Origin of the sequence: Nonomuraea sp. NPDC049750 (assembly GCF_040659625.1) — a bacterium.
In the GTDB taxonomy this organism is placed as follows: Bacteria; Actinomycetota; Actinomycetes; order Streptosporangiales; family Streptosporangiaceae; genus Nonomuraea.
Genome location: NZ_JBFANB010000013.1, coordinates 113281 through 309677 on the forward strand (window position 1 = coordinate 113281; position 196397 = coordinate 309677).

The following is a 196397-nucleotide window of genomic DNA, read 5'->3' on the forward strand; positions in this document are numbered from 1 at the left end:
CTCTCGTGGGACGCCGCCGGCCGTCGGCCGCGCTGTCCCCCTGCTCAGAAACGAAGGCCCTGGTCGCCTTCATCACGAAGGGCCCGGCCGGTCGGCGACCTGGACGCGCAGGAGCCGGGCGGACAGCGGTGCCGGCAGCTTGACCTCGACCGCGGTGCCGCCGTCGACGATCGCGGCGGACCCACCGCCCCACGTCGGGTACAGGACCTGCACGCCCCCGGTGGCGACCATCCCGGGTAGCCGCAGGTGCACGCTGTCCCCGCCTCGGGTCTCACGGCCCTCGTCGGCACGGCGCCAGATCGCCAGGTACAGGTCTCCGCCGTCGCGTGCGCCGAGTGCGACCCACGGGTCGCGCCAGCCGGGCAGGCCGAGGGGCCATACGGGCACGGATCTCGCCGCGGCGTGGCGGACGGCGCGGTGGACGGCCAGCGCCTCGCGGACGGCGGCCTGCTGCCCGGGACGCAGGGTGTCGATCCGCCCGGCCAGATGGACCCGCGAGAGCAGGGCGGTCACCAGGGAGAACGCCGTCTCCTCAAGCGTCATCGTCCCGTCGAGGGACGCCCACACACCGGCCTGCTCGGGCGGGATCGCCAGGGGCGCGGCGACCGCGATGGGGGGTGTGAGCCGGAAGTCCTGCTGGTCGGTAAGCGACTGGATCGGGAACACGGCCCCGGTCGCGGCGTCGGTGCGTGAGCCTCCGGCGGCACAGCCCTCGACGACCAGGCCCGGGTGCCGATCCATGACCGCGCCGACCCAGTCGAGCAGGGCGCGGTCGTGGCCGAGCAACCCGTTGCCCAGCGGCTCGCCGCGCCCGGCGTCGGTCCCCGGGCCGATGTCGACGTTGTAGTCGAGCTTGAGGTAGGCCAGGCCGAACTCTCCCACGAGGCGGTCGACGACCGCGTCCAGATGGCCGCGGGCCGCTGGGTGGCGCAGGTCGAGCTGGTGGCGGCCCCACTCGGTGACCCGGTGCCCGCGCCGCTGGAAGAAGGCCTCGGCGGGCAGGCTCCGGGCGACTGGGCTGCGCACGCCGACGACCTCGGGCTCGAGCCACAGCCCCGGCTTCATCCCCAGGTCGCGGATCCGGTCGAGCACGGCCCCGAGCCCTCCGCCAGGGAACCGGTTGACGGAGGGCTCCCAGGCGCCGACGGAGTCCCACCACCCGCCGAGCTCGTCGTCGTACCAGCCGGCGTCCATGACGTAGTACTCGGCGCCCAGGTCGGCGGCGGCCTCGACCAGGGGCAGGACCCGCTCGGTCGTCGGGTCGGACATCAGGCCGTTCAGGAAGTCGTTGTAGACGACGGGCAACCGGTCGTGGTCGGGGTGCGGGCGCCGGACGCGACGGCGGTGCGTGGTCAATGCGGCGGCGACCGCGCCAAGGATGGTCTCGCGCCCGTCCGGGTGCCCGGGCACGACGGCGAGGCTGACCGGCACGGTCCGCACCTGCGTTCCGGGTCCCACGGCGCCGGCCCACTGGTGCTCCAGGGTCGTCGGTCCGGTGGCGAGCAGGTAGACGTCGTCGTACCGGTCGCCGAGCTCGGCGTGCCAGGCGCCGTTGGTCTCGATCTGCCAGGCGAGCATCCGTCCTGTGCGGGTGTCCTCGACGATGCCCTGGGCGAGGTACTCGGACGTGGACCAGGCGCCGGTGGAGGTCAGGCTGACGCGGTTCTTGGATCCGACCTGGCCGTGGCGCACCATGCCGACATCGATCAGCCCGCGCTCGGCGAGCGTGGCGCAGTGCCAGCGGAACTCGCCGCTCCAGGGGTTGGCCGCCGCCCAGAGCACGAGCTCCTCCTCCCAGCGGGCGCCATGACCGAGGCCCGAGAGTACGCCGGTGGTCGCGTGGTCGAGGACCGCCGGGCGGACCGCGGTGACCGTCGCCGACGACCGCACCACCGGCACGCCGTCGTGCACCTCGTACGTGACGCGGGCGCGCAGCCCGGCCTCCTCCTCGGCGAGGTCGAGCTCCAGACATGTGCGGTCGCCGTCGCGCCGCTCGCGGTGGCCGGTGAGGCGCAGCCGCTGGGCGGCCGCGCCGTCGACGTGTCGCTTGCCGGACGTCCCGGACCGGCCCTCGCCCAGGACCGCCGTCTCCAGCACCGGCAGTGCCGAACGACGCAACGCCATCAGGTCCGGCCCGCCTTCGGCGGCGTGCCAGAGGGCCACGAGCCGGGGGGCGGTGTCCGGCCCGTGAGCGATCACGAGCCGGAGGACGTCGTTGCCCCACTCGAGGTGCTGCTCGTCCTCCTCGGGCAGCCCAGGCAGCATGACGGTCACGCGACCACTCCGGTGACCGGGTCGATCGTCCACTCGTCGCGCCACCCGAGCGCGGTCGCCACGGCGGCGATCCCTGTCGTCACGGAGCGGGTGCGCTTGATCCTCATCAGCTCTCTCTTTCGAGACGGCCTGTGCACGCTCCCGAATCATCTCGACGGGAAATCGTTATCCCCGGGCGCGTGGACACATCCCCGCACGGTCGGCCCGGCGAGGAATCGTACTGACATCCCGCACCAACTGACCCACCTCTGAGCCCCTGTTTGGGATATCGTTATCCTACATACGCCCAACATCTTGACAAGAGCCCGTAGCCGATTCGCTACCTCCAGGAAATCTGCTGCCGTACGCCGGTGGGAAAACGATGATCCGACGAGTGCAGCGCATATCCTCGGTGCATGACCACGCAGAAGGGCTACCGCGCACCAGTTCTGGCCGATGTCGCCCGCGCCGCCCAGGTGTCCGTGCCGACCGTCTCGCGTGTCCTCAACGGGACCAAGTACGTCGCTCCCGAGCTCGCCAACCGCGTCCACGAGGCGATCGAGCGCCTGGGCTACCGCCCGAACGGCGCCGCGCGCTCGATGCGCTCCGGTCGGCGCACCCTCGTCTCGGTCTTCGCCGGAGCGACGGCCAACTACGGTTACGCCCGCACCCTCCAGGGCATCGAGACCGCGGCCCGCAAGGCGGGAATGTCGGTGACGATCACCGTCGTGGAGTCAGGCGAGGACGACGACGTCAAGCGCGCCATCGATCTCGCGCTCGCCCAGCCGACCGCCGGAGCGATCGTCCTGGAGTTCGATCGCGCCGGGATCAACGCCCGGCACATGCTCCCCGACGGGCTCCCCGTGATCGTGGCAGGCGGTGGCTCGCGCCGGCCCGGCGGCGTCCCCGCCGCGCTCATCGACGAGCGCACGGCCGCACGGAAGGCCACCGAGTACCTGCTCCGGCTCGGGCACCGGACTGTCCACCACATCGCGGGCCCAACCGCGGGAAAGCACTCCGGGCGCACCGACGGCTGGCGCGCCGCACTGACCGACGCCAAGATTCCCGTCCCCGCGATGATGAACGCCGAGTGGGACGTCACCTCTGGATTCCGCTGGGGCGAGCGGATCGCCGGCCGTGACGACGTGACCGCCGTCCTGTGCGGCAATGACGAGATCGCCATCGGCCTCATGCGCGCACTGGCCGACCGCGGGATACACGTACCCCGTGACATCTCTGTCGTCGGGTTCGACGACCAGCCGCTGGTCGCCATGTGGCAGCCGTCACTCACCACCGTCGATCAGGACTTCGAGGACCTCGGAGAGCGGGCCTTCACCATGCTCGAACAGCTCGTCGACGGCGACATGACCGCGACCTCGAGCGTCGTGGTACCCCAGCTCGTGGTGCGGGAGTCGACCGCTCCGCCACGAGGGTGACACGACGGATCGGATCACCGGACGCTGCCGTCCTCGCGCCTGTCCTGTGGGCGGATGGACCCACCCTGGTGGCGGGCGAAGGCGAACGCCGCGGCCGCGAAGCCCATCGCGGTCAGCCCCCAGGCCAGCCCGTCGAGCGCGGCGTTCGGCACGACGGCGGCGAACACGGCGTGCAAGGGCTGGGAGACGATCAACGCCATCCCGGCCCAGGCGGGAACGGTTCCGCCTCGCCACAGCGCGGCCCCGAGCAGAGCCACGCCGATGATGTGGCCGAGGACGAACAGCATGGTGGCCGCCGAGACGGCGGGCAGACCTTGCACGTCGTCGAGGAGCCGTGCGGCCGAACCGAGGTCGAGGCCATCGCGGACCGCTGACAGCGCGACGTGGTCGCTGACCCCTACGGCGTACAGCGAGGAGAAGCCGGCGACGGTCAGCACCATCCCGGCCGTCCCCAGCCGGGGGGCGCGCCGGACCGCGAGCAGGCCGATCGCGATCGTCCCCGGCACCAGCGTCAGGGTGGCGGCGAAGGCGAGCCACAGCACCACATTCTGGGCGTCCTGGTGGGCGGCGACCTTGCCGACGAGCCCGGCTGAGTCGTCGGTCGTAGAGTACGGCAGGATGGCCCGCAGGATCGCGACGGCCAGCGGGCCGACCGGGATGAGCAGCGCGAGCGCGGCACGCAGCGGCGGGACGGCCTCGCGCCTGGTCGTGGGCATGGCGGTAGTCATGCAAGAGCCTCCGAGATCGTAGGGGTGGAGGTCAGATGCCAGCAGCGTCCGCCTTCGCCGTTCCCAGGCGCATGGGCCAGGGCCGCCGAGAGGCCCGGAGGATTTCCCGGCCGTCCCAGGAGCGCACACCCACGACAGCCGGGCCTGTGCACCTCATCATGTGCTCATGACACCGGGTGATTCCGCCACCTCGCCGGCGCAGGCACGGTGGCCGGTCGTACTGGCCGCCGGGCTCTTCGGCATCGCCGTTGCCGAGGTCGCCGTCGCCGTGATCGGCAGTGCGGTGGCCGGGATGACCTGGATCGAGGCGTGGGACCACTTCGTGGTGACCAACGCGGCGATGGGCCTGTCGTTTCCGATCGGCGGTGTCCTGGTGGCCTGGCACCGACCTCGCAACCCGGTCGGCTGGCTGTTGCTGGCCGCCGGGATCGGGCACGCGACGACGGCCGCGATCGTCCCTCTGGCCGAGGCCGGTGTGCGCGACGGTTGGCCCGGCGGACTGATTCGCACGCTCGTCACCGTCGCGTCGTGGGCGTGGCCGTGGTCGATCGGGTTGTGCCTGCCGCTGATCCTGCAGCTCTTCCCCGACGGTCGTCCCGTCTTTCGGCGGCTGATGTGGGCCACCGTGGTGACCTCACCGCTGTTCGCGCTGGAGATGGGCACCAGCCCGGATCCCGTCGTCGACGGAATTCCCGGTTACCTGATCATCCACGCCGACCTTGACCCGCTGTGGACGGCGGTCGAGGTGCGCGGCCTGGCCGCCATGGCGGTAGGCCTGGTGGCGCTGGTGGTGCGCTACCAGCGCGGAGACGAGCAGAGGCGCCGTCAGCTGCTGTGGCTGATGCAGGCGGTGCTGCTCGTCCTGATCGTGCTGGTGCCGTGGGGGGTTCTGCAGAACGCGCCGGTCTACGTCTTGCTCGCGATCCCGCTCATTCCCGCCGCGATGACCGTGGCGATCCTGCGCCACCAACTGCTCGACATCCGGCTGGTGCTCTCGAGAACGGTGCTGTACGCGCTGCTCACGGCCGCCGTCGTCGCCTCGTACGTCGGCCTGGTGGCCCTGCTCGACAACGTGATGCGGCGTGAGGCCGGGCTGGGCAGCTCGGCGGCGGTCACCGTGCTGATCGCCGTGGGGTTCAACCCGGTGCGCGTACGCCTCCAGCGCATCGTGGACCGGATCGTGTACGGGGACCGCGCCGATCCCGTACGGGCGGTGTCACGGGTCGGGGCGCGGCTGGACACCGGTCTTCCCGGAGTGCTGGAGGCCGTACGGGAGGCGCTGCGCCTGCCGTTCGCCGCCCTCCGCACCGATGACACCGAGGTGGCGGCCTGCGGCGCACCGCCTGAACTGCTGCACACGATCCCGCTCACCTACGGCGGGGTACGGGTGGGTGAGGTGGTCATCGGCCTGCGTGCCGGTGAGAAACGCCTCGGCGGCCCGGACCGGGCGGTCCTGGAGCTGCTGGCGGCGCCGCTGTCGGTGGCGGTGCACGCGGTCGCCCTCTCCGAGCAGTTGCAGCGTTCCCGCGAGGCCCTGGTGGCGGCCCGCGAGGAGGAACGGCGGCGCCTGCGCCGCGATCTGCACGACGGCCTGGGCCCGGTGCTGACCGGCGTGACGTTCAAGGCCGATGCCGCAGGCAACCTCCTGGCCACCGACCCCAGCTCCGCCCGGGCGCTCCTAACCGAACTTCGCACCGAAACCGCTCAGGCCATCGACGACATCCGGCGGCTCGTCTACGATCTTCGGCCGCCGGCCCTGGACGACCTCGGCCTGGCCGGCGCGATCCGGCAACGCGCCGCCCAACTCGAACGCCCCGGCTTGACGGTACGCGTCGAGGCCACCGGCCTTCCCGCCCTGCCCGCGGCTGTGGAGGCGGCGGCGTACCGGATCGCGGTGGAGGCCCTCACCAACGCGGTCCGGCACTCCAGCGCCGGCCGAGTGCGTATACGGATCCACGCTGACGGACACCCGGCCGCCCATTACCTGCACGTTGAGGTGGCCGACGACGGAAGTGGATCCGGCGCGTGGCCGCCGGGAGTCGGCATGCGATCGATGCGCGAGCGCGCCGCCGAACTGGGCGGCACCTGCATCGCGGGCCCCGAGCCCACCGGCGGCCGGGTGACGGCCACGCTACCTTTGGGGGCGACATGATCAGAATTGTGCTGGCCGACGACCACCCAGTGGTGCGCAGCGGCCTGCGCGCGTTACTGGACTCCATCAGCGGCCTGACCGTCGTGGCGGAGGCGGCCGACGGCCACGCCGCCGTACGCGAGGCGGTGACGCACAAGCCCGACGTCCTGGTCATGGACATCCAGATGCCGCGTCTGGACGGCATCGAGGCCACCCGCCAGATCGCCCGCGCGGCGCCCGAGGTCGCGGTGCTCATGCTCACCATGTACGAGGACGACGACTCGGTGTTCTCCGCGATGCGTGCCGGTGCCCGCGGCTATCTGCTCAAGGGCGCCCAGCAGGACGAGATCGCCCGCGCCATCCACGCCGTCGCCGCCGGCCAGGCCATCTTCGGCCCCGGCGTGGCCCGCCGGGTACTGGGCTTCTTCGCCGCCCCGCCGGCCGTCCAGGACCCCTTTCCCGAGCTCACCGGCCGCGAGCGGGAGATCCTCGATCTCATCGCCGCCGGCCGTCCCAATGGGGAGATCGCCCGCCACCTGGCCATCGCTCCGAAAACGGTCGCCAACCACATCTCCAGCATCTTCACCAAGCTCCAGGTGGCCGACCGCGCCGAAGCCATCATCCGCGCCCGCGACGCCGGCCTCGGCCGCCCCTGACTTTTCTGCTTCATATGAAGGGCGCGCAGCCGCAAACCAGTGTCGTTGGTCAACACCCTGGAACCAGCCTGTGGGTTGAGCAGATACCGCCTGCCATAGCCAGCGGCAGGGCCGATCCTTGCTCCCCCGGCTTGGACGAACCCCCTTACGCTCCGTCACGCAGCGCTCGGATCGCGGCGAGCACCTCGGCCCGGTTGCCGGCCGCCTTCATCCACGCGGGCAACCGCTCCAGCAACGTCTGCGACCCCGCCGGCCTGGGCCGCTCACGCTGAAACGCGGCCACGTACCCCTCCAGCAACTCCAAATGCGGCACGTTGTACGCCCACAACAAGCCCGCCGCAACCACAACGGCAACCCGAAGTAGGGGTCGTCCGCCCCGCCGAACGTCGGCACCACAAGCGCGCCACGACCGCTGAAGTACACATCCTGCCCCGCCCGCCAAAGCCGCGCCTTTCGCCAGCCCCAGGCTTCTGCGTCCGCCCATCGCCCGGCCGGAGAGGGCTCTTCGCCAAGCCGACCACCCCGGGACAGCACACTCCAGACCTGAGCTCTACGCGCCCACCACTCCGACCCGCTGCTTGATCGCTAGGCTGATCGCCCTCCTGCGAAATGCTATGGACCGACCAGAAAGTACCGAACATGGCCATCGAGGAACACCTGCTCACAACGACCGCGCGTCTACTCGAGCAGTGGCTGCCGTCCGACTCGCGAACCGGCCTCCCCGCATGGCGCGTGCAGGTCATCGGCGGCAGTGCGCCCCGCGTGTTCAACGAGGACTGGGAATCGCCGCCGCCACTGACAAAGGTGAGCGAGTACGGCCGATTCCCGGAGACGTTCGGCGCACACGGGGACCGTTTCCCCGTCGAGGCCGAGCTGCTGGAGTTCGAGGAAGGCCTGGACTATCACTGCGGCCAGCGGGCTTCAGCGGGCCGACCCGACGAGGCGGCCGCCTTCGTCATCGAGACCCTGACCGAGACCTTAGACGCGGGTTCCGGACCGCTCGACCACCGCGTACGACCGCTGGTGGGCTTCCTTGCCGGTGTACTGACCCAGTGGGCCTGCGAACACCTGCTGCGGATCCATGTCGCCGCCGAGCCGGGCGGCGCTCGGCTTGACGACGAACTGCACCTCCTCGTACGCGATCACGATGGAAAAGCGTGCCGACTGTCCGTGGCTCCGAGCACCGCAGTGCCATCAGCCGGCGAGCCCGCCGGACTTGACGCGCGGATCACCTGGGACACGACGCTGCTCAGCCAGTTCCTCTGGATGAACAACAACAACGAGGTCGGCTTCGAGGTAGCCGTCGAACCGCACGGCCTAGTCCTGGACACCGATGCCGATGCCATCTTCCGCACGTGGAAAAAGGATGCTGATGACTTCCGGTTCCTAGACGACGAAGCCCTGGTCACCGTACTTGCCGAGACCGAACAAGCCGCCGCCAACATGGCCCTGGCTGTGTGCTTGAGCGCGGACGACGACTTGGACGGCCCTGAGCCACCCGTAGACCAGCTCGTCATCCCAATCCTTCACGACCTCATCGACACGCTCACCAAACGGATCGCCGGTGACAGCAAGAAGCCGCTGCTCGCGTACAGCAGCGGCTGGCCGCTGGAGTTTCGCGGTGAAGGCGCCCAACTGGTTCTGGTGGGTCCCGAAGAGGTGGGCGTCATCGACGTCGACGACTCCTGCTGACGACCGTAATACCTGATGTTGATCGCGAGGCGATGCGGGCAACTGTCGGTTGCACTTAAAACTGTCGGTGTTCGGGGGGCTCGTGTCGGTGTTCATGGTGAGTGGTCGGGTTCCGCCTTCTTGAGGTCCGGTACGTCGCTGAGGACATCGGAATCGACTTCTAGATCCTTCCAATATACCGACTATCGGTATATAAAGATCCTGTGCCCAAGTTACGCCCTTTGCAGGAGCCTTCGTTCCTCATACTCACCGCGCTGGCCACCGAGCCCCAGCACGGCTACGGCATCATCACCGATGTGGAGCGCATCTCCGAGAGTGAGGTCCGGTTGCGGGCCGGCACTCTGTACGCCGCCCTGGACCGGCTCCAGTCCGAAGGCCTGATCGCGGAGGACCGGGAGGAGATCGTCGGCGGGCGGTTGCGGCGCTACTACCGGCTCACCGACGAGGGCAGCGCCCGTCTGGCCGCCGAGGTCGAACGGCTGCGGCGCAACGCCAGGACCGCCGCCGCCCGGCTGCACACGCGCCCCGCCGGAGGTGTCGCGTGAGCGACCTCGAACGGCGTTACCGCAGCCTTCTCCGCTGGTACCCGCGCGAGCACCGCGAGCGGCACGAGGAGGAGATGCTCAGTGTGCTGATGGAGTCGGCGCGGCCAGGGCAGAGCCGTCCGGAGCCGCGTGACACCCTCGACCTCGTCAAGGGAGCCGCCGCGATCCGCGCGCGCTGGGCGTTCGGGCCGGAGTCCATGGCGCGGTGGCGGGATGCGATGCGTGTCGTCGCGGTGGTCGGTCCCATAGTGTTACTCATCTACCAGATGCAGTTGCGCATCAGCGGTGAGCTGCTTCTGATGGGCATCCTGACCGTCTTCCTGGCCTGGACCAATCGCCGCTGGCCTGCTGCGGCGGTCGCGTGGATCTGGGCACTCCTGTTCAGCGCGGGCATGACCGCCGCGGCGATGTTGTCGGCCAGAGGCGTCTCCTTCGATATAAGCGTGACACTCAGCGGCATCGTTGGCTCTTTCGCGCTTGTGGCGGCGGCGCTGACGGGGGTGGCGCAGCCGCGTCAAGGGCTGTCACTGGTGGGGCGCGGGCGGATCCTAACGTGGTCCGGGGCGGCTCTGGCGGTAGTCGTCGTGACGTGGCAGCTGGAGGCTGCCCTGCGGGAGGTCGGAGTGCCGCCCGAACTGCTCCTGCTCGGGCTGTGTGCGGTGGTCTGCGGAGTGGCCGCACAGTCTCCAGTAGGGCGCAGGAGCGTGGTGGTGCTCTCGCCGGTCATGCTGGCGATGTTCCCCCAGCTCATGATGGTTGGGTTGTGGGGGGTCGCGCTGTTGGGGCTGGGGTCGGCCGGGTTTCTGGTCGCCGCCTTCCGTTCAAGGACGCCGGCGTTAAGCGGGTCATCGACGGATGAGTGATGCCGGAACGGCAGCCAAGACCTTCCGCGGCCGCCGACGCATGCGGAGTCCCCCATGCGCAAAGTGATCGTTTTCCTGATCGCGCTCGTCGTCCTCCTCATCATCGACCGAGTCGCCGTAGCGAACGTCGAGCGCGACCTGGCAAACAGAATCGCCGCCACTCCCGGCCTTTCCGGCACGCCGGCTGTGTCAATCGAGGGCATCCCGTTTCTCACGCAGGCCGTGTCGGGGCGCTATCCAGAAGTGCGGTTCAATCTCGGCACTTTCAGCTACGGCGGCGTGCCGGTCAGGAACCTGAGGGGCGCCGCGTACGACGTGACGGCGCCCCTGGCCGATGTCCTGCGGAATCAAGCCCGTGTCCAGGCAGGTCGCGTGAGCATCAGCGGCACCCTCACCAGGACGACGATCGACGAATACGCGCCGAGCGGCGTGAAGATCGGCGGCAACGGGCGACGGCTCACGGCCTCGGGGGAGGTAACGATCGGGGCGGAAAAGGTGAAGTTCAACGCCGAGATGCGCGTCGAGGTCGCCGACGGGCGGATCAAGCTCCAAGCCGACAAGATCCAGGGCGTGCCCGTGCCTGACCAGATCGCACAGCTGATCTCCTACCCGATCCCGTTCAAGGGGGACCTGCCCTTCGACGTGAAGCTGACCAGGGTCAAAAGCGTGCCGGAAGGACTGGAGTTCTCCGCCGAGGCGTTCGACGTGCCGATCCGTGGATGAGATGACACCATTTCGCCCTGTCGTCCGCGAAGAGGGTGGACACAGCAGGCGCCGAGGCTGAGCTCCGCCACTTCCTCGAAGCCGTCCGGGCCCAGGTGTCGTGCCGCAGGTCAGCGCTGCCCCTTTGCCCAGGTTAGGCTCGCGACCACCTCTGGCCGGTTCGGCGGCACGGAATCCTGCGCAAGGCAGCCAACACCCGACCGTGTTGGGTGCCGACCTTGTCGGTGCGTGTGACCGCACCACCTAGAGCCACCACTACGCGGGAACCTACGGTGCTCTCGGACGTTCTACGATGCAGGCGATCCAAGGAGATCCACGTTGGAAGATCTGTTCCCGTACTTTCCGCTGCTGTTCGTGGCGTTTGGAGCAGTGATCATTCTGAGGTCGATCAAGGGAATCATCGACGCCAAGCAGTTCGTCCGGCGGGCGCAGCGGGTGCCCGGCGTGACCGTTCCTTGAGCTCCTCCCCGGCTTGAAGACTGAAGGCCGGAGCACTGCGGGCAAACCCGATAGACCCGAAGGCCGGACCACCCCCTTCTCGGGGGCGGTCCGGCCGGGTGCGTCGTTCAGATCAGCAACGGCGCCCCCTGTTGATGCAGTCGACGACGAAGCGCATCAGGTTGTCCGGCATGACGTTGGCGAAGTCGGCGTGGTCGGTGACCGGGTTGTGCTTCTGCTCGGGGAAGGCGTCCACGGCGAACGACTGACCCTGCGGCACGGCGTACGTGAGGGTCATGCGCAACTGCGGAATCGCCTGGGTGCCCTGGGGGCAGGCGCCGTTCTGGCCGGGGAAGACCACATGGGTGCGGTGGTTGGCGCTGTCGGCGTTCTGCCCGTCCCAGCAGCTGGGGAAGTCCAGGATGCGAACGACCAGACTGCCGCGCGGGCACAGCGGGTACTTGTTGGGCGTAATGCGGTTCTGGAATCCCGTGCAGGTCCACGCGGCGCGCGCGTTGGCACCGCCGTTCGTCGCGGCCTTGGCGTCACCCATGATCAGCCTGAGGAACCTCGGCATCGCCACGACCTTCGAGGTCGCGTTGCCGCCGAACTGGAGCCGCACTGAACGCGCCGTCAGCACCTGGCCGACGTTCCCTTCCGGGTCGTTGGCGTTCTCGTTGGACGTACGGTCCCTGAGCACGGGCCAGAAGTACGTGGACAGGTCGCCTCGCTGGCACGTCGTGCCCGCCGCGGCCAGGCTCTCGTCGGTGGAGAATCCGTCCGTCGACAGGTTGCCCACGTAGTCGTGCAGGTGGTGCGCCCCGTCCTCCACGCCGGGAGCGACGATGAAGTTGGCCGTGTTGTTGTGGCGGTTTTCGTTCCTGCCGCACTGGGAGACGAAAGTGCCGCGAGAGCCGTTGTTGCCGAAGCGCCCGAAGGTGCCGATGTTGGACTGGCCCGGCTGAACCTGACGGATGTCGATGAAGTCCTCGGGGAACGGGCCGAAACCCTCCGCGGGGTTGTCCCCATCGCCTTGGCCGTCTCCGTCGCCGTTGTTGTCGCCGTTGTTGTCGCCGCTGTTGTCGCCGTTGTTGGTGAGTGTGCAGGTGGCGAGGGCGTTGAGGCCGGTGGGTCGTTGGGCGACGCGGCCGATGGCGATGGCGATGCGGTCGAGGGTCGCGACGCGTTTGTCGGCGAGTGGGCCGAGGATGGCGTTTTGGATGAAGTTGGGGCCTCCTTCTCCGGCTGAGCGGGCGAGGCGATTGTTGGCTTCCTGGATCTGGGTCTGCAGGAGGGCGAGGTTCCGGTCGACTTCGGCCCTGGCCCTGGCGGGTACCTCAGGAAGCTTGTCCGCGACGCTGGGACAGACGATGGTCTGCGCCGCCGTCGTGCCCGCCTGCGCGGACAATGGGGAGCCGGCCAGGACAAGTGCGATGCTTCCCCCTATGGCAAGGGCCACTCGCCACGGTCTGAGCCGTCTTCCCCCGAGCGGATTTCGCATGTGTTGCTCCTTTAAGTCTCATGACCCGGGTGGAAGTCCGGTCTCCGGGGGATACGGGAGTACATACGGGAGCAGTTCGATCATTTGTCGCGAATTGTGCTTACAAATCCATGACGAGAGCCAGTCAGGGGCCACGCCTCGCGCGTACGGCGAGGCGGTCGCCTGCCGACCCGCGAGCGGCCGCGGTGTTGAGGCTCCGTGCGCTGGTCGCCCATGGTCATCTAGAGGAGTACTGGAGTTACCACGTCGCCCGGCAACACGAGCGTGTCCATCAGACCGACTACCAGGACGGATATGTCCTCACGGCTTGATCGCTCCAGTTACTGAGAACAAACCGCACCCAGCGGAGATCGCGTTCGCGGATCGTTTCGTCGACGCGGCCCCGGAGCTCGAACTCACCGGGAACGAACCCGGAGAAGACCCGTGCCACTGCGCTGGGTGCTCGGAACTGGTGATCTTCAGGTGCATTGTGCTGCTTTCATGGTCGGGTGAGGTACGAAGAGATGCTGTCCAGCGTGCGTGAGCTGTGCGTTGAACATCTGGGTGAACACGTGGGGGGCCAGCTGGCGGCGTTGGCGCGGCCCGGGTTCGATCTGAAGCCCGCGGATGAGGATGCCGCGGCGACCGGGCTGTGCCGGTGGGGCGGCCCGGCGCTGCTGGAGCCGGGCACACAGTGGCCTGTGTACGCGGGTGTGCCGCTCAGCCTGTACGCCGTGCTCGATGTCGGCGCGCTCGGCCCATGGCTCGGTGATCAGATCCCGTCGACCGGGTCCGCGCTGCTCAATTTCTTCTTCTTGGATCCATGGACCGGATCCAGGGAGGTTCCGAAAGATGCCGGCAGCTTCAGCTATGACGATCCGCGGGTATGCCGGGTCGTGCCTGCCGACCCGCAACGCGCGGTCGAGGTCCCGGCACCGGATCCGGCCCCGAGGTTCGACCGGGTTGGGATGCACGCCAAACCTGCCGTCACTTTGCCCTCGATGTCGTCCTACGACTGCGATCCGGTGCTCAGCACCCTCGATTACGGAGATGAGATCGAGCGGTCATCGCTTTACCGCGTGGATCCCGGCTGGCTGGTGGTCGACAAGTTCGGCGAGGATGCCTGGCCGCGGTACTGCGTGGACGAGCAAGGCATCCAGTGGGGTGGCATGAGCAATCAGGCGTTCGGTTGGCCGCCGATCCGCAGCTACGGCGTTGACCTGTTGCAGGAGTTGTCGCAGGAGGAGCCCTATGCTCACCTGCTCACTCTGGCCGGCACCGACATGTGGGAGTGGGGCGACGGGGGCATTGTGCGGTTCGTCGCCCCGGCCAAAGCACTCCGGGCAGGCGACATGAGCCAGGTGCGAGCCAACCCCGACGACTGGTAGAACCGCGATCTCGTGACCCGTTAGTGAGCACAGCTGTCTCATTCGGTGAGCTCTGAGAGCGCCGGCCACACCTCCACGGCCCCGAAGGCGCCGGGGAAGGAGTACACCAGTCGACCGTCCGGGGTGAAGGTCATGGTGCAAGGCCTTGGACTGACCAGATCACTCCGTCACGGGCAGGCACTCGGCGAGCAGGTCGACGACGTCGCGCCAGGCTCGCTGCGCGTGCCGTGGGTGGTAGCCGACGCCGGGGACCACGGTGTGGTCGACCGGCGGGTGGTGGAAGGCGTGCAAGGCGCCGCCGTAGACCACGAGGCGCCAGTCGACGCCCGCGGCCTGCATCTCGGCGGTGAACGCGTCCCGTTGCGCGGGCGGCATGATCGGGTCTTCCGACCCGACCCCGGCCCACACCGGGCAGCGAATGCGCGCCGCCTCGCCCGGTCGGCCCGTGGTCAGTGCGTTGACTGTCCCGATCGCGCGGAGGTCGACGCCGTCGCGCCCGAGCTCCAGCCCGATGGCGCCCCCGGTGCCGTAGCCGACGGCGGCGATCCGGTCGGGGTCGGTCCGCGGTTCGGCGCGCAGCACGTCGAGCGCCGCGTGGCCGATGCCCCGCATCCGGTCGGGGTCGGCGAGCAGCGGCATGCAACGGGCCAGCATCTCCTCGGGGTCGGTGAGCAAGCGCCCGCCGTGGAGGTCGAAGGCCAGCGCCACGTATCCCAGCTCGGCGAGCGCATCGGCTCGGCGGCACTCGACGTCGCTGAGCCCTGGGCCCTCTGGTCCGAGCAACACCGCGGGGCGGCGCCCGGTGCCGGAGGGAAGCGCAAGGTGCCCGATCATCGTCAGGCCGTCGGCCGGGTACTCGACCGTGCGGGTTGTCACTGTCGTCATGAGACTGGACTGTAGTGATCGTCGATCCCGGTCGGGCCGGTGTTCACCGCTGGCAGAGTTCACCGCTGGCAGAACACTGCGGGTGTGCCTCTGAAATGCGGCGATGGCTCACAAGGTCCGTCACAAACCCCGTTCTCGCGGCAGCGTTATCGGATCACCTGCCCTGGCCACGGGGCTGGAGACTGACCCTCGCGGCAGGTTTCTGGCATATTCCAGCCCACCCCTCACACAGCGTCACGAGAGCCATGCCCCAGACCCACGGGCATGGCTCTCGGATCCACCTTCATAGCCACACAGGTGTCCCCGTCAGGGAGGACCGCTCGCGCCTCGGGGATGTACGCCTGCTTGATCCTTATCTTGCGAATCGGTGTCAGAACTTCGATCAACGGCTTGCTCCAGGGTCGGTGACAACACCGCCGACCGCTGAGACCCGGACCTCGAAGCGATCTGGCGATCAAGTCCGGCCAACCATAGCGGTCAAGGTCGACAGCTGCCTCGGTCTCGTTGACAAACACCAACAGGTGCCTCGGCTTCGCTGGCGATGCCTCAAGTGGGCGGCAGGAGACAGGCCGGCGCCACGCCCAAACGAGAGCTGCAGGCCACAGGCCGACGGACGCGCCCGCCGGCTGGCGCCTTGCCCGAGCCCGGCCCGCTGGTGGCCGTGCCGTCGGTCGACGACGCGCCCTGCTTCCACGTGGACATCGAGACCGACGACGTCGAGGCGGAGACCCCGCGCCTGCTCGCCCTGGGCGCGAGTGAGGTGGCGCAGTGGCAGGAGTGCCGCACCCTGCGCGTCCCCGGCGGTCATCTCATGTGCGTGCTGCCCGTGGAGAGCGACCGCGCGGTGTTCGAGTCCGAGGCCAAGACCTGGCCCTGAGCCTGGATTCTCGAGCCTCGGGCGCAACCTCGGTCTCCGGGGGCCGGTGATCGTCCGGTGGCGTCTGGCCTGTCAGGCGCGATCGTGGAGAGTGATCTGGTAGCCGTCGGGGTCGGCGAAGGTGAATGTCCGGCCGAAGGGGCCGTCGATCGGTGCGGAGACGATGGTGTGACCGTCGGCGACCAGAGCATCGTGAATGGCTTGGACGTCGGTGGCGTGAAGCCAGATCGCGGCACCGATGCCGGGCTGAGCAACGGATGCGAGATCGGTGCCGGGAACGATGTCGCGCAGTGCGAACGCGATCGGCTTCGTCTCGAAGACGACGGCGTGCGGAGGTCCGGTCTGCGAGCGGACGAGGCCGAGGTACTGCTCGTAGAACGCCTGCGAAGCGTCGAGGTCGCGCGCTTGGAGCGAGATGAAGTCGGGGCCGGTGGCGGGCATGATGATGCTCCCTCTCTTCGTGTCAGCTTTCTGACACAGGCGAATCTATGTCAGAATACTGACATGAGTCAAAACGGTGTCGGCGTCGACCTGGAGACGTCACTGGGCTACCTGTTGAAAGAGGCGTCGAGCGCCCTCCGTGCGGCCATGGAGGAGGTGCTGCGGCCGCTCGGGATGAGCGTGACGCACTACTCCTGCCTTGAGCTGCTGGCTCAACGACCGGGCTTGTCGAACTCCGAGCTCGCGCGGGGCGCGTTCGTGACCCGGCAGACGATGAACGTGCTGCTCCAGGCCCTGGAACGAGACGGCTACGTGACCAGGCCCGCGGAGGCACCCGTCGGGAAGGTTCTTCCCGCGCGACTCACTCCTCGCGGCCGGCGGAGCCTCGAGAAGGCGACCGTAGCGGTCCGGTCCGTCGAGGTCAGAATGCTGGCCGGCATGACCGAGACCGAGCAGTCAGGCGCGTTCCGGATCCTGCGGAGCATGATCCATTCCCTGCGCGATGGCAACGACGGTGCATAGCTCGTTCCCTGGCGCACGTCTCGTCGCGCTCGGATAGGAGTGCAGCCGAGCGTGAAAATCCGTACGGGCGACCTCGAAAACCGACGGACCCCGACGGCCGCTCGAGACTGCGCGTGCGGGAGACGGCGGGCATCGTCACCGGGGCGGCTGGTTCCCCAGAGTCTGGACATACAGGGCGATCCTCCCCCATGATCAACTTTGTGGCGGCCGGGAAGGCTGCGGCGCACCAACGCACAACCTAAGGAGAGATCGTGAAGTACAAACTGATTCTCGCTCTCGCAACACCAGTCCTTGCTCTCGGCTTGGCCGTTCCTCCCGCTCAGGCAGCAGCCCCACAGGAATTGTCGAAGATCATGGCCGACGTCGTCGCGGTCACCAAAGGCGGCGGAAGCACCTACGGCGAGGCTCACTACGGCAATAGCGGAGGGCCGTACCTGAAGGTCGTGGACTTCACCGACCGCGGTGGCTGGCGGATCAGGGGCAGTATCGAGAAGTTCTACCGGGGTGAGTGGGTCCAGGTCTTCCAGTGCACGGCGGCCGATGGGGACTTCACGACCTGCCGGCATAGCATTCCCGGCGGGACTCTGATCAGGGCTCACGTGTGGGCGTACACCGGGAGCAGCACCGCGTACCACGGCTACAGCGCCCAAACCCGCGTCTGAGATTCTGACGCATCCTTCGGCGGACCGGCGCGCCCACTGTGACGTTTAGCCAAGATCAGATCGACTGCAGTTATCCGCCTTGGGCGCGCCGACAAGAACCAGCGCACGAACTATGCATGACTGCCTATGGGCGCCGGACAGTCGCCACGGTACTACTCGACCTTGGACTTGGGTTACTCTCGCGACGCCCAGCACGACGGGAACGAGCCTGCAATCGCGGCCGCTCCTACGATCCAGAGCGGGGCCGAAGACGACTCAGTCAGCTACCCGCGCGGTGAACCAGTCGAGAACAGCGACGATGACGTCGAAGACCGCCATGTTGGCCAGCTGCGTGTTCTTGATCGAGGGGTAGAGCTCCAGCTTGGCCACAGGGATGTCCACACCCGGCGCGTCATTGAGCCGCTGCCGAAGCTCCTCACGCAAGGCCGGGTCGTCGAAGGGCGGCCGCTTCTTGAGTGTCCCGAAGGGGATCTCGACGGTCTTGGCGTAGAAACGAATGACGTTGGCCGGCTTTCCATCGATCTTGACGATCGGCGCGCAGGAGGCACCGGCGGCAGTGCCGTACTGCACCTCGCCGCCGCGTGCTCGCCAGTGCTCCAACACCCGCTGGACCGCGCCGGCAGCCTGCGGGCCGCTCTGCTCGTTGAGCTGGCGCACGAAGCGCTGCTCATGTTCACCGACGACCTCCAGGTCCGTGTCATGCTCCCCCGCCAGTTCGGACTCGGCCAGGTCCTCGGCGGCGGGCAGGCCGAGCAATTCGGCGAGCTCGCGCACGCTGACATGCTGATCTGCGACCGCGCGGCCGGACTCGTCGAGCGTGATGCCCTCGGCGCGCAGAACGTCACGGATATCGCGTTCGTCGTCCGGGTCGCTCCAGCGGAAGCCCTCAGACACCTGCCCGGATTTGGTGAGCACCCGGTGGGCGTTGAGGACCTGGACCGTAGCCAGGTGCACGCCCACGGGAACCGCGTGTGAGCCGATCAGCTCGGCCAGATCCGAGTAGGACGTCCAGGTGGCGGGGGGCAGGGCTGCCAGCGCGTTGTGCAACAGGGTCCAGTCGCGGGAGGCGGCGCTGCCCCGGTCGGTCTCCTCGGGGCCGGGCCAGAGGGCAGTCGCCCGCTCGGCCAGCCGGTCAGCGCGAGCCAGGATCTCGGCTTTGCCCCAGCGCTCGCAGTCGGCGATTTCCTGGTTCATCACCAGACCGCTCTGTCCGAGCTGCGTACGCTTGGTGGCGAACGAATTGTTGCTCAGCTCGGAGTTGTAGCCGCTCAGGGTGAGGTTGCCCAGGGTGTGTACCAGCTGCCGGTGCAGTAGATCGGCGGCATCGCCTTCACCGGACAGCTCGTTCAGCCAGTCGGTGGTCATCGACTGCGGCAGGACGTGCTCGATGGTGATCCGCTTGTCGGCCAGGTCCACCCGTTCCTTGCTCCCCAGCGACTCCTCGATGCGGCGCAGGACCAGCTTCTGCTGTGCCGTACGGCCCTGCCAGTAGAAGGCGCGGCTGCGGATCTCCTCGCGCAGCTGCGCGTCGGACGGCCAGTACAGGCGGGCCGGTGACAACGCGGCCCGCACCGCCTGCGGCACGTCCTCCTCGGCGGTCAGTTGTACGGCCAGCCGCTGGAAGATGCGGTTCAGGTTGCTGGTGGTCACCCCGGCGATCAGGCGGCGGACCAGGAAGCTCTCGACGTACAGCAGTGCTTGGGCTGCCTCCTCGTCGGTGATGAGATCGTCCTCGCGGAACTCCAGCAGCCGCATCGCCAGCGGGTAGGCAGTGGAAGCCTGCCATTCCTTGAGGAAGCGCAACCGCGCCGCGACCAGCGAATCGCCATCCGGGTTGAGGATCTGCTTCAGGTGCCGGGCACGGCGGTGCAGATCCTTGACGTACTGCTCGACCTTCGCCTCGTCGCCCGCCAGCTCCAGCAGGAGTTGCTGGTGACCCCGGTAGACGGCGTTGTACTGGGCCTCATCGCCCTCCTTGAGGACCAACACCAGGTACATCAGCTGTTCCAGTGCCTTGGGATCGAGTAGGTCCTGGGTCGGCTTCCAGTAGTCGTCGTAGACATGCTGTCCGAGCGTGGGCAGGCACATGAACACGTAGTTGCGGATCAGGTCGACCTGGCTGAGTCGCATCCCCGTGTTGTTGATCGACTCGAAGATGCGAAAGGCGTTGTCGTCCTTCTCCACCAGGATCTGCACCAGGTTGAGCCGGTCCAGGAGCACCGTCTCCACCCGGTCGATGTCATGCGGATCGGCTGGGTCGTCGAACTCCACCAGCATGGTCTTGAAGAACTGATACGCGTTACCTACCAGGCTGTCGGTCTTACCTTCCGGCACCCCATCGACACAGGCCTTGAACGCCGCCCGGTCCCCTTGCGTGGGCAGCAGCCGATAACGCATCTCACCACGCTGGAACTTGTTGATCAGGTGCAACTCGTCGATCCGCTCCCGGTGTCCCGGGTCCTCGGCCACCAGGTGGTCGCGAATCGCGCAAAGCGCCAGCATCAGCGTGGTCAGTCGTTGCTGGCCGTCCACCACGATCCATTGAGACCGGCTCGGCGCCAGCTCCGGCCCCGGGGCCAGCACCACAGATCCCAGGAAGTGACTGGGGGCGTCCTGCCGTCCCTCGGCCAGGACGTCGACCTGGGTCTTGAGGTCGGCCCACAGCTGGACGAGTTGTGGGCGTTCCCACGTGTATTGGCGCTGGTACAGCGGGACCAGCAACTGCTGGTCTCCCTGGATGAGCCTGCGAAGCGTGGTCTCGTTGGCCTTCACGTCGTCTCCCCCTCGCTCCCGGATACTTCGCGATCAGCCGAGAAGCACGATGGCCACGCCTCGATGGGTCAACTCAATGACGAAACTGTCGACAACCAGCCGTTATGACGTACTTTCCTCGGCTGCATTCGCAGCTTCAACCGAAAGTAACTATCGCCGCACCATCTGCATGCGTTACGCCCGCAGCAGCGAAGGAATTGGCACTACAGCAGCGGCTGGCCGCTGGAGTTTTGCGGCGAAGGCGCCCAAATGGTTCTTGCCGGCCTGGACAGGTCGGTGTTATCGACGTCGACGACTCCTGCTGACCGCCGTGTAAGTACCTGACCGAGACGTCGTCGACAACCTGTGCGACTCACCGGAGCATGACTCCAACGCGCTTCCAGTCGCACACCAATCCACCAGTTCGCGACCGGATTCAGGACGTTCAATCAGGTGCTGGGACAGGGGCGGCCAGATTGAGCGTTTTCTGATGCCCGAGCATTTCGTGGAAGCCGTCGATCGTGGGGCCCTGCCCGGGGTAGTCACAGAGCCCGAGCTAGGAGGGATCAGGCAGAAGGGAAGGGCTGGGCGATCTTGACGAGATGTCCGCTATGCCGGTGGCGCCCTTCAGGTTCGCCTGGGTTAGGTCGGCCCCGGTCAGGTTCGCGCGGGTTAGGTCGGCGCCGGCGAGGTTCACCCCCCATAGGTCGGCGCCGCTGAGGTCCGCGCCCCAAAGATCGGCGCCGGTCAGGTCCGCGCCGGCCAAGTTCGCGTCTGCGAGGTTGGCACCGGCCAGGTTCGCATTGGCCAGATCCGCGCGTGGGCGGGGTGGTGGACGGGGGGTTGGTTCGAACTGCCCGGGGCTGGGGGTCGTGCTCACTGACGAACGCGGACAAGACCTCATAGATGGTCTGATGGTCGCGGGGAGAGTCGATAGCCACGCGTTCCAGGGCGTAGATGCCGCCGAGGCGGATATCGAGTTTGTCTGACCCCAATTGTTCGACAGCTGCGGTGTAGCGGTCGGTGATCTGCCCTTGCCGGGTGACGTCAAGAGTCTGGGCGGTGTACCACAGGCCCTGTGCGGTGAATACAACGCCACCGATGATGACCAGGCCTGTTGCCGCCTGGATCAGGGTGTTGCGAGCAGTGTTGATCGCCTCGACGCGCTCGGTCGCGCTCAGCTGGGCCCGCTCATCGGGGGTGAGCGGATTCGCGTCGCCAGCCAGACGGCGGGCCGCGGGACCGAGTAGTACGGCGATCCCCAGACAGGACGTGACCACCAGAGCGATCCCGGCCAGCGTCCACCTAGCCCAGTCCGGTATAGCCAGGACTGCCGCCGCTCCCGCACTGACCGCGATCAGTGCCAGGGTGGGCAGCAACCAGAGTAATCGCCGCCCCCAGCCACCCCGTGTTGTGGATGCGGATGGCCCGGCAACTGGTGAGGTGGACATCGGGAGTTGGTCCCTTCGTCTGGAGCTCGACGAGCTCCTGCCCGCGGTGACGATCGGGTTGGACGTCCCTGGGTGACGTTGCTCGATCATGGTCGGCGGGGTCCGCTCTTCTCGCCCCACGTCCGATGCTCGCGGTGGAATGTGGACTACCAACGCTAAGGATGCACTTGATCGCACAGCGCGACAATCCCCAACGGGCAGGGGCTTTCGGCCGTACCCTTCAGAATGATCAAAGGCCCTTTTACGCATGATGGCGCATCGGGCGACGATCCGGGCGTACGCAATTTGCTAATGGCCGCCGAAGAGCTTGCCGGCGCGTCACTTCAAACGTGTACGCACGAGAGAGCTATTTGGCTCGAATTGTCTGGAAAAATTCTGAGTTCGTTGGATTCAAGGGCAATCGGCCCGGAGGGAGCTATCGTTTCTAGGGGGCTTGGGAGTCGTACGAGGAGATCGGCATGCCTGATCTTGATCGCGAGGCGATGCGAGCAGCGGCGCAACGCATCCAGAAGCTGTCCGACGACCACTGGTGGGCCCTTCATCCTTCCTGCGAGCTCATGGATGCCGGAGCATGGGTCGGACCGACCGGCGGTCGCTTCGGCCAGACCGTACATGGCCGCGAGCGGGAGTTGCGCGCGGTGCTCGCCCGGGCTGTCGCCGACGCCAGCGACAAACTGGCAGGTACGAGGTGAGCTTCACCGGGGTAAAGCAACCCGAGTTCGACAGTCTGGTCTCCAGGCACAGCACGGCGGCCCAGCAACTCGAGGGACTGGCCGCGGCACTGTACGGCGAGCTCACGGCCGCGGGGCTGGACACCGGACCGGCGCTGCGCATCCGCGACATGGCCAAGGAGGTCGGAGCGGAGGTCGAGGACCTGCGGCGGCGGCAGCGACTGATCAGGGATATGGAGCGACTGAAGGTCACTTTCGGCACGCACACGCCGGCCGGGACCATGGTCCCCGTCCCCGATTCGCTGGCAGCCGCCGAGGGATTGCTGAACGGAACGCTGGCCGCGAACGCCGCAGTTGCCGCAGGCCGCGGGGACACCACAGCGCTGGCGCAACTGCGAGGGTTCGCGGGCAAGGCCTCTGACCCGGAATTCGTCAAGGCCTTCCTGTCCAAACTGGGGGCCAAGGGCATCACCGAGCTTCCGGCATCGCTGGCCCTTCAGATGCGCGCCAACGTCATGATGCGGACCGCCAAGGGCGACCAGGTGTCCCAGCAGGTCAAGGAGGGCATGAAGCTGCTCGCCACCGCGCTGGCCAAGGGCACCAATCCCAAAGACCCGGCCTTCATGGGCGAAGCGTTCCTCTCCCAACTGGTGAAGGAGGGGCGGGCACAGCACAAGGCCAACGAGGTGGCTTACGTCGGGTATCAGGCGCAGGCCCTGATTTGGCGGGCGAGCGACGGTAAGCCACCGTTCTCCAAGCGATTCATGGAAGTGGTGGGCCGGGACGCGATCGTCCATCAAAAGGAGCTCTCGGATGCCGGGCCGCCCTACGCCAACGCCATGGACTTGGCCACCGTGCTCGGGCTCAGCGATTCGATGCAGCCCGGCGGGCCGTACATGGGAGAACCGGGGAAGCCGATAAAGGCCAGCGTCATCGACGATCTGTCCCAGGCGGCGAGACACACGCCGGAGGCAGCGCAGGCCCTGCTCTTCCATACGCCACAGGGCTGGAACAAGAGCATCATGGAGTACTTGCTCACGGATCGACTGGACGGCTTCAACCACACGAAGAACTACGCTCCTTTCGCCGGCCTTCTGCAGACGGCGTTGGGCGGCAAGGACAAGGAATCGCTCAAGTTCACCAACGACGCGCTCGTCCTCCTCAAGAATGAACTCGACGGTGTCTTCAAGCGAGGGGACGACGGGAAACTCACGATCGTCAATCCAGCGAAGCTGGAGCGGTTGTCCTTCCTGGATGGCCCAATCGGGACGGTCATGGCCGCGCACATCGACGAGATTTTCAGCGTCTTCGAGGGCCAGGAACCTGCGCTGAAGAACATCGACCGGGCCGAGATGGATCGGGTGCTGACCTTCGTGGGCCGCCACGAGGGCGCGGTAAAGGCGCTGCTGGGAGCGGAGACCCAGAGGATGCTCAACAAGACCCAGGAATCCTACAAGCGGGCTGACGGGGAGAACATGGAGGAGGTACTCATCCCGGAGGCGCGCTTCATGGGACACCTACTCGAACCCCGACGGCTGGTTCTGATGGCGCAGGCCAAGGGCGATGAACAGGCGAAGGCAGAAATGAAGAGCCTGTTCAATGACATGCTCAGTGAGCTGACTGGGCCCGTGGGCAAGCTCGCCACGCGGTTCGGGTTCTGGGGTGACAAAGCACATGAGAAGCTCACGCCGATGGCGTTCGAAAAGCTGTCGGCAGTCCTGGCCGACCGACTGCTGGGCGTCGGCCTGACCACGGACTCAGCCTTGCAGCAGGCAAGCAACGACCGCGAGATGACCATGTGGACGGTCCGCCAGATGATCCTCGGCACAAGAATCGCGCACGGCGAATGGAACGCTCAGGCGCACAAGGACCTTAAGGGCAAGCTATTCGCCACAGACGGTCACCCGCCCGCCCTCAAACCGCTCGACGATATCGTCAACGACCCGGCCGCCTTCGACCAATTCATCAAGTGGGCACGCTTTCACACCAAGACGGAAAGCAATACCCAGACCATCCAGGAGGCCATGGACAACAGCGCAGGCGTAGCTGTCCATGACAATCTAGGCATCGACCGGAACTACTGACATGCCCACACGCGTTTCCGCTGCCATCCTAGGCACGCTGCTCCTACTGTCGCTAAGTTCCGGCTGCGCCAACCCAAGCAGTAGCCCTACACAGCCGACACCGAAGGTCATCGCCGACACCAGCCCCATCACCGACACCAGCCCATACTGGTGCAAGATCTTCCCGCAGCAGGCGATACGCAAAATCAGCGGGCTAACAATACCGCTAGAGGAGAGCATCGACGGCGTCCCCACTACCCATGGGGGATGCATACTCAAAAACGAGTACATCCGCTTCTCCCTCAACTGGTCCACCAGCGGAGGAGACGAGGCCCTTAAGCTCGCCCGCGAGAACTTCGGCAGCCATCAGCTAGCCGAGCTACCAGCCGATCTCGGGAAAGGCTTGATCGCATACACACACGACCTTCCTATAACAAGCCCGCACGTTGCCTTCATGCTGTTCCGATGCGGCGACAAGCGCCCCTGGATGGGCATCGACTTTTCCGAGGCGGCAAAGGGGCGAAACATGGTGACGGACTCAGTCGAGCTGCTTCGTGTCGCCCGCACGCGCTACGGCAAGGTACATCACTGCACGCCCACGGCGACGTAACGAGCTTTGTCGATCACAATGCGTGGTGAGCCATCTCGACCCCAGGCCCATCATTCGCGAGGATGGCCCCGACCATAGCCGGGACCAAGACGGAAAGTACTGATCTACAGGTCGAGGGCATCATTGACCGCGCCCAGAGCACGCATCAGGACACCGTCCGCAGCGCCAGTCTCATCGCACCTCGCCGCGCAGGATCCGTTCGTAGAGATCTCTCGCGGCCGCGGTCACCATCCACTCGGTTTCGTAGGTGGTGCCCTCGGCGCGATCTGTCCGGCGTACGAACCCTTGACCACCGGCGGCGCACAGCTCGTACAGCGTCCGGTTGCACTCGCAAGAGTGCGAGATTACGCGAATCCACCGCGCCCGACAGGTCGGTTCGTACCAGGTCAGCTTGACGTGGTTGGCCTGTGGAGGCCCGAAGTGCGGACCATGGAAGTCAGGGATCTCCGTCATGTCACGCGGTCCTCCCCTCGAAGACCTCGACGAGGTTCCTGAGCGCGATGTCGACGCGGGCCATGACGAGTTCGTGGATGTAGTCGCTTCCTGGCGGTAGCCGATAGCCGTGCTTCTCCAGCACGGCCTGAACCTCCGCTATCAGGTGAGGTGCGAATCGCTCATCCGTGGTTGGCTTACCCATGGGTCGGACCTCCCGTGTCCGATCAAGGGCCCGCCTCGGCGCTTGCATCGCTGGGGCGGGCTCGTCGTTTCTCAACAGCCTACGTACAACTCGTTCAGCCCGTCTAGTACGTCTAGCCCGTACCAGGCGTAAGTCCCATGTCTACTCGTCTCTAACGTGTTGTCCGTGACAGTCGACCAGCTTGACCCGACGCCGATCTATGAGCAGCTGGCGGGGATCATCAGGGAGAAAATCAAGGCCGGCGACTTGGCGGAGCGGCAACTGGTGCCTTCCGAGAGTTCGCTGCAGCAGGAGCACGGCATTGCTCGCGGTTCGGTCCGGCGTGCCATGGAACTCCTGCGAGAGGAAGGCTGGGTCGTCACGATTCAGGGGCGGGGAACGTTCGTGGCACCCCGCGAGAACTGGACTCAGAAGCCGTAGGCCTATATCGACAACCGCTTCCAGATCACCCCCAGGGAGCGCCCAGCCGAGCGCTGCCCACGTTCCGCTGTTAAGTGTGGTCGCTCACGAGACGCCTCACCTTCCCGAGAAGACAGCAGATGGCATCGCAGGGGACGGCCAGGCGCGCGAGCCCCAGAAGCAATCGCATACCGACTCCGGAAGCGATATCCCGCCCCGCAGCACCCGGTCACCGGCACTCCTCTCGTACACGAGATCAGCCCAGACGACGCGCCCGGTTTCGTCTCCCGTGACGTCGAGCCGGGCGCAGAGGGCGGCCACTATGGCAAGCCCTCGCCCGCCTTCTGACATTTCGCCCCCAGGACATGCACGCAGGACGGGCTTGCTCGATCCGCCAGCGTCCTTCACCGCGATTCGGGCGATGGTCCTGGACGACCAGATGCCGACCGTGAAAACCCCGCCCGCCGACCTCGTGTGCAAGATCGCGTTGCTAGCCAACTCGACGACACACGAGATCGCATCATCGCGCGCGGGACAGTCAGCCAGCAGCGCGGCAGCAAGCCGACGTACGGTGTGCAGCTGAACTGGTTCGCCAGGGAAATCACAGCGCCACGCCATGCCGTTCATCGCCCCACCTTCCCTTCGCCGATGACACTGGACGCCGTCACGCAAACGGCTTACTCCGCTACTCTCCGCAGCTATGCTGATGGTTACACGCGGCATGCAAGCTTGCACAGCGAATCGATGAACAACTCCCAAGTGCACTGCGCAGGCAAAACCTGCCAACCGTCGACAAGGTGATGAGCATGAGCGGGAAGCGTGGGGTGACGCTCCGAGCCCAATGGCTTGGCAAACACCTACGGGAGCTACGCGAGAGCGCGGGCCTCACACTGAAGGAGGCCGGCGATTACCTCCAGCGCGACGCCTCCACGGTGAGCCGCTTCGAGGCGGGCCTCTATCCTGCGCGCACCCCTGACGTCATCGCCCTACTCGACCTGTACGGCGTCAGAACCCTGAACGAGCGCGAAACCCTCATCCGCCTGAGCCGCGAAGTGTGGCAGAACGGCTGGTGGGACGACTACTCCGGCGACGTGTCGCGCGGCATCGTGGATTACGCCTGGCTGGAGAACCGCGCCGAGAAGATCTGCTCCTTCGACGCCTTTGTGATCCCCGGTCTGCTCCAGACACGGGACTACATGGAAGCCGTCATCCGCGCCGAGGACCCGGCCGCCTCGAGTGAGCAGATCGACCGCTGGGTCGAGTTTCGCCTGACCAGACAAAAGATCCTGACCGACGACCGCCCCGCCTTCTCCACGATTCTCGAGGAGTACGCACTACGCCGCATGGTCGGCGGCCTCAAGATCATGCGCGGTCAACTGTCCCAGCTCGCGAGTCACGCCTCCAGCCCCAACATCGAGATCCGGGTCCTCCCAGTCTCCGCAGGAGCACATGCCAGCCCAGACGGCGCCTTTCGCATCTTCGAACTCCCCGAGCCCTACCCTGCCGTCGCCTACGTCCCCACGCCGGCAGGTTCCATCTACGTGGAAGGTCAGGCAGCCGACAGGCTTAAGCTGAAATATGACCGTATCCGCCGCGATTCGCTCAATGCCAAGGACTCGCTGGAACTGATCGCGGCAGTTGCGGACAGCATCTCCGACGCCTAGAGATGGAGCCGCCCGATCATGACCACCCCCGAAATCTCCTGGCACATCAGCAGCTTCAGCGCCGATGGCGGCGGCAACTGCGTCGAGGCCGGGCCACTTAATGACGGAACGGGTCGGGTGGCCGTCCGGCACAGCAAGCTCCAAGGCGACGCGATCATCTACACCAAGGCGGAGTGGCACGCGTTCCTGGCCGGGGTTCGGGCGGGAGAGTTCGACTTCTTCGATTAGCAGTCATCCAACTCGAACTTCTCAGCCGCGCTGAAACCTTTGGTCTACAGGTCGAGGGCGTCTTTGATCTCGCCCGGAACGCGCATGGTCTTGCCCTGGGCAGCACCAGTGCCGTACGCCTCCGAACAAACTCCCTCTCTAGCGGTCATCGCAACACCCCCGCCCGTGGGGTTGCGGCCCTAGTGGCAATAAGTCGGCGTGGTAACTAAAATCAGCCCGCATCGATATCATGAAGCGTCTCGGCTGTTGGGTGTGGCCAGGCGAGCGAATAATAGTTGGTGATCTGTTGCTCGATATGAGCTTTGGCCTCCGTGATCAGCGCGTCGATGTCATGGACCACTCCGCCGTGAGTGCGCCTCCGGCCGTCGTGGACCGTGTCCCATTTGCTCTTCTTGCTCCGGCGGGTGGTAGACCCCTGCTCCTTGCTACCGAAGCCTGTGAGCTTACTGTTCCAGATCGGTTGGTATCCGACGCGCAGACTGTTCTCGCCTAGATCGGCGTGCACGTCTGGCAGCAGCAAGGCGCGGAACCGGAACTCCCCTATAGGGAGGCCACCCTCCATGATCGAGAGTCGGTGTTGCTTTAGCCGGCTATGCAGAGGAAAGCGCTCTCGGACCCTCTCCCCAGTCGCGCTGTTACTAGAAAGCGCTTGACCTGCATAGACAGGAACCTGCAAGCGGGCTAGCGGCAGGTAGAGATCTACGCTGGCGCCCCGGTAGTACAACGCATACAGCCCTGAGCCATCGAAGCGAGGGATCTCATGCGTCATGGAGACCAGCGGTTGACGTTCGAAGTTTTCGCAGATGGTAACTGAGATCTGCTCAGTTGACAGCGGGTCGAACGACGCGGGCGTGTACTCGGAGGGCATAGCTTCCTGATCTTTGGGGGGCTTCGGCCCAGGTCACTGGGACAACGGCGGAGCTCTGCATTGGGCGCTTGGGACATCAGCCGGGTGGTGTTGCTCGTCGAAGGCGAGGCTCGTCCGAGACCATCTCCACTGAGGACGTTTGGCCCGACTTTGATCAACATGGACCCTACGTTCTCGCCCGCTTTTGGGCCACTCGTTCGAGTAAAATGCTTCCAAGATCGCCAACTCCGCGGTATGGTTCTCGCATGGTTGAGCAGCCGCAAGAGACACGAGAACCGCGTACCAGTGTCGAGCTGTTTGCGGGCGGGGGCGGCCTTGCCATGGCAGTTCACCAAGCGGGTTTCCGTCCACTTCTGTTCAACGAGCTCAACACCCGCGCCTGCGAGACGCTGGTGGCCAGCGCCAAGAAGACCCTCGGGGTCGACGGCATGGTGCGAACTGACAAGACGCGGCCTGAGCCGCCCAAGCCAGGTATGCCTGCTCCTCTATACGCGGATGATGTACGCAAGCTCAACATGAGCGCCCTAGAGGGCAAGGTAGACGTCTTGGCGGGAGGCCCGCCCTGCCAGCCGTTCAGCGCGGGCGGGGTCGCCAAGGGCGATGAGGACAAGCGCAACATGTTCCCCGCCGTGTTCAAGGCCGTTCGCGAGATTCGACCGAAAGCTGTTATCTGCGAGAACGTGCGAGGCTTGTTGCGGCCGTCCTTCGCGGACTACTTCCAATACATCCAGAACGAACTGCGACTCCCGTTCGAGAAGCGAGACGACGAGGTGAGGTGGCAGGAACATAACAATCATCTGACGAGCATCCTCGCGACGCTCTCCGATGACGACACAGATCCTGACCACTACAAGGTCGTGATGGTGCCGGTCAACGCGGCTAACTACGGCGTTCCTCAGGTGCGCAACCGCGTCGTTATCGTCGCCTTCAGAGCCGACCTTGGCGTCGATGTCGAGGCATTCGAGAAGTACGTCAAGACTCCGAAATTCTCCGAAGACGCCCTGTTCCGCTCCATGCGTGACGAGGACGGCCCGTACTGGCAACGCCATCAGGTGCCAGATCATGTGCGCGAGCGGGTACGGGCCCGCCTTCCCAGGGTGATCAAGGAGGACGACTGCCAGCCTTGGCGCACGTTGCGTGACGCGGTTCAGGGCTATGGCACAGACGTCAAGCTGCCGGCGCTGCCGACAGTGGATCTGGACCGACTCGACGAGAAGTTCAACTTCGGGAAAGAAATCGAGGTCACCGACCACATTGGCTGGCCGGGTGCTCGGATATACAAGGGCCACACCCCGAACGAACTTGACCGGCCAGCCAAAACGGTTAAAGCTGGCGTACACGGTGTGCCAGGTGGCGAGTCGGTAATGCTGTTGGACACTAGGTATCGTGATCCTCAATTTCTTGATGGGTGGACCTACCGGCACCGTTACATGACCGTTCGCGAGACGGCGCGTGTGATGACCTTCCCCGACGAGTGGCTCGGTGCCGGCCCGCGGGGTGAGCAGATGCGGCAGTTGGGCAACGCGGTTCCGGTCGTCCTAGGTGAGTTCTTCGCTAACGCCGTCGCCGACGCACTCGCAGCCGCAGGACACTGACATCATGGCGCGGAAAGGCGACGAGAGACACTGGAAGAGACGACTCCCTGCGGAGCGCGCGTACAAGCGTCGCGCTGGTGCAGTGGCGCCATCTGTAGAGCAGGACCGTGCCGCTGGCGGTCGTAACCGCCGCAGCGTCGCCCTTAGTGACGGCCGGTTCGCACGGGCCTCGATCACGCTTCGGTTGTATAAACGCACACGGCGCATCCGCGCATACCTACGCTGGTCGCAGAACGGCACGACAGAGGAAAAATACGTCTGCGAGGTTGAGTACGATTCCCGTCGCGAGAACCTTGTCGAGGCATGGCGACAGGCTTGGGCGCAGGGATTCTTGGCTGAAGAGCTCCTACCAGCCGAGTCAACAGCTTCTTCACCAGAGGTCCGTGCCTCCATGCGGGGTAACCGCGGCAAGGATACGGAGCCGGAACTGGCTCTTCGCAGACTGCTCTATCAGCGCGGCCTGCGCTACCGGGTCAATGCCCAACCGCTCGCTGAGATTCGACGCAAGGCGGACGTAGTCTTTCCTGCCGATCGAGTCGCGGTCTTTGTGGACGGCTGCTTCTGGCACGGATGCCCGGAGCACTATCGTCCCGCGACGAGGAACGCGGAGTTCTGGCGTGAAAAGATCGAAGGCAATAGGGCCCGAGACGTGGAGACCAGCGAGCAACTGCTGGCAGCTGGCTGGACGGTAATCCGGATCTGGGAGCATGAAGACCCTGCCGTGGCAGCGGACAAGGTCGGACACTTGATCAGACGACTGAGGTCGGACGTTGCGGTGACTGTTACAGCATCCGTTCATTGAGGCGACGCTCCCTCCGGCAGGCCCTGCCAGAGGGTTGATTCGTAACCCCTGAGTACGAGTGGCTAACGCGGCCGTGATCGACGATGGAGGGACCACGGCTGTCACGCGCACACGCAGACCCGGCCTTGTGCGGAAAGGGTGGTTTCAGCACTGCGATGTGCCGCATCCACCGCCGTGATGTGAAGCCGAGCGTAGATGTCGTTGGATGCCTCTAGGCTTCCCCTTGCGCGCGCTGATACCCCATGCGTCAGAGCGTTGAGAGACGCCCTCGAAGGGCCTCCGGCGTGCCCGCGCGCGAGCTGAGAGCAGGAGGCCGCCCGCACCATGAAGATCACTCCTTCCGCACGTGTACTCCGCATGCTGGGCGAGATCGAGTTCGACGAATGGCAGTGCATCGCGGAGCTCATCGACAACGCTTTCGACGACTTCACCGAGATCCACCGAGTAGGTATCCCCTGGGCCGGAGGCTTCCGCGTAAGCGTGCGGCTCCCTGACTCGGTCAGTGGCGAGCTGGTGATCGAGGACACTGGACGCGGCATGACTTATGAGCGTCTTGAGCGTGCTGTGCGCGCGGGGTGGTCGGGCAACGACATGCACGACAAGCTCGGGCTTTTCGGCATGGGGTTCAACGTGTCTACAGCCAGGCTGGGTCGACGCACCCGCGTACTGACCACGCGTCAAGGAGATCCCGAGTGGATCGGCGTGGAGATTGACCTCGACCGCATCCGAGATGACTTCGAAGCCGAGGACATCGTCGAGCCTAAGACTGACCCAAACGAGCACGGCACCCGCATCGTCATCAGTAGGTTGAACGCTGGTCGGGCCCAGTGGCTTCGCAAGAATGGCGCAGCTCTGCGCAACATCCTCGGTGGCGTGTACTCCTGGCTGCTGGAAAACCGCCCGTTCGAGCTGTGGATCGCAGGGATTCAGGTCAAGCCGGTACGGCACTGCCGGTGGGCCAACGACCGCTCTGTGCTCTACAACAGCAAGGAACAAATCCCAGCCTACATCGAGATCAACGAGAAACTTGAAGACGGCCTCGCCTGCTCCGATTGCGGACAGTGGCAGCTGCCTGGTAGAGAAACGTGCGAGGACTGTGGCAGTGATCGGCTTAGCATCCGCGAACGCCGAGTACACGGGTGGCTCGGGATCCAGCGGTACCTGCACAAACAGGAATATGGCATCGACTTTCTCCGTAACGGCCGCAAGATTCTGCGGTGGGACAAACGGCTATTTACTTGGAGCAATCCCGATGGCGGTGTCGGCAACGAAGAACCCGAGTACCCCGTGGAGCTAGCCCACCAAGGGGGCCGCATTATCGGTGAAATCCATCTTGACCATGTTCCGGTCGGATATCAAAAAAACGCCTTCGAGTACGGAGATCGCAGCTGGCGTTCCGCCGTGGAGATTCTGCGCGGCGTCGGCCCGCTGCTGCCTCAGAGGGCAGCCGCCCTCCAGTACCCGGAAAACACAAGCCCGCTAGCCCGATTGGTGAAGGGCTATCGTCGCAACGACGCCGGCGAGCGTTACCTCATACCCGGGGATGGCCGGAAGCCGATACACGACGATACCCGCCGATGGGGCCTGGAGTTCCACAAAGGGATCGCCGCCTACCAGCCGGACGAGCGTTGGTGGCAGGCAGTACTGGACCACGAGACCGCCAAACGGAACGGTAAGCAGGAAAAGGCCGCTACCAGCACGCCGGACAAGCCTGATGAAGCAGCTGTGCTCGAAGCGCTTGGCCTGGACGAGGCGGAGGACCTGGTGAGCAGTGCGTCACCCGAACCGCCCACACAGCCCTCGGCGCAGACCGCCCCACCAACGGTGAACGTACCTGCCACTCCGGCTACGCAGGAAAGACGGGAGAAAGAGACACGGCAAGAACGAATCACCCGCTATACCGAGAACTCCACGATGTACCCGGCGCTGAGCCGCCCTCTCGGCCACCCACGTATCGGTTACGTAGATATAGAAGCCCGCCGGCTTGCTAATGGCCCACTCCTCGACGACAGCCTTAATCCAACCCCGGTCCTGCTTGATCAGCGTCGTGGTATGTCCTTCGTCGCCTTTTTCGACCTCGGGCATGAGGTCTTTCAGAAGTTCGGCACCGATCCTGTCGACTTGCTGATCGTGGAAGCCGCCGTCTTGCTTAAAGTCCAGGCTGACTGTAACTGGAGCCACTCCCAGCTCATCTCCGCTATCCGTGCCGAGTCCTTGCCAGCCACCGCGCTTGACGCTCAACTGATCAGCGCCGAAGCGCAGGAACTGCTGGCCGAGATCCGCCGGCGCATGGCGACGGAGCTCGATCGCGCTGGCGAGCCCGAGCGCGCATTCCAGTACCTGTCCCCAGACGAGCTCACGGCCACTGAGACCGCCATGATCGCAAATGGGAAGATTACCAGGACTATCGACCTGGGCACGAGCGGCGAGTTCTTGCTGCATGTACCCCCGCTCTTCCTAGTCCATCTGCTGGAGTCATGGCCGGAAGCGTTCATGGATGGTCGCGTGTTTCAGGGGCTGTACAACGGGGTCTCCTCTCGAGGAGCTCAACGGCTCAGCCTCGCGCGAACTGCCGGCTATCTCTCTGATGTTGCCACTCAAGCCAGCTACACCGCCGCCAGCCTTCCGAACCAACTGCTACGCACGAGGTTGAGTATCCGCCTGCTGTCCGACGAACTTGCGGAGGAACGGTGAGTGCAGCCTTCCTGATGATGGACGAACTCCTGCGAGGAGGCCCTTCCAGACTTCCCCATGCTGTTGAGCGAGCACTGTGGCACCTTGGATTCAACGACGTCCGCGTTATCGACGGAGCCGGCGACAATGGCGCGGATCTCCTGGCAGTACGTGACCGGGAGCAATGGGTCTTCCAATGCAAGTGGAAGGCGAGCGGCAAGGTTGACCGGACCGGGATCGATGACCTCGAGCGCGCCCGAGCCCGGTACCGTGCGGACAAGTCCGTACTGGTCACCAACACGGATATCAATCGAACCGCTGAGGAACGGCGTCGAGCTCTCAAAGGTGTAGGCATCCCCATCACCGTTTGGCACGGAGCCACCCTGGCCGAGATAGGCGACCGAATGCCCCGAACCGTGCCTGCCCAGTACGCATTGCGTCCCTACCAGTCGGCTGCTGCGGACGCTCTCACTCGCGATCTCCGCGCGAAGGGAACCGCTCTGCTCGTTCTGGCCACCGGGCTCGGGAAGACGGTCGTCGGCGGGGAGGTCATCAGTCGTCACCTCACCATCGACCCCGAGGCCAGAATTCTTGTTGTTGCCCACATGAAGGACTTGGTTGAGCAGTTGGAAAAGGCGATGTGGCGGCACATCCCGAAGGGCATCCCCACTCGCCTGCTCACCGGCGACAGCAGACCTCAGGATCTTGATGGTGTGCTCGTCGGCACTGTCGAGTCCGTCCTCGGGGCCGCGCGCCTAGGCTACCGCCCCAACCTCATCATGATCGATGAGACTCACCACGTAGCAGAGACTGGCAGGTTCGCGGAATTGCTGGACCTGTGCGGGGCTGCGGAACAGTTGGGCGTCACCGCGACACCATGGCGGGGCGACAAGTTCGACATCACATCACGCTTTGGCGAACCGAGTTTCAAGATGGGTATTGCCGAGGGGATGGCCGCTGGGTACTTGTCCGCCGTTGACTACCGGCTCTATGTAGACAACATCGACTGGGATGTCGTCAAGGACGCCAGTGTTCATGGGTATTCGATCAAGGACCTCAACCGATCTCTATTCTTGCCACAACGCGACGAGGAGGTCGTCGAGCATTTCCGCGAGGCATGGCGGACGACACCAGACCCACGCGCCATCATCTTCTGTCAGACCATCGAACACGCGGAGCACATGGCCAAGTTGTTCGCCAGCGCGGACTCCGCGTGGAGCCGCGCCTCTTTTCTGCACAGCGGACTACCACGGCAACGTCGGCAGATCCTCCTCAACGAGTTCCGGCTCGGCCGCGTTCCGCTGATCACATGCGTCGACGTCTTTAATGAGGGCGTCGACGTCCCAGACGTCAACCTGATCGCGTTTCTGCGGGTCACCCATAGTCGACGTATTTTCGTCCAGCAGCTCGGCCGAGGACTGCGCCTGAGCCCCGGCAAGAAGGCTCTTCGCGTCCTCGACTTCGTCACCGACATCAGGCGCGTTGCCGCCACCTTGGATTTGCGCCGCTCACTCGAGGCTGAGGAGACCGAGCACCTTAGGGTACGAATGCCCCAAGCCAGCCGAATCGAGTTCAGCGACGAGACTGTCGGTAGCCTCATGGATCACTGGATCCGGGACGCCGCCGACTTGGAGACCGCAGCGGACGAGGTTCGCCTCCAGTTCCCTCTCACGACAGGAATCCAATGACCGCCTACTCCCTCCCCACGGACCTCGAAGAAGACATCGTCCGCCTCCTCTATGGGCAGGCAGCCGAGGTCAACTGGACGTATCTCCCTGACGGTGAGCGCACGAGGCTGTACCAGCAGTGGACGGCCGACCCGGAGATCGGCGGCCGGTTACTTCCGTTCGTCGGCACCTCCGAGAACGTCCGCCCGTGGATCAAAGACGGGCCGATGAAGGAGTACACCCGCGCGACGTACGGCGTGGGCAAGTACGCGCCGTTGGTCGCCAAGCCCACCACCAGCGTAGAGATGCTTGTGGAAAAAGCACTTGGAGCGGGTTGGTCGGTCGACCTGGAGTCTCTCGATATCAAACCCCTCAAGGTCGTCATCCGGCGGGAGGACGATGAAGAGGTGGAGCAACGTTTCACATGGGGACCTGTAAGGGATTTCAAACACCTCGCTTGGGCGGCAATTACGGCCCAAGCGGACGGGGATCCTCTGCCATGGGTGATCTGCGCGGTCGACTCCTTCGTGCGTCGGGTTACGTCTGCGCAGAAGGCGACCCACGAGCGGATAGCTCAGCGCCTAAGCCTGACTGTCGCACATGTGACAGATGGGTGACACCTCAGTCCGCCTGGGCAACGACAGTGACACAGGAATTCGGTTGGGGGCCGATTCGCAGCCGGCATCCTTGGGAGTGCAGTGGCGGTGCGGTAGCCCGTCTGGTGATTCAGCCTCGGTTTGCTCTCCTGAACCTGCAGGTGGGACAGTAACGCCCTCCCTCACACCCCTGCACCTCGGTCCGGCCTTGCGCGGCGAACTCCCTGACAGGTTCACGACGGGCTAGAGGGTGTCTGAAAAGGGTCAGGGTGAGCGGCCGCTGTGGCGGTGCAGCAGGATCATGCACATTGCGAGGTAGATGACGTTCTCGGAGGTAGCTGTCAGGTATTCGTAGTCTTTGGCCAGGCGGCGATAGTTGCCCAGCCCAGCGGAGGTGCGCTCGACCACCCACCGGCGGGGCACGCGGGCGAACCGCAGGATCTGTCGCGGCGGGTATCTTCGCTGGCCCAGGTGGCGCGGAATCCGCCATCACGCCGCACGACGATCTGCAGGGTCACGCCCAACAGCTCCAGGATCCAGCCGATGAAGTCTTGCCCGCGATAGCTCTGTTCGACCCAGACACGCTTCAGCCGTCGCAGGATCTCGCCAGCGCGGGAAAGGAGCACGACCGCGCCGTCACGATCGTTGACGCTCGCGGGGCTGACGCAGGCGGTGAGCACGGTGCCGAGCGTGTTGACCAGCCGGTGCCGTTTGACCCCTCGGACCTTCTTGCCGCCGTCGTAGCCGTGCAGGCCGCCGCGGTCGGTGGCCCGGACGCTCTAGCTGTCGATGATGGCGGCGCTGGGGTGGGGTCATGGCCTCCACCGATGCGATCGCCTTCGCGTAAGCGTGCCAGGATCTGTTCCCAGCGGCCTTCGATCCGCCAGGTGCGCTAATAGTGGTAGACCGTCCGCCACGGCGGCAGGTCGTGGGGCAGTCGCCAGGAGCAGCCTGCCCGCATCTTACCTACTAAACCTAATATTTCGTACATAGAGGCAAGTTTCACTTGTAGAAGTACTATACGGACATAAGCATGACTATGTTGCAGACGTGGTATAAGATCGAGCCGTTGTGTAGATGTTAGGTCTCCTGCGAACGGAGTTGAGGATGGTCAGCGCGTACGATGCGGATCCAATATTCGAGACTCAACACCCCCAACTATCGAATCTCGTAATGCGAATCAAGACAGGAGACTTGGCTCTCCCTGACTTCCAGCGGAATTTCGTTTGGGAACCCCAAAAGACCGTCGAATTACTGCGCTCTATTGTTTCTCGCTACCCAGTCGGGACTTTGCTTTTTTGGAAGCAGAACAGAGACGAGCCAGCTTTTGCTCATCGACCTTTCGAAGAAGCACCGAAAACTGGCCGAGCGCCTGCCGAACTTGTCTTAGATGGCCAGCAGCGTTTAACTAGCCTCTATCAGGCCCTCACCGGCACTGGCGATGAACGATACTTCTTCAAGCTCGACGAATTTGTAGATAAAAGCAACGTGCGAGTGTTTGACGTTCACGAGATTGACTTCGAGAAAGCCATCCACATAGAGCCGATCATTAAGAAGAAGGTTCAGGATTCACTGTTTGATCAGCGAGACTCTTATTTTGGCGTCTCTGACGTCGAAAAATTCGACGAATGGCTCGATATCTACGCAGAGAGACAGGCAGGTGGAGATCCCGCCAGCGAAAAGCGAGTCAAGCAACTCTATCGCGAGGTTCGCGATAGATATTTAATTCCGTTGCGCTCGTACGGGTTCCCTCTAGTCAGCCTGCCAGAATCGACGCCACTCGAAGCCGTATGCACCATTTTCGAGACACTGAACAGAACAGGGAAGCCCCTTGGCGTCTTCGAGCTCCTAACAGCACGATTCTATCCAAAAGGCGTAAATCTGCGAGATCTCTGGCAGGACGCCCAGGATAGTTACTCTGTTCTTAAGGAATTCAAGATAGACCCTTATAGTGTTCTACAGACTATCTGCCTCAGAGCACACGGGTCCGCCCAGCGTGCGGATGTGCTCAAGAAGCTTACTGCTGAAGACATAGATTCCAACTGGGTTGCGGTCATTAAAGGATTCGTTGGCTCGCTTGACCTACTTGAAGCCGACTGTGGTGTTCTTTCCCCCCGCTGGCTCCCATACTCAATGATCCTTGTTCCCATGGCCGCCGTGTGGCCCGAAATCCAAATGCTCAAACCTTTGGAAAGAAGTGGTCCGCGAGATAGACTTCAGCAATACTTTTGGTGCACTGTCTTTACTGGCAATTTCGATCAAGGCGCCAACAGCCAGGCAGGGGCCGACTACGCAAAGCTCAAGGCTTGGCTGACGAATGAAATGGCTCTTGCACCGGAGGCGATTTCCGAATTCAATGTCACCGCCTCATCAATCCGCGCCGCTACAACCCGCCGCAAAGCTTTGTATACTGGAGTACTTTGCCTATCTGTCACAGCAAAGGCGCAGGACTTTCACACGGGCCAGACTATGACACGCACCAGAGTGAACGAAGCCAAGATCGATTCTCACCACATATTTCCGAAAGCACAGCTCATGCGAAGCGGTTCCGAGGAATCAACCGAGTTGATCCTTAATCGTGCACTTATTGATGCTGACACTAATCGCATTATTCGTGATAAGGCTCCACAGGCTTACCTGTCGGAAATGAAGGATGTTCATGGCGGTGAAAAGCTTGAATCGGTGATGACCTCCCATGCCATCCCTTATGGACAAGAGAGCGCCCTGGAGATGAATGACTACGAGCGCTTTCTCAATGAGAGATTGGCGCTTCTAATTGAATTAATAGAAGGTGTCACCAAAAAGAAAGTAATACGCGATGATGTTCAGGACTAGCTGCCTTACGCATCTCATACATAGATTTAATTCGTAGAGTTACTAAGCAGAAACTGGACTACTGGACCGTAGCTCGGTCACCGGTGACGTGATGTAGAGCAGGTCTCGATCCCGGAAGAAGCTGCGGACAATCTCGGGTGTTACTTGAAGTCGGGCGACGACTCGCTCGATCCTGTCGGTCAACTCATCCACGGACTGCGCGGCCAACCCGATCGTGCTTAATATTTTCCAGACCCACTCATCGGGATTGGGCTCCGGAGAGTACGGCGACAGGAAGAAGATACTCAGTCGCCCCTTGGTGGACTTCACGAAAGCTTTCGTCTCTGCTGACCGGTGCGCCGGATGCCCATCGAGGATCAGAAAAATCTTTCCTGGCAGTTCGCGGAGCAGCGTCTTCAGGTAGTCGATGAAGGCCGCGGAATCGATGGTGCCGATGAAGGAGAAGTGCAGCTTGCCTTGCGTGTTCACTACGGAAATCATGTTGACCGAGTGCCGCTGACCAGCGCTGCGGACGATCGGAGTATCGCCGACCGGCCCCCAGGTCGTGCCCGATGATGGTTGGTGCCCACACTCACCTCATCCAGGAAGTAGATGCCGGCGCCCTGGTTGATGGCCTGCGCGCGGATCTTCGGATACTCCTCCTCTTTCCACCGGCGCCCCCGTTCGGGATTTTGCTCATACGCGCAGACCAGAGGCTTTTGTGGTTACAAATCCAGCCGTGCCAGCAGGTTTCCCACCCACTACGGGGTGAATTCCACGCCGAACTTCCGTTTGATCAACTCGGCGCCCATCGTGCGTCCACAGCCCAAAGTCGAATTGCAGTTGGCGGGGTCGCGTCCGATGATCCCGCCGCGTAGCTGTGCTAGTTGCTGTTCGTTCAGCGCTGGTACAGGTCTCGGCGGCATCTTCACCGCCAGTGCGGCCGGGCCGCCCTCCTCACGCAACTTGAGCCAGCCGACTATCGTCGATCTGCCCACACCGAATATGGCGGCTGCGCCATCGACGTGCATGCCGTTGTCGATGGCGATGAGTACGAGCATCCGGGTGTGCTGGAGGTCTCGCCGGGGACTCGCTTACCTGACTCTCTTGTCACACTGATAAATATTTAAGTTACTCAATGTCAGTGTCCGGCGAACGGTCTAACTGGTCCAGTAATCCAATTTCCATCAGCAATTAAAAATCGGCGTGTCTACCCCTGGCACGATCAATGACAAGCCTGAATGGATAACATCGTCACGATCGAGGGCGCGGTTGCGGCAGCTGTGGCATCAGGACTGCTCAAGTGAGTTCTCACGGGGCGCCACGAAAGTTCCGCGGCCCTGGATCGCGATGACGAAGCCCTCCTCGCGCAAGATGCCGATGGCCTTCCTGACGGTGTCGCGGCCCACTTCGTGCTCGTGCATCAACCTCTGCTCGGTCGGGATCGGCCGGTTGGGCGGGAGTGTGCCGTCCGCGATCTTTGTCCGCAGCAGGTCCGCGAGCTGGCGATAGAGCGGTACCGGCCCCTCATGGTCGATCGTCATGAACATAGACCGTAAATGTCCGCATCCGTGGCCCATCACTCGCCCACATTTGCGGTCAGAGGCAGACGTTTGCAGACGTTTGCTTTAACCTGGGCCTGCAAGACCTTCAAGGGAGTCGGGCCCGTCCTCGCGACCCAAACGCCAAGACGGGCCCTTGATCGGACACGGGAGGTCCGACCCATAGGTAACCTAATCACAGACCTACGATTTGGGTCCTGCCTGACAGCCGAGATCCAAGCCGTACTCGAGAAGCACGGCTACCGGCTGCTTCCAGGCGGCGATCACATCCGCGGACTCGTCATGGCTCGCGTCGACATCGCGCTCAAGAACCTCGTCGAGATCTTCGAGGGGCGGACTTGATGACATGGTGGGATGAGATCCCCGACTTCCATGGCCCGCACGTCGCGCCTCCACAGCCGGGCCATGTCAAGCTGACCTGGTACGAACCGACCCAGCGGGCTCAGCGTATCCGCGTGGTCTCACACACCTGCGAGTGCCGCCGAATGACGTACGAATTGTGCGCCGCCGCCGGCCAGGGCTTCGTCCGCCGTACGAACCGAGAGAAGGGCACCGTCCACGAGACGGCGTGGACGTTGAACGCAGTCGCCAAACGTACCTTCGATCAGATTCTCCAAGGCGAGGCCCGGTGAGAGCAGCGCGGCGGACGCCTCCCTGGGCTCGTCCGCCGCGTCTGCGGAAACGAAGTGCGAGTTCTTGATCGGGACTAATCCGGAATTCGTGCTCAGGGTGCAGCCCGGCTCTCGGCCTCCAAGATCGAGTCCCGCCCCTCTGTCAAGAGGTGCACCACCGTCCCCCTGACCCGTCTTTGCCAAAGCGAGGGTCCCAATCCACCCTGACTCTCGCTCGCATGGTCCTGCACGCCGAACGATCGAAGGAGGAGCCACAAGAGATGAAGACCTTTACGGTGACCATCGCCGGTGCTGAACGATTCGACGGAGAGGCGCCCTACACCTGGGTTGTGGGGGCATCCGACATGACGAGCGCCATGAAAGGCCCTGGCCTACCACGCGCTTTCGCAAGAGCAGCGATCGTCCCTCATGCAACGTTCCATGCTCCGCCGCTGAGCACGAAAACTCATTATAACAGGGTGAAAGCACGATAACGCCCGAATCGGGCATAGCGACCGTCTGTAAAGCAGGGCCGGTCCGGGCGCGCGGCTGTGCCGGCGTTTTGATCAAATTAGCCGACGCGGTTGGGGGCGCTTCGCCCCTTGTTCCAGCTCTCAACGACCATCTGGTAGCACTGGCTCTCTCGCGATCCGGTGCCACTGTTGTTGTAGCCGCCGTTCGAGGCTCGGGTCAAAGCTTCAGAGCGCCAGCGCGCCGCCAAGCCCCGCTTGAGCATCTTCTTCGCGAGTTCATCGTCGTCAACGCTGGAACCGTGGCGACCGAGGAACATGGCTACGCCGCCCAGGATCACGCCGTCCCAGGACTCCTTGTCCCTGCCCCAGGCCGTCTCTACCACCTTGAGGGTTCGGTGCAGGATCAACGGTCCATGCTGCCTCGTGATGCGCAGCACGGCCGATACTGCGCCCACACTATTCGTCGAGCTCGCACCTAGACCAAGGCCATGGCTCTGGAGTACCTGGTCGACGCTCACGCAGAGAGCGTCTCCGGCGGTCAGACCGACCTTGTACTCGTCCAGCGTGCTGACCTTCGCTGACTCTCGGTTCTTGATGAGAAAGAGAGTCGCTTCCTCCTGCTGAATGAGGCCATAGTGAATTTCTGCCTTGATCGTCCGAAGGCCCCTGATCTTGCAGGCCTCAGTGCGGTGCATGCCATCGACGATGTACCGGTTACCGTCAGCGCGCTCAGAGACCACGATTGAGCCAAGAGCGTCCACGATCAGGCCATCAGCGATGCCCTGCGCTCGCTTTACGTTAAGTCCGCGCTGCGCATCGTCATCGATCTTCAGGGAGTCGATTTCGACCTCGACGCCATATTCGACGCGGTGATCCGGGAGCGCGTACTGAAAACGAGACTTGACCATTGGGGAAACCCTCCATATCTGATGTTGGCTCGAGCTATGGTTGGGGAGGTTCGTGAGGCGCTTCCAGTGGATGAGGAACGCACTTGAGAAACTCGTTCACGACCCCTTCGCTCGTCGTTGACACCGTCCTGCGGCGTCTCCGTTCCGCTTGTCTCAACGCAAAACTGGCAGAATTGCTGTCCTCGACGGCCAGTCATCCAACGCCATCCACTCTGATCCGCTATAGACCGAGCAGCACCGCCAGTACAACCAGGCCAGACACCGCAACCCATGCCAGTAGTTTGTACTTCCATTCAGTTGCGGGGTTCAGGGCAACGCCTACCCCAACTGTCGCGAGAGCACCCCGGAGCTTCCAAGGCTTGAGGCTCATATCTGATGACCTCTCGGGACGGTTTCTCAATCGGACGGCCGTCCTGTGCCTATTCTCAACACCTATCAGGCCTGTGGCAGGCACTCTAACTACGATCTCAATTTTGCACAACCAGGAACTTCCGTAGCCATTGCCTCGGACGCTTAACAGGTACAGAACGTCGGCCATATCAGACCAGGTCAACGGCATATTTCGGGCGGCGAGCGCGTCACGTCGACCAGCAATACCACGAGGAGCACTTTTCGCAGACCGGTGGCATGAAACGCCGTATATTTGTATACGACAGACGCTAATGCATAAAACCGGCACGAGGCGACCAGAGATCAGCGGCGGAAACGTTCCGATCTGCCCAATACGCAACATGTACGACACTCGTGACAGGGAACGAACAGGACGCAATCTTATAAATCGGGATCAAATGCTCTTCGAGATGATGATTTGATAACAAAGAAGTAACGGAGAAGCTCTTGAGCGGCATGTGCATGCCTCAGTGGTGGCATATGCCACAAACAACCCTCTTCGATCGCCTGCTATCGGCCCCTGGCGAGTACGACAGCTGAAGCGGACCCCGCCCGCATTCAGTGCCCTATCTTCGCCAGAGCAAGGGTCCCGATCGCCTGAACGCTCGCCGCATGGTGCTGCACACCTAAGGACCTAAGGAGCCACAAGAGATGAAGACCTTCACGGTGACCATCGCCGGTACTGAACGATTCGACGGAGAGGCGCCCTACACCTGGGTTGTGAAGGCGTCTGACGTGATGAGCGCCATGAACAAGGCCCTGGCCTACCACGCGCTTTCGCAAGAGCAGCGATTGTGTGACCTGGAAATTGATCCTCTGCAAACGTTCGAGGGCCTGCCCCCTGAGGACTGCGAATATCACTGGAACGACCTACGGCTTGCAGCTCTCGAAGCGGGCGGCGCCGATGGGCAAGATTGAGTGCGTGATCAGGCCGTTGCCTCAATGGTGAGAATGCCCACGGCTTCCTGCCCGACCAGCAGCAGACACCCGTAGAAGCCGTCGGCGCCCCACCCGGCGCACGTGGGGCGACCGTGCGAGTCTTGCGTGGAGTCGGTACTCCAGCCGTAGATCATGATCCTGCTGGTCGGGTGCAGGTCTCGGGCCGATCTGATCCCCGGCCTCGATTGGTCCGCTTGTCGTCTCAGCTGGACTGGTCTGTGGGGGTGGTGGCGATATCAGTGCCGTAGAAGCGGCCCTGTTCACACAGGGCGTCGATCTCGGCGTTTTCGTCCTCGCCGAGTTGCTCGTCGAGCGCAACGCTGATGACGCCTCGGGCGCGGGCCAATCGCCGAGCGACATCCCAGTCGGCTATGAATTTGCCGACGGTGTACTCGTCGGCGGTTTCGGACGCCTGGCGGGATCCGAGTCGGTCGAGGGAAACTACGAACTCGTTCAGGTCCTGCAGGACTGCGACGACCTCGCTGAGAGGTAAGCGAATCTCTCGGGAGGACATGTCCATCGGCCGATTCAACTCCAGAGCTGGCGCTTCGGCCCAGATCGTGATCTTGCTGGTCTGGGCTGGTCCGGGAACGGGTGCGGCCACCGGTGATCATCGGTGTGTGAAGACAGAAGATCAGATGGTGGTGGCAGGTCACAGCATAGATCCTGCCCGCTGGCAGGACATGTTCGAGGTCCTGATAGACCGCATCGCGGGGCGGTTCGCCTGGGTGGAACCGCGGCGCCGAGCGCGAGCCCTGGTGCTCGGGTTGCTGTCGGACCTGCCACGCAAGAAGCGGGCCGCCCATTTGCCACGAAGATCACTGACTACTACTGGAATATTGGGACACCACCTGGCGGCCGCGCTGCCAAACAGCGGAAACGAGCGGAACACCCGGTCGATAGGCCAGGTGGACGTGAGAGGGAGCGTCCAGCAGCATCAGGTCGGCGCGTGCGCCCACGACTATCCGGCCCACGTCGTCGCGCCGCAGCGCCCGCGCACCTCCCAGCGTCGCCGCCCCTACCGCCTCGTCGGGAGTCATGCCCATCTCCCGAACCGCCAGGGCGACACAGAACGGCATGCTGGTGGTGAAGCTGGAGCCGGGGTTGCAGTCGGTCGACAGTGCCACCGTTACGCCCGCGTCCAGGAGGCGGCGGGCGTCCGGGTACGGGGCTCTGGTGGAGAACTCGGCGCCCGGCAGCAGGGTCGCGACCGTGGTCCCGGAGGCCAGGGCGTCCACATCCGCGTCGGTAAGGTGGGTGCAGTGATCGGCGGAGGCCGCGCCCAGTTCGACGGCGAGTTGGACGCCTGGTCCATGGCTGAGCTGGTTGGCATGGATCCGGGGCACGAGGCCGCGCTTGATGCCGCTCTCCAGTACGGCCCGCGCCTGGTCGCCGTCGAACGCTCCTCGCTCGCAGAAGACGTCCACCCATCGAGCGTGGGGAGCGCAGGCGTCCAGCATTGCTCCGGTCACCAGCTCCACGTACGCATCGGGGTCCTGCTCGGCCGGTACGACGTGCGCGCCGAGGTAGGTCACCTCGTCTGTGTGCTCCGCGGCGATGCGCAGCAAGCGTGCCTCGTCCTCGACGGTGAGGCCGTAGCCTGATTTGCACTCGATGACCGTGGTGCCCTGCCGCAGTGCCTCGCTCACCAGGCGGGCCACCCCCGCCGACAGCTCCTCGTCGCTCGCCGCGCGGGTGGCCGCCACCGTAGTGCGGATGCCGCCCGCCGTGTAGGGCAGGCCGCGCATCCGCGCGTCGAACTCGGCCGTCCGGTCCCCCGCGAAGACCAGGTGGGCATGGGAGTCGACGAAGCCGGGGAGCAGGGCCCGGCCGCCCGCGTCGTACATCCGATCCGCCGCCGGAGCTCGCGAAGCCGCCCCCACCCAGGCGATCTCCTCGCCGGAGACGACGACGGCGGCGTCCGTGATGAGCCCGAGCGGGCCCTCACCCAGCAGGGGGTCGTTGGTGACCAGCGTGGAGATCCCGGTGATCAGGAGGCTTCCCATCGTGCCATTAACCGCACGAGAACCAGCCGCAACTGGGCGAGAGCCTGCCGCAGCCGCGCGGGTCATGCCGCTCGTACCGCCAACCACGTGAGAGCCTCCCGCAGCCGCGCCAGTCATGACGCCACCCGCGCGAGAGCCTGCCGCAGCGCGCCCGCGACGTCGGGAACGAGCTGGTGGACGCCGCGCCGTACGATCACTCGGCCGCCCGCGACGACGTCGCTGACGTCGGCGGAGGTGGCCGCGAAGACGGCGGTCTCCGCGCCGTGGAGCGGGCCCGCGGTCCGGACCGAGTCGAGGGAGATTGTGACGAGGTCGGCGAGCGCGCCGACCTTCAGTGCGCCCGCCTCCGGCCAGCCCAGGGAAGCGTGGCCGTCAGCGGTGGCAGCCCGCAGGAGAGCGTCCGCCGTCCAGTGGCCGCGCCGCCGGGTACGCAACCGCTCGTTCAGTTCCATTGCCCGAGCCTCCTCGAACAGGTCGATCACGGCCTGGCTGTCGCTGCCGAGCGACAGCCGCGATCCCGCGGCTTGCACCTCGCGAGCGGGTCCGATGCCGTCGGCAAGATCGCGCTCGGTCGTGGGGCACATGCACACCGTGGTGGCGGAGTCGCCGAGCAGCGCGATGTCCTCCGGGGTCAGGTGTGTGGCGTGCACAGCGGTGGTACGCGGCCCGAGCAGCCCGTGGTCAGCGAGCAGGCGCGTAGGCGTGACGCCGTATGCCGCCAGGCAACCCTCGTTCTCGGCAGGCTGCTCCGACACGTGCGCGTGGATCGGGGCGTTCCGCTGCGCCGCCCAGGCGCCGACCACCCCGAGCTGGTCAGCGGGAACGGCTCGGACCGAGTGGACAGCCGCGCCGACGCGAGCGTGATCGCGCTCCTTCAGCCCGCTTACCCGCTCGGCCCACGCCTCCCCTGAACCATCGCTGAACCTGAGCTGGGTCTCGTCCGGTGGCGCGCCGAACCCCGACGAGAGGTAGCAGGTGTCGAGCAGGGTGATCCGGATGCCGGCCTGGGCGGCCGCCTCGATGAGCGCCTCTCCCATCGCATTCGGGTCGTTGTAGGCGACGCCTCCGGGAGCGTGATGAAGGTAGTGGAACTCGCCGACGCAGGTGATCCCCGCGAGGGCCATTTCGGCGTAAACCGCCCGTGCCAGCTCCAGGTACTCGTCGGGGGTAAGGCGCGCCGCGACTCGGTACATGGTCTCGCGCCAGGTCCAGAAGGTGCCGCCGCCGAGCTGCGTGGCCCCGCGCAACGCCCGATGGAAGGCGTGCGAATGGGCGTTGGCCAGCCCGGGGATGACCAGGCCGTCCAGGACGACGGCATCGCCGGGAGGAGCGCTGCCCGCTTGAAGGGAGACGATACGGCCCGCCGAAACGTCAATGAGGACGCCGGACTCCAGCACGCCCGACTTCAACGCATCGGACTCCAACGCGCCGGGCTCCAACCCACCGGACCCCAGCGCGCCGGACCCCAGCGCGCCCGTCCACGCGTACCTCGCCCAGAATCGCCCGTTCACAGCAGATCCTCCAGGACGGCGACCAAAGCGGCCACCCCGGCAAGGCAGTCGGCCTCCTCGGCGTACTCCTCCGGGGAGTGCGAGACCCCGGTCGGGTTCCGTACGAAAAGCATGGCCGTGGGAATGGCAGAGGCGAGAATGCCCGCATCATGCCCCGCCCCGGTCGGCAAGACGGGAACCCCGCCAAGCCGCCCGGCCAGACGATCCCTGAGCGGCCGGTCGAAGTCAACCACCGGCGTGTACGACTCCCGAGTCACCTCCGCCCCCGACTGGTGAATGATCTCTTTCACCAGCCTGTCGAGAGTGGCGGAGTCGGCGGCACGCGAGTCCAGCCAGGCGGTCACCCTGGAGGCGATGGCGTTGGTGCCGTTGGGCTCGACGGAGACCTTCCCGAAGGTGGCGAGCGCCCCGGCGAGCCTCGCCTGCTCGCGGGCGTTCAGGACCGTAGCGGCGTAGGCCAGCATCGGGTCGCGGCGGTCCTCCAGGCGGGTGGTGCCCGCGTGGTTGGCCTCTCCGTGGAAGTCGAAGCGCCAGCGGCCGTGCGGCCAGATCGCCGACGCGACGCCGATTGGCGCGTCGCCCAGGTTCCGGCCCTGCTCGACGTGGAGCTCGACGTACGCGGCGATGCGCCCGAGCCGCTCGTCATCGCGCCCGATCCCGGCGGGATCGTGCCCGGCACGCTCCATCGCGTCACCGAGCCGAATACCGTCCTGATCTCTGAGAGACCGCGCCTGTCCCGGGTCCAGGACCCCCGCCGTCAACCGGGACCCGACGCAGGCCACACCGAACCTGGCACCCTCCTCGTCGCCGAAGTTGACGATCGCAAGCGGGCGACCACCAGCGGTGCCCCGGTCCCGGACCACACCCGGGTCCCGGACCACACCCGGATCCTGGAGCACGCCCCGATCCCGCAGCGCGTCCAGGGCCGCGAACGCCGACACGACACCCAGCGGCCCGTCGTAAGCTCCCCCATCAGGCACCGAGTCCAGATGGGAGCCAGTGACGATGGCATCCCCGGCCGAAGGATCGCCGTACCAGGCCCACTGATTGCCGTTCCGGTCGACCTCATAGGTCAACCCCCGACCGAGCGCCTGCTCCCTGAACCAGGCCCGGCAGTCACTGTCGGCCGCAGTCCAGGCGTGCCGGCGATATCCGCCGGTCGCGTCATACCGCCCGACGGGCAGGAGTTCGCGCCACATCCCCCGAAAGCTGCCGTCATCGAAATCGATCACGCCGAGTCGCCCTCACGCATCGGGATCCGCACACCGCGCTCCTGCGCGACCTCAGTGGCCCGGTCGTACCCAGCGTCGACGTGCCGAATAACCCCCATACCCGGATCGTTGGTGAGCACCCGACGGATCTTCTCCCCAGCCAGAGCGGTGCCGTCGGCGACCGTGACCTGCCCAGCGTGAATGGACCGGCCGATGCCAACGCCCCCACCGTGGTGGATGGACACCCAAGACGCACCGGAAGCCACATTCACCATGGCGTTCAGCAGCGGCCAGTCGGCGATGGCGTCGGAGCCGTCGAGCATGGCCTCCGTCTCCCGGTACGGCGAGGCGACGCTGCCGCAGTCGAGGTGGTCACGGCCGATGGCCAGGGGAGCGGAGATCTCGCCACGGGCCACCATGTCGTTGAACCGGTCGCCTGCCTTGTCCCGCTCGCCATAGCCGAGCCAGCAGATACGCGCGGGCAGGCCCTGGAAGTGGACCCGCTCCCCCGCCAACCGGATCCAGCGAGCCAGCGACTCGTTCTCCGGGAACAGGTCCAGGATCGCCTGGTCCGTCTTGGCGATGTCCTGGGCGTCGCCCGACAGCGCCGCCCAGCGAAACGGCCCCTTGCCCTCGCTGAACAGCGGCCGGATGTACGCGGGCACGAAGCCGGGGAAGTCGAAGGCCCGCTCATAGCCCGCCAGCTGGGCCTCACCGCGAATCGAGTTGCCGTAGTCGAACACCTCGGCCCCGGCGTCCTGGAAGCCCACCATCGCCTCCACATGCCGGGCCATCGAGTGCCGGGCACGCTCGGTGAACCCGACCGGGTCCTTGTCCGCCTCGGCGGCCATGTCCTCGAAAGCCACGCCGATCGGGAGGTACATCAGCGGGTCGTGCGCCGACGTCTGGTCCGTGACGATGTCGATCTCCGCACCACGCGCGAGCAGCTCCGGTACGGCCTCCGCCGCGTTGGCGACCACCCCGATGGACAGCGGCCGGCGCGCGTCCCGCGCCTCGTAGGCCAGCCGCAGCGCCTCGTCCAACGACGAAGCCTTGACATCCAGGTAGCGGTGTTCGATGCGCCGGTCCACGGAGCGCGGGTCGCAGTCGACGCAGATAGCCACCCCACCGTTCATGGTGACTGCCAGCGGCTGGGCGCCGCCCATCCCGCCCAGCCCGGCTGTCAGAGTGATCGTCCCGGCCAGCGAGCCGCCGAACTTCTTCGCGGCCACAGCTGAGAACGTCTCATAGGTGCCCTGGAGGATCCCCTGGGTGCCGATGTAGATCCAGGAGCCGGCCGTCATCTGCCCGTACATGGTCAGCCCGAGCTGCTCCAGCCGCCGAAACTCCGGCCACGTCGCCCAGTCGCCGACCAGGTTGGAGTTGGCGATGAGGACCCGCGGCGCCCATTCGTGCGTGGCCATCACGCCCACCGGGCGGCCCGACTGCACGAGCAGCGTCTCGTCGGCCTTCAACGTGCCGAGGGTGCGGACGATCGCGTCGTAGGAACGCCAGTCACGGGCCGCCTTCCCGGTGCCGCCGTACACGACGAGCTTGTCGGGATGCTCGGCGACCTCGGGGTCGAGGTTGTTCATGAGCATCCGCAGGGCGGCTTCCTGCTGCCAGCCCTGGGTATGAAGCGTCGTGCCACGCGGAGCCCGAACCGGGCGCGGACCGCTGATCTGGTCCATGTTCCTGACCTCCCCCTCTGAGCATCTATTCATTCATGTCTATCTAGAATGAATAGATTCAGTCAATAGCTAATCCGTGAACAAACCGCGCGATGCCGCCGATTGCTCGAACGCCTCCAGCCGCGCCTGCGCGCCCGGGATCTCCTCGACCATGGTCTCCAGCAGGACCCGGCCGAGCATCATGGGCGCGCACGCCGTGTCGAAGACCAGTTCCGTGCCAACCGGTACGGGCAGCAGCACGTCGGAGAGGTCGGCCGAGGGCGCGAAGGCGTTGTCGGCGATGGTCACCACGCTCAGCCCCACCTTCTTGGCCGCCGACAGGGCCTCCGTCAGCTCGGCGGGGTGGCGGGGCAGGGCGAAGCAGAGCAGGGCGCTCGCCCCGGCGTCGGCCGCCTGTTCGATGCGGTCGGCGAGCATGGACCCGCCCTCGTTGAGCAGGCGTACGTCGGGATGGACCTTGGCGGCGAAGTAGGCCCAGCCCGCGGCCTGCGCCGCGGCCGCGCGCAGGCCGAGCACGAGCAGCGGCCGGGAGGGTGCCAGCAGCCGGGCGGCCTTGACGATCGCCGTCATGTCCGACAGCGAGTCGGCCAGATGCTGAAGGTTGGCGATCTCGGTGCGTACCGCCCGCTGGGTCTCGCTCAGGGGCGTGCCCTCGCCCGTCTCGCCCCGGCCCGCCGAGTCGGGCAGGCCGAGCTCGCGGATCTGCTTGCGCAGCGCGGGGTAGCCGTCGTACCCGAGGGTCATCGCGAACCGGGTCACCGACGGCTGGCTCACCCCCGCGAGCTCGGCGATCTCCACGCTGGACAGGAAGGCCGCCTGCCCGGCGTGCTGCACCAGGCAGTGCGCGATCCGCCGCTGGGCGGGGGTCAGCCGATGCCCCTCGAACAGCCGGAGCAAGCGGGCCTCCGGCGCGACATCGTCCGTGTTCATGACTCTCCAGGGGTCTACAGATCGGCCAGTGCGTCGAGGAGACCGGCAGCCGCCGAGACGTCCGCCGTGAGCGGCCGGTCCTCCATCGATAGGTCAAGATTGTCGTCCACCAGCGCGTACGCGCGACCGACCGGCAAGGACCGGTCCTGCTTCACGCCGTTGGGGTCGAGCTGACGCAGAGCGCGGACGGCGGCGACGAGCTCGCAGGCGAGCACCAGCCGGTACGTCTCGACGGTCCGCAGGACCTGGCGGGCGGCCTGCGAGGCGAAGCTCGTGGCCTCCTCCACGCTCCGTGACAGTACGGCATGACCGGACGAGGCCGGAGTCGCCGCGTTCCGCAGCTCGGCGAGGGCGGCGTTCGCGCTGTATTCGAGGATGAGCACCCCGGATCCGGCCGACGCCCCACCGGCCAGGAACGGACGCAGCCCCGTGATGCCCGGCTCGTTCAGGGCCGCCAGCCGCGCCGCGGACAGCCGCGCCGTCGGCAACAGCGCGAGAGACAGCTGATCCAGCGCGAGCGCCACGTGAGCCGAGAAGAAACCCCCGTGATGGTACGAGGCCGGCCCGCCGTCCGGGCCTTCCGCGCTGATCAGGGGGTTCTCCGCGCCCGCGTTGAGCTCGACGGCCAGCACCCGCTCCAACGCGTCGGAGGCTTCCAAGGCCGGCCCGTGGATCTGCGGAAAGCAGCGAAAGGCGTATGGGTCCTGGATCCGGCCGGTCGGTGGCGCGGGCCGATCCGGCGCGCCGACGAGCCGGCGGACCTCGGCGGCGACACGGATGTTGCCCGGATGCGGACGCGCGGCGTGCACCGGCTCGGCGAAGGCCTCCAGCGAGCCGTCGACGGCCAGCAGGGAGAGCGCGGCCACCACATGGGCGGCCCTGAGCAGGCGGTCCAGGCTGTGGCGGGCCAGGGCCGCCTGTCCCAGAGTGAGGGCGTTGCTGCTGATCAGGGCCAGTGCGTCGCCGGTTTCGAGGGTGATCGGAGGTGGCTGGGTGGGACCGCCGTGCCAGGGGTGCTCTCCGGCGAGGGCCAGTCCGAGCTGGGAGAGCGCGGCCAGATCACCGGTGCCGACCGCGCCGTACTCGTTCACCGGCGGGTGCACTCCGGCCTTGAGCGCCACACTGAGCCCGCGAACCACCTCGGGACGGAGCCCGGCGTTTCCCACCAGCAGCTGGTTGAGCCGGACGATCATCATCGCCCGGACCTGCCTGGCTGGCAGCAGCGCCCCTATCCCGCCCGCGTGGCTGCGCAGCAGGCGCAGGCCGTGCAGGTCGAAATCGGCGGGATCGACATCCAGAGTGCGGTTGGCGCCGACGCCGGTGCTGCGCCCATAGACGCGCCCGGTGGCGACGAGGTCGGCCGCCCTGCGCCACGACCGTTCGACCTTGTCGTAGGCGGCCAAAGGCACCTCCACGCCGGCCATGCCGTCGGCGAGCAGCGCGACCGTCTCGCTGTCGAGACCATGTCCGTCAAGCTCGATCTGTGGGACGGCCACGCCTACGATTCGAGACGCCACGGCGTTCAACTCCCTTTCACCTGCACAAAACCGACTATTGACACATCTTCATTCGTGCATGAGTCTGCATGAATACATGCAGACCGGCAAGGGTGGTGCCCATGATCCGATTCGAGTCAGTCACAAAGAGGTTCGCCAACGGCACGACAGCCGTGGACGACCTCTCCGTGGAGTTTCTCGAAGGGGGCATCACGGTGCTCGTCGGCTCCTCCGGTTGCGGCAAGACCACAACGCTCCGGATGATCAACCGGCTGGTCGATCCCACCTCTGGCACGGTCAGCCTGGGCGGGCGCGACGTACGGGAACTGCCGGCTGCTCAGTTGCGGCGCGGCATTGGGTACGTCATCCAGCAGGCGGGCCTTTTCCCGCACCGTACTGTCCTGGACAACATCGCCACCGTGCCGACGCTGCTCGGCTGGGGCCGGCGCAAGGCCCGCGCCAGGGCCGCCGAGCTTCTTGAGGTCGTCGGCCTGGCCGCCGAGTCCGGCAAACGCTATCCCCACCAGCTCTCCGGCGGTCAGCAACAGCGCGTGGGCGTCGCCCGCGCGCTGGCCGCCGACCCGCCCGTCCTGCTCATGGACGAGCCGTTCGGGGCGGTCGACCCGGTGGTCCGGACCCTGCTCCAGGACGAACTGATCCGGCTGCAGGCCGAACTCCGCAAGACCATCGTCTTCGTCACCCACGACATCGACGAAGCCGTACGGCTCGGCGACCGCATCGCGATCTTCCGCACCGGCGGGCACATGGTCCAGGTCGCCCCACCCGCCGAACTGCTCGCCCGGCCGGCCGACGACTTCGTCGCCGGATTCCTCGGCGCGGAACGCGGGCTGAAGCTGCTCTCTCTCATCTCGCTGCAGGACGTGCCGTACGAGCCGATCGCCGCGATACGTACCACCGACACGGCCGCGCAGGCGCGCGCGGAGGCGACGGGGCGCTGGCTGCTCGCGGTCTCCCCCGACGGCAAACCCGCGGGCTGGCTGGACGTCCACGCGCTCGACGGGTCTGATTCGATCGGGCAGGCGGCCCTCACCCCGGTGCGCGGCCTGACCGATTCCGACTCGCTGCTCTCGGCGCTCAATGAGACCGTCTCCTCTCCCACCGGGATGGCGGTACGGGTGGACGCGGCGGGCGTGCTGGTCGGGGCTTCCCGAGACGACGTCGTGCACGCCCATCAGCGGAGCCTCGCATGACCATCGAGTGGGGCTGGCTCACCACGCACACCGACGACCTGCTGACGCTCACGCTGGACCACCTGGCGACGGCGGTCCCCGCCGTACTGCTCGGCCTGCTGATCGCGCTGCCGCTCGCCGTGGTCGCCCACCGGGTCCGTCCGCTCCGCGGGCTGCTGCTCGGCGTCTCCAACATCATGTTCACGGTGCCGTCGCTGGCGCTGTTCGTCCTGCTGCTGCCGGTCACGGGGCTGACCAGGACGACCGCGATCGCTGGGCTGACCGTCTACACCCTGGTCGTCCTGCTCCGCAACACCGTCGAGGGGCTCGACAGCGTGCCCGCCAAGGTCCGAGAGGCGTCCCTGGCCATGGGCAGGGGCAGTCTGGGCACGCTGGTGAAAGTCGAGTTCCCGCTCGCCCTACCGGTGATCATGGCCGGGGTCAGGGTGGCCAGTGTCATGACCATCTCCCTGGTCAGCGTGGCCAGCTACATCGGATATGGCGGCATCGGCCAGCTGTTCACCGATGGCTTCCAGCGCAGTTTCCCCACCCCCGTACTCGCCGGGGTGGTCCTCACGCTGCTGCTCGCGCTGGTCGCCGATGCGGTGCTCGTCGTTGTGCAATGGCTCTGCACCCCCTGGATCCGCAAGGGAGCGCGCGCATGATGGATCTCCTCTCCAAGCTGGTCGCCTGGCTGACCTCCGCCGGCCAGTGGGCCGGTTCGGAAGGCATCGCCCAGCGGCTGTTCGAGCACATCGAGTATTCCCTGCTCTCCACACTCGTCGCCGCGCTGATCGCCCTGCCCATCGGGTTGTTCATCGGCCACACCGGGCGCGGCGCGTTCCTCGCCATCAACCTCTCGGGCTTCGGTCGTGCCCTCCCGACCGTGGGCATCGTCACCCTGGTCTTCCTGGTCAGCGGCCTGAGCATGACCCCGGTGTACATCTCCCTGGTCGCGCTGGCCATCCCAGCGATCGTGACCAACACCTACGCGGGCATGGCCGCGGTCGAGGCGGACACCAAGGACGCCGCCCGCGGCATGGGGATGACCGGGCTTCAGTCGTTGTGGCGGGTGGAGATCCCTCTCGCCGCCCCGCTGATCATGACAGGGCTGCGGCTGGCGACCGTACAGGTCATCGCTACCGCCACCATCGCGGCCTATGTCAGCTTCGGCGGTCTCGGCCGGTACATCTTCGACGGCCTCGCCCAGCGCGACCTCACCCAGGTCCTGGGCGGCGCCGTCCTCGTCGCGGTCCTCGCCGTGGCCGTGGACCTCATCCTCGCCGGAATCCACCGCCTTCTCTTCCGCCACCGCCTTACTTGATCATCGCTTTGATGGAGACTTCATGAATCGCCGGAACTTCGTCGCGGGCGCGCTCGCGCTCGCCGTACTCCCCGTGCTCGCCGCCTGCGGCGGCGGCACGACCAGCCTGAACACGCCGCCGACCACCGCCGCGTCTGGGAACTCCACGATCGTGATCGGTACGGCCAACTTCTCCGAGAACCAGATCCTCGGCTACCTCTACGCCGACGTCCTCGAAGCCGCGGGCGTGAAGACGACGGTCAAGCCCAACCTCGGCTCGCGGGAGATCGTCGTGCCCGCGCTGCAGAACGGCGACATCGACCTGCTGCCCGAATACCAGGGCAACCTCCTGCTGCACTTCGACCCCAAGGCCACCGCGAGCGACTCCGACGCCCTGCAGCAGGCGCTCGCCGCCAAGCTGCCGAAGGGACTGACGGTTCTGCCGCCGGCGGCCGCCGAGGACGCGGACGTCTTCACCGTCACCAAGGAGACCGCGGCCAAGTACGGCCTCAGCACCCTCGCCGACCTGGCCAAGCACAACGGCAAACTGGTCTTCGGCGGCCCTCCGGAGGACAAGACCCGCCAGGTCGGCGTGGTCGGGCTCAAGGAGGTCTACGGTGTGGAGTTCAAGGAGTTCAAGTCCCTCGACGCCAGCGGACCGCTGGTCAAGGGAGCCTTGAAGAGCGGCGACGTCCAACTGGGGAACCTCTTCAGCACCGACGTGGACATCGCGAAGAACGGGTGGGTCGTACTGGCCGACCCGAAGCACCTCATCCCGGCCCAGCGCATCGTCCCGCTGATCCGCACCGACAAGGCCACCGACACGGTCAAAACCGCCCTGGCCAAGCTGAACACCGCGCTGACCACCGAGGAGCTGAGCAAGCTCGATTCGCTCGTGGACAACGACCACAAGGACCCGGACGAGGTCGCCACCGAGTGGGTCAAGACCCACGGCCTGTCGAGCTGACCCCTCCCACGGCACTTGCGATGGCCGCCTGTCCAGGCGTCAATGGCCGGCGACCACGGTCTTGAGCGCGACGATGGCCAGGCCGAGGGCGAGGTTGGCGATTCCGGAGATGACGACGACTCTTCTGGAAGAGCCGATCTTGACCGCCGCAGTCACAGCCCAGGTGACCTGGCTCGCCACCGCGACACACAACGCCGCCCAAGCCGCGACCGCGTTGGACATGCCCAGCCCCGAGGCCATGGCCGCGGCGATCGACGGCGGGAACGAGGCTTGGGCCAGCGGCCATTCACGCCTGGCGACCGTGCGCAAATTCGCCCAGGTGAGGGGCCTGGCGGGATAACCGGAGCTCACCACCTGGACATAGACATGGGTGATCCAGAACACCACCCCCGTACAGACCAGAAGCGTCACGAGCTCCGGCGGGGACGGCGGTCCGCCCTCCGCGGCGGAGCCGGCGACCACGGAAGCCGCCAGCAGCGAGCCGTACACGGCACCCCCGAACTCCGCCCGCTCCGCCGCCGCACTCGCCTCACGCCCGTCCATGCCAGCAGTGTCCTTGGACGCCCAGCCGATCAGCCGATCGACGGGCCCGGTATGTACAGACTTGGCGCGGGCCTGCCCAGGATCATCGGAAACGGAGACGGCCATCGCGTCGTCCGGATTATTTCCGACGCCGAGAAGCAGCGGATCCGTAGAGGTGCGCGTTCATAGACCATGGACAGCGAAATCTTGCGGCTGGGGGAGCCGGCATCGAAGGTGTCCGCTCCGCCAGCCGCATCCCCTGACGCTGAGCTGGTCGCCTTCTATCGCCAGCATCGGCTCGGTCTTGTACGGCTCGCGGTGCTGCTTCTCGGCGACCAGGAGACGGCCGAAGACGTGGTGCAGGACGTGTTCGCTCGGCTTCATGGCAGGTGGCGGCCGGGAGTCACGACGATCGCCTATGTCAGGACGTGCGTGCTCAATGGTTCCCGATCGATCCTTCGCCGCCGGGCGCTCGCGCTGCGACGGGTCGAGCCGGTCGCGGGCCTGGCCGACTCGGCGGAGACCGCCGCGCTGATCGGAGAGTCGCGGCGGGAGGTGCTGCTCGCGCTGGCCCGCCTGCCGCGCCGCCAGCGAGAGGCCCTGGTGCTGCGCTTCTACCTCGACCTGTCCGACGCCGAGATCGCCGAGGCCATGCGCGTCAGGCAGAGCACCGTCAGGTCCATGACCGCCCGAGCCCGGGCCAGGCTCCTTAACGAGTTGGGAGACAACGCATGAGCAGCATTGAAGAGCGGCTCCGCGACGCCATGACGGCTCGCGCGGAGATCGTCCGCGACGACCAACGTCCATTCCCCGCCCCGCGGCCCAGCCGCAGCTCCAGGAAGGGCATGATCAGAGTCGCCGCCGTCACTCTTACTGTCGCAGTGACAGTCTTCGGAGTGGTAGAGCTCACCGCCCCCTCGCTGGAACCGCAGGAAAGCATCGTCGCCATGTCACAGGACAGCACGGTGCCATCTGGAGGGCCCGAGGTCTCGGTCTTCTTCTGCGGTGACAGCGACCCCCGCGATAGTTGCGTGGGAGGCGGGATCACCACGGCAGAACGGCAGAATCTCCAGCTGGCGCTGGAGGCCCGGCCTGAGGTGGAGAGCGTCAGCTTTGAGGACCAACAGCAGGCCTGGGACAACTTCCGTCAGGCGTACAAGGACAAGCCCCTACTCCTGAAGTCGACAGCCCTCACCGACATGCCCGAGTCCTTCCGTGCCCGGATCAGGGCGGGCGCCGACCGTTCGGCCGTGGCCAAGGCCGCGAGTGAACTGCCCGGCGTGTCCATGAGCGTCGACCAGGTTTGCAGCCTCGACAATGCCTCTTTCTGGGGGTACGTCAAGAGGCTCCTGGGAAGAGCTGAGCAGTGCTCCTTCCCCGGCAAGGGGCGGTGACGCACCTCAACTGACAATTCAGCGCGATCTATAACGAGAATGTCAGGTAATTGTCTGAACCCGGGCCGATCTGCGCTACGTACATCGTGGCAATCGACATCCGGAGACAGCGATGAACATTCGCCATTCAGCTCCCGTTCTAGCAATTTTAGTCCTTTCTGGTGTCGCCGCCTGCGGGAGCGGATCCGCTCAGCAACCCCCATGGGCAGTCGGCGGACGCCAGGCACGCGCGACCCCAGCCCAGCAAGGCGTGGTCACCCCGGCTGAGGCCAAGGGCATTCTCGGCCGGTACGAGAAACTGGCCGACCAGGCCGTACTTCAGGGGAAAGGATGGGAGGCCGCGGAGGCGGGGCTCTCCCTGCGGCAGACCAAGGCCGACGAGCGCCTGAACGGGATGATCGGCAACCACAGCACCAATCCGATGGAGATACGCAAGACGCGTTTCACCATTCCCAGGAGCGGCGGCGCTAATGCGCCGTGGTTCCTGGCCGAATTCACGCGGAAAGGGAACAAGTCCTGGACGCAGGCCATCTTCCAGAAGACGGCCCAAGGATGGCGCGTGGTCGCGTCCTCCTTCACGGACTCGACGATGAAGGTGCCCGCCATAGCCAAGGATCGCGACGGACTCGCCACCGCGCTACCGGTGGACGAGCGCGGAACTCTCGCGATCTCGCCCCGGCAGGCGGCCCAGTCGCATGTGCGCCTGATCGCCACCGCGGGCGCCGACCCGCGTGCCCGGCAGACGATCGCTGCGGGCAGGTTCACCACTGAAACCGCCAATGCCGTGCTGGATGAGCGGAAAGGGCTGGGCGGTCAGTGGAATGTGCGCTACCAGCCGAAACTCATGCCGGAGATCTTCGCGCTCAAGACCTCTGCGGGTGGGGCCCTCATCTGGTACGGGGCTCTGCAGGGAGACAGCTTCGTCGCCCGGCCCGGGAGCACGTTCACCGCAAGCTTCCCTGGTCGCGAAACCGCTGCTCTGAGCCACGGCAAGACCTTCAAGAAGCGGCTCAAGCGCAATAGTGTGACCAGTTATCTCGCCGTCATACCACCGTCTCGTGGAAAGGCTCGCGTCATCAATCAGTGGTTCTCGCTGCTCAGCATCACGGGCTCCTGACGTAGGGCATCCCAGGGTGGATCTGCGAATGCGCCTCTTCGACAGAATGTCCCGCCAGGAGCGCCGTGACCCCGCTGGTGAAGTTGGCGCACTCGAAGATGTTCTCGTGCGGGCAGGCCAACCCATGGGCGATGGCCGTGCGGGCCACCTGAGCCTGAGCGATTCGTTGGTCCAGCTCGGCGAGCTTGCGTTCGTACAGCTCCCGCCAGCCGTCGCCGTCCGGCGAGTGAGCTGCGACGAACGCCTTGACCTCCCGCAACGTGAAACCGACACCTCGCAGCAGCAACACCACACCGACCAGCTCGACCGCCGACGGCGGATAACGCCGTTGGCCGGAGACTCGGGCCGGTGCCGGTAGCAGGCCGAGGTCCTCCCAGTAGCGCAGGGCGGAGGTGGCCACACCGGTGCGGTGTGCCAGCTCGCCGATCGTCAGCTGCTCGTCCATGTTGACTTCAAGCGTACTTGAAGCCGTTGACTGACGATCATGCAGACAGCGGGTACATCTCTCAAGCAACGCGTGATCAGATACTTGGTGGGCCAGGCCCATCGCCCCCGGGGCATCGTCGGGTGGGCGAACGGCTGGATGTTCGCCCATCGCCCCTCCAACCGGCAGCGCAACATCTGGGCGGTGCGGTTGCTGGACGTCCAGCCAACCGACCGGGTGCTCGAGATCGGGTTCGGTCCCGGCATCGCCATCGCCGAGTTCGCTGCCCGCGCCACCCAGGGCCATGTCTTCGGCGTCGACCACTCGCAGGCCATGGTCCGGCGGGCCACCCGCCACAACGCCGCCGCTGTCCGCGCTCGCCGTGTGCACCTCACGTGCGCCTCCGTGGAGCGGTTGCCGGGCTTCGGCGGTCCGCTCGATGCCATTCTCGCCGTCAACTCCCTGGGGTTCTGGCCCGACCCGGTGGCGCGGCTTCGCGAGCTGCGCGGCCTGCTCCGACCCGGAGGACGTATCGCGCTCGTCAGCCAGCCGCGCTGCCCCGGCGCAACCCGGGACACCACGGTCCGAGCCGCCCAAGAGCTACAGGACCTGCTCACCCAGGCCGGCTTCACCCAGCTCCGGGTCGAGACGCTTGAGCTCGACCCGCCGGTCGCCTGTGTACTCGCCAACAACTCATAAGGCCTCAAGGTTCGCGGAGGTACGCGTCCAACTCGGCGGCGCCTCTGAGCATGGCGCGACCCCGAGCGGACAGGCGGGCCTGCCAGTCGCGCAGGGTCGACTCCAGGGGGGCGACGCCTCCGGCGGAACGGACCTGAGCGATCAGCGGGGCGATCTGCTCCAGCAGGTAGCCGCCCCGTCTGAGCTGGTGGGCCAGCCGGACATCCCGTACGTCGGCCGCGCTGTAGATCCGGTAGCCGGTCTGCGGATCGCGGCGCGGCTGGATCAGCCCGGCGTTCTCCCATTTGCGCAGCGTGGCGGGGCGGATGCCGAGCCTGCGCGCCAGGGGGCCGATGAAGGTGTCGCCGCGCTCCTGCGGCACCGGCGCCAGATCGCGGAGCGCGGCTTCGACGGCTTGGAGGGTGCGGCGGTCGTCGAGGAGCTGGCCGTGGCTCTCGTCGATGAGCCGCAGCGCGTCCTCGGTGGCACCCCGGTTGACCGCCTGCATGATCGACGTGGCCGTGTGGTGACCGTGGCCCGGCACGAGCGCGAGGAACGCGCGCAGGGCTTGCGCGTGCAGCGGCGTATAGGTGCGGTAGCCGTGGGCGGTGCGTTCGGCGGCGGGCAGGATGCCGGCGTCCTCGTAGTTTCTGATCGCCTGGGTGGACAGGCCGTGCTCGCGCGCCAGGTCCACTGGCCTCATGGATGCATCACCGATTGAGAGTCCGTCGCGGTGGAAGAGGTATTTGCGCGGCAAAGTTTACATCGAAAGTTCAACGATACCGTTTAAGGAATGGATATCAAGGACACCGCCCGTCCGCTCGACGGCGCGAGCATCTCGGAGTTCCTCCGGACGCTGCCCGCCAAGCCCTTGCTGCTCGGCCTGGGCGAGGCCCGGCACTTCGTGCAGGAGTTGGGCGAGGCGCGCAACGAGATCTTCCGGCATCTGGTCGAGCACGAGGGCTACCGGTCGTTCGCCATCGAGAGCGACTGCCTCATGGGCCTCGTGGTGAACGACTACATCACGACGGGCACGGGCACGCTCGACGACGTCATGGAGCGCGGCTTCAGCCACAACTTCGGCACGTCCCCGGCCAACCGCGAGCTCGTCCGCTGGATGCGTACGTACAACGAGGACCATGACGAAAAGCTCCGGTTCTTCGGCTTCGACGGCCCGCTGGAGTATTGGGCGGCGAGCCCGCGCCAAGCGCTCACCGGCCTCTACGACCTCCTCGACGGCCCGCTCCTCGGCGCCGTAGTGACCAGGGAAGCCCTCGACACGCTGCTCGGCCCGGACGACAGGTGGTCGAACGAGGCCACGGCCATGGATCCGTCCGTGTCGATCGGCCAGTCCGCCGACGCCCAGCGGCTGCGGCTGATCGCCGACGACCTGGTGGCGCTGCTCGACACGCAGGCGCCGGGGCTGAGTGCGGCGGACAGGGAGCTGGCGGAGCTGTACGGACGCACCGCCGTCGGCCTGCTCCGCTTCCACTACTGGATGGCCGACGCGTCCCCGGCCCGGTGGACCCGGCTGTCGGCCCTGCGGGACGCGATGATGGCCGCCAACCTGCGGGCCATCGCCGAGCACGGCCCGGCCCTGGTCTTCTCCGCCAACCTCCACCTGCAGCGGCACAAGAGCTTCATGTCGTTCGGCGACCAGACGCTGGAGTGGTGGAGCGCGGGGGCGATCACCAGGACGCAGTTGGGCGACCGGTACGCCTTCCTGGCCTCGGCCTTCGGCACGGTCGGCGAGGACACCCCGTCCCCGGACACCGTCGAGGGCATCCTGTCCGCGCTCCCCTGGGACCACTCGCTCATCGATGCCCGCCAGTTGGCCGAGGCCGTCACGAAGCCCGCCCAGCGCGTCTCCCAAGATTTCGCCTATTTCCCGCTGGACCCGGCCCAGCTCGACCTGATCGACGGCGTCGTCTTCCTCAAGCGGGCCGTCAGGCTGTCAGGCTGGCCCGACAGGGGATGAGCCGGCGGCGGTGGCGAGGCGGGTGGAGAGGGCGCGGACGCGGTCGACGAGTTCGGGCGGCGCGTGCACCTCGAAGTCGATGTCCATCAGCGCGACCCAGACGGCGAGTTCGTCAAGGTGGTTCGCCCCGCTGGACAGCATGCAGGACCGCTCGTCAATCGGCTCAATCGTCCCAGTCGTGGCCGGCATGTGCCCGGCGACGACCTCGGCCGGCGCGTACATCTTGAATCGGCCCTGATACCGATAGGGCGCGCTGGAGATCGACCGGGACATGTAGGCCGCCACGTCGGAGTCGGGCGGGTCGCGGGGGACGTACCGCGGCCCGTTCGGCGTCCGCAGGCTCAGGCGGTCGATCCGGTACGTACGCCAGTCGGCCCGGTCGGTGTCCCAGCCCAGCAGGTACCAGTGCCGCCCCGAATGGACGAGCCGACAGGGCTCGGCGGCGCGGACGCTCTCCTGCCCGTCGTGCGTCCGGTAGTCGAACCGCAAGGTCTCGTGGTCGCGGCAGGCGGCGGCGATCGCGGTCAGGGCCGTCGGATCCACCACCGAACCCGCCCGCCCCATCGGCACGGTCATCGACTGCAGCGCGTGCACCTGATGCCGGAGCCGGGACGGCAGCACCCGTTCCAGCTTGGCCAGCGCCCGCACGGAGGTCTCCTCGATCCCCGACACCGAGCCCCCGGCCGCCGTCCGCAGCCCCACCGCGACCGCCACCGCCTCCTCGTCGTCCAACAGCAGCGGCGGCAGGTCCGTACCCGCACCGAGCCGGTAACCGGGCGCGCCCGGGATGGCGTGCACGGGATAGCCGAGCTCGCGTAGCCGCCCGACGTCACGGCGGACGGTACGCACGGTCACGCCGAGCCGCTCGGCCAGCTCCACACCCGACCGCTCCCGATAGGTCTGCAGGAGCGAGAGCAGTCTGAGCAACCGGGCCGATGTCTCCAACATGCTCTCCAGATTGCCGCACTCCTAGGACCGCTCCTGACCTAGCTCGTTCCTAACGTGTTCTGTATGACGTTCACCACGGAGATCAGTCCGTTCCGCATCGATATCCCGCAGTCCGCGCTCGACGACCTGCACGACCGGCTGACGCGCACCCTCTGGCCCGACGAGTTGCCCGACGTCGGCTGGTCGTACGGCATCCCGGTCTCGTACGTGCGGCGGCTGGCCGAGTACTGGCGCACCGGATACGACTGGCGCAAGCACGAGGCGGCGCTCAACGAGTACCCGCAGTTCACCACCGAGATCGACGGCCAGAACATCCACTTCCTGCATGTGCGCTCCCCCGAGCCGGACGCGCTGCCGCTGGTCCTCACCCACGGCTGGCCCGGCTCGATCGTCGAGTTCATGAAGATCATCGGCCCGCTCACCGACCCCCGCGCCCACGGCGGCGACCCCGCCGACGCCTTCCACGTCGTCGCCCCGTCCATCCCCGGCTTCGCCTTCTCCGGCCCCACCCGCGAGACCGGCTGGGACCTGAGCCGGGTCGCCCGCGCGTGGGCCGAGCTGATGAGCCGCCTCGGCTATGAGCGCTACGGCGCCCAGGGCGGCGACAGCGGCTCGGTCATCTCCCCCGAACTCGGCCGCTTCGCCCCCGACCGGGTGGCCGGCGTACACGTCAACGGCGCACTCGGCTTCCCGACCTTCGACCCGGCCGAGATGGAGGGCCTCACGGAGGCCGAGCTGGCCCGCATGCAGCAGTACGCCGACAACGACCGTTCCGGCTACGCGATGATCCAGGCCACCCGGCCGCAGACCGTCGCCTTCGGCCTGCACGACTCCCCCGCCGCCCAGCTGGCCTGGATCGTGGAGAAGTTCAAGGAGTGGACCGACCCCGCGCACGACCTGCCCGAGGACGCGGTCGACCTGGACCAGATGCTGACCGACGTGACGATCTACTGGCTGACCCGCACCGCCGCCTCGTCGGCCCGGCTCTACAAGGAGGGCTCGGCACAGTGGGGAACGCCGGTCGAGCGGTCGGAGGTCCCGCACGGGGTCGCGGTCTTCCCCGGCGACGGCGGGATCCGGCGGATCGCGGAGCGCGAGCACAACGTGATCCACTGGTCGGAGTACGACCGGGGCGGCCACTTCGCCGCCATGGAGGCCCCTGACCTGCTGGTCGACGACGTACGGGCATTCTTCCGGAAGGTCCGCTAGCTCAGGGCTCCGTGGGAGTCGCGGTCTGGCGGGGCAGGAAGGCCGCGGAACATCCGCGGACCGCGGCTCTCCGTTGGCGGATCGGGTCGCTCGCGAAGGATCGATCGGTGACCGTCGATCGGCGATCCTGCGTACGCGCGGCCCGCGAAACAGGGAAAACCGGGCTCTGCGCTGTCTACTTGCAGGTGAGGGCGGTATGGATCTTCTTCCTCGGCTCGCGGCCGACTCTCTCAAGGAGCTTCTCGCAGAGCTCAGGATCGTCATCATCAACGGGCCGCGCCAGTCCGGCAAGACAACGCTGCTCCAGTCCTGCCGACGGTTCGGCGAAGCCACGTTCACCACCCTCGACGATCCTTCAGAGCTCGCCATCGCCAAGGACGATCCGCGCACTTTCGTACGCAGATGCGGAACAAGCTCTGTCTCAGTGTTTGCGCTTCTTGCCGTGGCGACGCCCGCGTGATCCTGGTGCGTTGCCGGGCACGAGGCGTAGCGGGTGGGCACGGGCGGACTGGGCAACGAGTTCGCCCAGTTCCGCCAAGCCGATGACGTCAGGATGCCCAGAGCTCACGGCCGCCTCGATCACTCCCGTCGCGTCCTTTCCCGCCATCTCGGTGACCTGCTCGAGGACGGCCTCTGGTCCTCCGAGTTCGAGGAGGTTGAGCAGCCCTTCCGCCAGTAGCAGCAGTTGTTCGCGATCTTCGATGGACTCCGGCTGGAGGTCTCCGCCGTCGAGGAGCGCGGTCAGGGCGAGGGGGCCGAGGACGGGGTCGGCGCGCAGGCTCCGGAGTATCGACGGGCCGTCGGGCAGTGCTTCCGTCAGGATGCCGAGCGTGGCCGAAGCCCGCGTACGGAATGGACAATCGCGTACGGCCCGCAGCAGCGTCTCGACGTCCTGCCCCGGCACCGCCAGCCAGCCGGACAGCTCGACGGCGGCCGCCTCGGGCGGGTAGTGCTGGGCGAGCAGGCCGAGGAGTTCGGCGGGTGGCGCGGTGGCCAGTTGGCCGATCAGCGGGGCGTCACGGCCTTCCGCGAGCATGCGTTCCCGGGTGGCCCCCAGGCCCAGCGGCGTCAGACGGGCCAGCAGGAGGTCCGGATCGCGCAGGCGGGCCAGCAGCCGGGTGGCCGCCGCCGAATCCAGGGGCTGGTCTTCGTCATCGAGGTCGCTGGAGTACAGTTCGTCGGCCGCCCCATGGCTCAGCTCCACGGCACCGAGCGCGGCCAGCGCCTCGAGTGCGGCCACCAGGTCCAGATCGACCTGCCGCCGCCACGCCTCCTCCCGGAATCCCTTGTCATCGACCAGGAAGTACTCCTTGCAGGCCAGCCAAACCGACTCCTGGAGGCGGACCACGGGAACAGGACTCGGCAGGCCGTACATCGAGTTCAGCACGTCCGGCAGGATCTCGTCGAAGGACTCGACGAGCATGGAGGCGGGGTACCAGGACGAAGGCGGCGCCCCGATCGTGCTGCCCATCTCGAAGAACGTCTCGAACGCACGTCTCCAAAGGGCGTCCGGATCGCGCAGGATCGGCGCGGCCTTGGCCACCCGGAACAGCCGTCCCTTGCTCGTACGGATCAGGCGGGCCTTCTTCGCCCAAGCGAGCAGGAGGTTCACCTGGCGCATCTCGGCGACGCGCAGGTTGTCTTCCCCGGTTTCCAGCAGTGCCGCCAGCTCTCGGGCGTCGGGGCGCCGGGGAGCCCCCGCGGCGGTGAGCGGTCGCCCGTCCGCTCCGGCCCACTCCGCCACGGCGGCGAGTCGCCGTACGAGAACGCTCTGAGCCGCCGCCTCGGTGAGCTCCGCCGCGGGCGGGAGGGCGATGGGCGGCTGGGCGTATGCGCGCTCCTCGTCCGGCCCCGGCTCGGTGAGCCGCGCCATCATCAGCTGGTCGAGGACCTCGGCGTCGAACGTCACCCGCCCGGCGTCGACGTCCCGCTGGAACTTCTCCACCGCCCGGCGATCGTCGAAATCGACACCCCTGTCGACGGCGGTCCGCGTCCAGAACTTCGCGACGCTCTGGCGGAGGGGATCGTTCAGCGCGGCGGTGTACTCGGCCTCGGTCACGGCGGACGACAGGTCCGCCACCGCGGTGCCGCGCGGGTCGCGCAGACCTGAGGCGTCGAGGTAGCGCAGGAAGGTCAGCAGGCAGTCCGGCGCGGCCTCGAGGATGTCCCGAGGAGCGACCACGTAGTGCGGGACCCATTCCAGCAGGAAGCGCCGCACCTGTTCCGTGTCCCAGTAGGCCAGACGGCCGTCGCGGCTGCGGTGGCGCGATTCCAGGGCCGCCGCCAGCACCGTGTCGTCGGCGGGCAGGCCGTGTTCGTCCGCCCAGGCGAGGCAGCGGCGGGTCAGCAGACCCACGGCAGCCTCGAACTCGTCGGTCTCGTCGGGTTCGAAGAAGGTTCGAGTCATTGTCGTCCCAGGCTAGCCAGCCGGGTGGTCTGGCACCGGTCGTTCTTCCATGGGAGTGTCCCGGGCGAGAGCTGGACGGCCACCGCGCCCCTTCGCGAAGGATCGATCTCCTGACCGTCGATCGGCGATCCTCTGTACGCGCGGGCCGCGAAACAGGGAAAATAGAGTCCGCGAAACAGGGAAAACTCAGCCCGCGAAACAGGGAAAACCGGGCTCTGCGCTGTCTATTTGCAGGTGAGGGCGGTATGGATCTTCTTCCTCGGCTCGCGGCCGACTCTCTCAAGGAGCTTCTCGCAGAGCTCAGGATCGTCATCATCAACGGGCCGCGCCAGTCCGGCAAGACAACGCTGCTCCAGTCCTGCCGACGGTTCGGCGAAGCCACATTCACCACCCTCGACGATCCTTCAGAGCTCGCCATCGCCAAGGACGATCCGCGCACTTTCGCACGCAGACGGCCCCAACCGGTGATCATCGACGAGATCCAACGAGCCGGCGATCCCCTGATTCTGGCCATCAAGCAGATAGTCGACGAGGACTGGTCTCCAGGCCAGTTCGTGCTGTCAGGATCGACCCGCTTTCTCAGCATCCCCACGTTGTCGGAGTCGCTCGCGGGTCGGGTGGCCTTCGTGGACCTGTGGCCCTTCGCGGTCAGCGAGCGAGTGGGCGACGCGGGCACATTCTGCGATCAGGCGTTCCTCGACCCGGGGGCCTTCACCGGTCGCCAGTCGGCATGGACACGCGAGGACTACATCCACCTCATCAGCCAGGGCAGCTATCCGGAAGTCCTGCGCCTGAACTCACCAGTGGCGATTCGGGCGTGGTTCCGCGGCTACCTGGACACCGTGATCTCGCGCGACATCCGCGAGTTCGCGCATGTCAACAAGGCCCAGGCGATCCCCGATCTGATCGCTCTGGTCGCGGCCAGAGCAGGCGGCCAGGTCGTCCTCGCCCATATCGCCGAAGGTCTAGGGCTGGACGTCGCAACCGTGCGCACATATCTGGCCTACCTGGAAACCGTGTTCCTGGTCGCTCCGGCGCCCGCATGGTCCAACAACCTCAGCTCTCGGGTGACCCACGCGCCCAAGACCTATGTGACCGACAGCGGACTGGCCGCCCATCTCATGGACGTGGACGCGGAGTCGCTCCTTGCCCCTGGTCATCCAGCCCTCGGCGGACTGCTGGAGACCTTCGTCTTCGCGGAGCTTCTCAAGTTGTCGACCTTCGCCCGCCGACATGTCGCCGTACGGCACTATCGGGACAGGGAGAAGCGCGAAGTCGACTTCATCCTCGAACGCCGCGACGGCACTGTGGTCGGCATCGAGGTCAAGGCGTCAGCCACGCCCAAGAGCGAGGACGCCAAGCACCTGCGCTGGCTGAGAGACAAGCTCGGCGACAGGTTCCGTGCCGGGTATGTCCTGCACCTCGGTGCGACGAACCTCCCGTCAGGGGATCGAATCTTCTTCTCGCCACTGTCGATCCTGTGGAATCACCTGGGACCGGACACGGTGACGCCGAGCCTGCCGTCCCGCCGCTAGCCTCACCGGCTCACGCCCCCCAATAGCGAAAAGCGTCGAGTAGCCGGCACCGGTCAAACGGTCACCGCGCCGTCCGAGGCGGACCTGACGGTCGCCGCGTACTTGGCCAGCACCCCTCGCTCGACCGGCCGCTCCGGCCGTACCCAGGCGTCCCGCCGCAGCCTCAGCTCCTCCTCCGCCACGTTCAGGTCCAGCGTCCCCGCCGCGCTGTCGATGACGACCACGTCGCCGTCACGTACCAGCGCGAGCGGGCCGCCGACGTACGCCTCGGGTGCGACGTGCCCGATGACCATGCCATGCGAGACCCCGCTGAAGCGCCCGTCGGTGACCAATGCCACCGAATCCCCCAACCCCGTGCCCACCAGCGCGCCCGTGATCGACAGCATCTCCCGCATGCCAGGGCCGCCGGCCGGGCCCTCGTAGCGGACGACGATCACGTCGCCCGGCAGGATCCGTCCCTCCTGGATCGCCGCGAAACACTCCTCCTCGGAGTCGAACACCCGGGCCGGGCCCTCGAACCGGAAGTCCGCCTTGCCGCTGAGCTTGAGCACGCAGCCGTCAGGGGCGAGCGAGCCGCGCAGGACGGCCAGCGCTCCGCGTGCCTTGGCGGGGTTCTCGACGGTCGTGACCACCTGCTGCCCCGGCGTTTCCGTCGCCGCCGCGGCGACCTCGGCGTACGTACGGCCGTCGACCAGGGCGGCGTCCGCGCGCAGCAGGCCCGCGTCCAGCAGCCGCCGCGCCACCAGCGCGGTGCCGCCCGCGCGCCACAGGTCGGCGGCGGTGTGCGCGCCGCTGGGCATGAGCCTGGTGATGATGGGGACCTGGCGGCAGATGGCGCCGATCTCGTCGACGCGCAGCGGCAGCCCGGCCTCGCGGGCGATGGCGAGCAGGTGGAGTACGGCGTTCGTCGAGCCGCCCATGGCGGCCACCGAGACGATGGCGTTGTGCAGGGCGTCCTCGGTGAGGATGCGCGAGGGCCTGGCGTCGCGGGCCAGCGCGTCCATGACGAGCTCGCCGACGCGCTCGGCCGCGGCGTTCTTCGTCTCGGCGACGGCCGGGATGTCGCCGATGCCGAACGGGGCCAGGCCGAGGAAGTCGGCGACGGAGGCCATGGTGTTGGCGGTGTACTGGGCGGCGCAGGTGCCGGGGCCCGGACACGCGTACTTGGCCAGGTCGTCCACGTCGGCCTGGTCGACCCGGCCGACCGCGCGCTCGCCGAGGGCCTCCCACATGTCCTGGATGGTGACGTCCCGGTCGCGCCAGCGGCCGGGCATCATGCTGCCGCTGTAGAGGACGACAGCGGGTACGTCCAGGCGGGCCAGCGCCATGATGCCCGCCGGTACGGTCTTGTCGCACCCCACGATGCACACCAGCGCGTCGAACCCGTGCGCCCGGCCCATCAGCTCGATCGAGTCGGCGATGATCTCGCGGCTGACCAGCGAGGCGCGCATGCCGGGGGTGCCCATGGTCAGGTTGTCGGAGACGGCGATCGTGTTGAACTCCATCGGCGTGCCACCCGCCCTGCGCACCCCCGTGGCGACGTGCGCGGCCAGTTCACGCTGGGTGAGGTTGCAGGGCATCGTGCCGGTCCAGGTGGAGGCGATGCCGATCATGGGGCGGCGCATCTCCTCCTCCGACAGTCCCATGGCGTACAGGTGAGAGCGGGCGGGTGCGCGGTCCGGATCATCGGCGATGCTCATGCTGCCACCTTACGAACGAGCCGGCCGTACCGATCACTGAGGGTCCCCTGGTCGTTCCTTGACAAAAATAATTGTCGGTGGGAGGCTGCAACCATCCGACAAGGAGACGAATATGGACAAGGTCACTTCCAAAGACGGCACCCAGCTCGCGTACGACCGCATAGGCCAGGGTCCGGCGGTCATCCTCGTCGACGGCGCGATGTGCCACCGCGCGGCCGGCCCGAACCCGGCGCTGGCCAAGGAGCTGGCTCGGCGCTTCACCGTCTACACCTACGACCGCCGGGGGCGCGGCGACAGCGGCGACACCGCGCCGTTCTCCCCCGAGCGCGAGATCGAGGATCTGGCCGCGCTGGTGGAAGAGGCGGGCGGCACTGCCTTCCTGTACGGCATCTCCTCCGGCGCGGCGCTGGCCATGGCGGCCGTCGAGAGTGGCCTGCCGGTGTCGAAGGTGGCCGTCTACGAGGCGCCGTTCGTGGTCGACGACACCCGGCCACCGATCCCGGGCGACTACGTACGGCAGCTCGAAGAGATGGTCGCCACCGGGCGCCGGGGCCAGGCAGTCGCCTACTTCATGCGCAAGGGCGTCAATCTGCCCGGCGCGGTCGTCGCCATGATGCGCTTCATGCCCGCCTGGTCCGGTATGAAGGCCATCGTCCACACGCTGCTCTACGACGTCGCGTTCGTGGCCGACTACGAGCGCGGCAAGCCGCTCCCCGCCGCCCCCTGGGCCTCGGTCAAGATCCCGACCCTGGTGATCTGCGGCGGCAAGAGCCCCGCGTGGATGCGCAACGGCATGCGGGCCTGGGCCGACGTGCTGCCCAACGCCGAGCACCACACGCTCGACGGCCAGACGCACATCGTCAAGGCCGCGGCCCTGGCACCGGCCCTGGAAGGATTCTTCCAATGAGATTCCGCGCCGTCGTCGAACTGGGCGGCAAGACCGCCACGGGCATCGGGGTCCCCAGCGAAGTCGTCGAGGGCCTCGGCGGAAGCAGGCGGCCCGCCGTCAGCGTCACGATCAATGGCTACGGCTACCGCAGCACGGTCGCCTCCATGGGCGGGCGGTACATGCTGCCGCTAAGCGCCGAGAACCGGCAGGGCGCCGGAGTGGCCGCGGGCGACGAGGTGGAGGTGACGCTGGAGCTCGACACCGCGCCCCGGGAGGTGGCGGCGCCGGCCGACCTGGCCGCGGCGCTCGACGACGCTCCCGAGGCCAAGCGCTTCTTCGAAGGGCTGTCGTACTCCCGCAAACTCCGCTACGTCCTGCAGGTCGAAGGTGCCAAGAAGGCCGAGACCAGGCAGCGGCGCGTCGCCGACACCGTCGCCCGGCTCGCCAACCATGAGGGCTGATTTTGCGGACGAAGGGGCGTCTTTGCCAAGCGAGTGGGCATATGGGCGCCATGGCTGAGTTCCTGACCGACATCAAGACCATTCGCGAGCGCGCCCGCGTCGAGATCGACAAGGGCCCGATCACCGACGCCTACGGCGCCGACCTGGAGCGCGTCATCCAGGTGTGCAACGAGGCCCTGGCCACCGAGCTGGTGTGCGTGCTCCGCTACAAGCGGCACCACTACACCGCGTCCGGGCTGCAGTCGGAGTCGGTGGCGGCGGAGTTCCTGGAGCACGCCGGCGAGGAGCAGGAGCACGCCGACAAACTCGCGGCCAGGATCGTACAGCTCGGCGGCGCGCCCGACTTCAACCCCGACACGCTCAGCTCCCGCGCCCACTCCCAGTACGACGAGAGCCGCGGACTGATCGACATGATCAAGGAAGACCTGGTCGCGGAGCGGATCGCGGTGGCCAGCTATACCGAGATCATCCAGTGGCTGGGCGACAAGGACATCACCACCCGCCGGGTGTTCGAGGAGCTCCTGGCCAAGGAGGAGGAGCACGCCGACGACATGCAGAGCCTGCTCGAACGCATTCCCTCCTAAGAAGGGGAAACTTCACCATTTAACCGGCAGCGACACCAGGCCTGCCGTCAGTGAGTCGGCGCGCACGCGCAGCTCCTCGACCGGCACCGCCAGCCGCATCCCCGGAAAACGCGGGATGAGCCGGGCGAACACCGCCTGCAGCTCGATCCGGGCCAGCGGCGCCCCGATGCAGTAGCGGGCACCGTAGCCGAACGAGACGTGAGCCATCGCCTCCCGGGTGATGTCGAACCGCTCCGGGTCCGCGAACATCGTCTCGTCGTGGTTGGCCATGCCGATGTGCAGCAGGACCAGCTCGCCCGCCCGGACCGTGACCTCGCCGATCTCCAGATCGACGCGGGCGTATCGGGGGATGCCGCCGGTGCCGTTCACCATGGGCACCCGGAGGATCTCCTCGATCGCCCCGGTGAGCAGCTCGGGCTCGGCCAGCAGGGCGTCCCACTGCTCCGCGTTCGCCAGCAGGTACAGGGCGCCCATGCCGATCTGCACGACCGTGGTCTCGTGTCCGGCGAACAGCAGGTTCATGGCCCGTCGCGCGATCTCGTCGTCGTTCGTGTCGGGCACCTCGATCATGCGAGAGATCACGTCGTCGCCCGGCGCGTGCCGCTTGCGCTCGACGAGGCTCTTGCCGTACTCGTACAGGTCGATCAGGCCCTGCATCGAGCGGGCGTTGTCGGCGGTGTTGCCCGCCGCCTCCGTCCAGGCGCGGAACTGGTCGCGATCCTCGTACGGCACGCCGAGCAGCTCGCAGATGACCAGGATCGGCAGCGGCAGCGCCAGCGCCTGGTGGAGATCGGCCGGTGAGCCCTTCCGCTCCAGCTCGTCGAGCAGCTGGTCGGTGAGCTCTTCCACGCGCGGACGGAACGCCCGCATGCGCTTCGGCGAGAAGTGCGGCTGGAAGACCGCCCGCATCCTGGTGTGGTCCTCGTGCTCGGTGTCGAAGTCGCCCATCGGGCCACCGAACAGCGCGGACTCGCCGATGCGCGCGGCGGTCTCGGGTTGGGGGTGCGAGCGGCCGAGCCGGTCATCGTCGAGCAGGCGCCGCACGTCCTCGTAGCCGGTCACCAGCCAGGCGTCGTCGCCCGTGCTCGTCTTTACGCGATGCACCGGCCCCTCGGCCTGGAGCGCGCGCAGCAGGGGCGCCGGCCGGAGGAGCTCAGGCTGCTCGAAGGGAAGCTTGTTTACTGGCATGTGAACAACGGTATTTGTAGACTCGAAAGTAAACAAGAGGAGCGCTCATGGAAACCGTCCGGCGGATGCCCCGGGCCGAGCGCCGGGAGCAGATCCTCGACGCCGCGACGCGCGCCTTCGCCGCGGGCGGCTACACGGCCACCGGCCTCGACGACGTGGCCGGCGAGGCGGGCGTCAGCCGGGTGATCCTCTACCGGCACTTCGAGTCGAAGACCGACCTCTATCAGGCGGTGCTCGACCGGGCGTGCTCGCGGCTCGGCGAACGGGTGGGGGAATCGGGCTTCAACGACCAGACGATCCCGGCGCTCATGCGAGCGGCCGATGCTGATCCGGACGGGTTCCGGCTGCTGTTCCGCCATGCGGCCCGCGAGCCGGAGTTCCGCGAGCTCATCGACGACTTCACCCGCGAGTCCGTCCGGATCGCCCGGCATCATCTGACCGCCAGGATCGTCGATCCGAAGTGGGCGGACTGGGCGGCGCGGCTGGTGTTCGCGGTGACCGTCGAAGGGGTCATCGCCTGGCTGGACGCCGGACGGCCCGATCCCGACACGGCGGCCGAGCGCGTCTCCCGGGCCGTCCACGGCGTCATCGAAGCGGCCTCCTGACCACGAACTCCTCGCCAGAGGCCATCTGGTGAGACTGCTGCGCCAGGGATCGAAAATCTGTAGTCGCCGCAGTAGACATTCGTTGCTGTTGTGGCTAGTGTTTCTTCCATCGCAAGGAACGGATCCACGAGGGCGGCGCACGAGATACCCGGCGTCACGACGAGCCGCCCGGACGAGCGTGGATAGCAGGAGTGATCGGCAGAAGGTCGGACGTGAAAGGCCGAGCAGTCGCAAGGGGCCGGACGCGTGGACGCGCTGCCAGAGCGGCCATACGGGTCGCAGCAGTACCGCAGTTGCAAGTGAGCAGTAACCGGCAGAAGGTCGGACGTGAAAGGCCGAGCAGTCGCAAGGGGCCCGACGCGTGGACGCGCTGCCAGAGCGGCCGAAGGTCGTCTCATGACATGGGTTGTAGAAGGTTCACAGATAGCGAAGGGAGTGTTGAACGCCATCAGGATCGCCCGTCGCCGGCGTGTTTTCGCCGCACGGGTACCGCAGCTCCACAGACGGGAAGGTGGTCTACGGTCACGCTTACGCGATCCCCGCACCCCCGCCCACAGCGGGCGGCTGTTGCGGAAACGGCAATTCGGCCTCTTGGCCGGTAGATGGTGTTGAACAACCTAGTTGCGGGCCCCGGCGCATCATGGCGCCGGGGCCCTCGTCCGCGTTCAGGAGGTTACATGGATCGAACATCCCCAGAGTTGGCCACAGGGCCCGATAGCAAGCCCAAGCCCCGCACCACGGCCGCTACTTCCACGCTCGCGTCAAGCGCCGCTTACGGCGACAAAGCCGAGTCCCGCGCCCTACCACCCTCCGATGCGGCGGTGGATGCCAGCGCTGAAGCCAAACTCGACGATGACGACTACCCCGCCTACAGCATGGGCCGGGCCGCGGAAATCTTGGGCGTCAGCGCGGCTTTCCTGCGCAGCCTGGGCGCCGCCAAACTGATCGAGCCGCAACGCTCCAACGGCGGCCACCGCCGCTACTCCCGCTACCAGCTGCGCTTGGCGGCCAGGGCCCGCGAGCTCGTCGACCAGGGCACCGCCCTGGAAGCCGCTTGCCGGATCATCATCTTGGAAGACCAGCTCGCCGAGGCGCTACGCATCAACAACTCCCGCGACCGCCCGGCCAACCCTTAGCGCCGGCGACCTCATCGACCCCGCGGCCTGGTCCCGCAGAGTGCCGACCAGGCCCAGCGATGCCCCGGATGCCGGGACGCCGATGTCGGCCTGACAGCCGCCGGAGCGGAGGCCTTCTGGAGCCGGCCCTGCCAGGACTGCTCCAGCGCCTGCCCGTCGATCTCGGCGTACGTGCGATCGACATCGCCCTCCTGAGCGACGGGACTCGCTCTTGAGAGGGAGGCCGAGGATCGCCCGTCGCGGCGATCCCTTTTGAGCGGCGAACTCCGAGGATGGGCTGCATATCCCGCAGCTTGAAGGAGAACCGGTCATGAAGAATCGCACCGCGCTCATCGCCGCCCCCCTGCTCGTCCTGACCTACGGTCTGCTCAGAATCGTCGACGGCTTCGACGGCGTCCGAGGTCCTGGCTTTGCCTGGACCGCCGGGCACCTCGCCTTTCTCGGGGCTCTGACACTGTTTATCCCGATATTTTGGGAGATGCGGAGGATGCTGGGGCGGTCCGCCCTCGCCACCGCGGCCCTGGTCGCGGGCGTCGTCGGGATCGGCTGCGCGGCTGCCCAGTTCGCGATCGACATCATCGTCGGCTTCCTGGCGGCCGACCATGACGCGATGAGCCCGATGTTCGAGCAGGTGAAGGCGGTGCCGGGGGTGGACCTGGCCGTCTACAGCGCGGGCCCGATCCTGTTCTACGTGGCCCAGCTCGCCTTCGCCGCCCTGCTCGCCGGGCACCGGCTGGTCAAGGTCTGGGTGCCGGTGGCGGTGCTGGGCGAGGTCGTGCTGTCGGCGGTCGACAAGGACCTCATCCCGGTGGGCGCGATCCTGCTGTTCGTCTCCTTCCTGCCGCTGATGGGCCGCCGTACGACGACGGCGAGGCACGCTCCCGTACATGCGTGAGAGCCGGCGTACGGGAAGCATGAGCCAGCATAGGGAAAGATGGGGCGCCGTGTCCGACTTGTCGCTTATCGACATCGTGCGTCGAAGGATCGCGGCGCTCCCTCACCTCTGGGTGGACGCCGCGCTCACCGCGGTGATCCTGATCGCCCAGCTCTGGCCCCTGCTGTCCAGCGACGATCGGACCGGCGAGCCCTGGGACTGGTGGGGGTACGCGGTGGTGATCGTCGCGTCGTTGCCCCTGGTCTGGCGGCGGCGGGCGCCGATCACCGTACTGGTCGTCTGCCTGTGCACGGGTGCCCTCTACGATCTCGCCGACCACGTCGCGCGCCAGCCCGTCTGGTACGGCGGCATGGTCGCGCTCTACACGGTCGCCGCCTACTCCGGCACCTGGCAGCGGATTCTAGTGCTCGCCATGACCGTCACCGGTGGCCTGCTCGTGGTCGGCTCGTCGGAGACCGCGCTGCGCGGGACGGTGCTGTTCGTCGCCGCGTACGCCATCGGCCGGGCCACCGCCACCTCCCGCGCCCACGCCGCCGCGTTGGAGGAACGGGCCGAACGGCTGGAAAGGGAGCGACAGATGGAAGCGGAACGCGCGGCCGAGCACGAGCGCGCCAGGATCGCCCGCGACATGCACGACATCCTCGCCCACGCGGTCAGCCTCATGGTCGTCCAGGCCGAGGCGGGGCCCGTGGTGGTCAGGAGCAACCCGGCGCGGGCGGAGGCCGCCTTCGACGCGATCGCCGCGGCGGGACGGGACGCGATGATGCAGCTGCGCCGGATGTTGGGCGTGCTGAAGGACGAGGAGGCGCCGCGCGCGCCACAGCCCACCATCGACGACCTGCCCGCCCTCGCGGACCAGGTCTCCCACACGGGGCTGCGGGTGGCGTACGCCTCGACCGGAACGCCACGGCCCGTCTCACCCGACTGCGCGGTGGCGGCGTACCGGGTCACGCAGGAAGCACTCACCAACATCGTCAAGCACGCCGGCGCGAACCACGCGGACATCCGGCTCACCTGGGAGGACGACACCCTGATGCTCGACATCACCGACGATGGGCACGGATTGCCGTCAGGCGGGCGCGGGCTGCCTTCGGGCGGGCACGGGCTGATCGGCATCCGTGAGCGCGCCGCCGCCTGCGGTGGCAGCGCCGCGGCCCGTCCCCGCACCGACGGGCCGGGCTTCCACGTGTCGGTACGGCTCCCGCTGGCCCGGGCATGACCGGCCAGGACGCGGCCACTCCCGCTGGCATGACCGGCCAGGAGGCGGTCCCGAGCATCCGGGTCGTGGTCGCCGACGATCAGGAGCTGGTCCGCGGCGGATTCGCGATGATCCTGGACGCGCAGCCGGACATCGACGTGGTGGCCGAGGCGGGCGACGGGCTCCAGGCCGTCGCCGCGGTCCGCGAACACGACGCGGACGTACTCCTGCTCGACATCCGCATGCCCAGGATGGACGGCATCGAGGCGGCCAAGATCGTCTGCGCGGAGACCGGCTGCCGGGTGCTCATGCTCACCACGTTCGACCACGACGACTATGTCTATGACGCGCTGCGGGCGGGGGCCAGCGGGTTCCTGCTGAAGGACGTGCGCCGGGACGATCTGGTCAACGCCGTACGAGTGGTCGCGGAGGGCGAGTCGCTGCTGGCGCCGACGGTGACCAGGAGGCTGATCTCCGAGTTCACCTCCCGGCCCGCCGCCAGGCCCGCCGACGCGCTGGACGTACTGACCGCGAGAGAGCGTGAGACGCTGCAGCTGATCGCGCGCGGACTGTCGAACGCGGAGATCGCCAAGGCCATGGTGGTCAGCGAGCACACCGTGAAAACGCACGTCAGCAACCTGCTCGCCAAGCTCGGGCTGCGCGACAGAGTGCAGGCGGTGATCACCGCCTACGAATCGGGCCTCGCGGTACCGGGTGCGTAACGTGTGGTCAGACGGGGTAAGCGGGGACGTATGCACGACCTCTCGACCGTCGAAACGGGAACGGCCCCAAGAAAAGTGGATGAATCACCCTGCCAAGTGATGCAATGGGCCAACCCGCAATCACCCGAGGAGGCCCGTTGAGAGACAACCTCGACCTCGCCGCGAGCGCCCAGCAGCTGGCCGACGCCGCGCCGGCGGGCTCGCTGGACCGCGCGGCGGCCGCGTCCGTGGCCATCACGCTGGCCACCACCCGCGACGTCGTCCAGGCCAGGGAGACGCTCGACGGCCTCGCACCGCAGGACGTACGTCAGGCGGCGCTCACGCTCTTCGAGGAGCTCTCGGCGAGCTGACCTGGCCTGACCGGACGCCGACTTCGACTTCGACGCGGCGTCCTAAGGCATGCCCAGACGAGCTCGTACGGCCCGGCGCGCCCATACGACGGCCTGCCGGTCGCCGTGCAGCTGCAATGAGTGGTTCAGGGCCATGACCAGGCCGTGCAGCTCGAACACCAGCTGATCGACCTCGGTGCCGCCCGGCAGGTCCCCGGCGGCCACGGCCCGCCGAGTCTCCTTGAGCAGCCGCCCCCGCCAGGCGTCGAACCGGGCCGCCACCGCATCGCGCACCGCCCCCACCCGCCCGTCGAACTCGTGGGCCGCGGCGACGAAGAAACAGCCCCCGGGGAAGACGCCGCGCTCCAGGTAGGAGATCCACTCCTCGCAGAGCGCCCGCAGCCGGCGTAGCCCCGGCTCGATCCGGATGACCGGCTCCCAGACCTCCGCGCGGAAGACCTCGCCGGCCCGTTCCAGCACCGCCAGCTGCAGCGCCTCTTTCGAGCCGAAATGACCGAGAACGCCGGACTTGCTCATGCCGAGCTCGGTCGCGAGGCGGCCGATGGTCAGCCCTTCCAGCCCTTCGAGGGAGGCGATGGCGACCGAGCGGTCGAGGATGGCGGAGCGGGTACCGAGGGCCTCCGCCACGGATCTCCGTGGACTCATCCAGGCAGTTTAGCGCCAGAAGCGGTTTAGCGTCCGAACGGTCGGTTGCTATAGTCCCGCCCATGAATGGATCAAGACTCGTCGCCACCGGCCACTATCAGCCCGCCAAGGTGCTGACCAACGACGACCTCGCCGCCATGGTCGACACCTCCGACGAGTGGATCACCAAGCGGGTCGGGATCCGTACCAGGCACATGGCCGGGCCGGAGGAAGGCGTGACGGAGCTGGCCGGACATGCGGCGGCCAAGGCGCTGGCGGGCAGCGGGCTGGACGCCGCCGACATCGACCTCGTCCTCGTGGCCACCTGCACCCAGACCGAGCGGGCACCGAACATCGCCTCCCGCGTCGCGGCCAAACTCGGCGTACCGGACGCGGCCGTCATGGACCTGGGCGTCTCGTGCTCCGGCTTCACCCACGCGCTGGCCATGGCCGACCACACGATCAAGGCGGGGGCCGCCACGCACGCCCTGGTCGTGGGCGTGGACAAGATGACGGACGTGACGGACTGGACCGACCGTACGACGTGCGTACTGACCGGCGACGGCGCCGGGGCGGCGGTGCTCAGCGCGGCGGCGGAGCCGGAGATCGGGCCCGTCGTCTGGGGCTCGGCCCCCGAGCTGGGCAACGCGGTGCGCATCGGCGGCACACCGACCCGGTTCGCCCAGGACGGCCAGACCGTCTACCGCTGGGCCACCACGCGGCTGCCGGAGATCGCCCGGCGCGCGTGCGAGCGTGGCGGCGTCAAGCCGGAGGAACTGGCGGCCGTGGTGCTGCACCAGGCGAACCTGCGGATCATCGAGCCGATCGCGCAGAAGCTCGGCGCGCTCAACGCGATCGTGGCCCGTGACGTGGTCGAATCGGGCAACACCTCGGCCGCGAGCGTCCCGCTGGCGCTGTCGAAGCTGCTGGAGCGGGGTGAGGTGCGGCAGGGGGCGCCGATGCTGCTGTTCGGGTTCGGCGGGAATCTCTCGTACGCGGGGATGATCGTCCGCTGCCCCTGACCGCTCCGACTTTAGTCGCGCAGGTGGTCGGCGAGCCGCTCCACCTGCTCGGCGTAGTAGTCGCCGAACTCGGGTGAGGCCGGGTCGAGCCCGCAGGCGGCCCGGACGAGGTGCGGGAAGACGATGCCCGCTGCGGCCATCCCGAACAGCGCCACCAGCACCGCGGCCGGGTCCAGGTCGGCGGGGAACTCCCCCGCCTCCTGGCGGGCGCGCAGGTGCTCCAGGTCGCGGCGCACCTCGTCGTCGAAGGCGGGATCGGGCGGGGCGTCGTCGGTGAGCCCCTGCCAGACCAGCAACTTGCCGAAGTCGCGGCGGCTGGAATTGGCGCGCGCGTAGCCCGCGATGAGCCGGCCCAACGACGACCCGCGATCGGCGAACACGCTCTCCTCGCTCTGCCAGCGGGTGTTCAGCGCGCGGAAGAGCCCCTCCTTGCCGCCGAAGTAGTAAGAGATCAGCTGCTTGTTGACCCCGGCCCTGGCCGCGATCTCGCCGACCCGCGCCCCGGAGAACCCCTTGGCCGCGAACTCCTCCAGCGCCGCCTGAAGGATGCGGGCCTTGGTGCGCTCCGGGTCGCGCTGCTTCTCCTCCGGCGCTCGTCTCATGCCCGGAACACTATCATCCATCCGGATGGTTGACAGAATCATCCGTGCGGTTGATAGTCATGGACATGACAGAGCACATCGCGATCATCGGCGGCGGGGTCGGCGGCCTCTGCCTCGCTCAGGGGCTCCGCAAGGCCGGAAAGCACGTCACCGTCTACGAGCGGGACCGCACTCCGGCCGACCGGCTGCAGGGCTACCGGGTGCACATCGACCCCAACGGCGCCCGCGCCCTCCACGACTGCCTGCCGGCGGCGCTCTGGCAGGCGTTCCTCGCCACGACCGGGCAGGGCGGCCAGGACTTCGGCTTCCTCACCGAGCGGCTCGGCACGCTCGCGCTGATCGAGACCCCGCCCGCGGCCGACCCGGCCGACGGCCACCACTCCGTGAGCCGCATCACGCTCAGGCAGGTGCTGCTGACCGGGCTGGAGGAGGTGGTGCGGTTCGGCAAGACGTACGAGCGCTACGAACGGCTGACCGACGGGCGGGTCGAGCTGTTCTTCGCCGACGGCTCCAGCGACACGGCCGACGTCGTGGTCGCCGCCGACGGCGGCAACTCGCGGGTGCGCAAGCAGTATCTGCCGCACGCCGAGCGCGTCGAGACCGGCATCACCACGGTGGCGGGCAAGTTCCCGCTCACCGACGAGACCAGGACGCTCATCTCGCGGCGGCTCGTCGAGGGCCCGAACACCATCGTCCCGCCCAAGGGCCTCGGCCTGTTCTGCGCCCCGCACGACCTGAGCGACACCGCGCCGGTCGGCGCCATCGGGGCCACCGAGCAGCAGGGCGCGCTGATGGACAACGCCGGCAGCTACATCCTCTGGGCCGTGGGCGCCGCCAAGGACCGCTTCCCCGCCGACATCGCCGACCTGCCGGGCACGCGGCTCAAGCAGACGGTGGCGAAGATGATCGAGTCCTGGCATCCCGATCTCCACAAGCTGATCGACCTGTCCGATCCCGACACGGTCTCGCTGCTGCCGATCCGTACCTCGATCCCGATCGAGCCATGGCCGGCCACCACCATCACGCTGCTCGGCGACGCCATCCACAGCATGACGCCGATGCGCGGCATCGGCGCCAACACCGCGTTACGCGACGCCCGCCTGCTCTGCCTGGCGCTGACCGGCGGACGCGACACGGTCGAGGCCATCGCGGACTACGAGGAGCGGATGCGCGAGTACGGCTTCGCGGCCGTGCGGGACTCGCTCCGCGCGGCCGAGCAGTTCATCGGCGAGAGCCGGGCCGCCAGGATGGGCTTCAAGACGTTCCTGCGTACGGTCCAGCGCTTCCCGTCGCTCAAGGCGAAGGTGTTCTCGTAGTCCGACGCCGTACCTTAGCGTTGGAGGGGAGGAGAGGGGTTCCGTTGTCAGTCGTGAAGATCAACGTCCTGACCGTGCCGGCGGAGATGCGGGAGGAGCTGGAGCGACGCTTCTCCAACCGGGCGGGCATGGTGGAGTCGGCCGACGGGTTCGAGTGGTTCGAGCTGCTCAGGCCGGTCGAGGGCACCGACCAGTACCTTGTCTACACCCGCTGGCGCAGCGAGGACGACTTCCAGACGTGGCAGCAGGGTCAGGCCTTCCAGCGCGGGCACGCGCAAGCCGGGGCCGCCCAGGGGCATGGCCACGGCCAGGGGCCCGCCGCGTCCGGATCGCAGCTCTGGTCGTTCGAGGTCGTCCAGAGCGCCAGCCCCAAGAGCTGAGCGGCCCTTTGTTGGAGGGTGGATGCGGATCGGGATCCTGGGGCCGCTCCAGATCGCGGGGGCCGCGGTCGGCGGCGCGCGGGTGCGGGCGCTGCTGGTCCGCCTGGCGCTCGATCCCGGCCGGGTGGTGACCAACGACCGGCTGATCGACGATCTGTGGCCGGGTGAGCCGCCCGAGCATCCCATGGCCGCGCTGCAGTCGCTGGTGTCCAGGGCGCGCAGGGAGGCTCCCGGGCTGATCTCCTCCCATCCGAGCGGCTACCTGCTCGACGTACCGGCCGATGAGGTGGACGCGCAGGCGTTCGAGCGGCTGGCCCGCGCGGGCGACGCGCACGCGGCGCTGGCGCTCTGGCGCGGACCGGCGCTGGGCGGCATCGATCTGCCCTTCGCGCTGGCCCCGGCCGCCCGGCTGGAGGAGCTGCGGCTGGCGGCGCTGGCCGGCCGGATCGCGGCGGACCTGGCCGCGGGTGGCGATGTCGTGGCGGAGCTGGAGGAGCTGGTGGCCGAGCACCGGCTGCGCGAGCCGTTCCACGCGCTGCTGATGCGGGCCATGGTGGCGGACGGACGGCGTGGCCAGGCGCTGGAGGTCTTCGAGCGGATCAGGGCGCGGCTGGCGGACGAGCTGGGCGTCGATCCGGGGGCCGAGCTGCGGGAGGCGCACCTCGCGGCGCTGCGCGACGAGGAGCCGGAGCCCAGGAGCAACCTGCCCGCCCGGCTGACCAGCTTCGTCGGCCGAAGCGACGACGTCGCCCGCATCCGGGCGCTCTTCGTCGGCCGCGGCGATGGCCTCGCTCGCGTCCGGACACTCTCCGTCGGCCGCGGCGATGACGTCGCTCGCATCCGGCCGCTGACGGGCGCCCGGCTGATCACCCTCGTGGGGCCCGGCGGGGCGGGGAAGACGCGGCTGGCCGTCGAGGCAGCCGCGACGCTGCGCGTGCCCGACGGGGTGTGGCTGGTCGAGCTGGCCCCGGCGGCTGGCGTGCGGGTCGCGCTGGAAGCCGTGTTCAAAACGTCCGACCTGGTCAGGACGCTGCGTGGCACGTCACCGGTGATCGTGCTGGACAACTGCGAGCACCTGATCGACGAGGCCGCGCGCGTGGCGCAGTGGCTGCTGGGCGAGGTGGCCGGGCTGCGCATCATCGCCACCAGCAGGGAGCCGCTGAACATCCCCGGCGAGACCCTGCACCCCGTACTCCCGCTGGCGGAGGAGCCCGCCGTGGAGCTGCTCCGCGACCGCGCCGCCGCCGCCCGGCCCGACCTGAGCCCGGACCCGGCCGAGGCCGCGCGGATCTGCCGTGAGCTCGACGGCATCCCGCTGGCCATCGAGCTGGCCGCCGCCCGGCTGCGGACGATGCCGGTGTCCATGCTGGTCGAGCAGCTCGGCGACCGGCTGGGCTTTCGCGGCAGCCGTACCTCCGAACCCAGGCACCGGACGCTGCGCGCGGTCATCGACTGGAGCTGGGACCTGCTGTCGCGGGAGGAGCGGGAGCTGCTGCGCGGGCTGTCGGTGTTCTCCGGCGGGGCGACGGCCGAGGCGATCGGGCGGGTCTGCGGCGGCGATCTCGATCTGCTGTCCGCGCTGGTCGACAAGTCGCTGATCGCGCTCTCCGGTGACCGCTACACGATGCTGGAGACGATCAGGCAATACGTCACGGGCGACCTGCCGGAGATCAGGCAGGCCCACGCCCGCTACTACGCCGAGCTGGCCGAGGCCGCCGAGCCGCATCTGCGGACGGGTGAGCAGGTCAAGTGGCTGGCCGTGCTCGACGCCGAGCAGGGCAACCTGGATGCGGCGTTCCGGCACTCCGACGACCCGCTCCGGATCATCCTGCCCAGGCTGTGGCCGTGGATCATGCGCGGGCGGCGGCACGAGGTCATCGCGAACGCGGCCACCGCACTGCGCAGGGTCGGTGACGTCCCGCCCGAGGGGCGGGAGCTGGCCCATGGACTGTGCATGATGGCCGCCATGGGCGCCGAGCCGAGCCGGGCGGTTCGGGAGTCCGACCATCCGGCGGCGCTGCACTCCTGGGCGATGGGCATCGCCATGGGTCCGCCGCGCGACGTGGTGGCCCTCACGGAGGCGAGCGCCCAGCGGCTTCGTGAGCATCCCGACGCGTGGACCAGGTCGACGGCGCTGCTGGTGGCGGGCATCGTGCGGTTCGAGTACGGGGCGGTCCACGGGGCCGAGGCCCTGCTGGAGCCGGCGCTCGACGGTCTGCGCGGGACCGGCGACCGCTGGGGGCAGTGGACCGCCTACTTCTGGCTGTCGCTGGCCGCCGAGAACCGCGGCGACTTCGCCCGCGCGCTGGCCCTGGCCAAGGAGCCGGAGCCGATCGCGACGGAGCTGGCCGGGCTGGGGGCGCCGCTCGGGCCGATGATGTTCCTGCTGCGGCTCAGCCAGCTCATGATGCGCACGGGCGATCACGCGGGCGCCGCCACCACCCTGGAGCGGGCCTGGCAGGCGGCGCTGCGCTCCGAGGACGAGCTGACCATCGCGCGAGTGACGCACGCCAGAGCCGAGCTGGCCCGGCGTTCCGGCGATCCGGGCGCGGCCGCCCGGCTGCTGCGCGGCGCCCTGGCCATGGACATCGACGCTCCTCCCCAGTTCAGGGCGTTCATGAACATCGAACTGGCCCGCGTCTCCGAGCCGGCCGAGCCGTCGCGCAGGGCGCTGGAGCTCATGGCCACCTGCGAGGACAGGACGGCCCGCGCGACCGTGCTCGAAGGCGTGGCCGAGCACCGCGACCCACTGATGGCCGCCGAGCTGCTGGGGGCGGCCCGGGTGCTGCGCGGGATCACCGAGTCGGCCGATCCGTTCGTGATCGCGCTGGCGGGGCGGTGCCGGGCGGCGCTGGGCGCGGAGCGCTACGCGGACGCCCTGGTCAGGGGCGCGGCGATCCCCAACCCGGAGAGGTACGCGCTGTCGTCCCCGTGAAAGTCTCCGTCAGCCGCCGTCACCACGCCGAGCATGGCTTGGCATGAACCATACTGGGCAGTCTACTGAGCAGGCGCGATGGCGGAGCACTAGCCGTGATCTCTCCTTATCGCGGAGAATGCGCCGGGTGGGGGTAACTTCCACCTCTAAGTAAGGAGACCTGTGGCCGATACAGGCACGCTCGAAACCCGTGGTAGTGACTTCGCCAAACTGGCCCGACAAATCCAGGACGCCGGCCTGCTGGACCGGCGCCCGGTCTACTACGCCGTGCGGCTGACCCTGGTATTGGCCGCTTATGTTGGTCTATGGGCGCTGTTCGTGTGGGTCGGCGACTCATGGTGGCAGCTGCTGGTGGCTGTCGCGCTCGCCGTGGCCTCCGCGCAGATCGGGTTCGTCGCCCACGACCTGGGTCACCGGCAGGTCTTCAGGACCCGCCGGGCAAGCGACATCCTCGGCTTGATCATCGGCGACTTCGGCATCGGCCTGGGCTGGGGCTGGTGGAACACCAAGCACAACCGCCACCACGCCAACCCCAACCACGAGGACGAGGACCCCGACGTCTCGCCCGCCGTGATCGTCTGGTCGACCGACCAGGTGGAGCGGAGCAGCGGGTTGCCGAGGTTCATCGCCAAGTGGCAGGCGTACTGGTTCTTCCCGCTGCTCACCCTGGAGGCGTGGCATCTGCACATCGCCAGTGTCAAGGCGGTGTTCCAGCCGACGACGAAGCACCGCAGGATGGAGGGGGCGCTGCTGCTGGCGCACTTCGCCTGCTACTTCGGCCTGATCTTCGCCGTACTGCCGTTCGGCATGGCGCTGCTCTTCCTGCTGGTGCACCAGGGGCTCTTCGGCGTCTACCTGGGCAGCACGTTCGCGCCGAACCACAAGGGCATGCCGATCCTCACCAAGGAGGACAAGCTCGACTACCTCCGCAAGCAGGTGCTGACCTCGCGCAACGTCAAGGGCGGCGTGTTCGTGGACGTGGCGCTCGGGCAGCTCAACTACCAGATCGAGCACCACCTGTTCCCGAACATGCCGTCGCCGAACCTGCGCAAGGCGCAGCCGATCGTCCGGCAGTACTGCGCCGACCTGGGCGTCAGCTACCTGGAGACGGGACTGATCACCTCGTACGGGCAGGCCCTGCGGCACCTGCACGAAGTGGGCGCGGCCCTGCGCTAGCCGCTGGCGCCCTTGACACGCCGGAGGAGCTCGTCTCGGCGGCCTTCCAGCTCCGCGATCAGCTCTTCCTGCTCGTCCGCCATGCCGATCATCGCGCTGATCTCCACCTGGTCGGTGGCGCCCATGTCGCGGATCTGGTCGCGCAGGTCCTTGGTCTCGGCGCGCAGCCTGGCCAGGTCCTCTTCGACGTGCCGCAGGTCGTCTTCTTCGCTCATGCTCCGGCTCTACCCATTACGGGGCGGTTGGCCACCCGTGGGGGCTCCGTACAGAATGGGCCCCATGCGTAGGTTGTCGGCCAGCACCATCGTGTCGGTGGCGGTGATCATCGTCACGCTGGCGGGTACGGTCGTCACTTCCCTTTTCCAGCCCGCCTTGACACCGAACGCGCTGGACATCGTGCTGCCGCTCGTGGCCAGTGCCGGAGTATTGGCGCGGCGCCGCTACCCGGTGGTGGCGATGATCGTCGTGCTGGCGACCGTCGCGTTCTACTACCCCTTCGCCCGGCTCGACGGGCCGATCCTGATCATGGCGTTCGTCGTCCTCTACACCGCCGCCGACCTGGGCCACCTGATCGCCGCCATCGCCGCGGGCGCGACCACGATGCTGGCCATGGGCCTGGGCGAGACCGGCGGGACCCGGCATGTGGACGACAGTATGTTCATAATGATCACCGGCTGGGTGGTGGCCGCCGTCGCCGGTGGGGGCGTCACCCGCAACCGGCGCGCCTACCTCCGGGAGGCCGAGCAGCGCGTGCTCGACGCCCTGCACGGCAAGGAAGAGGAGGCCAGGCGGCGGGCGGGCGAGGAGCGGCTGCGCATCGCCAGGGAGCTGCACGACTTGCTGGGGCATAACATCTCGATGATCAACGTGCAGGCCACGGCGGCGCTGCACGGGCTGAAGAAGCGGCCGGAGGACGCGGAGGCCGCGCTCCGGGCGATCAAGGAGGCCAGCAAGGAGACGCTGCGCGAGCTGCGTACCACCCTCGGGGTGTTGCGGCAGGTGGACGAGGACGCGCCGACCGCGCCCGCCGACAGCCTGGCCCGGATGGAGGCGCTGGTCGTGGCATCGGGGCTGGACGTGCGGACCGAGCTGTCAGGGCCGCTGGACGAGGTGCCGGCCGAGGTGGACCTGGCCGCGGCGCGCATCATCAGAGAGGCCCTGACGAACGTCTCCCGGCACTCGGGAACCGATACGGCTCGGCTGACCGTCACCCACGAGTCCGGAAATATCGTTATCCGCGTGGAGGATGATGGGCCGGGCGCGACGTTCACCGGCGGGACCGGGTTCGGGCTGCAGGGCATGCGGGAGCGCGCCACCGCGCTGGGCGGCACACTGGAGGCGGGCCCCCGGCCTGATGGCGGCTTCCAGGTCGTCGCCCACTTACCGCTGAACGGAGTTCGATGATCCGCACCGTGCTCGCCGATGACCAGAACCTCGTACGGGCTGGGTTCCGGTCCATCCTGAGCGACGAGGACGGCATCGAGGTGGTCGGCGAAGCGGCCAACGGCGCCGAGGCCGTGGCCAAGGCCCGCGAGCTGCAGCCCGACGTGGTGCTGATGGACATCCGGATGCCCGAGCTGGACGGCCTGGAGGCGACCCGCGTGATCGTCACCGATCCGCGGCTCGACGGCGTCAAGGTGATCATCCTGACCACTTTCGACCTCGACGAGTACGTCTACGGCGCGCTCCGGGCGGGCGCCAGCGGGTTCCTGGTCAAGGACACCGAGCCGGCCGAGCTGATCCACGCGGTGCGCGTGGTGGCCAGGGGTGACGCGCTGATCGCGCCCTCGGTGACCCGGCGGCTGATCGCCGAGTTCGCGGGCCGGATCAAGCGCCCGGAGCCGGGGCCCCGGCTCAACGCGCTCACCGAGCGCGAGCGCGAGGTCATGGCGCTGGTCGCGGCCGGGCTGTCCAACGACGAGATCGCGGCCCGGCTGGTGCTCAGCCCGGCCACGGCCAAGACGCACGTCAGCCGCATCATGACCAAGCTCGGCTCGCGCGACCGGGCGCAGCTCGTGGTGCTCGCCTACGAGGCCGGCATGATCACCCCGGGCTGGCTCACTCCCTGACGTGCCGGGCCGCTGTGATGCCGGGGTCGGCTTACACCCTGGGATGTACGGCGGGCGGCCGGTTGGCACCACAGGTGTACGGCAGGTGCCCGCCCCAGCATGACGCGGCGGAGGTGACCTTGGCCGGAACCTCTGACCATGGAGACCGTAGACCTCGCCCGCCTGCAGTTCGCCCTCACCGCGGGGGCGCACTTCCTGTTCGTCGCGCTGACCCTCGGCCTGGCGACGCTGGTGGCCGTCATCCAGACCTGGGCCACCTTGACCCGCAGCCCGGTGCACATGCGGATGACGCGGTTCTGGGGGCAGCTCTACATCATCAACTACGCGATGGGCATCGTCACCGGGCTCGTCATGGAGTTCCAGCTCGGGCTGTCGTGGAGCGGGCTCACCGAGTTCGCCGGGAACGTGTTCGGCTCGTCCCTGGCGATCGAGACGATCGTCGCGTTCTTCATCGAGTCCACCTTCCTGGGCCTGTGGATCTTCGGCTGGAACAAGCTCAACCGCTGGGCGCACCTGGCACTGATCTGGGTCGTCACCCTGACGGCCTACGCCTCGGCGTTCTGGATCCTGATCTCCAACGGCTTCCTGCAGAACCCGGTGGGCTACCAGCTCAAGGACGGCGTCCTGCACCTCACCGACTTCGGCGCGCTGGTGGCCAATCCGGCGGCGCTGGTCGCCTTCTTCCACATCGGCGGCGGCGCGCTGATCGTCGGCGGCTTCCTCATGGCCGGGGTGAGCGCGTACCACCTGGCCAAGCGCACCGCCGAGCAGGACTTCTTCCGCAAGTCGCTGCGCATCGGGATCGGCGTGGCGCTGCCCGCGACGCTGTTCACCGCGACGTTCGGCGGAATCGGCTTCGACACGCTGCAGCCGACCAAGCTGGCCGCCTGGTCGGGTAGCGCGCGGCGGCTGGCCGAGGCGCAGGCGGACATGGTGGCCATGTACGGTCCGGGCGACTACCTGCCGTCGCTGGAGTGGGTGCGTACCTCCGGAATCATCATGATGTCGCTCTTCGCGCTGCTCTTCTTCATCTCCGGAGCGAGCTTCCTGCTGATGCTCTTCCGACCGGTCGTACGGAGCTTCCGGCCGTGGCACTGGCTGCTGACCGCGCTGATCCCGGTCCCGTTCGTGACCATGATCGCGGGCTGGCTGTTCCGGGAGATGGGGCGTCAGCCCTGGGCCGTGTACGGCCTGCTGAAGACCGCCGACGCCATGTCACCGGTGTCGTACGGCCAGATCAGGTTCTCGCTGACCGCGTTCGTCACGGTGTTCGCCGTACTCATCCTGGTCAACTACTGGCTGCTGGCCAGGACCGCCCGCAAGGGGCCGGATGCCGTCGCGCTGGGCGACCGCCCGCTCGAGACCGTCGCCCCCGTACTGACCTTCTGAGGAGCCGTCATGGAGATCCTTGTTCTGGCCTTCTTCGCGATCGGCTACCTCGTGCTGGCCGGGGCCGACATCGGCGTCGGCATGGTGCTGCCGTACCTGGGCCGCACCCTGGGCGAGCGGCGCGAGGCGATCGCCGCGATCGCACCGTTCTTCCTCGGCAACGAGGTGTGGCTGGTGGCCACCGCCGGGGTGCTCGCCGGGCTCTTTCCTGCGCTGGAGGGCACGTTGCTGAGCGGCAACTACTCGCTCGTCGTGGCGTTGCTGCTTTCCTGGGTCATCCGGGACATGGGCCTGTGGCTGCGTGGGCGGCTGGCCGGCGTCCGGTGGCAGGGGTTCTGGGACGGCGCCGTCGTGGCGGGCAGTTGGGGGCTGGCGCTGAGCTGGGGTTCGCTGCTCAGTGACGTGCTGCTCGGCATCCACGGGCCCCTCGCGCTGCTGCCCGCCCTGCTGGTGGCCGCGTTGTTCGCCACGCACGGGCTGTCGTTCGCGGCGCTGCGGCTGCGGGGGGTGCTCCGCGAGCGCGCTGCGGTGCTGTCCGGCGGCACCGGAGAAGGCCGCACGTACGCCCTGACGGCGACGGCTCTGGTGGCGATCGGCGTCCTGGCGGGCTTCCGGCTGCCCCTGGAACCGGGTACCTCGGGCGCGCTACTGGTACCGGTCATCCTCACGCTGATCCCGTTCCTGGTGGCCTCGCAGGCGTGGGTCTGGTGGACGTTCCGGCACCGGGTGACCGGCCCGTCGTACCTGTAACCGGTTTCCCAGCTCTTGCTTAACCTATCGAAACTCGATAGATTTCCATCGCAACTCGATGGAAGGAAGGGTATGGGAAAGCTGACAGTGCTCGCGCTGCGCGCCGTGCTCGGGGTGGTGCTCACCGGCACCGTGTTCATACAGGCATTGATGGTGTGGACGTTGGTCAGCGGGAACGACCCGGAGGACGGTTCGCTCCCGCTGACCCCGCTGCGCCTGATCACGATCCTGGGCATGGTGTCGGTCCAGGTCGCCGTGGTCTGCGTATGGCGGCTGGTGACGATGGTGCGACGCGGAACCGTGTTCTCCCACGCCGCCTTCCGGTACGTGGACATCGTGATCGGCGCGATCGTGGCGGCCGCCCTCGTGTGGTTCGCGGTCACGGCAATCAACGCGCCGGGCCAGCGGGACGACCCGGGCGTCAGCGTCATCATGGCCGGGATCGGCGTGGCCATCCTGGGGGTCGCGCTCATCGTGCGCGTGCTGCGGGTGCTGCTCGCCCAGGCCGTCGCGCGCGACGGCCAAGCGGCGCAGATGCAGGCCGAACTGGACGACGTGATCTGATGCCGATCGCCGTCGACATCGACGTGATGCTGGCCAAGCGGAAGATGTCCGTGGGCGAGCTCGCGGACCGCATAGGGATCACGCCCGCCAACCTGGCCGTACTCAAGAACGGCCGCGCCAAGGCGGTGCGCTTCACGACGCTCGCCGCGCTCTGCGAGGTGCTCGAGTGCCAGCCGGGCGACTTACTGCGCTGGGAGACCGAGGACGCCGCGGACGGATGACGTGCCGGGGGCCGAGCGTGAAAACGCCTCGCCCACCGGCCCGTGACACGGCACGTGGAGCGCATAGTGCTGTGACCGCATAGGTTCACAGCGTTGCTTGATCACGCGGCGAGGGCTGGTGCTTTTGCGGCGGTGACGTCTCCATGCACCAGACCGGATGTGTCCGCATCCAATCGGTCCGGAGCGCGTCGCCGCGAAACTCGGCCCCTGTCGGTGCGGTGGTCCTTGCCGCCGGGCAGGACGGGGCAGGTCACCCGGGAAGAGGCTTCACACTCGTCCACGCGCTGAGCCCCGAGTCGGCAGCGCCTTCGGCATCAACGACGTTCTCGACCAGCACCGGCTGGCCGTCGGCATCCCGCTCGAGGACGGCGAACGCGGCGGCCCCGGAGCGGATGTGGCCTAAGCACACGACCTCCGTCGACCCGATGGCCGCCCGATGCCGATGGTGCATGTGGCCGCAGAAATGCCATCGCGGCCGGAGACGCTCGGCCAGGGCACGGAGCTCGGGACGGCCGACCGGACTTCCCCGGTGCGGGCCGGCGACACCGGCCGGCCAGTCGTGGGTCAGCAGGATGTCGACCCGGCCCGCGCGGCGAGCGGCCCGGCTCACCTGCGCAACCTCCTCCCCGGTGTAGTACGTGCGCTCCCTGACCGTGGCGCGGCGCGCTTTGGGAACGTCGGTGATGCGGGGCGAGTGGATGCCCGACAAGAATGCCACCCGAAAGCCCGCCACGTCGCAGACACCAGCACGGCCGAGGAAGTAGGCGCCGTCGCTCCACCAGCCGGGGCCGGCCTCGTCCAGAGCCGGCCAGGGCTCGTGGTTGCCGCCGATGAAGTACAGCGGAGCCCCCAGATCGAGCAGCCCCTCGCGAACCAGCGGAAAGTCGCCGACCTTCCGGTACTTCGCGGGGCCGTGCACCCCGGCCGCGTCCGCCTCGTCACGATTCGGCTCAACGTCACCGACCGCGAGAATCGCATCCAGCGGGCCGCGCACCCGACGAACGGCCGCTGCCCATTCGGCGAGCAACTCGAACTCGCCATGGACATCCCCGACCACCAGCACTCGAACGGGCCCAGCGGCCCCGCCACCCCTGCGTCTCACGACCGGGACCTCCTCCCAAGGCAACTCGCCCGAAGGTACGCAGACCGAGCCGCCGACCACCACCCGTTTACATCTGCGGCGGTCGGCAGGAGCGCTCGGGCGTGCTCCGCGTAACGGACCGCGGTCTTGGCATCGAGTTCGACTTGGCCGCGACGATCACGGCATCGAGTTCGACTTGGCCGCGGCGATCACGGCGTCGCGGAGAGACTTGCCTCTGCGGCGACGTCCTGGTCCGCGATCCACGCGCAGCCGCTGTCCGGGCTTTCGGTGTTCCGGATGATCGCGTCCAGGCGGTCACGCGTATGGGTCAGCGCGGTGATCTGGGCATCGATGCGATTGCGCTCGGCGGCGAGCTGGGCACGCGACTCCGGAGTGCTGACCTTGGCATCGACGCAGGGCAGCAGTTCGGCGATGGTCCGGCTGGACAGACCGGCCGCGTAAAGCATCTGGATCAGGTGGACACGGTCGGCTGCCGACTCGGGGTAGTGGCGCTGGCCGGAGTCGCTCCGGTACGCGGCGAGCAGTCCCTGCTCTTCGTAGTAGCGCAGGGCCCGCACGCTGACGCCCGACCTTGCCGCCAACTCGCCGATCCGCACCGTGACCTCCATCACAAGACTTGCCTCTGACGTCAACGTCAGGTTTTAGCCTATCCGCATGCAGATCAACGGAGCACATGTGCTGGTGACCGGGGCCAACCGCGGCCTCGGACGGCAATTCGTCCTGTCCCTCCTCGACCGCGGCGCAGGCAAGGTGTACGCCACCGCCCGCCGCCCGGAGCTCATCGACGTACCGGGGGTCGTCCCGCTGCGCCTCGACATCACGGATCCGGCATCGGTCGCCGACGCGGCGACAGCGGCACCTGATGTCAAGATCGTCATCAACAACGCGGGAATCTCGACCGGGGCGAATCTGGTCACCGGGGACCTGGACACGGTTCGCCGCGAGATGGACACCCACTTCTATGGCACCCTCAACGTGATCCGTGCCTTCGCGCCCCAGCTGGCCGACGGCGCGATCCTCAACGTTCTGTCCGCGATCTCGTGGCTGGCCTTCGACGGTGCGGGCGGATACCACGCGGCGAAGGCCGCCGAATGGGCGCTCACCAACAGCGCACGGTTGGAGCTGGCCCACCAGCGCACTCTGGTGACGGGCCTGCACCTGGGCGCCGCGGACACCGACATGATGGCCTGGTACGAGGGCGACAAGAGCGCCCCCGAGGTGATCGTCGCGGCGGCCCTCGACGGCATCGAGGCGCACCGGTCCGAGGTGCTCGCCGACGACTGGAGCCGCCAGGTGAAGGCATGGCTGTCCGAGGACCCGACTGTCATCTACCGGGAAGCGACGGCCGCCCTCACGACCTGACTCGCTGCCCTTGTAGGTTCGGCCGCGGCTTCAGGCGCGGCCGGTACGGCACTGGGGATGGGCAGGCGCCTGCCCCTCGGTGCCACCGTGACCGTGTGTCGCTCGCTGGGTCCTACTTGTCGGTCGGCGCGTACACCAATTCGAGGATTCCCGACGGGAAGGACGTGCTTTTCACCAAGCGCAGGGTCACAGCCTGATCCAGCTCGGGGAACAGTGGCGCGCCCTTGCCGGTGACAGCGGGCAGCACCCACAGCCGGTACTCGTCGACCACGCCGAGCTTGATCAGGGAGTGCATGAACTCGGTGCCACCGGCGGCGACGAGGTCCTTGCCGGGCTCGGCCTTGAGCTTGGCGATCTCCTCCGCGGTGTCACCGGCGGCGATCCGGGTCTCGGGCCAGTCGTCGGCCGATTTCAGGGTGCGGGAGAACACGACCTTGGGGATCTCGTTCATGGCCTTGGCTGAGGGGTGGTCGGAGGTGGGCCAGTATCCGGCCATGATCTCGTAGGTGTTGCGGCCCATGAGGAAGGCCCCGGCCTCCCACAGCCGGCTGACGAAGTACTCCTCCTGCTTGGGGTCGTCGATGCTCATCATGACGTCCCGGATTCCGTTGTCCCCGTCAGCGCTCTTACCGTCGAGCGAGACGTAAAAACCCAGAATCAGCTTCCGCATCCGGTGCCTCCATTTGTTTCGTCCCGCGCCGGGACGATCCCAACACGGGCCCTTGCACGAGCTCCGATCAGCGCCCACCGCTCGATCAGCTCGTGCTCAGCGGTTGGTCACTCACACACTCAGACCGCCGGCTCCCACAAAACTCATCGCGCGCTGCGCCATCTCGCCCGCGGCAGCAGGAAGCTGCTCCCGCGACGGCACGGTCGCGGCGCGACCGGAGCAGGCTGGGCCGCAGGTCCTGCGCGGTGGCCACGACATAGCCGCAGAGCGTAGCCGGTCGCCGGGACGGTCTGGCAGCAACCAAAGTCGCGTTTCCGAGGTGACCTAAGTGGCCACGGTCCGGCTGCCCGGCAGTAGCGGCCACGCTGGCGGGGGTCAACGCGGTCGTCCGGCTGCGCGGGTGCACAAGAGGCGATCAGGAGCGCACGCACCGCGCGGTCGGTCTTCCCCCACAGCGTGTACGCCTCGGCGATGCCCGTGTAATAGCTGGCGCGGCGCTCCGACGTCGGAATCTCGTCTGGGGCGACTGTATGACGGACACCAGCGCACGGCGCACGGTCAGGAGCCGATTCCCTCTTCCTCTTCCTCTTCCGACCTGAACGGTTCCAACGGATGGACGCCGAGCACCCATCCGGCTGCGACACGCGGAAGGCACGCCTGCACCCCGTTGAGCTCCTCTTGGCCGATCGACCAATCCATGTCCGGCGATTCCTCGCCCATGATGATCGCTTCCATGAAATCGTTCCAGCGCCCGTACGAGCTGAGCAGGACGGCCTCGTCTGGCACGTCCAGGTCGAGCACGACATAGCGGGCGTACTCCTCCGGGGTCTGCGGGCAGAGCAGCATTTCCGCCGTCAGCGCCACGCTGTTGTCGCGGGTGTCCGGCCCGGCCCACGCCCACACCGGCGGCCGGCCCCCACAGTCGATGCCGCGCCGTGCCATCTCCGCCACCATCTCCTCGTAGCAGGCCCGGTAGTTTCCGACCATGATCCGGACCCAGTCCCCGACCAGCTCGCCAGCATCCTCCAGCGACTCGAGAACCGCTCGATGCTGGACCGTCCACAAACGCACCGGGCGATTGTGCCATCGCGGAGACAGAACGATCTACGCAATTCTCCGGGAGCGGCGGTGACGGTCCAGTGGGGCGGACAGGGAGTGCGGCCGTGGCGTCGTCGACCGGCAGTGTCCGTTCACGACGACGCCGCAGGAAGTCCTCGCCGATCTTTCCTGCACCCGAGCCGATCTTTCCTGCACCCGATTCTTGCGGGTGGACCCCGACGCCCGCCGGCACGGCCCTCGCGGTTGGCTAACCTGATCAATAGAGGGCGAGGAGGGGGCCGATGACTGTCTCAACGGCGGTAGCAGCTCTGATGCTGCTCACGGTTGCGGCGATCGCTGTCCGTTCGGCGTGGTCACTGCTATTCCGCAAGGCTCCCGTGCCCAGGCGTCGGGCCCAGGGCCGGGGCCGCCACCTGCCGTACCACGGTCCGACGGATCACGCCGGCCTGTACCCCATGCCTGGCGCGGACGGTATCGGCTGTGACTCAGGTAGCTCGGACAGCAGTGGCGGCTGAGACCATGCCCGGCGACCCAGGTGGCAGGGCCCTGACAGCCGTTGTAGAGCGTTGCCGAGGTCACATTGAGTAACGGCCGCGGCGCGACTCCGGGTTTCGGTCCGGGCCGCTCACAGCCACTTTGCGTCTGGTAAGTCGAGCCCGAGCGGAGGGCCTCTCCCGCAAGTCACAGAGGAGGTTCAGAGGCTTACGCCGGAGCGGCGCGCGCGCATTTCAGCCCGGGTCGGGAGTGGGTTCAGCTCAGCATCGATATGGATCCCACGTCGGTGCGCGTGACAGTGACGGATCCTGGACACCCCACCGAATATCCGCAACGGCGCTGCGCAGACTCGCGGGACCTGGACGGACTCGTAGTGGGAGGCAGGGGGCTACAGATCGTTGATCATATTTGCCACGGCGCCTGGGATACGAGCCTGACCGAGAGTCATGAACGCCTGGTTCACGCCCGAATTCCCATAGATCCCCACACCTGACAGGTGCTCCCACCTGGACCGACGCTGGGCGGGGCAGGCGATCATCCGCCGGGCCATCCAACGCGACCGCAGCCACGAAGTACATGAGAGCTCTATCCGGCCGATCAATGAGGCTCGGGCGATCTGGACGGGATTGTTGTCCGGAAGAGCCCGCTAGAACGGGCGTGGCGGCGAAATCTGGAGGGACGGCGCCGTCACGCCTGCTAGTGCCGTGACGGAAGCCGTCTCCGAGTTGCCGGTAGCCTCGGACAAATGATCACGAAGCGCCCCACGGCACGTGTCATCCTCGTCGACCCCGCGGACCGCGTGCTGATGTTCCGCTTCGTCCCGCCGGACCCCTGGCCCCACGAGCCCGCATGGCACATGCCTGGCGGCGGGATCGAGCCAGGCGAATCAGCGGCCGAAGCGGCCTGTCGAGAGGTGTACGAAGAAACCGGCTTCATCATCACGCGCCAAGACCTGGGCGAACCGGTAGCCGTCAACGAGGGAGAGTGGTCCGTTCAGGGAAGCCGCTACTACACCGTGCACACGTACTTCTTCGCCCGAGTCCCAACAGCGGAGGTTTCCGGATCTGGAGATGACGGATTCGGGCACCGATGGTGGACCGCCACCGAACTCGATACGACCACGGAGCGGGTCTTTCCGCCCGGCTTGGCCGTACTACTGAAAGACCTGCTCCAAGGAGTGCGGCACGAACGGCCCGTCACTCTCGACTGGTGAAGTCGTGCATCATGACGGCTCCTGGTGGTTCAGAATCCGATGGCTTCGCGGAGCAGCAGGACGGTGCCGCGCCCTGGGTGGGGTTCCGCGTTGAGGATGAGAACGCGGTTCAGAGCGCTGGGCTGCCCGTACGCCTTCATGGCCCGTTCGTTCTCCAGCGGAAGGCAGTGGGCTTCGACGCGCCGCAGCGCGGTGCCCAGGTCGGGGACCACCTTCTGGGCCCCGACGATCCAGATCGCGCGGGGCGCGGCGCCCGAGTAGCCGGCCAGTTGGCTGCCGCTGGCCGAGGCGGCCACCAGGGATCCGGTTTCGGTCACCGCGGCGACGCTGCCCACGATGACGTCGGGGCAGGCGATCATTCGCCAGATCTCGGCCAATTGGGTAGTGCGGTCCATGGTCGTGCTGCTTGCCTTGACGGACTTGTATCGGCCGCTGGTGTTGATGTCCTCATCGATGCCGGACAGGCGGAGGGTCTCGCTGGCCCCGGTGAACACGCTGGCGCCCTCCGGGATCAGATCCTTTACGCGGGTACGAGCGGCGGCGGCGTCGTCGAGGATTTCCACGGTGAAACCGTGTGCGGTCAGGGCGGCGGCCGTCCGCTCCAGGCGCTGCTCAGATGCCGGGTCGGCGAACGGTGTCGCCGGCGGGTCAACGGGCGCCTCGGCCGTGCCGCGCGCTGAGCCTGCCAGTGGAGCCGAGCCTGCCAGTGGGGTGGTGTCGAGATATCTGACCTCGTAGACCCGCTCGCTGAACTTCCAGCCGTCGCCGGTGCGCTGGTAGCTGTCGTGGTAGACGGCGTAGTTCAGCCCCTCGCGGCCGTCGAGGGTACGTGCGAGCTCTTGCATGTAGGCGCGGCCGGACGCCGTGTCGCCGTCCAACTGGATCGTGCCCGGGTGCGTGTTCTGCACGAAGAAGTCCCACTGACTCTGCAGTTGCTCGCCCACGGAGCGGATCTCCTCCCGGCCGACCATCTCGGCCGGGATATTGGGCATCCGCAGCGCGCCATCGTGGGTGAACAGGGACGCGAGGCGGGCCCGGTCGCGCATCATCGCCGCGTCGGTGAACTCGGCGCGCAGCGCCTCGATCTCGACGCGGTCAGCGATGGCCTGAAAGTCACTCATCGGTTTCCTCCTGGTCGCCCCGAAGCCGATGTACGACGGCTTCGAGGGTGGTGTGTTCGTCTCAGCGGTTCGACAACACAACCCCGCTGAATGTGAGGATGCGCTGAGAGTGCCCGTTCAGCGGGGGTTGTCGGCGCGCCAGGCGACGTAGTCGGCGACCGCCCTGGCGACGTCGAAGGCCGGCGTGAAGCCGGTGTCCTGGGTGAGCCGGGTGGTGTCGAGGTAGGGGTCGTCGCCGGGGCCGTTCCGCCGTCCGGGCACAAGGCCGGGCTGCGGGTCGGGCTGCGGGTCGGGTCGCGGGCCGAGGGTGATCGCCCGTACGGCGTCCACGAGCTCGCGGTTGGTGAACGGCCGGCCGCTGGAGACGTTGTAGGTGGTGTGCCGCAGGGTTTCCGCGGTCATCAGCAGGGCGATGGCGCGCCCGGCGTCGGGTGCGTAGCAGCTGTCGCCGCCGTCGTCGGCGTACAGCGGCTGCGGCTCCTCGCCACGGAGTGCGGCGTTGATGTACGGCGGGATGGGGTTGAACGGTGATTCCGGGTCCATCAGCGGTCCCCAGATGCTCCCGATCCGGAGCACGACCGGCTGGACGCCGCTGCCCTGGAGGCTGTGCGTGGTGAGCGGCTCGACGGCCTTCTTGAAGGCGATGATCAGGTGCGGCAGGTCCGCGGTGGGCAGCGCGAGCTCTTCGTGCCAGCGGGTCTCGGCCGCGCCGATGTACACGCCGAGGCTGCTGGCGACGGCGAACCTGCGCACGCCCCAGGCGCGGGCGGCGTCCAGCGCGTTGAGCAGGCCCATCGTGTCCGTACGGAAGTAGCCGACCGGGTCCTTGTCAGGGATGCCGCCGGCGAGATGGACGATGTCGCTGATGTCGTGGCGATCGGCCAAGGCCAGGAAGGCGTCCCGGTCGGTGACGTCCAAGGATTCCACGGTGACCCGGCCGGCCAGGAACGAGGGGACCTCGGTACGGCGGTGCGCGGTCACGACGACCTCGTGTCCGAGGTCGACGAGGGCGCGGGCGGTGTGGGCGCCGATCATGCCGAGCCCTCCGGTGATGAGGATCATCGGACCACCTCGTAACGCAGGTGGGTCACGCCGGGCGCCGGGATGGCCTCCAACAGACGGAGGTGCAGGTGTTTCGGGAGCTCCTGGAAGAAGGGGCGGCCGGCGCCCAGCAGGATGGGCACCTGGTGGAGGATCACCTCGTCGACGAGGCCCGCTTCCAGCGCGGCGGCCAGCACGCCGCCGCCCATGAGGCCGACGTCCTTGCCGTCGGCGAACTGGCGGGCGACCGCGATCGCGTCCTGGATGCCGGTGGTGATCAGGGTCTGCCGCTCGGTGATTTCTGGGGCCGGTCGGTGGCTGAGGAGGATCAGCGGGGCTGCCGGGTGCGGGCTGCCGCCGCCGAAGTGGTCGGAGTCCTCGTAGGTGTTGCGGCCGGCCACGATCGCACCCACGCCTCCTGCAAGAGTGTCGAAGAGGCGGGCGCTGGGCTCGCTTAGGTTGAATCCGTCGAACGTCTGGCTGGGTGTGTCGCCGTTGAAGTACCAGTCGAACAGCATGTTCGCGTCGCCGAGGCCGCGTCCGGCGCCGGGGTCGCGGCCGGTGATGTAGCCGTCGACCGAGACGGCGTGGGCGCTGATGACCTTGCTCATGTCTTTCCTTCCGGATCAGCTGGCTTGGGAAGCCGGCGATTCGGTATCGAGCCTGCCGTTCAGGCGGGGCGGGAGGCATCCGTGCCGACCACGTGCCGGGTACGCGGGCACCACGTGGTGACCACGTACGTCGACACCACGACCTCACATTCCGGTGCGCTGTCTTGTCGAAACTGGTGAGGGCGGATGCGACCAAAGGAGCCGGCTACACCATGACCACCCCACCCGATCCGGGACTGAGCGCGATCATGAGCGAGCGGCGTCAGCTGATCAACGTCGCGTACCGGCTCCTGGGCTCCCTGGCCGAGGCCGAGGATGCCGTCCAAGAGGCCTACACCCGCTGGTACGCCATGACCCGGCAGCAGCAGGACGCCATCGAGTCCCCCGGCGCCTGGCTGACGACGGTCACCAGCCGTATCTGCCTCAACCTGCTCGGCTCGGCCCGGTCACGGCGTGAGACCTACGTGGGCGAATGGATCCCTGAGCCGCTGCCCGAACATACGGAGTGGCGGCCGGGCGACACCGCGGTCGACCCGGCCGACCGGGTCACCCTGGATGAGTCGGTCAACTTGGCCTTCCTGATCGTGCTCGAATCGATGACCCCGGCCGAGCGCGTCGCGTTCATCCTGCACGACGTCTTCTGCCACTCCTTCGCCGAAGTGGCCGAGATCGTCGGCCGTACCCCGGCGGCCTGCCGCCAGCTGGCCTCCTCTGCCCGCCGCCGCATCCGGGCCGCGCGGCCTTCCGCGACTCCGGCGGCCCAGCGCGCCGGCGTCGTCAGGGATTTCAAGCAGGCATGGCAGGCCAAGGACATCGACGCCCTCATCGGCCTGCTCGACCCCGACGCCACGGCGATCGCCGACGGCGGCGGCTCTGCCATCACCTTCCTGCACCCCATCGAAGGCGGCGAGCAGGTCGCGCACGCCTGGATCGAGCTGGCCGGCCGGGTGATGAACAACATGACGTTCCTGGAACGTACGGTCAACGGTCAGCCCGGTCTGGTGGCTCAGGAAGACGGCATCACCGTGACGGTGTTCGCGTTCGAGGTCGTGGATGATCGGATCAAGCGCATCTGGGTGGTCCGCAACCCCGACAAACTGCGTCGCTGGACGATGGGCTGAGACGCATCCGCGCCTCAGCCCATCGGCCCGTACATCAGAAGACCGGCGCGCCGTCACGCGTCAGGCGCCAGTTGGCGGCGGCGAAGTCGGCCGGGTTGATCGTGCCCTTCGCGGTCGCGTAGTCGATCAGCGCCTGGCGGATCTCCACCTGGGCGTTGTACAGGACCGGCGCGCCCGCGACGTGCGGGAACCCGCCGCCACCTGACTGCCGGTAGTTGTTGATCGCGACCACGAACTCCTTGTCCGCCGGCACCGGCGCGCCCTCGTAGGTGAGGTTCGCGATCCGCTGGCCCACCGGCTTGGCGATGTCGATGTCGTACGACACGCCCGACAGCTGGTCGTAGTTGTAGTCCGGCGTGTTGCCGGCGTTCGTGAGCTTGGCGACGTCCACGGGGTCACCGGGCGCCAGCTGGTTGAAGTACTTGGCGGAGTACTCCAGGTAGTCCTTGATCTGGGCGCCCGTCAGCTTCACGGCCAGCAGCGTGTTGTCGTACACGTACAGCCCGGCCACATCACGGACCCGGATGTCGCCGGCGGGGAAGACGGCGGTGCGGCTGAACGGCGCGGCGATCGACAGGACCGGGAGCTGGTTGTCCGGCAGCGCCTGCTTGACGGTCTCGACCTGGACCTGCTGGATGTAGTCGAGGATCGGGGTGTCCTTGTAGGGGGACTCGGCGGCCGAGAGCTGCTCCGACGACTTGGCCACGACCTTGTTGACGTAGCCGACCGTGGCGTCGTGCTGCGGCTTGAGCAGGGCGGTGATCTTCGGGTCCTCGGCGACCGTGTTCGTGTTGAGCGTGGCCGAGGACTTGCCGGTGACCGTCCATCTGCCGCGCTGCTTGGCGAGCTGGAAGTCGATCACGCTGAGGCGCTGGCCCCACTTGCTCGGCTCGGTGAGCAGGACCTGCTTGCCGGTGGCCTGGTTCGTGACGAACCGCTGGGCCACGTCGTTGTGCGCGTGCCCGAACAGCACCGCGTCGATGCCCGGCACCTGCTCGGCGACCATGGCGGAGGCGTTCTCCACGGGCAGGTCGCCGCCGTACGACGACATGCCGTTGTCGCCCGCGTGCGCGGTCACCACGACCACGTCGGCGCCCAGGCCACGGATGATCGGCACCCACTTCTTGGCCGACGCCACCAGGTCGGTGAAGCGGAGTTTGCCTTCGACGTTCGCCTTGTCCCAGATCGCGACACCCGGGTTGGTCAGGCCGAGCACACCCACCTTGACCGGCTTGTCGCCCTTGACGTTCATGGTCTTGATCACGAACGGCAGGTAGGCGGGCCGGCCGGTCTTCGCGCTGACGGCGTTCGCGCCGAGCACCGGGGCCTTCATCTGGTGGATCCAGGTGGCCAGCAGGGGCAGGCCGTAGTTGAACTCGTGGTTCCCCAGGGTGACGGCGTCGTAGCCGATGGCGTTCATGGCCTTGGCCATCGGGTGGACCGGGCCGTTCTTGGTGATCGGCTCGACTTTGGCGTAGTAGTACGCCAGCGGGGTGCCCTGGATGGTGTCACCCGAGTCGAACAGCAGCGTCCGGCCGGCGCCACGCTCCGCTCGCACCTTGTTGACCAGCGTCGACACCTTGGCCAGGCCGACGTTGTTGCCGGCGCTGTCGGCGTAGGCCGCGTCCTTGTAGTAGTCCCAGTTGAGGACGTTGCCGTGGATGTCGGAGGTGCCCATCACGGTGACGGTGACGGTCTTGTCACCGGTCGCGTTCGCGGGTACGCCCATCAGGGCCAGCGCGGTCAGCGCGACGGCCCCAAGCTTCATGGTGTGCATGGCGTGGACAGTAATTGCGGCAAGTAACCCATGGATTACGGCCCCTCGTCACGTCAGTGGGACTTGACCGAAGCGTCCTCGGCGGGGATCTCCTTCGGGGAGGCGCGCAGCCAGCGGCAGCCGTGCGGGTCCATCGTCAGCCGGGCCACACCGTCCTCCGAGACCTCCAGTGTCCCGTCCACCAGGAGGTCCGTGAGCGTGTGCGTCTCCAAGCCCACCAGCTTCAGCTCCACGTCCTGGGCGGTCTCGCCGAGGTTGTGGATCGCCACCACCGTGGCGCCGTCGGCGTCGCAGCGGTGCGCCAGGATCGCCGGATCGGCCGTCTCCAGCACCGTACAGTCGCCCCAGGCCAGCTCGGGGCACTCCCGGTAGCGCTCGATGAGCAGCTGGAACCAGCGCAGCAACGAGTCATTGTTCCGCTTCTGGTCGGCCACGTTGATGCGGGCGGGCGCGAAGGCGGCGTCCGGCATCTCGCGTTCGGGGGTGCCCCGGGTGAAGCCGCCGTCCGGTGACCACTGCATCGGCGTCCGTACGGCCATGCGGCCCTCCGCCTTGAGGTTCTCCCCCATGCCGATCTCTTCGCCGTAGAACATGACCGGGGTGCCTGGGAGGGAGAAGAGCAGGCTGTAGGCCATCTTGATGCGGCGCATGTCCCCGCCCATCATGGTCGGCAGGCGTCTGCGCAGGCCACGGCCGTAGATCTGCATGTCCTCCTCGGGGCCGAACGCCTGGAAAATCTCCTGGCGTTCCTTGTCCGTGAGCTTGTCCAGCGTCAGCTCATCGTGATTGCGGAGGAACATCGCCCACTGGCAGTCCTTGGGCGGTCTGGGGCGAGAGCTGAGCGCGTCGGCGAGCGGCGCGGCCTCGCCGCGCGCCAGCGACAGCCACGCGCGCTGCATGCCGATGAAGTCGAAGCACATGGTGAGCTGGTCGCCGAGCCCGTCGCCGAAGTACGAGAGCAGGCCCTTGTAGGGCAGGTTGACCTCGCCGAGCAGCACCGAGGCGCCCTCGCGGCGGGTCATGAAGGCGCGCAGGTCCGCCAGGAACTCGTGCGGGTCGGCCAGTTGGGGCTGGACGTTCTCGATGAGGAACGGCACGGCGTCGACCCTGAACCCCGACAGCCCGAGCTCCATCCAGAAGCCCAGGATCCGGGCGATCTCATCGCGGACCTCGGGGTTGCTGACGTTCAGGTCGGGCTGGTGGCGGTAGAAGCTGTGCAGGTAGTACTGGCCGGTGGAGGTGTCGAGCTGCCAGATGCTGTCCTCCTTGTCGGGGAAGACCACCTGCTTGGGGTCGTCGGGTTCCGGTTTGTCCGACCAGACGTACCAGTCGCGCTTCGGCGACTTCTTGCTGGAGCGCGACTCGATGAACCAGGGATGCTGGTCGGAGGTGTGGTTCACGACCAGGTCCGCGATCACCCGCAGGCCGCGATCCTTGGCGGTCCGCATGAACTCCACGAAGTCGCCCAGGGTCCCGAGCCTCGGGTCGATGGCGTAGAAGTCGGTGATGTCGTAGCCGTCGTCCCTGTTGGGGGTGGGGAAGAACGGCATCAGCCACAGACAGGTGACCCCGAGCCCCGCCAGGTAGTCGATCTCCTGCGTGAGCCCCCGGAAGTCGCCGACCCCGTCGTCGTTGCCGTCCTTGAAGGTCTCGACGTCGAGACAGTAGACAACGGCATTTTTCCACCACAGATCAGACGTGTAGGTCAGTCGCATGAGGCCACCGCTACCCAGCGGCGGCGCACACATTCAGAGCAGCGTGCCGGAACGCGGCTCTCATCCACATAAGCCGGACAGGTCCCATACACCCGTAGTGGCCATTGAATGTCGCTAAGATCTCCAGCGGCAAGGCTGTAGCGCAGAGGTCGTCGCGCCTTACAGCAGGTTGGAGGACGTCGGTTCGAATCCGACCAGCCTTGCCCTAAATCGTGGGCGTCATCGGTGGGGGTGTGGGTGTCGGTCGTCGATCCTGACTTGACCGGGACACCGCCGCCCGACTCAGGAATCCTCCCCAACCCGGCTGAGGTCGAGACCTGCCTGCGGGTGATGGCCCAGGCACGCGCGGCGGACCCGGCCGATCCTCGATGGGCGGCCGTGCACGAGGCCGCGGCGCACCTGTACCGGGCGGGGAAGAAGACCCGAAAGGCGTCGCGGCACGCCGAGCGCAGGCGACGCGATCACGAGGCCACGGCGGCCACGGCGCGCTATCGAGAGCAGGATCCATCCCCCGCGCTCGTCCCGCCGGCGGCCCCGACGGGTGACGCGCCGACCCGGCGCCCGCTGGTGGGCACGCGACGCTGTTACGTCTGCAAGTCCGCCTACCAGCAGGTGCATCCGGAATACCACCTGCTGTGCCCGGATTGCGCCGAGGAGAACGTGGCCCGTCGGCACGCTCGCTGCGATCTACGTGGCCGCCGGGCGATCGTGACCGGGGGACGGGTGAAGATCGGTTTCCAGCTGACGCTGAAGCTGCTGCGCGACGGCGCGGACGTCCTGGTAACCACCCGCTTCCCACGGGATGCCGCCCGTCGATTCGCGGCCGTGCCCGACGCCGAAGCCTGGCTGGACCGGGTCCACGTCCACGGTGTCGACCTGCTCGACCTGGCGGCCGTCGCGGGTCTGCTGGAGTCCGTTGAGCGGCGGTTCAGTCATCTCGACATCCTCGTCAACAACGCGGCCCAGACGATCCGCCGACCCGGCGCGTACCACCGCGAGGTGCGCGCGGCGGAGCGCGCGCCGCTGAGCGGCCTGGCCGCGCGGATCGACGTGGCGGACGTGTCGGGGACGGTCTCGCCCGCCGTCGCCACGCGGCTGGAACCCGCGCCGGCGGTCGCGGTTCCCTCGGACTCTGGGCAGGCCGTCACGCGGCGGGACACCCTGGAGGAGCTGTTCCCCGCCGGGCAGATGGACGAGACCGGTCAGCCGCTGGACCTGCGCGATCGCAACAGCTGGAGTCTCCGGCTGCACGAGGTGGACCCGGCCGAATGGCTGGAGGTCCAATTGGTGAACTCCTTCGCGCCGTTCTTGCTGACGTCCCGGCTGCGCGGTCTGCTCGAGGCCTCGCCGTGGCCGGACCGGTACGTCGTACAGGTCTCGGCGATGGAGGGCAGCTTCTCCCGGGAGCAGAAGACCGTCCGCCATCCGCACACCAACATGGCCAAGGCCGCCCTGAACATGCTGACCCGCACCGCCGCCGCGGACTACGCGGCCTCGGGCATCTACATGAACAGCGTCGACACCGGCTGGGTCACCGACGAACGCCCCCATCCGGACAAGATCGCGCAGCGGGCGGCGGGATTCCGCCCGCCGCTGGACGTCATCGACGGCGCCGCCCGGGTCTACGACCCGATCGTGCGCGGTGTGGGCGGGGACCGGGTGTCCGGCCTGTTCTTGAAGGACTACCGACCGGTGGATTGGTGATGATGGAGCCGACGCCCGTACGCTGCCCCGCGATCGAGCACCTTGACGTGCCGCCGGCCGATCCGGCGGACCTGGATCCGCTGGTCGCCCGGCTGGCCGCACCGACCCGGGTGGCGGCCGACGAGACCTTCCCGGTCGGCACCGTACGGCCCGATGGTCGAGTCGATCTGTGCAAGCAGGGCCTCGGCCCGGCTGGTGCGGCGCGGCTGCTCCCGGTCGCGGTGGCCTCGCCGCACGCCGTCCATCTGCTGCTGGGCACCAACGCCATCGGCAACGACGGCGCCCGGACCATCGCCGACGCGCTCGTTCCCGGCCACGGCCTGGAGACCCTCTACCTCGGCTGCAACCGCATCGACGCGGCGGGCGCCGGGGCGCTCGCCGGTCGGCTGGCCACGGACACCACCGTGCGCGCCCTGTGGCTCAAGCGGAACCCGGTGGGCGACGACGGGGTTCTCGCCCTCGCCGCGATGCTCCGCCGGAACACCACGATCCGCACGCTCGACCTGGTCAACACCGGGCTCACGCAGGAGGGGCTGCGGGCGCTGCTGGCTGTGCTCACCGAGCGGTCGCATCCGGTCGAGCGGCTGTTTCTGGGCGGCAACGGGCTGGGCGCGGAGTCCGGCGACTTGCTGGCCGCGCTGATCCGGGACGCCGGGGTACGCGAGCTCTACCTTCCGGCGAACCATCTCGGCGACGCCGGTGCGGCCACGCTCGCCGCGGCGGCCGATCCCGCCCGGCCGGTGCGCCTGGGCCTCGGTGGCAACGGCATCGGGCCGGACGGTGCCCGCGCGCTGGCCGACGCGCTCAGCGGCATCGAGGCACTGGACCTGGGACGTCCGCCATCGGAGCGGAGCCTCGGCGCGCCCGCGAACGTCACCGGAGACACGGGCGCGGCCGTGCTGGCCGCGGCTCTGCCCGGCAGCCCACTGCGCCGGTTGGAGCTGCGCCGGACCGGGATCACCGGCCGTGGCGCCAAGGCTCTGCTGGCCGCCGTACCCGACGACACCCGGCTGGAATACGTCGGGTTCGGCCCCGGCGTGCCCCGCCAGGTGAAGCGCGCGCTGGCGCCACGGCTGCGTCCCGCCGCCCGGACCCATCCGGACCTGCACGCGATCGGGAGCCTCTACCGGTGAGCGCGGCGCCCTCACCGGCCGGTCCGCCACCTCGTACGCCGTCCCGTTCGTATCCGCCACATGAGGCGTCCCGGTTGCGGCGGATACGGGGGTACGCGGTGCCCCCGTGGATGGTCGAGCAGGCGACCGAACGACGGCTCGCGGGCGACTGGCGTGGCGCCTGCGCCGCCGCCAACATCGATGTCACCTTCGACCTGGCCGAGATCGCGAATGAGCACGGCGACGCCGTCGCCACGGCGCTCGAGGACGACCTGCGCAACTTCGCCCCGGACCTGCTGCGCTGGCACCTGCCCCGCCTGGATCGTGGGCGTACGACGATCGTGCCCGACCAGGTGATGGTCCTGGGAAAGCCGGGCGGGGCCGCAGACGCCCCGTACCTGTACCTCCAGACGCCCCGCTGGATGGTCCACGGTCCGCAGCGGCTGCGCCTGCATGTCGGGCCGGTTGACCAGCAGGACACCTATCTGGAGACCGACTGGGCGTACTGCGCGTTCTGGCGCGACATCGTCCAGGACTGGAGCTCGTCGCGTCACCTGTGGGATGTGCGCCATAGCGACGACCTGCGTGAACGCTGCGGTGGTGACAAGGCGCGGGCTCCGTTCTTCCACGGTGACGGCACACCGCGCGGGGCGCAAGAGCTTCCCACGGCCGACCCTGGCCGCGCCGACCCGGCGTCGCTCACCGAGTGGGTCACGCTGCTGCACGAACGTGGCGAGGTCGAAGCGGCGTTCGCAGCCGCCGGCATCGACCTGGACGCCGCGCCGCTCGAGCTCGATCCCTATTACGGGGTGAATCGCGTTGATCCGCTCGACGTTCTCGCGCGGATGCCCCTCGCCTTGACCCGGGTGGAGGCGGAGATCCGTCGCCTCGCCGCCTCGGTGGGAACCGGCCGTTTCTGGCTTCCCTACCGGCAGTACGCGGCGATCCTGTTCGAGACCGACGGATCGGATGCGGGTCTGCGCGTCCGAGTCGTCAAATTCGAGACGGGCACGGAGCCCGCGGACATAGTGCTCCCCGAAGCGTGCTGGCGCCGCCTGCCCGACCTTGACCTGCTGCGGGACGGCTATCCGCCGGAGCGGCTCCATCCGCTCGTACACGAAGCCCTGTTCCCGAGCCGCGCCGTACCCGGCGTTCCTGCGGCCGACCCGGAGCTCCCGAAGCCGACCCGGATCCGCTGCCGCGGCGAGTGGCACGAGGCGTCCTTCCGTGACGGCGTCCTGCACATTCCGCACAGCGCGGAGGAGCAGCAGCGGGAGGACGCCATGCGGGTCTTCGGAGGCGCGATCGCCGGATGCTTCGCCGCACGGCACGCGTGGACGTCCGGAACCGGACGGCTGCCCAAGGCCCTGCGCGACCAGCGAAGGGACCTTTTCGCGCGGGCCCAGCACGGCGACCTCCCGGGAGTCCTACGACTGCTGGACGCCGGCGTGGATCCACGCGTCCGTGATGGCCGACAGCGCACCCTGCTCCACATGCTGCACCTGCTCGATCCCGGCGTCGATCCGAGGGTGCCCAGCCCTCGAAAGGGCGAGCTGACCCACCGGCTGCGACACCTCGACCATGATGGTCTGCTCGGGCGGCTCCTGGCGGCGGTCCTGGACATCGATGCCAGAGATGAGGACCAGCGCACGCCACTGTTCTCCGCGATCTGCGGGGACGGTTCGGTGGCACTCGTCCACGCGCTGCTCACCGCGGGGGCGCGGATCGACCTGACCGGCGAGATCCAGGGCGAGGCCGTCTCGCTCTACAGACTGATCGTCATGCTCGATCGCTATGACCTGGGCTTCATCAAGGATCGGATCGAACGCGAGTATCCGGAACTCACTGAGGAACAGTGAACGCCGTCAGCACGCCAGTCCCCAACCCCGCGCCCGAGGCAGCCCGGCGCCGCACGCCGTCGTACCCACCGGACGAGGCGTCGAGCCGACGGCGGATCCTGCGGTACGCCGTTCCCCGGTGGATGATCGAGCGGGCCACCGAGCGACGTCTCGACGGAGACTGGCGCGGCGCCTGCGCCGCCGCGAACGTCGACGTCGCGTTCGACCTGGCCGGCATCGCCCGGGAGCATGGCGGCGCCGTCGCGGTCGCCGTCGAGGACGACCTCCGCCATTTCGCACCGGACCTGCTGCGCTGGCATCTGCCCCGCGTCCTGGAGGGACGTACGACGATCCGCACCGGCCAGACGGTGACATTGGGCGGTTACCTAGGTGCGGACAAGGCCCTGCATTATCTGGACGTCACCACGCCCTCCATGGTGGACGGGCCGCAGCGGCTACTCCTGTGCTTCGGCCGGATCGACCATGTCTTCAGCTCGGGCGGTCATCGGCGCGTCCACAACTGGACCATGCTGCGGCACCTGTGGGATGTACGGCACAGCGGCGCGCTGCTGGAACGCCATGGTGGCGGAGACCGGCCACCGTTCTTCAACGCGGACGGGACCCGGCGCGCCGCCGAGGAACTGCCCACGGCCGACCCCGGTCCCGCCGACCCGCCGACCCGCGCCGAATGGGTGACCCTGCTGCATGAGCGAGGGGAGGTCGAGGCGGCGTTCGCCGCGGCGGGGCTCGCGCTGGATCCGTCACCGCTCAAGCGCCGCTGGGGCCTGCTCGATCCGCTGCCTGTCCTGGAGAAACTCCCGTTAGCGCTGACCAGGCTCGAGCCGGAGATCCGGCTGCTCATCCGCGAGGGCTTCGGGCGTCGCTTCCAGATTCCGCATTCCTACTACTCCCTGCTGCTCGAAAGCAGCAGGTGGGTCGGCGAACTGCGGATCCGGATCACCGACCCCGAGGAGATCTCCGGTACCCCGGTGCTGCCCGAGGCGTGCTGGCGGCGGCTGCCGGACCTCGACGTACTCCGGCACGGCGACGCGGATCCGGACCGGCTGCATCCGCTGGTCCGGGACGCGCTCTTCCCGCTGCGTGCGGACCCCGCCGATCCGGTCGGACCGCCGGATCCGCGGCTCCCGTCCCGGGTTCGGGTGCGCTGCCGCGGTGAGTGGCACGAGGTGTCCTTCCAGGACGGCGCGCTGCGGGTGCCGCACAGCGCGGACGAGCAGCGGCGCGAGCAGGCGATGCGGGCGTTCGGCGGCGCGGTCGCCGGCTGTTTCGCCGTGGCGCAGGCGGTGTCCTCCGGCAAGGGGCGGCTGCCGAAAGCCTTGCGGGAGCAGCGGCGGGAGCTGTACACGCGCGCCCAGCACGGTGACACGCCGGGAGTGCTCAGGCTTCTCGACGCCGGGGTCGACCCCCGGTTCCGTGACGGCCGGCGCCGCACGCTCCTGCACGCGCTGATCCACCTGGACCACGAGGTTCTGCTGCCGCGCCTGCTGGCGGCCGGGGTCGACCTCGAGGCCGAGGACCACAACCGGCGCACGGCGCTGCACGTGGCGGTCGGGGACAACGGCTCCGTCGCGCTGGTCCGGGCGCTGCTGGCCGCCGGAGCGAACCCCGACGTCACCGACGACGAGGGCCGGTCGCTCCCCCAGCTCATCCGCTCCTACAAGCGCACCGACCTGGACTTCCTGCTGGACCGGGACCGTTAGAACGAGGAACATTGAACGTCACCGATGAGAACCGCACACCGGATCCGCTGGCCGCGGCCGATGAGCTGGTCCGCCGGCTCGGCTCCCAGCGGACGGAGCCGGCCGCGAACCCGCAGTTGGAGGCGCTGGCGCTCGCGGTGTCGGCGAACCTGCCCGTGCTGTTGTGGGGCGAGCCGGGGATCGGCAAGTCCGCCGGCCTCCAGCAGCTGGCCGCCGGGCTCGGCGTCCCGCTGGAGACGGTGATCGCGAGCGTGCACGAGCCCTCCGACTTCGCCGGCCTTCCGATCATCGGTGATGATCCGGCCACCACCGGGGTGCCGATGGCCCCACCGGACTGGGCGGTGCGGCTGGCATCGGCCGGGCGCGGCGTCGTGTTCTTCGACGAGCTGTCTTCCGCTCCCCCTGCCGTACAGGCGGCGCTGCTGCGGGTCGTCCTCGAACGCCGGGTCGGCAGCCTGCCGCTCCCGGAGACGGTCCGGGTGGTCGCCGCCGCCAACCCGCCGTCCAGCGCCGCGGACGGCTGGCACCTCAGCCCGCCACTGGCGAACCGGTTCGTCCACCTGCAGTGGACGCACGACCCGCGAACGGTCGCACGAGGCATGGCCGGAACCTGGCCGGCCGTGCCCTTGCCGCTCATCGACCCGGCCCGGGTGTCCAGCGCGGTCGCCCGCGCTCGCGGGGTGGTCTCCGGGTTCCTCACCGCCCGGCCTGGCCTGGCCCATCATCTGCCCGGCGACGCGGAGAGCCGGGGTCGCGCCTGGCCGTCGCCGCGTACCTGGGAGATGGTGCTGGGCCTGCTGGCGGTCGGGTACGCCGCCGGCTCCGACCAGAAGGCGGTCGCGGCCGCGGTGATCGGCGCGGTGGGCGACGGCGCAGGTCTGGAGCTGCTGGCCTACCTCGAACAGCTCGACCTGCCCGACCCGGACCGCGTTCTGGCCAGTCCGGACGCCTTCGCACTACCGGAGAGAGGCGACCGGCAGCTCGCCTTCCTGACGGCCGTCGTCTCGGCGGTGCAGAGCGACCTCACGCGGCGGCGCTGGGAGGCCGGCTGGGCGGTGCTGGCCAAGGCCGTCGACGCCGGCGTACCCGACGTCGCGGCCCGGGCCGCCGGGGATCTCGCGGCGATGCGCGACACCGACTGGCCGGTGCCGAGCGGCATTGACGCCTTCCTCGATCTGCTCCAGCTGTCCGGCGCGCTGCCGAGCGCCCGCTGACCCGTGGCCGAATTCGACCGGGTCAAGTTGCTCGCCGCGCGCTACCGTGCCGCGAGCGACCGGCCGTACCTCGCCTCCGCGCTCTACTCGCTGACGGTCGTGCCGACCAGCGTCGTTCCGACGATGGCCGTCGACCGGCACTGGCGGTGCTACGTGTCACCGGCGTTCGTCGCGGCGACGCCCGTTCCCGAGCTCGCGGGCGTATGGATCCATGAGGTTTCGCACGTGCTGCGCGACCACCACGGCCGTGCGGACCGGCTGCCGGCCACCGACCAGCGCGACCGGTTGCGCGTGAACGTCGCCCAGGACTGCGAGATCAACGATGACCTGCTCGCCGACGGGCTGGCACTGCCGGAAGGCCGGGTGGAACCCGGCACCTTCGGGCTGACGGCCGGACGGCTGTTCGAGGAGTATCTTCCGCGGCTGCCGCCGTCCGCCGTCTGCTCCGACTGCGGCTCCGGCGCCCACGGCTCACCGGGTGATTGGGAGATCACCGGTGACGGCGGGCCTGGCGGCGTCAGCACGGTCGAGGTCGAGGCTCTGCGCCGGCATACCGCCGAGGCGATGCGCGCCCACCGGCGCAACCGCGGCAGCCTCCCGGCCGGCTGGCAACGCTGGGCGGAGCAGATCCTGGAACCGACGGTCGACTGGCGCCGCGTGCTGGCGGGCGCCGTACGGGAGGCGGTCGCCTGGGCCGCCGGGGCGGTCGACTACACCTACCGCCGCCCGTCCCGCCGCACCGCCGCGCTGCGCGGCGTCGTGCTGCCGAGCCTGCGCCGCCCACTGCCGGCCGTCGCGATCGTCATCGACACCTCGGGGTCCATGGGCGAGGCCGACCTGGCGGCGGCCCTTGCCGAGGTCACCGGGGTACTGCGGGAGGTCGGGGTCGGCGGTAATCGGGTCACGGTGCTCGCCTGTGATGCCGACGTACAGACCGCCGCTCGGGTGACGTCCGCGCAGCAGGTGGATCTCGCCGGTGGGGGTGGCACGGACATGCGGGTCGGCATCAGTGCGGCCCTCGCTCTGCCCGAACGGGTCGGCGTCGTGATCGTGCTGACCGACGGCTTCACTCCGTGGCCCGACGCACCGTCGTCGGCCCGCCTCATCGCCGCGCTCATCGGCACGGATCCGCCGCTCCCGCCCGCCTGGGTCGAGGCCATCCGCATTCCTGCGTGATAAAGCGCGGCGTACACATTCAGAGCACCCGGTCTGCTGTCCCTGTGGGCACGACCCACTGGGTGGGCTGGCCGGTGATCGACGCGACCATATCGAAATCACCGTCGTAGTGGAGCACGGTCGCCCGGTGACGTTCGGCAGTGGCGGCGATAAGGAGATCCGCCATGGACAGGGCACGGTGAAAACCACGCTCCAACGCGACGCCCTGAACCTCGAGCACGCGCTCGAACACCTCGTCGCCGCAGTAGAGAAAGTTGAAGCCGCGCAGCAGGAAGCGGATACGGGCCATGTCCGGCTTGTTGCGAGCGCTGTAGACCATCTCCCATTCCACCGCCGCGCAGGTGGCCAAGACGCCCCGGTCACTGAAATCGTCCAGAACCCGGCCGACGGAGGGATTGCCCCACCGCGCGAGCGCCGATTTGTCAACGAGGTAATCGGTCACGCGGCACCTTGTTGCGTGGAGCGCTGAAGGGTGCCGTCGGCATTGCGGGGACCGGTGTTCTCCACGATCTCGCTGAGGTCGAGCTCCCCGCTCTTGATCGCGTTCGCGAGCTCCTGACGGAGATGGCGCTTGACGGCATCCTCCATGGCCATGCGCACAGCCTTCGCCTTGGTCTTTGTGCCGTAGATGCGCATGGCCTCGGCCACCATCTCGTCATCGAGGTCGATGACAGTTCGGGACATGACAGGACCCTTCCGTTAGCCAGCCTTCCCTCAAAACGATACCGTACACACAGGAAGATAGATATCATTTCAGAGCAGTGTGCCGCCCGTCACCTCGAAACCGGCGAGTGCCTCGTCGATACGGGCCAGCGTGTCGGGGTGCAGGACCAGGTCGGCGGCGGCCAGGTTCTCCTCGATGTGCGCGGGCGTGCGGCTGCCCGGGATGGCCACCACGTGCTCGTACTGGTGCAGCAGCCAGGCCAGCGCCAGCTGGGCCGGGGTGATGCCCAGGCGGGTGGCCAGGTCCCTGATCGGGGCGTAGCGGTCGTTGTTGCTCGCCAGGTTGTCGGCGGAGAAGCGGGGCGCGTTGTGCCGGAAGTCGCCCTCGCCGAGCCGCTGGACGGTGCCGGTGAGGAAGCCGTTGCCCAGCGGGCTCCAGGCCACGATCCCCACGCCCAGCTCGCGGGCCGCCTTGAGGAGGTCGGGATCGACCGGCCGCCACATCGACCATTCGTTCTGTACGGCCGCCACCGGGTGCACGGCGTGTGCCCTGCGCAGCTCGTCGGCGGTCACGTTCGACAGGCCGAGGTGTTTGACCAGACCGGCCTCGACCAGCTCGGCCATCGCCCCGGCCGTCTCCTCGATCGGTACGCCCGGGTCCACGTAGTGCGCGTAGTAGAGGTCGATCACGTCGGTGTCCAGGTTGCGCAGGCTCCGCTCCGCGTAGCGGCGGACCAGCCTCGGCTCGGCGTTCACCCGCAACTCGCCGAACGCGTAGCCCACGGGGTGCGACCTGCTCGCCTCACCCTCCGGGATGGCCAGGCCGAACTTGGTGGCGACCACCACCTCATCGCGTCGCCCCTTGATCGCCCGGCCGACCAGGCGTTCGTTGTGGCCGTTCACGCCGTAGGCGTCACTGGTGTCGATGTGTACCGCTCCGGCGTCGAGTGCCGCCTTGAGCGCCGTTTCCGCGCGGGTGTCGTCGATGTCGCCGTACACGCCGGGGGACAGCACCATGGCGCCGAAACCGATCGCGGGGACCGTCAGGTTGTTGCCAAGTTCACGGGTCTTCATGTGGTTCATCCTGCTTGCGGTACGGGCGGCGCGTCCAAGTCCTTCTGCTATAACCATCGGTTATGGACGTGCACTTGCGTGACTTGCGCTATTTCGTGGCGGTCGCCGAGGAGCTGAATGTGACCAGGGCCGCCGAGCGGCTGTTCGTCTCGCAGCCCGCGCTGTCCAAGCAGCTGAGAGCGCTGGAACGGCAGCTCGGCTTCGACGTGTTCGAGCGCGTACCCACCGGAGTGGTCCTCACCAGGCAGGGCGAGGCGCTGTTGCCGGTAGCGCGCGAGCTGCTTGACCGGTGGAGCGCCGGGCTGGAGACCGCCAGGGCCGCCGCGCCCACGGGCACCCTGGTCATCGGCATGCAGACGGCCGTCGGGCGGGGGCTGCAGCACGAGGCGCTGCGCCTGTTCCGCGCGGCGATGCCCGGCTGGGAGGTGTCACTGCGGCTGGTCGGCTGGGACGACCCCAGCGGCGGCCTGGCCGACGGCGGCTCCGACGTGGCCTTCATCTGGCTGCCCGTGCCGGAGGGGCTGAGCACGCATGTTCTGGCCACTGAGGGCAGAGGCGTGGCCATGCCGGACGATCACCCCCTCGCCGGACTGGCGGAGATCCCGTTCGAGGCCCTGCGCGACGAGCCGTTCATCGCGCTGCCCGCCTCGGCCGGGCCGCTGCGCGACTACTGGCTCGCCCGCGACCTCCGGGCCGACGAACCGGTCATCGGGTTCACGGCCAACACGCCTGAAGAGGTGTTCGAGGCCGTGACCAGCGGACTGGGCGTCGTACTGGTGGCCGAGGGCAACGCCGCGCTCTACACGCGGCCGGGCCTGGTCTACCGCCCGGTGGCCGGCCTCCCGCCGGGTGAGCTGGCCATCGCCTGGCGCTCCGGCGATAAAAGACGAGAAGTCAGGGCATTCATCGACGCGCTTCGAGAGAGCGCCACTAAGGTCTGACCGATACGGATCCCGCGAAAGGGCTACCCATGAGCGACGACTACACGATCACCTTCGATCTGATCGACGTTGACAATGACGGCCGGATTTCCGCCGAAGAGCTGGTCGGGCTGATGGAGGTGCTCGGTCAGCCGATCACGCTGGAGGCCGCGCACGCCGGGGTGGAGAGGCTCGACAAGGACGGGGACGGCCTGATCGACGTGGAAGAGTTTGGCGCCTTCCTGCAGAGGTAAAACAAGCACTTGCTACACAAACCTCTGCCGCACGGGTAACAATGGCGACAGGAGGGACGATGGCCATCAAGAGTGACACCAGCGAGACCCGGATCTCCGCGGACATCGTGAAGACGCTCAGGGCCGGAATCGGCCGGATCTCCGCCGAGGTGATCGCGGAGATCCAGGTTCGCATCCCCGAGTACGCCAGACCGTCCGACGAGGTCTACATCAAGGTCGTCAGGATGGCCGTCGAGCAGGCCATCGACGGCTTCCTCGACCACATCGAGGACCCCGGCGCCCCCTGGGACCCCGAGCCGTTCCGCATGATCGGCAAGGGCGAGGCGGCGGAGGGACGCAACCTGGAGCCGCTGCAGGCCGCGATGCGGCTGGGCGCCAGGGTCGGCTGGCGGCGGCTCACCGAGATCGCCGACACTCTAGGGCTCTCCCCGCAGTCCCTGTACGACCTGGGCGAGGCCATCTTCGTCTACCTCGACCAGCTCGCCGACGCCGCGGCCGAGGGCTTCGACGAGGCCAGGGCGCACGCGGCGGGCGAGATCGAGCGCCGCCGCAACCGCCTGCTCGACCTGCTGCTGAGCCGGCCGCCCGCCGGCGCGGAGGCCATCTCCGACCTGGCCAAGGCCGCCGGGTGGCGGCTGCCCAAGACCGTGGCCTGCGTCGCCCTCGACGACCAGCACGGCACCTGCCGCTCACCCGCGATGCCGCCCGACGTACTGATGGGCCTGGACCGAGCCACGCCCTGCCTGCTCATACCCGACCCGAACGGCCCCGGCCAGGCGCGCATGCTGGAGACCGCGCTCCGCGGCTACCTGGGCGCCATCGGGCCGCCCGTGCCCCTGACCGCCGCCGCGGCGTCGCTGCGCTGGGCGGCCGAGGCGCTGGAGCTGTCCGGGCGCGGCGTGCTGCCGCGCGGCCTGCTGCACTGCGCGGACCACATGGCGACGCTGGTGGTGTTCAAGGACGAGGAGCTGGTCAACGCGCTGGCGGAGGTACGCCTGGCGCCACTGGCCCACCTGCGGCCCACGCAGCAGGACCGGCTGGCGGAGACACTGCTGGCCTGGCTGCGGTACGGCCGGGGGGCGGGTGAGGTGGCGGCTCGGCTGCACGTACATCCGCAGACGGTCCGCTACCGATTGCGGCAGCTGGAGGAGCTCTACGGCGACCAGCTCGCCGATCCGGACATCCGCTTCGAGCTGGAGATCGTGCTCCGTGCCCGCCGGGCCTCGATCATGAACTTTGGGCCCGGAAAAGCCTGAGCCGATCCTCTCCGACGCGCTCGCGGAGACGGCCGTCCTCGATGCCGAGGTCCTGCTCGGGGGCCAGCGCGAGCACGCCGACCTTGCCGACGTGCTGGTTCAGTTGTACGGCGCGCGCCGCGTCCGCCGCCTCTTCCAGCGGGTACACCCGGGAGAGCGTGGGATGGACCATGCCGAGCGAGATGAGGCGGTTGGTCTCGTGGCATTCCTGGTAGTTCGCGCCGTGTGAGCCGATGATCTGCTTGAGCCGCATCCACAGGTGGCGGTTGTCGTAGGTGTGGTCGTACCCGCTGGACGAGCCACACGTGACCACCTTTCCACCCTTTTTCGCGACATATACCGAAGCGCCGAAAGTGTCCTTTCCGGTGTGCTCGAAGACGATGGCCGGGTCCTCACCCACCAACCGCCTGACCTCCGCCCCCAGCCCGCGCCAGCCCTTCTCATCGGTCAGGTCGTCGAAGCGCGATCGGTCGACGACGTGCTCGCAGCCCATCTCGCGCAGCAGCGCGGCCTTCTCCGGTGAGCTCACCACGCCGACGGGGATGCCGCCGCCGTTCCTGACAAGCTGCACGCCGTACGCGCCGAGGCCGCCCGTCGCTCCCCACAGCAGCACCACGTCGCCCTGCTTCATCCGCGCGCCGCGCTCGCCCACCAGCATCCGGTACGCCGTGGACGCGCACAGCATGTTGCACGCCGCCTCCTCCCAGCTCAGATGCCTCGGCTTGGGCAGCAACTGGGTCGCCTTGACCACCGCGAACTCCGCCAGCCCCCCGAAGTTCGTCTCGAACCCCCACGCGCGCAGGTCCGCGGCCAACATCCCGTCGTGCTGCACCATCGGGTCCTGGCTGTCGAGGTAGGCGGGGCTGGTGACGACGCGATCCCCGGGACGCCAGTGCCGTACCGCCTGACCCGCCCTGACCACCACCCCGGCCGCGTCGGAGCCGAGCACGTGGGTGGGCAGGTCGTGCCGGGGATCCGTACGGCCGAACCGCTCCAGGAAGGCGAACGTCGGGATCGGCTCGAACATCGCCGACCAGACCGTGTTGAAGTTGATCGCACTGGCCATGACCGCGACGAGCACCTCATCGGGGGCCAGCTCCGGCATCGGCACCTCGCCTACATGGAGCGACCTCCGCACGTCCTTGTCCGGGCCGTCCTTGTCCGGGCGGTCTTTGTTCGGGCGGTCTTTGCCCAGGTCGTCTTTGCCCGGGCTCTCGAACATGCCGACCTCGTCCTTGCGGAGGTGTACGGCGCGGTAGCGCGTGGGCACCTCCAGGCTCGCCAGCTCGGCAGGCGCCGCGCCCGCCACCACGGCCTCTGCCAGCGTCATGCGAGCCTCCTCTTCAGGTCGGCGGCGATGCCTTCGACATGGGGTGGATCGAGCAGGTTGAGGTGATGCGCGCCGGGGACCTCGATGATCTCCAGGCGCGGGCAGTACGGGCGGAAGCCACGTGCCGGATCGTCCTCGTGGGCGTACCGGACGTCCTCGACCGCCCAGGGCGTCCGCTCCGTGGACCGGTAGAGGAGCACGTCGCCCAGGTACGGTCCGGCCTCGTAGCGGTCGATGGCCCTGGTGTCCTCGTGCGAGGTGATCTGGTGACGCAGGATGGCCGGGCTGAGCAGCTCCGGCACGCCGGACTCCACGATCCGCTCCTCGGCCAGCGCGAGCTGCCCGCGCTCGTCGAGCGCCAGGAGCTCTCGTGGGTCGAGGCGGACCCGGACGCCGTAGGTATCGCGCAGATAGGCCGCGAAGTCCACGTACCGCCGGGCCTGGATCTCCCGCCGCCGCTCCTCGGACACCCGCTCGGGCAGCCCCGAGTCGATCATCACGACCAGCTCGACGTCGCCGCCCAGCCGTCTGGCGATCTCGAACGCCAGGATGCCCCCGAACGACCAGCCACCCAGCCGGTACGGTCCCGGACAGGTCCGTTTGACGGCCTCGGTGTAACGGGCGGCCCGCTCTGGGATACCCAGCTCAGCCGCGTCGTCCAGCCGCTCCAGGCCGATGACCGGGAGGTCTAGGTGGGCGGCCAGCAGGGCGTACACACCTGTGGTGCCACCGGCGGGGTGGGCCAGGAACAGCGGCCTGCCGCCGGTCCGCTCAGTGCGGTCGGTCCGTTTGGTCCCGGTTCGTTCGGTGAAGGGTCTGACGGTGGCGAGCCCGGCTTCGGCTGCCTCGCCCTGGCGTACGGCATCGGCGACCTCGGCCACCCGCACACTCTCCCGCGCTCTCTCCTGTCCGCCACCTGTCGCGACCGGTCTACCGAGTTCGAGGCGGAGAAGGTCGAGGGCCTTCGCCAGCATGTCCGGCGCGATGGTCTCGGTGACCGAGGGTTCGCGTCCCAGCAGACCGGTCAGCACCCGAACCACCTGCCGCTCCGCCGCGTCCCTCGGCCCGACCACCGCACGCCCGTTGACGGCACCCGACGGTCCGGCTGTGCCGCGCGGCGGTCCCGTCACCGCGTCCTGATCCGCCGTGGCAGGCGCCGGATCTGTGGCCGCGTCCGCCCGACCTGCTGAGGCGGGTGGCGGTTTGGGTTGCGGGGGGCCCAGTTCGGCGGTGACGGCCTGGGCCAGTTCGCCCAATGTCCCGCCGTTGAGCAGCGGTGTCGTCGAGATCGTGACGCCGAAGTCGTACTCGATCAGGCCACGCAGCCGGGTGGCGGCCAGTGAGTCGAGCCCTCGGCCGGTGAGCACGGCGCCCTCGTCGAGCCACACCGGCTCCACCCCGAGCACGGCCGAGACCCGCTCTCTGACAGTGGCCAGCACTCCCTCAGGCCCGAGGTCGCGCCGCACCTCTGGAGCGAGGTCGGCGACATCAGAGAAGTACGGAAGGCGACCAATCCCAGGAAACACCGACAAGGCCGCAGCTGGGGCGATCCTGACCACTCCCGCACACCGGTCCCGCTGGATCAACGCCTCAAACGCCTCGACACCCTCCTCGGCGGTCAGCGGCTCGACGCCTGGCATTGTGACGGCGCCGGCCCACGTACCCCAGCCGATGGCGATGGCGGGCAGCCCCCGGGCGCGGCGCAGTCGGCAGAGGGCCTCCAGCCAGGCGTTGGCCGTGGCGTAAGCGGCCTGCCCAGGAGACCCGAGCAGCGCGGCGGCGGAGGAGAAGGCCACCCACCAGTCGAGGTCCAGGTGTTCGGTGGCTCGGTGCAGGTTGAGCGCGCCGTCCACCTTGGCGGCCCAGACCCGTTCGAGGCTGCTGGGGTCAAGGTCGGCGACCAGACGGTCGTCCAGGACTCCGGCCGCGTGTACGACTCCGCGCAGCCGTACCCCTCCCTCGGTCGCGGCCGCCACAAGCCGCTCGGCCGTACCCTGAGCGGCCAGATCGCCCGCCACCACCTGGGCGACACCCGCGAGGTCGCTGGGCACGGGGGTGGCGGACCGGCCATTCAGCACGATGCGGGTGGCGCCAAGGCGGGCCAGCCGACGCGCGACGACCAGCCCGAGCCTCCCGTACCCACCGGTGATCACATACCCCCCGGGCCCCGCGACCGCCGTGGCCGAATGCAAGGTCGCCGAACGCGGCGTCGCCGGGTCGGGGACCGCCGGGCGAGGGGGCGCTGGGGCGGGGGCCGTCGGGCCAAGGGCCCCGGAGCCGGGGGTTGCCGGGCCAAGGGTCGAGGCGGAGGCCGCCGAGCGGGAGGTCGCCGGGCCCGGGGGCAGGGTGGCGCGGCGTAGTCGGGCCGCGTAGCGGACGCCGTCGCGCCAGGCCACCTCGTCGTCTCCGGTCGGGGTGGCGAGTTCCCGTGGCAGCACGCCGGGGTCGTCGATGTCCACCAGCCTGACGCGGGCTTCGGGACGCTCCAGCGCCAGCACTCTGACCAGCCCGCTCAGCGAGGCGGGACCAGGATCGGCGGCTTCTCCGTCCCGTATGGCCTGAGCGCGTTCGGTGACGATCGTGAGCTGTGTCCCCTGGTCGGCGAGGCGGGCCAGGTCCAGGATCAGCCGCCGAGCCGCCGACGGCTCCAGCAGCCGCGGAACTCGCACAACAACGCCCGACCCTTCCGCCACCTCTTGGACCTCGCCCGCCGGAGCCGTCGGCAAGGGGGCGGGGGCCCAGACGCGTTCGATGAGCTTGGCGTCGAGGGGCACCGGGATGCTCGACGCCGGAAGTTCCCGGCTCTCGACCCCGTGGAGCGTGCCGTCCGCCGCCACCCGCCGTACCCTCTCCAGGGCCTCGGGCGGCTCAGCCGACTGTGTGTCCAGAGCCTTGGGCGGCGCGGTCGGCTGCGTGAGGCTGGCTGAGCCGTAGACGGTCCAGGAGCCCGCCGCGTTCTTGGCGGTCACCTCGACCCGCGCACCCGCCAGGGTGACCGTCACCTGCGCGGGCAGGGGAAGCAGCGCGTGCAGGGCCACCTCGTACAGCTCCACACCGTGCGACTCCGCTGAGCCGTGCAGCTCCCCTGAGCCGTGCGGCTCCGCTGAGCCGTACACCTCCACGGCCGCGGCGTGCGCCAGTCTGGCCACGGCGGTGAGCGGGAGCACGGGGTGGCCATGGCGGTGCCAGTCGGACGGGACCAGGCGCCAGGGCGCGTCGGCGAGGTCGTCGAGCGCGGTGGTCCACGCGTGTCCGGCCGGGGTCTCGACGTGCGCGCCGAGCAGGCGGTGCTCTGGCGGGCGGCGGTACGGGGTGACCCAGTGGCGGGTGTGCCGCCACGGCGCTCCAGGCACGTCCACCACCCGGCCGCGCGTCCTGGGCGTGATGGCGGTGGCCACGGTGGCGAGTTGGGAGTGGAAGGCGTGGTCGTGGTGGCGCTCGAGGGAGTGGGTGATCATCGTCGCGGCCGGGAGCGTGTCCTGGAGCGCCTGGCTCAGCACGGGGTGCGGGCTGAGCTCGGTGAAGACGGTGAATCCGTCCTCCGCGGCGGCCCGTACGGCCTGGAGGAGGCGAACCGGCCGACGCACGCCCGCGGCCCAGTACGCGGCCTCGAACGTGGGAGTCTCGCGAGGGTCGTCCAAGACCGTGGAGTAGAACGGCAGGCGCGGCTTGGCGGGGGTGATGGCGGCCAGCTCGTTCCTGATCTTCGGTAGCAGAGGGGCGACCTGGGGTGAGTGTCCGGCGCCTTCGGTGGTGAGTGTTCTGGCGAACAGCCCTCGTGCCTCGACCTCCGCCACGAACCGGGCGACCCGCTCGGGAGCGCCGGTGACAACGGTCTGGTGCGGGGCGGAATGAACCGCCACATACAGGTCACCGGGCACCTCATCGGCAGCCACCCCGACCACGGCCATCGCCCCACCACCACCGCGACCGCCATCGCCATCTCGACCGCCGCCAACGCCATCGGGACTGCGACCGCCATCGTGACCGCGACCACCACCGTGACGGCGACCACCACCGCCGCCGATGCCACCGATGCCGCCGAGGCTGGCGAGGAGGCGGGCGCGGCGGCAGATCACGCGTACCGCGTCGTGCTGGTCGAGGCCGCCCGCCACCACGGCAGCCGCCACCTCGCCCATCGAGTGGCCGATCACGGCGGCGGGCTCGATGCCGTACGCCTGCCACAGGCGGGCCAGGGCGAGCTGGACGGCGAAGATCATGGGCTGGACGGTGGCCACGCCCCGGGCCTCCGTGGTGTGGAGGTCGATGCCGGCCTCAGCTCGGAGCAGCGGCGCGAGCTCGTCGATGGCCTGCTTGTAGGGCGGCTCCGTTTCGTACAGGTGGTGGCCCATGGCCGGCCACTGTGAGCCGTACCCGCTGAAGACCCACACCGGGCCGACCGGCGCCAGGGGGACGGGCCGGGGCGTGACGGCGGCGAGGCGATCACGCAGCTCGGCCGTGTCGGCGGCGGTCACAACGGCGGCCGCGCGAGCGCCACTGGCTCGCCTGGCCAGGGTGTGGGCCATGTCGCCGAGGTCGGCCGAGGGCTGCCATGCGGCCAGGGTCTCGGCGTACTGCCGCACGCGATCGGGCGTAGCACCGGTGAGGACGAAGACGTGCTGGGCAGGCGCGGGCTGCGGAGGCTGGGTGAGGACGGAGTGGGCGGCGACGGGCTGGGTGAGGGCGGGCTGGGCGGCCGATGAGGCGGTCGAGCGGGCGGAAGCCGCCTCCCCCACCGCCCGATAGGCGGCCAGAGCGATGTGCGCGTTGGTGCCGCCGAAGCCGAACGACGACACCCCCGCGCGTGCGTCCACCCGTGGCCACGGCGTCGGCGAGGTGACGACCCGTAGCCTTTCCCACGGGATGTGCGGGTTCGGCTGCCGGAAGTGGAGGCTGGGTGGGATCACGCCGTGCCACAGCGCCAGAACCGTCTTGATGAGTCCCGTGACCCCGGCCGCCGCCTCCAGGTGGCCGAGGTTCGTCTTGGCCGAGCCGAGCAGGACCTGCCCGGGAAAGACCCCGGCGATGGCCCGCGCCTCGATGGGGTCGCCGAGGAACGTGCCCGTTCCGTGTGCCTCCACGTAGTCGGGCCCCCGGTCCAGCCCTGCGTACACCTCACGCAGCAGGGCCTCCTGCGCTTCGGGGTTGGGGGCGACGAGGCCGTTGGAGCGGCCGTCCTGGTTGACGCCGGTCTCCCTGATCACCGCCAGCACCCGGTCGCCGTCGCGTTCGGCGTCCGTCAGGCGTTTGAGTACGACGACGCCGCAGCCCTCGGCCCGCACCATGCCGTCCGCCGACGCGTCGAACGTCTTGCACCGCCCGTCCGCCGCCGTACCGCCGCCCTGGTCGAAGGCCACCGTGACCAGGGGCGACAGCAAAAGGTTCACCCCGGCGGCCAGGGCCAGGTCGCACTCCCCCGATCTCAGGGCTCCTACCGCGAGGTGGGTGGCGACGAGTGAGGACGAGCAGGCCGTGTCCACCGCCATCGAGGGGCCGCGCAGGTCGAGCAGGTAGGACAGGCGGTTCGCGGCGATGCTGAGGGCCGCGCCGGTGGCCGTCCACGCGCCGACGCCGCTCAGGTCCGCGCTGGTCAGGTAGGCGTACTCGGCGCCGGAGATGCCGACGTACGTCCCGGTACGGCTGCCGCCCAGCGACCTCGGCGCGATGCCCCCGTGCTCCAGCGCCTCCCAGGCCGTCTCCAGGAGCAGCCGCTGCTGCGGATCCATGAGCGCCGCCTCGCCCGGCGCGATCCCGAAGAACTCCGCGTCGAACCCGGCCACGCCCTCCAGGAACCCGCCGTGCCTGGTCGTCCCGGCCAGTACCTCCTCCGTACGCGCCGATCCGTCGTCGAACGCCTCCCACCGCCCAGCGGGCACCTCGCCGACCGCGTCCCGCCCGTCAAGCAGCAGTTCCCAGTACGCCTCGGGGCCGTGCGCGCCCGGCAACCGGCACCCCACCCCGACCACCGCCACCGGCTCACCCAGGTCGCCGGGGATCTCCGTCCTGTCCTCCTGAGGCGGTTCCGCGAGTGCGCGGGCCAGGCGGTTGATCGTCGGATGCTCCCAGGCCAGGGTCGGGCTCAGCTGCCTGCCGAGCAGCTCGGCAAGCTCGCCCGCGATCGCCACCGCGTCACGTGACGACAGGCCGTACTCCTCCAGCGGCCGTTCCGGATCGACCCGCTCGACTCCGCGTGACGCGATCCGCTCGGTGAGGAAGCGGCGGATGTCGGCTTCGCCCAGTACGTTCACGAGGGCTCCCATGCTGCCGGGTGATCGGCCAACATACCCACACGCCGTGGCACCGGGGCAGGCCCGTACCGAACATTCCTCGGGTCCGATTTGTCACGCCAGTGATAACCCTCGGTTTTGTCCGGCAGAGCGCACCCTACGGCGATATTTCGTTGCGTTGGGGCATAGCTGGGCCGGTACCCGGGCCCCTAGCCTCGCCTCCGGTCTCACTTGCGAAGGGGAGCCCTCATGCGATCCCGCGCCCTACTGGCACTGGCGACGACGGTGCTCCTCGTCGGCTCGAACGCCACCCCCGTACTCGCCGATCCGGGCTGGTCGCTTGTGCCCGACGGAAAATCGACCACCACGGGCACGGACGCTCAACAGGCCAAGGGCGGGCGCCCCACGGCGGCCCCCAAGACCGCGACGAACTACATGGCCGGCCAGAAAGCCCTCCCCGGCAGTGCCCGCGTCGTGCGGGAGCGGTGGCTGAGCCCTCGCATGCTCGACCTCCTCATCTCCTCACCGTCGATCGGCCTGATGACGCCGGTCCGACTGCTGCTCCCCAAGGGCTGGTCCAAGCAGGCGAACCGTACCTGGCCCGTCCTGTACCTCCTGCACGGCGGCGCCGACAACTACACCTCCTGGACCCGCATGACCGACATAGCCGGCTTCACCGAGAACCTGGACGCCATGGTCGTCATGCCGGAAGCAGGCCGAGCCGGTAACTACTCCGACTGGTACAACGGCGGCAAGGGCGGCACACCGGCGTGGGCCACGTTCCACACCTACGAGGTGCGGCGGCTGCTGGAGATCGGCTACCGTGCGGGCACCCGGCGGGCCGTGGCCGGCCTGTCGATGGGCGCGTACGGGGCGATGAAGTACGCGGCGCGCTATCCGGGGATGTTCCGCTTCGTCGGCGCGTACAGCGGCATCATGGCCACCGAGATCCCCGGCATCCCGGCGATCATCATGAACGCCCAGGCCAGTGAGAAGCAGGACCCCAAGGCCCTGTGGGGCGACCCCGTCCGCGACAGGCGGATCTGGGCGGCCAACGACCCCGTGGCCCTGGCCCCGAGGCTGAGGGGCGTCTCCATCTACATGTCGAGCGGCACGAACAGCTTCATGGGCCCCCTGGACCCGCCCGGCTCCCCCTGGCACCCGGCCCACCTGGGCGAACCCATCTCCGCCTACACGGTCAAAGCCCTGAGCAAGCGCCTGAACAGCCTGGGCATCCAGCACACCCTCAACCTGTACGGCAACGGCACCCACACCTGGCCGTACTGGATCAGGGAGTTCAAGAACTCGTACCCCATGATCTTGGCCGCGCTGGGCCTGCCGGGCGGCGGCCCGCCCAAGCTGGACACGACGGACCGCCAGGGCGACTGGCAGTTGGCCAATCCCCGACCCTGAGCGGTGACGACCCCCTGTCCGCGGCTTTCCGGACGCCAATAAAACGGGCATAAGGCCGATGTTCCTGGGTATTCACGCCCGAAAACCGAACCACTGCGGCGAATGTGGCGTTCTAAGATCTCGCGGTGGCGCATACTGGAGTAGATGAAGCCACCCAGCGCCGCGACCCGGCGCCACCTGCCCACCAGCCCCTTCAAACCCCCGCCTCCGGCGCCGCCGGTCGAGCAGTTCAGCATGCACGACCAGGTGTCCCACGACCGCTACGGTCTCGGTCGGGTCATCGGTGTCGAGGACGAGGCCGTCCTCATCGACTTCGGATCACGACAGGAACGCATCACGACCCCATACGCCAAGCTGATCAAACTCTGAAACCGCCTGGCACCATCTGAAGCGGGCAGCGTTCGCCAGAGGGCGCTGTCGGCGTGTGTTGACGCGTGTTATCGGGCCCGGCCCTGTAAGTATGGTCACCGCCTTCAGGCGCTCCGCGCCGATGGAGCTCGGGCGGTGACAGTGGGGACATGTCCCCACACCTCCGGCGAGGTTACCTTCCGGCCCTCGTGCTCCCCGGGCCCAAGCCGTCTGGTCAGTTCGTGCTATCGGAAATCCAGCCTGCGGCGTGTGCCCCAGGGCGGCGAGCCACGACCATCTCCTCATCGTGCGACTTGCCTTTGACGTATGGGTCAAGGGTTAGGGTCGCGACGCCATATGGGCCCCCTGCCCACCGCTGAGGAGCGTCGATGCCCGCCCTATCCCGCATGTCCCGCGAAGCCTTGCCCCGTACGTCCCGCGAAGTCCGGCTCGCCAGCCTGCCTGACGGCCTGCCGAGGCCGGAGCACTTCGAGGTCGTCGAGACGCCATTGCCCGTGCCCGACGAAGGCCAGGTACTGGTCCGCAATCGCTTCTTCCACGTCTTCGCGGGACTCCGCACCCTGATCGGCGGGTCGGTGAAGGGCGCGCCGTTTCCCCCGCTCCTCCCCGGTGACACCCTGTTCGGGGCGGCGATCGGTGAGGTCGTGTCAGCGCCCGCGGACAGCGGGCTGCGCCCCGGTGAGCTGGTCTCGCACTGGCTCGGGTGGCGCGAGTACGCGGCCGTGGCCGCGGCCCAATGCACCCCACTGGGTGACGCACTGCCCAACCCTGTCGCGCATCTGGCACAGGGCTGGACCGCGTACGCCGCGTTGACCCTGGGCGCCGAGGTACGGCCGGGCGACACGGTGTTCGTCTCCGGCGGCGCCGGCGCGGTCGGCTCGCTGGCCGGGCAGATCGCCCGCCTGCTCGGCGCGGGCCAGGTCATCGGCAGCACCGGCTCACCGGAGAAGGCTGAGCGGCTGGTGTCCGAGCTGGGGTACGACGCCGCCGTGATCCGCGGCGCGGAGCCGATCGGCGAGCAGCTGGCCAAGATCGCGCCAGACGGCATCGACGTCCTCCTGGACAACGTCGGCGGCGAACAGCTCCAGGCGGCGCTGGCCGTGGCCCGGCCCGGGGCACGGTTCGTCCTGGTCGGTGCACTGTCCGGCCAGATGTCGGCGCACGGCACCGGTACGACGGCGCCGGTCGAACTGGACACCTACCAGCTCATCCTCAAGGGCGTCACCATGCGTGGCTTCAGCGCCCCGGACGACGCGCGGGCACGAGCGCAGTGGACCGAGCGCTTCGGCGGCTGGCTGCGTTCCGGAGAGATCACGTTTCCGCACGTACGAGTGCCGGGCATCGAGCAGGCTCCCCAGGCGTTGCACGAGATGATCGGCGGCCGGCACCTCGGAGCCGTCGTCGTAGAGCTGTAGTTACCTTTGGAGGGCTGATGCGGATCGGCGACGCGGCGGCAGCGGCGGGCACGACACCTCGGGCACTGCGTTTCTATGAGCAGCGCGGGCTGCTGCCCCCGGCGCCGCGCACGATGACCGGGCAGCGGGAGTACGGGCCCCGTGACGTGACGCTGGTGCGGATCATCCGCGAGCTGCTGTCGCTGGGGCTGACCGTCGAGGACGTACGCAGCTGCGCCGAACGCCTCCACCTTCTGGAGGGCGACGCGTTGCCGCCGTACGACAGTACTGGCTGCACCCAGGGCACCGGAGTCGTCCAGCGCCGGCTCACCGCCCTGGATGAGGAGATCTCCCGCCTGACGGCGCTGCGCGAGCGCCTCGCCGCCAGGGTCGGGACAGTGAGCTGATCAGGCGGTGTGCAGATAGACCTGCCCGAACACCTCGGACAGCTTCTTGAGGTCCGTGGCCGAGTCGACTTCCGGCGCCGACGGGTCGTAGATCGTGGCCAGCCGGGGACGGATCGAGGTCAGCTTCTTCAGCTGGTCCCAGGTGGCATTCTCGGCCCACTTCTCGCCGTACAGCCTGCTGACCTGGCCCTGGTCGTTCTGCCAGCGGGACCAGAGGTTGATCGTCTCGGCGGCGTCGGCCTGGAGCGGCGTGGCGATGCGGTCGGTGATCGACTTGGTGGCCTGCTCGGCGGTGAGCTGCGGCGAGCCCACGGCGGCGAAGCCCGCGTCTTCCGCGGCGATCTGACCGTAGGCGTCCCAGGCGCGGGCCCTGACCTGGATCCACTGGTTGCGCTGGGCCTCGGTGGCGTCGATCTTCCAGGTGGCGTACTCGGTCGCCAGGTGCCCGCCGTCCAGGGCGAGCTGGTCGACGAGGCCCTTGGTGAGCCAGGCGCCGATCCGCTCGGGGTCGAGCAGCGGGTACTTCTTGGTCACCTCGGCCTTGCACGTGTCGTTGGCACCGCAGCCGAGCACCGGCACCACCGTGTGCACGGCCAGCTTCTTGCCCGGCGCGAGGTTGCGGAGCGTGGTCGTGGCCTCCGTGACGAACTTGTCCATCTCGTCAGCCGTCTCGAACGTCTTGTTGAAGCCGAGCTGCGAGCTGAACCTGATCCCCACGGCGCCCTGCTGCGCCGCGACCGCGGCGACCTTCTTGGCCGCCTCGGCGAGCTTGCCCGCCTTCCAGTCGTCGGCCAGCTCCGCGTCGATCCAGACGCGCATCCCGGCCGCGGCGGCGGCCTTGACGGCCTGGCCACCGGCGGACTTCTCGGCAGCCTGGATCTCGGCCTTGGACAGGCCCTCGGGGTTGACGAAGCAGTCCTCGGCGGACTGGCACTCGGGCGAGCCGCCGTCCTCGGCGCCCTCGACATCGGGCGAGTCGACGTCGTGCAGCTCGCCGTCGCCCTCGGAGTCGTTGGCGCACTCGTTGCCGGCTTCGGTGCAGTCGACGGTGATCGGGCTCATCGGGCCGGCTTCCTGCATGTGCTCGCCGTCGTTGGAGAGCCAGAAGTTGGCGATGTCCCGTGCCTCGTCGGGCGTGGCCATCCAGCGGCAGACGACGTACGCCGGGGTGTCGCCGGACATCAGGTCGTTGCAGCTGCGCGGATCGTCCTCCGACCAGGCTGGAACGCCTATGCCCAGCAGTGAGAGTGCCAATCCGATGACGAAAATCTTCCTCAGTCGCATGGCGCCTTACTCCAGGGGGTGATCACGGACATATCGCACAATATCTGGATGATCAGCTACCTTCAATGAGATCCACTGCGTTCTTCACCCCGTGTTCCACCCGCAGTAGCCCCCCAAGTTGCGCCGCGTTCTCGCGATATTCCGGTACGGCCAGCAATCGCGCCGCCAATGACCGCCCGCTCAGCGCCCGAATAGGCAACGGCGGCGGCCCCGCTCCCAATGCCGCCACCCGGCGACCCCAGAATGGTTGGTCGGAGAAAAAGGGGCAGACCACGTTCGGCACCCCGGCCGCCAACCCCGCCGCCGTGGTCCCCGCCCCACCGTGGTGCACGACGGCTGTCATCCTCGGGAACAGCACCTCGTGCGCCACCTCCCCCACCGGACAGACGTCCGCCGAGGCGGCCACGGGCAGCCCCTGGACCACCGCCCGTACCCCGGCCAACCGCAGCGCCGCGACCACCTGCTCGGCGACCGCCTCCGGCTCATCGGGCACCATGCTCCCGAACCCGACGAACACGGGCGGCGGTCCAGCATCCAGAAAGGCGGCGACGTCTGGGGGCAGCGGGATGGCGGTCGGCTCTGGGTTGGGCGGGAGGCGCCAGTAGCCGGTCAGGTGGACGTAGTCGGGCCAGTCGCGCGGCCTGGGCACCACCAGCGGGCTCACCCCGCACAACACCGGCACCCGATCCCGCCGGTCGGCTGCGAACGGGCTCCCCCGCAACGGTCGCAGCCCCAGCACTTGCTCGCGCAGCCGGTTCATCATGCGGCCCAGCATCAGCCAGCCAAGCCGCTCGACCACGGCGAAGCTGGCCCGGTTGCCGACCCTGCCCAGGGTCCGGCACGGGATCAGCGGGTTCGGGAACTCGCCGGTCGGCTCGCTGGGCTGGAACTGCAGGATCCCGTACGGCATGCCGTACCTCTCGTGCAGGTGCCTGCCCATGGCGCCGAGCGCGGGCGCCAGGACCAGTTCGGCGTCGGCGCAGGCGTCGTCCACCTGGGCGACGAGCTCCGCGGCGAGCGGTTCGAGAACGGCCCTGAAGCCCCGCACGAACCCCAGCGGCCCGCTGCGCAACCACGCCTGCCCTTCGTCACTCTCGACGATCGCCACCGGATCCACCCCCAGTGGCACAAACCACAGGCCCGATAAACGCTCACCTGCGGCCAGATGCCCGAAGCGTTCGGACGCCACGAGCGTGGCCTCGTGCCCACGCGCGGCCAACCCTTGGGCCAGCGCCACGCACGGCTGAGTGTCCCCCCGCGACCCCAGAGCCAGCACCGCAACCCTCACACCCAGCCTGCCTTCTCGGCTCTGCCCGCCGTCACGCCCAGCCCGCCCTTACGCGCGGGTCACCATCACGCCCAACCTGCCTTCTCGTCCCGCTCGCTCTCACACGCGACCCGCCTTCACCAGCGGGTCCTCGGCCGGCCCTCAGGCGCGGGTCACCGTCTTGGCCGACCACTCACGGCCGATCTGCTCACGGCAGTGTCAGCAAGGCGATCAACGCGCCCAGTAGTACGAGGGCCGCCGCGACCAGCAGTCCGAGCGCGTACCCCTGGGAGAAGCTTCCGGCCTCGTGGACGATCACCCCGATGGCCGCGATCCCGAAGAGGCCGGAAATTTCACGACTCACGGAGAAGATGCCACCCGCCACCCCGGCCCGAGACTCAGGCACCGCCCCCAGCACGGCCGACCCCAGCGGCATGGTCAGCGCCGACCCCACCCCGATCGCGCAGACAGCGGGCACCAATCGCCCCCATCCGTCCCCCGCCTCCAGGAACGCCGCCCCCACCATCCCACCCGCCACCAGCACCAACCCGCAGGCGACCGTCCTCCCGCTCCCCAGCCGCCGCTCGACCACCGGCACCAGCGGCGTGACGACCACCACGAGCAACGCCAACGGCACGAACGCCATCCCGGAGGCTGTAGGCGTGAACCCGAGCACCCCCTGCAGGAACAGCGCGGTATAGAAGAACACTCCGTTGACCCCGAGCCCCCACAGCACCTGAGCCAGCACCCCACCCGTGAAGCTCCGGCCCGCGAACGGCCCCAACTCCACCATCGGCGCCCGCGCCCCACGCTCCAGGACCAGGAACAGCAGCCCCCCACCCACGCACCCGGCCACCGCTATCAGGATCGGCGGCGACCCCCAGCCGTACTCGCCCCCGTGGATCAGCGCGAACGTCCCAGAAGCCAAAAACACCACTGACGCCAACAACCCAGGCACATCCACCTGACCCCGCTGCCCGGCGGGAGGCTCAGCGCGTGTTTCCGGTATTGCGAAGGTGGCCAGCGCGATGACGGCCGCTCCCATGGGGACGTTGATCAGGAACACCCAGCTCCAATGGGTGTGCTCGCTCAGGTACCCGCCCAGCACCGGTCCCAACGCGAGGGCACCGGCGCCGGACGCCATCCAGATGGCCACCCCGAGCGAGCGGTCGGGCCGCCCTGCCAAGACGGCCAGCGTCGCGGGCAGGATGAGTGCCGCCCCCACCCCCTGGGCCAGGCGCGCGGCGACCAAGGGCTCGATCGACGTGGCCAGACCGGCGCCGAGCGATGCCCCAGTGAAGATGGTGAGCCCGATGAGCAGCACCTTGCGTCGTCCATAGACGTCGGCCAGGCGGCCGCCGGCGATCATGAGGCCGGCGAACATCAGAATGTATCCGGTGGCGACCCATTCGAGCGCGCTCAGGCGGGTGTGGAGATCGCGCTGGATGCTGGGCAGGGCGACCGTGACCACGGTGTTGTCCAGCGTCGTCACGAACCCGGCCAAGCCGACGACCGTCAGGAGCAGCCGGGACCGGGTGGCGGGCTGGACAGGGGCGACGGTCAAGGTCACATGTCCACCTCCGCCCAGGTCCAGCCGGGTCCGTTGGGGTTCGCCCTGACGACCCTGGTACGACCGGTGGTGACCTTCTCCCAGGTCGGGCGCCGCGTACCAGCGGCACGCCTGGAGCCAGGGGCACCCGGGTCGTCGGGAGCAGATGCGGTGTCGGCGGTATCGGCGCCGACCGGGCTTTGGGGGGTCGGGCGGGCGGTGACCTGCGGTCGTTTGGAGACTGCGGGCTCGGCGGCGCTGTAGGGGCGCTTTCTGACGGGTGGTGCGGCGGGGCGCGGGACGGGGAGGGCGGCAGGGGGGTCGTGTTCGGCGGATACCGGTATGGGGTCGGTGTCCACGCCGAAGATGGCTGGGCGGCCGTTGACGGTCACCGGCGCCGCTGTCCCAGGGCCATCTTCCGCCCAGCACCAGCCGGGGCCGTCCGGATTGGGCTTGATCGCCCTCCCGGGACGCGGGCCGCTCGCCGTCTCAGGGCGCCGACTCCCGCCGCCGTCCGCACTCGCCGACGCGGCGCCCGGGGACGGCGCTGGCGGGGAAAGCGCGTCCGGGAGAAGCCCAGCAGGCAACTGAGCCGAAGAGGGCCCTCCCGAAGACGGAGGCCCCTCGCGGAACTCGATCCGCCGATGCACCCCCCGTAACACCCCCGGCAGCCACCAGTTGGCCCCGCCCAACAGCCGCATCGTCGCCGGCACCAGCAGCGCCCGCACCAGCGTCGCGTCCACCACGATCGCCACGAACATGCCCACCCCGAGCAGCTTCACGATCGTGATCCCAGCCGTCGAGAACGCCCCGATCACCACCAGCAGCAACAGTGCCGCGCTGGTGATGACGCCGCCGGTCCGCTGCAACCCTGTCGCCACCGCGGCCGTGTTGTCGCCCGTTCGCAGCCACTCCGCCCGTACGCGCGACAGCAAGAACAGCTCGTAGTCCATCGACAGCCCGAACACCACCGCCAGGATCAATACCGTCACCGTGGCCTCGATGGTCCCCGTCGACGTGAAGTGCAGCCAAGCAGCCAGGTGGCCGTCCTGGAAGGCCCAGACGATCACGCCGAACGAGGCGCCGATCGACAGGACGTTCATGAGCAGGGCCTTGAGCGGCAGCACGATGGAGCCGAAGGCGGCGAACAGCAGCAGGAACGTCACCCCGCCCACCACCAGCGCCATCCACGGCAACCTGGACAGCAGGCTCGACAGGAGGTCCATCTGGGCGGCCGTCGGGCCGCCTACGACGAGCCGCCGGATGTTCGGCTCCGGGGTCATGGATCTGATCAGGGTCACCAGGTTCTGGGCCTGGGCCGACATGGGGTCGTAGGAGTAGCGGACCGCCAGCCGTACCGCGCCGTTGGGCTGGGAGAGGCCGGCCAGGTCGACGCCCGTGACGCCGGGCAGTTTGCGCAGGCGGTCGGCGAGGGGTTTTGCGTCGGTGGGGTCGATCGGGGTGACGGCGCTGATCGGGGTGTAGCCCTGGCCGAGGGGGCCGACGGCGGCGGGGCGGGTGGTGAAGGAGCGTTCGATGAGGGCGTGGACGTCGATCGTGGCCATCGAGTTCTTGGCGAAGTCGCGGTCGACGGTCTCGGCGACGCGGCGGCTCTCGGCGGCGGCGGGCAGGACCCGGCGGTCGACGTTGCCGAACCGTACGTGGGCGAACGGCCCGGCCAGCGCGAGCAGTACGGAGGTGACCGCGACCAGGTAGAGCACGGGCCGTTTCATCACGCTGGAGGCGATCGCGTGCCACAGGCCGGCACCCACGCGGGCCGAGCCGAAGTCGGGGGTGATGCGGATGGCGTCCACGCGGGGACCCAGGACGGACAGCGCGGCGGGCAGGACGACCAGCGCCGCGACCATGGCCACCAGCACCACGGCCGCCGCGCCCAGCCCGATCGAGCGAAGGAACATCTGCGGGAACAGCAGCAGCCCCAGCAGCGAGGTCGCCACCGTCAAACCGGAGAAGGCGACGGTACGCCCGGCGGTCGCCATGGTGCGCACCACGGCCTCCTGGGTCGGGGCACCGGACCTGATCTGCTCCCGGAAAGAGTTCAGCACGAAGAGCGAGTAGTCGACGGCCAGGCCGAGACCGAGCATGGTGACGACGTTCAGCGAGAAGACCGAGACCTCGGTCACCTCGGTCAGCAGCCTGAGCAGCACGAGCGCGCCGAGCACCGCGAAGAGCCCGACGAGCAGCGGGAGCCCGGCCGCCACCACGCTGCCGAACACCACCACGAGCAGCACCAGCAGCACCGGCATCGAGATCGCCTCGGCGCGCGCCAGGTCGGCGGCCGTCTGGTCGTTCAGCTCCTTCAGGAGCGGCACCGAGCCGCCCACCTGGACCTGGAGGTTCGCGACGGGCAGCCGGTCCTTGATCGCCGCGTACGCCTGCTGCTTGGCGCCTTTCAGGGTGATCAGGGCGTAGGTGGCGTGTTCGTCGGTGGACATCAGCTCCTTGGCGCCGGTGGTCCAGTAGGTGGCCAGCTTGCGTACGTACTGGACGGGCAGGGCGCGCAGGGAGTCGTGTACGGCCTTCTTGAAGCGCGCGTCGCGCACCTTGACCTGCGGGTGCCGGTAGAGGACGACCACGTCGGGGGCGTTGCCGCTGTACCAGGCGTCGTTCCAGCGGGCGGCGGTGGTCGAGTCGGCGGCCGGGTCGGCGAAGCCGCCGTCGGCCATCCGGCCGAACAGCTGCAGCCCGAAGGGCGCGACCAGGACGGCCGCCACCAGGCTCAGGACCAGCAGCGTCCACCGGCCGCGGTGGATCAGGCGCCCCGCCGACTCAAACAAGGGCGCCCTCCAGGTACGCCCGCAGGCAGGCCCGCCGGGCGATCTTGCCGCTGGTCGTCCGGGGTACGGCTCCGGTGCCGGTCAGCACGAAGTCATGCACGGATAAATCGTGAAATTTCCGGACCGCTGCCCGTACCCGAGCCGCCACCTCCGCCGGATCGGCCGAAGCACCACCCCGCGAGCGCTCGGCCACCACCACGAGCCGCTCAGTCTCCTGCCCCGGCACCGAGAAGGCCGCCACATGGTCGCGCCGCACGGCCCGGTGCGCCTCCTGGACGGTGACCTCGATGTCCTGGGGATAGTGGTTGCGCCCGTCGACGATGATCAGGTCCTTGATGCGGCCCGTGACGTACAGCAGCCCGCCGTACACCACCCCGAGATCCCCCGTCCGCAGCCAGGCACCGTCCGCGCCGTCCAGTACCGCGCCGAACACCTCGGCCGTACGGAGCGGATCGCGCCAGTAGGCGCGCGCCACGTTCGGGCCCTGGACCCAGATCTCCCCCACGCGCCCGTCCGGCGACTCCTGCCCGCCCGAGCCGACGACGCGCACCCGCTGACCACTGGGCCGACCGCACGCCACCAGCGTGGTCAGCGCCCCCGACGACCCGCCGTACGGCGCGGCGCGTCCGTCGCGGAGGGCGTCGCGGTCGAAGTCCGTGGCCACCACCGCCTCGTCGGGTCCCATGGCGGAGACGAAGACCGTGGCCTCGGCCAGCCCGTACGCCGGGGTGTGCGCCTCCGGCCGCAGCCCGCACCCGCCGAACGCGGCGTTGAACGCCGCGACGGTGCCGGGCCGTACCGGCTCCGCGCCGTTCAGCATGACCCGCACCCCGGACAGGTCCAGCCCCTCTTTGTCGGCCGCGCCGACCCTGGCCGCCGTGTACTCGTAGGCGAAGTTGGGCCCGCCGGTGTAGACGTCGTCGAACTCGCTGAGCAGCCGCAGCCACCGCACCGGATGCATGACGAACGCCACCGGATCCATGAACGCCACCTGATTGCCCGCCACCATCGGCAGCGCGATCGTCGCGACCAGCCCCATGTCGTGGAAGAGCGGCAGCCACAGAGCCGCGACCGAGGTACGCGGCTTGGCCCGGAACAACTCCCACAGCTGCGCGGCGTTGGCCTCAAGGTTGCCGTGCGTGATCTCCACGCCGGCGGGCGCCCGGGTGGAGCCGGAGGTGTACTGCAGGTAGGCGAGCTCGCCGGGCTCGATCGCCACCGGCTCCCACTCGTCGGCGAGCAGGTCCGAGACCGTGTCGACGGCGATCACCGGAACTTCGGCGGCGAAGGCCCGCACACCGGGCAGCGCGGCCGTGGTCGTGAGCACGGCGACCGGCTCGGCGTCGGCGTAGGCGCGGGTCAGCCGCTCGGAGTGCCCCGGCAGATCGGGCGCGAACAACGGCACCGCCACGATCCCGGCGTACAGGGCGCCGAGCATCGCCACCACGTACGGCAGCCCCTGGGGAGCGAGGATCGCCACCCGGTCACCGGGGCCCGCGACCTCGCGCAGCCGTACGGCCAGCGCCCGCGCTTTGAGGTCGGCCCGCGCCCAGGTCAGGGTCTCGCGGGAGCCGTCGCCCAGGTAATCGACGAAGGTGTAGGCGGGCGCGTCCGGGATCTCCCGCGCCCATCGCGCCACGCGCTCGATCAGTGCCTCGGGCATGCCCGGGTCCCCTCGCCGACTACAGGGACCTAGAAAATTACGGCAGAAAGAGCTTCGATTCTTGCCAAACGCCTGCACATTCCGCTTCCGGTCTTGTCAGCGGCGTGACAAGCACGGAGATATTCAGACGACAGCAGATGCGAAGAACCATCACAATAGTGAGCATTTGGGGGATTAGGGGGCGTACCACGTGCACGGCTATCTTCGCGATCTCGGGCTGCTCCGGGATCGGCGGTTCACGCTGCTGCTGACCGCGCGAACCATCTCGGTGCTGGGCACCTCCTTCGCCCCCGTGGCGCTCGCCTTCGGCATCCTCGCTCTGCCCGGCGCGGACGCCACCACACTGTCCGTGGTGCTCACCGCCGAGGCGCTGCCGATGATCGTGTTCATGCTGTTCGCCGGGGTGATCGCGGACCGGTTTCCCCGGCACCGGGTGATGATGGTCAGCGAGTTCATGAGCGCGCTGGCCTTCTTCGCCCTGGCCGCGATGATGCTGTCGGGCTGGACCCCGCTGCCCGCGATGGCGAGCGCCGCGGCGGCCAGTGGCGTGGCGATAGCGATGCTGTTCCCCTCGCTGACCGGCATCATCCCCGAGGTCGTGCCCGCCGATCAGTTACAGACCGGCAACGCGCTGCTCGGCCTGGGCGCCAACAGCTCGCGGGTGGCGGGCGCGGTGCTGGGCGGCGGCGCGGTCGTGCTGTTCGGCAGCGGGTGGGCGCTGGCCGTGAGCGGGCTGATGTTCACGGTGGCCGGGGTGCTGATCGCGGCACTGCGGCTCACGCCCGCCGAGCGCGACGCGGCGGCCGAGCATTCGATGCTGGCCGACCTGCGGGACGGGTGGCGCGAGTTCAGCACCCGGCAGTGGATCTGGGTGGTGGTCGCGCAGTTCTCCGTGCTCGTGATGGGACTGCAGGCGGGTCACGGGGTGCTCGGGCCGCTGATCGCCAAGGAGAGCCTGGGTGGGCCCGCGGCCTGGTCGGCGTTCCTGGCCGGCGAGGCGGCCGGCACGATCGTGGGAGTGATCGTCTCGCTGCGGGTCCGGCCCAGGCGGCCGATCCTGGTCGGGACGCTGCTCTGCCTGCCGACCGCGCTGCCGTACGTGCTGCTGGGCACCGGCGCGCCACTGTGGGCGATCGTGGCGGGCGCGTTCGTGCTGGGCGTCTGTTTCGACGTGTTCGGTGTGCTCTGGCAGACGACCATGCAGCGTGAGGTGCCGCCGGAGTCGCTGTCGCGGGTCAGCTCGTACGACGCGCTGGGCTCGCTGATGTTCGGCCCGATCGGGCTCATGCTGGCCGGGCCGGTGGCGAGCCTGGTCGGCACCCGGACGGCGCTGCTGGGCTGCGCGGCGCTCGTCGTGCTGTCCACACTCGCCGCGCTGCTGTCTCCGGGGGTGCGGCAACTACGCGCTCCGGATCCGGTCGCCGAAAGCGTAGCCAGCTGAAATTCAGACGACGATCAGCGTCACCACGACGCCCGCGCAGTTGCCCGCCACACAGATGCGGACGGGCACCTCGGACACCCCCGCGGCCTCCGGAATGCCGCCGATGTGCCCGTCAGGGCCGATCGTGACACCCGCCGGGAGCTTGCCGTGGTCGGTCACGGAGAACGTGGGCGGCACGCCGGTGGGCCCGCCCGAGATCCCGATCTGGTCGTCGTAGCGGTTGCCCACCTTGCCGGGGAAGGCCAGCTCACTCGGCTGCCAGGGCACGTTCCGCAGCACGACGACCGTGACCTGCTGATCGACGCAGTCCTGGCCACGGCACAGGCGGACCGGCGTGGCGAAGGTGCCGGGACGCTGGGGAACACCGTGCAGCCGGCCCGCGTCGTCCAAGGTCACGCCCGGCGCCAGAGCGCCGCCGCGGATGGTCAGGCCGTCCTGGAACGGCAGCAGGCGATTGGTCACCTCGATGCCCTGCGTGACGTAGAAGACGTCCTCGACGAGCCGCTTGGTCGGCGGATCCACGTGCTGGGCGGGCAGATCCCTCGACATGGCCACGGTGTGGAAGTCGGCCGGGGGCAGCATGGGGAGCAACGCGCACAGACTCAACCCGGCAACGACAAATGCCCATCTTTGCCGCATCCCACCCCCTGTTCGTCTCCTCGATACGTACCCCACCAGCGCGTAGCGTTACTCCTGGCTCACGCATAGATAATCGGTTCATGGCCGCTGAATCCGCCCAGACCCTGGAACGCGGGCTGCGCCTGCTCAGGCTGCTCGCCGACGGCAAGGGCGGGCGGACGCCCACCGAGCTGAGCACCGAGCTGTCGCTGTCGCGCCCGGTGGTCTACCGGCTGGTGACCACACTGCTGAGCGAGGGGTTCGTCCGCCGTGACGCCGAGGGGCGAGTGCACCTCGGGTTCGGCGTGCTCGTGCTGGCCCAGGCCGTACAACCGCTGCTTCGGGCGGCGGCGCTGCCCACGCTGCGGCGGCTGGCCGAGGACGTGGGCGCGACCGCGCACCTGACCGTGGCCGAGGGCGACGACGGCCTGGCCGTGGCGGTGGTGGAGCCGTCGTGGACGGACATGCACGTGGCCTATCGGGAGGGGTCGCGCCACTCCCTGTCGCTCGGCGCCGCCGGACGGGCGATCCTGGCGCTGCGCGAGGGGCGGGCCGACTATCTGGTGACGGAGGGGCAGTTGCAGGAGGGCGCGCGGGGGATCGCCGCGCCGGTGTCCGGGCTGCCGTGGCTGGAGGCGTCGGTCGGGGTGGTGACGTTCGGGCCGCTCAGCGAGTCGGCCGGGCCGCGCGTGGTCGAGGCGGCCGCCGAGCTGTCCGGCGCGCTGGGTTGACATCGCTTGGTCGATGGCGGACGGTAGTTGCATATAGAGGACACGTACGTCCGATAATCGGACGCTCTGGAGGCGAAGATGCCTTACTACCGCGTCGTTGGCGAGGTGCCCAGAAAGCGGCACACGCAGTTCAGGCGGCCCGACGGCGGCCTCTACGCCGAGGAGCTGATGGGCGAGGAAGGCTTCTCGTCGGACTCCTCGCTGCTCTACCACCGCTATCTGCCGACCGCGATCGTCAAGGCCGAGGCCGTCACGCCGCTGACCGACACGCGCCTGGAGCCGAACCTGCCGCTGTCGCCGCGCCACTTCCGCACCCATGACCTGCGCGGCGCGGGCGACCTGGTGACGGGCCGGATGCAGCTGGCGGGCAACGCCGACGTCCGATTGTCGTACGCCACCAGCGACCAGCCCAGCGAGCTCTACCGCAACTCCATGGGCGACGAGTGCGTGTACGTCCAGGACGGCCGCGCCCGCTTCGAGTCGACGTATGGAGTCATCGAAGCCGGCGCGGGCGACTACATCGTCATCCCGACCGGCACGATCCACCGCTGGGTGCCCGACGGGCCGGTCAACGTGCTGGCCATCGAGGCGTCCGGGCACATCAGGCCGCCCAAGCGCTACCTGTCACAATACGGGCAGTTCCTGGAGCACGCGCCCTACTGCGAGCGCGACCTGCGCAGCCCGGCGGAGCCGTTCGTCGTCGAGGGCGAGGAGGTCCCGGTGCTGGTCCGCACCCGGGGCGGGCTGACCCGGCTGGTCTACCGCAATCACCCGTTCGACGTGGTCGGCTGGGACGGCTACCTGTATCCGTTCGCGTTCAACATCAATGACTTCGAACCGATCGTGAAGAAGACGCACGCGCCGCCGCCGGTACACCAGACGTTCGAGGGGCCGGGGTTCGTGGTCTGCTCGTTCTGTCCTCGGCCGCTGGACTTCCACCCCGAGTCCGTACCGATCCCCTACAACCACCACAACGTCGACTCCGACGAGTTCATGTTCTACGTGGGCGGCGACTACTCGGCCCGCAAGGGCTCCGGCATCGACGTCGGCTCGATCTCGCTGCACCCGGCCGGCTTCACGCACGGCCCGCAGCCCGGGGCGGTGGAGGCGGTCATCGACGCGGTCAGCCGCGGCATCACGACCACCAGCGAGATGGCCGTGATGATCGACACCTTCCGCCCGCTCGACCTCGGCCAGGCCGCGCTAAGCTGCGAGGACCCCGGCTACGCCTGGACCTGGGCCCGATGAACCTCTACCTCGCGCTGATCGACGACGCGGGCCTGTTCCCGCCGACGTCCCTGCACATGTCGCAGGCTCTGGCCCGCCACCAGCGCGACCTGGAGCGGGGCTCCCAAGTGCTCACCCACCGCTTCCTCTGCTCCGCCAGCCGCCTCGACGGGCTGCGCCGCGAACAGGCCCCGCCGCGCCGGATCGGGCTGATCGTGGACACGCCGGAGATCCCGCCGTTCGACGACCTGCCCGTGGACTCGGTCGAGCTGCGCGCGGACGCCCTCGCCCTGCTGCCCGGCGGCGGCCTGCCACCGGGCGTGCGGCTGTTCGTCGAGGTGCCCGCCGGGAAGTATGTCGCCGACGTGCCCAAGGGCGCCGCGCTCAAGGTGCGCTGCGGCGGCCTGACCGCCGACGCCTTCCCGTCGGTCGAGCATCTCGCGGCGTTCATCCGGTTCTGCGCCGAGCACGACCTCCCGTTCAAGGCCACCGCCGGGCTGCACCACGCCGTACGCCACTTCGACCCCACGCTCGGCGTCGACCGGCACGGCTTCCTCAACCTGCTGCTGGCCGTCTGTGAGGTGGTGGACCAGCGCGACCCCGCGCCCGTGCTGCGCAGCACCGACGTGGGCCACCTCGTACGGCTGGCCCACGCCGTGTCCGAGGAGACGGCGAAGCGGGCCAGGGCGCTGCTGGTGAGCTACGGCTCGTGCAGCACCAGCGCCCCGCTGGACGACCTGCGCGCACTGGGACTGATCGAGGAGGACGCGTGAGCTGGGGAGTGGACAATCTGCCCTACGGGGTGTTCTCCCGGCGCGGCGAGCGGCCACGCGTCGGCGTGCGCTACGGCGACCGGGTGCTCGACCTGGCCGCCGCGCTGCACGACGAGGTGTTCGCGGCGCCCAGCCTGAACCCCTTCATGGCCAGGGGCCGCACCGCCTGGCACGACACCAGGACGCTGATCGCCAACAAGCTCACCTCCGACCTCGCGATCACCGAGCCGCACCTGATCCCGCTCGACCAGGTGCGGCTGCACATGCCGTTCGAGGTGGCCGACTACGTCGACTTCTACTGCTCGCTGGAGCACGCCACCAATCTCGGCAAGATGTTCCGGCCCGGCACCGAGGGGCTGCTGCCCAACTGGCGGCACCTGCCGGTCGGCTACCACGGCAGGTCGGGCACGATCGTGGTCTCGGGCACCCCGATCGACCGGCCGCACGGCCAGCTCGGGGCCGGGCGGTTCGGGCCGTCCGCCAAGCTCGACCTCGAGGCCGAGCTGGGCTTCGTGATCGGCGTGCCGTCCGAGCTCGGCTCGCCCGCCGGGGCCTTCGAGGATCACGTGTTCGGGGTGACGCTGGTCAACGACTGGAGCGCGCGCGACATCCAGGCGTGGGAGTACGTGCCGCTCGGGCCGTTCCTGGGCAAGTCGTTCGCCACCTCGATCTCGCCGTGGATCACGCCGCTGGAGGCGCTGCCCCGGCTGGCCGGGCGCGTACAGGATCCCGAACCGCTCGACTACCTGCGCAGGACGGACGACTGGGGGCTGGACGTCTCGGTCGAGGTGTCGCTCAACGGCGAGGTCGTGTCCCGCCCGCCGTACTCGGGCATGTACTGGACGCCGGACCAGATGCTCGCCCATATGACGGCGAACGGCGCGTCCCTGCGGACCGGCGACCTGTTCGCGAGCGGCACGATCTCCGGCGAACAGCGCGACGAACGGGGCTCGCTCATCGAGCTGACCTGGAACGGCAGCGATCCGATCAAGCTCGCCGGCGGCGAGACCAGGACATTCCTGGAGGACGGCGACACCGTGACGATCCGAGCCACGGCCGGTGGCCGGTCATTGGGGGAGGTTTCCGGAACAATCCGATAGGTGACTTGACGTGCTCGTTCAGTGACCCTCCGCTAATCTGGGTATCCCCTTCCCGGAAAGCAGGATCGAGATGCGGCGCGCCGCGGCCATCTTTCTCGTGGCCCTACTCCTGACCGCGGGCTGCTGCCCGGTGACCGCCGACCGCCCGGCGCCCAAACCGCCCGTCGTCCAGGTCTCCCCCGCCTTCGACACGCGGCGCGCCCGGACGGACCAGGGTCTGGTCGTCCAGGCGCAGGGTGGCAAGCTCAGCCAGGTGATCGCCTACGTGGCGGGTGCGCTGGTGCCTGGCAGGCTCGACGCGTCGCGCACGACCTGGCGCTCCTCCTGGACGCTGGCCCCCGGCGCCGAATACACGGTGACCGCCACCGCGGCGGGCTCGGCCGGCCCGTCTACGGTGGCCATGGGCCGCTTCCGCACCCGCGCCGCCAACCGGTCGTTCCAGATCGCCTCCATCGTGCCGCTGCCCGGCGAGACCGTCGGCGTCGGCATGCCGATCATCATGGACTTCGACACCCCGATCCAGGACAAGGCGGCCGTGGAGCGGGCGCTGGAGATCAAGCCGGCCGTCGAGGGCGCGTGGCGCTGGGTGAGCGACACCCGGGCGATCTACCGCACCCGCGCGTTCTGGGCGCCGAAGCAGCAGGTCACGGTCACGGCCCACCTGACCGGCGTACGCATGGCGCCGGGCGTCTACGGCCTGACCGACCGCACGTTCGCCTTCAAGGTGGGCCGCGAGCAGACGACCTCGATCGACACCCGGACCCACCAGATGGTCGTCAGGCGCGGCGGCCGGGTCGCGCAGCGCATGGCCATCAGCGCGGGCATGGCCACCACCCGCGAATACACCACGACCAGCGGCGTCCACCTGACCATGGACAAGGGCGACCCGGTCCGCATGATCTCCCCCGGTCGCAAGAAGGGCGAGCCCGGCTTCTACGACGTGATGATCGACCACGCCGTGCGCATCTCCAACAGCGGCGAATACGTCCACGCCAAGAACAACCTCTGGGCCCAGGGCCACGCGAACGTCAGCCACGGCTGCGTCAACGCCCGCCCCGACCAGGCGGCCTGGTTCTTCGACACCTCGCTGCGCGGCGACCCGGTGACGATCACCGGCACCGACCGCGAGCTCACGTGGGACAACGGCTGGGGATTCTGGCAACTCCCGTGGGACAAATGGCGCCAGGGCAGTGCCTTGTACGACCCTGCGGCCCTGCCACAACAATGATTCCCGCATTACGGTAGGGAGGGGGGGAACCAGGCGAGCACACAGGCCCGTTATTCCATTAGGAGGGCCGGAGTATGGATGAATGGATCATCTGGATAATCCTGGCAGTCGTCCTCGGCGTGGCGGAGATCTTCACCGTCACCGCGGCGCTCGGACTGCTCGGCGCGGCCGCCCTCCTCACCGCGGCGACCGCCGCCATCGGGCTGCCCGTCCCCCTGCAACTGCTGGTCTTCGCCCTGTCTTCCACGGCCGGCCTGATCGTGATCCGGCCGATCGCCATGCGCCACATCCGGCAGCCACAACTGCAACGCTTCGGCGTGGAAGCACTGGTCGGCAGGCAGGCGTACGTATTGTCGGAGGTCACCGGCAGGGACGGCAGAGTACGCATCGGCGGCGAGGAGTGGTCCGCGCGCGCCTATGACGAAACCCTGGTGATCCCCACGGGGGCGACCGTCGATGTCATCGAGATCGAGGGCGCCACAGCCCTCGTATATCCCCGGGAGTGACCATGGATCCGCTGTTGGTGGTCGGACTGCTCGTCATCCTCTTCGCGGTGTTCACGGTGCTCAAGGCCGTGCGGATCGTGCCCCAGGCACGCGCCCGCAACGTCGAGCGCCTGGGCCGCTACAACCGTACGCTCAAGCCCGGACTCAACTTCGTCATCCCGTACATCGACCGCGTCTACCCGATGATCGACCTGCGCGAGCAGGTCGTGACCTTCCGCCCGCAACCGGTCATCACCGAGGACAACCTGGTCGTCGAGATCGACAACGTCATCTACTTCCAGGTCACCGACCCCCGGGCGGCGGCCTACGAAATCGCCAACTACCTCCAGGCGATAGAGCAGCTCACCGTCACCACCATGCGTAACGTCATCGGCGCCATGGACCTGGAGAAGACGCTCACCTCCCGCGACCACATCAACAGCCAGCTGCGCGGCGTACTCGACGAGGCCACCGGCAAGTGGGGCATCCGCGTCAACCGCGTGGAGGTCAAGGCGATCGACCCGCCGAAGACCATCAAGGACGCGATGGAGAAGCAGATGCGGGCCGAACGGGACAAGCGGGCGGCCGTCCTCAACGCCGAGGGCCAGCGCCAGTCGCAGATCCTCACCGCCGAGGGCGACAAGCAGAGCGCCATCCTGCGCGCCGAGGGCCAGCGCACCGCCGCCATCCTGCAGGCCGAGGGCCAGTCACGGGCCATCGACCAGGTCTTCCAGGCGGTCCACCGCAATGACCCCGACCCCCAGCTGCTCGCCTACCAGTATCTGCAGATGCTGCCGCAGCTCGCGCAGAGCCCCGGCAACACGTTCTGGGTGATCCCCAGCGAGGTCACCTCGGCACTGCAGGGCGTGTCTAAGGCGTTCACCGAAGCGCTGCCCCGGTCGGCGGCGACGCGCGAGGAGGAGCCGGGCAGCTCGGCGGCGGACGAGGAGGTCGCCAGGGCTTCGGAGGCGGCTGCGGAGGCCGTGGCCGACGCCCAGGAGGCCGAGAGTCCCAACGGGCCGCGCCAGCTCACGCAGGGGGTGGAGGACCCGGCGGCCGCGTTCACGGACCTGGAGAAGGAGCGCCAGGAGCGCTGACCGGCCAGGACGCCCGCCCGCTGGTGGGACGTGACGGCCAGGATGTCCACCTGACCAAGACGCCCGCCCGCTGGTGGGACGTGACGGCCAGGATGTCCACCTGACCAAGACGCCCACCCGCTGGCGGGGGCACGGCGGCCGACCGGCCGACCGGCCAAGACACTCGTCCGGCAGAGTGCCCGCCCGACCAAGACGCCCGCCTGTGTGTCCGCCTGGCCAGAGGCGCCTTGCCACGCCAGAGGTGCCCGCCACGCTCACCCCAGCGGGCACCGGCCAGGCGACCCTGGCCGCGGACCTGGTGCCCACCCCGGGCGGGCACCGGTCAGGCAACTCTGACCTCGGACTTGGCGCCGGATTTGGCCTCGGGCTTGCGTTCGGGCTCAGGCTCGGGTTCGGGCTTGGCCTCGGTCCGGAGGGGGCGGCAGGCCATTTCCAGCAGGTCCCGCACCTGGGAATCCCGGTGCAGGGCCCCTGCTCGGCAGGCCAGCCTGACCGTGGCGTCAGCCAGGATGACGTCCGCGTTCGCCTGCGGGACATCGTCGCCCAGCTCGGTTCGTAGCCACTCGGAGATCTCCGCCCAGGAGTAGACGCTGACGTTGTCGGCCTCAATGAGCGGTGCCGGGAAGCCACCGGGCCCCCGCTGTCCGCTCGCCAACTGGCGGAAGCTGGCCTGCGTGCGGCCACCGTGCCGCCTGGCCGCGTCGCCGAGCGTCACCGCGTCATCGTGTCCCACGCCAACGGCCCACAGCTTGTCGACCGTGCTCATCTGGATGAGCACGGACATGATGGCCTCCAGCAGGCTGTCCGCCTCACGATCACACATGAAGTAGGGCTGTGTGCCCCCTACCAGCGCGCAGTCATCCATGCCCGCCTCGTGGAGCCGGTCGAACTCGGCAGCGTCCGGCTCGCGGTTGAGCATGACCTGGAAATCCCAGCTAGTCATGATGTCCCCTCTTGATCGTCGCTTTTGCACTCGAGGTGCCGAGTGAGCCAATGGCGGATCTGCTTGGCATGGACCCCTGGATTTCGGGGTGTGCAGTTGATCGTGAACGGTTTGTCTCCGCATTGGCAGGTGATCCAGCCCCAGCGATGGCCGTTGTGGTCCTCCTCGACGGTGAGAGCGCTATTGATCTTGCGGATTGCCTTGAGCACCGCGTTGATCTCGTTGTGCTGATGTCTTCCTCGCCCAACCATGTTCTAACTGTGCAACAGTGTTGCACAGTTAGAACGGCTTTTCCAAGCCAGGCACCCCAACTCCGCACGGCGCAGCCTGGGAGTGGCGGGTCCACCCTGGCTTTCCGACCAGCGCCTAGCCTCGAAAGATGGACAGCGCCAACCGTCTGGGTGAGTTTCTGCGAGCGCGGCGGGAGCTGGCCCGGCCCGAATCGCACGGGATGCCCGCGGCCGGGCTCCGCCGTACACCCGGGATGCGCCGGGAAGAGGTCGCGATGCTCGCCGGCGTCAGCACCGACTACTACATCCGCCTGGAGCAGGGCCGGGACAAGCATCCGTCGGCGCAGGTGCTCGACGCGCTGGCGGCCGCGCTGACCCTGGAGGAGGACGCCGTCGCGCACCTGCACGAACTGGCCCGCCCGCAGCCGCGGCGCAGGCGGCGGGCCGAGCGGGTCAGCCCGGGTCTGGTCCGGCTGATGGAGCGCTGGCCGGACACTCCGGCTCTGGTGCTCGGCCGGTACATGGACGTGCTGGCCGGCAACGCGCTCGGCGTGGCGCTGTTCGGCTGGCTGAGCGATCGGAGCCTGGTCCGGGCGGTGTTCCTGGATCCGCGGGCGCGTGACTTCTATCGCGACTGGCAGAAGGTCACGCGGGATTGCGTCGCGTCCCTGCGGGCCACCGCAGGCGCGGATCTGGATGATCCCCGCCTGACCGACCTGGTCGGTGAGCTGTCGCTTAAGAGCGCCGACTTCGCCCGCCTGTGGGCACGCCATGACGTACGCGGCAAGACGGCGGAGAGCAAGCGGCTGCGCCACCCGGTCGTCGGCGAGCTGACCCTCAGCTACGAGGCCCTGACCGTCAACAGCGCGCCCGGTCAGCAACTCGTGGTCTACCAGGCCGAGCCCGGCAGCCCGTCCGAACAGGCGCTCGCCCTCCTGGGCAGCGTCCTCGCGACGCCGGTGATGCGCGACATCGCCATGACTGAGCACATACCTGGGCGAGAGAAGTGATCATGTCCGGCTGATTCAGCACCGGATGCCCCGAATGACCGCGTACGGCAGGCGCCCCCGTCCAGGCCGCCTGCCGGCCCCGTGGGCTCAGTGCGAGAGTGGCGCGTCCGTCGTGTCGACCAGCGTGCAGTCGGCGACCGGGCCCTCGGCGACGCGCGCCCAGATGCCCGCCACGACAGAACCCTGGACATCACCGACGCTGAACTCCAGCACTCCGGTCTGTCCCTCCTTGATGACGCTCGGGTCGATGGTGAAGCCCTCCTGTTTCGAGGGCCAGACCGCGAGCTGCACGTCCTTTGGCAGGAAGTGCGCGGCCCGGGGCTGCGGGCTGCACTTCTTGCCCCGGGGGATGTAGTTCACCACCACGTTGATCCCCTTGTCCCGCAGGTCCGCCTGGAGCTTGTCGGCGTCCTTCACCTCGTTGATCTGGATGTGGACGGTGCCGTCGGGATTGTCGGATATGGCGTACGCGGGGGTGCCGCCGAACAGCGGCGGGATGGCCACGGCCGCCGCCGCGGCCAGGCCCAGCGCGGGCGCCAAGACGATGGGCCGCAGCAGTCGGCGCTTCGGCTTGTCGATCTCGGTCATCACGAACTCCTTGAGCAGTCGGTGACGGCCCTCGGGAAGATCGCGGTCGTATGGCCAGCTCATCGGATCTCCTTCTTTGTAGGGCCTTGGTCACCTATTACCTGTCGGGGCGCGGGTGGCGGTTCCGCGAGTTGGCCGAGTTTCTGGCGCGCTCGCGACAGCCGGGATCGTACGGTGCCCACGGGGACGCCGAGCGCCTCGGCCGCCTCCGCGTAGCCGAGCCCGGACCAGACGCAGAGCGCGAACACGTCCTGCTCCTGGCGGCGCAGCGAGTCATAGGCCGCGCGGACGGCGGCCAGCCGCCCCGCGTCGTCGATCCGGCCCACGATCTCGTCGGCGAAGTCCGGCACGCTCTCGCCTCTGGGCATCCTGGCCAGCGCGTCGTCGTGCCTGCGAGCGGCCCGGCGGGCGTTGCGGGCCACGTTGGTGGCGATGCCGAGCAGCCATGGCCGCAGCGAGCCGCCCTCGGGGTCGATCCGGCCGCGTAACCTCCAGGCTTCGAGAAAGGTCAGCGCCATCACGTCCTCGGCCGCGGACCAGTTCGCGGTCAGGCGGAAGGCATGGTTGTACACGGCCTTCGCGTAGTCGTCGAAGAGCTGCGCGAAGGCCGCCTTGTCCCCGGCGCGTATCAGGGCGCGTGTCGACATATCCACATAGAGGGACTGTCCGCCCGCGGGTCAGAGTTCCAGCTGTCCCCGGTCGAAGTACGCCGCCAGGTCCGGGGCCAGCGGCGGCACGTCGTACGGCATGCCGCCATCGCGCAGCGACATCGTGGCCATGTAGCCGGCGGCGACGCTCATCCGCGCGGCCACCGGAGAAGTGTCGGTAACCCCGCCGTCCCGGACGAACCCGCAGAACTCCCGCATGATGTCCGCGTCGGCGCCACCGTGCGAGCCGGTGGCGTCGGGCACCCGGTACGCGATGTCGCCGTCCTCCCGGTAGTCCGATGGCCCGGTGTTCCAGACCTTGACCGTGTCGCCAGGGCCGTCGCCGAAGTTCTCCAGCCGGCCCTCGGTGCCGATGACCGTGTAGTTGCGTACGTAGTCGGGGGTGAAGTGGCACTGCTGGTAGGCGGCGATGACGCCGTTGTCGAGGCGCATGTTCATCACCGACACGTCCTCGACGTCGACGACGTGGTTGAGGTCGACACGGCTGGTGGGCGGCCACTCGTACTCGCTCAGCCAGCCCTCCGGCCTGGGCGTGCCCGGCTCGCGGCGCGGCAGGTCGCCGTAGAGCATGAGGTCGCCGAGGGCGTTCACCCTGGTCGTGTAGCCGCCGGCCAGCCAGTGGATCACGTCGAGGTCGTGCGCGGCCTTCTGCAGGAGCAGGCCCGTGGTACGGCTGCGGTCGGCGTGCCAGTCCTTGAAGTAGTAGTCGCCGCCGTACGACACGAAGTGGCGCACCCAGACCGTCTTCGGCTCGCCGATGACGCCCCGTTGGATGATGTCGCGCATCAGCCGGACCACACCCATGTGGCGCATGTTGTGCCCGACGTACAGCCGGGTCCCGGTACGCCGCGCCGCGCGCAGGACGTTGTCGCAGCCCTCCACGGTGATGGCCAGCGGCTTCTCCAGGTAGACGGCCTTGCCGGCCTCCAGGCAGTCGATCGCGACGCGCTCGTGCGTGTCGTCGGGGGTCAGGACGATGACCGCGTCGAGGTCGTCGCGGTCGAGCAGCCGGCGGTAGTCCTCGGTCAGGAACGCCGCGTCGAAGCGCCCGGCCTGGCTCTTGAGCACCGCGGGGTCGGTGTCGCAGAGCGCGGTCACGACCGAGCCCTGGCCCGGCCGGTGAGCGTAGCGGGCCAGGTTCGCGCGCAGGCCGAGGCCGATGACTCCGATGCGCAGGTCTTCCACTCCAGTGACGATGTCCACGTCTTGAGAGGTTAGCGCTCGTTTATGCAGAAAACCACCGCGAACAGCGCGCAATCGGGCACGTCCTCTGTGGTGCGAAAGCGGGCAGAAGGTGGGCGTGAGAGCGGGCGTGAAGGCAGGCGTGAGAGCGGGCGTGAAGGCAGGCGTGAGAGCGGGCGTGAGGGCGGGCGTGAAGGGGAGCTGTGGGGGCACTTAAGAATCCCTCGATGGACACCTCCCTCAGAGAGCGGGCACAGTGCGTTAGGTTCGGGGACACAGGGGAGAGTTGGAGCCATGAAAGCGCTGGTCAAGGATCGAGCCGAGCCCGGATTGCGGCTGGCCGACGTGCCGGAGCCCACACCGGGGCCGGGCGAGGTGCTGATCCGGGTGCTGCGTACCGGCATCTGCGGCACCGACCTTCACATCCGGAAATATGACGATTGGGCGCGGCAAACTCTGAAGCTTCCGCTGATCGTGGGGCATGAGTTCTCCGGCCACGTGGTCGAGGTCGCGCCCGGCGTCGAGGACATCTCCGTCGGCGACCTGGTGAGCGGCGAGGGGCACATCGTCTGCGGCAAGTGCCGCAACTGCATGGCCGGGCGCCGCCATCTGTGCCGCAACACCATCGGGCTCGGCGTCAACAGGGACGGCGCCTTCGCCGAATACGTCACGCTGCCCGCCACCAACGTGTGGGTGCACCGGGTGCCGGTCCACCCCGATGTGGCGGCCATCTTCGATCCGTTCGGCAACGCCGTACACACCGCGCTGTCATTCCCGCTGGTCGGCGAGGACGTGCTGATCACGGGCGCGGGCCCGATCGGGCTGATGGCGGCGGCGGTGGCCACGCACGTGGGCGCCCGCAACGTGGTGATCACCGACGTCAGCGAGGAACGGCTGAACCTGGCCGGCAAGGTCGGCGTCTCGCTGGCCCTGAACGTCGCGCGGACCTCGATCGCCGACGGCATCACGCGACTGGGCATGCGGGAGGGCTTCGACGTCGGGCTGGAGATGTCCGGCAACCCGCGGGCCGTCCGCGACATGATCGCGAACATGACGCACGGCGGGAAGATCGCGATGCTCGGGCTGCCCGCCGAGGAGTTCGCCATCGACTGGGCCACGGTGGTGACCTCGATGCTCACCATCAAGGGCATCTACGGCCGGGAGATGTTCGAGACCTGGTACAACATGTCGGTTTTGCTGGAGAAGGGCCTCGACCTGTCTCCGGTGATCACCGATCGCTACCCGTACGCCGAGTTCGACGCCGCCTTCGACACGGCCGCCAGCGGCCGCACGGGCAAGGTCATCCTGGATTGGAGCGCTTGATGTTCACGAACGTACGCGATCAGCTGCGTGCGACGCTCGACGAGATCACCGAGGCGGGGCTGCACAAGCCCGAGCGGGTGATCACCACGCCGCAGAGCTCGCAGGTGGGCGTGGCCGGGCGACAGGTGCTGAACTTCTGCGCCAACAACTACCTCGGCCTGGCCGACCACCCCGAGGTGATCGCGGCCGCCAAGGAGGCGCTCGACCGCTGGGGTTTCGGGATGGCCTCGGTACGGTTCATCTGCGGCACCCAGGAAGTGCACAAGGAGCTCGAAAGCCGCCTTTCACACTTCCTCGGCCAGGAGGACACCGTCCTCTACAGCTCGTGCTTCGACGCGAACGGCGGCGTCTTCGAGACGCTGCTCGACGCCGAGGACGCGGTGATCTCCGACGCCCTGAACCACGCGAGCATCATCGACGGCATCCGGCTGTCGAAGGCCCGGCGCTACCGCTACGCCAACCGCGACATGGCCGAGCTGGAGGCCCGGCTGAAGGAGGCGTCCGACGCGCGGCGGCGGCTGATCGTGACCGACGGCGTGTTCTCCATGGACGGCTACCTGGCGCCGCTGGCCGACATCTGCGACCTGGCCGAACGCTACGACGCGATGGTCATGGTCGACGACTCCCACGCCGTGGGCTTCGTCGGGCCGACCGGACGCGGCACGCCCGAGCTGCACGGCGTCACCGACCGGGTGGACATCATCACCGGCACCCTGGGCAAGGCGCTCGGCGGCGCCAGCGGCGGCTACGTCGCGGCGCGCAAGGAGATCTGCGAGCTGCTGCGCCAGCGCTCCCGCCCGTACCTGTTCTCCAACTCGCTCGCCCCGGTCATCGCCTCGGCCTCGCTGCGCATCCTCGACCTGCTGGAGACCTCCAGCGAGGCACGCGAGCAACTGCGTGCCAACACCGCCCGCTTCCGCGCCAAGATGGCCGAGGCCGGGTTCGACATCCTGCCCGGCGACCATCCGATCACCCCGGTGATGATCGGCGACGCCGCCGAGGCCGGAGCCATGGCCGAGCGGCTGCTGGAGCTCGGCGTGTACGTGATCGGCTTCTCCTACCCGGTCGTACCCCACGGAAAGGCCCGGATCCGGGTCCAGCTGTCAGCGGCCCACTCGGCCGAGGACGTGGACCGCGCGGTCGACGCCTTCATCAAGGCCCGCGCGCCCCACCCGGTATAGGCGCTGAGTATTCTCGCTGCGTGATAGACACGCGGCGGCTGCGTACGCTGCGCGCGGTGGCCGACCACGGCACGGTCACCGCCGCGGCCGCCGCCCTGCACCTCACCCCGTCGGCCGTGTCCCAGCAGCTGCTGGCGTTGGAGCACGAGGTGGGCCATCGGCTGTTCACCCGCGACGCGCGCGGCGTGCGCCTGACCGCCGTCGGCCAGATCATGCTGGCCCACGCCAACGAGGTGCTCGCCCAGCTCGAACGCGCCGAGGCCGAGGTCGCCGCCTACACCACGGGCGCGGCGGGCGAGGTGACGGTCGCCTGCTTCGCCACCGCGATCAGCGCCGTGCTCTCCCCCGCCATCACGGCCCTGCGCGCCGGCTCCCCGGGGCTGCGCGTACGGGTGCTCGACGCCGAGGGCGACCACAGCCTGTCCATGCTGCTCGATGACCGGGCCGACCTGGCCATCGCGGTCGAATACCGAGGCGCCCCCGACGCGGCCGACCCCCGCCTGCACCGGTCCGCCCTGTACGCGGAGCCGTTCGACCTGGTCCTCCCGCAGGACCACCCCCTGGCGAGCTCCGGCGGCGCCTCGGTCCGGCTGGGTGATCTCGTCGGGGAGACGTGGATCGGCCCCTACCCCGGCAATCCGGTCCACGACGTGATCACGTTCGCCTGCGAGCAGGCCGGCTTCTCCCCGGACTTCGCGCACTGCTCCGACGACTTCCGCGCCGTGGTGGCGCTGGTCGGAGCGGGTGCGGGGGTGGCGCTCGTGCCCAGGCTGGCGCTGCGTGACATGGTGCTGCCCGGGGTGGCGGTACGCCGTACGCCGGGTCCTGAGCGACGCGTCTTCGCGGCCGTACGCCGTGGCGCCGAGACCCACCCGCTTCTCCGGCCTTTGCTCGACACCCTGCACACCATCGCCGGCTCCCTCGGAAACGGGTGACACTGTGGGACCAGGCGTGCCCTACCGGAAGTTATTCGGCCTGCCGGGGGTGACGGCGCAGGCCGTGCTCGGGTTCCTGGCCCAGCTCACCCAGCAGGTCGCGCCGGCGGGGATCGTGCTGGTGGTGCAGGCGTCGAGCGGCTCGCTCGTACTGGCGGGGCTGGCCGCGGCGGCGTTCGGCATCGGCGCGGGGATGGCCCGGCCGGTCCAGGGGCGCCTCATCGACCGGCGCGGGCCGGGCGGGGTCTTGGCGGTCAGCGCGTCAGCGCACGTCACGGCCCTGATCGCGCTGGTGATCGGCGCCGGGTCCGGCTGGCCGGGGTGGACGATCGTGGCGCTGGCCTGGACGGCGGGGGCCGGGCTGCCGCCGATCTCGGTGACGATGCGCATCGAGTGGGGCGGCCGGATGGCCGCGGAGGGCCGTACCGCCGCCTACAGCCTGGTGTACCTGGTGCAGCAGCTGGCCATCCTCACCGGCCCGTTGCTGTTCGGGCTGCTGATCGCGCTGGTGTCGGCGTCAGTGGGGCTGGGCGTGGTGGCCGCCGCCGCGGGCGCGGGCACGCTGGCTTTCTCGCGGGTGCTGCGGGTCACCGGTCCCTCGCTGTCGGCGGGCCGGGGCCGGGTGTTCCGGCATGTCGGCATGCGCGTGCTGCTCGGCGTGGTCGTCCTGCTCGGCGGGGCCATCGGCGCGCTGGACGTCGGGGTGCCCGCTCTCGCGGTGGCCCGGGGCATTCCGGCCGCGACGGGCCCGCTGGTGGCGGCGCTGGCGCTGGGCGGCGTCGCCGGAGCGGCCGTCTACGGCGCCCGCCGGTGGACCGCCACGCCCGCCCTCAGGCTGAGCGGGCTGCTCCTGGTCTTCGGTCTCGCGTTGGCGCCGCTGGTGCTGGTGTCCTCGCTGCCCTTGTTCTGGGTGGTGCTCTTCGCCGGAGGGCTCATGGTCAACCCCGCGCTGACGACCACGTCCCTGCTGGTGGACGAGTTCGCGCCGGGGGCGCAGGCGGAGGCGTTCGGGTGGGTGTCGACGGCGGCGAGCATGGGGGCCGCGGCGGGGGCGGGGGTGGCGGGGGTGGTGGCGCAGCAGTTCGGGCCGTCGTTGCCGTTCCTGGTGGCCGCCGGTTTCGCCGGTCTGGCCGCGATCCTGTCGAGCCTCCTTCTCGGGCCCGTCGGCCGCGTCTGACCGGTTCGCGGTTTGGTGGCCGTGTACGGGCAGGCGCGGGTCGGGGTGATCGCCTCGGTGATAAGCGGTTCGCGTTTTGGTGAGCGCGTACGGGCGTCAGGCGCGGGCTCGGGTGATCGCCTCGGTGAAGCGGGCGTGCCTGGCCAGTTCGCCCTCCACCGGATCTAGTACGTAGTCGGCGCCCACCTGGGCGATGGCCGCCCGCAACGCCTTCGCCACGCGCCGCGCCCGGCGGTGCCCACCCGCCCAGGCCGCCAGCCGGGACAGCAGCGCGATGACCACCCCGGCCAGCGCACCCCCACCCAGCAGCACCGTGGGCCACGGCACCACACCCACCGTCGGCAGAGGCGGCTGGGGCAGGCGCAGATAGTCCATGCCGAACAGCACCCCCAGCCAGAGCCCCCCGGCCACCATGACGGCGAACACCAGCCACTGCAGCACCCCCACCGCCCGCCACCACCTCGGCCGCCGGGTCGCCCCGAGCGAGGTCGTCGCCACCGCCCGGTCCACGGCGTCGGCCAGATCCCCGGCCCGCGACCGCGCCGCCTGCCGCACCGCCGCCGCCCACACCCCCGCCAGGTCACTCGCCGCCGCCTCGCCGACGTCCCTGAGAGCGGTCTCTACCTGCGCCTTCTGTACGGCCGAAGCAGCCGGTACGGACGTGCGGCCGACGATCTCCCGGTCGGCCGGCTTGGCCGCGCTGCTCGTACCGATACGCAGCCTGCGCAACGGATCGGGCCGGAAGCGCCGGACCCACTTGGTGACGGGCCAGCCGGTGGCGACCACAGCCCGATGCCGGTGCCCCTTGCTGACGGCCGCCACGACCAGCGGCACCCCGGCGGCCTCGGACAACGCGTCAGTGAGCGGCGTCCCCAAGCCTGCCACCGCACCACCCGGCCTACCCAGCCTCGCCACCCCACCACCCGTACCCGGCCCCGCCACCGCACCACTCGGCGTACCGGAGCCAGGGGACGGGTCGGCCAGTCGGTCGGCGGCGGCGGACACGTCGGCGGCCAGGCGGGCGGACCAGGAGCGGCGCTCGGCCACCCGCTTGGCCAGCCGTTCGCGCAACTCGGCCAGGCCCGCGCCGGTGCGCGCGGAGACGCCGAGGATGGGCACGCCCGTCAGCCCGTCGTCGTCCAGGAGGCGGCGCAGGTCGCGCAGGCACCGGTCCACCGCGTGGGGCGGCAGGCGGTCGATCTGGTTGAGGACCACCACCATCACGTCCCGGTGGCCGGATAGCGGGCGCAGGTAGCGCTCGTGCACCGCCGCGTCGGCGTACTTCTGCGGGTCCAGCACCCACACCAGCAGATCCACCAGCTCCACCAGCCGGTCGACCTCCAGGCGGTGCGCCAGCCTGATGGAGTCATGGTCGGGGAGGTCCAGCAGGATAAGTCCGGAAAAATCAGCATCGGCAGCCGGAGCCGCCTGGCCGTAAGCCGTGGGCGCGGCATCGGCAGCCGGGGGCAGCCGGCCAGACGCGGCGGGCTCAACCGTGGTCTGTGGGGTGTGCCGTTGGGGGATCTCCAGCCAGTCGAGCAGCGGACCCGCGCCCGTCCCGTCCCACAGCGCCGCCTGCGCGGTCGACGTGGTCGGCCGGGTGACGCCCACGGCCGCCAGCTCATCCCCGGCCAGCGCGTTGAACAGCGACGACTTCCCGCTCCCCGTGGCCCCGGCCAGCGCCGCCACCGTGTGGTCGACCGACAGGCTCCGGCGCGTCCCGGCCCGCTCCGCCACCGCCCGCGCGTTGGACACCACGTCGGCCGGCAGCCGCCCCTCGGCCAGCTCGGCCGCCTCCAGCAGCGCGGCCAGCCGGGAGTCCAGCGAGGGCCCCTCCTTACGGCGCAGCAGCTTCACGGCCCCTCACTTTCGGCGATACCTCCACCGATACCTTCGGCAGCGCCTTTACCGACACCGTCGGTGACGCCTTCACCGCCGTCGATCGGAGCCGGACCCGACGGCAGCTCGGCGCGATGCGCACGGACCGATTGAGCGGCCTCCCGCAGGGCGTCCGCCGCTCCGGCAGGTGGCTCGACCTCCGAAAGCAGCGCGGTGAACCGCCCGGCTTCCTCCTCCAGCAGCACCCGCACCCGCTCCCGCAGATCGTCCCGCGCCTGCACGGTCAGCGTCCGCACCGCCTGATCGCCGAACACCGCCTCCAGCAGCTTCTGTGACAGCACGCTCGTACCGCCCGCGATCCCCACCTCGATCCCCGTCAGCCCACCCGTGGAGGCGAAAACGGCCAGCATCAACAGCAGCCCGGCCCCGTTCACCCCGAAGGAGGCGATCCTGGCGGTGGTCCGCTTCTCGGCGCCCTCTTGGCGTACGAGGTCGAGAACGTACTCCTGCCACCCCCGCACCGCCGCCGAGGCCCGCTTGCCCAGGTCGGGCGAGGTCCGGCCGAGCCGGGCCGCGTCCACCGCACCGACGCGGGCGATGATCCCTGGCCCGCCGGGAGCGGCCGACCAGCCTTCCAGGCTGCGTTCGGCGGCCCCGTCGGCGGCGCCTCTGATCAGCGTCTCGACGCCGCTCTCCAGCGCGTCCCGCAGCGACGCGGCGGGCGCCCGTCCGGTGAAGAACCCGGCGATCCGGTCACGCAGCCACCCGACCCGGCTCTCCAGCGACCGCATCAGGTCGCCGGTGCCGATGAAGTCCTGCCAGCGGGCCAGCACCTCACCGCGCAGCAGCGACCCGTCGCGCATGCCCTCGTCGAAGTCGGCCAGCCCGCCCGCGTAGGCCCCCGACACGATGGACCGCAGCCCGTCGAACCCGGTCTGCTGCCGCGTGACGGCGTCGGCCAGCAGCGGCACCCGCGTGACCAGGCTGTCGAGCGCCCCGGACAACGTCTGCCGGACGACCCGGGACCGTTCGGCCGCGTTGGCGGCCAGCTCGGACAGCCAGGCGGAGATCGGCGAGACCAGCTCGGCGGGCAGCCGGGCCTTCTCCGACGGCAGCGCCGCCTCGGGCACGGTGAACAGCCGGGTGCCGTCGAGGCCGTTCTCGACCAGCAGGCGTTCGAGATCGCGGGTGACGGGCTCGACGGCCTCGGCGGGCACGCGGTCGAGCACGAGGGCCAGGGCCGTACTGCGTTCGCGCGCGGAGCGCAGGAAGCTCCACGGCACCTCGTCGGCGTAGCGGGCGGCGGTGGTGACGAACAGCCACAGGTCGGCGGCGGCCAGCAGTTGGGCGGCCAGCTCGCGGTTCGCGGTCACCACCGAGTCGATGTCGGGCGCGTCCAGCAACGCCAGCCCGGCGCCGAGCGACGAGGAGGTGACCACCCGCAGGGCACCCGCGGCCGATCCGGTGGCGCGCGACAGCCCGGGGAGCACGTTCTGGCCCATGAACCAGTCGCGGTCGGCCGGGCTCACCACCAGCGTCGGCACCAGCGTGGTGGGCCGCAGCACGCCCGGCTCGGCGACGTCGGCCCCGACCAGCGAGTTGACCAGGGTCGACTTGCCCGCCCCGGTGGAGCCGCCGACGACGGCCAGCAGCGGCGCGTCAATGGCCCGCAGCCGGGGCAGCAGGTAGTCGTCGAGCTGGCCGGTCAGCTCCTTGAGCGCGCGACGGTCGTCGGCGGCCGGGCCGATCTCGAGCGGGAACAGCTCGCGATCGAGCCGGTGGCGCAACCCCTCCAACGCGCCCAGCAGATCCATAGGACCACGCTAGCCCGCCGGGGGCTCCCGCAGCACATATCCGACGCTCCGCAGCGTGTGGATCAGCCTGGGCTCGACGTCGTCGACCTTGCGCCGCAGGTAGGAGACGTATGACTCGACCACGCCGGCGTCGCCGCCGAAGTCGTAGTTCCACACGTGGTCGAGGATCTGCGCCTTGGACAGCACCCGCCCGGCGTTGGACATGAAGTAGTGCAGCAGCTTGAACTCGGTCGGCGACAGCCGTACCTGCCGCCCGTTGCGCCAGACCTCGCGGGCCTCCTCGTCCAGCTCCAGGTCGGCGACCTGGAGGCGGCTCGCGGGGGTGTTCTCCCCTCGGGTACGGCGGAGCACCGCGCGGATCCTGGCCTGGACCTCCTCCAGGCTGAACGGCTTGGTCACGTAGTCGTCGCCCACGCCCAGCCCGACGATCTTGTCCTCGGTGTTGTCGCGGGCGGTCAGGAAGAGCACCGGTACGCCGATCCGCCTGGCCACCTCGAACCCATCGAGATCGGGCAGCATGACGTCGAGCACGACCAGGTCAGGAGTGGTCCGCTCGGCCACCTCCACGGCCTCGTAGCCGTCGGCGGCGGTCAGCACCTCGAAGCCGGAGAAGCGCAGACTCGCGGACAGCAGGTCTCGGATGCTGGGCTCGTCGTCCACCACCATGATCAGCGCCTCGGGTCTAGTCACCTACTCAGAGTGACTCAGGAGGCTGAGGAATAGCTGAACGCTCACTCCAAGGCGAGTGGGAGTTCGACGCGGAAGGTCGAGCCTGACCCCGGCGCGCTGTCCAGCAGCACCGTGCCGCCGTGCGCCTGTACCAGCGCCTGCACGATGGCCAGGCCGAGCCCGCTGCCCCGGTCCTCGCCCGAGCGGTGCCGCGATCTGGCCGAGTCGGCGCGATAGAACCGCTCGAAGACCCGCTCGACCTGCTCGGGCGTGAGGCCGGGCCCTTTGTCGCCCACTTCGAAGAACGCCGTGTCGGCCCCTGCCCCCACTCGCACCGTCACCGGAGTGCCCGGCTCTGTGTGGGTCAGGGCGTTGGTCATGAGGTTGGTGACCACCTGGCGCAGTCGTACCTCGTCGCCGGAGACGATCAGGGCCGCGCCGCCGACGACGTCCAGGCTGATCACCCGGTCGGGCGCCAGGATGCGCGCCTCGTGCACCGCGTCGGCGGCCAGCGCCAGCATGTCGACCGGCCGCATGCGCAGCGGGCGCTGCTGGTCGACGCGGGCGAGCAGCAGCAGGTCGTCCACGAGCAGGCTCATTCTGCCCGCGGCCTTCTCCACGCGCTGCATCAGCTCGGCGGGGTCGGCCTTCTGGTTCTGCCTGGCGTACTCGGCGAAGCCGCGGATCGAGGTGAGCGGGGTGCGCAGCTCGTGCGAGGCGTCGCCGATGAACTGGCGCATCCGGTCCTCGGAGCGGCGGGCCGCCGCCTCGGACGCGGACCGGGCGGTGAACGCGGCCTCGATCTGCGCGAGCATCCCGTTGAGCGACAGGGCCAGGCGGCCCACCTCCGTACGCGGGTCGCCGGCCGGCACCCGGCGGCTGAGCTCGCCCCCGGCGATGGCCTCGGCCGTGCTCTCGATCTCGGCCAGCGGACGCATGCTCCGCCGGACCATCGCGACGCCCACGACGGCGAGGATGAGCAGGATGCCGCCGCCGCCCAGCAGTTCGATGGCGCCGAGCCGCCGGGTGATGTCCCTGACCTCCTCCAGGTCCGCGGCGATCACGTAGTCGCCCACCACCGTCGAGGTCTGCAGCACCCGCCACTCGCCGTCGCCCCTGACCGCCCGCGTCGTGTAGGGGTTCGCGCCCGGCGCGGTCGACAGCAGGGGCCTCGGCCGCGCGTCGACGTCGCGGTCGCCGAACACCGGCGTGAGCGCCCCGCCCGGCGGCTTCACCAGCACGATCGTGTCGGACTCGATCAGCGCCATCTTGTCGTTGGTCTCTTTGCCCCGGTTGCGCTTCTCCTGGTCGTGCTTGAGCTTGTTCTCCACGCGTACGGCCAGGAGCTGGATCTGGCTGTCGACCCGGTTCATCAGGTAGCCGTGCAGCACGGAGACGCTCACCACGCCGATGAAGGTCAGCCCGACGCCGAGCAGCGCCAGCATCGCGGCGATGAGCTTGATCCTGAGCGGCAGGCCGCGCATCACGGACTCGGCGGCAGCCGCAGGACGTATCCGACACCGCGCAGCGTGTGAATGAGCCGCGGGTTGCGGTTGTCGATCTTACGGCGGAGCACCGACACGTAGGACTCGACGATCCCGACCTCACCTCTGAAGTCGTAGTCCCAGACGTGGTCGAGGATCTGCGGCTTCGACAGCACCCGGCCCGCGTTCGTCATGAAGTAGCGCAGCAGCTTGAACTCGGTCGGCGACAGCGACACGGCGTTGCCGCCGCGCCACACCTCGTGGCTCTCCTCGTCCAGCTCGATGTCGGCGAACGTCAGCCTGGGCGGCGGCGCCGGCGACTCCCCACTGGTACGGCGGAGCACCGCGTGGATCCTGGCGACCACCTCTTCGAGGCTGAACGGCTTGGTGACGTAGTCGTCGCCGCCGATCGTCAGCCCGCGGATCTTGTCCTCGGTCTCGTCGCGCGCGGTCAGGAAGACCACGGGCACGTGCACACCCCCGCCGCGCAGCCGCCGGACGATCTCGAAGCCGTCGAGGTCGGGCAGCATGACGTCAAGGACGACCAGGTCAGGACGGTGCCGTTGGACGGCGGTGACGGCGTCCAGGCCGCTCTTAGCCGTACACACGTCGAAACCCGCGAACCTCAGGCTCGCGGCGAGGAGTTCGAGGATGTTGGGGTCGTCCTCGACGATCAGCAGTCGCGCTTCCATCATCTCCAAGGATGCCCTCACCGAACGAGTGCTGGGACAATTCCGGAGATGTGCCGAGCAATCGCCAGGCTGGAGGTGGCCGCGGGGGACGGCGCGTTGCGTACCAGCACGACCCTGCCTTCCACGTCCACGGCGAAGTCGTCGACCAGCCGGCCGTCCTTCGCCACGGCCTGGGCGCGTACCCCGCCCTCGGTTCGCCGCAGGTCGGAGGCGGTGAGCTCGGGCACGTAGCGGCGCGCGGCCCGGACGAAGGCCCCCTTGACCAACGAGCCGTGCACCTCCTTGAGCCCGGTGCGCCAGTGCTGCCGGGCCATGCGCAGCGTGCCCGGCCAGCGCAGAATCTGCCAGGAATTACGGAGGTTGTAACCCCGGTAGCCCTCATAGGCGAGCGCGAGCACCGCGTTCGGCCCGACCAGGACCTCGCCGTCGATGTGCCTGGTCAGATGGACGCCGAGGAACGGGTAACGGGGATCGGGCACCGGGTAGATCAGACCGCGCACCAGGTCCCTGGCCGCGCCGTCGAGCGCGTAGTACTCGCCTCTGAACGGCACGATCCTGATGTCGCCTCGCCGTCCGGCCATCCGGGCCACCGCGTCGGTGCCCAGTCCGGCGCAGATCACCAGCCGGTCGAAGGCGAAGCGCCGCCCGGCGGCCAGCATCTCGACGCTCCCGGCGGTCTCCCTGATCGCCCTGACCGGGTGTGCCAGCCGTACCGAACCGCCCAGCTCGGCCACGTCGAGCGCCAGCCGGCGCGCGACGGCGGGGAAGTCGGCGATCGCGGTGTGCGGCGAGTGAACCGCGCCGACGCCGACGGCGTGCGGCTCGATCTCGCGCAGGCCGAGCGCGTCCAGCTCGGTGATGCCGGGCACGCCGTTCGCCCTGGCCCGCTCCGCCAGCGCCGCGAGCCGTGGCCGCTCCGCGCTGGTGGAGGCCACGACCAGCTTCCCGACCTCCTCGTACGGCAGGTGGTGGTGAGCGCAGTACTCCTTGAGCAGCGCCACGCCCTCACGGCAGAGCCTGGCCTTGAGCGAGCCCGGCGGGTAGTAGATGCCCGCGTGGACGACGCCGCTGTTGTGGCCGGTCTGGTGCGCGCCGACGCGGTCCTCCTTCTCGAGGACCGTCACCTCGGCACCTCTCGTGGTGGCGAGCTCGCGAGCGACCGCCAAGCCGACGATGCCGGCCCCGATGACACCGATCTTCTCTGTCACAGCGCCAGTTTGCCGATTCTGGCGGCATCCAGGTGGCCTTCAGCGGTCAACCACCGCAATGTATCCGAAACGGTGTCTTCCACCGGGCGCAGAGTAAGGCCGAGGTCCTTGAGCGCGGGGCCGTCGTCGGTGGGGACCAGGGTGAGCATGAAGTCGGCCGCGTCACGGGTGAGGGGGTAGTCGATGGGCGCCAGCCGCTTGAGCCCGTCGAGCGTCGCGGCCATCCCGCGCAGCAGGCCACCGGGCATCCGGTAGGTCAGGCCAGCCCGCCCCGTCGCCTCCGCACATATGGCGGCCAACTGCCTCCAGGTCAGGAAATGTCCCCCAAGCAGGTAGCGGCGGCCCCGACGGCCGGGCGTGAAACAGCGGGCCAATGCGACGGCCAGATCCCGAACATCGAGCACGCCCACCCCGCCCGGCACGATCGGCCAGCCCCACCGCAGGCCCGCGCGGAGCCCCTCGTTGAGCGCGTCGAGCGTCGGCTGGCCCGGCCCGGTGATGCCGCCCGGATAGACGATGGTCACGCCGCCGAGCTCCCTGGCGTACCGCTCGCCCTCGACCTTGGACCGGCCGTAGGCGTTCCTGGGGCTGGCCAGCGGGCTGTCGGCGGCGATGAGCGGCCCGGCGGGCGGCACGAACACCGCGATCGTGGAGACGTGCACGATCGGATCAAGCCCAAGCTCGGCGGCCTGTCCGAGCACGTTGCGCAGCCCGACGACATTGGACCCGCGCAGGTCCGCCCCGTGGCCGGTGACCCCCATGTCGGCGGCGGCATGCAGCACCGCGTCACACCCCTCCAGAGCGGCCCGTACGGCCGGCGCGTCACGAATGTCCCCCTGGCGGATCACCCACTCCCCGGCCCTCAGGACCCGACGCACTTTCTCCGGATTTCTCGCCAGAAGGCATGGCTCATGACCGGCCGCGATCAGGGCCGTGACCGCGTGCGAGCCGACGAACCCCGAGGCACCGCTGACCAGGACGCGCATGCCAAGGAAGCTAGCGCTTACTTGGGCGATCCATCAACCGTCTGATCCCTGGGCAGCGGCGTCCCCGGCCTCCGTCCGGGCTCAGCGGCCCGGGAGGCGGGTGGTGACCTCCTGGAGTATCCAGCCGTTGCCGTCAGGGTCACTGAAGGAGGTGTAGGAGCCGTAGCTCTGGCGGTCCGGGTCCGGACCCGGCACCCGTCCCTCGGTCCCGGCCCGGTGGAACACCCCGCCCGCGTCGTGGAACACCTCAGCCACGTCGACCCCGCGCTCGGCGAGCTCGGCCCGTGCCGCCTCGATGTCGTCGACGATCAGATGCAGCCCCTGCGTCGAACCCGGCGCGGCCGAGGTGACGCCGGTGCCGAAGATGATCGAGCACGGCGAGCCGGGCGGGGTCAGCTGCACCACCCGGAAGTCCACGCCGACGGCGACGTCGGCGTCCTCCCGCCACCCGAGCGCCTTGTAGAAGTCCTTGGTGCGGTCGACATCGGCGACCGGCACCACCACGACCTCAAGCTTCATGTCCACAGCGGCGGATCCTCCCCGTTGGCTGCTGTCATGGCATGGGGGGTCGTTCTCTCCACATTCGCGCACCTCACGGGCTAAGTCCAGGAACGGTAGCTTCAACGATCGGCAGGCTTTTGGCCAGGTCCGCGTAGCGGCCCGGTGGTTGCTTCTGACCCTGCCGGAACGGCTCAGCCCAGGTAGAAGTCCCTGCGCGCGGCCACGAACGCCTCGATCGTCTGGGCGGCTACGCCTGTGAGGCGTTCGACGTCATCGGAGGCGCGGTCATAGCGGTTCTCGCGGTGCAGCCGGGCCATGGTGGCGATGTGCTGCTCGGTGTGCGGCGGCAGGCCCGCCTTCGCGAGCACCTCGGCCCGCCACCGGTCCAGGGGCACGTCCACATAGGCCACCGGACGCCCCAATGCCCGTGAGAACTCCTCCGCCATCTCCGTCATGTCGACCGTACGTGGCCCGGTCAGCTCATAGACGTGCCCGACGTGCGGATCCGGGTCGCGGAGCACGGTGGCGACCACCCGGGCGACGTCGGCCACGGCGATCGGCGACGTACGCCCGGTGCCGAACGGCAGCTCGATCGTGCCGCGCTCCCGGATCGAACGCGCCGCCAGCGTGGTGAACAGCGGGTTGTCCAGGAACGCCGTCGGCCGGATGTGCACCACCGGCAGGCCCGACCAGTTCAGCACCTGCTCCGCCAGCCAGTGCAGCCGCTGCTGGTGCGACTGGGCGGTGCTGATGGCGGTCATCTGCGACACCGTCATCTGCGACATGTCGACCAGTCCGGTCAGGTCCCCGTACTCCCGCGCCACGGTGGCCACCACGGTCGCCGCCAGCAGATGGTCCGGCGACACGGGCATCCCGAAGTACATCCGTCCGGCACTCTCCAGCGCGGCCGCGACGGTCTCGGGCCGGGTCAGATCGCCTATGACCACCTCCGCGCCGAGCGCACGCAACTCAGCCGCCCGATCGTCGTCGCGACGGACCATCGCTCGCACCGGTACGTCCTGCGCGCGCAGCTGCTCAAGGACCGTGCGGCCCACCCCACCGACCCCGGCGACGAGAACAAGATCACTAGCGACCATCGGCCGATCTCCTTTGCGTTACCCCAGGTAAAGACACCACTACACCGACAAATCGAACGTGAGTACGATGGCGTTATGTATCTCCCGCCAGAGTGGCCGCCCGAGGTCCGCCCGCCCAGCGTCCCCGACTGGGAGACCTCGGCGGTGGCCTGGCTGCTCGACGCGGTGCCGCCCGACTACCGCGCCTACGAGGTGCTCCGCCGCCACCCGATCGCGCTGGCCAGGATGGCGAGCCACCACGTCGGCGCGGCGATCGAGGCGGCCCGCGCCGGCTACCGGGGCGCCGCGGTCGACCTCAAGGGCCACCTGCCGCCCCACGCGATCGAGGCGGTCCTGGACGCCTACCGCGAGGAGGGGCCCCGGCTCGTGCGCCTGTCCCGCTCGATCGCGGTGGTCGAACGCGCCCTCCGCGGCGACCTCTTCACGGCCACGATGCGCCGTCCATGACGCGCGCCCACCGGGCGACCACCGACCACGCCTACCGGATGCGACCGCCGACCCTGCCTACCAAGTGCGACCGCCGACCGTGCCTACCGACTGCGACGGGCGATCGTGCCTACCGACTGCGGCGGGCGATCGCCGCGATGATGCCGCTGGCGCCCGCGGCGGCGGCCAGCCAGATCAGGACGTCACGCGCGCTGAGCCCCTTGGCCGCCGCCACCGGCCGGGCGGACGGCGACGCGGTCGTCTTCGGCCGGTGGGACGGCGAGCCGGACGGAGTGGCGACCGGTAACGCGGCCGCGGGCAGCGCCACCTGGTAGACCGGGCTGCGCACGCCCTCCGAGCCGGTCAGCAGGCTCCTGCCATCGCGGGTGTAGGTGATGGACTCGGCCTGCTTCAGCTCCGGCATCGACACCCTGGCGATCGACTCACCCGAGGGCCGGAAGACCGTGGCCGAGAAGTACGTACGGATCACGTACGAGCTGCCGTCCGGCGCGTACGCGGCGTCCGTCGCCATGATCGGGGCCGTGCCCACCTTGCGGAGCACGTTGACCCGGTCGCTCCTGAGCTTCTTGGGCGCCTGGTACACCGACCCGGAGAACTCCTTCGACACCACGAAGAGTCGCCCGGTCACCGGGTTGACCATGATGCCCTCGGCGTTCCTGGCGCCGTCCGCGTAGCGGAACCGGTAGCGGACCGCCGGAAGGGTGGCGTCCCGCAGCGTCTCCGGCTCCATGACCTTGTAGATGGAGACGTTCGGCCAAGCCCCGTCCAGGTTGTCGCCGATGTCGGCGAACCACAGCACCCCACGTCCCGTGGCGGGGTCCTTGCTCGCGGCCATCGCCTCCCAGTCACGAGCCTGCGCCCCCTGGAGCCGGTACGTCGCCCGCGTCCGCCCATCGGAACCCACCGCGTAGAACGTCGGTGCCGCCGAGCTGTCATTGTGCGTGTAGAAGACGCCTTCCTTCGTCGGCGACACGGCCAGCCCGCTCGACTCGGTGATCCGCGCGTCCTTGAACGTGAACAGTTTCTTCTCGCCGTCATCGGCGAAGGCCGCATTCGCCGGAACGAACACCACGAAGACCGCGATAACCCCGGCGGCCGTACGAATCACAACATCCCCCACCCCGCCATCATGCCCCAACGGACGCCGCGCCGACGGTAGCGCTGTGCCGATGAAATCCGGTGCCCTGCAGCACGACCAGCACTCCGTTGGTCACCGCCATGAGCCACCACAGCCCGACGAGCCCCCAGGTCGCGGCCACGGGTGCGGCCACGGCCACCATCACCCCGTAACCGACGGCGAAGTAGATCAGACTCGCCCCCGACCGCTTGAGCGCGGTGAGCCCGATCCCCTGAACCGCCTGCGCCCCGTCGGCCGTCGAGGCCAGCAGCATCAGCGGCAGCAGCGCCGCGACCCGCTCTCGTACGCTCGCGTCATCGCTGAACAGCACCAGCGCCGAGTCGCCGAACCCGAGCAGCACGGCCGCCGCGACGGCCGTCCCCGCCAGGGCGAGCAGGGCCGCGGCCCGGTTGGCCCGGCGCGCCTCCGCCACGTCCCGGGCCCTGGCCACCTCGGGCACCGACGCCTGCGCCACGGAGATCGAGGCCAGCATGATGAACCCGGTGAGCGTACTCAGCACCGCGTGGGCGGCCACGTCACGGGTGCCGGTCGCGCTCGCGGCGAAGGTGACGACCCCGAGACCGCCGAACTTGATCAGAACCGTCCCGGCCAGCGGGATGCTCACCCGGCCGAGCCGGACGATCTCCCTGATCCGCGGCCGGCCCTGGCCGACGCGCGTCCCGAGGGCGCGGCGCAGGCAGAGGTTCGAGACGAGCACACCCGCGACGCCCGACAGCAGCCAGGCGACGCCCACGCCGGTCAGACCGAGCGGCGGCACCAGAGCGACCGTGCCGCCGACCATCGCGGCACTGGCCGCCAGACTGGACCAGAGGACCTGGCGGCTGCGGCCGAGCGCCACGAGCACGGTATTGGCCCCACCACCCGAAGCGAACACCAGTAGATAGAGCGACAGCAGCCAGGGCAGCGGCCCCAGCTCGGCCACGACCTCGGCGGGCGCCCCGGTGGCGCGGGCGAGCAGCGGCACGCACAGCACCGCGAGCGCACCGACCGTACCTACCAGCAGGGTGAGCCAGCGCGCGTCACGCAGGATCGGCACGGCCGCCGCGGGCGAGTCCTTGTACGGCGCCACGAACGGCGCGAGCCCGCGAAGAGCGCCCACGACAGCGGCGGAGGCGGGGTTCAGTACGGCCGACATGACCGCGAAGGCGGCCAGCGTGACGGTGGCGTGCCTGCCGAGCACGGAAGTGACCACCAACGTGCCGACCGTAGTGGTGACCATGGAGAGGAACAGGGGAACCGCCGCACGAAGGAGGCCCGAGTTCACCCGGCCGATCTTAGTAGGCTGGAGCGAACGCCAGGCATTCCGGTGGCTGGAGCGGACTCCAGGCATTCCCGCCACCCCTACTAGCCTGGAGTGCACTCCAGGTATTTAGGGTGGAGTTCATGGATTATGTGAACCTCGGACGCAGTGGCCTCCGGGTCAGTCCACTCTGCCTGGGCACCATGAACTTCGGCCCGCTGACCACGGAGGAAGACTCCTTCGCGATCATGGACAGGGCCCATGAGCTGGGGATCAACTTCTTCGACACGGCCAACGTGTACGGCTGGAAGCAGGGCGAGGGGATCACCGAGCAGATCGTCGGCCGTTGGTTCGCCAAGGGCGAAGGTCGCCGGGAGAAGACGGTCATCGCGACCAAGCTCTACGGCGCGATGGGCGACTGGCCCAACGAGAACCTGCTGTCCGCGCTGAACATCCGCCGGGCCTGCGACGCCTCGCTCAAGCGCATGCAGACCGACTACATCGACATCTACCAGGCTCACCACGTCGACCGGAACACGCCGTTCGACGAGTTCTGGGAGGCCATGGACGTCCTGAAGCAGCAGGGCAAGATCCTCTATGTGGGATCGTCCAACTTCGCGGGCTGGCACATCGCCAAGGCCCAGGAGTCCGCGGCCCGCCGCAACTCGATCGGGCTCGTCAGCGAGCAGAGCCACTACAACCTGCTCACCCGCGCGGTCGAGCTGGAGGTGCTGCCCGCCAGCCAGGAATACGGCCTCGGCGTGATCCCGTGGAGCCCGCTGGCCGGCGGCCTGCTGGGCGGCGTGCTGCGCAAGATCGACAAGGGCCGGTCGGCCGCCGACCGCATGGTCACGGAGCTCGAGAAGCACCGCGACAAGATCGAGCAGTACGAGAAGTTCTGCGACGAACTCGGCGAGGACCCCGCCTACGTGGCGCTGGCCTGGCTCCTGAAGCAGCCCGCGGTCACCGCCCCGATCATCGGCCCGCGCACGCAGGAGCAGCTCAACGGCAGCCTGCGCACGCTGGAGATCGAGCTGGACGAGCAGGCGCTGGCCCGCCTCGACGAGATCTTCCCCGGACACCGTCCGGCGCCGGAGGACTACGCCTGGTAACTCAGGCCAGCAGGGCGCCGATCACGACGATCAGCAGCAGGAGGCCGAGCACGACGGGCAGCAGCCAAGGGCGAGGACGGTCCACATTGTGGAGCCTAATCGCGCCCGATGGGTGCCAGATCCCATTGTGCGAGTGACTCGTACCTCATCTGCGCCCCTTGATGGCTGCGTACGAGATGGACGGCTTTCGCCCGCCATGTCGAGCCGCTGAATTCCGACAGCGACTCGACGAGCGGGCGGAGGTCCATCTCCGTCTTCGCCCGCGCGAGCGTCAGATGCGGGTGGAAGTGCTTGTCGTCGGTCTGTACGGCCCCCGCCCGGCGGGCGCCCGCTCTGACCGACTCTGACAGCCGGACCATCGAGTCACCGGAGAGCCCGGCCCAGAACACCCTGGCCCGGCGGGCGGACGAGAACGCCCCGAACCCGGTGAAGGCCAGGTCCAGGCTGGCATGCCGAGCCACGGCGCGGGCCAGCCGCACCTGCAGCTCCGGCAGGACGTGCTCGGGCACCTCGCCGAAGAAGCCCAGCGTGATGTGCCAGGTGGCGCGGTCCGGCCAGCGCAGGCCCGGCACCTGCCCGACGTGCGGCGCGATGGCACGCTCGATCTCGTCGAGCACCTCATCGGGCGGCATCAGTGCCGCGAATAACCTCATGCCACCCGATTCTCCAACGTGCTCAGGCGATCGCCAGCACCGGCTCGCCCACAACACGGGCGCTGATCAGCCTCGTCAGCATCACCGCGACGCCCGTGCCGACCAGCACCAGCAGCCCGGAGAGCATGACGCCCGTCCTGGGTCCGCCCAGCTCCGACAGCCAGCCGACCAGCGGGGCGCCGACGGGCGCGCCACCGGTGAAGACGAGCATGTAGATGCCCATGACGCGGCCGCGCATGTCCGGCGCGGTGGCGAGCTGGACGCTCGCGTTCGCGGCCGTGTTGATCGTGATCAGCGCGATGCCGGTGGGGATCAGCAGCAGCAGGTACACCGGGTAGACCGGGGCTAGCCCGGTGGCGATCTGGAACAGCCCGAATCCGATGGCTCCGGCGATCAGCATGCGGCGTGACGGCCGGGCCCGGCGGGCGGCGAGCAGCGCCCCGCCCAGCGCGCCGACGGCGAACATGCTGGAGGCCAGGCCGAACGACGAGGCGCCGGCCTTGAAGACCTCGCGGGCCATGAGCGCGATCGACATCGAGAACGACTGGGAGAACATCGACACGAACCCGATCAGCAGCACCGGCATCAGCAGCTCTTCGCGATGCAGCACATAGCTCAGCCCTTCGCGCAGCTGGCCCTTGGCTCTCGGCACCGGTACGGAGAGGTTCAGCTCCGACTTCCGCATGAAGATCAGGCTGGAGATCACGCCGGCGAACGTCACCGCGTTGATCAGGAAGAGCGGTCCCGTGCCCCCGAACAGGAAGATCAGCACACCGGCGATCGCCGGTCCCACAACGCGGGCCAGGTTGAAGATGGAGCTGTTGAGCGCGATCGCGTTGGACAGATCCCGGCGGCCCACCATCTCGACCACGAACGCCTGCCTGGTCGGCACCTCGACGCAGGAGATCACACCCAGCGTGAACGCCATCACGTAGACGTGCCACACCTGGGCACTGCCCGTCATCGTCAGTACGCCGATGACCAGGGCGAGCACGGCCATGAGCGACTGCGCCACGATGAGGATCGGCCGTTTGGGGTAGCGGTCGGCCAGCACGCCGCCGAAGAGCCCGAACAGCAGCATCGGCAGGAACTGCAGCGCGGTCGCCGTGCCTAGGGCCGCCGCGCTGCCATGGGTCAGATCGAGCACCAGCCAGTCTTGGGCGGTGCGTTGCAGCCAGCCGCCGACGTTGGACACCGCGCCACCGGCTGCGAACATGCGGTAGTTACGTACCTTGAGAGACCGGAACATCCCGGTCTTGGGTTCTTCAGGCTCTAGATCCTGCTGAGTTTCTCCAGAATCGGCGCCGCCTGCCTGAGGATCGCCCGCTCCTCCGCGGTCAGATCCCTCAAGCGCTGGCTCAGCCACGCTTCCTTGAGACGTCGTTCCTCCTTCAGCAGTTTCTGGGCGGCCTCGGTCACGGTCACGGTCACCTGTCGCCGGTCGGTCGGGTGCGGTGTGCGCGACACCAGACCGCGTTCCTCTAGCGCGGCGATCACGCGAGTCATCGAGGGGGGTTGCACCTTCTCGAGCTCGGCCAATTCGCCGGGGGTTATCGCGGAATGCCGTTCCACCGCGGCGAGGGTCGCGAACTGCGTGGGAGTCAGCGAGTGCGCTGCCGCTTGTCGTCGTAGCCGCCTGGTCAGCCGCGCCAGCGACACGCGCAGGGCTGTGGCCAGGCCTGCGTCGCTGCGCAGGTTTATCTGGGACTGGTTCTTGGTTAGCATGAGTCATTACCTTTGCTAACTATACGGCACTCCACGTTATTTCCCTACCTCATTTCTCGTCTCACTCTTTGATACCCCGAGGCCGCCTCCCATGCGAAGACGGCCTCACCAGGCATCAGACCCCGAAAAGTACCCTGATCGGGCCGAGCGCGAAGTAGATCACGAACAGGCCCATGACCACCCACAGCAGCGGGTGGATCTCCCGTACCTTGCCACGAACGATCTTGATCAGCACGTAGCTGATGAAGCCGGCGCCGATGCCGTTCGAGATCGAGTACGTGAACGGCATGACCACGATGGTGAGGAACGCCGGGATGGCGATCTCGTAGTCCGTGAAATCGATCTCACGGATCGAGGTCATCATCAGGAAGCCCACCACGACCAGCGCGGGCGCGGCCGCCTCATACGGCACGACCGTGACCAGCGGCGCGAAGAAGATCGCCACCAGGAAGAGCAGGCCGGTGACCACGCTGGCCAGGCCGGTCCGCGCGCCCTCGCCGACCCCCGCGGCCGACTCGATGTAGGTGGTGTTCGACGAGACCGAGCCCGCGCCGCCGGCCGCCGCGCCGAGCGAGTCGACGAGCAGGATCTCCCGGGTACGCGGCAGCATCCCGTTGGCGTCGACCAGACCGGCTTGGCGGCCGACCCCGACGACGGTGCCCATCGTGTCGAAGAAGTCGGTGATGAGCAGCGTGAAGACGAACAGCACCGCCAGGATCACCGAGACCCGGCTGAACGCGCCGAACGGGTCGAACTCCTTGAACAGCACCAGCGGGTTGTGGAAGCCGATGATCTGATCCGGCAGGCTGGGCACGTTCAGCATCCAGCCGCCGGGGTTCTTGTCGGAGACCTGGCCGGCCTTCGCGATCGCCTCCACGATGATCGCCAGCACGGTGGTGCCGATGATGCCGATCAGGATCGCGCCCTTGACCTTGCGGGCCACCAGCGCAGCCGTCACGAGCAGCCCGACGACGAAGACGAAGATCGGCCAGGAGGTCAGGGTGTTGTGGATGCCCATCTCCAGCGGCGGCCCTGCGGGCACCCGGCGCACGAAGCCGGCGTCCACGAAGCCGATCAGCGCGATGAACAACCCGATGCCGACGCTGATGGCGGTCTTGAGCTGGGCCGGGATGGCGTTGAACACCGCCACCCGGAAACCGGTCAACACCAGGATGCCGATGATGACGCCCTCCAGGAAGACCAGCCCCATGGCCTCTTCCCAGCTCATCACAGAGGCGATGTTGAAGGTCACGAAGGCGTTGAGCCCCAACCCGGCCGCCATGGCGAAGGGCACCCGGCCGATCACCCCCATGAGGATGGTCAGCACGCCCGCCACGAACGCCGTGCCCGCCGCCACGAGGGGCAGGTTGGGCGAGGAGCCGTCACCGATGAACTGCTCCTGGACATCCTTGCCGTTGGCGATGATGATCGGGTTAAGCACGACGATGTAGGCCATCGTGAAGAACGTGGCCAGCCCGCCGCGGATCTCACGGGAGATCGTCGAGCCTCGTGCGGAGATTGCGAAGAACCTGTCGATACCACTACTTGTGTCACTCACGGGCGAACAGTGACAGTTTGCGTCACCTGCGAAAAGTGGCGGTGATCGGATCGAGACCCGATTGGAAGCTAGGCTGGATCCCGTGAAGCAGGAATGGCGTCCCGACCCGGAGCCGATCGAGACCAACGACGTCGCGGCGGTCGCCGTGGGCACGGTCGCGTGGGCGCTCGCGCTGGTCGCGCTACTGATCTTCCGCCCGGCCGCCGAGCAGTCGTGGTGGATCTGGACCTGCGTCGCCGGGGTCGGCCTCGGGCTCCTCGGCCTCTGGTACGTGCACAGGCGGGCGTCCCGGAGCTGACATTAGTCACCTCCAGTCGATCCCCGAAGTCACCGGAAAGTGCTGTTTTACCCCACTACCTGGGAAAAAGCCGGTTGATCATGCTGGAGGCATGAAGAAGACGTCATTTCCCTCGCTCCTGTGCGCGGTGACCCTCGCGAGCGCCACCCTCGTGGGCTGCTCCGCCGCCAAGCCCACCAGCGGGTCGGCGGAGCAGCCCACGACGAGCACCGCCACGGAACCTGCCCGGACGGCGCCGGACCAGGCGAGCACCGCCGCCACGAAGCCTGCCCAGACGGCGAAGGGCTCCGGCAGCGTCGCCTGGAGCCCGTGCACCGGCCTGCCCGGCCCCGACGGCAAACCCGCCGCGCCCGATCCGGCCATCGAATGCGGCAAGCTCGCAGTACCGCTCGACTACACCAAACAGGACGGCGAGCAGATCGACCTGGCGCTGATCCGCGTCAAGGCCTCCGGCGACCGGCTCGGCTCGCTGGTGTTCAACTTCGGCGGCCCCGGCGGCTCGGGGGTCGACCTGCTGTCCATGACCGCCAAGGTCTTCGCCGGCATGGGCGCGAGGTATGACCTGGTCAGCTTCGACCCGCGCGGCGTCGAGCGCAGCGCACCCGTCAAGTGCGGCAGCGTCGAGAAGTGGATCTCCCTGGACCCCGCGGGCGACGAAGTGGACAAGGTCGCCAAGAAGTTCGCGGCCACCTGCGCCAAGATCTCCGGCAAGCTCCTGCCCCACGTCGGCACCGTGAACGCCGCGCGGGACCTCGACCGCATTCGCGCCGCGCTGGGCGACGAGCGGCTCAACTACTTCGGCATGTCGTACGGCACCCACCTCGGCGCCGTGTACGCCACCCAGTACCCGAAGAACGTCGGCCGGTTCGTCCTCGACGGCGCCCTCGACCCGACCGTCACCTTCGCCGAGCGCGCGAAGACGCAGACGGCCGGCTTCAGGCAGGCGTTCGAGGCGTTCGCCGCCGACTGCGTGAAGCAGGGCTGCGACCTCGGCGCCGACCCCGCCGCCGTGCGGAAGAGCGTCGAGACACTACTGTCCGGCCTGCGGGACAAGCCGCTCAAGGTGGCCGACCGGGAGCTCACCAAGGGCCTGGCGAGCACCGGCGTCCTGGCCGCTCTCTACGCCAAGCTCAGCTGGCCGATGCTGGAGCAGGCGGCCGCCGCAGCCGTCAAGGGGGACGGCGCGCAGCTGCTCGCCCTGGCCGACTCCTACAACGGCCGTAAGGCCGACGGGACGTACTCGTCGCTGATGACCAGCGTCCTGGCGATCGACTGCGTGGACAGCGCCGAACGGCCGAGCGCCGCCGAGATCGACCAGGTCGAACGGGAGACCGCCAAGATCTTCCCGCTCATGCGCAACGGAGGGCTCGGCTCGATCTGCGCGCACTGGCCGGCGCCCGGCAGCGACGAGTCCAAGAAGATCGACGCCACCGGCTCCGCCCCCATCCTCGTGATCGGCGGCAAGGGCGACCCCGCCACGCCGTACGCGTGGGCGCCCAAGCTCGCCGCCCAGCTCAAGACCGGGGTCCTGGTCACGTACGAGGGCGAGGGGCACGGCGCCTACCTGAGCGGCAGCAGCTGCGTCAGCCGCCTGGTCGACGCCTACTTCCTCACCGGCAAGTCCCCCGGCACGAACGCCACCTGCCCGGCGGCGTGAACCCTCACGACGCTACGGGCCGGTCGGCGCTACTGACCGGTCAACACTACGGACCGGTCAGCGCTACGGACCGGTCAGCGCTACGGACGGGTCGGCGCTACGGACGGGTCGGCGCTACGACAGGTCGGCTTCGGCCAGCAGGAGCGGCACGGCCGTCGGGTCGTGCAGCAGTGCGGCCACGGCGAGCCGGTCGTTCCACTGCCCCGTCGCCCAGGCCAGGCCGCGTGCCAGGCCGTCGAGCCCGGTGCAGTGCACGGAGCCCTCGAAGAAGCGCCACGTGCAGGCGACGCCGTCGACCAGCAGCTTCTCGTGCTCGACGTAGGTCTCGGGAGCCGTCGGGAGCAGGGAGCGCACCTCTGGCGGCACGGGGCGGGTCTCACCCTCGGACGTGACCTCGCCCTGGGCCAGCTCGCCGGCCAGCGGCAGGTCGAGCAACTCGGACAGCGACTCGGCCAGGTCGTAAGGGGCCAGCACCAGCGGCCGGTCGGTGACGAGCTGGAGCAGGTCAGGGGCCTCCACCACGACGGCGTCGTCGGCCGCGGCCACCACGATGTCGCCACCGAGCACGGCCCGCACCCGCGAGGGCGGCGCCACCCGCGCGGGCTCGACGGCCGCCAGCGCGATCCACAGGGCCCGCAACTGGGCCCGGTCGACCTCGATGGACTCATCGGCCATCAGGTCGAGCAGCTCTTCGGGACCGCCGTGGCCGGCCAGCAGCTCGGCCAGCGTGGTGCGTACGCCGAGCATCCCCAGCGCCACCGGGTCGAGCCCGCCGGGCGCGTCACCATAGAGGCCCTGGAGCAGCGGGTCGGCACCGGGCAGCCGCAGCTCCCGGGGCCGTCGCCCGTCCAGCACGGCGTGGTTGGCCAGCCACCACGCCGTGTAGGACGGCACTTCGACGCCCTCGACCCGCAGCGGGTGCAGTGCGGCACGCAGCGGCGGTCTGGTCAGCAGCGCCAGCGCGGCGGGCCAGTCGGCGACCAGCTCCAGGTCGCGCACCGCGGCGAAGTCCGGCACCACAGGCGGGAGTTCCAGCTCGGGCAGCAGGTCGAGCACGTGGTCGAGCCAGTCCTCCTCACCGTCGAGGTCGTGGTCGCAGTCGTCATGGTCGAGCAGCACGTCGGAGTCGTGCGCCACGGCGAACCCGTCGAGCACGCCCGCGGCTTCGAGCACCCGGGAGCCGTAGGTCTCCACCAGCTCCGGCGCGACCACGCCGAGGTGCGTGTCGGGCTCCAGCAGGCCGGCCAGCGCGCCGTCGGCCAGCATCAGCTCGCCCGCCGCGTAAAGATCGCCGTCGCTGCCGCGCAGCGCCAGCTCGGCCAGCCACGGCGCCTCGCCCGGCACCAGCGAGGCGGCCTCCACCAGGGAGAGCACGGCCTGCGCCACGGGCTCGGAGTCCGCGCTGTCGAGGGACTGGGCGACGGCGGCCTTGGTGATGGGGTCTTCGAGGATCGTCCGCGGTGTGGCCTCGGCGGCACCGAGCCGCAGCAGCGCCGCGTGCGCCGCGTCCGGGTGCACGATCCGCAGCCCCAGAGGCGTCAGATCGAGCCCGTCGCGGGCCGAGGCCAGGCGGGTGCCGCCCAGGTCGAGGATGAGGGTGCCGCGCGGGCCACGGACCAGCCGGCCGTCGGCCAGCGGCACCGGCAGCGCGCCCAGCGACTCGGGGTCGTCGGCCGGCAGCACCTCATACAGCGAGCGCCACCACGACGGCTCCCGCGCCTCGACCGCCTCACCGGACAGCAGGTCGACGACCTCGGCCAGCTCGACCCGGCGCACACCGAGCGAGGCCATCGCCGGGTGCCGGGCGGGCCACCCGGCGGGCAGCAGGCCGGGGACGAAGTCGGCGATCGCGGCCAGCAGGTCTCCCGACCCGGCGACCACGGCCGCCTCCTGGCCGGCGACGATCCAGCCGTCCTCGTGCGGCTCCCTGGCCGGGTGCTCGACCTGCCACTCGGCGTCGGGCTCATAGACCTCGGCCTCGGCGAACGACGGCGTCTGCACGGCCGGCGCGGGCGCGGACAGGGCCGGGAGCAGCGGGATGGCGGGCAGGCGCTGCAGGATGGCCCGCCGGATCCGGGCGTCGAGCTCGCCCTTGCCCATCAGGGCGGGGACGAGATCGAGGAGCTTGGGCGTGCGCGGCAGCTCGCCGAGCAGCCTGACGTAGGCGTCGGCGGCCCGCTCGACCAGGAAGTCGGTCAGCGGCCCCTTGGCCACGTGCCGCCGGTCGGTGGCCATCGGGAACGAGGCGATGAGCAGGGCCGGCAGGTCGAGCGGCTCGTCGCTGGGCGTCGGCGCGTGCACCACCGGCGGCACCCCTGAGGGCAGCGGGGCCGGCTCCGTGTCGGCGACGCGCACGGCCCAGCGCAGCGACCAGTAAGGGCGGGCACGTTCTTCGGTGGGCCGGTCAGCGAACAGGGCCGCCACCTCGTCGGGAGCGAACTCGCCCGACTCCGACACCAGCTGCCACCCATCGGCCGACACCCGGCGCTCCGAGCCGTCGAGGTCGATCTCGATGCTCGTCAGCGCGGGCATGCCGAGCAGCAGCGCCGGGCTGGTCTCGGTCAGCATGCGCCGGACCGCCGCGACCGAGGCGGCGTCGCGCAGCGGCAGGCGTACGAGGGTGTCGAAGCCCTCCGGCACGTCGAGCGGCTCGGCCTCGAACGGCAGGCGCAGCAGCGGGACGTGGCCGCCGCGCGAGCCCAGCTCGGCGGCGAGCTCCGGCACCGAGGCCACCACGGCGGCCGTCTCAGCCCGCGACCAGCGGGCGGCGCCCGTCTCACGCGAGCCGATCGACGGCTCATCACAGACCGACACGACCGCGGCGAACCCGACGCCGAACCGGCCGGCGGCGCCCGCTTCGTCCCGCTTGCCGGAGACACGCAGCGTCGACAGACCCTCGACGCCGGTCGCGTCCAGCGGGGCGCCGGTGTTGGCGGCGGTCAGGACGTCGTCACGCAACGTCAGCCGGAGCACCCCTGGCACGCCCGCGCGCAGCGCCGCGTCGGCGGCGTTCTGGGCGAGCTCCACAATGAGCCGGTCGCGGTAGCCGCCGAGGGCGAAGTCTTCCTCGGCGTTGGCGTCCTCGCGGAATCGGGCGGTCGAGGCCGTCCACGCGGCGAGCACTGCGGCCCGCGTCCGGTCGGTGCCAAAGGTGTCGGTCATCTGTCACGATCCTGGTCGCTGGTGGGGCGGGCTCCGGCACGTGTCCGGGGTCCGCCGATGGGGGGCCACCGTAGGCTAGCGGCCCTCACCGACATTCGCGTTCAGGAGTGGCCGAGCTCCTCGGTGGCCGTTCCGTCGACGGATCCGGCCTCCTCTTCCATCAGGTCGAAGCCCATGTCGTCGAGGATGGGCATGGCCTGCTCGACGGACGGCGGCATGACCGCGGCCTCCGAGTGAGCCCCGCAGCCGTGGTCGGCGGCGACCACCTTGCCGTCGTCGGGGGCGTACTCATTGGCGCAGACCCCGAACACCTGCCGGAGCCCACCCGCGAGTGGCCAGTAGAAACCACAGGTGGAGCACTGCGCGGGAGCGGCGTGTGCGATCGGCGTATGCGGCCCGTGCTCGCCCGAGTGCCAGCGTCTGGCAGCGCGGTCCTTGCCGATGGCCGAGAGCACACGGGCCCGGCCCAGGCCGTACTCGAAAATCGTCTGATGGTCGGTCTCGTCGTCGGTCTTGACGAAACCTGGCTCCAGCCGGTCGTCGTCCTCCGAGGTCGGCAGCAGGTCACCGACGCCCAGGTCGCCGGGGCGCAGACGCTCGCTCCAGGGCAGCCACTCGGGCGCGAGCAACGCCCCCGAGCCGGGCAACAGGACGGCTTCGCTCACCGTGACGTTCTTGGCCCGCGAGGCGCGGGTCACGGTGACGGCCCAGCGCCAGCCGCGGTAGGCCCGGTCGAGACAGGCGAAGTAATGGGTGACGATGCGGTCGCCCTCGCCCTCGTAACCAAGGTGCTCACCCGGCTCGCCCGGCCGCGCGAGCTCCTCCGCGGCGGCGCGCGCCAAGTCCACCGCGGCGACGCACGCCTGGTCGGGCGGGGAGACGCGGGTCCGGGTGCGGGTCATCTGTCCGCCTCCGCCGCAAGGTGCTGTTCGCTCACACTTCATTCTCACCCATGACCGGACCTGAAGGTGCCCACACCGCCCATCCCGGACCCACTGACACCGAACCTGGAGGTGCGCACACCGCCTATCCCCGATCAACTGGCGGCACATCGGTGGGCCCGTCCCTGGGCGATCCGTCGCCGTTTGGGAGCGGCGATCGGGTAAGACTGGTAAGCGTGCAAGGAGGCTGGGACACGGCTCGTGAGGTCACGCGGCGCGTGGGGCGAGGCGTCGCCGACGCGGGCCGCGCCACCGCGCGCGCGGGCCGGGCCACCCTGCGGGCGGGAAAGGCGACCGCCGGCGGCACCGCGCGGGCGGGCAAGGCCACGGCCAGAGGGGCGCAGAAGGTCGGCAGGGGCGCGCAGAAGGTCGGGAAGGCGACCCGCCGTCTCACCCACGCCAACGGCGCCGACCGCACCGGGCTGGGCCGGCTGATCGAGCTCACCGCCGGTCACAGCGGCGGCGACGCGCTGGTCACGGTCGCGCTGGCGAGCACCGTCTTCTTCGGTGTGCCCGTCGGCGAGGCTCGTGGGCCCGTGGCGCTCTACCTGGTCATCACGATGCTGCCGTTCGCCCTGCTGGCGCCGTTCGTGGGGCCGATCCTCGACCGGTTCAGGTCGGGCCGCCGCTACGTCATGGCGGGCACGCTGTTCGGCCGCGGCCTGCTGTGCTTCGCGATGGCCGCCGCCGTGGGGCCCGGCGACCTGCCGACGCTGTTCGTCGGGGCGCTGGGCGTACTGGTGCTGTCCAAGGCGTACAACGTGTCACGCGCGGCGATCATGCCGAGCGTGCTGCCCGCCGATATCACGCTGGTCTCGGCCAACGCGAGGGTGGCGCTGTTCTCGCTGATCTCGGCGGGCGTGATGGTGCCGGTCGCCGCGGGGCTGACCGCGTGGCTGGGCAGCGCCGCGGTGCTGCGTACCGCGATGGTCGCCTTCCTCCTGATCGGCGTCCTCGCCGTACGACTGCCGCGACACGTCGACTCACCCGAGCTGGAAGAGGAGGAGGGCAGGCCGCTCCGCTGGCGGACCCTCCTGAACGTGGGCCCGGCGGTGGCCGAGGCGGTCTGGGCGAACGTGGCCATCCGCCTGTTCTCCGGCTTCCTGCTGTTCTTCATGCTGTTCCTGGTGCAGGACAAGGGCGTGCCGTGGCTGGCCGCACCCGACCCGTTCTTCGACATCCCGAAGACGATCGCGTTGCTCGCGGCCGCGGCCGGGCTGGGCGGCCTGGTCGGCGCGGTGGTCGCGAACTGGACCCGCAACCACTCGCCGCACCTCATCACGCTGCTGACGCTGGCCGTGACCGGCGCGACCACGATCGCCACCGCGGTGTTCTTCGGCCTCTGGACCGCGGTCGCGATCTCGCTGGTCACCGCGTTCGCGCAGGAGCTCGGCAAGCTCGCCCTCGACGCGATCGTGCAGCGGGAGATCGGTGAGGAGGTGCGCTCGTCCACGTTCGGGGTGGTCGAGGCGGTGTTGCAGCTCGCCTGGGTGTTCGGCGGGCTGATCGGGCTGCTGCTGTCGCTGGCCGAGAGCAGCGCGGCGGGGCTGGTCACGCTGGCCGTGGCGCTGACCGGCACGTTCGGCTGGCTGATCGTACGCCGCCGCAAGCGGATCCGCGCCGCCACACGTGGCCCCAAGGCCGCGACCCAAACGGACCAGGAAGACCAAACAGACCAAGGTGCGTGGGACGACGAGGATCGACGCGCCGATCGGCGAGATCAGCGCGTCGACACCACTCTCGACACGACCAAGCCGCTGACGAACCCCAACAGCTAGGCGTCGAGGTCGTCCGCCACCGCTCTGAGCACCTGCGCGATCTTCTTCGCGTGCGCCGCGTCAGGGTGCTTGCCCCGCTGGTAAGAGGTCGAGACGTCGTCGAGGAGCTTGATCAGGTCCTCCACGATGACGACGAGTTCGTCCGGCTTCTTGCGCTTGGCCTTGGGCTTCACCTTGGCCAGCGTCGGCGGCTGCTCAAGGATCCGCACCGACAGGGCCTGCTGGCCGCGTCGTCCCTCGGCCACGCCGAACTCGACCTTCTGGCCGGGCTTGAGCGGGCCGGCACCTGTGGGTAGCGCGGAGGAATGCACGAAGACCTCACCACCGTCGTCGCGGGTGAGGAAGCCGAAACCCTTGTCGGCGTCGTACCACTTGACCTTGCCACTCGGCACAGGAGGAACCTCGTTCAAACAGTCGTAAAAGGCGAATGGATGTAGGTTATGCCCCGCGAGGCTCCGGGGCGACCAGGAAAATTCCCGGCATTTACCGGAGTAGCCCACTCGAACGCCATCCGGCGAACCAGTCGGCGAATTCCGTCAGGTCCCCAAGTGCCACATCGGCTCCGTGATCACGTAGTTCGCCCAGCGTGTACGGGCCGGTCGCGACCGTCACGCTGACGGCTCCCCCGGCCCGCGCGGCCTCGATGTCCGCCACATGGTCACCAACATAGGCGGCGGCACCGAAACGCGCGAGGGCCGTACCCTTGGCCGCTCCGAAGACCGACCCGACCACCTCGTCCACGGCGAGCCCGAGCGCCTTCACGGTGCTGGTCGCGTCGCGCGGGTTCTTGCCGGTCACGACGATGATCCTGCCCCCTTGCGCGCGTACGGCCTCGACGGCCTCCATCGCTCCGGCCATGGCCGTGTGCACGGGCACACCCAGCTCCGGATAGATCTCCCTGAACAGGATCACGGCTTCCGGGATCGCCTCCAGCGGCAGCCAGTTCGCCAACTCCTGTTCGAGTGGCGGGCCGAGCCTGGTGATGATCGCCTTGCTGTCGATGACGACGCCGAGGCGCGTCGAAAGCTCGTCGTAGACGGCCGCGATGCCCGACCGCGTGTCCGCCAATGTCATGTCCAGGTCGAAACCCACCGATGTCCGCACAAGGTGAAGGATGCCAAACGCGTCCGCATTACGGGTAACGGCCCTTGTTGTGGGACCGTGGGAGTGGGAAGAAAGGAATTACTTATCGGGAGGAGTGGCCGTGACCGAGCCCCCCAAACCGCCGGAAGCGGGAGACCGGCTGGTCGCCGCCGACCGGCCCAGCCCACCCGACCGGCCCAGCCCACCCGACCGGCCCAGCCCACCCGAACAGCCAGTCCGGAACGTCTCGCCCCGGCCGCACCGGCCCGCGCTGCCCCAGCCCGTGACCGGACCGGTCAGGGTGTGGCAAGGCGTGGTGGCGTTCCTGGCCGCCGCCGTCCGGCTGGCGTCCCGGCTGGCCGCCCTGATCCTGGTGCTGTACGCGATCTTCACGGTGTTCCGGGCCAACCCGGCCAACATTTGGTACCAGTTCGTCGAATCGCTCGCCTCGCCGTTGTCGGTGGGCCTGGCCAACCTGTTCCAGCTCGCCGACGTACGGTGGACGACGCTGGTCAACTACGGGCTCGCGGCGCTGGTCTGGCTGATCGTCGGCTCGGTCGTCGCGGGGTTGATCCGGCGCGCCGCGCCGTGACCGCTACGCTCCATCAGGGAGGTATCAGGAAAAGAATGACCAGATCGACGCGTGAGCGGATCATCGACGAGGCCCTGCGGCTCTTCGCGGAGCGGGGCTACTCCGCCACTTCGGTGGCCGAGATCGAGGCCGCCTCAGGGCTCTCCCCGGGCGCCGGAGGACTCTACCGGCACTTCAAGTCGAAGTACGAGGTGCTCGCCGCGGCGATCAACGAGCATGCCGCCCGTACCCGTACGCAGGTGGCCGAGAGCCTGGCCCAGCTGGGCGACATGGAGACCTCGGCCGACCTGGAGATGCGGCTGTCGCACCTGTGCCGCGCCGGGCTGGCCAAGGTGCGGGAGGAGTCGGAGCTGACCCGGGTGTTCTTCCAGGACCTGAGCCAGTTCCCCGAGCTGGTGGCGGTGGTGCGCGAAGGGCTGCTGCAGCCCATGTTCGACGCCATCACGACCTGGTTCCGCGCGCAGCCCGAATACGAGGACGCCGAGGTCGACTGGAACGGCATCGCGGCGGTGCTCGGCGGCTCCGTGGTGCACTACCGCTTGTTCCAGGAGACGGTCGGCGAGTCGCCGGGACACGCGGAGAAGGACCAGTTCGTCACCGCCTGGGTACGCCTGGCCGTGGGCCTCCTGCCAAGCCCTGCCCCGGTCGGCTGACCTCCAGCAGGCCGCAGTCCCACCCCGGTCGGCTGACCCCCAGCCCCGCCTCGGTCAGTTGACCTCCACCAGCCGGTAACCCAGCCAGACCACGCCCAGCGCCGTGCCGATCATGAACATCACACCGCTGACGTCGAAGAACTGCACCACGAACGCCTGCACCCCCGGCTCCGCGCCCACCCGCAGACCGCCGACGAGCGCGCCACCGAGCGTGTAGCCGACCAGGGGCGCACCGATCCCGATCAGCCGGTCACGCAGCACCCAGCCTTCCGAGAACGCCACCAGCAGCGCCCCCAACGCCCACACCAGCACCGGCACCCGGAAGATCGCGACGGCCGGCAGGCCGACCGGGACCAGCAGCGCGGCCAGCACCAGGACCACCATCGCCGCGGTCTCGCGCGGGTACTCCTTGACGATGGTGCCGGCGTCCCGTCCACGGGTGGCCATCGGGTTCGCACTGGACATGGCCGCCTGCCGCAGCCGCGCGAACGGCAGCCCGCGCAGGGGCCGCGGGGCCAGCCGGTCGAGCCGGTCCAGCTGGGCTCCTGCGGGCGGCGCCACGTCGTCGACGATCTTGGGGAAGAACGGCGTCGCCCCGCCCGCCCCCGCGACCCGTTCCGCCTTGGCCACGGCACCCGGCGTCACGGTTCCCCGTGCGGCCCCGGGCGCGGCCGTGGGCGCCGTTCCGGGCCGGGTTCCGGCCGGGGCACCGGGCGCGCCGTCCGGCCCCGCCTCGGCCAGCCTGCGGGCCTCACGTTCGACCAGCGCCACCGGGTCGCCGAACCGGGCGAGCACCTTGACCACCTGGCGTGGGTTCTGGCTGCCCTGCCGTTCGACCTCGATCCTGGCCCGCAGCCGCTTGGCGAAGTCGAGCCGCTGGTCGGATCTGAGCACGCCATGAGCCGCGTCGGCGGCCGCGCTGACGTAGTTGAGTATGAGCTGGTCCGCTCGCTCAATCACGTGAGCCATGCTGCCCCAATCAGGGTGGACATACCATGGCAACGATGGAGTTCACGGAGTGGATCAGGGGGCGCACCGACGAACAGCTGCGGGCGCTCGTCTCGGCGCGCCCCGAGCTGATCACTCCGGTGCCCGCGCATCTGGAGGGCCTCGCCGTACGCGCGGGCAGCCCTTCGGCGATCGGCCGCGCGCTCGACCGGCTCGACCGCTTCACGCTCGCCGTCCTCGAAACGCTGGCCGTCGTTGAGACGTCGGCCGTCCTCGAAGCGCCGACCGCCGCCAGAACGCCGGCCGACAAGCCGGACGTACGTCCGAAGTCCGTCACGAAGGCGGCCCTGCGCACGCTCGTCGGCGGGGCGCTGGCGGCGGGCAAGCCGGAGCCCGCGCTGACGGCGGCGATCGACCACCTGCGCGGCCTGGCCCTCGTCTACGGCCCCGACAGCTCGCTCGCCCTGGCCCCCGGCGTGCGAAAGGTGCTCGACGATCCGGCGGGGCTCGGTCCCCCGGCGGTGGAGGCGTTCCGGCACCACGCGCCCGAGCAGCTGGCCGAGATGGCCGACGACATCGCGCCGGGCACCACGGGCTCGGGCAAGGAACGCCTGGCCGCCGCCCTGGCCCGGCCCGGGAAGCTGATCGAGGAGGTCTCGCCCGAGGCCAGGGCGGCGCTCGACCAGCTCACCTGGGGGCCCGCGACGGGCCGGGTGCCCAACGCCAGACGTGAGGTGCGGGTCGCCTCCGCCCGCTCGCCCATCGATCAGCTGCTCGCCCGCGGCCTGCTGGCGGCGACGGGTGAGGAGAGTGTGGCCCTGCCTCGGGAGGTGGGCCTCTATCTGCGTAACGGCCTCGTACACCGGGATCTGTACGCCGTACCCCCCGCTCTGGAGGGCGCCGCGCGGGACCAGAAGCTGGCCGACCGGACGGCGGCGGGGCAGGCGTTCACGTTCGTGCGGACGGTCGAGGACCTGTGCGAGCGGTGGAGCGCCGAACCACCGGGCGTGCTGCGTACCGGCGGGCTGGGCGTACGGGATCTGAAGCGCACCGCGACCGAGCTGGACGTGCCCGAGTGGGCCGCCGCGCTGACCGTGGAGGTGGCGCACGCGGCCGGGCTGATCGCGGCGGGCGGCAACGTCGACGGCGAGTGGCTGCCGACCACCGGCTACGACCTGTGGCGGGTGCGGCCGACCGCCGACCGGTGGGCCGCGCTGGCGATCACCTGGCTGCACACCGACCGCGTCCCCGGCCTGGTCGGCGAGCGTGATGACCGGGACCGGCCGCTCAACGCGCTGCACACCGAGCTACGTCGCTCGTCCGCGCCGGGTGTGCGGTCGGCGGCGCTGGGCGTGCTCGCGTCGGCGCCCGGCCTGGCACCGACGCGCGAGTCCGTGTTCGACCGGCTGGCGTGGGAGCAGCCGCGCCGCCGTGGGCCGCTGCGGGAGCAGCTGACGGAGTTCGCGCTGCGGGAGGCCGAGCAGGTCGGCGTCACCGGGCTCGGCGTGCTGTCGGGACACGGCCGGGCGCTGCTGTCCGGCGAGGACACCGCCTCGGTGCTGGCCCCGCTGCTGCCCGAGCCGGTCGATCATGTGCTGCTCCAGGCCGACCTGACCGCCGTCGCGCCAGGACCGCTCACCAGCGAGCTGAACCGCTGGATGACGCTGGCCGCCGACATCGAGTCCAAGGGGGGCGCGACCGTCTACCGGTTCGGCGAGGGCTCGGTCCGCCGCGCGCTCGACGCGGGCCAGGGGGCCGAGGAGCTGCTGGCCATGCTGGAGCGCCACTCGGCGACGCCGGTCCCGCAGGCGCTGTCCTATCTGATCGCCGACGTGGCCCGCCGGCACGGGCGCATCAGGGTCGGCACCGCCAGTGCCTACATCCGCTGCGACGATCCGGCCCTGCTCGACCAGATCACCGCCGACCGGCGTTCCGCCGCGCTCCGTCTGCGCCGGCTGGCTCCCACGGTCATCGCCTCCCGCTCCTCGCGGGCCGCGCTGGTCGACGCGCTGCGTGCGATGGGGTACGCCCCGGTGGCCGAGTCGCTCGACGGCGACGTGATCATCTCCGAGCTCGACAGGAAGCGCACCGAGGGCCTGCCGCCGGCCCGGTCCGTACCCTCGCCCAACGGCCTCGACGCCGAGGTCACGGCCGCCGCCGTACGCGCGCTGCGGGCGGGCGACGCGGCCCACCTGACACGGCGTGAGCCCACTGACGCCCCCAGCGGGCAGATCCCGCGCGGCCCGGCGACCGCCACGATCTCCGCGTTGCAGGAGGCCATCAGGCAGGGCGTACGCGTGTGGATCGGCTATCTCGACTCCCAGGGCAACGCCACCTCGCGCATCCTGGAGCCGGCGCGGATGGAGGGCGGTTACCTCACCGCGTACGACGAGACCAGGGCCGCCGTCCACCGCTTCGCGCTCCATCGCATCACCGGGGTCTCCGACCTGTCTTGACGCCCGGCGATGATCAGGCGAGGTTGGGACCGTGAGCGAGCTGACGTTGGGCCGGTTGGCCGAGGAGTCTTGGAGCAGGTTCGACGACTTCGACGCGGTCCATTACGAGGGGGTCTGGCACCGCGCCCACGCACTGGCCGAGCGGGCCCGCAAGGTCTGCGGCGGGCTGGTCGAGGCGGGGGTACGCCCAGGCGACCGGGTCGTGGTGATGATGGCGAACTCACCCGAGGTCGGCCTGATCTACGAGGCGATCTGGGCGGCCGGCGCGGTGGTGACGCCCGTGGTGTTCCTGGTGGGACCGGCGGAGTTGCGGCACATCCTGGACGACAGCGGCGCCACCGCCCTCATCACCTCGCCCGAGCTGATGGAGACGGTCCAGGCCGCCGAGCCCAGGATCCCGATATTTGTGGACACAGGGGAGCTGGAGCAGGCAGCCGAGCGGGGCCCGGTCGAGCGGGACGCCACCGATCTGGCGGCTCTCATGTACACCGGAGGCACGACCGGCACGGCCAAGGGCGTCATGCTGAGCCATCGCGGGCTCTGGCAGGTGGCCAAGGACGCCTACGAAATGTCCCACCAAGAGGGGAAAAATCGCGCAATAGTGCCGGTGCCCCTCTCCCACTCGTACGGGCTGATCATCACGGTCGCCGGGATGCACGCCACGGAGCCGCAGCAGGCGGTGCTGATGCGCTGGTTCGACCCGAAGACCTTCCTTGAGCTGGCCGCCGCGCAGCGCGTCCAGTACGGAACGGTCGTACCCGCCATGCTGCAGATGCTCCTGGCCGAGCCGCTGGAGTCTCATCCCCTGCCCGATCTGGCCTTCCTCACCTGCGGCGCGGCGCCGCTCGGCCGGGAGACGCTGGAGGAGTTCGAGCGCCGGATGCCCGGCGTCCAGGTCCTCGAAGGTTATGGGATGACCGAGACCAGCGCCGTGACCACGTTCAACCCGCCGGGGCGGCGCCGGATCGGCAGCGTGGGCCTGCCGCTGGCCGGCTACACGATCACGATCCGCGACTCCTCCGGCGACCAGGCCGAGCCGGGGGACGTCGGGGAGGTCTGCGTCAGCGGCGACTCGCTGATGCTCGGCTACTGGGGCGAGCACCCCACGGACCCCACGGGCACCGCGCTGGTCGAAGGTGAGCTGCGTACCGGCGACATCGGCTGCGTGGACGACGACGGCTACCTGTACATCGTCGACCGGAAGAAGGACCTCATCATCCGCGGCGGGTTCAACGTCTTCCCGCGCGACGTCGAGGACGCGCTCAACGAGCACCCCGACGTGGTGATGTCCGGCGTCGTGGGCCGCCCGGACCCGCGGGTGGGCGAGGAGGTCGTGGCCTTCGTCCAGCTCAGGCCGGGCGGCACGGCCACCGCCGAGGAGCTGATGACCTGGGCTCGTGACCGGGTCGGCCGGGTGAAGTATCCCCGGGAGGTGCTGTTCGTCGACTCGATCCCGGTCACGAGCGTGCTCAAGCTCGACCGCAAGGCGCTGCGGTCGAGGCTCGGCTAGTCGTCCGCGTCGATGGTTCCCGTCGAACCCCACGCGATGCCCTTGACCTCGCCCAGCGCCCGCCCGCCTGAGCCATAGGCGGTCACCTTGCTCAGCACGGCCGGGCGGTAGGCACCCTTCTTGTCGGGATACACCCGCGTCCGGCCGATGTAGAAGCCGTTCTGGACGTTGGCCGTCATCATCCGCCCGTCCGCCCACTCGACCTCCACCCGGGTCGCCTGCGGAACGACCCTCCCTGCCACCACCAGGAAGTACGGATCTCCGTCCCGGCCCGGGTTGATCTCCGACTGCATCTGGCCGTCGTAGGCGTCGATGCTGATTGCCCCGCGCAGGGCCAGCTTGCCGGGTGGGTCATCGCCCCAGTAGGAGAAGATCGGATCCGTCGGATAGCTGACCAGCCGGACGCCCGGTGTGCACAGCACGAACCCCTTGCGGCTGCCGACCAGCCGCGTCACGCCCAGCTTGTCCTTGGCCTCCACGAGCCAGCGGTAGTCCTTGACGGTCCCGTACTGGGGCAGCAGCCTCTCCCCGTCCATGCTGTGCACCGGGCTGCCCTTGGGCATGCAGTCCTCCACGGTCGCGAACTGCGCGATCGTGTTGCGCGGCAGGCCGGGGATGTCCCGGACGTACGCGGTGGCGGGCGGGTCCGTCGTGGACCGCGTCGAACTTGCCGTGGGCACCATGTCGGCCGTGGGTTCCGTGCTCGCCGTCGGTGGGCTCGCGGGGGAGATCGCCAGCTGTTCGCGCGCTTGCAGCGCCACCACCCCGATGGCCACCACACAGGCCGCCGCCGCCAGGGCCAGCCCCCATCTCGGCCACTTCAGCCGTGCCCGCCTCCGTAGGGCACGTGACAGAAGCAGCTCGGGATCCACGGGCCGTGCCCGGTCGGCCAGCCTGCTCAGGGCCTCGGTGACCGCGCGTTCGTCGACTGTCATCTCAGGCCTCCAGACGGACTGTCTCGCCCACCAGTTCGCGCAGCCGCTTCACTGCCTGGTGGGTCTGGCTGCGTACGGTGCCGATCGAGCACCCCATGATCCTGGCGACGTCGGACTCCGGCAGATCCTCGAAGTAGCGCAGGACCAGCACGGCCCGCTTCTTGACGGGCAGCCGGCGCAGGGCCTGTTCGAGCGTGAGCCGGTCGTCGACCCGCGCGGTGCCGTCGCCCGCGATCCGCTCGGGCAGCGTCTCGACCACGCGCTCGCGCCCCCAGCGCGGGCTCCGCCATCGGCCGACCTGCTCGTGGTACATGACCCGGCGGACGTACGCCTCCGGATCGCCCCTGATGCTCCGCCATCGGTCCGCGGTTCTGGCCAGCGCGCTCTGGAGTAGATCCTCCGCGGCGTGCTGGTCGCCGGTGAGCACGAACGACAGGCGCATGAGGCTGTCCGATCGCGTCGTGACGAACGCCGTGAAGACTCGTAGGTCGTCCGGGTGCAACTCGCCTCCCTGCTCTGGGTCTCGATCTCTAAAGACGTGTGAGAGGGTCCAGATCTATGGCGAGGCAGCGGACCCGGCAGGGCGCGTGGCCATTCCGTGATAAATGTTGACCTGTCAGGAGGTGGCATGAGCCAAGAAGGCCCATCGGGCGAATATCCGTACCAGCCCTACGGCGCACCATACGGCCAGCAACCCCCGCCACAGTACGGTTATGGCTATCCCCCGCCACCCCGGCCGTCCGAGGGACCGAAGGCCACCGCCATCGTCGCGCTGGTGCTCAATCTGCTCTCGATCGTCGGCTGTTGCAACATCTTCGCGATCCCTGGCGCCATTCTGGCGGGCATGGCGCTCGGCCGGTCGAGCACGCAGCCGGCCAGTGCCAAGGGCCTGCTCGTATGGTGCTGGGCACTGTTCGGGGTGGGCCTCGCGCTGAACCTCGGCATCTTCCTCTTCCTCGGCCTCAACGGCTACCTCGACGACTGATTACCTGTTCGGGGACTGTTCTTGCCGTCTGATGTGTTGGATAGGCGTCAACCGTAGAAGGGATGTCCGTGAACGACGGCCCGCTCATCGTCCAGTCGGACAAGACGCTGCTCCTCGAAGTCGACCATGAGAACGCCGGCGAGTGCCGCAAGGCCATCGCGCCGTTCGCCGAGCTCGAGCGCGCCCCCGAACACGTGCACACCTACCGCGTCACCCCGCTGGCGCTGTGGAACGCGCGCGCGGCCGGGCACGACGCCGAGCAGGTCATCGACGCGCTGATCAGTTTCAGCCGCTATCCGGTGCCCCACGCGCTGCTCGTGGACATCGCCGAGACCATGGCCAGATACGGCCGGCTCAAGCTGGAGAAGGACCCGACCAACGGGCTGATCCTGACCTCCACCGACCGGGCCGTGCTCGAAGAGGTGCTGCGGTCCAAGAAGATCCAGCCCATGCTGGGCGAACGGCTCAGCGGCGACTCCGTGGCCGTGCACCCGAGCGACCGCGGCAACGTCAAGCAGGCGCTGCTCAAGCTGGGCTGGCCCGCCGAAGACCTCGCGGGCTACGTCGACGGCGAGCACCACAAGATCGAGTTGCTGCAGGACGGCTGGAGCCTGCGGCCCTACCAGCAGGACGCGGCCGACGCCTTCTGGCACGGCGGCTCCGGCGTGGTCGTGCTGCCCTGTGGCGCCGGCAAGACCATCGTCGGCGCGGCCGCGATGGCGCACGCCCAGGCCACCACGCTGATCCTGGTCACCAACACGGTGAGCGCGCACCAGTGGAAGCAGGAGCTGCTCAAGCGCACCACGCTGACCGAGGACGAGATCGGCGAATACTCCGGCAGCAAGAAGGAGATCCGCCCGGTCACCATCGCCACCTACCAGGTGATGACCACCCGGCGGAAGGGCGTCTACAGCCACCTGGAGCTTTTCGACGCGCGCGACTGGGGCCTGGTCGTCTATGACGAGGTGCACCTGCTGCCCGCGCCGATCTTCCGGATGACCGCCGACCTGCAGGCCCGCAGGCGCGTCGGGCTGACCGCGACGCTGGTGCGCGAGGACGGCCGCGAGGGCGACGTGTTCTCGCTGATCGGTCCCAAGCGCTACGACGCGCCCTGGAAGGAGATGGAGAACCAGGGCTGGATCGCCCCCGCCGACTGCGTGGAGGTCCGGGTCACGCTGACGGACGAGGAGCGGCTGGCGTACGCGATGGCCGAGTCCGAGGAGCGCTACCGCTTCTGCGCCACCACGCCGTCCAAGACCCACGTGACAGAGGCGCTGGTCCGCCGGCACCTGGGCGAGCAGGTGCTGGTCATCGGCCAGTACATCGACCAGCTGGACGAGCTGGGCGAGCATCTCAACGCTCCGGTGATCAAGGGCGAGACCAGGGTCAAGGAGCGCGAGCGGCTCTACCAGGCCTTCCGCGACAAGGAGATCCAGGTCCTGGTCGTGTCCAAGGTGGCGAACTTCTCCATCGACCTGCCCGAGGCGGCCGTGGCCATCCAGGTGTCCGGCACGTTCGGGTCACGTCAGGAGGAGGCGCAGCGGCTCGGCCGGGTGCTGCGGCCCAAGGCCGACGGCGGCGGCGCCCGCTTCTACACGGTGGTCAGCAGGGACACGGTCGACCAGGAGTTCGCGGCGCACCGCCAGCGGTTCCTGGCCGAGCAGGGTTACGCGTATCAGATCATCGACGCCGACGACGTGCACGGCGGGGTGTAGCACCAGGAGGCGAGGCCTGGCCGCTCACCCTCCGAGCGGCCAGGCATCGACGTCGTTACGTCCACGAGACTCCGCGGGCTGTCGACAATCGAACCACCCCCCTCACCAGCGTGCTACGCCGCTGCGCGCCTCAACCAGCCAGCGACATACCCCCATGATCCGGCAAATGCACCTGATATGCCCGAATTCTCGGTTATTGGCAGGTTGTCGTTATCTGGCTAGCAGGCCGCCCAGGAAGAGCACCCCTTCGGCGGCGATCCAGGCGGCCACGCTCACGCCCATGAACCGGCTGAACACGCGTGGGTCGCTCCTGGCGGAAGGGACCAGCCAGGCACCGGCCGTGCAGCAGGCGGCGGCCACGGCGAACAACCCCGACAGCGTCGAGACCGAGCCGAGCCGCTGCGAGCAGCCCGCCGCGGACTCACCCCCCGTGCAGAACGCCTCCAGCCCCCAGCCCGCGAACACCGACAACGCCCACAACGCCGCCAGCAGGAAACTCGCCACTGTCGGGATGATCGGGGAGAAAACAAACCGTACGCGGGCCACTGTCCCTCTCTACCCCGGCTAAATGCTTTGGAAGCCTGCCGGACACACCACTAAGCTGGTCGATTCGCTGCCTATACCACCTCCGTTACTTCGACCAGGGAGGCACTTTCGCATGCCCGCACACCAGCTGGCCCCCGACATACCCGCCGACGTACTCGCGGCCGAGCAGTCCCATCTGGCCGAGTCGAGAGCCGCGCTCCAGGCCATGCGGCTGCACGCCCAATCGCTGTCGGCCGACGCGGCCGGCGACTGGGTGTCCCAGCAGATCCTGCAGTCGCTGCTCGACAAGCGGGTGGCGGCGCTGGCCGACCATCCCGACACCCCGCTGTTCTTCGGCCGCCTCGACCGCTCGGCGGACGACGACCTGCCCTCCACGATCTACGTCGGCCGCCGTCATGTGCACGACGGCAGCAGCCGTCCGCTGGTGATCGACTGGCGCGCGCCGGTGTCCCGGGCGTTCTACCAGGCCAGCCCCGCCGATCCGATGAGCGTCGCGCGGCGGCGCCGGTTCGGCTACCACGGCGGCATGCTGACCGCGTTCGAGGACGAGCCGCTCGGCGAGGGCGGCGACATCGGGCCGTCGAAGATCCTGACCGAGGAGATCGAGCGGCCGCGCACCGGCCCGATGCGGGACATCGTCGCCACGATCCAGCCGGACCAGGACGAGATCGTCCGCGCCACGCTCACCCAGACCGTCTGCGTACAGGGTGCGCCGGGCACCGGGAAGACCGCCGTCGGCCTGCACCGGGCCGCGTACCTGCTGTTCACCCACCGCGAGCGGCTGGCCAGGTCGGGCGTCATGATCGTCGGCCCCAACCGCGCCTTCCTGTCCTACATCTCCTCCGTGCTCCCCGCGCTCGGCGAGGTCAAGGTCGACCAGACCACGGTGGCGGGCCTGCTCGGCGAGCACGCCGCGCCGGAGGATCCGATGGTCTCGGCGCTGAAGGGCGACGCCCGCATGGCCGCCGTGCTGGAGCGGGCGCTGTGGCTGCACATCGTGAAGCCGGAGGAGGGCGTCGTCTACAGCAAGGGCGCCTACCGCTTCCGGGTGGCCGACTACGAGGTACGCGAGATCGTCGCCTCGCTGCGCGGCACCACCCGCTACGGGCCCGGCCGGGCGGCGCTGGCGCAGCGGCTCGCGCACATGGTGCTGGTACGCATGGAGCAGCGCGGGGAGTCGCCCGACGACCGAGTGCAGGACGCCGTGGCCAGGTCCAAGCCGGTCAAGCAGCTCGTCGACGCGGTCTGGCCCAAACTGGTGCCGCAGCAGGTCCTCTTCAAGCTCCTCTCGGACCCCGAATTCCTCGCCAAAGCCGCCAAAACCGATTTGTCGCCTGACGAGCAGCAGATGTTGCTGTGGCAGAAACCGTACCGAGGCTGGAAGTCCGCCAAGTGGTCGGCGGCCGACGCGGCGCTGCTCGACGAGCTCGGCGACCTGATCGAACGCACGCCCTCGCTCGGCCACCTGGTCGTCGACGAGGCGCAGGACCTGTCGGAGATGCAGCTGCGCGCGCTTGGCCGGCGCTGCCGCAACGGCTCGGCCACCGTGCTCGGCGACCTCGCCCAGGGCACCACGCCGTGGTCCACCAGCTCGTGGGAGACCGTGCTCAAGCACCTGGGCCAGGACGAGGGCGAGGTCACCGAGCTGACGCTGGGCTTCCGCGTGCCGCGCGAGGTGCTCGACTACGCCGCCCGCCTGCTGCCGTCGATCGCCCCGGCGCTGGCCCCGCCGCGGTCGCTGCGTCCCGGTGTGGGCTCGCTGAGCGTACGCCCCGGCGGCGCGGTCGCCGACGCCGCGCGCGAGGCCATGGCCCGGGAGGGCTCGATCGGCGTGATCGTGCCCGACGCCCTGGTTGCGGAGGTGTCAGGGCAGCTCGACGGGCTGGCCCACGCCGTGCTCGACCCCGACACGACCGAAGAGCACCGGCTGCTGATCGTCCCCGCGACGCTGGCCAAGGGCCTGGAGTACGACCACGTGATCGTCGTCGAGCCGGCCGACATCGTGGCGGCCGAGCCCCGCGGCCTGGCCAGGCTGTACGTGGTGCTCACCCGTGCGGTCACCTCGCTCACCGTCCTGCACGGAAAGGCCCTGCCGGCCCAGTTGGCCCCTCAACCGGCCGTCTGACGCGCGAGCGGGCACGTCGCCTCCCGAGACCGACGCACTCCTAGACGCACTCCTAGGATGGCTGGAGTAGTGGAGGATCTCTACCAAGGAGGACGCCGTGCCCGCACCGCTGCCACACGAACACCTGCCGTCGGTCCCCGCACTCACGGTCCAGAGCGACGACATCGCGGACGGGGAGAGGCTGGGGGACCTGCACGTCTTCAACGACTGGGGCATGACCGGCCAGAACCTGTCACCCCACCTCCGGTGGTCCGGCGCCCCGGCCGAGACGCAGAGCTACGCCGTGACCTGCTACGACCCCGACGCGCCCACGGGCAGCGGGTTCTGGCACTGGGTGCTCTTCGACCTCCCGGCCTCCGTCTCCGAGCTGCCCACGGGCGCCGGCACCGCCCCCGAGTTCAAGGGCCTGCCCGCGGGGGCCACGCACGCGCGCAACGACTACAACAGCAAGGACTACGGCGGCGCCGCTCCCCCGCCCGGCGACCCGCACCGCTACGTCTTCACGGTGCACGCGCTGGGCGTGGCCGAGCTGGGCGTCGGCAGTGACGCCAGCCCGGCGGTGGTCGGCTTCAACATCACCGCCAACACGCTCGCGCGCGGCCACATCGTCGCCCACTTCGGCGTCTGATGGCGGCCGACGCAGGAGCCGCCTCGGGGGTGAAGGTACGACATGGCGGGCTCGGCGACGTGCCCGCCGTGCTCGACTTCTGGCTCCTGGCCGCTGAGGGCACCGACCGGCGCGACTCGCCCGACAAGGTGGTGGCGCTGATCGAGCGCGACCCGGAGGCCCTGCTCCTCGCCGAGCTCGACGGGGAACTGGCGGGCACGCTCATCGCGGGCTGGGACGGCTGGCGAGCGCACCTCTATCGCCTCGCCGTCCACCCGTCCCACCGCCGTAAGGGCATCGCCACCACGCTCCTGGCCGCGGCCGAGTCCCGCTTCGCCGCCTTCGGCGCCTTCCGCGCCGACGCCATGGTGCTGGACGACAACGTCTCCGCCCATGGGGCGTGGTCCGCCGCCGGCTACGCGCTCCAGCCCATGTGGTCGCGCTGGGTCAAGCCCCTTAAATGATCATATGTACGGCTCTTCGCCACAAAAAACAGACCGGCCCGGACAACGTGCGTCCGAGCCGGTCTGTTTCGTGCGAAGAGACCTGGAAGTCTCTGGTGAGGAGACCTAGAAGTCCATGTCTCCGCCGCCGGGCATGCCAGCGGGGGCGGCAGGGGTCTTCTCGGGCTTCTCGGCGATGACCGCCTCGGTGGTGAGGAAGAGCGCCGCGATGGAAGCGGCGTTCTGCAGCGCCGAGCGCGTCACCTTGGCCGGGTCGATGATGCCCGCCTCGAACATGTTGACGTACTCGCCCGTAGCGGCGTTGAGGCCCTCACCCGGGGTCAGGTTGCGGACCTTCTCCACCACGACGCCGCCCTCGAGGCCGGCGTTGACGGCGATCTGCTTCAGCGGCTCCTCGAGCGCCTTCTTGACGATGGCGGCACCGGTGGCCTCGTCGCCGGTGAGCTCGAGCTTGTCGAACGCCTTGGCGCCCGCCTGCAGCAGCGCCACGCCACCGCCGGGGACGATGCCCTCCTCGACGGCCGCCTTCGCGTTGCG

182 protein-coding genes, 1 tRNA gene and 2 pseudogenes are annotated in these 196397 nt (G+C 68.9%); 102 read left to right on the forward strand and 83 right to left on the reverse strand.

Going from position 1 to position 196397, the window contains the following annotated elements; translation table 11 throughout:
* Nucleotides 1-72: 72 nt before the first annotated feature.
* Complete coding sequence (locus tag AB0J16_RS30485) at nucleotides 73-2265, reverse strand: glycoside hydrolase family 36 protein (RefSeq protein ID WP_358545779.1); 2193 nt, start codon at nucleotides 2263-2265, stop codon at nucleotides 73-75.
* A 404-nt stretch (nucleotides 2266-2669) separates the two neighbouring features.
* Between AB0J16_RS30485 and AB0J16_RS30490 the strand changes: the two genes are divergently transcribed.
* Nucleotides 2670-3689 carry a LacI family DNA-binding transcriptional regulator gene (locus AB0J16_RS30490; RefSeq protein ID WP_358545482.1) on the forward strand — a complete coding sequence of 340 codons (1020 nt, stop codon included), beginning with the start codon at nucleotides 2670-2672 and terminating at the stop codon, nucleotides 3687-3689.
* Between the two features lie 14 nt (nucleotides 3690-3703).
* Here AB0J16_RS30490 and AB0J16_RS30495 read toward each other — a convergent pair whose 3' ends face one another.
* Nucleotides 3704-4417, reverse strand: coding sequence for a hypothetical protein (locus AB0J16_RS30495; RefSeq protein WP_358545484.1), 714 nt, complete (start codon nucleotides 4415-4417; stop codon nucleotides 3704-3706).
* Nucleotides 4418-4583: 166 nt separating this feature from the next.
* On the opposite strand from AB0J16_RS30495, the gene AB0J16_RS30500 reads away from it, so the two are divergent.
* On the forward strand, nucleotides 4584-6569 hold the full coding sequence (locus tag AB0J16_RS30500) for a histidine kinase (protein ID WP_358545486.1): 1986 nt from the start codon (nucleotides 4584-4586) through the stop codon (nucleotides 6567-6569).
* The gene (locus tag AB0J16_RS30505) at nucleotides 6566-7204 is read left to right on the forward strand and encodes a response regulator transcription factor (protein WP_358545487.1); all 639 of its coding nucleotides are present in this window, start codon (nucleotides 6566-6568) and stop codon (nucleotides 7202-7204) included. The genes AB0J16_RS30500 and AB0J16_RS30505 overlap by 4 nt, the downstream gene beginning before the upstream one ends.
* Nucleotides 7205-7349: 145 nt before the next feature.
* Here the strand turns inward: AB0J16_RS30505 and AB0J16_RS30510 are convergent, their stop codons facing one another.
* On the reverse strand, nucleotides 7350-7508 hold the full coding sequence (locus AB0J16_RS30510) for a hypothetical protein (protein ID WP_358545488.1): 159 nt from the start codon (nucleotides 7506-7508) through the stop codon (nucleotides 7350-7352).
* A 335-nt stretch (nucleotides 7509-7843) separates the two neighbouring features.
* Between AB0J16_RS30510 and AB0J16_RS30515 the strand changes: the two genes are divergently transcribed.
* From AB0J16_RS30515 to AB0J16_RS30535, 5 genes are all read left to right on the forward strand, one after another.
* Nucleotides 7844-8896 (forward strand): hypothetical protein, encoded by a 1053-nt coding sequence (locus AB0J16_RS30515; RefSeq protein ID WP_358545490.1) that lies wholly within the window; start codon nucleotides 7844-7846, stop codon nucleotides 8894-8896.
* A gap of 203 nt (nucleotides 8897-9099) precedes the next feature.
* Nucleotides 9100-9441 carry a helix-turn-helix transcriptional regulator gene (locus AB0J16_RS30520; RefSeq protein ID WP_358545492.1) on the forward strand — a complete coding sequence of 114 codons (342 nt, stop codon included), beginning with the start codon at nucleotides 9100-9102 and terminating at the stop codon, nucleotides 9439-9441.
* Complete coding sequence (locus AB0J16_RS30525; RefSeq protein ID WP_358545493.1) at nucleotides 9438-10304, forward strand: hypothetical protein; 867 nt, start codon at nucleotides 9438-9440, stop codon at nucleotides 10302-10304. Before AB0J16_RS30520 ends, AB0J16_RS30525 begins: the two co-directional genes overlap by 4 nt.
* A 54-nt stretch (nucleotides 10305-10358) precedes the next feature.
* Nucleotides 10359-11027 carry a DUF2993 domain-containing protein gene (locus AB0J16_RS30530; RefSeq protein ID WP_358545494.1) on the forward strand — a complete coding sequence of 223 codons (669 nt, stop codon included), beginning with the start codon at nucleotides 10359-10361 and terminating at the stop codon, nucleotides 11025-11027.
* 318 nt (nucleotides 11028-11345) lie between these two features.
* Nucleotides 11346-11486, forward strand: coding sequence for a hypothetical protein (locus AB0J16_RS30535; protein ID WP_358545495.1), 141 nt, complete (start codon nucleotides 11346-11348; stop codon nucleotides 11484-11486).
* Between the two features lie 112 nt (nucleotides 11487-11598).
* Here the strand turns inward: AB0J16_RS30535 and AB0J16_RS30540 are convergent, their stop codons facing one another.
* On the reverse strand, nucleotides 11599-12966 hold the full coding sequence (locus tag AB0J16_RS30540) for a DUF1996 domain-containing protein (RefSeq protein WP_358545497.1): 1368 nt from the start codon (nucleotides 12964-12966) through the stop codon (nucleotides 11599-11601).
* Between the two features lie 488 nt (nucleotides 12967-13454).
* On the opposite strand from AB0J16_RS30540, the gene AB0J16_RS30545 reads away from it, so the two are divergent.
* The gene (locus tag AB0J16_RS30545) at nucleotides 13455-14333 is read left to right on the forward strand and encodes a DUF1963 domain-containing protein (protein WP_358545499.1); all 879 of its coding nucleotides are present in this window, start codon (nucleotides 13455-13457) and stop codon (nucleotides 14331-14333) included.
* 159 nt (nucleotides 14334-14492) lie between these two features.
* On the opposite strand, the gene AB0J16_RS30550 is transcribed toward AB0J16_RS30545, so the two are convergent.
* Complete coding sequence (locus AB0J16_RS30550; protein ID WP_358545501.1) at nucleotides 14493-15218, reverse strand: dienelactone hydrolase family protein; 726 nt, start codon at nucleotides 15216-15218, stop codon at nucleotides 14493-14495.
* A gap of 541 nt (nucleotides 15219-15759) precedes the next feature.
* Between AB0J16_RS30550 and AB0J16_RS30555 the strand changes: the two genes are divergently transcribed.
* Nucleotides 15760-16095, forward strand: a complete 336-nt coding sequence (locus AB0J16_RS30555; RefSeq protein ID WP_358545502.1) for a VOC family protein — start codon at nucleotides 15760-15762, stop codon at nucleotides 16093-16095.
* 72 nt (nucleotides 16096-16167) lie between these two features.
* On the opposite strand, the gene AB0J16_RS30560 is transcribed toward AB0J16_RS30555, so the two are convergent.
* A complete protein-coding gene (locus AB0J16_RS30560) occupies nucleotides 16168-16536 on the reverse strand; it encodes a VOC family protein (protein ID WP_358545504.1) in 369 nt (122 codons plus the stop codon).
* Between the two features lie 63 nt (nucleotides 16537-16599).
* Between AB0J16_RS30560 and AB0J16_RS30565 the strand changes: the two genes are divergently transcribed.
* Both AB0J16_RS30565 and AB0J16_RS30570 read left to right on the forward strand, forming a co-directional pair.
* Complete coding sequence (locus tag AB0J16_RS30565; protein ID WP_358545506.1) at nucleotides 16600-17058, forward strand: MarR family transcriptional regulator; 459 nt, start codon at nucleotides 16600-16602, stop codon at nucleotides 17056-17058.
* Between the two features lie 251 nt (nucleotides 17059-17309).
* Entirely contained in the window at nucleotides 17310-17720 is a 411-nt protein-coding gene (locus AB0J16_RS30570) for a hypothetical protein (protein WP_358545508.1), read from the forward strand.
* Between the two features lie 255 nt (nucleotides 17721-17975).
* On the opposite strand, the gene AB0J16_RS30575 is transcribed toward AB0J16_RS30570, so the two are convergent.
* Together AB0J16_RS30575 and AB0J16_RS30580 are read right to left on the reverse strand one after the other, a co-directional pair.
* Nucleotides 17976-20492 carry a DUF262 domain-containing protein gene (locus AB0J16_RS30575; protein ID WP_358545510.1) on the reverse strand — a complete coding sequence of 839 codons (2517 nt, stop codon included), beginning with the start codon at nucleotides 20490-20492 and terminating at the stop codon, nucleotides 17976-17978.
* Nucleotides 20493-21027: 535 nt separating this feature from the next.
* On the reverse strand, nucleotides 21028-21375 hold the full coding sequence (locus AB0J16_RS30580) for a pentapeptide repeat-containing protein (RefSeq protein WP_358545512.1): 348 nt from the start codon (nucleotides 21373-21375) through the stop codon (nucleotides 21028-21030).
* A gap of 1005 nt (nucleotides 21376-22380) precedes the next feature.
* On the opposite strand from AB0J16_RS30580, the gene AB0J16_RS30585 reads away from it, so the two are divergent.
* The 3 genes from AB0J16_RS30585 to AB0J16_RS30595 are packed head-to-tail and all read left to right on the forward strand — an operon-like array spanning nucleotide 22381 to nucleotide 25266.
* On the forward strand, nucleotides 22381-22614 hold the full coding sequence (locus tag AB0J16_RS30585) for a hypothetical protein (protein WP_358448069.1): 234 nt from the start codon (nucleotides 22381-22383) through the stop codon (nucleotides 22612-22614).
* On the forward strand, nucleotides 22611-24677 hold the full coding sequence (locus AB0J16_RS30590) for a hypothetical protein (protein WP_358545514.1): 2067 nt from the start codon (nucleotides 22611-22613) through the stop codon (nucleotides 24675-24677). The genes AB0J16_RS30585 and AB0J16_RS30590 overlap by 4 nt, the downstream gene beginning before the upstream one ends.
* A 1-nt stretch (nucleotide 24678) precedes the next feature.
* Complete coding sequence (locus AB0J16_RS30595) at nucleotides 24679-25266, forward strand: hypothetical protein (RefSeq protein ID WP_358545516.1); 588 nt, start codon at nucleotides 24679-24681, stop codon at nucleotides 25264-25266.
* Nucleotides 25267-25437: 171 nt separating this feature from the next.
* Here AB0J16_RS30595 and AB0J16_RS30600 read toward each other — a convergent pair whose 3' ends face one another.
* Both AB0J16_RS30600 and AB0J16_RS30605 read right to left on the reverse strand, forming a co-directional pair.
* Complete coding sequence (locus tag AB0J16_RS30600) at nucleotides 25438-25719, reverse strand: hypothetical protein (RefSeq protein WP_358545518.1); 282 nt, start codon at nucleotides 25717-25719, stop codon at nucleotides 25438-25440.
* Nucleotide 25720: 1 nt separating this feature from the next.
* The gene (locus AB0J16_RS30605; RefSeq protein ID WP_358545520.1) at nucleotides 25721-25843 is read right to left on the reverse strand and encodes a hypothetical protein; all 123 of its coding nucleotides are present in this window, start codon (nucleotides 25841-25843) and stop codon (nucleotides 25721-25723) included.
* Nucleotides 25844-26068: 225 nt separating this feature from the next.
* On the opposite strand from AB0J16_RS30605, the gene AB0J16_RS30610 reads away from it, so the two are divergent.
* Nucleotides 26069-26323: a GntR family transcriptional regulator gene (locus AB0J16_RS30610; RefSeq protein ID WP_358545522.1), complete on the forward strand. Its 255-nt coding sequence runs from the start codon at nucleotides 26069-26071 to the stop codon at nucleotides 26321-26323.
* A 96-nt stretch (nucleotides 26324-26419) separates the two neighbouring features.
* Here AB0J16_RS30610 and AB0J16_RS30615 read toward each other — a convergent pair whose 3' ends face one another.
* Complete coding sequence (locus AB0J16_RS30615; protein ID WP_358545523.1) at nucleotides 26420-27025, reverse strand: ATP-binding protein; 606 nt, start codon at nucleotides 27023-27025, stop codon at nucleotides 26420-26422.
* A gap of 83 nt (nucleotides 27026-27108) precedes the next feature.
* On the opposite strand from AB0J16_RS30615, the gene AB0J16_RS30620 reads away from it, so the two are divergent.
* On the forward strand, nucleotides 27109-27966 hold the full coding sequence (locus tag AB0J16_RS30620; RefSeq protein ID WP_358545526.1) for a helix-turn-helix transcriptional regulator: 858 nt from the start codon (nucleotides 27109-27111) through the stop codon (nucleotides 27964-27966).
* 18 nt (nucleotides 27967-27984) lie between these two features.
* Entirely contained in the window at nucleotides 27985-28194 is a 210-nt protein-coding gene (locus tag AB0J16_RS30625; protein ID WP_358545528.1) for a DUF397 domain-containing protein, read from the forward strand.
* A 211-nt stretch (nucleotides 28195-28405) separates the two neighbouring features.
* On the opposite strand, the gene AB0J16_RS30630 is transcribed toward AB0J16_RS30625, so the two are convergent.
* Nucleotides 28406-29062 carry an Eco29kI family restriction endonuclease gene (locus tag AB0J16_RS30630; protein WP_358545530.1) on the reverse strand — a complete coding sequence of 219 codons (657 nt, stop codon included), beginning with the start codon at nucleotides 29060-29062 and terminating at the stop codon, nucleotides 28406-28408.
* Between the two features lie 245 nt (nucleotides 29063-29307).
* On the opposite strand from AB0J16_RS30630, the gene dcm reads away from it, so the two are divergent.
* The 5 genes from dcm to AB0J16_RS30655 all read left to right on the forward strand — a co-directional run bounded on the left by dcm (nucleotide 29308) and on the right by AB0J16_RS30655 (nucleotide 36416).
* Nucleotides 29308-30657: a DNA (cytosine-5-)-methyltransferase gene (dcm, locus tag AB0J16_RS30635; RefSeq protein ID WP_358545532.1), complete on the forward strand. Its 1350-nt coding sequence runs from the start codon at nucleotides 29308-29310 to the stop codon at nucleotides 30655-30657.
* Nucleotides 30658-30661: 4 nt separating this feature from the next.
* Nucleotides 30662-31459 (forward strand): very short patch repair endonuclease, encoded by a 798-nt coding sequence (locus AB0J16_RS30640; RefSeq protein WP_358545533.1) that lies wholly within the window; start codon nucleotides 30662-30664, stop codon nucleotides 31457-31459.
* Between the two features lie 324 nt (nucleotides 31460-31783).
* Entirely contained in the window at nucleotides 31784-34153 is a 2370-nt protein-coding gene (locus AB0J16_RS30645) for an ATP-binding protein (RefSeq protein ID WP_358545535.1), read from the forward strand.
* On the forward strand, nucleotides 34150-35820 hold the full coding sequence (locus tag AB0J16_RS30650; protein WP_358545537.1) for a DEAD/DEAH box helicase family protein: 1671 nt from the start codon (nucleotides 34150-34152) through the stop codon (nucleotides 35818-35820). Before AB0J16_RS30645 ends, AB0J16_RS30650 begins: the two co-directional genes overlap by 4 nt.
* Nucleotides 35817-36416, forward strand: coding sequence for a hypothetical protein (locus AB0J16_RS30655; protein WP_358545539.1), 600 nt, complete (start codon nucleotides 35817-35819; stop codon nucleotides 36414-36416). The genes AB0J16_RS30650 and AB0J16_RS30655 overlap by 4 nt, the downstream gene beginning before the upstream one ends.
* Nucleotides 36417-36659: 243 nt before the next feature.
* Here the strand turns inward: AB0J16_RS30655 and AB0J16_RS30660 are convergent, their stop codons facing one another.
* Both AB0J16_RS30660 and AB0J16_RS30665 read right to left on the reverse strand, forming a co-directional pair.
* Nucleotides 36660-36803, reverse strand: coding sequence for a hypothetical protein (locus AB0J16_RS30660; RefSeq protein WP_358545781.1), 144 nt, complete (start codon nucleotides 36801-36803; stop codon nucleotides 36660-36662).
* Nucleotides 36737-37156 (reverse strand): annotated as a pseudogene (locus AB0J16_RS30665) (transposase); the annotation flags it as partial. The gene AB0J16_RS30660 and the pseudogene AB0J16_RS30665, both read right to left, overlap by 67 nt.
* 412 nt (nucleotides 37157-37568) lie before the next feature.
* Between AB0J16_RS30665 and AB0J16_RS30670 the strand changes: the two are divergent.
* Nucleotides 37569-39230 carry a DUF262 domain-containing protein gene (locus AB0J16_RS30670; RefSeq protein WP_358545541.1) on the forward strand — a complete coding sequence of 554 codons (1662 nt, stop codon included), beginning with the start codon at nucleotides 37569-37571 and terminating at the stop codon, nucleotides 39228-39230.
* A 42-nt stretch (nucleotides 39231-39272) separates the two neighbouring features.
* Here AB0J16_RS30670 and AB0J16_RS30675 read toward each other — a convergent pair.
* From AB0J16_RS30675 to AB0J16_RS30685, 3 genes and pseudogenes are all read right to left on the reverse strand, one after another.
* A pseudogene (locus AB0J16_RS30675) lies at nucleotides 39273-39776 on the reverse strand (transposase); the annotation flags it as partial.
* A gap of 194 nt (nucleotides 39777-39970) precedes the next feature.
* Nucleotides 39971-40270 (reverse strand): helix-turn-helix domain-containing protein, encoded by a 300-nt coding sequence (locus AB0J16_RS30680; RefSeq protein ID WP_358545543.1) that lies wholly within the window; start codon nucleotides 40268-40270, stop codon nucleotides 39971-39973.
* Between the two features lie 228 nt (nucleotides 40271-40498).
* Nucleotides 40499-40753, reverse strand: coding sequence for a winged helix-turn-helix domain-containing protein (locus tag AB0J16_RS30685; protein WP_358545545.1), 255 nt, complete (start codon nucleotides 40751-40753; stop codon nucleotides 40499-40501).
* A gap of 359 nt (nucleotides 40754-41112) precedes the next feature.
* Between AB0J16_RS30685 and AB0J16_RS30690 the strand changes: the two genes are divergently transcribed.
* Nucleotides 41113-41403: a hypothetical protein gene (locus AB0J16_RS30690; RefSeq protein ID WP_358545546.1), complete on the forward strand. Its 291-nt coding sequence runs from the start codon at nucleotides 41113-41115 to the stop codon at nucleotides 41401-41403.
* A gap of 550 nt (nucleotides 41404-41953) precedes the next feature.
* On the opposite strand, the gene AB0J16_RS30695 is transcribed toward AB0J16_RS30690, so the two are convergent.
* Nucleotides 41954-42763 (reverse strand): DUF6551 family protein, encoded by an 810-nt coding sequence (locus AB0J16_RS30695; RefSeq protein WP_358545547.1) that lies wholly within the window; start codon nucleotides 42761-42763, stop codon nucleotides 41954-41956.
* Between the two features lie 1041 nt (nucleotides 42764-43804).
* Between AB0J16_RS30695 and AB0J16_RS30700 the strand changes: the two genes are divergently transcribed.
* Complete coding sequence (locus AB0J16_RS30700) at nucleotides 43805-44071, forward strand: hypothetical protein (protein ID WP_358545549.1); 267 nt, start codon at nucleotides 43805-43807, stop codon at nucleotides 44069-44071.
* A gap of 223 nt (nucleotides 44072-44294) precedes the next feature.
* Here the strand turns inward: AB0J16_RS30700 and AB0J16_RS30705 are convergent, their stop codons facing one another.
* The 7 genes from AB0J16_RS30705 to AB0J16_RS30735 all read right to left on the reverse strand — a co-directional run bounded on the left by AB0J16_RS30705 (nucleotide 44295) and on the right by AB0J16_RS30735 (nucleotide 52937).
* Nucleotides 44295-44696 carry a hypothetical protein gene (locus AB0J16_RS30705; RefSeq protein ID WP_358545550.1) on the reverse strand — a complete coding sequence of 134 codons (402 nt, stop codon included), beginning with the start codon at nucleotides 44694-44696 and terminating at the stop codon, nucleotides 44295-44297.
* A 214-nt stretch (nucleotides 44697-44910) separates the two neighbouring features.
* The gene (gene hutI / locus AB0J16_RS30710) at nucleotides 44911-46098 is read right to left on the reverse strand and encodes an imidazolonepropionase (RefSeq protein ID WP_358545551.1); all 1188 of its coding nucleotides are present in this window, start codon (nucleotides 46096-46098) and stop codon (nucleotides 44911-44913) included.
* Nucleotides 46099-46211: 113 nt separating this feature from the next.
* Entirely contained in the window at nucleotides 46212-47507 is a 1296-nt protein-coding gene (locus AB0J16_RS30715; protein ID WP_358545784.1) for a formimidoylglutamate deiminase, read from the reverse strand.
* 98 nt (nucleotides 47508-47605) lie between these two features.
* Entirely contained in the window at nucleotides 47606-48808 is a 1203-nt protein-coding gene (locus AB0J16_RS30720) for an allantoate amidohydrolase (RefSeq protein WP_358545785.1), read from the reverse strand.
* A 29-nt stretch (nucleotides 48809-48837) separates the two neighbouring features.
* Complete coding sequence (gene hutU, locus AB0J16_RS30725; RefSeq protein WP_358545552.1) at nucleotides 48838-50511, reverse strand: urocanate hydratase; 1674 nt, start codon at nucleotides 50509-50511, stop codon at nucleotides 48838-48840.
* Between the two features lie 69 nt (nucleotides 50512-50580).
* Nucleotides 50581-51441 (reverse strand): MurR/RpiR family transcriptional regulator, encoded by an 861-nt coding sequence (locus AB0J16_RS30730; protein WP_358545554.1) that lies wholly within the window; start codon nucleotides 51439-51441, stop codon nucleotides 50581-50583.
* Nucleotides 51442-51455: 14 nt separating this feature from the next.
* On the reverse strand, nucleotides 51456-52937 hold the full coding sequence (locus tag AB0J16_RS30735; RefSeq protein ID WP_358545556.1) for an aromatic amino acid ammonia-lyase: 1482 nt from the start codon (nucleotides 52935-52937) through the stop codon (nucleotides 51456-51458).
* 122 nt (nucleotides 52938-53059) lie between these two features.
* Here AB0J16_RS30735 and AB0J16_RS30740 point away from each other — a divergent pair, with 122 nt between their 5' ends.
* Genes AB0J16_RS30740 through AB0J16_RS30755 form a run of 4 tightly spaced genes read left to right on the forward strand, consistent with a single transcriptional unit; the run spans nucleotide 53060 to nucleotide 56397 of the window.
* A complete protein-coding gene (locus AB0J16_RS30740) occupies nucleotides 53060-54148 on the forward strand; it encodes an ATP-binding cassette domain-containing protein (protein ID WP_358545557.1) in 1089 nt (362 codons plus the stop codon).
* Nucleotides 54145-54792 (forward strand): ABC transporter permease, encoded by a 648-nt coding sequence (locus AB0J16_RS30745; protein ID WP_358545559.1) that lies wholly within the window; start codon nucleotides 54145-54147, stop codon nucleotides 54790-54792. Before AB0J16_RS30740 ends, AB0J16_RS30745 begins: the two co-directional genes overlap by 4 nt.
* The gene (locus AB0J16_RS30750) at nucleotides 54789-55451 is read left to right on the forward strand and encodes an ABC transporter permease (RefSeq protein WP_358545560.1); all 663 of its coding nucleotides are present in this window, start codon (nucleotides 54789-54791) and stop codon (nucleotides 55449-55451) included. Before AB0J16_RS30745 ends, AB0J16_RS30750 begins: the two co-directional genes overlap by 4 nt.
* A 22-nt stretch (nucleotides 55452-55473) precedes the next feature.
* The gene (locus AB0J16_RS30755; protein ID WP_358545562.1) at nucleotides 55474-56397 is read left to right on the forward strand and encodes an ABC transporter substrate-binding protein; all 924 of its coding nucleotides are present in this window, start codon (nucleotides 55474-55476) and stop codon (nucleotides 56395-56397) included.
* Between the two features lie 39 nt (nucleotides 56398-56436).
* Here the strand turns inward: AB0J16_RS30755 and AB0J16_RS30760 are convergent, their stop codons facing one another.
* Complete coding sequence (locus tag AB0J16_RS30760) at nucleotides 56437-56940, reverse strand: hypothetical protein (RefSeq protein WP_358545564.1); 504 nt, start codon at nucleotides 56938-56940, stop codon at nucleotides 56437-56439.
* A gap of 171 nt (nucleotides 56941-57111) precedes the next feature.
* Here AB0J16_RS30760 and AB0J16_RS30765 point away from each other — a divergent pair, with 171 nt between their 5' ends.
* The 3 genes from AB0J16_RS30765 to AB0J16_RS30775 all read left to right on the forward strand — a co-directional run bounded on the left by AB0J16_RS30765 (nucleotide 57112) and on the right by AB0J16_RS30775 (nucleotide 59430).
* A complete protein-coding gene (locus AB0J16_RS30765) occupies nucleotides 57112-57654 on the forward strand; it encodes a sigma-70 family RNA polymerase sigma factor (RefSeq protein WP_358545565.1) in 543 nt (180 codons plus the stop codon).
* Nucleotides 57651-58313, forward strand: a complete 663-nt coding sequence (locus tag AB0J16_RS30770) for a permease-like cell division protein FtsX (RefSeq protein ID WP_358545567.1) — start codon at nucleotides 57651-57653, stop codon at nucleotides 58311-58313. Before AB0J16_RS30765 ends, AB0J16_RS30770 begins: the two co-directional genes overlap by 4 nt.
* Nucleotides 58314-58563: 250 nt before the next feature.
* Nucleotides 58564-59430 (forward strand): hypothetical protein, encoded by an 867-nt coding sequence (locus AB0J16_RS30775; protein ID WP_358545569.1) that lies wholly within the window; start codon nucleotides 58564-58566, stop codon nucleotides 59428-59430.
* On the opposite strand, the gene AB0J16_RS30780 is transcribed toward AB0J16_RS30775, so the two are convergent.
* Nucleotides 59417-59875: a MerR family transcriptional regulator gene (locus AB0J16_RS30780; RefSeq protein WP_358545571.1), complete on the reverse strand. Its 459-nt coding sequence runs from the start codon at nucleotides 59873-59875 to the stop codon at nucleotides 59417-59419. The genes AB0J16_RS30775 and AB0J16_RS30780 overlap by 14 nt on opposite strands.
* A gap of 72 nt (nucleotides 59876-59947) precedes the next feature.
* On the opposite strand from AB0J16_RS30780, the gene AB0J16_RS30785 reads away from it, so the two are divergent.
* A complete protein-coding gene (locus AB0J16_RS30785) occupies nucleotides 59948-60553 on the forward strand; it encodes a class I SAM-dependent methyltransferase (protein ID WP_358545573.1) in 606 nt (201 codons plus the stop codon).
* A 4-nt stretch (nucleotides 60554-60557) separates the two neighbouring features.
* Here AB0J16_RS30785 and AB0J16_RS30790 read toward each other — a convergent pair whose 3' ends face one another.
* Nucleotides 60558-61235, reverse strand: coding sequence for a TioE family transcriptional regulator (locus tag AB0J16_RS30790; RefSeq protein ID WP_358545574.1), 678 nt, complete (start codon nucleotides 61233-61235; stop codon nucleotides 60558-60560).
* A 90-nt stretch (nucleotides 61236-61325) separates the two neighbouring features.
* Here AB0J16_RS30790 and AB0J16_RS30795 point away from each other — a divergent pair, with 90 nt between their 5' ends.
* The gene (locus AB0J16_RS30795; RefSeq protein WP_358545576.1) at nucleotides 61326-62510 is read left to right on the forward strand and encodes an erythromycin esterase family protein; all 1185 of its coding nucleotides are present in this window, start codon (nucleotides 61326-61328) and stop codon (nucleotides 62508-62510) included.
* On the opposite strand, the gene AB0J16_RS30800 is transcribed toward AB0J16_RS30795, so the two are convergent.
* Nucleotides 62487-63458: a WYL domain-containing protein gene (locus AB0J16_RS30800; protein WP_358545578.1), complete on the reverse strand. Its 972-nt coding sequence runs from the start codon at nucleotides 63456-63458 to the stop codon at nucleotides 62487-62489. The genes AB0J16_RS30795 and AB0J16_RS30800 overlap by 24 nt on opposite strands.
* Before the next feature lie 63 nt (nucleotides 63459-63521).
* Here AB0J16_RS30800 and AB0J16_RS30805 point away from each other — a divergent pair, with 63 nt between their 5' ends.
* Together AB0J16_RS30805 and AB0J16_RS30810 are read left to right on the forward strand one after the other, a co-directional pair.
* Complete coding sequence (locus AB0J16_RS30805) at nucleotides 63522-64667, forward strand: epoxide hydrolase family protein (RefSeq protein ID WP_358545580.1); 1146 nt, start codon at nucleotides 63522-63524, stop codon at nucleotides 64665-64667.
* A 196-nt stretch (nucleotides 64668-64863) separates the two neighbouring features.
* The gene (locus AB0J16_RS30810) at nucleotides 64864-65127 is read left to right on the forward strand and encodes an AAA family ATPase (RefSeq protein ID WP_358545582.1); all 264 of its coding nucleotides are present in this window, start codon (nucleotides 64864-64866) and stop codon (nucleotides 65125-65127) included.
* Here the strand turns inward: AB0J16_RS30810 and AB0J16_RS30815 are convergent.
* Entirely contained in the window at nucleotides 65089-67074 is a 1986-nt protein-coding gene (locus AB0J16_RS30815) for a hypothetical protein (protein WP_358545584.1), read from the reverse strand. The genes AB0J16_RS30810 and AB0J16_RS30815 overlap by 39 nt on opposite strands.
* A 245-nt stretch (nucleotides 67075-67319) precedes the next feature.
* Between AB0J16_RS30815 and AB0J16_RS30820 the strand changes: the two genes are divergently transcribed.
* On the forward strand, nucleotides 67320-68609 hold the full coding sequence (locus tag AB0J16_RS30820) for an ATP-binding protein (protein ID WP_358545585.1): 1290 nt from the start codon (nucleotides 67320-67322) through the stop codon (nucleotides 68607-68609).
* Between the two features lie 53 nt (nucleotides 68610-68662).
* Here AB0J16_RS30820 and ilvD read toward each other — a convergent pair whose 3' ends face one another.
* Complete coding sequence (ilvD, locus tag AB0J16_RS30825; protein WP_358545587.1) at nucleotides 68663-70309, reverse strand: dihydroxy-acid dehydratase; 1647 nt, start codon at nucleotides 70307-70309, stop codon at nucleotides 68663-68665.
* A 112-nt stretch (nucleotides 70310-70421) separates the two neighbouring features.
* On the opposite strand from ilvD, the gene AB0J16_RS30830 reads away from it, so the two are divergent.
* The 3 genes from AB0J16_RS30830 to AB0J16_RS30840 are packed head-to-tail and all read left to right on the forward strand — an operon-like array spanning nucleotide 70422 to nucleotide 72243.
* Nucleotides 70422-71216, forward strand: coding sequence for an alpha/beta hydrolase (locus tag AB0J16_RS30830; protein ID WP_358545589.1), 795 nt, complete (start codon nucleotides 70422-70424; stop codon nucleotides 71214-71216).
* Nucleotides 71213-71659, forward strand: a complete 447-nt coding sequence (locus AB0J16_RS30835; RefSeq protein ID WP_358545591.1) for a YdeI/OmpD-associated family protein — start codon at nucleotides 71213-71215, stop codon at nucleotides 71657-71659. Before AB0J16_RS30830 ends, AB0J16_RS30835 begins: the two co-directional genes overlap by 4 nt.
* Before the next feature lie 50 nt (nucleotides 71660-71709).
* Nucleotides 71710-72243, forward strand: coding sequence for a ferritin-like domain-containing protein (locus AB0J16_RS30840; RefSeq protein ID WP_358545593.1), 534 nt, complete (start codon nucleotides 71710-71712; stop codon nucleotides 72241-72243).
* A 12-nt stretch (nucleotides 72244-72255) separates the two neighbouring features.
* Here AB0J16_RS30840 and AB0J16_RS30845 read toward each other — a convergent pair whose 3' ends face one another.
* Nucleotides 72256-73431, reverse strand: a complete 1176-nt coding sequence (locus AB0J16_RS30845; protein ID WP_358545595.1) for a cytochrome P450 — start codon at nucleotides 73429-73431, stop codon at nucleotides 72256-72258.
* A 47-nt stretch (nucleotides 73432-73478) separates the two neighbouring features.
* Between AB0J16_RS30845 and AB0J16_RS30850 the strand changes: the two genes are divergently transcribed.
* The 6 genes from AB0J16_RS30850 (at nucleotide 73479) to AB0J16_RS30875 (ending at nucleotide 78337) form a co-directional block, all read left to right on the forward strand.
* Nucleotides 73479-74036: a TetR family transcriptional regulator gene (locus AB0J16_RS30850; RefSeq protein ID WP_358545597.1), complete on the forward strand. Its 558-nt coding sequence runs from the start codon at nucleotides 73479-73481 to the stop codon at nucleotides 74034-74036.
* 875 nt (nucleotides 74037-74911) lie between these two features.
* Nucleotides 74912-75172, forward strand: a complete 261-nt coding sequence (locus tag AB0J16_RS30855) for a MerR family transcriptional regulator (protein WP_358545787.1) — start codon at nucleotides 74912-74914, stop codon at nucleotides 75170-75172.
* 310 nt (nucleotides 75173-75482) lie between these two features.
* On the forward strand, nucleotides 75483-76067 hold the full coding sequence (locus AB0J16_RS30860) for a hypothetical protein (protein WP_358545599.1): 585 nt from the start codon (nucleotides 75483-75485) through the stop codon (nucleotides 76065-76067).
* A 49-nt stretch (nucleotides 76068-76116) separates the two neighbouring features.
* Nucleotides 76117-77286 carry a histidine kinase gene (locus AB0J16_RS30865; protein ID WP_358545601.1) on the forward strand — a complete coding sequence of 390 codons (1170 nt, stop codon included), beginning with the start codon at nucleotides 76117-76119 and terminating at the stop codon, nucleotides 77284-77286.
* Nucleotides 77283-77987, forward strand: a complete 705-nt coding sequence (locus AB0J16_RS30870) for a response regulator transcription factor (RefSeq protein WP_358545603.1) — start codon at nucleotides 77283-77285, stop codon at nucleotides 77985-77987. The genes AB0J16_RS30865 and AB0J16_RS30870 overlap by 4 nt, the downstream gene beginning before the upstream one ends.
* A gap of 137 nt (nucleotides 77988-78124) precedes the next feature.
* Complete coding sequence (locus AB0J16_RS30875; RefSeq protein WP_358545605.1) at nucleotides 78125-78337, forward strand: hypothetical protein; 213 nt, start codon at nucleotides 78125-78127, stop codon at nucleotides 78335-78337.
* A gap of 42 nt (nucleotides 78338-78379) precedes the next feature.
* Here AB0J16_RS30875 and AB0J16_RS30880 read toward each other — a convergent pair whose 3' ends face one another.
* Nucleotides 78380-78982, reverse strand: coding sequence for a TetR/AcrR family transcriptional regulator (locus AB0J16_RS30880; protein ID WP_358545606.1), 603 nt, complete (start codon nucleotides 78980-78982; stop codon nucleotides 78380-78382).
* Nucleotides 78983-79044: 62 nt separating this feature from the next.
* On the opposite strand from AB0J16_RS30880, the gene AB0J16_RS30885 reads away from it, so the two are divergent.
* Nucleotides 79045-79983: a beta-ketoacyl-ACP synthase III gene (locus tag AB0J16_RS30885; RefSeq protein WP_358545607.1), complete on the forward strand. Its 939-nt coding sequence runs from the start codon at nucleotides 79045-79047 to the stop codon at nucleotides 79981-79983.
* A gap of 11 nt (nucleotides 79984-79994) precedes the next feature.
* Here the strand turns inward: AB0J16_RS30885 and AB0J16_RS30890 are convergent, their stop codons facing one another.
* Nucleotides 79995-80585: a TetR family transcriptional regulator gene (locus tag AB0J16_RS30890; protein WP_358545609.1), complete on the reverse strand. Its 591-nt coding sequence runs from the start codon at nucleotides 80583-80585 to the stop codon at nucleotides 79995-79997.
* Between the two features lie 65 nt (nucleotides 80586-80650).
* On the opposite strand from AB0J16_RS30890, the gene AB0J16_RS30895 reads away from it, so the two are divergent.
* The 4 genes from AB0J16_RS30895 (at nucleotide 80651) to AB0J16_RS30910 (ending at nucleotide 86392) form a co-directional block, all read left to right on the forward strand.
* Entirely contained in the window at nucleotides 80651-81901 is a 1251-nt protein-coding gene (locus tag AB0J16_RS30895; RefSeq protein ID WP_358545611.1) for an NAD(P)/FAD-dependent oxidoreductase, read from the forward strand.
* A gap of 44 nt (nucleotides 81902-81945) precedes the next feature.
* Nucleotides 81946-82281, forward strand: coding sequence for an antibiotic biosynthesis monooxygenase (locus tag AB0J16_RS30900; protein WP_357651355.1), 336 nt, complete (start codon nucleotides 81946-81948; stop codon nucleotides 82279-82281).
* Nucleotides 82282-82303: 22 nt separating this feature from the next.
* Nucleotides 82304-85216: a BTAD domain-containing putative transcriptional regulator gene (locus AB0J16_RS30905; RefSeq protein WP_358545612.1), complete on the forward strand. Its 2913-nt coding sequence runs from the start codon at nucleotides 82304-82306 to the stop codon at nucleotides 85214-85216.
* Between the two features lie 162 nt (nucleotides 85217-85378).
* Nucleotides 85379-86392: an acyl-CoA desaturase gene (locus AB0J16_RS30910; RefSeq protein ID WP_358545614.1), complete on the forward strand. Its 1014-nt coding sequence runs from the start codon at nucleotides 85379-85381 to the stop codon at nucleotides 86390-86392.
* Here the strand turns inward: AB0J16_RS30910 and AB0J16_RS30915 are convergent.
* On the reverse strand, nucleotides 86389-86607 hold the full coding sequence (locus AB0J16_RS30915) for a hypothetical protein (RefSeq protein WP_358545616.1): 219 nt from the start codon (nucleotides 86605-86607) through the stop codon (nucleotides 86389-86391). The two genes, AB0J16_RS30910 and AB0J16_RS30915, sit on opposite strands and share 4 nt — an antisense overlap.
* Nucleotides 86608-86671: 64 nt before the next feature.
* On the opposite strand from AB0J16_RS30915, the gene AB0J16_RS30920 reads away from it, so the two are divergent.
* The 6 genes from AB0J16_RS30920 (at nucleotide 86672) to AB0J16_RS30945 (ending at nucleotide 91385) form a co-directional block, all read left to right on the forward strand.
* Nucleotides 86672-87796: a sensor histidine kinase gene (locus tag AB0J16_RS30920; RefSeq protein WP_358545618.1), complete on the forward strand. Its 1125-nt coding sequence runs from the start codon at nucleotides 86672-86674 to the stop codon at nucleotides 87794-87796.
* Nucleotides 87793-88461 carry a response regulator transcription factor gene (locus AB0J16_RS30925; RefSeq protein ID WP_358545620.1) on the forward strand — a complete coding sequence of 223 codons (669 nt, stop codon included), beginning with the start codon at nucleotides 87793-87795 and terminating at the stop codon, nucleotides 88459-88461. Before AB0J16_RS30920 ends, AB0J16_RS30925 begins: the two co-directional genes overlap by 4 nt.
* Before the next feature lie 138 nt (nucleotides 88462-88599).
* Nucleotides 88600-89850 carry a cytochrome ubiquinol oxidase subunit I gene (locus AB0J16_RS30930; protein WP_358545622.1) on the forward strand — a complete coding sequence of 417 codons (1251 nt, stop codon included), beginning with the start codon at nucleotides 88600-88602 and terminating at the stop codon, nucleotides 89848-89850.
* A gap of 9 nt (nucleotides 89851-89859) precedes the next feature.
* Nucleotides 89860-90600, forward strand: coding sequence for a cytochrome d ubiquinol oxidase subunit II (locus AB0J16_RS30935; protein WP_358545624.1), 741 nt, complete (start codon nucleotides 89860-89862; stop codon nucleotides 90598-90600).
* A gap of 72 nt (nucleotides 90601-90672) precedes the next feature.
* Nucleotides 90673-91164 (forward strand): DUF2975 domain-containing protein, encoded by a 492-nt coding sequence (locus AB0J16_RS30940; RefSeq protein ID WP_358545626.1) that lies wholly within the window; start codon nucleotides 90673-90675, stop codon nucleotides 91162-91164.
* Nucleotides 91164-91385, forward strand: coding sequence for a helix-turn-helix transcriptional regulator (locus AB0J16_RS30945; RefSeq protein WP_358545628.1), 222 nt, complete (start codon nucleotides 91164-91166; stop codon nucleotides 91383-91385). The genes AB0J16_RS30940 and AB0J16_RS30945 overlap by 1 nt, the downstream gene beginning before the upstream one ends.
* A 250-nt stretch (nucleotides 91386-91635) precedes the next feature.
* Here the strand turns inward: AB0J16_RS30945 and AB0J16_RS30950 are convergent, their stop codons facing one another.
* Nucleotides 91636-92487, reverse strand: coding sequence for a metallophosphoesterase (locus AB0J16_RS30950; protein WP_358545629.1), 852 nt, complete (start codon nucleotides 92485-92487; stop codon nucleotides 91636-91638).
* A gap of 188 nt (nucleotides 92488-92675) precedes the next feature.
* Nucleotides 92676-93083, reverse strand: coding sequence for a MerR family transcriptional regulator (locus tag AB0J16_RS30955; RefSeq protein ID WP_358545631.1), 408 nt, complete (start codon nucleotides 93081-93083; stop codon nucleotides 92676-92678).
* A gap of 58 nt (nucleotides 93084-93141) precedes the next feature.
* Here AB0J16_RS30955 and AB0J16_RS30960 point away from each other — a divergent pair, with 58 nt between their 5' ends.
* Nucleotides 93142-93849 (forward strand): SDR family oxidoreductase, encoded by a 708-nt coding sequence (locus AB0J16_RS30960; RefSeq protein ID WP_358545633.1) that lies wholly within the window; start codon nucleotides 93142-93144, stop codon nucleotides 93847-93849.
* A 112-nt stretch (nucleotides 93850-93961) separates the two neighbouring features.
* On the opposite strand, the gene AB0J16_RS30965 is transcribed toward AB0J16_RS30960, so the two are convergent.
* Together AB0J16_RS30965 and AB0J16_RS30970 are read right to left on the reverse strand one after the other, a co-directional pair.
* Nucleotides 93962-94519, reverse strand: a complete 558-nt coding sequence (locus tag AB0J16_RS30965; protein WP_358545635.1) for a dihydrofolate reductase family protein — start codon at nucleotides 94517-94519, stop codon at nucleotides 93962-93964.
* 558 nt (nucleotides 94520-95077) lie between these two features.
* Nucleotides 95078-95590, reverse strand: a complete 513-nt coding sequence (locus AB0J16_RS30970; RefSeq protein WP_358545637.1) for a DUF3841 domain-containing protein — start codon at nucleotides 95588-95590, stop codon at nucleotides 95078-95080.
* Nucleotides 95591-96818: 1228 nt separating this feature from the next.
* On the opposite strand from AB0J16_RS30970, the gene AB0J16_RS30975 reads away from it, so the two are divergent.
* Nucleotides 96819-97286, forward strand: a complete 468-nt coding sequence (locus AB0J16_RS30975; protein ID WP_358545639.1) for an NUDIX domain-containing protein — start codon at nucleotides 96819-96821, stop codon at nucleotides 97284-97286.
* Nucleotides 97287-97315: 29 nt separating this feature from the next.
* On the opposite strand, the gene AB0J16_RS30980 is transcribed toward AB0J16_RS30975, so the two are convergent.
* The 3 genes from AB0J16_RS30980 to AB0J16_RS30990 form a co-directional block, all read right to left on the reverse strand.
* Nucleotides 97316-98407: a nuclear transport factor 2 family protein gene (locus tag AB0J16_RS30980; protein WP_358545641.1), complete on the reverse strand. Its 1092-nt coding sequence runs from the start codon at nucleotides 98405-98407 to the stop codon at nucleotides 97316-97318.
* A 117-nt stretch (nucleotides 98408-98524) separates the two neighbouring features.
* Nucleotides 98525-99469 carry an NAD(P)-dependent oxidoreductase gene (locus tag AB0J16_RS30985; RefSeq protein ID WP_358545643.1) on the reverse strand — a complete coding sequence of 315 codons (945 nt, stop codon included), beginning with the start codon at nucleotides 99467-99469 and terminating at the stop codon, nucleotides 98525-98527.
* Nucleotides 99466-100059, reverse strand: coding sequence for a dihydrofolate reductase family protein (locus AB0J16_RS30990; protein WP_358545645.1), 594 nt, complete (start codon nucleotides 100057-100059; stop codon nucleotides 99466-99468). Before AB0J16_RS30990 ends, AB0J16_RS30985 begins: the two co-directional genes overlap by 4 nt.
* Nucleotides 100060-100271: 212 nt before the next feature.
* On the opposite strand from AB0J16_RS30990, the gene sigJ reads away from it, so the two are divergent.
* Complete coding sequence (gene sigJ, locus AB0J16_RS30995; RefSeq protein ID WP_358545646.1) at nucleotides 100272-101180, forward strand: RNA polymerase sigma factor SigJ; 909 nt, start codon at nucleotides 100272-100274, stop codon at nucleotides 101178-101180.
* Nucleotides 101181-101214: 34 nt separating this feature from the next.
* Here sigJ and AB0J16_RS31000 read toward each other — a convergent pair whose 3' ends face one another.
* Nucleotides 101215-102957 (reverse strand): 5'-nucleotidase C-terminal domain-containing protein, encoded by a 1743-nt coding sequence (locus tag AB0J16_RS31000; protein ID WP_358545648.1) that lies wholly within the window; start codon nucleotides 102955-102957, stop codon nucleotides 101215-101217.
* A gap of 53 nt (nucleotides 102958-103010) precedes the next feature.
* Nucleotides 103011-104672, reverse strand: coding sequence for an alpha-amylase family protein (locus AB0J16_RS31005; protein ID WP_358545650.1), 1662 nt, complete (start codon nucleotides 104670-104672; stop codon nucleotides 103011-103013).
* A 131-nt stretch (nucleotides 104673-104803) separates the two neighbouring features.
* Between AB0J16_RS31005 and AB0J16_RS31010 the strand changes: the two genes are divergently transcribed.
* The 7 genes from AB0J16_RS31010 (at nucleotide 104804) to AB0J16_RS31040 (ending at nucleotide 113437) form a co-directional block, all read left to right on the forward strand.
* Nucleotides 104804-104875 (forward strand) — tRNA-OTHER (locus AB0J16_RS31010).
* Nucleotides 104876-104909: 34 nt separating this feature from the next.
* A complete protein-coding gene (locus tag AB0J16_RS31015; protein WP_358545652.1) occupies nucleotides 104910-106376 on the forward strand; it encodes an SDR family NAD(P)-dependent oxidoreductase in 1467 nt (488 codons plus the stop codon).
* On the forward strand, nucleotides 106376-107509 hold the full coding sequence (locus AB0J16_RS31020) for a gala protein (RefSeq protein ID WP_358545654.1): 1134 nt from the start codon (nucleotides 106376-106378) through the stop codon (nucleotides 107507-107509). The genes AB0J16_RS31015 and AB0J16_RS31020 overlap by 1 nt, the downstream gene beginning before the upstream one ends.
* A gap of 74 nt (nucleotides 107510-107583) precedes the next feature.
* Nucleotides 107584-109347, forward strand: a complete 1764-nt coding sequence (locus tag AB0J16_RS31025; protein WP_358545655.1) for a hypothetical protein — start codon at nucleotides 107584-107586, stop codon at nucleotides 109345-109347.
* A complete protein-coding gene (locus AB0J16_RS31030; RefSeq protein ID WP_358545657.1) occupies nucleotides 109344-111047 on the forward strand; it encodes an ankyrin repeat domain-containing protein in 1704 nt (567 codons plus the stop codon). Before AB0J16_RS31025 ends, AB0J16_RS31030 begins: the two co-directional genes overlap by 4 nt.
* A gap of 11 nt (nucleotides 111048-111058) precedes the next feature.
* Nucleotides 111059-112261, forward strand: a complete 1203-nt coding sequence (locus AB0J16_RS31035) for an AAA family ATPase (protein ID WP_358545658.1) — start codon at nucleotides 111059-111061, stop codon at nucleotides 112259-112261.
* A gap of 3 nt (nucleotides 112262-112264) precedes the next feature.
* Nucleotides 112265-113437, forward strand: coding sequence for a VWA-like domain-containing protein (locus tag AB0J16_RS31040; protein ID WP_358545659.1), 1173 nt, complete (start codon nucleotides 112265-112267; stop codon nucleotides 113435-113437).
* Between the two features lie 19 nt (nucleotides 113438-113456).
* Here the strand turns inward: AB0J16_RS31040 and AB0J16_RS31045 are convergent, their stop codons facing one another.
* The 3 genes from AB0J16_RS31045 to AB0J16_RS31055 all read right to left on the reverse strand — a co-directional run bounded on the left by AB0J16_RS31045 (nucleotide 113457) and on the right by AB0J16_RS31055 (nucleotide 115174).
* Entirely contained in the window at nucleotides 113457-113879 is a 423-nt protein-coding gene (locus AB0J16_RS31045) for a PIN domain nuclease (RefSeq protein ID WP_358545661.1), read from the reverse strand.
* Nucleotides 113876-114121 (reverse strand): type II toxin-antitoxin system VapB family antitoxin, encoded by a 246-nt coding sequence (locus tag AB0J16_RS31050; protein WP_358545663.1) that lies wholly within the window; start codon nucleotides 114119-114121, stop codon nucleotides 113876-113878. Before AB0J16_RS31050 ends, AB0J16_RS31045 begins: the two co-directional genes overlap by 4 nt.
* Before the next feature lie 69 nt (nucleotides 114122-114190).
* Entirely contained in the window at nucleotides 114191-115174 is a 984-nt protein-coding gene (locus AB0J16_RS31055) for an aldo/keto reductase (protein WP_358545664.1), read from the reverse strand.
* A 62-nt stretch (nucleotides 115175-115236) separates the two neighbouring features.
* On the opposite strand from AB0J16_RS31055, the gene AB0J16_RS31060 reads away from it, so the two are divergent.
* From AB0J16_RS31060 to AB0J16_RS31070, 3 genes are read left to right on the forward strand one after another with little or no spacing between them, the layout of a single operon-like run.
* Nucleotides 115237-116115, forward strand: coding sequence for a LysR family transcriptional regulator (locus AB0J16_RS31060; RefSeq protein ID WP_358545665.1), 879 nt, complete (start codon nucleotides 115237-115239; stop codon nucleotides 116113-116115).
* A gap of 29 nt (nucleotides 116116-116144) precedes the next feature.
* A complete protein-coding gene (locus AB0J16_RS31065) occupies nucleotides 116145-116348 on the forward strand; it encodes an EF-hand domain-containing protein (protein ID WP_358545666.1) in 204 nt (67 codons plus the stop codon).
* Between the two features lie 59 nt (nucleotides 116349-116407).
* A complete protein-coding gene (locus AB0J16_RS31070) occupies nucleotides 116408-117604 on the forward strand; it encodes a helix-turn-helix domain-containing protein (RefSeq protein WP_358545667.1) in 1197 nt (398 codons plus the stop codon).
* Here the strand turns inward: AB0J16_RS31070 and ccrA are convergent.
* Complete coding sequence (gene ccrA, locus AB0J16_RS31075) at nucleotides 117576-118934, reverse strand: crotonyl-CoA carboxylase/reductase (protein ID WP_358545669.1); 1359 nt, start codon at nucleotides 118932-118934, stop codon at nucleotides 117576-117578. The genes AB0J16_RS31070 and ccrA overlap by 29 nt on opposite strands.
* Entirely contained in the window at nucleotides 118931-125182 is a 6252-nt protein-coding gene (locus tag AB0J16_RS31080; RefSeq protein ID WP_358545670.1) for an SDR family NAD(P)-dependent oxidoreductase, read from the reverse strand. Before AB0J16_RS31080 ends, ccrA begins: the two co-directional genes overlap by 4 nt.
* Nucleotides 125183-125410: 228 nt before the next feature.
* On the opposite strand from AB0J16_RS31080, the gene AB0J16_RS31085 reads away from it, so the two are divergent.
* From AB0J16_RS31085 to AB0J16_RS31100, 4 genes are all read left to right on the forward strand, one after another.
* Nucleotides 125411-126574 carry an alpha/beta hydrolase-fold protein gene (locus tag AB0J16_RS31085; protein ID WP_358545671.1) on the forward strand — a complete coding sequence of 388 codons (1164 nt, stop codon included), beginning with the start codon at nucleotides 125411-125413 and terminating at the stop codon, nucleotides 126572-126574.
* Nucleotides 126575-126718: 144 nt separating this feature from the next.
* Nucleotides 126719-126943 carry a hypothetical protein gene (locus tag AB0J16_RS31090; protein WP_225300811.1) on the forward strand — a complete coding sequence of 75 codons (225 nt, stop codon included), beginning with the start codon at nucleotides 126719-126721 and terminating at the stop codon, nucleotides 126941-126943.
* Between the two features lie 368 nt (nucleotides 126944-127311).
* Entirely contained in the window at nucleotides 127312-128358 is a 1047-nt protein-coding gene (locus tag AB0J16_RS31095; RefSeq protein WP_358545672.1) for an NADP-dependent oxidoreductase, read from the forward strand.
* Between the two features lie 17 nt (nucleotides 128359-128375).
* The gene (locus AB0J16_RS31100; protein WP_358545674.1) at nucleotides 128376-128744 is read left to right on the forward strand and encodes a MerR family transcriptional regulator; all 369 of its coding nucleotides are present in this window, start codon (nucleotides 128376-128378) and stop codon (nucleotides 128742-128744) included.
* Here AB0J16_RS31100 and AB0J16_RS31105 read toward each other — a convergent pair whose 3' ends face one another.
* The 5 genes from AB0J16_RS31105 to AB0J16_RS31125 form a co-directional block, all read right to left on the reverse strand.
* Entirely contained in the window at nucleotides 128745-130028 is a 1284-nt protein-coding gene (locus AB0J16_RS31105) for a hypothetical protein (RefSeq protein ID WP_358545675.1), read from the reverse strand. It abuts the gene before it with no gap.
* A 52-nt stretch (nucleotides 130029-130080) separates the two neighbouring features.
* Complete coding sequence (locus AB0J16_RS31110) at nucleotides 130081-131316, reverse strand: glycosyltransferase (protein WP_358545677.1); 1236 nt, start codon at nucleotides 131314-131316, stop codon at nucleotides 130081-130083.
* A gap of 187 nt (nucleotides 131317-131503) precedes the next feature.
* Nucleotides 131504-132865, reverse strand: coding sequence for an MFS transporter (locus AB0J16_RS31115; RefSeq protein ID WP_358545678.1), 1362 nt, complete (start codon nucleotides 132863-132865; stop codon nucleotides 131504-131506).
* Nucleotides 132862-135642 (reverse strand): MMPL family transporter, encoded by a 2781-nt coding sequence (locus AB0J16_RS31120; RefSeq protein ID WP_358545680.1) that lies wholly within the window; start codon nucleotides 135640-135642, stop codon nucleotides 132862-132864. The genes AB0J16_RS31115 and AB0J16_RS31120 overlap by 4 nt, the downstream gene beginning before the upstream one ends.
* Nucleotides 135635-137305, reverse strand: a complete 1671-nt coding sequence (locus tag AB0J16_RS31125; protein WP_358545682.1) for a fatty acyl-AMP ligase — start codon at nucleotides 137303-137305, stop codon at nucleotides 135635-135637. The genes AB0J16_RS31120 and AB0J16_RS31125 overlap by 8 nt, the downstream gene beginning before the upstream one ends.
* Nucleotides 137306-137495: 190 nt before the next feature.
* Between AB0J16_RS31125 and AB0J16_RS31130 the strand changes: the two genes are divergently transcribed.
* The gene (locus AB0J16_RS31130; protein ID WP_358545684.1) at nucleotides 137496-138746 is read left to right on the forward strand and encodes an MFS transporter; all 1251 of its coding nucleotides are present in this window, start codon (nucleotides 137496-137498) and stop codon (nucleotides 138744-138746) included.
* A gap of 3 nt (nucleotides 138747-138749) precedes the next feature.
* Here the strand turns inward: AB0J16_RS31130 and AB0J16_RS31135 are convergent, their stop codons facing one another.
* Nucleotides 138750-139337 (reverse strand): hypothetical protein, encoded by a 588-nt coding sequence (locus AB0J16_RS31135; protein ID WP_358545686.1) that lies wholly within the window; start codon nucleotides 139335-139337, stop codon nucleotides 138750-138752.
* A gap of 128 nt (nucleotides 139338-139465) precedes the next feature.
* On the opposite strand from AB0J16_RS31135, the gene AB0J16_RS31140 reads away from it, so the two are divergent.
* The 7 genes from AB0J16_RS31140 (at nucleotide 139466) to AB0J16_RS31170 (ending at nucleotide 146005) form a co-directional block, all read left to right on the forward strand.
* The gene (locus tag AB0J16_RS31140) at nucleotides 139466-140095 is read left to right on the forward strand and encodes a helix-turn-helix domain-containing protein (RefSeq protein WP_357957876.1); all 630 of its coding nucleotides are present in this window, start codon (nucleotides 139466-139468) and stop codon (nucleotides 140093-140095) included.
* Nucleotides 140096-140173: 78 nt separating this feature from the next.
* Nucleotides 140174-141343, forward strand: coding sequence for a homogentisate 1,2-dioxygenase domain-containing protein (locus AB0J16_RS31145; protein ID WP_358545687.1), 1170 nt, complete (start codon nucleotides 140174-140176; stop codon nucleotides 141341-141343).
* Entirely contained in the window at nucleotides 141340-142095 is a 756-nt protein-coding gene (locus tag AB0J16_RS31150; RefSeq protein ID WP_358545689.1) for a hypothetical protein, read from the forward strand. Before AB0J16_RS31145 ends, AB0J16_RS31150 begins: the two co-directional genes overlap by 4 nt.
* Nucleotides 142092-143195, forward strand: a complete 1104-nt coding sequence (gene fahA / locus AB0J16_RS31155; RefSeq protein WP_358545691.1) for a fumarylacetoacetase — start codon at nucleotides 142092-142094, stop codon at nucleotides 143193-143195. Before AB0J16_RS31150 ends, fahA begins: the two co-directional genes overlap by 4 nt.
* Before the next feature lie 70 nt (nucleotides 143196-143265).
* Nucleotides 143266-144423, forward strand: coding sequence for an Ig-like domain-containing protein (locus AB0J16_RS31160; protein ID WP_358545692.1), 1158 nt, complete (start codon nucleotides 143266-143268; stop codon nucleotides 144421-144423).
* A gap of 74 nt (nucleotides 144424-144497) precedes the next feature.
* Nucleotides 144498-144929, forward strand: a complete 432-nt coding sequence (locus tag AB0J16_RS31165) for an NfeD family protein (RefSeq protein WP_358545694.1) — start codon at nucleotides 144498-144500, stop codon at nucleotides 144927-144929.
* A gap of 2 nt (nucleotides 144930-144931) precedes the next feature.
* Nucleotides 144932-146005 (forward strand): SPFH domain-containing protein, encoded by a 1074-nt coding sequence (locus AB0J16_RS31170; protein ID WP_358545696.1) that lies wholly within the window; start codon nucleotides 144932-144934, stop codon nucleotides 146003-146005.
* 322 nt (nucleotides 146006-146327) lie between these two features.
* On the opposite strand, the gene AB0J16_RS31175 is transcribed toward AB0J16_RS31170, so the two are convergent.
* Complete coding sequence (locus AB0J16_RS31175; RefSeq protein WP_358545698.1) at nucleotides 146328-146948, reverse strand: hypothetical protein; 621 nt, start codon at nucleotides 146946-146948, stop codon at nucleotides 146328-146330.
* 379 nt (nucleotides 146949-147327) lie between these two features.
* On the opposite strand from AB0J16_RS31175, the gene AB0J16_RS31180 reads away from it, so the two are divergent.
* Nucleotides 147328-148188: a helix-turn-helix transcriptional regulator gene (locus AB0J16_RS31180; RefSeq protein WP_358545699.1), complete on the forward strand. Its 861-nt coding sequence runs from the start codon at nucleotides 147328-147330 to the stop codon at nucleotides 148186-148188.
* A gap of 87 nt (nucleotides 148189-148275) precedes the next feature.
* Here the strand turns inward: AB0J16_RS31180 and AB0J16_RS31185 are convergent, their stop codons facing one another.
* The 3 genes from AB0J16_RS31185 to AB0J16_RS31195 are packed head-to-tail and all read right to left on the reverse strand — an operon-like array spanning nucleotide 148276 to nucleotide 150647.
* Complete coding sequence (locus AB0J16_RS31185) at nucleotides 148276-148839, reverse strand: hypothetical protein (protein ID WP_358545700.1); 564 nt, start codon at nucleotides 148837-148839, stop codon at nucleotides 148276-148278.
* Nucleotides 148836-149423, reverse strand: coding sequence for an RNA polymerase sigma factor (locus AB0J16_RS31190; RefSeq protein WP_358545702.1), 588 nt, complete (start codon nucleotides 149421-149423; stop codon nucleotides 148836-148838). The genes AB0J16_RS31185 and AB0J16_RS31190 overlap by 4 nt, the downstream gene beginning before the upstream one ends.
* Nucleotides 149424-149453: 30 nt before the next feature.
* On the reverse strand, nucleotides 149454-150647 hold the full coding sequence (locus AB0J16_RS31195) for a Gfo/Idh/MocA family oxidoreductase (protein ID WP_358545703.1): 1194 nt from the start codon (nucleotides 150645-150647) through the stop codon (nucleotides 149454-149456).
* A 273-nt stretch (nucleotides 150648-150920) separates the two neighbouring features.
* Here AB0J16_RS31195 and tdh point away from each other — a divergent pair, with 273 nt between their 5' ends.
* Genes tdh through AB0J16_RS31215 form a run of 4 tightly spaced genes read left to right on the forward strand, consistent with a single transcriptional unit; the run spans nucleotide 150921 to nucleotide 155242 of the window.
* On the forward strand, nucleotides 150921-151949 hold the full coding sequence (gene tdh, locus AB0J16_RS31200; RefSeq protein WP_358182103.1) for an L-threonine 3-dehydrogenase: 1029 nt from the start codon (nucleotides 150921-150923) through the stop codon (nucleotides 151947-151949).
* Nucleotides 151949-153130, forward strand: a complete 1182-nt coding sequence (locus AB0J16_RS31205; RefSeq protein WP_358545705.1) for a glycine C-acetyltransferase — start codon at nucleotides 151949-151951, stop codon at nucleotides 153128-153130. The genes tdh and AB0J16_RS31205 overlap by 1 nt, the downstream gene beginning before the upstream one ends.
* Nucleotides 153131-153150: 20 nt before the next feature.
* Nucleotides 153151-154065, forward strand: a complete 915-nt coding sequence (locus AB0J16_RS31210) for a LysR family transcriptional regulator (RefSeq protein WP_358545707.1) — start codon at nucleotides 153151-153153, stop codon at nucleotides 154063-154065.
* A gap of 16 nt (nucleotides 154066-154081) precedes the next feature.
* Nucleotides 154082-155242, forward strand: a complete 1161-nt coding sequence (locus AB0J16_RS31215) for an MFS transporter (protein ID WP_358545708.1) — start codon at nucleotides 154082-154084, stop codon at nucleotides 155240-155242.
* Nucleotides 155243-155338: 96 nt separating this feature from the next.
* Here the strand turns inward: AB0J16_RS31215 and AB0J16_RS31220 are convergent, their stop codons facing one another.
* The 9 genes from AB0J16_RS31220 to AB0J16_RS31260 all read right to left on the reverse strand — a co-directional run bounded on the left by AB0J16_RS31220 (nucleotide 155339) and on the right by AB0J16_RS31260 (nucleotide 165532).
* Nucleotides 155339-157099 carry a GTPase gene (locus tag AB0J16_RS31220; protein ID WP_358545710.1) on the reverse strand — a complete coding sequence of 587 codons (1761 nt, stop codon included), beginning with the start codon at nucleotides 157097-157099 and terminating at the stop codon, nucleotides 155339-155341.
* Complete coding sequence (locus AB0J16_RS31225) at nucleotides 157096-158895, reverse strand: GTPase domain-containing protein (RefSeq protein WP_358545712.1); 1800 nt, start codon at nucleotides 158893-158895, stop codon at nucleotides 157096-157098. The genes AB0J16_RS31220 and AB0J16_RS31225 overlap by 4 nt, the downstream gene beginning before the upstream one ends.
* 9 nt (nucleotides 158896-158904) lie before the next feature.
* On the reverse strand, nucleotides 158905-159561 hold the full coding sequence (locus AB0J16_RS31230) for a response regulator transcription factor (protein WP_357957984.1): 657 nt from the start codon (nucleotides 159559-159561) through the stop codon (nucleotides 158905-158907).
* Between the two features lie 65 nt (nucleotides 159562-159626).
* Complete coding sequence (locus AB0J16_RS31235) at nucleotides 159627-161048, reverse strand: HAMP domain-containing sensor histidine kinase (protein ID WP_358545714.1); 1422 nt, start codon at nucleotides 161046-161048, stop codon at nucleotides 159627-159629.
* Nucleotides 161048-161743 carry a response regulator transcription factor gene (locus AB0J16_RS31240; RefSeq protein WP_357651246.1) on the reverse strand — a complete coding sequence of 232 codons (696 nt, stop codon included), beginning with the start codon at nucleotides 161741-161743 and terminating at the stop codon, nucleotides 161048-161050. The genes AB0J16_RS31235 and AB0J16_RS31240 overlap by 1 nt, the downstream gene beginning before the upstream one ends.
* Before the next feature lie 14 nt (nucleotides 161744-161757).
* Nucleotides 161758-162948 carry an L-2-hydroxyglutarate oxidase gene (gene lhgO / locus AB0J16_RS31245; RefSeq protein ID WP_358545716.1) on the reverse strand — a complete coding sequence of 397 codons (1191 nt, stop codon included), beginning with the start codon at nucleotides 162946-162948 and terminating at the stop codon, nucleotides 161758-161760.
* Complete coding sequence (locus AB0J16_RS31250; protein WP_358545718.1) at nucleotides 162945-163934, reverse strand: NAD-dependent epimerase/dehydratase family protein; 990 nt, start codon at nucleotides 163932-163934, stop codon at nucleotides 162945-162947. Before AB0J16_RS31250 ends, lhgO begins: the two co-directional genes overlap by 4 nt.
* A gap of 81 nt (nucleotides 163935-164015) precedes the next feature.
* Nucleotides 164016-164453, reverse strand: coding sequence for a VOC family protein (locus tag AB0J16_RS31255; RefSeq protein WP_358545789.1), 438 nt, complete (start codon nucleotides 164451-164453; stop codon nucleotides 164016-164018).
* Between the two features lie 173 nt (nucleotides 164454-164626).
* A complete protein-coding gene (locus tag AB0J16_RS31260) occupies nucleotides 164627-165532 on the reverse strand; it encodes an NAD(P)H-binding protein (protein ID WP_358545720.1) in 906 nt (301 codons plus the stop codon).
* A gap of 75 nt (nucleotides 165533-165607) precedes the next feature.
* On the opposite strand from AB0J16_RS31260, the gene AB0J16_RS31265 reads away from it, so the two are divergent.
* Nucleotides 165608-165979 (forward strand): hypothetical protein, encoded by a 372-nt coding sequence (locus tag AB0J16_RS31265; RefSeq protein WP_357957930.1) that lies wholly within the window; start codon nucleotides 165608-165610, stop codon nucleotides 165977-165979.
* A 109-nt stretch (nucleotides 165980-166088) separates the two neighbouring features.
* On the opposite strand, the gene AB0J16_RS31270 is transcribed toward AB0J16_RS31265, so the two are convergent.
* Nucleotides 166089-167099, reverse strand: coding sequence for a hypothetical protein (locus AB0J16_RS31270; RefSeq protein WP_358545722.1), 1011 nt, complete (start codon nucleotides 167097-167099; stop codon nucleotides 166089-166091).
* 7 nt (nucleotides 167100-167106) lie between these two features.
* Nucleotides 167107-168381, reverse strand: coding sequence for an MATE family efflux transporter (locus tag AB0J16_RS31275; protein ID WP_358545723.1), 1275 nt, complete (start codon nucleotides 168379-168381; stop codon nucleotides 167107-167109).
* Between the two features lie 119 nt (nucleotides 168382-168500).
* On the opposite strand from AB0J16_RS31275, the gene AB0J16_RS31280 reads away from it, so the two are divergent.
* Entirely contained in the window at nucleotides 168501-169469 is a 969-nt protein-coding gene (locus AB0J16_RS31280; RefSeq protein WP_357957936.1) for an aldo/keto reductase, read from the forward strand.
* A gap of 95 nt (nucleotides 169470-169564) precedes the next feature.
* Here the strand turns inward: AB0J16_RS31280 and thpR are convergent, their stop codons facing one another.
* From thpR to AB0J16_RS31300, 4 genes are all read right to left on the reverse strand, one after another.
* The gene (gene thpR / locus AB0J16_RS31285; protein WP_358545725.1) at nucleotides 169565-170122 is read right to left on the reverse strand and encodes an RNA 2',3'-cyclic phosphodiesterase; all 558 of its coding nucleotides are present in this window, start codon (nucleotides 170120-170122) and stop codon (nucleotides 169565-169567) included.
* Between the two features lie 22 nt (nucleotides 170123-170144).
* Complete coding sequence (locus AB0J16_RS31290; protein ID WP_358545726.1) at nucleotides 170145-171371, reverse strand: MFS transporter; 1227 nt, start codon at nucleotides 171369-171371, stop codon at nucleotides 170145-170147.
* 23 nt (nucleotides 171372-171394) lie between these two features.
* Nucleotides 171395-171847: a MarR family transcriptional regulator gene (locus tag AB0J16_RS31295; RefSeq protein WP_357957941.1), complete on the reverse strand. Its 453-nt coding sequence runs from the start codon at nucleotides 171845-171847 to the stop codon at nucleotides 171395-171397.
* A 115-nt stretch (nucleotides 171848-171962) separates the two neighbouring features.
* Complete coding sequence (locus tag AB0J16_RS31300; RefSeq protein WP_358435952.1) at nucleotides 171963-173405, reverse strand: NCS2 family permease; 1443 nt, start codon at nucleotides 173403-173405, stop codon at nucleotides 171963-171965.
* 82 nt (nucleotides 173406-173487) lie between these two features.
* On the opposite strand from AB0J16_RS31300, the gene AB0J16_RS31305 reads away from it, so the two are divergent.
* Nucleotides 173488-173703 carry a DUF2530 domain-containing protein gene (locus AB0J16_RS31305; protein WP_225300771.1) on the forward strand — a complete coding sequence of 72 codons (216 nt, stop codon included), beginning with the start codon at nucleotides 173488-173490 and terminating at the stop codon, nucleotides 173701-173703.
* Nucleotides 173704-173794: 91 nt separating this feature from the next.
* Nucleotides 173795-175360: an alpha/beta hydrolase gene (locus AB0J16_RS31310; protein ID WP_358545728.1), complete on the forward strand. Its 1566-nt coding sequence runs from the start codon at nucleotides 173795-173797 to the stop codon at nucleotides 175358-175360.
* Between the two features lie 114 nt (nucleotides 175361-175474).
* Here AB0J16_RS31310 and AB0J16_RS31315 read toward each other — a convergent pair whose 3' ends face one another.
* Both AB0J16_RS31315 and AB0J16_RS31320 read right to left on the reverse strand, forming a co-directional pair.
* Nucleotides 175475-178522, reverse strand: a complete 3048-nt coding sequence (locus tag AB0J16_RS31315) for a hypothetical protein (protein ID WP_358545730.1) — start codon at nucleotides 178520-178522, stop codon at nucleotides 175475-175477.
* 101 nt (nucleotides 178523-178623) lie between these two features.
* Nucleotides 178624-179424, reverse strand: coding sequence for a DUF3027 domain-containing protein (locus AB0J16_RS31320; protein ID WP_358435960.1), 801 nt, complete (start codon nucleotides 179422-179424; stop codon nucleotides 178624-178626).
* 215 nt (nucleotides 179425-179639) lie between these two features.
* Here AB0J16_RS31320 and AB0J16_RS31325 point away from each other — a divergent pair, with 215 nt between their 5' ends.
* A complete protein-coding gene (locus AB0J16_RS31325) occupies nucleotides 179640-181241 on the forward strand; it encodes an MFS transporter (protein ID WP_358545732.1) in 1602 nt (533 codons plus the stop codon).
* Here AB0J16_RS31325 and AB0J16_RS31330 read toward each other — a convergent pair.
* Nucleotides 181238-181633: a cold-shock protein gene (locus tag AB0J16_RS31330; protein WP_358545734.1), complete on the reverse strand. Its 396-nt coding sequence runs from the start codon at nucleotides 181631-181633 to the stop codon at nucleotides 181238-181240. The genes AB0J16_RS31325 and AB0J16_RS31330 overlap by 4 nt on opposite strands.
* A 91-nt stretch (nucleotides 181634-181724) precedes the next feature.
* A complete protein-coding gene (locus AB0J16_RS31335; protein WP_358545736.1) occupies nucleotides 181725-182345 on the reverse strand; it encodes an HAD hydrolase-like protein in 621 nt (206 codons plus the stop codon).
* Between the two features lie 100 nt (nucleotides 182346-182445).
* On the opposite strand from AB0J16_RS31335, the gene AB0J16_RS31340 reads away from it, so the two are divergent.
* Nucleotides 182446-182916, forward strand: coding sequence for a hypothetical protein (locus tag AB0J16_RS31340; protein ID WP_358545738.1), 471 nt, complete (start codon nucleotides 182446-182448; stop codon nucleotides 182914-182916).
* A 35-nt stretch (nucleotides 182917-182951) separates the two neighbouring features.
* A complete protein-coding gene (locus tag AB0J16_RS31345) occupies nucleotides 182952-183569 on the forward strand; it encodes a helix-turn-helix domain-containing protein (RefSeq protein WP_358545741.1) in 618 nt (205 codons plus the stop codon).
* Nucleotides 183570-183623: 54 nt separating this feature from the next.
* Here the strand turns inward: AB0J16_RS31345 and AB0J16_RS31350 are convergent, their stop codons facing one another.
* Nucleotides 183624-184529 carry a hypothetical protein gene (locus AB0J16_RS31350; protein WP_358545744.1) on the reverse strand — a complete coding sequence of 302 codons (906 nt, stop codon included), beginning with the start codon at nucleotides 184527-184529 and terminating at the stop codon, nucleotides 183624-183626.
* Between the two features lie 44 nt (nucleotides 184530-184573).
* Between AB0J16_RS31350 and AB0J16_RS31355 the strand changes: the two genes are divergently transcribed.
* Together AB0J16_RS31355 and AB0J16_RS31360 are read left to right on the forward strand one after the other, a co-directional pair.
* Nucleotides 184574-186973: a helicase-associated domain-containing protein gene (locus AB0J16_RS31355; RefSeq protein ID WP_358545747.1), complete on the forward strand. Its 2400-nt coding sequence runs from the start codon at nucleotides 184574-184576 to the stop codon at nucleotides 186971-186973.
* A 31-nt stretch (nucleotides 186974-187004) separates the two neighbouring features.
* Nucleotides 187005-188483, forward strand: a complete 1479-nt coding sequence (locus AB0J16_RS31360; RefSeq protein WP_358545750.1) for an AMP-binding protein — start codon at nucleotides 187005-187007, stop codon at nucleotides 188481-188483.
* On the opposite strand, the gene AB0J16_RS31365 is transcribed toward AB0J16_RS31360, so the two are convergent.
* A complete protein-coding gene (locus AB0J16_RS31365) occupies nucleotides 188480-189418 on the reverse strand; it encodes a hypothetical protein (protein WP_358545753.1) in 939 nt (312 codons plus the stop codon). The genes AB0J16_RS31360 and AB0J16_RS31365 overlap by 4 nt on opposite strands.
* 1 nt (nucleotide 189419) lies before the next feature.
* The gene (locus AB0J16_RS31370; RefSeq protein WP_358545755.1) at nucleotides 189420-189920 is read right to left on the reverse strand and encodes a SigE family RNA polymerase sigma factor; all 501 of its coding nucleotides are present in this window, start codon (nucleotides 189918-189920) and stop codon (nucleotides 189420-189422) included.
* 126 nt (nucleotides 189921-190046) lie between these two features.
* Here AB0J16_RS31370 and AB0J16_RS31375 point away from each other — a divergent pair, with 126 nt between their 5' ends.
* A complete protein-coding gene (locus AB0J16_RS31375; protein WP_358545757.1) occupies nucleotides 190047-190403 on the forward strand; it encodes a hypothetical protein in 357 nt (118 codons plus the stop codon).
* Nucleotides 190404-190465: 62 nt separating this feature from the next.
* Entirely contained in the window at nucleotides 190466-192118 is a 1653-nt protein-coding gene (locus AB0J16_RS31380) for a DNA repair helicase XPB (RefSeq protein WP_358545759.1), read from the forward strand.
* 210 nt (nucleotides 192119-192328) lie between these two features.
* On the opposite strand, the gene AB0J16_RS31385 is transcribed toward AB0J16_RS31380, so the two are convergent.
* Entirely contained in the window at nucleotides 192329-192622 is a 294-nt protein-coding gene (locus tag AB0J16_RS31385) for a hypothetical protein (protein WP_358545762.1), read from the reverse strand.
* A gap of 154 nt (nucleotides 192623-192776) precedes the next feature.
* Here AB0J16_RS31385 and AB0J16_RS31390 point away from each other — a divergent pair, with 154 nt between their 5' ends.
* The 3 genes from AB0J16_RS31390 (at nucleotide 192777) to AB0J16_RS31400 (ending at nucleotide 195860) form a co-directional block, all read left to right on the forward strand.
* Nucleotides 192777-194789, forward strand: coding sequence for an AAA family ATPase (locus AB0J16_RS31390; protein ID WP_358545765.1), 2013 nt, complete (start codon nucleotides 192777-192779; stop codon nucleotides 194787-194789).
* A gap of 97 nt (nucleotides 194790-194886) precedes the next feature.
* Nucleotides 194887-195417 carry a YbhB/YbcL family Raf kinase inhibitor-like protein gene (locus AB0J16_RS31395; protein ID WP_358545767.1) on the forward strand — a complete coding sequence of 177 codons (531 nt, stop codon included), beginning with the start codon at nucleotides 194887-194889 and terminating at the stop codon, nucleotides 195415-195417.
* Nucleotides 195418-195446: 29 nt separating this feature from the next.
* On the forward strand, nucleotides 195447-195860 hold the full coding sequence (locus tag AB0J16_RS31400; RefSeq protein WP_358545771.1) for a GNAT family N-acetyltransferase: 414 nt from the start codon (nucleotides 195447-195449) through the stop codon (nucleotides 195858-195860).
* Nucleotides 195861-195965: 105 nt separating this feature from the next.
* Here the strand turns inward: AB0J16_RS31400 and AB0J16_RS31405 are convergent.
* On the reverse strand, nucleotides 195966-196397 hold a 432-nt coding region (locus tag AB0J16_RS31405), incomplete at its 5' end, for a TCP-1/cpn60 chaperonin family protein (protein WP_358545774.1).

Coding starts and splice junctions, on each gene's coding strand:
- AB0J16_RS30815 (WP_358545584.1), bottom strand. CDS start 67,074: ATGACTCGAACCTTCTTCGAACCCGACGAGACCGACGAGTTCGAGGCT.
- AB0J16_RS30935 (WP_358545624.1), top strand. CDS start 89,860: ATGGAGATCCTTGTTCTGGCCTTCTTCGCGATCGGCTACCTCGTGCTG.
- AB0J16_RS31150 (WP_358545689.1), top strand. CDS start 141,340: ATGAACCTCTACCTCGCGCTGATCGACGACGCGGGCCTGTTCCCGCCG.
- AB0J16_RS30830 (WP_358545589.1), top strand. CDS start 70,422: ATGGACAAGGTCACTTCCAAAGACGGCACCCAGCTCGCGTACGACCGC.
- AB0J16_RS30945 (WP_358545628.1), top strand. CDS start 91,164: ATGCCGATCGCCGTCGACATCGACGTGATGCTGGCCAAGCGGAAGATG.
- AB0J16_RS30505 (WP_358545487.1), top strand. CDS start 6,566: ATGATCAGAATTGTGCTGGCCGACGACCACCCAGTGGTGCGCAGCGGC.
- AB0J16_RS31380 (WP_358545759.1), top strand. CDS start 190,466: ATGTCCGTGAACGACGGCCCGCTCATCGTCCAGTCGGACAAGACGCTG.
- AB0J16_RS31140 (WP_357957876.1), top strand. CDS start 139,466: ATGGCCGCTGAATCCGCCCAGACCCTGGAACGCGGGCTGCGCCTGCTC.
- AB0J16_RS30795 (WP_358545576.1), top strand. CDS start 61,326: ATGGATATCAAGGACACCGCCCGTCCGCTCGACGGCGCGAGCATCTCG.
- AB0J16_RS30750 (WP_358545560.1), top strand. CDS start 54,789: ATGATGGATCTCCTCTCCAAGCTGGTCGCCTGGCTGACCTCCGCCGGC.
- AB0J16_RS30695 (WP_358545547.1), bottom strand. CDS start 42,763: ATGGTCAAGTCTCGTTTTCAGTACGCGCTCCCGGATCACCGCGTCGAA.
- AB0J16_RS30720 (WP_358545785.1), bottom strand. CDS start 48,808: ATGTGGCGCGAACTCCTGCCCGTCGGGCGGTATGACGCGACCGGCGGA.
- AB0J16_RS30755 (WP_358545562.1), top strand. CDS start 55,474: ATGAATCGCCGGAACTTCGTCGCGGGCGCGCTCGCGCTCGCCGTACTC.
- AB0J16_RS31375 (WP_358545757.1), top strand. CDS start 190,047: ATGAGCCAAGAAGGCCCATCGGGCGAATATCCGTACCAGCCCTACGGC.
- AB0J16_RS30600 (WP_358545518.1), bottom strand. CDS start 25,719: ATGACGGAGATCCCTGACTTCCATGGTCCGCACTTCGGGCCTCCACAG.
- AB0J16_RS30485 (WP_358545779.1), bottom strand. CDS start 2,265: ATGCTGCCTGGGCTGCCCGAGGAGGACGAGCAGCACCTCGAGTGGGGC.
- AB0J16_RS31260 (WP_358545720.1), bottom strand. CDS start 165,532: ATGGTCGCTAGTGATCTTGTTCTCGTCGCCGGGGTCGGTGGGGTGGGC.
- AB0J16_RS30490 (WP_358545482.1), top strand. CDS start 2,670: ATGACCACGCAGAAGGGCTACCGCGCACCAGTTCTGGCCGATGTCGCC.
- AB0J16_RS31320 (WP_358435960.1), bottom strand. CDS start 179,424: ATGACCCGCACCCGGACCCGCGTCTCCCCGCCCGACCAGGCGTGCGTC.
- AB0J16_RS30960 (WP_358545633.1), top strand. CDS start 93,142: ATGCAGATCAACGGAGCACATGTGCTGGTGACCGGGGCCAACCGCGGC.
- AB0J16_RS31170 (WP_358545696.1), top strand. CDS start 144,932: ATGGATCCGCTGTTGGTGGTCGGACTGCTCGTCATCCTCTTCGCGGTG.
- AB0J16_RS31095 (WP_358545672.1), top strand. CDS start 127,312: ATGCCCGCCCTATCCCGCATGTCCCGCGAAGCCTTGCCCCGTACGTCC.
- AB0J16_RS31055 (WP_358545664.1), bottom strand. CDS start 115,174: ATGAAGACCCGTGAACTTGGCAACAACCTGACGGTCCCCGCGATCGGT.
- AB0J16_RS31265 (WP_357957930.1), top strand. CDS start 165,608: ATGTATCTCCCGCCAGAGTGGCCGCCCGAGGTCCGCCCGCCCAGCGTC.
- sigJ (WP_358545646.1), top strand. CDS start 100,272: ATGACCACCCCACCCGATCCGGGACTGAGCGCGATCATGAGCGAGCGG.
- AB0J16_RS30780 (WP_358545571.1), bottom strand. CDS start 59,875: ATGGACGAGCAGCTGACGATCGGCGAGCTGGCACACCGCACCGGTGTG.
- dcm (WP_358545532.1), top strand. CDS start 29,308: ATGGTTGAGCAGCCGCAAGAGACACGAGAACCGCGTACCAGTGTCGAG.
- AB0J16_RS31315 (WP_358545730.1), bottom strand. CDS start 178,522: ATGACCGACACCTTTGGCACCGACCGGACGCGGGCCGCAGTGCTCGCC.
- AB0J16_RS30770 (WP_358545567.1), top strand. CDS start 57,651: ATGAGCAGCATTGAAGAGCGGCTCCGCGACGCCATGACGGCTCGCGCG.
- AB0J16_RS30925 (WP_358545620.1), top strand. CDS start 87,793: ATGATCCGCACCGTGCTCGCCGATGACCAGAACCTCGTACGGGCTGGG.
- AB0J16_RS30800 (WP_358545578.1), bottom strand. CDS start 63,458: ATGTTGGAGACATCGGCCCGGTTGCTCAGACTGCTCTCGCTCCTGCAG.
- AB0J16_RS30885 (WP_358545607.1), top strand. CDS start 79,045: ATGAATGGATCAAGACTCGTCGCCACCGGCCACTATCAGCCCGCCAAG.
- AB0J16_RS30985 (WP_358545643.1), bottom strand. CDS start 99,469: ATGATCCTCATCACCGGAGGGCTCGGCATGATCGGCGCCCACACCGCC.
- AB0J16_RS30805 (WP_358545580.1), top strand. CDS start 63,522: ATGACGTTCACCACGGAGATCAGTCCGTTCCGCATCGATATCCCGCAG.
- AB0J16_RS30645 (WP_358545535.1), top strand. CDS start 31,784: ATGAAGATCACTCCTTCCGCACGTGTACTCCGCATGCTGGGCGAGATC.
- AB0J16_RS31355 (WP_358545747.1), top strand. CDS start 184,574: ATGGAGTTCACGGAGTGGATCAGGGGGCGCACCGACGAACAGCTGCGG.
- AB0J16_RS30670 (WP_358545541.1), top strand. CDS start 37,569: ATGCGAATCAAGACAGGAGACTTGGCTCTCCCTGACTTCCAGCGGAAT.
- AB0J16_RS30630 (WP_358545530.1), bottom strand. CDS start 29,062: ATGCCCTCCGAGTACACGCCCGCGTCGTTCGACCCGCTGTCAACTGAG.
- AB0J16_RS30550 (WP_358545501.1), bottom strand. CDS start 15,218: ATGACGACAGTGACAACCCGCACGGTCGAGTACCCGGCCGACGGCCTG.
- AB0J16_RS31060 (WP_358545665.1), top strand. CDS start 115,237: ATGGACGTGCACTTGCGTGACTTGCGCTATTTCGTGGCGGTCGCCGAG.
- AB0J16_RS30680 (WP_358545543.1), bottom strand. CDS start 40,270: ATGCTCGTACTCATCGCCATCGACAACGGCATGCACGTCGATGGCGCA.
- AB0J16_RS31085 (WP_358545671.1), top strand. CDS start 125,411: ATGCGATCCCGCGCCCTACTGGCACTGGCGACGACGGTGCTCCTCGTC.
- AB0J16_RS31290 (WP_358545726.1), bottom strand. CDS start 171,371: ATGTTCCGGTCTCTCAAGGTACGTAACTACCGCATGTTCGCAGCCGGT.
- AB0J16_RS30855 (WP_358545787.1), top strand. CDS start 74,912: ATGGGCCGGGCCGCGGAAATCTTGGGCGTCAGCGCGGCTTTCCTGCGC.
- AB0J16_RS30555 (WP_358545502.1), top strand. CDS start 15,760: ATGCCTCAAGTGGGCGGCAGGAGACAGGCCGGCGCCACGCCCAAACGA.
- AB0J16_RS31020 (WP_358545654.1), top strand. CDS start 106,376: ATGATGGAGCCGACGCCCGTACGCTGCCCCGCGATCGAGCACCTTGAC.
- thpR (WP_358545725.1), bottom strand. CDS start 170,122: ATGAGGTTATTCGCGGCACTGATGCCGCCCGATGAGGTGCTCGACGAG.
- AB0J16_RS31165 (WP_358545694.1), top strand. CDS start 144,498: ATGGATGAATGGATCATCTGGATAATCCTGGCAGTCGTCCTCGGCGTG.
- AB0J16_RS31390 (WP_358545765.1), top strand. CDS start 192,777: ATGCCCGCACACCAGCTGGCCCCCGACATACCCGCCGACGTACTCGCG.
- AB0J16_RS31090 (WP_225300811.1), top strand. CDS start 126,719: ATGAAGCCACCCAGCGCCGCGACCCGGCGCCACCTGCCCACCAGCCCC.
- AB0J16_RS30565 (WP_358545506.1), top strand. CDS start 16,600: ATGAGTCAAAACGGTGTCGGCGTCGACCTGGAGACGTCACTGGGCTAC.
- AB0J16_RS31240 (WP_357651246.1), bottom strand. CDS start 161,743: ATGATGGAAGCGCGACTGCTGATCGTCGAGGACGACCCCAACATCCTC.
- AB0J16_RS30980 (WP_358545641.1), bottom strand. CDS start 98,407: ATGAGTGACTTTCAGGCCATCGCTGACCGCGTCGAGATCGAGGCGCTG.
- AB0J16_RS31190 (WP_358545702.1), bottom strand. CDS start 149,423: ATGTCGACACGCGCCCTGATACGCGCCGGGGACAAGGCGGCCTTCGCG.
- AB0J16_RS30730 (WP_358545554.1), bottom strand. CDS start 51,441: ATGAACACGGACGATGTCGCGCCGGAGGCCCGCTTGCTCCGGCTGTTC.
- AB0J16_RS30760 (WP_358545564.1), bottom strand. CDS start 56,940: ATGGACGGGCGTGAGGCGAGTGCGGCGGCGGAGCGGGCGGAGTTCGGG.
- AB0J16_RS31175 (WP_358545698.1), bottom strand. CDS start 146,948: ATGACTAGCTGGGATTTCCAGGTCATGCTCAACCGCGAGCCGGACGCT.
- AB0J16_RS30580 (WP_358545512.1), bottom strand. CDS start 21,375: ATGAGGTCTTGTCCGCGTTCGTCAGTGAGCACGACCCCCAGCCCCGGG.
- AB0J16_RS30895 (WP_358545611.1), top strand. CDS start 80,651: ATGACAGAGCACATCGCGATCATCGGCGGCGGGGTCGGCGGCCTCTGC.
- AB0J16_RS30975 (WP_358545639.1), top strand. CDS start 96,819: ATGATCACGAAGCGCCCCACGGCACGTGTCATCCTCGTCGACCCCGCG.
- AB0J16_RS30685 (WP_358545545.1), bottom strand. CDS start 40,753: ATGACGATCGACCATGAGGGGCCGGTACCGCTCTATCGCCAGCTCGCG.
- AB0J16_RS30860 (WP_358545599.1), top strand. CDS start 75,483: ATGAAGAATCGCACCGCGCTCATCGCCGCCCCCCTGCTCGTCCTGACC.
- AB0J16_RS31310 (WP_358545728.1), top strand. CDS start 173,795: ATGAAGAAGACGTCATTTCCCTCGCTCCTGTGCGCGGTGACCCTCGCG.
- AB0J16_RS30840 (WP_358545593.1), top strand. CDS start 71,710: ATGGCTGAGTTCCTGACCGACATCAAGACCATTCGCGAGCGCGCCCGC.
- AB0J16_RS31100 (WP_358545674.1), top strand. CDS start 128,376: ATGCGGATCGGCGACGCGGCGGCAGCGGCGGGCACGACACCTCGGGCA.
- AB0J16_RS30920 (WP_358545618.1), top strand. CDS start 86,672: ATGCGTAGGTTGTCGGCCAGCACCATCGTGTCGGTGGCGGTGATCATC.
- AB0J16_RS30625 (WP_358545528.1), top strand. CDS start 27,985: ATGACCACCCCCGAAATCTCCTGGCACATCAGCAGCTTCAGCGCCGAT.
- AB0J16_RS31000 (WP_358545648.1), bottom strand. CDS start 102,957: ATGCACACCATGAAGCTTGGGGCCGTCGCGCTGACCGCGCTGGCCCTG.
- AB0J16_RS30700 (WP_358545549.1), top strand. CDS start 43,805: ATGAAGACCTTCACGGTGACCATCGCCGGTACTGAACGATTCGACGGA.
- AB0J16_RS31250 (WP_358545718.1), bottom strand. CDS start 163,934: ATGCGCGTCCTGGTCAGCGGTGCCTCGGGGTTCGTCGGCTCGCACGCG.
- AB0J16_RS30835 (WP_358545591.1), top strand. CDS start 71,213: ATGAGATTCCGCGCCGTCGTCGAACTGGGCGGCAAGACCGCCACGGGC.
- AB0J16_RS31005 (WP_358545650.1), bottom strand. CDS start 104,672: ATGCGACTGACCTACACGTCTGATCTGTGGTGGAAAAATGCCGTTGTC.
- AB0J16_RS30905 (WP_358545612.1), top strand. CDS start 82,304: ATGCGGATCGGGATCCTGGGGCCGCTCCAGATCGCGGGGGCCGCGGTC.
- AB0J16_RS30585 (WP_358448069.1), top strand. CDS start 22,381: ATGCCTGATCTTGATCGCGAGGCGATGCGAGCAGCGGCGCAACGCATC.
- AB0J16_RS30500 (WP_358545486.1), top strand. CDS start 4,584: ATGACACCGGGTGATTCCGCCACCTCGCCGGCGCAGGCACGGTGGCCG.
- AB0J16_RS30640 (WP_358545533.1), top strand. CDS start 30,662: ATGGCGCGGAAAGGCGACGAGAGACACTGGAAGAGACGACTCCCTGCG.
- AB0J16_RS31160 (WP_358545692.1), top strand. CDS start 143,266: ATGCGGCGCGCCGCGGCCATCTTTCTCGTGGCCCTACTCCTGACCGCG.
- AB0J16_RS30850 (WP_358545597.1), top strand. CDS start 73,479: ATGGAAACCGTCCGGCGGATGCCCCGGGCCGAGCGCCGGGAGCAGATC.
- AB0J16_RS30615 (WP_358545523.1), bottom strand. CDS start 27,025: ATGCCGCGTGTAACCATCAGCATAGCTGCGGAGAGTAGCGGAGTAAGC.
- AB0J16_RS30915 (WP_358545616.1), bottom strand. CDS start 86,607: ATGAGCGAAGAAGACGACCTGCGGCACGTCGAAGAGGACCTGGCCAGG.
- AB0J16_RS31365 (WP_358545753.1), bottom strand. CDS start 189,418: ATGACAGTCGACGAACGCGCGGTCACCGAGGCCCTGAGCAGGCTGGCC.
- hutU (WP_358545552.1), bottom strand. CDS start 50,511: ATGGACCAGATCAGCGGTCCGCGCCCGGTTCGGGCTCCGCGTGGCACG.
- AB0J16_RS31050 (WP_358545663.1), bottom strand. CDS start 114,121: ATGTCCCGAACTGTCATCGACCTCGATGACGAGATGGTGGCCGAGGCC.
- AB0J16_RS30880 (WP_358545606.1), bottom strand. CDS start 78,982: ATGAGTCCACGGAGATCCGTGGCGGAGGCCCTCGGTACCCGCTCCGCC.
- AB0J16_RS30515 (WP_358545490.1), top strand. CDS start 7,844: ATGGCCATCGAGGAACACCTGCTCACAACGACCGCGCGTCTACTCGAG.
- ilvD (WP_358545587.1), bottom strand. CDS start 70,309: ATGAGCATCGCCGATGATCCGGACCGCGCACCCGCCCGCTCTCACCTG.
- AB0J16_RS30870 (WP_358545603.1), top strand. CDS start 77,283: ATGACCGGCCAGGACGCGGCCACTCCCGCTGGCATGACCGGCCAGGAG.
- AB0J16_RS31185 (WP_358545700.1), bottom strand. CDS start 148,839: ATGAGCTGGCCATACGACCGCGATCTTCCCGAGGGCCGTCACCGACTG.
- AB0J16_RS30790 (WP_358545574.1), bottom strand. CDS start 61,235: ATGAGGCCAGTGGACCTGGCGCGCGAGCACGGCCTGTCCACCCAGGCG.
- AB0J16_RS31180 (WP_358545699.1), top strand. CDS start 147,328: ATGGACAGCGCCAACCGTCTGGGTGAGTTTCTGCGAGCGCGGCGGGAG.
- AB0J16_RS30845 (WP_358545595.1), bottom strand. CDS start 73,431: ATGCCAGTAAACAAGCTTCCCTTCGAGCAGCCTGAGCTCCTCCGGCCG.
- AB0J16_RS31105 (WP_358545675.1), bottom strand. CDS start 130,028: ATGCGACTGAGGAAGATTTTCGTCATCGGATTGGCACTCTCACTGCTG.
- AB0J16_RS30655 (WP_358545539.1), top strand. CDS start 35,817: ATGACCGCCTACTCCCTCCCCACGGACCTCGAAGAAGACATCGTCCGC.
- AB0J16_RS30495 (WP_358545484.1), bottom strand. CDS start 4,417: ATGACTACCGCCATGCCCACGACCAGGCGCGAGGCCGTCCCGCCGCTG.
- AB0J16_RS30940 (WP_358545626.1), top strand. CDS start 90,673: ATGGGAAAGCTGACAGTGCTCGCGCTGCGCGCCGTGCTCGGGGTGGTG.
- AB0J16_RS31225 (WP_358545712.1), bottom strand. CDS start 158,895: ATGGATCTGCTGGGCGCGTTGGAGGGGTTGCGCCACCGGCTCGATCGC.
- AB0J16_RS30890 (WP_358545609.1), bottom strand. CDS start 80,585: ATGAGACGAGCGCCGGAGGAGAAGCAGCGCGACCCGGAGCGCACCAAG.
- AB0J16_RS31230 (WP_357957984.1), bottom strand. CDS start 159,561: ATGGTGGTGGACGACGAGCCCAGCATCCGAGACCTGCTGTCCGCGAGT.
- AB0J16_RS30595 (WP_358545516.1), top strand. CDS start 24,679: ATGCCCACACGCGTTTCCGCTGCCATCCTAGGCACGCTGCTCCTACTG.
- hutI (WP_358545551.1), bottom strand. CDS start 46,098: ATGGGAAGCCTCCTGATCACCGGGATCTCCACGCTGGTCACCAACGAC.
- AB0J16_RS30965 (WP_358545635.1), bottom strand. CDS start 94,519: ATGCGGAAGCTGATTCTGGGTTTTTACGTCTCGCTCGACGGTAAGAGC.
- AB0J16_RS30540 (WP_358545497.1), bottom strand. CDS start 12,966: ATGCGAAATCCGCTCGGGGGAAGACGGCTCAGACCGTGGCGAGTGGCC.
- AB0J16_RS31145 (WP_358545687.1), top strand. CDS start 140,174: ATGCCTTACTACCGCGTCGTTGGCGAGGTGCCCAGAAAGCGGCACACG.
- AB0J16_RS31065 (WP_358545666.1), top strand. CDS start 116,145: ATGAGCGACGACTACACGATCACCTTCGATCTGATCGACGTTGACAAT.
- AB0J16_RS31235 (WP_358545714.1), bottom strand. CDS start 161,048: ATGCGCGGCCTGCCGCTCAGGATCAAGCTCATCGCCGCGATGCTGGCG.
- AB0J16_RS31205 (WP_358545705.1), top strand. CDS start 151,949: ATGTTCACGAACGTACGCGATCAGCTGCGTGCGACGCTCGACGAGATC.
- AB0J16_RS30560 (WP_358545504.1), bottom strand. CDS start 16,536: ATGCCCGCCACCGGCCCCGACTTCATCTCGCTCCAAGCGCGCGACCTC.
- AB0J16_RS31255 (WP_358545789.1), bottom strand. CDS start 164,453: ATGAAGCTTGAGGTCGTGGTGGTGCCGGTCGCCGATGTCGACCGCACC.
- AB0J16_RS30765 (WP_358545565.1), top strand. CDS start 57,112: ATGGACAGCGAAATCTTGCGGCTGGGGGAGCCGGCATCGAAGGTGTCC.
- AB0J16_RS30990 (WP_358545645.1), bottom strand. CDS start 100,059: ATGAGCAAGGTCATCAGCGCCCACGCCGTCTCGGTCGACGGCTACATC.
- tdh (WP_358182103.1), top strand. CDS start 150,921: ATGAAAGCGCTGGTCAAGGATCGAGCCGAGCCCGGATTGCGGCTGGCC.
- AB0J16_RS30740 (WP_358545557.1), top strand. CDS start 53,060: ATGATCCGATTCGAGTCAGTCACAAAGAGGTTCGCCAACGGCACGACA.
- ccrA (WP_358545669.1), bottom strand. CDS start 118,934: ATGACGCTGGCAGAGGCCGTGGTGGCGGGCGCGGCGCCTGCCGAGCTG.
- AB0J16_RS30690 (WP_358545546.1), top strand. CDS start 41,113: ATGACATGGTGGGATGAGATCCCCGACTTCCATGGCCCGCACGTCGCG.
- AB0J16_RS30810 (WP_358545582.1), top strand. CDS start 64,864: ATGGATCTTCTTCCTCGGCTCGCGGCCGACTCTCTCAAGGAGCTTCTC.
- AB0J16_RS30820 (WP_358545585.1), top strand. CDS start 67,320: ATGGATCTTCTTCCTCGGCTCGCGGCCGACTCTCTCAAGGAGCTTCTC.
- AB0J16_RS30530 (WP_358545494.1), top strand. CDS start 10,359: ATGCGCAAAGTGATCGTTTTCCTGATCGCGCTCGTCGTCCTCCTCATC.
- AB0J16_RS31070 (WP_358545667.1), top strand. CDS start 116,408: ATGGCCATCAAGAGTGACACCAGCGAGACCCGGATCTCCGCGGACATC.
- AB0J16_RS30620 (WP_358545526.1), top strand. CDS start 27,109: ATGAGCGGGAAGCGTGGGGTGACGCTCCGAGCCCAATGGCTTGGCAAA.
- AB0J16_RS31345 (WP_358545741.1), top strand. CDS start 182,952: ATGACCAGATCGACGCGTGAGCGGATCATCGACGAGGCCCTGCGGCTC.
- AB0J16_RS30745 (WP_358545559.1), top strand. CDS start 54,145: ATGACCATCGAGTGGGGCTGGCTCACCACGCACACCGACGACCTGCTG.
- AB0J16_RS31280 (WP_357957936.1), top strand. CDS start 168,501: ATGGATTATGTGAACCTCGGACGCAGTGGCCTCCGGGTCAGTCCACTC.
- AB0J16_RS31125 (WP_358545682.1), bottom strand. CDS start 137,305: ATGCCCGAGGCACTGATCGAGCGCGTGGCGCGATGGGCGCGGGAGATC.
- AB0J16_RS30930 (WP_358545622.1), top strand. CDS start 88,600: ATGGAGACCGTAGACCTCGCCCGCCTGCAGTTCGCCCTCACCGCGGGG.
- AB0J16_RS31295 (WP_357957941.1), bottom strand. CDS start 171,847: ATGCTAACCAAGAACCAGTCCCAGATAAACCTGCGCAGCGACGCAGGC.